The sequence below is a fragment of the Koromonas soli genome (genome assembly GCF_059726265.1).
Map to the genome: position 1 here is coordinate 1,032,843 of NZ_AP040872.1, position 230,686 is coordinate 1,263,528.

Below are 230,686 nucleotides of genomic sequence, written 5' to 3' on the forward strand. Positions count from 1 at the left end.
ATCAGCAAGCACGAGGTGGATGCGCAGGGCACGACGACGAAAAGCTACGCGGCTTCGTTCATCTACAAAACCACGGCTGGAGTGCAGGAGGTAAATACCGGGTTCCTGCCGGTGGGCTTCTTGGCGATTGATCTGGCACACATGCTCGGACTGCCGCTATACGATCCGGATAACCAGATATCGGTGAATGGGAGCAAGGTGTATGAGCCGGTAGATCCGACCGTGCCGCAGCAGACGGCGACGGTGCGACAGCATCCGGCGAGCGGCGATGGGTTGATTGGCGGGACGGGCACGATCCTGGACCAGACGGATGCCAAGGTGGTTGTCGCTGCAAACGGCGGTTCAGACCTGATCTATGTGCCGGATCACGACTACAACACGGTGCGCAAGATTGTGGCGTTCCTGTCGGGCCAGGACTATGTCGGCGGATTGTTTGTGGATGACAGCTTTGGCAAGGTGCCGGGGGCGCTGCCGCTGAGCACAATTGGGCTGGTGGGTTCGGCGAAGCTGCCGACGCCCTCCATCGCTGTGAATTTCAAGACCTTTGCTCTGGATGCGCAGAACCCGCTGATGACCGCCGTTCAGATTGCAGACTCGTCGCTGCAGGAAGGGCAGGGCATGCACGGAACTCTGAGCCGCGACAACACGTTCAACAACATGGCCGCGATCGGGCCGGACTTCAAGAAGGGCTACGTTGACCAATTGCCGGTGAGCAATGCGGATGTCTCAAGGACACTGGCCCATATCCTGGGCTGGAGCTTCACGGATAACGGGAACCTCCAGGGGCGCGTCGTGAACGAGGCGCTTGCGGCGAATAGTGGAAAGGCAGAGCCGACTTCGGAGCGCAGAGTGCAGGTTTCAGCTCCGACGGCAAACGGCAAAGTGTCGGTGCTGGTCTGGCAGAAGCATGGGCAGCAGGAGTATTTCGACACGGCTTGCCTGGTGGATGCGAAGTTGGCAGGGGCGCAGAGCGAAAACCCTTGTCAATGAGGAGTTTGCCCCGTCGTTGGGCGATCGCCACGGGCCGATTAAGAGCGGCCCGAATTTTTTAGGCTAAGGCGTATGACAAAGGACGGCTTGGCTATCCTGCAACCTATCCGCAAACTGGGTTGGACGTTATAATGTAAGTAACTACTTAGTGCACAGAATCCGCTGGAGGATATTTCTTTGGGATCACAGCTCACGCCAGTTCTTACCGATTTTAAGGTTGCCGACCTTTCGCTCGCCGAGTGGGGCCGCAAGGAGATCTCCATCGCGGAAGCCGAGATGCCGGGCCTGATGGCAATCCGCCGCAAATACTCGGCTGAGAAGCCGTTACAGGGCGTTCGCATCACGGGATCGCTGCATATGACGATTCAGACGGCGGTGCTGATCGAAACCTTGGTTGAACTTGGCGCAGACGTGCGCTGGGCGAGCTGCAACATCTTCTCCACCCAGGATCATGCCGCGGCGGCCATCGCCGTGACGGGGGTTCCGGTGTTTGCCTGGAAGGGCGAGTCGCTGGAAGAGTACTGGGAATGCACGTACAAGGCGATCAGCCATCCTGATGGCAAAGGGCCGCAGTTGGTGGTGGACGACGGCGGCGATGTCACGCTGCTGATCCACAAGGGATATGAGCTGGAAAACGGCTCGGACTGGGTGAATTCGGCATCGAACTCGCACGAAGAGAAGGTCATCAAGGACCTGCTGAAGAAGATCTATGCGGAAAATCCGCAGCGCTGGCATCAGTTGGTGGCCGAGTGGCGCGGCGTCTCGGAAGAGACGACGACTGGCGTGCATCGCCTGTACCAGATGAAGGAGAAGGGCACGCTGCTGGTTCCGGCGATCAATGTCAACGACTCGGTGACAAAGTCGAAGTTCGACAACCTGTATGGCTGCCGCGAATCGCTGGCGGACGGCATCAAGCGCGCGACCGACGTAATGATGGCAGGCAAGGTGGCCGTGATCTGCGGATATGGCGATGTGGGCAAGGGCTCTTCGCAATCGCTGCGCGGCATGGGCGCCCGAGTGATCGTGACGGAAGTCGATCCGATCAACGCGCTGCAAGCGGCGATGGCGGGATACCAGGTGACGACAGTGGAAGACACGCTGGGTACGGGAGACATTTACGTCACCTGCACCGGCAACGTGGACATCATCACGTTCGAGCACATGGCGCGCATGAAGGATCAGGCGATTGTGTGCAATATCGGCCACTTCGATAACGAAATCGAGGTCGATCGGCTGAACAACGCTCCGGGCGTGAGGCGCACGAATATCAAGCCGCAGGTGGATATGTACACCTTCCCGGATGGCCACTCGATTTTCCTGCTGGCCGAGGGAAGACTGGTGAACCTGGGCTGCGCGACCGGACATCCGAGCTTCGTGATGTCAAATAGCTTCTCGAACCAGACGCTGGCGCAGATCGATCTTTGGAAGAACCGCGACAGCTACGCGGTGGATGTGTACACGCTGCCGAAGCATCTGGATGAAGAAGTGGCTCGGTTGCACCTGGAAAAGATTGGCGCCAAGCTGACGACGCTTTCGCAGAAACAGGCTGATTACATTGGAGTGCAGGTGACAGGACCGTACAAGCCTGACACGTATCGTTACTAACAATCGGCGCGGACGAGTGCCGCAAATTGTGGTGAAGTGAATTCACGGAGTCAGGCGGGCCGTATGGCTACGGCGCCCCTGGCTCCGTTTTTAGTGGGCGCGAACTGGAGCGACTGGTGTTACGATTCAGGAATTCTCGAACGTTAGAGGGCCTATGAAGGCAGTGATCCTGGCGGGTGGCCTTGGCAGCCGCCTGAGCGAAGAAACAACCCAGCGCCCAAAACCGATGGTGGAAGTCGGCGGCTTCCCGATGCTGTGGCACGTGATGAAGATCTATTCGACCTATGGCGTGAACGATTTCATCATTTGCCTGGGATACAAGGGATACTTCATCAAGGAATACTTCGCCAACTATTACCTGCACTCCTCGGACGTCACCTTCGATCTCGAAAAGAACACGATGAAGGTGCACAAGCACTTCGGAGAGCCGTGGCGCGTGACGCTGATCGATACGGGCGGGGAAACGCAGACTGGCGGGCGAATCAAGCGCATACTGCCGCACGTGAAGGATGACGATTGCTTCCTGATGACCTATGGCGATGGCGTTGCTGATGTGGATATTCGGCGCACAATCGAGTTCCACAATCAGCATGGGAAGCTGGCGACGTTGACGGCGGTACAACCGGCGGGACGTTTCGGATCGCTGATAATGAAGGGTAATGCCGTTGAGGACTTCCAGGAGAAGCCGGCGGGAGATGGGCAATGGATCAATGGCGGTTTTTTCGTGCTCTCGCCGAAGGTGGGCGAGTATATCGATGGCGATCAAACCGCATTTGAGCAGGATTCGCTGAAGCGAATCGCCAAAGCCGGTGAGCTGCGGGCGTTTCATCATCGTGGGTTCTGGCAGCCGATGGATACTTTGCGGGACAAAAATCATCTGGAAGGGCTGTGGGCTGGCGGAAACGCGCCGTGGAAGATATGGACATAAACTTCTGGAAATCGCGAAGGGTATTCGTCACCGGGCACACGGGCTTCAAGGGAAGCTGGCTCGCGATGTGGCTGCTCTCGATGGGCGCGAAGGTGTGCGGGTATGCGCTGGAGCCTCCGAGCACTCCAAGCTTGTATGAGCTATTGAAGCTGGACGGCGAGTTGCAATCAGTGCGCGGAGATGTTCGCGATTTGGCGTTGATGGATCGCGCGATGCGGGAGTTCGCGCCGGATGTGGTGATACACATGGCAGCGCAGCCTCTGGTGCGGCTGTCCTATCAGGAACCGGTTGAGACCTACGCAGTCAATGTCCTGGGCACAGTTCACGTGCTGGATGTGGTGCGGAGGACGCCAAGCGTTCGGGCAGTGGTGGTTGTCACCAGTGACAAATGTTATGAAAACCAGGAGTGGCACTGGCCCTATCGCGAATCGGAACCGATGGGCGGCCATGATCCCTATAGCAACAGCAAGGGGTGTGCGGAACTGGTGACAGCGGCGTATCGCAGTTCGTTTTTTGCTCCTGCTGGCGAGGTTGCGGTGGCTTCGGCAAGGGCGGGAAACGTGATTGGCGGAGGCGACTGGGCTCTGGATCGGCTGGTGCCGGACATCATGCGAGCCTGGGGCAGCGGGGAAGTGGCAGGGGTTCGAAATCCTGATGCGGTGCGGCCATGGCAACATGTGCTGGAGCCGCTGTCGGGTTATCTGGAAGTGGCCGAGCGTTTGTTTGCCGATGGGCAGGGGTATGCTGAGGCTTGGAATTTCGGGCCTTCGGACTCGGATGCGCGCACGGTGGGCGAGTTGGTCAGCTATCTCTCGAAGCAATGGGGAGACGGCGCGACTTGGCGGATCATCCAAGAGGAAAACGCGAAACACGAAGCACACCTGCTGAAGCTGGATTCATCGAAGGCGCGATCGCGTCTGGGTTGGGCTCCGCGATGGAGCTTTGATGAGACACTGGCGCACACGGCAGAGTGGTACCGGGAGTTTTATGCCGGGGGCGATATGCGGGCCTGCACGCTTGAGCAGATCGAGTTGTATGTGAGCAAGAAAAGTCAAAAGTCATCGGATGTGAGTGCATGACACAAGAAGAACTACGCCAGCAGATCTTTAAGCTTGTAACCGAATATACGAATCAGCGCCACGCTCCGAAAAGTTTCGTCGCGGGAGAAAGCGTGATTCCGCCGTCGGGCAAGGTGTTTGGGGCTGAAGAGGTTTGCAACGCCGTGGATGCGGCGTTGGATTTCTGGCTGACGACAGGACGCTTCAATGCGGAGTTTGAGCGCAAGCTGGCGCAATTCCTGGGCAGTCGCTGGGCCGTAACGACGAACTCGGGTTCTTCGGCGAACCTGCTGGCGATCGCGGCGCTGACTTCTCCGAAGCTGGGAGAACGAGCACTGCGCGCGGGCGATGAGGTCATCACCGTTGCGGCAGGGTTCCCCACGACGGTGAATCCGATGGTGCAGTACGGGCTTGTGCCCGTGTTCGTCGATGTTGAGATTCCGACGTACAACATCAAGGTGGATCAGATCGAGGCGGCGGTCAGCGAAAAGACCAAGGCGATCATGGTTGCGCACACGCTGGGAAATCCGTTCAATGTGGCGGAAGTGCTCAGGATTGCGAGAAAGCACAATCTCTGGCTAATTGAGGACTGTTGCGACGCTCTGGGCGCGAAGTTCGACGGCCAGATGGTTGGGACATTTGGCGATATCGGCACGTTGAGCTTCTATCCGGCTCACCACATTACGATGGGCGAGGGTGGAGCGGTTTTCTCCAACAATAACGAACTCAAGGTGCTTGTAGAGTCGTTCCGCGACTGGGGTAGGGACTGCTGGTGCGATCCCGGCAAGGATGGCACGTGTGGAAAGCGCTTCCAGTGGCAATTGGGGGATCTGCCCGCGGGTTACGATCACAAATACGTGTACTCGCACGTGGGCTACAACCTGAAGATCACGGACTTCCAGGCCGCGGTGGGATTGGCGCAGATGGCTCGAGTCGAGGAATTCATCGCGAAGCGGCGTGAGAACTATGCGTACCTCTATCAGGCGATGAAGCCGTACGAGGAATTTCTCATGCTGCCAGAGCCTACACCGAATTCGGAGCCGTCGTGGTTTGGATTTACGCTCACGGTGAAAGATGATGCTCTGTTTTCCAGGCTGGAACTCCTGAAGTTTTACGACGAAAACAAGATTGGCAGCCGGCTTCTGTTTTCCGGAAATATCACTCGGCAGCCTGCGTACAAAGACGTGCAATATCGGGTTTCGGGACCGCTGAAGAACACTGACACGATCATGAACCAGACCTTCTGGATTGGCGTGTATCCGGGGATCACGAAGGAGATGATGGACTTTGTGGCCGAGCGCACGGGTGCCTTCATCAAAGCGGCTCAACAGCGGAAGGCGAAGGATTACGTAGCTGTGCAATGAGCCGCTTGCTCTGCAGCACCAGCCCAGGTGATTTGCGTCACGGCAAGCGATTGCGGCTCCGGTTCTAATTTGTTTCGGTCGCAATCGGAGGTTCTTATGCTGGTGATGGAAGACGATGCCGCAGTTATGCTGGTATGCGAGCTGTGCGGGGGACCGATCCTGCCGGGGCAGCCATATATCTCCCATGATGAAGCCGCGGTTCACTCCGAATCGGCGGATTGCGACCCGGACGAAGGCTGGAACCCCCACATGGATGTGGAGTAATCCGAACTACTCGATTCCATCGCGACTCGTGGATTGCGGGCAGCGCGAGGTACGAAGCTGGTAGGATGGGAACGAACCTTCTTACGGGAAATATGACTTGGACGTTCTAACCACTCGTTCATCGCGCAGGCTTGCCTGGACCGCGGTTTTCGTTTTATTCCTTGCTGTCTATCTCGGCTCCGCTTTCTCTCCTGCCTTACAGGACGACGTAGATACCTCACATGCCGAAGCCGCCCGCGAGATGAACTTGCGCGGCGATTACGTCACATTGCACATCAATGGCGTGCGCTACCTGGAAAAAGCGCCGCTGATGTACTGGATGGTAGCGGGGTGCTATCGCATCTTCGGCGTAAATGAATTTGCCACGCGGCTGCCCACAATCACGGCAATGTTCCTGCTGGTTTTGCTTGGGATGCATTGGGGGCAGCGGGCCTTTGGACAGCGCGCAGGATTGTATGCGGGGCTTTTCACCGCGACGGGAGCCGGGTGCTATCTCTTTACCCGCGTGATGATTCCGGAGGCGATCCTCAGCCTGCTGATTGCCACGGCATTCTACTGCTTTGTCGCGGCGCTGGATCGGAAAGGCGCACGGTGGGAGTGGTACGCCGGGTACGTGCTGCTGGCTTTGGCCGTGCTGACCAAGGGACTGCTGGCGCTGGTGGTGATTGGACTGACGCTCCCGGTGTATCTGGCGATCACCGGAGAATGGCGGCGGTGGCGGGAGTTCCATGTCGGCTCGGGGTTGCTGCTGTTTGTGGTGATTGCAGCGCCGTGGCACATCCTGGCAGGGCTGCGGAATCCGGCGGTTGGCGATCATCACGGCTTCTTCTGGTTCTATTTCGTTAACGAACACATTTTGCGCTTCCTCGGGAAGCGCGTGCCGAAGGACTACAACAAGCTCCCGGGATATCTCTACTGGACGCTGCACCTGGTCTGGCTGTTCCCGTGGAGCGTGTATCTGCCGCTGGCGGTGCGCAGGCTTTGGGCTGATTTCAAACAGTCGCGGAGTGAGCAGAAGCCGCTGGATTTCCGTACCCGCACCCGCTGGATCTGCGTGCTGTGGGCCTCGGTAACGCTGCTGTTCTTCTCTCTGTCCACCAATCAGGAGTACTACACGTTTCCGGCGTATCTGGCGATGTTTCTGCTGCTGGGCGCGGCCGTGTCCGGAGAAGAGCGGGACGTGGAAACGACAGGGGCCAGGCAGAGCTGGCTGCTCGCAACCTCGGCGGTCAGCGTGGTGGTTCGGGTGGCGTTTGCGATGGTGCTGATTGCCGGGCTGTGGTCTTCAAGGCGTCTGCCCTTTGTGCCTGATATTGGCGACGTGCTGGCGCAGACGAACCTGGAGAACGACACGCTCTCGATGGGGCATGCGCTCGACCTTACAGGCGAGTCTTTCGCGGCATTGAGGCTTCCTGCTGTTCTGGCGGTGATTGCATTGCTGTTTGGGTCGTTGACGGAGATTTTCCTGAGGCTGAAACGGAAGAACTTTGCCGCGAACTGGGCACTGGCCGTGACGATGACCATCTTCCTGACGGCGGCGCATGTGGCGCTGATCCGGTTCGACCCGTATCTCAGCTCGCGCAATCTGGCGGCAAAGATCGAACAGCAGGTAAAGCCGGAAGACAAGGTACTGATCTATGGGGACCAGTCGTTTGGCTCATCGATTGTGTTCTATTTGCATCATTCAGTGGAACTGGTGAATGGGCGCAGCACCTCGATGTGGTTCGGATCGACGTTCCCGGACGCGCCACGTATCTTCCTTGAGGATCAGGACCTGGTGCGGTTATGGAATTCGGATATTCGGGTTTTTCTGTTCGTGCCGGATTTTCAGCAGAAGAAAGTGAATGGATTACTGGGGCAGAAGAAGCGCGTGTACGCTTCGAGTTCAGGCAAGATCGTTTACGTCAACCGCGATTGACGCGTTGGCGGGCTAGAGCAGCAAGGCGGACCATGTGTCCGCCTTTTCTGTTGGCGTGATAGTCGAGGCGGTGGAGAATTTCCGCTTGGAAGTAGTTCCTTGATCGAGGCAAAAAGTATAAAGTAATTGCGCTCGGGGCAGAGGACAGTGGCCCCAGTGTCATTTCAAAGCTCTTCATTGCGGATCTCAGAGCAGAGTCCGTACATTACTCAGGGGGTCAAAATGCTGAAAGGTCGCAACGCAGTAGTTACAGGTTCCACCAGCGGCATTGGAGAAGGTGTTGCCCGAGCGCTTGCCGCGCAAGGTGCCAACGTCATGCTGAACGGCTTTGGGGATGCCAAGGCGATTGAGCAACTACGCTCCACCATTGAGAAGGAATGCGGCGTCAAGGTCCTGTACAATCCGGCGGATCTGTCGAAGGCAGAGGAATGTGAAGCATTGATTCGCGACGCCGAGAAGCAACTTGGCTCCGTCGATATTCTCGTCAACAACGCGGGAATCCAGTTTGTAGCGAACATTGAAGATTTTCCGGTCGATCGTTGGAACCAGATCATCGCCATCAATCTTTCCTCCGCATTCCATACCATCCGGGCAGCGTTGCCAGGAATGAAGAAGAACGGCTGGGGACGGCTGATCAACACTGCTTCCACTCATGGATTGGTAGCCTCGGCGGGCAAGGTCGCCTATGTTGCCGCCAAGCACGGCATCATCGGCATCACCAAGACGGTAGCTCTGGAAACAGCAACGAGCGGAATCACTTGCAACGCGATTTGTCCGGGATGGGTGCTGACACCGCTCGTGCAGAAGCAGATCGATGACCGCGCCGCGCGCGAAGGCCTTGACCAGCAGACGGCAAGCAACAAATTGCTCGGCGAAAAGCAGCCTTCGCTGCGCTTCACCAAAACCAGCGACATCGGCGATCTCGCGGTATTCCTTTGTTCGGAAGGCGCACAGAACATCACGGGCACAAGCATTCCCGTGGACGGCGGCTGGACGGCGCAGTAGCTCTGAAAGAGGCACAACGAAAAACGCCAGGGGCTTGCGCCTCTGGCGTTTAGTTTATGCGATGAAATCTTAAGCGAAGACTTCGCCGGGAAGGCTATTCAGTGTGCGCGAACGCAGAGTGTTGGTGCTCTTGCGCATCTGCGTAATCGCCATGGGAATGCTGGCCGGAGCGGCCTTTCGCATCTTGCCCATGTCCTTACGCTCGATGTGCAGCTTCAGCGTGCGTTCGAAGCGACGCAATTCGATCATCTCAGCACCGCTGACGATGCTGGTTGCGCGGCCCTTTAATCCGGCGCGACCAGTGCGGCCGACACGGTGGATGAAGTCCTCGGCAATCGAGGGCAGATCATAGTTGACTACATGAGCGACGTCGCCCACGTGGATGCCACGAGCTGCAACATCGGTCGCCACCAGCACCTGGAATTTTCCGGCCTCAAAACCGGCGAGCGCCGCGGAACGCTGATTCTGCGTGCGGTCACCATGAATCATGGAGGCGGCAAATCCATCGCGCATCAGGTCCTTGGCAAGCCGTTCAGTGCCGCGCTTGGTCCGGGCAAAAATCAACGTCTTGCCGGGCTCGGAGTAGAGCAGCTCACGCAGGACGTGAGTCTTCTGCATGGCGGGAACTTCGTAGGCCTGCAGTTGCACGGTTTCGGCTGGCTTCAAAATGTTGCCAATCGAGATGCGAACGGCCTCATGCGTGCACTTCAGGAGCAATCCCTGAACCGATTTCTCGAGCGTTGCCGAGAAGCACAAGGTCTGACGCTCCACGGGCAGGGCGGCCAGAATGCGTTGAATCGCGGGCAGGAAGCCCATGTCGAGCATGCGATCGACTTCATCCATAACTAGGGTTTCAATCGAGCGCAGATCGACGATCTTGCGTCGCATGTAGTCTTCAAGGCGGCCAGGAGTCGCAACGATAATGCGTGCTCCCGAGCGCAGTGCCCGGATCTGAGTCTTCTCACTCAATCCGCCGATGACCAGGGCAGCGCGTGGCGCTTTGCCTGAACGTAGCGCTTCGTACTGCTCGTGTACCTGGATGGCGAGCTCGCGCGTGGGAACCAGCACGAGGGCGTTGATCTTGCCTGCTGGCACCGCGGCCAACATTTCCATTACGGGGATCAGAAACGCGAGGGTTTTGCCGGTACCGGTCTGGGCCGTTGCAATTACATCTTTGCCTTCGAGGGCTGGCGGAATCGCCTGATCTTGAACTGGGGTAGGTGTAACAAACTTCTTTGCCGCAAGCGCCTGCTTCAGCTGCGCTGTGAGCGGCATTTCCTGAAATGTACTCATTCTATGGTTTTCTTCTTCTCTCTATCTGTGCGCGCGAGTTGGTATGTGTGTGCGCGCGGAAACACATATCCTGCTTGATTGTGGGAGGGGATTTTGAGATCGAATCGCAGTAGTTCCTGGAGGGTCAACTCAGAATCGCGCATCCAACTTCGCGAGATACTGAAAACATAGTATCACACTGGCCGGTGATCTGCTGAGAGAGCCTTCAGGTGTGCACCTGATGCATTGTTCGGTTACGGAACCGCATATGCACGAAAGCCGCGCGGAACACGGTTATTTCTATGTTTTCTGCCTGTTTTGTCCTGTAACCCGTTGACTCTCGCTGCGATCTCGGCTAATCTCGGATATCAATCATGATTCACATGGCTACATCCCCGCTGACAACACCGGTGACGCTTGGCGTACGCACAATTAGCGTACTTAAGCGAATTACCACCGCTAGCGGGGGATAGCATCAGGCAATCTTAAGCAGCCCGAGCACTACTTACCCGCCAATCCCAAACATGGCGGGCTTTGTGTTTTAGGGATCATGTTTGAGTAATAAGCGCCCCTGCAAGCGCACCAGGAGAGCAATGCGAGAGAACAAAGAAGTGCACGACGAGGATCACCAATCACAGCACGTCAGCGGATTGCCAGCAGCACAGGGCCTCTACGATCCTGCAAATGAACACGACGCGTGCGGCCTTGGATTTGTCGCGAGTATTCGCGGTGAGAAAAGCCACTCGATCGTAGAGAAGGGTATCGAGGTGCTAAAGCACCTTGAACATCGCGGAGCTTGCGGTTGCGATCCCGAAACAGGCGATGGCGCAGGCGTGCTGATTCAGATCCCACATGAGTTCTTCGCTCGCGAATGTGCAGCACAGGGCATGGTCTTGCCCGAGCAGGGTAGTTATGCGGTGGGAATGGTCTTCCTGCCGGTAGGCAAGCTGGAGCGCCTGCAATGCGAGGGCGTCGTCGAGACGATCATCCAGGAAGAAGGCCTGGAGGTGCTCGGCTGGCGCGACACGCCAGTGGATGGGAGCGCGATTGGGCGCGTAGCACGCGGATCGCAGCCGTACATCGAGCAGATCTTCCTAAAGACGCCAACGCCGCTCAGTGAACGCGATTTCGAACGGAAGCTCTACGTTGTAAGGCGGCGGATCGAGAATAAAATCGCCCACTCCGACATTGAAGGCCGCAACAACTTCTATATTCCCTCCCTCTCCTGCCGCACAATCGTTTACAAAGGCCTACTGCTCGCTCCCCAGATCACGAAGTTCTACCCCGAGCTGAGCGATCCGCTCGTGAAGAGCGCACTGTGCCTGGTTCACCAGCGATTCTCAACCAACACGTTCCCGAGCTGGCCGCTAGCCCATCCTTATCGCCATGTAGCGCACAATGGCGAAATCAACACGGTGAAGGGCAACGTCATCTGGATGAACGCTCGCCAGAGCCTGCTGGAGTCGTCGCTGTTTGGCGAGGACCTGAAGAAGATTCTGCCGGTGATTACACCGGGCGGCAGCGATTCGGCATCGTTCGACAATGCGGTGGAGCTGCTGCTGCATTCGGGACGCGAGTTGCCGCACGTTATGGCCATGCTGATTCCCGAAGCCTGGTCGCGCAATCAGCACATGGACCCCGCGACGCGCGCTTTCTATGAGTATCACGCATCGCTGATGGAGCCATGGGATGGACCGGCCTCGATTTCCTTTACCGATGGCCGCCTGATCGGCGCAACGCTTGACCGCAATGGCCTGCGTCCGGGCCGCTATGTGGTGACGACCGACGATCTCGTCGTGCTTTCGTCGGAGGCTGGCGTGCTGGAGTTTCCGCCGGAGCGCGTGAAGTACAAGGGACGCTTGCAGCCGGGCCGCATGTTCCTGGTCGATACCGTTGCTGGCCGCATCGTGAGCGACGACGAAATCAAGCAGCAGCTTGCATCCCGCAAGCCCTACGCGGAGTGGATCAAGCAGAACCAGGTCACGCTGGATCAACTGCCTGAGCCTACGCGTATGGTAGGCCCCAGCCACGAATCGATCATCACGCGCCAGCGCGTGTTTGGCTATACGGAAGAGGATCTGAAGATGATTCTCGAGCCGATGGCCCGCAACGGCGAAGAGCCGATTGGATCGATGGGTGTCGATACGCCGCTGGCGTGCCTTTCGGATAAGCCGCAGCTACTGTTCAACTATTTCAAGCAGCTCTTTGCTCAGGTAACGAATCCGCCGATCGATCCGATTCGCGAAGACCTGCTAATGTCTCTCACAAGCTATATCGGAACCGAGCGAAACATTCTCGACGAAAGCCCGCTGAACTGCCATACGTTGAAGCTTCCTCAACCGGTGCTGACGAATCGCGACCTGGAGAAGCTGCGTCGCGTATCGAGCGGCGACCTGTTGGCGACTACGCTTTCGGCGGCGTTCCGCGTGGAAGAAGATGGTTCTGGGTTGAAGCGCGGACTTGATGGCCTGTGCCGCCGCGCATCGTTTGCCGTGGAGTCGGGTTATACGCTGCTGATTCTTTCGGACCGTGGCATCGACAAGGAATACGCTCCGATTCCATCGCTGCTTGCGTTGGCCGCGGTGCACAATCATCTCGTCAAGGAGGGTTCGCGTACGAAGATCGCTCTGCTTGTGGAGAGCGGGGAACCGCGCGAGGTGATGCACTTTGCTCTGCTGATCGGATATGGAGCGAGTGCCGTGAATCCGTACTTGGCGATTGAAACGCTGGAAGACATGGTTTCGCGCGGCCTGCTGCCGGAAGAGATTACGGCAGAGAAGGCGGTAAAGAATTTCATCAAGGCCATCGATAAGGGCTTGCTGAAGACCTTCTCGAAGATGGGCATCTCCACCCTGCAAAGCTATCGCGGTGCGCAGGTGTTTGAAGCTATCGGCCTGAGCCGCGATCTCGTGAAGGAGTATTTCTCCGGCACGGTTTCGCGTATCGAGGGAGTGGGGCTGGATGTGCTCGCGCGCGAGTCAGTGCTGCGTCATGAGTATGGATTCAAGCCGCGCAATCAATCCGAGTTAGAACTGGAAGTCGGTGGCGCGTACCGTCACCGCATCAATGGCGAGTACCACCTGATTAATCCGCAGACGATCACCAAGCTGCAGCATTCCGTGAGGAAGGGTAACGCGGAGACCTTCAAGGAATATACGGATCTTATCGACGAGCAGAACAAGCAGCTATGCACTCTGCGCGGATTGCTGAAGCTGAAGGAACTCGAAAAACCAATTCCGCTCGACGAAGTGGAACCGGCACAGGAGATCGTGAAGCGCTTCGCGACCGGTGCCATGTCATATGGCTCGATCAGCAAAGAAGCACACGAAACGCTGGCGATTGCCATGAACCGTATTGGCGGCCGCAGCAACACGGGAGAAGGTGGCGAAGATGCAGCACGCTTCCAGCGTGATGAGACCGGCGATCTGCGACGGAGTTCAGTAAAGCAGGTAGCTTCGGCTCGCTTCGGCGTAACAGCGCATTATCTGGTGAACGCGGACGAACTGCAGATCAAGATGGCGCAGGGCGCGAAGCCGGGTGAAGGCGGCCAGTTGCCGGGACACAAGGTGGACGAGGTCATCGCACGGTTGCGACACTCGACGCCGGGAGTCACGCTGATTTCGCCTCCTCCGCATCACGACATCTACTCGATTGAAGATCTTGCGCAGCTCATCTACGACCTGAAGAATGTGAACCCGCAATCGCGCATCAGCGTGAAGCTGGTTTCCGAAGTCGGCGTAGGCACGGTTGCGGCTGGCGTTGCCAAGGCGCATGCAGACGTAGTGCTGATTAGTGGTGATAGCGGCGGTACGGGAGCTTCGCCTCTCAGCTCGATTCGTCACGCGGGCATTCCGTGGGAGTTGGGATTGGCTGAGGCGCAGCAGGTTCTGCTGCTCAACGATCTGCGCAGCCGCATTCGCGTGCAGACCGATGGCAAGTTGCAGACCGGACGCGATGTGGTGATTGCAGCATTGCTCGGCGCCGAAGAGTTTGGTTTTGCGACGACGCCGCTGATTGCGATGGGCTGCATCATGATGCGCAAGTGCCACCTGAACACCTGCCCTGTGGGCATTGCGACGCAAGACCCGGTGTTGCGTGCGCGCTTCGCAGGCCAGCCTGAGCACGTCATCAACTTCTTCTTCTTCCTTGCTGAGCAGGTTCGCGAATACATGGCGCGACTCGGATTCCGCACTTTCGACGCCATGGTGGGAAGAGTGGACAAGCTCGAAGCGAGGCTCGCGACCGAGCACTGGAAGGCGAAGGGAATTGATCTCTCTACGATTCTCTATACGCCGCCGTTGCCGACGCGCGTGGCGCGCCATTGCATCCACAAGCAGGATCACGGGTTGGAACAGGCGCTAGATCATCAATTGATGAGCGCCGTGAAGCCAGCGCTCGAAGAGGCGAAGCCCGTAGAAGAGTCATTCAAGATTCAGAATGTGCACCGCACGGTTGGTTCCATGCTCAGTGGCGAAGTTTCGCGTCGTTATGGCGCGGACGGGTTGCCGGATGAAACGATTCGCCTGCATTTCAATGGCTCGGCAGGACAGAGCTTCGGGGCATTCCTGGCGAAGGGAATCACGATGACGCTTGAGGGCGATGCGAACGATTACGTCGGCAAGGGTCTCTCCGGCGGACGCATAGCAGTGTATCCTCCTCGCAACTCTCGCTTCCGTCCGGAAGAAAACATCATTGTCGGCAACGTCGTGCTGTATGGAGCGACGAGTGGCGAAGCTTACTTCAGCGGTGTGGCTGGCGAGCGATTTGCAGTTCGTAACTCGGGCGCGACTGCAGTAGTTGAAGGCGTCGGCGATCACGGCTGTGAATACATGACCAAGGGCGTCGTTGTCGTGCTTGGGCCTTGCGGCAGGAATTTCGCTGCGGGCATGAGCGGTGGTATCGCTTACGTGTATGACGAGCGCGGCGACTTCCACGAGAAGAGCTGCAACCTTACCTCTGTCGATCTTGAGCCGGTGATGGGCGCGGAAGATGTGCGCATCCTGACGGCGCTGGTTGAGGAGCACGCAAGGCGTACAGGCAGTCCGCAGGCAAAGAAAATCCTTGCGAACTGGACGTCTGTGCTGTCGCACTTCGTCAAGGTGTTCCCACACGAGTTGAAGAGGGTGCTGGGAGTGGAACGCAGAACTACGCAATATACTGGGTTGCGCGAGATGGCCGCGGTCGCAGCCGTGGAGGTGCAACGTGGGTAAGCCAACGGGATTCCTGGAGTTCGATAGAGCACTGCCGCAGCGCCGTGCGCCGGAAGAACGCATCAAGGATTGGTTTGAGATTTATCAGCCATTCCCGGCTGCGAGCGTGCAACAGCAGGGCGCACGTTGCATGGAGTGTGGCGTGCCTTTCTGCCACTCGGGATGTCCGGTGAACAACCATATCCCTGACTGGAACGACCTTGTGTACCACGAGCGCTGGGAAGAAGCTGTCCGTCGTCTTCACTCGACGAACAACTTCCCGGAGTTCACGGGACGCATTTGTCCAGCACCGTGCGAAGCTTCGTGTGTGCTCGGAATCAATCAGCCTCCGGTCACGATTCGACAAATTGAGAAGACGATTGTTGAACGTGGATGGGAGGAAGGGTGGATCGCTCCCGAGCCAGCGCCGGAGAAGACCGGGAAGAAGGTTGCTGTTGTTGGATCAGGCCCCGCCGGATTGGCTGCCGCGCAACAACTCGCGCGCGCAGGACACGATGTGACGGTGTATGAGAAGGCCGATCGTATTGGCGGCCTGTTGCGATATGGCATTCCGAATTTCAAGTTGGAGAAACACGTCATCGATCGGCGCTTGAAACAGATGGAAGCCGAAGGTGTGAAGTTTGTGACGAACGCTCACGTGGGCGTGAATCTTGATGTGGCACAGTTGCGCAAGGAGTTCGACGCAGTAGTGTTGGCCGGTGGTTCGGAATCGCCGCGCGATCTGAAGTTGCCTGGGCGCGAGCTGAAGGGCATCCATTTTGCAATGGAGTTCCTGCCGCAACAAACGCATCGCGTGCTGGGCGATGCGATGCCAGAGGAGACCTCGATAGTTGCGACGGGTAAGAAGGTCGTGATCATCGGCGGTGGCGACACGGGCGCCGATTGTCTCGGCACCAGCCTGCGCCAGGGTGCGGCCAGTGTGAGGCAGTTTGAAATCATGCCCAAGCCGCCGGAGACGCGTTCCGAGCAGACGCCGTGGCCACTGTGGCCGCTGCAATTGCGTATTGAGAGCTCGCATGAAGAAGGGGGCACGCGCGAGTGGAGCTTGAACACGCTTCGCTTTGAAGGTGATGCCGATGGAAATGTGAAGAGGATGCACATTGTGCAGGTCGGGCCGCCACCGAGGTTCGAGCCTATAGCCGGAACGGAAACCGTCATCGAGGCTGACCTGGTGCTGCTGGCAATGGGCTTCCTTGGTCCTGTTCGCAATGGCATGCTTGAGCAATTCGGTGTTGCTCTGGATGCGCGCGGTAACGTGGCTACCAACGAGCGCGGCATGACTTCGGTTGAGGGCGTGTTCGCCGCTGGCGATATGCGCCGTGGGCAGTCGCTCGTTGTGTGGGCAATCGCAGAAGGCCGTAAGGCTGCGGAGCATGTCAATGCATACCTAGGCTCCGCGAAAGCAGCTGGCGCATAGAGCAGAACGCAATGTAAAAAAGGGAAGGCGGCTCTCGGGCCGCCTTCTTAATTGTTCAGTTTCAAGAGAAGTGTTCTATGCTCTCCAACTGGTCGCGCTGTCCACACAGTAGCTGCGAGCCTGCATAATGCCGGAGGCCTTTGCGGGAGCATTCGTCGGATGCACTTGCAGAGTGCGAATCTTGAATGGGATAGATTTACGAGTGTAAATCTCCGAGAGCAATGCGCTGATCTCGTCGAGATTCTGCTGAGCCAAGGCAACAACCGAAGGACCAGCTCCGCTCAGGCAAACTCCCAGCAAACTGGGATGCCGAAGATCGAGTGCCTCCTGCAAGCCAGGAACAATGGATGCGCGATGAGGCTGATGTAAGCGATCATCAAGAGCTTCGCGTAGTAGTGCGAAATCAGAGGTGCGCAATGCCTCCAGCAGAAATGCCACTCGCTGTACGTTGAAGATGGCGTCGGCACGCGAGATCATCTGCGGCAGCACGGCGCGCGAGGTCGTTGTTGCAAGATGCAGTTCGGGAGTGACGACCACGATGGAGAGCGACTCCGGCCAGATGGCACGCAGCACACGCAAAGCGCTGGGCACTTCACAGCTCACCGTGAGACCGCCGAGCAGAGCCGCTGCGATGTTATCGGGATGACCTTCGAGTTCACATGCCGTCGTCAGCAGTTCCTGTTCTTCGACGGGTCCGCTGACGGCCTCAAACAATCGCAGGCCCGCGACGGTGGCGGCCGCGCTGCTGCCAAGGCCACCCTTCATCGGAATGTCGCTCTCGACCTGAATGTCCAGTGAAGGGATCGCGAAGTTGTGACGCGCAGCGATGAAGCGAAATGCGCGCTCAATGTAGTTTTCGCCATCGAGTCGCTGGTTGACGAACTCGAAATTCAGGTTGCCCTCGCCCGGCATCACGCGAACACGCATGGTGAGATAGAGCTGAACGGCTACGGCCAGCGTGTCAAACCCAGGCCCAAGGTTGGCGATCGAGCCAGGCACTCGGATGACAATCTCGTCTTTAGTGCGCATGTGCTTCCTCCCGCTGATGAGCACGGATGATGAAGTTGGTGTCCTTCAGTCCGTGTCCCGTAAGAATGGCGACGACCCTTGCATCCTGCGCAATGGCACCGCTATTGCGGAGTTTGCGAAGGCCTGCAAGAGTTGCAGCAGATGCGGGTTCGCATCCAATGCCGTCGCAGCCAATAACACCCTTTGCCTCGGCGATCTCGTCGTCGGTGACATCGAGTACCTGCCCGCCTGTCGATTTCACTCCGTGCAGCGATTTCTTCCATGAACGCGGATTGCCGATGCGGATGGCTGTGGCGACGGTTTCTGGATGCTCGACGGGCGAGAGTTCTTCGGCGTGATCACGCCAGAGCTGAGCAAAAGGATTTGCCCCCGCGGCCTGCACGACGATCATGCGCGGTGCTCGATCGATCAGTCCGAAGCGCAACAGTTCGTCGAAGGCTTTACCGAACGCGGCGGAATTTCCGAGATTGCCGCCGGGCACAATAAGATAATCGGGAGCTTGCCAGTTGAGCTGATCCATCAACTCGAACATCGTGGTCTTCTGGCCCTCGATGCGGAAGGGATTGATCGAGTTCAGGAAGTAGATTCCTTCGCTGGTCTTCTCAAGAAGCGTGTTCAATGCATCATCAAAGCTGCCTTCGATCTCCACGACTTCGGCGCCGAAATCGAGTGCCTGCGCGAGCTTGTTCAGCGAGACTTGCCCGGCGGGAAGATAAACGCGGCCAACGACGCCCGCGCGTGCAGCATAAGCCGCGAGCGAAGCAGCGGTGTTGCCTGTGGAGGCGCAAGCGACAATCTTGGCGCCCGTGTGCACGCCTTCTGTCATGCCGACGGTCATCCCAAGATCTTTGAAGCAGCCAGTGGGATTCCACCCAAGATGCTTGAATTGCAGATCGGAAACACCTGCCCAGGTCGCGGTTCGGCGGCCACGCACAAGAGGAGTGTTGCCTTCGCCGAGACTCACGATGTCGGAAACGGGGTAGTCAGGCAGAAATTCCCGATAGCGCCAAACTCCGCTGATGTCGCGAGGATCGCGCGATTTGCGGCGCTCGCTCCAAAGCTCTTTCAGCTCCGAGGCGGATAGTTTGGGATCATCAACTTCAACTTCGAGCAACTCGCCGCATTTAGGACAGGACAGCACTGGTGCATGCAGATCGAACTTGGTCGAGCAATTTACATTAAAACAGCGCAGTTGCATTAGAGCTCCTTCGTAAGTATCGGCATGGTCAACGGCGGATGAACCAGGAAATCAAGCTTGCGGATATCGTTCATCGCTTTCTCCAGTTCTTCGGCTCCGCAATGCTCGAGCGTGACTACGAAGGGAAGAGCGTCTTTGTCGAATCCGGGTTTCTGCAACAGCGCATCGATATTGATTTTGTGCGCGGCTAATGCATTTGCGATAGCAGCGACGATGCCGGGCCGGTCGCGTACGGTGAAGCGTAGGTAGTGCGCCGAGGAGAAGTTTCCGCTTACGGGCAGCGCGTCTGCAGCAGCGGCGGGGCGTGCATGTCCTCCGCGTCCACGCGCTACGTCGAGAAGATCACTGACGACGGCAACGGCCGTGGAGTGTCCGCCTGCGCCGTGTCCGCTGAATGCCGTCTGACCGCCGTATTTGCCGCTGGATAGCACCAGGTTCAAGCTGCCTGTGATGTGCGCCATTGGAGACTCGATAGGCACGAGCGCGGGCTGCACCGAAGCGTAGATGCGTCCGTCGCGTCGCTCGGCGCGAGAGATCTGGCGAATGGTGCATCCAAGTTCGTGCGAGTAGATGAAGTCCACCGCGTCGAGTGCACGGATGGAGGCGCATGGAATCTGCTCGGGCGGCACGACAGCCTTCAATCCGATGCGCGAAAGGATGACGAGTTTGGCGCGGGCATCGAAGCCATCGACGTCGTCGGTAGGATCGGCTTCGGCGAATCCGGCGCGCTGTGCTTCCATCAAAGCCTCTTCGAACGAGACGCCTTCGCGCTCAACCTTGGTGAGGATGAAGTTGCACGTGCCGTTGAGGATTCCGCATACCTTGTAGAGGTGGTCTCCGGCGAGACCTTCCTGTAATGCATCAATCACCGGAACGCCGCCAGCGACGGAGGCTCCGAAGGCGAGTCCGGCACCGCTTTCGCGTGCCAGTGCAGACAGCTGCGGGCCGTGTTGCGCAATGAGCTTCTTGTTGGCCGTAACGACCGACTTGCCGGCCTTCAGCGCGCGTGTGATCCAATCTTGCGCGGGAGTCACTCCGCCCACGAGCTCCACGATGATGTCGGCATCGGAGGCAAGCACCTTCTCGATGTCACTCGACCAATTCACATCTTCGTTGACCCAGTCCACGCGCTTGCGTTCGACGTTGCGATTGAAGATGTGCGTAAGCTTCAGTGGCGAGTGCTCCGGCTGATCGCTGAGAATGCGCGCGACAGCGCTGCCAACGGTACCGAATCCCAAAATTGCTACCTTCAAAGCAGGAGCCTGAGCCGGGGATGACTGATCAAATGCGGTGGTAGTAGCCAAACTGTTTTCTCCAATCTTGTATTGCAAATTGCGCGTTGCGAATTAGGCCTGAGCCGTCTCGCAGGATGCTTTCGAAGGCCGCGATGGCGCACCGGAAGGTTGCTCGAACAGGTGACGATGCAACTGCTGCACGGACTTTACGGCATCTTTCTCTTCTACTACGAAACTGACGCTAATTTCTGAAGACCCCTGGGCAATCATGCGGATGTTTACACCGGAGGCGGCAAGTACTCCGAAGATTTCGGAGGCAATACCTATGCGTCCGCGAATGTCTTCGCCAACGAGGCAGATGATCGCCATCTCGGGCTGAAATTCAACCTCGCCCAAGGTTTCCAGCTCCGCAATCAATCGCACGAGTTCGTGACTTCCTTCGACGGCCACGGAGGCGGTAGCACCGGAGATTGCGACGATCTCGCTCTGCAGGTGATGCCATCGCAAGAGGCTGAAAAGATCATCGAGGAAACGATGCGAGCCAACGTGGCGAGGGGCGCGCACATTAAAAACCGAGATGTTGCGCTTCACGGCGATGGCGCGAAACGCCGAAGGACCGCGCGATGCTACGGCGCGAATGATGGTGCCCGCCTCGCTGGGTTTATGTGAGTTCAGGACTGCTACGGGGATGTCGTGCTCAACTGCCGGGAGCAGCGTTGCAGGGTGCAGGACTTTGGCTCCGAAGCAGGCGAGCTCCGTTGCTTCGTGAAAGCTAATTTCCTCGATGCGCTGTGCCTTGGGACAGATACGCGGGTCGGTGGTGAGAATGCCGTTCACATCCGTCCATATCTCGATGCGCTGGGCAGAGAGCGCTGCACCCACGATGGCAGCGGAGTAGTCGGAACCACCGCGACCGAGCGTAGTGATCTCGCCTGATTCGCTCGAGGCGATAAAGCCTCCGAGAACGGGCACTGCGTTCTGCTCAATGAGTGGCGGGATGACTTTTTGAAGTCTGCTGCGAGTTTGCGCGGCGAGAAGGGTTGCGGCGGGGTGATGAGAGTCGGTGACGATCAGCTTTCGTGAGTCGGCGTGAGCGGATGAAATGCCGAGTGCGTTGAAGGCGAAGGCCACGAGCACACTCGAGAGCACTTCGCCATAGGAGAGCATGTGCGAATTCTGTGCTGGTGAGAGTGAGCCTCGGGCCGCAATCTGCGTGACGAGCGCGGTACACTCGGCCAGGCGCTCTTCAAGCTCATCGACGAACTGCGCCCTTGCCGCAGGGCTGAGCATATTTTCTGCGGCGGCTACGTGCCTGGCGCGAATGCCATCCAGCAATGCAAGGGCAGCGCTCAAATCGCTGCGCGCAGCAGTCTCGGCGATTTGCACCAGTTTGTCGGTGACACCGCCCATTGCGCTCACAACGACAACCGGTTGTTCTGCCTGTCGTGAAGCTACGATCGACGCGACTCGGCGGATGGCCGTAGCATCCTGCACCGAGGTGCCGCCGAACTTCATTACAATCATCACCCGCTCCTTTTTGCGACCAAAAACAAAGAACCCATCGTCTGTTGGCGATGGGTTCTGGAAGTGTGCGAATCAGTTTTTGTTAGCTGATCTCTTCGCGGAACTCACATGCGCCCGGTGTCAGGCATGTTGTTGTGCCTGTTGTCATTGTCCGGGATGTGTTGGTAATTCGCATGTAAGTGTGATGAAGATAGCGAAAACACAGGGCAAAGTCAAGCACCGAATCTGCGTTTGGCCCTGCAATTCGATGAGGAAAGGCCCCGAACGCAGGGCCTCACCCATTGTTAGTAAGTAAGATGTGAAAACTTACTTTGCGGCTGCTACCGAATTTACGGTGAGTGTGTTTCCCTTAACCTCTCCGGTTACGGTCGCCTGCTGGCCAGCCAGGGCGCTCAGTTCAGCGGTCTTGCCGGCGAGAACATACTTCTTGCCATTGGCAACGACAGCATACTTGGCGCCGTGCTTCGCGCATTCGCGAATGCATTCGGCGGCGGACTTGCCGGACATCATGTGCTTGCCCGTACCGCACATGTCATCCGTGATGAGTCCGGTCACGGTTGTAGGTGCAGCAAGAGCGGGAAGAGCCATAGCGCTAAGAAGCATGAGAGAGGCAAACATCTTTTTCATCGACTTACTCCTTTTGAATTTCGTTTTGGTTTGTTCAATGTTGCAAAATCTAAAGATCACGTCGTGACATGATCCAGTTCTTTCTTCATTTCATTCGAATGTCGAATGGAGGGTTGAACTTCGAACTTCCATTTCCATATGGCGAAGAGCGGTGGATAAACGATCAACTCCATCAGGAATGAGGTCACGATTCCTCCTACCATCGGCACGGCAATGCGCTTCATTACGTCAGCCCCAGCGCCGGTTGACCACAGAATCGGCAACAATCCAAAGATCATGCAGGCCACGGTCATCACCTTTGGGCGAAGTCTCTTCACAGCTCCATGCTCGGTCGCGTCACGCAGTTCTCTCCACGAGGAGAGCTGTCCTCGTGCGGCGGCTTCCGCACAGGAGAGATCGAGATACAACAGCATAAACACTGCAGTTTCAGCATCCACTCCCAACAGGGCAATTAAACCTACCCACACAGCGACGCTCATGTTGTAGCCCATCCAGTGCAGCAGCCAGATGGCTCCAATGCCAGAGAAGGGAACGGCGAGCAAGATGATCGAAGTCTTCACGACCGATCCAGTGTTGGCATAGAGCAGCAGGAACACGGCAAAGATCGTTACGGGCAACACGACTTTGAGACGCTCGCGTACACGTTGGATGGATTCGTATTGTCCGCTCCACACGAGTTGAAATCCCGTAGGCACACTCACCTTTGCTTCGACTGCGCGTTGCGCGTCGGCAACATAGCTGCCCAGATCGCGTCCGGCGACATCGACGAACACGTATCCGCTGAGTCGTCCATTTTCGTCGCGAATCATGCCAGGGCCGGTGCACATCGAGAGTGTTGCGAGTTCGCCGAGCGGAACCTGTGCTCCGCCGGGGATCTGCACAAGCACGCGCTCCAGCGATTGCAGGTCGCTACGATAACCGCGCAAGTAACGGATGCTGACGGCATAGCGCTCGCGGCCTTCGACGGTCGTGGTTGCGGTTTGTCCGCCAATGGCTGACATGATGACCGATTGCGCATCATCGACGTTGAGGCCGTATCGAGCGAGCGCATCTCGCTTCAGGTCGAAGTCGAGGAAATATCCTCCGGTTGTGCGTTCGGCGTAAACGCTGGCCGTGCCGGGTACGCTGTGCAGCGTCTGCTCCACGTCGTGCCCGATGCGCTCGATCTCTTCGAGGCTTGAGCCCAGAACCTTGATGCCAAGCGGCGTGCGAACGCCGGTGGTGAGCATGTCGATGCGTCCTTTGATCGGCATGGTCCACGCGTTTGTGACGCCAGGGAAGGTGAGTGCTTCGTTCAGCCCTCCAGGGCCGTAGATCAGTTCGTTGGTCGTCTGGCGGTCGGGCCAGAGGCGGCTCAGCACCGAGTGTGTCCATTGCGGCATGTGGCGTGTGTACCAGCGCTCCCGCACGGGCCACTCATCGTGTGGCTTGAGTACCACGACAGTCTCCATCATGGAGAACGGCGCGGGATCGGTAGCGCTCTCCACGCGGCCCGCTTTGCCAAAGACGGATTGTACTTGCGGGAAGCTGCTGAGAATGCGGTCCTGCTCATGCAGCAGTAAACTCGCCTGTCCTACCGAGATTCCCGGAGTTGTCGTGGGCATGTATAGCAGCGTGCCCTCATCTAGCGGAGGCATGAACTCCGAACCGAGCTTGTTGTACACCGGAATCGTCACGGCCATCAGCACCAGCGCGGCCGTAATTGGAATCCACTTGTGCTCAAGCGAGAACTCGACTACCGGCTGATAGATCTTCATCAGTGGCTTGCTGATTGGGTGTTCTTCTTCACTGCGAATTTTACCGACAAGCACCGCGTTCGTTGCGCGTGCCAACCACTTTGGGCGGAAGTTGTACTCCTTCATATGCGTCACGAGGAGACGCATCGCGGGATCAAGCGTGATAGCTAGCAGCGCAGCGATGACCATTGCCAGAGTCTTCGTGAGTGCCAGGGGCTTGAACAGCCGTCCTTCCTGCGCTTCGAGCGCGAAGACCGGCAGGAACGAAACGGCGATTACGAGGAGCGCAAAGAAGCTTGGGCCGCCGACTTCCTTTACGGCATCGATCACCACGCGGTGGTAATCTTCCTTGCGTCCCCCCTCCTGCCAATGCTCGAGTTTCTTGTGCGTCTGCTCGACAACGACAATGGCTGCATCGACCATCGCGCCGATCGCGACAGCAATTCCGCCGAGCGACATGATGTTTGCAGTCATTCCTGAAAGCTGAAGTGGAATGAAGGCAATCAGCACCGTAACAGGAATGGTGATGATGGGAATGGCGGCGCTTGGGAAGTGCCACAGGAATATCAGAATCACCAGGCTGACGATGATAAGTTCTTCGATCAGCGTGTGGCGTAGGTTGTCCACCGCGCGGTTGATTAGCTCTGAGCGGTCATACACCGGCACAATTCGCAGGCCCTTGGGCAGCGACGGTTGTACCAGTTCTATCTGCTTCTTTACACGCTGGATGACCTTCTCTGCGTTCTCGCCCACGCGCATTACGACTACGCCGCCGACTGCTTCGCCCTTGCCATCGAGGTCAGTAACGCCACGGCGCATTGCGGGACCGTAGGTGACAGTCGCAACATCGCGTACACGAACAGGAGTTCCACTCTGCGCGTTGTTGACGAGGACGATGTTGCCGATGTCATCGAGCGAGCGAAGGTAGCCGCGTCCGCGCACCATGTACTCGCGTCCGCTGAACTCAACAAGGCGTCCACCAACATCGTTGTTGGATTTGCTGATTGCGTCAGCAACGGAGTTCACCGGAAGCTTATATGCCTGCAACCGGTTCGGATCGAGGTTTACCTGGTACTCGCGAACGAAGCCGCCTACGGGAGCCACTTCCGCCACGCCGGGAAGTGACTGTAGCGAGTAGCGCAAATACCAGTCCTGGTAGCTGCGCATTTGTTGAAGGCTGTACTGGCCCGTGTCATCGACAAGCGCGTACTGATATACCCAGCCTACGGCAGTCGCGTCTTTTGCGAGCTCGATGCTCGCCTCTTTTGGCAGACGCGATGTAATGGAGTTCAGGTATTCGAGCGTACGCGAGCGTGCCCAGTAAATATCGGTTCCTTCTTCGAAAACAATATAGATATAGGAAAAACCGAAGTCAGAGAACCCGCGAATATCCTTCACCTTCGGCATGCCGAGCAGTGCCGACGTGATCGGATACGTGAGCTGGTCTTCGATGATGTCGGGGCTGCGATCCCACTTGGCGTACACGATTACTTGTGTGTCGCTCAGGTCGGGGATGGCGTCAAGCTTGGTGTTCTTCATCGCGCGATAGCCAAACACGGCAGCTAGCGCAACGAGAATCAACACCAGCACGCGATGACGCGCGCTGAATTCAATGATTGCGCCGATCATTTTGTGCCTCCCATGCTCATCGGCGCGTTAAGCTTCGTGTCGGAATCAAGCAGGAAGTTACCGCTCTGCACGATGGTTTCGTCCTTGTTCACGCCCGAGGTCAGGATTGTTCTGCCGTCCACGGTTGCGCCAATGGTGACAGCTCGCGGCTCGAAGGTTGAATTATCCTGCGCAACAAAGACCGTCTGCATCGTGCCGCTGTTAAGGACTGCTTCGGCGGGCACGACCATGTGGTGACCATAGTTGATCTTCAATTCCACATCGGCCAGCATGTTGGGCTTCAGCACCATGCCGGGATTCGCAACATCGATGCGAATCTTGGCCGTGTGCGTTTGCGGATCGAGCACGGGAAACGTGTACGCAACACGTCCCGTGATTCCGTTGCCTGGCGCATAGGGGAAGTGAATGATCGCCGTCTGCCCGACCTTGACGTAGGGAAGATCGGCCTCGAATACATCCGCCGTCACCCACACTCGCGAGAGATCGGCAATTGTATAGAGGTCCGTGTCGGCTGAAGTCGAGGTGTGCGGGAAAGCTTTGCGATCGGTGATGTATCCGCTTACGGGAGAGTACACGGTTATGGTTTTGCTGACCGCTCCCGTGCGATCTAGTTCAGCAATCTGCTTGTCAGTCATATCCCACAGCTTCAGGCGCTCACGCGCGGAAGCCATCAGCGACTGCGAGCTCTTCGCGACATCTTCGTACTGCGATTTACCAAGCTCCTGCATGCCGCGCCGCGCGATCAGATATTCCTGTTGCGTGGCGACGAGGTCAGGGCTGTACACGGTAAACAGCGGCTGGCCTTTTTGCACGAGTTGCCCGACGAAGTTGGCATACACGTCCTCAACCCAGCCCGCGGTCTTCACATGCACATGGCCGATGCGCGTTTCGTCTGCGATCACGACACCAGAGGTGCGAAGGGTGCGGCTGACGTCCTGCTCATCAACTGTGGTGAGACGAACGCCCAAGGCGCGCTGTTGCGCCGCTGGCATGTGGATAACTCCCTGGTCTGTCGTCGGCTGCTCCCCAGGGTTTTTGGATTCGTACATCGGCACGAGTTCCATTCCGCAGTCGGGAGCGATGCCCGGCTTATCCGAGTGGTACGCAGGATGCATGGGGTCGTACCAGTACAAAATCTTCTTCTGCGGCTCCGGCGAGGTGCTCGGCGCGCTTGCCTTTGCGACTTGATTGGAAAGGTGCAGACCGGCACGCTTTCCGTAAAGTAGAAACGCAATCAGGGCGACGGCAGCCAGTACGGCGCTCAAGCGGACAATGGTGCGAATGCGCGGGTTCATCAGTGTGCCTCCGTTGCGGTCGGCGCTTCCATGTCGCCGGTCAGCCCGTGAATGCGCGCGATGGCAATCTCGTAGTCGGCGCGCTGACGGTAGTAATCAAGTTCGTAGGAGTAGATCGCTGTGTAGCTGGTGAGCACCGTCAGGAAATCGACCGAGCCCACGGTGTATGAAGACTGCGCAGAATCCCGCGCCAACCTCGCCTGCGGCAGAATCGCCTGATCGTAGAGCTCGAGCATCTGCTTTGCCGTTTCTGCGGCGGAGTATGCCTGCTTGAGCTCATAATTCAGCTCAAGGCGGCGTGCCTCCTGTCCCTGTTTTGCGGCACGAACTCGCAGCTCACTCTCAATCACTTCCTGCCTATAACGGTCGCGATGAAGGTAGGGGAGATTTACCGTGAACTGCATGCCATGCATGTCAGGCATGCCGGGGCGCTGCTGATACATGTAGCCAATGTTCAGGTCAGGCAAAGCGTCCTTGCGGCTCAGGGCTAGCGCCGCGCTTTCCTTTTCACTCATGCGCTTTTCGCGAGCCAGCATCAGGTCGTTTGCTTCCGCCTCGCGAGCGAGCTCGTTCATTGCAGGCAGGGTACTGTGAGCGGGCTCGGCGGGCGCGGCCAGTTGCGCATCGGGAGCACGGCCCATCAAGGTGTTTAGACGCGCTGCCGCTACCGAGCGCTGCTGGCGCAAGGTAGCAGTGCGCTGCAGAAGCATGGAGATTTCCAGCCGCGCCCGCAACACATCCTGCTGCATGGCTTTGCCTACGCGATACCGACCTTCCGTGATATCGCCAAGCTGCTTTAGCCTTTGGTGATTCTGTTCCGTGATCTTCAGAGCGAGGTCGTAATAGTAGTAGTCAAAAAATGCTGTGCGAGCTTCCGTTACGAGAGTGCGCTGTGCCGAGCTCTGCGAGACCTCTTCCAATGCGACATCGCGGCGGGCTACTTCGCGCTGCAATGCGCGTTTGCCTCCCAACGGCAGCATCTGCATCACGGTAAGTCCGCGATAGCTGGAAGGGTCGTTGTCCTGTACCTTGAAGGGAACCGGATCGCCCATCCAGGACAGTGTCACGCTCGGATCGGGCAGAACGCCTACTTGCGAGATATGAGCTCGTTGAGCGGCTACCAGTGACGCCGCTCGTCCGAGTCCGGGATTGGCCGCCAGAGCTTCGCGAACAACGTCCTCCAGGCGAAGTTCACCATTTGTTTGCAGAGGCGATCCAGTTGCGGCTTTTGGAGCGCTCTGCTGAAGATCCTGTTCTGTGCCGTGGGTCGATCCCGAAGCACTCGCCTGTCCCAACGCCATCGGCGCCAGTGCAAGCGTCAAGCATAGTTCTCTTAGCATTTCTTATCTCTCTTCCGTGCATAGCCAAAGTCGTGCGCGCACGAGCGTGTAACCCGGGCGCAACTCAGCGTCAAGGAAGAGAAATCAGATCAGTAAGGTGCAGAGGAGTTGTAGTGGTGATAACAGCGGTGGTGGCGTGTTGATGTCTGCCGTTTGCGATGTGGGCACCGCCGGCAGTGGAGCAAACTGAGGTGCTGCTGGCATCAGCGCTATGTGCACGGGAGGCACAATTTGCGCGTCGGAAGTGCGAACCGCAGGTGCGGGCGCCTTACGTTGGCAGCAGGGCATCGCTGGTGCGGGCGGCACAGGTGAAGGCAATCCGGCAGCCCAGCCCTCATCCTGACCGTGGTGGCACATGGCGCACCCATCGTCAGTGCTAGCTTCGGCAGACGTGCAAATCGCCAGTCCCAGGACCGGTGCAAGAAGCACCGTCAGGAGCAAAGCTGACGAGATGAATTTGCGGAGCTGCATAAGTCACTTATACAACGAATCGGGAGTGGCGTCTTGTGATTTTAATCACTTTCGCCCTGTTGTGATGTTTTGAAGCATGCCCCAGATGCAAAAAGCCCCGCGTTTTGAGCGGGGCTTCCTGTTTCTGCAACTTGCTTTTGTTTAGTACATGCCGCCCATGCCGCCCGCACCCGGGTGCGCAGGAGCTTCCGGCTTCGGTTCCGGAATCTCGGCGATCAGGGCTTCGGTGGTCAGCATCAGGGCCGCGATCGAGCCCGCGTTCTGAAGGGCCGTGCGAGTCACCTTGGTCGGGTCGATGACACCGGCCTTGACCAGGTCAACAAACTGACCGCTCTGAGCGTTGTAGCCGTATGCCTGATCCTTGTTGTCGCGGATTTTGCCGATCACGACCGCGCCTTCTTCACCAGCATTGGCAACGATCTGGCGCAGAGGCTCTTCGAGAGCGCGCTTCACGATGTTGGCACCGATCTGCTCGTCGCCTTCCAGCTTCAGAGCTTCCACGGCCGGGATGCAACGGATCAGGGCAACGCCGCCGCCCGGAACGATACCTTCCTCAACCGCAGCGCGGGTCGCGTGCATTGCGTCTTCCACGCGAGCCTTCTTTTCCTTCATTTCGGTCTCGGTGGCTGCGCCGACCTTGATCACGGCAACGCCGCCCACGAGCTTCGCCAGGCGTTCCTGGAGCTTCTCGCGGTCGTAGTCGCTGGTGGTTTTTTCAATCTGGGCGCGGATTTCCTTCACGCGACCGGAGATGTCCTCAGCCTTGCCGGCTCCCTCGACGATGGTGGTGTTGTCCTTGTCGATGGTGACCTTCTTGGCAGTGCCGAGATCGGCGAGCGTGATGTTTTCGAGCTTCAGGCCGAGGTCTTCGGTGATGGCCTTTCCGCCGGTGAGGATTGCGATGTCCTGCAGCATGGCCTTGCGGCGGTCGCCAAAGCCAGGAGCCTTGACGGCAGCGACGTTCAGCGTGCCGCGCAGCTTGTTGACCACGAGAGTCGCAAGCGCTTCACCGTCGATGTCTTCGGCGATGATCACGAGCGGGCGGCCGCTCTTGGCAACCTGCTCGAGCAGGGGCAGCAGGTCCTTCATGCTGCTGATCTTCTTTTCGTGGATCAGGATGACGGCGTTGTCGAGCACGGCTTCCATGCGCTCGGCGTCGGTCACGAAGTAAGGCGAGAGGTAGCCGCGGTCAAACTGCATGCCTTCGACGACTTCCAGCTGCGTCTCCATGGTCTTTGCTTCTTCCACGGTGATGACGCCATCCTTGCCAACCTTCTTCATCGCTTCCGCAATGATGTGGCCGATGGTCTCGTCGTTGTTGGCCGAGATGGTGCCAACCTGGGCGATCAGCTCTTCGCGGTCAACCGGCTTGCTCAGCTTGTCGAGAGCGCCAGGAACGCGGTTGCCTTCCTTGTCCACTGTGCCGTTGACGGCAACAATGGCCTTCTCGATGCCGCGCTTCAGAGCCATCGGGTTCGCGCCGGCAGCAACGGTCTTCACGCCTTCGCGGAAGATCGACTGAGCCAGAACGGTGGCGGTGGTGGTGCCGTCGCCGGCGATGTCGCTGGTCTTGCTGGCGACTTCCTTCACCATTTGCGCGCCCATGTTCTCAAGGGTGTCCTTCAGCTCGATTTCCTTGGCGACGGTGACGCCGTCCTTGGTGATGAGCGGGGAACCAAACTTCTTCTCGATAACAACGTTGCGACCCTTCGGTCCGAGCGTCACCTTAACCGCATCGGCCAGAACATTTACGCCGCGGAGAATAGACTGACGGGAATCCTCACCGTGAACAATCTGTTTTGCCATTGATTTAAAGCTCCTATGAAATCTTGATCTTTCCACCCGTGTTGGGTGGCGAAACTAAATGGCGGCTGCTGCCGCGAAACTTACTTTTCGAGGATGCCGAGGACTTCTTCTTCACGCATGATCAGCAGCTCTTCGCCGTCGATCTTGATCTCGGTGCCGGCGTACTTGCCGAACAGGATGCGGTCGCCAGGCTTCACAGCCAGGGGGAACACCTTGCCTTCATCGTTAGACTTGCCCTTGCCGACTGCGATTACTTCGCCTTCCTGCGGCTTGTCTTTCGCCGTGTCCGGAATAATGATTCCGCCGCGGGTCGTTTCTGCCTCTGCGATACGGCTGACGACGATACGGTCATGCAACGGGGTCAGCTTCGTGGTGAGTGCTGTTGCCATTCGGAACTCCTTTCAAAACTGGGGAAGAAAATGTTGCGGCCGGTCGCCGCGACTCCAAGTGGCAGGTGAGGGCACCCGTGGAGGGTGCTTGTTAGCACTCCTGCCACACGAGTGCTAATCTATCGCTTCGGGAAGGTGGGTGTCAAGCGCTATGAGTGTAATTCACTCAGATTTCATAGATAACCAGAGCTGACATTCCGACCCCGGCTAAGCCTATCAGAAATCGCCATTTCCGCTCTGCCCAGCCCTCAATTTCCGTTTCTGTTGCGCGAATCGGGTACCTGATTACAATGGGAGCACCAGAACTGGCACCTAATTGCCTGCCTCGTTTTCTGGTCGGGAGATGCTTATGCTTGCGAGGTTCCGAGTTACTGCCCTTATCGCAATCCTGCTCGTTGTGCCGGTTTTGCTTTCGGCTGCCGAAAAGAAGAAGAAGGCTCCTGAACAGTTCTGCACGCTGAGCTTCGTCGTTCTCAGGGATTCCAGCGGCAAGCCGATCAAGAATGCCAGTGTCGTCATTCACTCGTTGCGGGCAGATGGAACGCAGACCTCCGATGGGTTCCAGCTCAAGACGAACGAGGAGGGGAAGGCCTCCATCGACGACATTCCTTACGGCAAGCTCCGTCTGCAGGTGCTCGCGCCGCGATTCCAGACGTATGGCGATGACATTGAGATCAAGGAGGCGAAGCAGGAGATCGTCATCCGGCTCAAACCTCCAGCCGACCAGGTCTCCATCTACAAGTAGAGTAGGGAAGCTCACCGACCGCGCCTGAGGCGCGGTTTTCTATTGCAACACTTTAGCGAAGCAGCGTGGAAAGTATTGTCGCGCGTTCCTGTCGAGAGAGTTTTCCGGAGTGAACCACGGTGGATGCTGCGGCGAGAGAAAGAACCGAGACGCAGACAATCAGGAATGCAACTGCGAAGGGTACAAATTTAGCCGATACTGCTCGCAACATAGTGAAACCCATATGACAACATTCGGCCGAGATTGTCTCGTTACGAAAGGTGAAGAATTGTTACCAACGTTGGGACGCAGCAGTTATCTCGGAGTGTTCCCGTGTCGTTCCATATGATCCCGCAGCAGGTCGAGGGGAGTCCCTCTGTCGTCTGCTGACAGCGCCGCAATGATGCTTGGTCCACGCTGATGTCGCGCGTGATGCAAGGCCTCGGTGACAACCCTGTATGAGGCAATTGCGTCGTTGGCGTCCACACTAAACGCAGGGATTCCAAACTCAGCCGAGAGCACGCGTAAATCCGTATCCGGATGTTTCGGAGGCAACTGCTCTGACACGAGAAACAGAATGGGAACCTTGTGTCGCGACGCGAACTCGAACGCGTTGCGATAGTCCTTCTGTGATGCTGCATCTGTGCTCAACTTGCCTGCACAAATCACGGCGATAGCTTTAGGGTCGCGAAGCAATGCCGTTATCGCCGCGATCATCGAGGCTTCGAGTCGCTTGCTCTTTGCGCTTACGGCTTTCGCTTGCTTGCACACCTTGCGCGCACCCTGTGCGGCGTAAGCGAGAATCACCGGATCAGTCTCGCGGACCGCTGTGCATGCTGCGATCTCGACTACTTCGCATCCAGATGCTTTACCGCGAGCGCCTGACTTCATCGTGCGCAGTGTCTCGTACATGCGTTGTTGTGCATCGGCAGGCACAAGCGAAAACGGCTTGGTGCGGGCGTTTCTGGGCGCTCTTGCTGGCTTCGTTGTCGGCATCGGAATGGCTTCGTAATTCTAACCTAAGCAGGTTGAGAGTTGTGCGCTCTGGTGACTTTGGTTTCGCGCAGGTTTTCAACAAACATGTGGATATATCAGTGGGGAACCTTCGGACGAGTGCGAAATAGCCAGTGTTCATGCGGGTTTCTCCAATGTGCACTACGAGCGGTGCTGCGCGATGGAAGTTGCACTTTGCGATCGTTTGTGCCTCGTGCTCTGTTTTCAACACAAATGTGGAAATAGCAGTGACAAACATTGGAGAACCTTGAAATGGCCCAGTGTTCATGCGGGTTTTTCCAAACTGCACACATCCAGGTGCTACTCTGGATTTGCTCACAAGCGCGATTTCAGCAGCTCCGTCGTACACTCGCGGCGAGTGAGTTTGCGCAGAGCTTTCAACACATTTGTGGAAATCACGAAGGAAAAACTGAGCGGCAGTTCGCTACGGGCTTGTAATAATTGGCTCTGGTCCACTTTGCACTACTAGCGGTGCGGTGCAGTTTCGCGTGGTTTCGTTGCGTAGCTCGCACTGGAAACTCTCGTGAGACACTAGGGAAATTGTGAAGAAGCGAATTGACATTCTTCTGGTTGAGCGAGGCATGGTGCCCTCGCGTGAACGTGCGCAGGCCATGATTCTTGCTGGCCGCGTCCTGGTGGATGAGCAGAAGGTCACGAAGTCTGGTCAGTCCGTTGCAGACGATTGTGCCGTGCGCCTGCTTGGCAACGATCTGCGCTACGTCAGCCGTGGCGGACTCAAACTCGAAGCCGCGCTCGCTCACTGGAACATTCAGATCACCGGCGCAGTCTGCATGGACGTCGGAGCATCCACAGGCGGATTCACCGATTGCATGTTGCAGAACGGTGCTGCCAGCGTGCTAGCCGTTGATACCGGATACGGACAGATCGATGCGCGGCTGCGCGCTGATCCGCGCGTGCGTCTGCTGGAGAAGACCAACGCTCGCTATCTCGAACCGCAGCAGGTTCCTGAGCCAATCGAATTCATCTCGATGGATGTGTCGTTCATCTCTGCCACCCAGGTGCTTCCCGCCGTAATCGCCGCCGCGTTTACCGATAAAGGGCAAACTCGCCGGGAACTCGTTCTACTGGTGAAGCCGCAGTTCGAGGTTGGACGCGAAGCAGTGGGCAAGGGGGGCATCGTGCGCAGCGAAGCCGCGCAGATGGGCGCGGTGGAGAAGGTTCGGGCCTCGGTAACAGCGCTCGGCGGGCACGATATCGACGTTATCGATTCGCCCATTCTTGGCACCGAAGGAAACCGCGAATTCCTGTTGCACGCATCTTTCTAGCTGCGTGGCTCCCAAGTGGAGTACAAATAACATTGTGAAGATTGCTGCCATCGTCTCCAAACCCGCCAAGCCGGAGCTGGCCGACATCGTCCCGGAAGTTCTGCGCTGGCTAGGCTCACACGGATACCGCGTTTACATCGATCAGCAGACAGCCGCATACAAAACCAACGAATTTGTTGTGCCCAGGTCGGAACTCGCGCATTACTCGCCGGAGTTCATCCTGGTGCTTGGCGGCGATGGCACGCTGCTCTCGGCAGCGCGCGCAGTAGGTCCGGCGGAGATTCCGCTGCTTGCCGTGAACCTTGGGTCGCTGGGATTCCTCACCGAGGTTCGTCTCGATGAACTGTACGCGACACTGAAGGCGGTTGTCGAAGGCGATTGTCCTATCGAGGCTCGCTCTCTTCTCGATTGCCGTCTCGTGCGCAACGGTGAAGAGATGGCACGCTATCGCGCCCTCAACGACGTGGTCATCAAAAGCACGGTGGCGCGCCTCATCGGCTTCCAGCTTTGCCTCAATGGCGAGCGTGTCGTCGAATACCAGGCCGATGGTGTCATCATCTCAACGCCCACCGGTTCCACCGCTTACTCGCTGGCTGCAGGAGGTCCTGTGCTGTTTCCGACGGTCGAGGCCTTCGTGCTTACTCCCATCTGCCCGCATTCGCTTACCCATCGGCCGTTAGTGGTGAGCGACGAGTCGTTCATCACCGCGCGTCTCGACAGTGGTGCAGACGGGGTGCTCAGCATCGACGGACAGGTCGGAACTCCTGTGTTTCAGGGCGACCTCATCGAGTGCCGCAAAGCCAACTACTGTGTGAAACTGCTGCGCATACGACGTCCGTTTTTCGATGTGCTCCGCAACAAGCTGCAATGGGGACAGCGCTAGCGAGCATCCAACCTGATTTGTATCGAATGCTGTGACAGCCGACTTCATCATCACGAATGCCCGAGTCAGGACCGTCGATCCAGCGAAGCCTGAAGCTGAGGCCGTTGCGATCCTCGGTGAGCGCATTGTGGGGGTCGGTTCCTCGGCGGAGGTTGAGCTCTGGCGCGGGCCTCGTACCCGTGTCATTGACGCGCAGGGCCGACTTCTCCTGCCCGGATTCAACGATGCTCATGTGCATTTCAGTACTGGCGGCCTCTCGCTCGACTCCATTGATTTGCGCAGTTCATCGAGTGCGGCCGAGTTTGCCGCTCGCATTGCCGAACGAGCTGCCACGACATCCGCGGGGGAGTGGATCACCGGAGGCTCATGGGATGAGCAGCGCTGGAGCCGAGTTGAACTGCCCACTCGCCATCTCATCGATGATGCCACCCGCAATGTGCCCGTGCTCTTGATGCGCATGGATGTCCACATGGCGCTGGCGAACACCGCCGCGCTGAAAATCATTGGGATCGATCGCAACACACCTGATCCGCCCGGCGGAGAAATTGTTCGCGACCGCAATGGCGAGCCGACCGGAATCCTGAAAGACGCTGCCATGGTGCCGGCCTTTGCGCGGGTTCCGCCCATCTCGCACGAGCGGCGCTTGAGCGCCCTTCGCCGTGCGATGCACCATGCCGCAAGTGTCGGCGTCACCAGCGTGCACGACATGAAGACCTGCTACGAAGACATTGCCGCATTCGCCGAACTGGCCGAGCACGGAGAATTGACGACCCGAATCTATGCAGCGCCTCCCATTGCAACGTGGGAAGATCAAGCCAAGCTCGGATTGCGTCGTGCATTTGGTTCATCGTGGCTTCGTCTTGGAGCGGTGAAGGCGTTTGCCGACGGCTCAATTGGATCCACAACCGCATATATGTTCGAGCCATATCTGGATGCGCCGGACTCGTGCGGTCTGCTCGGCGAAGGCATGATTCCGTTGGAGAAGATCCGTACCCAGTTGCGCGGCGTTGATGCGGCCAGGATGCAGGCCTGCGTTCATGCGATCGGGGACCGAGCTGTATCCACCGTGCTCGATCTCGTCTCAGAACTCGATGGCGCGTACGACCGCCGCTTCCGCATCGAGCATGCGCAGCACGTCTCTCCGAAGGATTTCGCGCGCTTCCACGATCTCGGCGTCATCGCCTCCATGCAACCGTATCACTGTGTGGATGATGGGCGCTGGGTGGCGTCACGGCTCAGCTCGAAGGTTCTCGCCAACTCCTACGCATGGCGCACGATGCTTGCCCACGGTGTGCGGCTGGCATTTGGCACCGACTGGCCCATTGTTCCTTTGGAGCCGCTGCGCAGCATTCACGCAGCTGTTACACGCGCCACGCCGGATGAAAAGCATTCCCCAGGCTGGCATCCCGAGCAAAAGCTAACGGTAGCGGAAGCCGTCGAGGCATACACGATGGGCTCGGCATTTGCTGAGTTTCAGGAGAAAGAGAAGGGAAGTATCACCGCGGGAAAATTGGCCGATCTCGTCCTGCTTAGCGAAGATATCTTTCGCATCGAGCCTGCGCGCCTTCAGGACGTGGCTGTAGACCTCACCATCGCGGGTGGGCGCGTTGTGTTCGAGTCAGGCGCGATCAGCTAAGGACTGTCGCAGTGCCCCTTATCGCGAGGCTGATTAGGGTACGTAATCTCAATCGCGCACATTTCCTGGTAGAGCCAGAAGATGGCTTCAGTCTCGCAGCGGCGCGAGCAGAACACCTCTGCGCTGTGCTGGGGCATGACGTTCTTCCCCAGTGGGTCGCCACACCACGTGCAGGCCGTGGCCTTCGCGTCTTCTTCGGGTAAGTATGGATCGGGTAACATCGTGCAGCCAGAGTAGGCAGGCGATGTTACCCTGACAATCCAGCAATCCTCTTAGGTCAGACTCAGATTTCGTAGCGGACCATGTCTTCGATGGTTTCGCGTCTGCGTACCAGTTTCACCTTCGTGCCATCTACTAGAACTTCAGCGGCCCGAGCACGCGTGTTGTAGTTCGAAGACAAGCTCATGCCGTAAGCGCCAGCATCGAGTATCGCGAGCAGGTCGCCGGATTCCACAGGCGGCAGATCGCGGTCGCGTCCGAAGAAGTCTCCCGTCTCGCAGATCGGCCCCACCACGTCCACTACTTCGTTCTTCTTTGTCTCGCGAGGGGTTACGGGCACAATCTCGTGATGCGCACCGTACAGCGACGGCCGGATCAGGTCGTTCATCGCCGCATCCACCACAACGAACTGCTTCCCGCTATTTTCCTTGGCGTAGAGTGTGCGGGTCATAAGCGCTCCGGCCGGAGCGATGATCGAGCGCCCAGGCTCCAGCAGCAGATGCAAGCCAGTACGGCGTAGAGGTTTTGTCAGTGCTGCAGCGTATGCCTTCACGCTGCGCTCAAACTCCGCGAAGCTCATCGGTTTCTTTGACTTGTGATAACGCACGCCGAGTCCGCCGCCAGCATCGACGAAGTTGATGTTCAGCCCGTCCTCAGTGAGGGCGTTCACAAGCGCCAGTACGCGCTCCATCGTATCGGCAAAAGGCTGCACGTCGGTGATCTGCGAGCCGATATGCACGCTCACACCCACTGGATCGAGATATGTGAATTTAGCCGCTCTGCGGTAAAGTTCACGCGCCTCCGCGATGGGCACGCCGAATTTGTGCTGACGCAGCCCCGTGCTTATGTACGGATGCGTTTCCGCCTTAACATCAGGATTTACGCGGAACGAGACGCGCGCGGTCTTCTTCAATTTCTCGGCACGCGCGCCCAGCAATTCCAACTCAGCTTCGCTTTCGATGTTGAAGAGCAGGATCTGCGATTCGAGCGCCAGGTCCATCTCTTCGATCGTTTTCCCCACGCCGGAAAACACTACGCTTTCGACCGCGTGCTTTCCTGCCATGGCGACGCGCTGCAACTCGCCTCCGCTCACCACGTCGAAGCCACAGCCCATGGAGGCCAGCAGCCGCAGGATGGAGAGATTCGAATTTGCCTTAACGGAATAGCAGATCGTATGCGACTGTTTTTCGAAGGCGCGCTTAAACGTCTCTACCCGCGCGCGAATCGCTGTTGCGGAATAAACATAGAGCGGTGTGCCGAAGCGCCGTGCCAGGCGCTCCATCTCGATTTCATCGCACAAAAGGGTACGGCCTTGCTTGCCGCTGCCAAAGGTAAAAGCCGGGGGACGCTCCTCGAGGGAGCTTTTGCGAATCGTCACTTCTTTTTATTCGTTTCCTTGATTTTCAGCACCGCGACGGTCTGGTCGTCGAACGCTTCCACGTTGCCCACGAATCGATTCACGTCCGCAAACACGGCCTCTACTATGTCGTCTGCCGATTCTTTGCAATGGGTTTCCAGGATGCGTGCCAGCCGCTTCATGCCGTACGCTACGCCCGCCTCGTTCTGCGCGTCCGGAATACCGTCGCTGAAGAACACATACACCTCACCGGGGCGCGTACGAAACGTAATTTCATCGTACTCTGCCGTGCTGAACAGGCCAAGAGGTATTCCACTGATTTCTACGCGTTCTGCCTTGCCGCCCTTGCATCGGTAAGGATGGGGCAAGCCTGAGTTCGCAATGCGCAGCGTCCTGTCCTCGTCATTCCACAGCGCGTAAATGATGGAGACAAACTGCGCAGCTATGGGACGCTCTGCCAGCGACTGGTTGATCCCAGTCAGCATTTCCGCGGCTCCGGGCTCCTCGGTTGCATGCGAACGCAGAATGCCGCTGACTAGTGCTTCGTAAATTGCTGCGGGAGCACCTTTGCCGCTCACGTCGCCAATCGCCAGGGCCGTTAGCGCGGTTCCCGCATAAGAAACGTAGTCGTAAAGATCGCCGCCAATCGTGCGTGCCGGTACCGAGCGCGCAGCGAACTCCGCCTTATCAAGCACGGGTACCTTCTGCGGCAGCAAGCGATACTGTAACTCGCGAGCCAGCAGCAGATCTTTCTCCAACCGCATTTCCTGTCGTTCGATCTTTTCGTAGAGGCGCGCATTCTCAATGGAGATCGCGATCTGTGCCGCCAGAGTCTTGATGACTCGCGCATGCTCTTCGGTGAAATAGTTGCGGCGTGTGTGCTCCAGGTCGAGCACGCCGATGACTTCGCCCTTGTACACCAGCGGTACGCAGAGTTCGCTCATCGTCTCGGGATTGAGCGGAATGTAGCGGTCGTCGCGCGTCACATCTGGTGCGACGATTGCGCGATTCTGTTCTGCTGCATATCCCACCAGCCCGCGTCCGAGCGGAATCTCGTGCTTCAGTTGCACGCTTTCCTTGAAGCGCAGAGAAAAACGGTGCTGTAGTTTGGTGCGCTTCGAGTTGAGCAGCAGAATCGAGAACATCTGGTAATCGATGAGCCTCAACAGCAGATCGCCTATGCGTTTGAAGAGCTGATCGAGGTTGAGGATGGACGTGAGTTCGCGGCTGATCTCATTGAGCAGTACGAGCTGTTTCGCCTGGCGTGCCACGCGCGTGTACAGCCGCGCATTTTCCACACCGATCGCGACACGTGAAGCAATCAGCATCAGAAGGCTGCGATGCTCCTCGGTGAAAAAGTTGCTTTCCGAGGCCTCCACGTCGATCACGCCGATTGTGCGCCCTTTCACGATCAGCGGCACAGCCAGCTCGGAGAGGACCTTCGCTCCACTGGCGATGTATTCAGGAGTCTTTAAAACATCGTTGACCAGCACAGGCTCGCCGCGTTGCGCGGCCATCCCCGTAATGCCCGACCCGACTTTTACGCGAATGCGTTCGGCGACTTCGGGCGCGTGGCCCACCTGGAAGCGAATGCGCAGTTCCTGGCGGCGCTCGTTGAGCAGCAGGATGGCGAACACGTCGTAGTTGATGATGCGCCGTACCAGTTCAGCCACGCGATGCATCAACGTTTCTAAATCAAGCGTTGTGTTGACGGCATCAGCTACCTCGAGAAGGTAGCTTTCCATGCGCCGTGAAGCGTCTTCGCGCTCGTCCTGAGTTTGAGTTACGTTCGACATTCAGAATCAGTCCGAAACGCCCGTCGGGCCAAGGCTGGTATCACCAGCAAAATCCTTCGCCTCGCCGCTCCAGCTGCATCGAGGATTCTATCATCGCCCTCCCTTCTCGAATGGAACTGTGTCGCGGCGATGGCATAGAATGATCCGCTTGGAGGCCGATGCCATGTCAATGCCTGAATTTCAGCAGTTGGTAAGTGATGTGAAACGTGAGGTTCGTGAGATCCCAGTTTCCGAATTGCGCGAAATGCAATCCAAGGGAGAGGATTTTTCGCTGGTCGATGTGCGTGAGCCTGAAGACTGGCGGCAGGGTACGATTCCGGGCGCTGCCACCATTGCCCGTGGCGTGCTCGAAATGAACATCGATCAGGTCACGACCGACAAAGACCGCAAGATCGTGCTCTACTGCGGTGGAGGCAGCCGTTCCGCACTCGCAGCCTACATGCTGCAGCGCATGGGATTCCGCAACGTGCTGTCGCTCGCCGGTGGCTACCGCGGATGGCAGGACTCCGAGAAGCGCTAACAAGCACAGCTAGCAACGGGCGAGGTGCCCGAAGCAACCAACAACGTAAGAGGAAAGCGAAAGATGCCGATTTACCTTACCTGGCTGGGACACTCCACATTCAGAATCGAAACCGCCGAAGGCAAGACCATTCTCATTGATCCCTGGATCAAAGGAAACCCGAAGTGTCCTGAGTCCGAAAAGCATCAGAAGAAGGTCGATGTGCTTCTTTGCACCCACGGGCACGGCGACCACATTGGAGACGCCGTCGACGTCTGCCTTGAACACCAGCCCAAGGTCATCGGCATCTATGAACTGGCTTCGTGGCTCGGCAAGAAGGGCGCGAAAAACATCTCCCCGATGAACAAGGGAGGCACGCAGGAAGTCGAAGGCGTAAAGGTCACGATGGTCCACGCGGTACACTCCTGCGGCATTGAGAACGACGACGGCTCGTTCATCTATGGCGGCGAGGCGTGCGGTTACGTCCTTGAGTTCAGCAATGGGCTCAAGCTCTACCACGCTGGCGACACTGCAGTATTTAGCGACATGCAGATCATCCACGACCTATATGCGCCCGATTTCGCCCTGTTGCCCATGGGAGACCACTTCACCATGGGCCCGCGCGAAGCCGAGTACGCCTGCAAGTTGCTCAAGCCCAAGGTGGTCGTGCCCATGCACTTCGGAACCTTCCCTCTGCTTTCGGGCGACCCCCGCAAGCTCGAACCGACGGCCCAGCAGCAACACTTCCAGCTCTGGGAGATGGAGCCTGGCCAGCGACGCGAGCTTAGCCTCAAGTAGCGCAGCACCGCTGGATCGCCTCTTGGCGGTCCAGCCCCACCTTGAATTGCCTGCAGAATTCGTTTACTGCAACCGAAACATTTCTCTCCGGAAATCCCCTCCGAACATTCGGCATCCTAAGCCAAGCAACATGGGCCTTGTTCGCGTCAGGCGCTTTTGCCTGAGATTTGGACTTTGGACTAAGGAGAATCTTTGTGAAATCTATGAACCGCGTTCTTTGCCTGTTTCTGTTTGCCACGTTGCTGATTCTGCCGCATGCCACGGCGCAAATGCCTCCCGTTCGCCCCTTTCATGACGGTCCTGTCTGGACGATTGTCTTTGTGAAGGTGAAACCTGGCGTCGGACTTAATTACATGAATTACGTCGCGTCAGACTGGAAGAAGCAACAGGAGGCGCTCAAAAAAGCAAACCTCATACTCGATTACCGCGTAATCGAGAGCGAATCCCATGCCGGAGACGACTGGAACCTGATGCTTATGTCGCAGTACAAGGACCTCGCGACGATGGAAGCGAACGCGGATAAGGCGGAAGCGATCTCAATGCAGACACTGGCTGCGGACGATAAGAAGATGATAGAGGGCTACAAGGAACGCCTGGAATGGCGTGAAATTGTTGGCCGGCGTGTCGCTCGCGAGATTGTATTGGAGCCGAAGAGGACGCAATAGAAGTCATCCTCCAGGTGCGACTGTGCGGTTCGGCGAAGCAGGGAGCGGCAACTGTTTCGCCGGATTACTTCCACGGAACCTCGGTCAAGCGTCCTGTCTTTACGTCGTACACAAATCCCCGAATAGTGAGTTCCTTCCTCACCCACGAATTCGATGCCAGCCGCTCCAGTTGCTCTCGCACATTCCTGGCCACGTCCTTGAACGCATAGAAGCGGATGGGGAAGTTGGCTGGCTTACCGGCCTTGCACTCGATCAGGTCGCGCATTTCCTCTTCGGAAGCCTTTTGCAATCCGCAATCGGTGTGGTTGATCACCATGACCTCTTGCGTTCCCAGCATGTAGTGAGAAATCAGCAGGGAGCGGATTGCGTCCTCTGTCGCGATGCCTCCCGCGTTGCGGATGAAGTGTGCGTCGCCGAAGTCGATCCCGAGCGCATGTCGATCGAGTCGCGTATCCATGCACATGAGCACGGCGAGCTTGCGCCGTGGCTCGGGAGAATACTGCGAAGCATCGTGCGTTTCCTTGTACAACGCATTTGCGGCAAGAACCTCGTCAATCACGCTCATTTCGGAAGCACCTCACCATTCGCAAGCAATATCTGAACAGCGTTGCCTACTTCTTGCGCTCTACAAGATATGTCGCAATTTCCTTTAACGTATTCGCGCGTTCGCCAAAACTATCCAGCGTCGAGCATGCGGTCCGAATCAACTGCATCGCCATCTCTTCGGCCTTATCCAGTCCAAACAGTGCAGGGTATGTAACTTTCTCCGCTGCAAGATCCTTACCTGCGGTCTTACCGAGCTGTTCGCTGGTCTGCGTCACGTCCAGAATGTCATCGGCAATCTGGAACGCCAATCCTGCCGAGCGTCCAAACTCGCGCACCCGCTGCACCTCTACGTTCTTTGCGCCTGCATAGTAGCAGCCCGTCAGCAGCGAAGAGACGATCAGGGCGCCGGTCTTCGCCCGATGAATGTACTCCAGCGTGGGCAGGTCTGGGCGCACATGTTCCGACTCAAGGTCCACTACCTGGCCGCCGATCATGCCCTCGATTGTTCCTGTGCCGTGGGCCATCTCTTCGATGATGCGCACCCGCGCCTCTGCGGAACACCTCAGGCGTGCCATAACCTCGTAAGCCTGGGTCTGCAGGGCATCTCCGGCCAGGATCGCTGTTGCCTCGCCAAAAGCTTTGTGGCACGTCGGCCTCCCGCGGCGCAGGTCGTCATTGTCGAGCGCCGGCAGGTCGTCGTGCACGAGCGAGTAAGTGTGAATCATCTCGATCGCGGCGCCTAGTTCATCCACGCCCTCCGGCATGGTTCCGGCCACCATACGTGCGGCTTCCATGCACAGGATGGGACGCAGCCGTTTGCCTCCGGCGAAAACGCTATGCCGCATGGCCTGGTGAATCGAGCTCGGAAATTGCGTGGCAGCCGGCAATAAACGTTCCAGCGCCGCATCGGCAGTTTTCTGCCCTTGGATCAAAATTTCTTTCAACATGGACGGTAAAAGTGTACCAGCCACATAGCTGCAGGGCTACCAAACTCTCACGAAGCAGTTTCCTGAAGCAAAAAGCCCCGCCGGGCGGCAGGGCTCAGGAGTAATCAGGCGGCAACGGTCAGTGGAGGTTTCACGACCGTGCGCGAGACACGCAGAATCGAGCGAACATCCTGTGGGTAGCAGAGCTCAACGGCTCCTGCTTCCAGCGCGGTCGTCCACATACGCTCGTCCGGCGCGCGATGAGTACACACAATCGACAGGTTGAAGAACGCACGTGTCAACTGACGAATGTCGTCCATGCTGACCAATTCCAGATCAACTACTGCAAGCTGTGCCTGATGGCGCAGCAGCATATTGCGCAACTCGAGTGCATCCGTTGCCACAGCAACACAAGAGAAATGCGCATGGAGTTCGTCTGCCAGTTGCATCGTTACATTCGCATCTTTCTGAGCAATTACGACTGCAGGTGACGGCATTGTTTCTCCCGTAGGTTACAGCCCGTCTTTTGCAAGACGGACGGAAGGCATCGTGCAGTTTTGTCTTTAGGTCCTAATCTCGAAAGCGCGCGTTAACGCGTCACTTAGTTTCCAACTCACCAAAGGCTTCGGCTTTCAACTTGCCATTCTGTCTCATGAGGATCTCGATCTTGCCTTCCGCTTCATCGAGCTCTTTGCGGCACGCGCCTGAGAGCGCGACGCCTTCTTCGAAGAGCTTCAATGACTGCTCCAGCGGTAGTTCGCCCTTTTCCATTTCCTTGACGATTGCTTCCAGCCTCTGGAGACACTCTTCGAATTTCGGCAAGTCATCCTCCGTGTTGCGATCATTTTACTGCAAAGGCTTTGTTGTTGGGACGATCTTAAGGTTAATAAGGTGAGTACGCTGACTCTCATTGGTGCAGTCTTGCAGTCCGCAGGAAGTCGTAATTTCCGGCTGCCGTGAGCTGTACGTTTTCCAGCCGTCGCGTGTGCACCAGTACATTGTCGGACCACCAGAGGTGCACATACGGAAGATCGCGATTGAGTATTTCTTGCACCTGCACATAGACTGCCGCCCGCTGTTTCTCATCTACGCTGCGCCGCCCCTCGGCTATCAGGCGATCGACTTCGGGATTCGAGTAGTAGCCGCGATTGGACCGCTTTGGAGGGAAACTTTCAGAATCGAAAACACTCTCAAACAGATCCGGATCCTGGTTCCCGCCCACCCATCGCATGGAGTAGAGCTGGAATGCCCCTTTGGTTACATCCGAGTAGAAGGTAGCAAACTCATAGCTGCGAATATCGAGCGCAATCCCCACCTCACGCAACTGCTGCTGCAGTACTGCGCTCAGCAATCTCGTGCTTTCGTCCGTTGAGGTCTTCATGACCAAGTGGAATCGCACCCCGCTTGCATTCGCAGGGTATCCAGCCTGGTCGAGCAACTGGCGAGCTTTGGCAACGTCGTGAGGATAATCTTTGGCGCTCTTGTCATACGCCCAATGTTGCGGAGGCAGAACGCTGTTCGCTGGACGTGCCATGTCGTGCCAAAGATAGTGGATTAACGTCTCACGATTGATTGCATACGCAAGTGCCTGCCGCACGAGCACATTTTTCAGAATTGGATCGCGAAGGTTCATGGCCAGGTACTGATAATTTGTTCCCGGCGTTTGATCCACAACCAGTTGTTTATCCCGCGCCAGCACCGGAACCGTGTCTCCGGGCAGGGCATTGATCGCGGCGTCGGCCGAACCTTTGCGCAACTCCAGCGCTCGCGTCGTCGCGTCCGGCACTACGCTGAATCGTACTCGCGCCAGTCCTGCCTTCTCGCCCCAGTACTGCTCATTACGCTCGATTACAACTTCCCGGTCCGGTGCCTCAGAGACGAATCGAAATGGCCCTGTGCCAATCGGATGCCGTCCTAACTCATCGCCCGCACCGGCCGGTACCACCCCCATCGCGCCGTCGGACAAATTCCACAACAGCGCCGCGTAGGGTTCCTTGAGCCTGATCACAACCGTGTGCGTGTCGGGAGCCTCAATGCGGTCCACATAGCGGTACGCCGTGGTTTTCGCCGAGCGCACTTTTCCGCTAAGCAAAGAATCCAGTGTCCATTTCACATCTGCCGAGGTCAGCGGCTGCCCGTTGTGAAACCGCACGTCTTTGCGCAGATGGAACACATATGTAAGTGGATCGGGAATTTCCCAGCTCTCGGCCAATCGCGGTTGCAATTGGAAGTTCTCGTCGCGCCGCACCAGTCCCTCGAAGATCAGCTCACCAATCCGCTCTGACTGCGCATCGGTTCCGATTCTCGGGTCAAGGTTCAGCGGAGTGCTCTCAATCAGCATCACTGCCGTGTTTGCATCTGGCTTGTGCGCCGAACATGCTCCCAATCCCAAGCAGAGCGCCACCGCCGCAAGCGGTATCCCGAACTTACGCATAGCTCACCTTGCCCAGAATTACTGCACGCGCCGCCCCCGTCGCCCCTGGAACATTCGATGGCCTGCGATGCCACGTCTCATAAGCGAGTAAGGCAAAGGCGATGGCCTCCTTGGCCTGCGAAGGTATTCCAGCATCGTCGGTCGCCCGCACCTGAACGCCCAAGTCGGACATCTCGTTCCCGATCATCCGCATGAGCGTCTTGTTCCGCGTGCCGCCGCCTGAGACAAACAAATCGTGGTACCTGGAGCTCTGCGACAAGCCTCTCACCGCGTCCCCAATCGATCTCGACGTCAGCGCCGTCGCGGTCGCCACAATGTCGTGCTTGTCAGCTTCTCCACACAGTTTCAGGAATCGTTCGACGTACTCGCGCCCGAACTCTTCCCGCCCCGCCGTGCGCGGCCCTGTGAGGTGGAAATACGGATCTCCCATAAGCTGCTCTACTACGTCCCCGAGAACCTTGCCCTTCGACGCAATCTGGCCTTCGTCGTCGAACGCTGCGCCAAACAACTTCTCGCACAGTGCATCGATGACCATGTTTCCCGGCCCGGTGTCGAATGCCCTGATCTCTTCGGCCTTTGCTCCTGCTGGAATTGCTGTCAGATTTCCAATCCCGCCAATGTTCTGCACAATGCGCCCGCGTCGTGCGTGCCGGAACACGATCATATCGAGAAAAGGAACCAGCGGCGCGCCTGCTCCACCTGCCGCCATGTCCGCCGGACGAAAATCGCTCACAGTGGGAACGCCAAGCCGAGTGGCCAGCACCGATCCGTCGCCGATCTGCCATGTGCAGGCGAGTTTCTGCCCCAGATACTCTTCCGCCGCACCCTGGTGATAGATCGTTTGCCCATGGCAGCCGACGAGCTCACAAATTATTCCTGCCTGCTCCTGCGTTTGCATCACGCACTCTGCATAGATTTCCGCCAGCCTGAAATTCAGTCGCGCCAGTTCACTCACGGAAATATTCTGCGCATTCATCGCCCTGAGCACCGCTTCGCGCAAATGGGTCGGGTAGGGAAACGCGCAGTGCTGAATAAGCTCAAACCTCGTGTGCAGTCCGCGGCCCGTGAGCCGCACCAGTGCGACATCCACACCATCGGCGGAGGTCCCGCTCATCACTCCGGCAACGATCAAGTCCCGAGCTCCTCAGTGCTGAAAGATAAAAAGGTTCCAGAAAGGCCGATTGTACTATCCACGGCCTCGCTCGCCGAAACTCGACATTGCGGAATTACTAAGGGGAGCTACTTCTGCGCCAGCGCGCGGGCCTTTGCAGCGCATTCATGACAGAAGGTATGTTCCTTCAGGTCGATCCACTCCACCGCGTGCGAGCTCGACATGACGCAGCTATAGTCGTCGCAGTGGTGCAGTTCCAGTGTGTGACCCAGCTCGTGAATGGACTCGATCAACAGTCGCCGGGCGAGCAGGTTCGTGTCCGTCGGCAAGCCATAGAACTCCTGCCGCAGTCGCGCGTACGACACAACCGAACACTTACCTCCCATCTGCGCCTCGCCGAACACAAAGGTGAGAATAGGAATGTACAGATCCACCGGAGTCACTCCCAGCAGTCGCCATGTCTTCCATGTCGCATACTGCTGCATCCTCCCCAGCAATTCGCTGGAGTGGTACTGCCCGCGTTCGGCGTGGAATGCGAATTCCGGTCGCAGCGGAGGGCTCAGGATCTCGCACCGGATCTGGAATGCCTCGGACAACTCCGATCGCAACCAGTCCAGCAGCGGTTCATGCGGCCCACCGATGGGAACTAGCTGTAAAACCCTCATCGAATTTCAGACGCTGTCAGAGCCTGCTTGCTCCAACCATACTTCTTTAACTTATGGTGTAGCGTTACGCGATCAATGTCCAGAATCTCCGCCGCCCTTGTCTGGTTGCCGCCGCACTCATCCAGCACTCGCAGGATGTGAGTCTTCTCAATATCCTCTAGCGAGCGTGCTTCCATCACCGGCGTAGCCGTAGTGGCATGAGGTTGAATTGTGAAATCGCGCTCGCGCAATTCCGGCTCCTGCGAAACCACCATCGCGCGCTCTACCGCGTTTTCGAGTTCGCGAATATTTCCCGGCCAGTTGTACTGCTGCAGCAGATCCATCGCCCGCGGACTCACCCGGAGAATACGCTTGTTCATGTCGCGCGAGAACTTGCGAACGAAGTGGTCCACCAGTAGAGGAATGTCATCGCGGCGCTCGCGAAGCGGCGGCAGTTCGATGCGGAACACATTCAATCTGTAGTAGAGGTCGGGACGGAAACGCCCTTCCTCAATCTGTTGCTCCAGCGGTTTGTTCGTCGCGGCCACACACCGGAAATCCACTTTGAGCGCTGTATTCCCACCCACGCGCACGATTTCACGCTCCTGCAGCACGCGCAGCAAATCCGTTTGCGTGCGCAGGCTGATGTCGCCAATTTCATCGAGGAAAACCGTGCCGCCTTCCGCAACTTCAAACTTGCCTTTCTTGCGATATTGCGCCCCGGTGAAAGCGCCCTTCTCGTGGCCGAACAACTCGCTTTCGAGCAGTGTCTCCGTCAACGCGCCGCAGTGAATCGCTACCAGCGGATGGTAGCGCCGCGGGCTGGCAAAATGAATCGCTCTCGCAACAAGTTCTTTGCCCGTGCCACTCTCGCCAGTGATCAGCACCGTTGCGTCGGTCGGTCCTACTGTCTCGATGGCCTCGAACACGCGCTTCATTGCCGCGCTCTGGCCCACCATGTTGTCAGGACGTGCAACCTGGTCCACCTGCTCGCGCAATCGCACATTTTCTTCCCGGGCCTTGCGATGCGATAACGCATTCTGCATCAGGTGCGCAATCTCGTCCGGGTCCAGAGGCTTGGTCACGTAGTCGTATGCGCCATTCTTCAGCGCAGCCACCGCCGTCTCGACCGAGGCGTACCCGGTCATCATGATCACAATCAGGTTCGGATCAAGTTCGTGGATTCGCTTCTGCAGTTCGATGCCATCGGTTCCGCGCATCTTGATATCGAGTAGTGCGATGTCCCACGGATGCTCGGCCAGCCGCAGCAAGGCCTCGCTTGCGTTCTCCGCGGTTCCCACTTCGTAACCCTCTTCGCGGAACCACTTGTACAGCGAATCCCGAACGCTTAACTCGTCATCTACGATCAGCAAACGGCCCTTGATGTCGCTCACGTTCCCGCTCCCGCGCTGGCGCGCCGTGTTTACGCGCCCGTTGAAGCCAGTGCTCGCGCCTGGTTTGACTCGCCCGCGCGTACCGGCAATATGATTCGGAAAGTGGTTCCCACGCCTAGTTCGGATGTGACCTCGATGTGTCCTCCATGGCGCTCCACGATCCCCTTGGACACTGCCAACCCGAGTCCAACGCCCTTTCCCACTTCTTTCGTTGTCGTGAAGGGGTCGAATATCTGCGGCAGTATTTCCGGCGGAATACCCACGCCGTCGTCTCTAACCTGTAATTCCAAATACTCTGCACCGGGCAATGCGCGCGTCGAGATCCACAAATTGCCTCCGTGCGGCATTGCATCGATGGCATTGATCACCATTGCGAGCGCCACCTGCTCAAGTTGTGCGGCATCGCATTGCAGCGGTGGCAGTTTGCGGTCCAAATCGACCTGCAGCGCCACCCCGCTCATTTCCGCCTTATGCTCAGCTAAGCGGACTGTGCGTGCAATCACCATGTTCAGATCCGACAGGCTCAGGTTCATCGGAGCCGTGCGCGAGAACGACAGTAAATTCTGTAACAACTCACCGCAGCGTTTGCTCTCAGCGGCAATCAGGTCAAGCGATTCGATGGCTTCTTTCTTCTGCCCATCGCTTGTCAGACCTCGCTCGAGCCACTTCTTCAGCAGCTTGGCGTATGTAAGAATTCCAGCCAGCGGATTGTTGATCTCATGCGCCACAACCGCCGACATCTTGCCGATGGCGATCATGCGTTCCACTTGCAGCATCTGTTGCTGCGTTCTCTGTAGCTCGCCGGTTTTCTGTTCGACCCTGTGTTCCAGCGTGTGTGCCCAGCTTGTGATTTCGCGCCGCGCTTCCTGCAACTGTTGGCTCATGGTATTGAAGGCGATTGCCAGCGCACCGAGCTCATCCGCCGACTCCACCTTGATCTGATACCCGAGTTCGCCTTGTCTCAGGTGTTCAGTCCCTTCACGCAGCCGCTTCAGTGGAGAGTGCAGCACTACGCGAATTGCCAGCCACACCAACAGTGCGACGAAGGCACTGCCTGCGAGTAGCACGATTACGACCCACATCGTGCTTTGCGCCAGGCTGGCGTCTTCCTGCTTTAACGAGAGTCCCGTGTCGAGAATGCCAAGGATGTGTTGCGACTCTGGATGGGCGTGGCAAGCCGCATTGGAGCATTCCGGCGTGTTTACAATCGGCGTGATTACGCCTAGCACACGATGCTTACCCTCTTTGTCCTGCGTTTCATAGATTCTGAATCGCGAGCGAAGCATTGGATTGCCCGCGCCCTGGTGACACGCGAGGCACTCCGCGCTATTGATCTTAAGAGTCAACCCGGCATCGCGCGGATCGCTCGAAAACGCAACCTGCCCGTTCCGGTTGATGATGCGAATGCCTTCGATCTCGCGATGGTCGCCAATGGCCCGCATGGCATCGCTCAGACTCTGGCGATCGTTAGCCATCATCGACCGCGATGTACTATCCCGTACAAAATCGCTGACTGCGATCGCCTGCTGCAGCGAGACCTCTTCCAGATCGTGGCTGTGCAGCCGGATGTTCAAATATCCCAGCAATGCTGAACCGCACGCCAGGCAGGCCAGCAACAGAACCAGAAGTTTTGTGCTGACGTGCTTCACCTGCGATTTAAGCTGCTGGAACATACTTCCTCCGCGTGAATAGCGGGAGTCCATACTGGCGCTCCCGCTTTATCGTTAGTCGGCCAATGCGGGCTCAGGCTCCGCTTCAGTCGATCCTGCCAGTTCCTTCTTGTCTTTCTTCAAGGGGACTGTGTGATGCTGGTCCTCGAAGATAGGCAGATACTTCACTGCCATCGCGAAGATGAAGAATCCGAGAGCGCAGATCATGACCGTGATCATTGCTTCGGTCCACTTCGGGAAGTAGTGAACTCCTGCCGACCGTTCAAGTCCCGTGATTCCCACGTTCATGCGGTTGGTTACAAATCCCAGCAGGGAAATAACCGACGCTACATACAGGCCCGTGCCGCTCAGTCTCACCTTCCGGAACGAAAGGAGGATCAATGGAATTACCAGTGCCATCAGCAACTCGGCCCACAGGAAGTAAGCTTCATAGCTGGGCTGGAAGATAGCGCGTAGTTGATCGCGGTGCAGGTAATCCTCAAAGCGCAGCAGTGCATAAACCCAAAGCGCGATGTACAGAATTGCACCCAGTTCCTGCAGAACCGGGAGTTCCAGTGAGCGGCCAAATGCACGCGAACTCAGCGAGGATTCAAAGATCGTCATCGCCAGTCCCACACACACGGCCGAAATGAAGAAGAAGAACGGGAGCGCCGGAGAATACCAGAACGGATGCAGTTTTTCTGGCATGATCAGGAACAGCGAGCCCAGCGAGGACTGGTGAAGTGTCGAGAGCAGGATGCCCAGAATTACGAGCGGAACCATGATGCTCTTAACGATCTTCAGCGGCTTTGTCAGGTTGAAGCGTTCCAGCACTGCGGCTGAAAATTCGAACGCCAGCACCGTCGTGTAGAACATCACGCAGCAGCCGACTTCAAACATCACCGAGTGCACGTTCATGTACAGCAATTGGTGCCAGATGAACCACGGGCGGCCAAGATCGACCAGCAGGCCGACGATGAACAGCACATAGCCGAGGAACGCGGTCAGCACCGCCGGACGAGCAATGCAGTGCAGGCGTTCGACATTTAGCACATATACCGTGCCCGTGACGACAAAAGCGCCTGCCGCCAGCATTACGCCGCAGAGGCAGTCAAACCCAATCCAAATGCCCCATGGGAACGTGTCGTTCAAGTGCGAGACTGCGCCGATGCCCTGGAAATAGCGGACACCCATCGAGTACAGGCCAAGCACCATAATCACGCAGAAAACAACCTTCCAGAAGGTCCATTTAATCTTCATTTCGTACCTCCGTGCTGGTTGTCACCTTCAGCCAGCGCGACTGCTTCGCGGCGATGCGTGATCCAATACACACCACCTAATACCAGCGCCCATAGCGGCACAAAGTCAGGGATTTTCGAAAGAATGCGGAATGTGTAATCCGGCATCGGCGTGTCGCCTAGCTTTTCTGGAGTTGGGAGACCGTACGATTCCACAGCGACAGAGGAGAGGATCAGGACTGAGGTTCCGCCCACTTCATTCAGGCCGTAAATATGAGGAACGTAGTTGTCGGGGTTTTGGCGGAGCCGATCCTTCGCCTCGGCAATCAGTGCGTCGCGATCGCCAAACTTCGTCGCGCCCGTGGGGCAAGCTTCGGCACAAGCTGTCGAACGTCCTTGCGCCACCCTCTCCGGACACATAATGCACTTGCGCACGCGCGGGTTCAGCTTGCCCCATTCATACTTGGGCTGGCCAAACGCGCAGGCCACCATGCAATAGCGGCAGCCAATGCATTTGTAAACGTCATAGACGACCGGGCCGTCCTTCGTTTTGTGAAGGGCACCCACGGGACACGCAGAAGCGCACGCCGGCTCCTCGCAATGCATGCACAGCCGACGCATGTATTTGTCATTGTTTGCGAGAACTACCGTGAATTTGTGGTCCGATTGAACGGATTCCGCTGCGACCTTGTCGTCGTAGGGGAGTTCGTTCTGCTGGGCACATGCGCTCTCGCACTGCTTGCAGCCGATGCATTGAGTAGCATCGTAGAGAATAGCCTTGCTCATAAGATCTCCGCACCGCTAACGGCTGGCATATGCATGTCAGTCGGATTCGTGACACTTGGCGTGGGATCTAGGCGGGATTGAACTACAGGCAGAGTCGTCGGTGATCACGATTTTTCGTTGATCACCTCACGCAGGCCAGCGGTTCGCGCCGCTGTGGTCGAGCGTGCAGTGGCTCCGGCTTCAAAGCGCCTGAATTCCACATCACACCTACGTACCGCCGGAATCTCCGACGTTACGCTCTTCCAATTGCCTGACATTCAGTGAACAGAATCATCATTCCGTTCGAAATCAAACTGCCTGCCGAAGCCTGAGGCTACGGACATGCACCGCGGTCCAATGGAACATCGGCCGCAATTCGTGCATCGTTTCGCCAGTCGAAAACTCTATGGCAACTCGATGCCGCAACAATGTACCTCTTGCTTGCGCATCTCGGTGACCCCCATCACACCGCCGCGTGTTCTACATCGCTCCTTGCAGCGGCAGATGTTGTATCGCGCAACAGTTCGACGCTTAGGATCGTCACAGTGTTGAAGAAATCAGCAGGTGGGGTGCAAGACGGTGCTAAGAAATTCAACTGCTCGAGTGAGTTCCAAAAAGGGAAAAACTCGCCGATTGGCGAGTTTTTCTTTCGACATCCCTGAAGTTTACGCTCCGACCAGCCGTTCCAAGGCCGGTTTATTTCGGATCATCAACGTCGAGCCTTTTAGAACTGCGATCTGTTTCTTTCGAAAATCGGCGAGAGTTCGAGTCACGGTCTCGCGCGATGTGCCGATGATCTGCGCGATCTCTTCATGGGTCAGAGCGACCTTGATGCGCATGCCGGCTTCATCAGCTCCTTCGCCATGCGACCACTCGAGCAACAGGCGAGCCAGTCTCTCTGGCGCGGAGTGTGACAGTCCGAGGGAACGAATCTGCTGGTAAGCTGACTGACAGTCACGGCTCAGGTGCTGTGCTGCCTTCAGGCAGGCGTCTCCATGCTGCTGCAGGAAGCGCAAAAAATCTTCGCGCTTAATGAAGTTCAACTGGCAAGGCTGCCCGGTTTCCGCCGTGATCTCGTAGGGAGTATTTGATACCGTGGCATGCAGACCCAGGACTTCTCCCGGTTGCACGATCTTTAGGATGAGTGTCTTTCCGTCGCTCGAGGTGGTTGAGAGTTTCACGCGCCCCTTGCACAGCATGTATATACCGCGCGGCGCTTGTCCTTCGACAAATAGAACCGCCCCTGCAGGATAGGCGGCGGTAAACTTGATTTTCTCAAAGGCTTCAAGGGACGCCTTAGGGAGACCGCAGAAGAAGCTGTCGCTTCGCAACTTGCAGATTACGCAGTTCTCAACGAGTTCCAGGCCGTATGGTGATCCCAATTCACCCTCCCTACAATGACGCGTTTATAGACACTCCCGCGGAAGCAACCTTTCGCCGGAAGTGACTCACGTCACTTTCTGCTTGTGACAATGATTACAGACTCTAGCTCTGGATGCCAGAGGAATCTAGCTAAATATTTAGGGAAGCTCAGTGCTAAAACATACCAAGCGGAAATTCAGGCTTCCGCAATGCCCCTGCCTAAGGTTTTTCCCTTGCACTACCTGCAAGCCCTGGAATATAGTTTCGCGCCAAGGTGAGAGCAGCTCGTTTAGACAAGCTCTCGTTTACACATTCGCCCTCTGCTTGCGGTGGGGTATCAGGGGCCGAATACTTCAGATGCTCTGCATTCGGGGAGTTTCATCTTCAATCACCAGCGGGCGCAGCCAGTTTGGCAGAAGGCTGTTGTACGATTCCTCTCTGCCCATGGGGATTTGATATCATTCCCGGCGCGCTGATCGGCGCAGCGGTTAGGCCCCGATCGCGGTTCCGGTTCCCCGGGGTGGGGTGACGTCCGGCATTCTCCGTTTCAACCTGCGTTGTGATTGCAAAGGAGTGTTCTCATGGGCAGTCCCGTCAACACGGACTTAGTTTCTCCGGCATTTTCCTACGACGCGCCTGAAGTCGTGAAGCGCGAAGCCATCGTCAAGGATTATCTCTCCGAGTACAAGCGCTCCATCGACGACCCCGAAGCCTTTTGGGCGCAGGAAGCCGAGAGCTACACCTGGCTTAAGAAGTGGGACAAGGTTCGCGAGTGGGATGGCATCCACCATAAGTGGTTTGTCGGTGGCAAAACCAACATCACCCTCAACGCGCTCGACCGCCACGCCAAGAGCGACCGTTTCAACCGCGTTGCCTACATCTGGCTGGGTGAAGACGGATCTGAACGCGTCGTCACCTACGGCCAGCTCTACCGCATGGTTTGCCGCTTTTCCAACGGCCTCCGCTCGCTCGGAGTAGGGAAGGGCGATCGCGTAGTCATCTACATGCCGCTCACGATTGAAGGCGTAGTTTCCATGCTCGCCTGTGCCAGAGTAGGAGCCATTCACTCCGTCGTCTATGCCGGACTGGGTCATACTGCGCTGCGCGACCGCATTACAGACGCGCAGGCCAAGATCGTCATCGCTGGCGAATCCGGTGTTCGCCGCGGCAAGACTGTCCCTCTCAAGCCCATCGTGGATGAAGCCATTGACGGCCTCGATACTGTGCAGCATGTCATCGTTGTTCCACGCGGCAGTGAGAAGTACGAGGCCGCTAGCCCTCGCGAAGTGAACTACTACGACCTGCTCAAGTTCTCTGCCGAGAGTCCCGCTGAGGAGATGGACGCCGAAGACCCGCTGTTCATTCTTTACACCAGCGGCACCACGGGGCGACCCAAAGGCGTTGTTCACGTGCATGGCGGCTACATGGTCGGCATCACCTACCATCTGCGCACGTTCTTTGATGTCAGTCCGCGCGATCTTTTCTGGTGTACTTCCGACATTGGCTGGGTCGTCGGCCACAGCTACATTGTTTATGGTCCGCTTTGTGCCGGGGCTACCACGGTCTTCCGCGAAGGAGCGATTGACTGGCCAAATCCAGGCGTGGCGTGGGAGATTGTCGAGCGCTACGGCGTGACCAAGATGTTCACTGCTCCCACGGCCATTCGCATGTTCATGCGCTACGGCGAGCAACTCCCCTCGGCTCACGATCTCAGCTCGCTTCGCGTCATCGCCTGTGCCGGAGAGCCGCTCAATCCCGAAGCCTGGCATTGGGCTCAGACCTATCTCGCCGGAGACGGCAAGTGGGGCTACGTCGTCGACAACTGGTGGCAGACAGAGCTTGGCGGCCCCACGCTAGGCACTCCGGTCACCATGCCTTACCGCACAGGCAAGGCCGGCATCCCGCTCGCCGGAGTGGTCGCTGATGTAGTTGACGGCGAAGGTAAGTCGGTTCCCGACAACGAGCGTGGCCGTCTTGTTCTCAAGGGCCCCTTCCCCCACATGATGCGCACTGCCTGGGGCGATAACCCGCGCTATGAGCGCGACTGGAAGCAGATCGAGGGCTGCTACGTCACAGGCGACGTAGCGATGAAGGACGAGCAGGGCTACATCGCCGTGCTCGGACGTGCCGACGACGTGCTCAACGTTGCCGGCCATCGCATCGGCACCGCCGAGGTGGAATCAGCTCTCGTTTCGCATCCTGCCGTAGGTGAGGCCGCGGCCATTGGTTTGCCCGACCCCATGCGTGGTGAATGCATCAAGGTCTTTGTGCTGTTGCGTTCCGGGCAGGAGGCCAGCGACACGCTTTCCGCCGCTTTGATCGAACATGTTCGACGCGAGCTAGGACCGATTGCCACGCCTTCCGCTCTCGAGTTCGTGACGCAATTGCCCAAGACTCGTTCCGGCAAAATCATGCGTCGTTATCTCAAGGCCAAGGAGACAGGTCAGGAGATTGGAGACATCTCAACGCTCGAGCAGTAATTCGCTCACGTGCATCAGCATTCTTTGGAAAACTTTCAGCGGGGCGCAAGCCCCGCCCTATATCACGGAGGAAGCAGCCCCGCATGGCGAACCCTATTTCAGCAGATAGCGTCAACATCGACTCCATCCTGCAGGAAAACCGCGTCTTTCCTCCTCCCGAGGAATTCAGCGCCAAGGCTCAGATCAAGAGCCTCGACGAGTACAAGCGCTTGTACGCCGAAGCCGCAGAAGACCCCGAAGGTTTCTGGGGCAAGATTGCGAAAGACCTTCACTGGTTCGAGCCTTGGAGCAAGGTTCTCGAGTGGGATGCGCCTTGGGCCAAGTGGTTCGTCGGAGGCAAGTTCAATCTCTCCTACAACTGCCTCGACCGCCACGTCGCCTCTGGGCGTCGCGACAAAACGGCGATTCTATGGGAAGGCGAACCCGGCGACACGCGCACTCTGACCTATGCGGAGTTGCTGGCCGAAGTCGAGCGCTTCGCCAGCGCCCTGAAGAATCTCGGCGTCAAGAGAGGTGATCGGGTCGCCATCTACATGGGTATGGTCCCTGAACTTCCTGTTGCCATGCTCGCCTGCGCGCGTATCGGTGCCGTGCACTCGGTTATCTTCGGAGGCTTCTCCTCCAACGCCATCGTCGATCGCGTCAATGACCAGAAATCCTGCATGCTCATCACGCAGGATGCCTCCTGGCGCCGCGGCTCCCAGTTCCCGCTGAAAGACACGGTGGACGAAGCCCTCGCAAGCTGTCCTACGGTGAAGAGCGTTATCGTCTATAAGCGCACCGGAGCCAAGGTCAATATGCAGGAAGGGCGCGATCATTGGTGGCACGATATCGTCGCCAAAGCATCAGATAGTTGCCCCGCCGAGCCGCTCGACAGCGAGGACCCGCTCTACATCCTTTACACATCCGGCTCCACCGGAAAGCCCAAGGGCATCGTGCACACCACCGCCGGATATGCCGTAGGCACCTACATCACTACCAAGTGGATCTTCGACCTGAAGGACGATGACATTTACTGGTGCACAGCCGATATCGGCTGGGTCACCGGACACAGCTACATCGTTTATGGCCCGCTGCAAAACGGCGCGACCACGATGATGTACGAAGGTGCGCCAAATCATCCCGATCTCGACCGCTTCTGGGCGCTGATCGAGAAGTACAAGGTGAGCGTCTTCTACACCGCGCCTACTGCCATCCGCACCTTCATCAAGTGGGGCGACGAATACCCCAAGCGCCACGATCTCAGCAGCCTTCGCCTGCTCGGTTCCGTCGGTGAACCGATCAACCCCGAAGCTTGGATGTGGTATCGCGACGTCATCGGCAAGGATCGGTGTCCGATTGTCGATACCTGGTGGCAGACCGAAACCGGCGCCATCATGATTTCGCCTTTGCCCGGTGCCATCGCCACCAAGCCTGGGTCTGCAACGCGCCCCTTCCCCGGCATCATCGCCGAGGTCGTGGATCGCAGTGGCGAGAAGGTTCCACTCGGTTCCGGCGGATACCTCGTCATCAAGCAACCCTGGCCCGCCATGGCCCGCACCATCTTTGGCGACCCCGACCGCTATGTGAAGCAGTACTGGTCCGACATTCCAGGTGTCTATTTCACCGGAGACGGCGCGCGCATCGATAAGGACGGCTACATCTGGGTCATGGGACGCGTCGATGACGTGCTTAACGTCAGCGGACACCGCCTTTCCACCATGGAAATCGAGTCCGCCCTCGTTGCCCACGACAAGGTCGCCGAAGCCGCCGTCGTCGGCCGCCCCGACGACATCAAAGGCCAGGCCGTAGCTGCCTTTGTCACCCTCGAAGGTGGAGTCAATCCCAGCGCCGCGCTGAAGGAAGAGCTTCGTGCCTGGGTGGCGAAGGAAATTGGCGCAATGGCCAAGCCTGACGACATCCGCTTCACCGAACAGCTGCCCAAAACCCGTTCCGGCAAGATCATGCGCCGCCTCTTGCGTGAACTGGCTACCAGCGGCGAAGTGAAGGGTGATATCACCACCCTTGAGGATCTTGCGGTCATCACCAAACTCAAGGGCACCGAAGAGTAGATTGCATTGTCCGTAAAGAAAATGAGCCCACTCCGTAAGGAGTGGGCTTAATAAGTGCGGTAGGAGACCTATTTTGGTGGAGCTAGTCGGGATCGAACCGACGACCTCATCGTTGCGAACGATGCGCTCTCCCAGCTGAGCTATAGCCCCACAGAAAGGGTGTCTTGCATTCCCTTACTTCGAAATAATATCAGCAGACTTGCAGATTGGCCAAGCGAGGTTCTCCACAGCCCTCAATCGAATTGCACCGCCCCATGCAACAGCACTGAGTGTTTGCAAAACTCCGCATCATCCCTTCCCGGACAGTCACTCCGATAATGCCCACCCCGGCTCTCTCTTCGCGCCAGCGCCGAGCGCGCGATTGCCAATCCGCTCTGCGCAATGTTGCGCGCCTCCGCCCTCTGTCGGGTGGTTGCTGCCGGCATCTCGTGCAGAATCTCCTGCAAACGTTCCACCGCCGTCGAGAGCCGCTCTGCGTCGCGCACGATTCCCACATGGCTCTCCATCAGCTGCTGCACCTCTCGCTGTAGAGCCGCCTCATCACCATCGCCGTGGCATTTGCACTTCGACGCCGACCTCGCATCCGAAATCTTCGCCGCATTCTCCGCGAGCATTGCCCTCGCTGCTCGCGCCCCATACACGAGCCCCTCCAGCAGGGAATTGCTCGCCAGCCGATTTCCTCCATGGACTCCTGTGCACGCCGCCTCACCTGCCGCATAGAGTCCCGGCAGTGATGCTCGCCCGTTCACATCCGTGCGCACTCCGCCCATTGCATAGTGGGCCGCGGGGCGAATCGGTATCAGGTCCTTTGTGATATCCAGGCCATACTTCAGGCACGTCTGGTAAATGCGCGGGAACCGCAACTTCAGCCGCTCTCCGTCCAGATGCGTTACATCGAGATACACCGCCGCATTCGTGCCAGTCGCATGCAGCTCGTTATGGATTGCCCTCGCGACCACATCCCTTGGCGCCAGCTCCGCCAGTTCGTGATATCCCGGCATGAACCGGTCCCGAGCCGCATTGCGCAGGTACGCGCCCTCCCCGCGCAGAGCCTCCGACAGCAGGAACCTCGGAGCACCCTCTATGTACAGTGCTGTCGGATGGAACTGCACAAACTCCATATCGCTCAGCTCTGCTCCTGCTCGCATCGCCATCGCTGGGCCGTCCGCCGTCGCTACCGTGGGGTTCGTCGTATTGGCAAACACCATTCCCGCGCCACCCGTAGCCAGCAGCACTGCCCGAGTCGTGATCTGCTCTGTAGTTCCATCCTCGTGAACGATCTCAACGCCCACGACGCGCCCATCCCGCACCAGCAGGTCTCGCGTGAATCCGAAATCGCGCAGATGCACGTTCTTCAGCGTTTTCGCCTTTTCGTAGAGCGTCCGTCCAATCTCTCTTCCTGTGGAGTCGCCGTCCGCATGCAGCACGCGATTGCGTGAGTGTGCTCCTTCGCGTGTGAATGCCAGCTTGCCATTGGCGTCGCGATCAAATCGTGCACCCCACTCCAGCAGTTCCCGCACGCGCTCTGGCCCTTCCGTCACCAGGATCCGAGCTGCCTGCTCGTTCACCAGGCCTGCACCGGCTCGCAACGTATCCTGCAGATGGATTTCCGGCGAGTCATCCGGCCCAAGTGCAACGGCGACTCCGCCCTGCGCGTATTGCGTGTTTGATTCCGTCAGCTCTTGCTTCGACAGGCAGAGCACCGTCCCGTGCTGGTCGAGTTCGATTGCGGCTCGTAGCCCGGCAACCCCGGCGCCCACAACAATAAAGTCATATGAGTTCATGGCAACCCCTGATGGTATCACCCGCAATCAGCGCAGCCGAAACTCCCTGCGCTCGCAATCCAGAGTTCTCCACCAAACAGTTGCTGCGGTAAGATAGAGACTTGATCCGCATAGAAATTCAAACTCGAAGCAAGTGCTACGACGTTGTCATCGAGCAGGGCTTGCTCCGCTCTGCGGCGGCCTACATTCGCGAAGTTGTCCCCACGGCTCGCCACTTCGTCGTGATCACCTCTGCCCCTATCCGCAAATACTGGGGCAAGCCGTTGTTGGAGTCGTTCGCCTCTGATGGAGCCAAGGTCGATGTGCTCGAAATGCAGGATGGTGAGCGCCGCAAGAATCTCGCAACCATCGAAAGCCTCTCCACTGGCTTAGTACGCCTCAAGGCGGATCGCAACACCGTCCTCATCGCGCTCGGCGGTGGTGTCGTCGGCGACGTCGTCGGATTCCTCGCCAGCATCTACATGCGCGGCATCCGCTTCATTCAAATTCCGACTACATTCCTCTCGCAGGTAGATTCCTCGGTCGGTGGCAAGACCGGCGTCAATCTCACGGCTGGCAAGAACCTCGTCGGAACCTTCAAACAGCCCGAACTCGTGCTCATCGATCCTCAGGTACTCAGCACTCTGCCTGATCGCGAATACCGCTCCGGCCTCTATGAATCTCTGAAAGCTGGAGTCATTCGCAACGTGCGCATTTTCGAGTTCATGGAACAGAACCGGGCGCAGATTCTTTCCAAGCAGCCCAATGCCCTTGAGTGGCTCATCTCCGAGTCCGTTCGCGTCAAGGCCGACGTTGTCGGACAGGACGAAGAAGAGCACGGCCTCCGCAAGATCCTCAACTACGGACACACCATAGGCCACGCGCTCGAAGCCGAAACTGCCTACAAGACTTTCCTGCACGGCGAAGCCGTCGCCTGGGGCATGGTAGCCTCGGCCATGATTGCCGTCGGCATGCAGAAAACTTCGCCGCTGGAAGCGCAACGCATCATCAGCCTCGTGCTCGCATACGCCGCTCTGCCACCTGTCGAGGTAAAGCCTAAGTCCATCTTCCGCCGCCTCGCCAGCGACAAGAAAACGCTCGACGGCCAGGTTCACTTCATACTCCCCGTGCATGTCGGGCAGGTGGATATCGTCACCGATGTTCCTGAAAAAGCCATCCTGCAGGTAGTCTCCGAGCTTCGTGATCTCTCCCGGGCGTAACCGCGCACATGTCAGAACGGAATCAACCAATGGATAAGTTGAAATCGGCGCCGACCACCGAACAAGCGCCCAGCACACCCGGCGCGCGCGTCACTCCCGCACAGGACCAGAGCTCTGCAGCTCATGCCGTGCGCCAGATGTTCTCGGCCATAGCTCCGCGCTACGACCTGCTCAATCACGTTCTCTCTTTCAGTGTCGATCGTTACTGGTGGTGGCGTACCGCCCGCCGTTTCCGTCACATCCTGCGACTTCAGGACGCTGCAGTTCTCGATCTCTGCTGCGGCACTGGCGACATGACCTTCGCGCTCTATCGTCAGGCTGGTCCCTCCGGAGCTTCGCTCGTAGGAGCGGACTTTGCTCACCCCATGCTCTGCCGCGCTATCCAGAAGAGTGCTGGGCGCTCCATCCAATGGGTAGAAGCCGATGCACTTCAAATGCCTTTTGCTGATGGCCGATTCAATCTCGTGACCTCGGCCTTTGGCTTCCGCAATCTCGCCAACTATGACTCCGGGCTGCGCGAAATTTACCGTGTGCTCGCCGCCAATGGTGAGATCGCGATTCTCGATTTCGGAGAGCCCAAGGGGCTCCTCGGAAGGCTCTATCGCTTTTACTTCCGCCGAGTTCTCCCTGCCATCGGCTCCATCCTCTCCGGAACGCGCGGCCCCTACGCCTACCTGCCCGCCAGCGTAGCGCGGTTCCCGCAGCCTCCAGAGATGCTGGCTCGCATGAAGGCCGCTGGATTCCGCGAAGTCAACTACACGCCCTACACTTTCGGAGTCGCTGGCGTGTATTGGGGGCGAAAATAGTCACGCACCCTGGCAGGGAAGCCGCTCTTCCCAAACTGGCTCTCACTCATCCAAGGCTGCGCAACTTAGCAGCCGCAACCACGCCTGCCCTTGGCAGCGCTGTGCCCTCACGATAAGCTCATGGAGATGGTTTCTGCAGCGATCAATCCGGAGCTGATGCGCACTGAAAAGCAGCGCGTGGCGCGCAACAGTGTCTTGGTAGCCATCGTCATCACCGGCTTCAAGTTCGTTGTAGGCTTTTTCACCGGAAGCCTCGGCATCATCTCTGAAGCGCTGCATTCCTCGCTCGATCTCGTCGCCGCAATCGTTACTCTGTTCTCCGTGCGCGTCAGTGACAAGCCTGCCGACGCCGATCATCAATACGGCCACGGCAAGGTCGAGAACTTCTCTGCCTTCATCGAGACAGGTTTGCTTCTCGGCACTTGCGTGTGGATCGTCTGGGAGGCCGTCCACCGCCTCTTTTTCCGCAGCGTCGAAATCGAACCCACCATCTGGGCCGTCGTCGTCATGGGCCTGTCCATCGTGCTCGACTACGGACGCTCACGCGCTCTCAAACGTGTTGCCGACAAATACTCCAGCCAGGCACTTCAGGCCGACGCCCTGCATTTCGCCACCGATATCTGGTCGAGTTCCGTTGTCATCGCCGGTCTCGCCTTTGTATGGGCCGGACGTCACTATCACCTGCCGTGGTTGCAGAAAGCCGATCCCATCTCCGCTCTAGGCGTTGCCGCAATTGTCGTCTGGGTCAGTTGGCGTCTTGCTCGCGAAACCCTCGACGCCCTGCTCGATGCCGCGCCCTCGGGTGTGCGCAATGAAATCATCGGCCAGGTTCGCAATGTTCCCGGTGTGCTCGGAGTCGAGCGCGTGCGCATCCGCAAGGCAGGCAGCCGCTATTTTGCCGATGTCGCCGTCGGACTCGCTCGCAATGTGACCTTCCAGGCCTCGGATGCCGTAGTCTCGCAGGTGCGACAGCGCATCCACACCTTGCTTGGCGATTCTGACGTGCTGGTCAACGCCGTGCCGCGTGAAGTAATCACCGAGAGCACCTTCGATCGTATCCGTGCCGCCGCTCTCCGCAACAATCTAATGGTGCACGACATTAGCGTGCAGGATCTCGATGGCGACATTCACGTCGAGCTGCACGTCGAACTCGACGAAAACATGTCGCTCATTGCCGCGCACGACCGCGTCACCGCCCTCGAGTCAGACATCCGCGCGCACGTGCCCGAGATTACCTCGATCCTTACGCACATCGAGAGCGAGCCCGCGACTATCGAGACCAGCGACGAAATCGTGCAGGACCGCGCGCTGGAGAACAAGCTCAAGGCCATCGCAGCCACATTTCCTGATGTTGTCGATATCCACGAGATCATCTTCAAGCGCGTGCGCGAACACATCTTTCTCTCTTGTCACGTGACCATGAAAGACGATCTTCCCTTGTCACAAGTGCACGATATTCAAACCGCCTTGGAGATCAAGTTCAAGCTCGAAGCGCCGCAACTTTTCCGCGTGCTCATCCATCCCGAGCCGCAGACCGACAACCGGCGCTAAGTTGATAGGAGTAAGTCTATGCATGCCCGCGTAACCTGGATTGCCGCAAACCAGACGGAAGATCGCTACCTCGGCGTTGCCACCAGCGGGCACGCCGTCGTCGTCGATGCCAGCCAACTCAAGCAGGGAAGCAGCCCCATGGAACTTGTCCTCATCGGACTCTGCGGCTGCACTGCCAGCGACGTGCGCACCATTCTCCATAAGAAGCGTGAGACATTCACGTTGCTTGAGGTGCGTGCCACCGCCGAGCGTGCCGTCGATCCTCCCAGTGTGTTTACCGAGATCAAACTGCTCTACCGCGTCAGCTCCAGCGTCAATCGCAAAGCGATGGAGGACGCAGTCAACTTGTCCAAGGAAAAATACTGCTCCGTCTCGCAGATGCTGCAGAAGACCGCCACCATCACGTCAGAGATCGAGTATGTTGATTAGATGACCCAGAGTCTCCGCCGCGCATCATCCGGCGTCAAATCGTCTCTTGCGGGCTACCTCTACATCGGCGGAGCCACGCTTTTCTGGGCCATCTCCGCCACTCTCGGACGCGCCGTTTTCACCGGGCGCCTTCATCTCTTCGGTGCTGTTGTTCCCACCGTGCCTCCGCTCATGCTTGCCCAGAGCCGCACCACCTTCGCTGCTTGCGTGCTGTTTCCATTGCTCCTGATCGCTCGCGGCACCGCAGCGTTGCGCATGCAGAAATCAGAAATTCGGGACTGCGCCATCGTCGGCATTCTCGGCATCGCCGGATCGAACTACTTCTACTATCTCTCCATCCAGCGCACAAGCGTGGCCACGGCCATCATCCTTCAGTATCTCGCTCCGGTGTTTGTCCTCTGCTGGATGCTCTTTCGCAAGCTTCAGCCGCCTACCTTGCCGCGCATCGGCGGAGTTCTTGTTGCTGTCATCGGTTCCATTCTCGCCATCGGAGTGGTCAGCCACTCATCGCAATTTCCATGGCTTGCAATTCGTCCGGGGCAAATGCGCTTTGACCTCATCGGCGTCATCGCCGCGCTCATCGCCGCCGTCTCATTCGCCTTCTATAACGTCTTCGGACGTCACCTCGTCGAGCAGCATGATCGCTGGACTGTCCTTGCCTGGGCGCTTGCCGGAGCCGCCGCCGGCTGGATCTTCATCAATCCTCCCTCGCGCATCCTTGCCGCCCACTACACGCGCCCGCAGTGGACGTTCATGGCCCTGTTCTCCATCACATCCATCCTCATTCCGTTCTCGCTGTACTTCGCCGGGTTGCATCATCTCGATGCCACTCGCGCCATCGTTACCAGCTGCCTTGAGCCTGTCTTCTCCATCCTCATTGCCGCTCTCGCCCTGGGAGAACTCGTCGGCCATATTCAAATCGCCGGAATCCTTTTCGTCCTCGCCTCCACCATCCTCGTTCAGCTCCAAACAGAAAAGGGCGGCCAAGTGCCGCCCTTCGATCCCGTGGAGTGACGCTTACACCTTCGTCTTCCTCAACGCCTCTCGCAGTCGAAAGTACTTCTGCGCCCGCTTCACATCCTTTCCAATCTGCTCCTTGAGCGCCTCCGGATTCGGAAATTTTCTTTCCGCTCTCAGCCTGTACAAGAAGCTCAACCGGATCGGCGTCTCGTTCGAGAGATCGATGGGATGGAAGTTCAGAATGTAGCTTTCGATCGCAAATGAATCCGCCCCAAACGTCGGACGATTTCCCACATTCGTAACCGACTGGAAATATTCGCCATTGATCAGCATCTCCGTGACATAAACCCCAATCGCCGGAGTCAGCTCATCGTAGTGTGACAGGTTCACCGTAGGAACGGCGTACTTCGTCCCGTACCCACGCCCTCGTCCCGGTGTCGAATCGATGCTGAACACGCGCCCCAGCAGATGTCGTGCCGCCTTCACTTCGCCGCCAAGCAACAGCGCGCGCACGTTGCTGCTCGAAACCACGAACTCGCCCCACATCATCGGCTCGTGCATCACCACCGCGAAGCCCAGCTTTTCGCCGTACTCCTTCAGTCGTTCCACATCTGCTTCCGCCTTGTGTCCAAAGCGGAAGTTGAAGCCCTCATGCACCTCGACAGCATCGAGTTTGTTCGACAGTATTTCTTCGGCAAACTCAAACGCTGGCATCACCGAGAGGTCACGGGTGAAGGGAACCACCACCACCGTATCTACCCCCGACTCCTCCAGCAGCTCCATCTTTCGCTTCATCGGCGTAATCAGCGGAGGCCCCGCGTGCGGACGTAGAATTCGCGAGGGGTGAGGGTCAAACGTCACCAATACCGCGCGCGCTTTCAGCTCCTTGGCACGCCTGCAAATCGAGTCAATCAATTGGCGATGTCCGGAGTGAATGCCATCGAAGTTCCCGACCGTCACCACCGACGGCCCAAAATTCTGCGGAATCTCTTCGAGTGACTCGTAGATGGTCACAGCTCGCTCTCCAAGTCGATCTCAATGCGCAAGCCGTCGTATGCCAGCCGTACTTCTGGCGGCAGAGTATCGTTTGTCGCCTGATGCGGCAGGCTGTGGCTGATGTGTGTGAAGAATGTCTGCGCTGCCCCGATCTGCTCAGCCACTTTCAGCGAGTTTGCCACCGTCGAGTGTGTCGGATGCGGCTCATGCCGTAGCGCGTCCAGAAACACCACATCCACGCCTTGCAGCATGCGAATGGAGTTCTCCGGCACCGTGCTGAAATCCGTCAGATACGCAAACCGTCCGATCCTGTACCCGATAATCTCGTTCTCATCGCCGTGCATCACCGGCACGGGAATCACGTTCACTCCCAGCAACTCGAAGGGCTGGCTGATTTCCCTCAGCTCCACCTTTGCGAGCCCGCCATACTTGTAGTTGTCGTCGAAGACGTACTTGAACACCGACTGCAGGATGCGCGAAGTCTCCGGGGTCGCATACAGCGGAAGCCTACCCCCGCCGGTCACGCGCGGATACGTCAGCGGCCTCAAGTCGTCGAGCCCCAGAATGTGGTCAGCGTGCCCATGCGTGTATAGCACCGCATCCAGCCGGTCGATTCCTTCGCGCACCGCCTGCTCGCGGAAATCCGGGCCGCTGTCGATCATAATGCGGTGGCCCTCCCACTCAATCATCACCGAGGGCCTTGTCCTGCGATCCCGGGGATCGTCCGACCGGCACACCGCGCAGTCGCAACCAATCGTGGGCACGCCCATCGAAGTGGCGCTGCCCAGCACTGTCACCGTGCCTTTCTTCACTTCCGCGGAGCCCCCGGTGCGCCCGGCGCTTTCGTCATCGCCTCGCGCTGAATCATATTCACGATTTCCATGTACGTCATGCGAAGCTGGAACACCGTATTCTGCAGAATCGCCTGCTCCTGCTCCGTCAAATTGCCCTTGGTCTTTTCTTCCAGCACGCTGATCAGGTCAATCATCTGCCGCAATCCCACAATATCCACGCGACGTTCTGTGCCCGTGTCCATGGCTCCGGCGTACATCATCGCCGTCTGCACCAGCATGTCCAGCAGATGAATGAACTCCATCTTCTGCCCGCCGAACGCGCTGCGCTCTTTTTCGGCGTTGTAACCCGTCTCGCCCAGCGGCCCCGGCGCAGTCGCCTGTTTCGCGTCCATCTTCTGCTCTGGCTGTTTCGGCTCAGGCTTGGCTGCTTCCGCCTTTGGAGCCTCCGGCGCGGGTTTCTCCGGCGCGGGCGTGCTTGCTACCGTGGCAGTTGGAGCCTCACTCGCCTCAGCCTGCGCTTCAGGGCGAGGCTCGCCATCGAAGTTGAATTTTCTGCGGTCTGTAACTACAAAATCCGGCTTCTTCTCTTTTTCCATCTCTCTTTTCTCACCCAACAGAAATTGAACTCGCTAGAACTGAATCGGCAACGCCGTGAATCTCACAACCGCTTCGCCTGCCTTCAACTCGGAATCCTGCGCAGCAGCTTCCTGTCTCATAAATCCCAATGCCACCGTGCGTGCCACGCCATCTACCACAATCTCCGCGCTACTCGTAATCTCGCCCAGTTCCTTCTCGCCGGCCATCACCTTGGTTCCGCGTTCCGAAGCCTTGCCGTCCACGATCAAGCCCGAGAACTTCCGATGCACGTTGCCGCGAGAATGAATCCGCTCTACGATCTCCTGCCCAATGTAGCAGCCCTTCGCATGATGCAGCGCGTAGTTCTGTCCGGTCTCCTGGGCCAGCTCCCGCTGTCCAATATCGACCCCGATCCTAGGGAGCCCCAGCAGGATCCTTTGCCAGTCCAGTGCCTCTGCTCCCACCGGCACCGCTCCTGCCTTCACCAGCGCGTTCCAGAATGCCTCAAGATTATCCGCCGCCAGCCAGAGCTCGTACCAGTCGCGCACCGCCACCGGATCGCGCACAACCGAGTAGCTCATCCCCTGCCAGCTTCCATCCACAATCTTCCCTGGCTTCGCCGCTCCCGCCTCGATGCCCAACGTCGCGAGCACCTCGAGCGCCTTCGGCCCCGCCACGCCAATCGAGGTCAGCCCGCCGCTGATGTCTCCCAGCTCCACGTCATCCATGATGATGTAGTGGTCCAGGAACTCGCGGATCGCGGGAATCTGCGCCGCCTCGCTCTCCAGCACATAAAAGTCTCCGCGCTGAAAAGCCATCAGGTCGCCCTGAATCCTACCCTGTGCGTTCAGCAGGAAGCTGTAGTTCCCAAAATCCTGGGGCAGATCCCGGGTGTTATTCGTGACCATCCCATTCAGCCAGCGCACGCGATCCTCGCCGCGCACCACCAGCTTGCCTCGCCAGCTCAGGTCAAAAACGCCGCATCCATGCCGCAGCGCCTCCAGTTCCTCAGCCGCCGAACTGAACCGCAACACTGTCTCGGCCCCGGCATAGTTGCCCAGCACCGCCTGCACTCCGAATTTTTCCATCAGGGAAGTAGAAGACATAGGTTTCGTAAGCCAGTCGAACCACCGATTATATCCAACGCCGTCGCTTTATGTTTTCCGTGCGCATCCAGCCGGATTCACGCGATCCGTGCGGATATGTACACTGCACTCATGAACATCGGGGCAATTCGTGCAGCCGCTGCGATTCTCTTTCTTCTGGCGTTTTCTCCTTTCGCTCACTCCATAGAGGATGCCGAGTTCGTCCGGAAAGCCGTCGAGCGAAGCGCGCTCAACCGCCCCGGCATCAAACCTTTTCACCTCAAAGCTGTATTGGCTCCCAGTTCCGAACGCAACAAAGACTCCGGGCGCACCGGAGAAGTTGAGATCTGGTGGCAATCGCCCCACTCGCTGGCAACTTGCGCGGACTCGAGACCCTGCGCTCGAACTTTGAAGAGTTCCGTGGAGTGCAGGTGGCACGCGCGATCAAGCTCCTGCACGACAATTCGGTCGGCCTGATCCTCCGCGTGACAGAACTCGTGCCTGCGGAATCAGTGAACCCGGAACAATTCGAGTTGCCGGGCCATGTCTGGAATCGAGCATTTACCAGCGAAGTTCGCTAGCGTTGTCCCTATTCGGATTCCGTCCGCAGTCGCCGCATCAGGCGTGCTGCGAGTGCATACTGGTGGTATCTTTTCAGCGCAGCGCCTCTCCAAGGACGTGCATGGCATCGACTCGAAAACTGTTCCGGCTACTTGCTCTTCTCCTCTCGCTCGCCATGCTCGCCTCTGCGCAGCAGCCTCCAGCGCCCGCTCCCGAACAGCCACCCGCGCCTGCGACAGCCACCGAACCCGAGCACCACATCTCCGAAGCCGAAGCCAAAGAGCTTTTCCGCTCCATCGACGACCTGCTCAAGTTCGCTTCCGACCGCACCGGCCTCCCCATTCGCCACCCCGTAAAAAAGAAGCTTGCCACTCGCGATGAGGTCGCCAAATACGTCGGGCAGCGCATGAAAGATCAGGGAGATGGCGAGCGCTTCGACCGTTCCTCCATCGCCCTAAAAAAACTCGGCTTACTCCCGCACGATTTCAATCTTCGCGAATACATGCTTGGCCTCTACAAGGAACAAGTCGAGGGATGGTACGACTCTCACAGCAAAACCGTGTACCTTCTCGACTGGGTCGCCCCCGATCTTCAAAAGCCCGTCATGGCTCACGAACTTGTTCACGCCCTGCAGGATCAGAACTACGACCTTGAGAAGTGGTTGAACGTTCGTAAGGACTCCAAGAACGAAACCGAGCAGATGGTCATCGATGAGCAGCGCACCGCCCGCCAGTCCATCGTCGAGGGGCAAGCCATGATCGTGCTCTTCGACTACCAGCTCACGCCCGTCGGCCAAACAGTGGAAAGCGCCCCCGACCTCGTCGATTCCATGCGCGCCTCCATTGCCGACGAAGATTCCACCCCGATGTACAACAAGGCGCCCGTCTATCTGCGCGAAGCCATGCTCTTTCCCTACACGTTCGGTATGGATTTCGTCCGCTCCATCCTCATCAAGCGAGGCAAAGACGCTGCCTTCGCCGGAGTGCTTGCCGAACCGCCACTAGATACTCGACAGATCATGGAGCCCGCCACCTATCTCAATCACGAGCCACAGGTGCAGTTCGAGGTCGTGCCCTTGGAAAAGGCGCTCGGCCCCGGCTGGCGTCGCGAAGACTTCTCCGGCATCGGCCAGGTCGATCTCCGCGTCATCCTTCGCCAATGGGCAGGGAAGGAAGTCGCCTCGAAACTATCGTCTAGCTGGCGCGGTGGCTACTACATGACACTAGGCAACAAGAAAGCTCCCAAGGATGCACCCATCCCTCTGGCGCTGGTCCTCAACTTCTCTACCCCCGACGCTGCCAATAACTTCGCGGCCATCTACCAGGCCGCGCTCTCGCAGCGATACAAATCCGTGCACCCCGGTACTCCGCGCCAGTGGAATACCGAAGAGGGAACCATGCGCCTTTACATCGACGGAGCCACTGCCATCGCGCTCGAATCCTTCACCGCCGAGGAGTGCTCCAAGATTCACGATGCGCTCAAGCCCGCCATCCGCAAGCCGTTCGACATCGTGCCCACTCCTGTTGCGCCGGAAGCTTCCGTGCCTACCGCCGCTGCTCCTGCCTTATAGTCCACGCTCTCCCATTCAGTTCGGTATAATCAGCTTTTCCGCTCACTTATTTGCACGCGCAGGAGATTGAATTGGCACAGGCAGAGATCGGCATTATCGGCGGCAGCGGCCTTTATTCCATGAAGGGCCTCACCGACATTCACGAAGTAAAACTCGAAACTCCCTTCGGCTCGCCGTCGGACCCCTATGTCCTCGGCACGCTAGCCGGACGCAAGGTTGCCTTTCTCGCCCGCCACGGACGCGGCCATCGGATCCTTCCCACCGAGTTGAACTTCCGCGCCAACATTCACGGATTCAAGCAGCTTGGCGTCGAGCGCATTCTCTCCGTCTCCGCCGTTGGCTCGCTTCGCGAAGAGCACAAGCCCACCGACTTTGTCATCCCCGACCAGTTCTATGACCGCACCAAGCAGCGCGTATCCACCTTCTTCGGCGAAGGCCTCGTGGCACACATTGCTTTCGGCGATCCCATCTGCCACGAGCTGGCCGCAACCGTTGCCAAGGCCGGAGCCGCCGCCGGAGTTGTCACCAAGAGTGGTGGCACCTACGTCTGCATGGAAGGCCCGCAGTTCTCCACCAAGGCTGAGAGCAACGCCTATCGGGCCATGGGTTTCGACCTCATCGGCATGACCAACCTGCAGGAAGCCAAACTCGCCCGCGAAGCAGAGATCTGCTACGTCACCATCGCCATGGTCACCGACTATGACTGCTGGCATCCCGGACACGACTCTGTCACCGTCGAGCAGGTTGTTGCCGTGCTCAACAAGAATGCCGAGAACGCCGCCGAAGTCGTCCGTCAGGCCATTGCTATTCTTCCCGCCAATCGCGGCTGCAAATGCGGACAGGCCCTTGCTACAGCCATTATGACGGCCCCTGACGCCATCCCCGCCTCCACCCGCGCCAAGCTCGATCTGCTCGTAGGTAAATACCTCAGCGCAAAGGCGGGTGCATAACTTGTCGATCCTCGTTGTAGGCTCCGTTGCCTTTGATACCCTGAAGACCCCGTTCGGCGAACGCACCAAGATTCTCGGCGGCGCCGCCACATATTTTTCTCTTTCTGCGAGCTTCTTTACCAAGGTGCGCGTCGTCGGCGTCGTCGGCGAAGACTTCACCCCCGAGCACGAGTCAGTCCTCACCCAGCGTGGCATCGACACCCGCGGCATCGAGCACGCGACAGGGAAGACCTTCCACTGGGGCGGCGAGTACGGCGAAAACGTCAACGAAGCGAAGACGAACTTCACCGACCTCAACGTCTTCGAGAATTTCAACCCGAAAATTCCCGCCGAATACGACGACTCTGATTACCTTTTCCTCGCCAATATTCAGCCCGAGTTGCAACTCGATGTGCGCCGCAAAATGCCGCGTGTCGCCCTGGTCGGCGGCGACACCATGAATCTCTGGATCAACATCAAGCGTTCCGAGCTTCTCGAAACGTTGAAGGAGGTCGATATTCTCCTCATCAACGATGGCGAAGCCAAAATGCTGTCCAACGAAACGAGCCTCGTCCTCGCCGCCAAGAAGATCCTCACCATGGGACCGCGTTCGTTGGTCATTAAGCACGGCGAATACGGCGCGACGATCTTCTTTGGCGACGGCTCGTATCCCTTCCGCGCCCCGGCCTTGCCGATCGCCGAGGTCAAGGACCCAACCGGCGCCGGAGACACGTTCGCCGGAGGCTTCATGGGCTACATCGCATCGCAGCCCAAGCTCACCCCCGGAGTCCTCAAGCGCGCCATGTTCTATGGCAGCGTCATGGGCTCGTTCACGGTGGAGTGCTTCGGCCCCGAGCGTCTGCTATCGCTCACGCACGCCGAAATCGAAGAGCGGTTCAAACTCTTCCGCAACCTCACTCACCTCGACTAAGAGTGAACGGGTTATCCCAAATGCCCGGTGGCCCACATATGCCTTCTTTTGGCATATGTGGGGAGCCGAAATGTTCCGTCCTAGAGCTGTTGCACTTATTCTTCTTTTGACCAATGAACGAGGAACGACCAATGAGAGCACGTCAGCAACGAGTACGAGGAGATCTTGCCCTCGTCTCCGCCTTGGCTGCTTTGCTCTCCTTCGTGGCCTTCGCCTGGTTCTACCGCCGCGGAGACATCCTGCTCTACGGCGATGCTGTCGCCCACCTCAACATTGCCCGCCGCATCATTGACTCGCGCAACGCCGGATGGGATCAGATCGGCACCGTCTGGCTCCCCTTGCCGCACCTTCTCGTCGCTCCCTTCGTAGCCAACGATCAGCTCTGGATTACCGGAGTCGGCGGTTCCATCCCATCGATGTTTGCCTACGTCCTCGGCGTCGTCGGAATTTTTCGCCTCATCCGTGCCCGTGCCAATGTCGCAGCCGCCTCGGTCGCGACCGCTATATACGCTTTCAATCCGTCGCTGCTCTACATGCAATCGACGGCCATGACCGAATCCATCTTCCTCGCCGCTATCATCTGGGCGCTGGTTTACTTCGATGAATTCCTCCGCGGCCTCTCGCCCGATTCTCCCGGTGAGCCTCCCATGCTCCCCGCCTGGAGAGCCATCGAGCGATGCGCCATGTGCCTCGCGGCCGCCATTTTCACCCGCTACGACGGATGGATCATCGCCTTTCTCTTCGGCCTTTGTGCAGTCGGCGCCGCGCTGCGCTGGCATGGCCGCCGCCCATCTCAGCCCGAAGTCAAACGTCTTGTGCGCTCGATGTGTTCGTTTCTGCTTCTGCTTGCGCTGTGTCCCACGCTGTGGCTTGCGCACAATTACAAGACCACCGGACATCCGCTCGACTGGTTCAACGGCCCCTACTCGGCCAAAGCCATCGAGAAGCGCTCGACTCCCAAAGGCGACCCGCCCTACCCCGGCAAAGACCACATGATCGTCGCCGCCCAGTATTTCCTGAAGGCTGCGCGCATGAACGTCGGAGAAGGTGCCCGCAAGAATTGGCTCATTCTCCTCGCCACCGCCGGAATGCTCGCCGCTGCCTTTCATCTACGCCGTTTTGCGCCGCTCTTCCTGCTCTGGATTCCGTTGCCGTTCTATGCCTATTCAGTCGCTTACGGCAGCGTGCCCATCTTCGTCCCCGAATGGTGGCCTTTCTCCTATTACAACGTGCGCTACGGCCTCGAACTTCTTCCCGCCATTGCCGTTTTCGTAGGCGCACTGGCATGGGCTGCCTCGCGCCTTAGGCGCCCCAGGATTACCGTGGCGACCACCTTTGCCCTACTCGCTGCGACGTTTCTGTCCTTCAGTTCCTCTGCCTGGTGCTTCTCCCGCCGTTCTCAGGACCGAAACTGGGGACGCAAGTGGATGATTCCCATCTGCTATCGCGAAGCCTACGCCAACAGCCGCAGCCGCCAGCAGCTTGAGATTCAGGTTGCGCAAGCCCTCATGGTCGTCCCTCCCAATGCGAGCCTCCTCATGTACACCAGCGACTACATCGGAGCCGTCCAGCGTGCGGGCATCCACCTCGACCGCATCATCTCCGAGTCCACCTTCATGGTGTGGGACGCGGCCCGTAGCGCGCCCTTCGCCACCGCGGACTACATCATCGCCATCGACGGCGATCCTGTGGCCGAGGCCGTGCGCGTCAACCCGCGCGGACTCACCAAGCTCATGATCATCCACACCTTGGGCAAGCCGACCGTGACCATCTACCGCAGCCTGCGGTCTCGTTTATAGGGTCGATAGATTTTATTTGTAAGCCAATCAGAGCAGAACAAGGTTAAATAGACCAAATCCAGCTTTGGAGTAACTGGTGATCCGATCCCTGGGGCCTTCCCCCCAACTACTTCGCCGCCTATGCCTAGGTGTGTGTCTGCTTCTCCTGTTCTGCTGCGCAATTGGCGCCAGCGCCCAACCTACCTCACAACCGACCCTTGCCGACCTCCAGCGCCAGATTGCCGAAGCCCGCAGCAACGCCGACAACGCCTGGATGCTGGTCAGCTCTGCTCTCGTGCTCATGATGACCGGCCCCGGCCTCGCACTTTTCTACGGTGGACTCGTCCGGCGCAAAAACGTGCTTTCGACCTTCATGCACAGCTTCGCCATGATGGCCGTCGTCACCGTCGTCTGGGGAGTCGTCGGCTTCAGCCTCGCCTTCGGCGCCGGCAATAGCTTTATCGGAAACTTTCATCACCTGTTCCTCAACGGAGTCGGAGCTGCTCCCGATCCTGACTATGCGGCCACCATCCCACTCCAGACCTTCATGGTCTATCAGTTGATGTTTGCCATCATCACTCCGGCCCTCATCTCCGGAGCCTTCGCCGAGCGCATGAAGTTCAGCGGCATGCTCGTGTTTCTCACTCTCTGGTCGCTGGTCATTTACACCCCCATGGCTCACATGGTTTGGGGCAAGGGAGGTCTGCTCAACGCCACACTCGGCGGACGCTTCCCCTGCCTCGACTTCGCCGGAGGCACCGTCGTGCACGTCACCTCGGGAGTCTCGGCGCTCGTCTGCGCCCTCTATCTTGGCAAGCGCAAGAATTATCCCGCCGAAGCCGTTCCGCCCCATAGCGTTGTTCTTTCATTCATCGGAGCCTGCATGCTCTGGGTAGGCTGGTTCGGATTCAACGCCGGTAGTGCGCTCTCTGCCGGAAGTCTCGCCACCTCGGCCTTCGTCACCACGCATTTCGCCGCCGCCGCTGCCGCTCTTGGCTGGCTCGCCATCGAGTGGATTCGCGAAGGTCATCCCAGTGCTCTCGGTGCCATCTCCGGAGCCGTTGCCGGACTCGTCGCCATTACTCCCGCAGCCGGATTCGTCAGCCCAATGTCTGCATTCATCATCGGATTCATCGCCGGCCCCGTCTGCTATCTCATGGTGGCCAAGGTGAAGACCTTCTTCCGCTACGATGACTCGCTCGACGCCTTCGGCGTTCACGGAGCCGGTGGCACCCTCGGCGCCATCCTCACCGGCGTGTTCGCGTCTCACTACGTCAATCCGATGTTCAAGGATGCGCAGGGAAACGTATTAGGCTCCGGACTGTTCGACGGCAACGCCCACCAGCTTATCAACCAGTTCGTGGGCATCGTCATCGCCTGGATTCTCGCCGCCGCTGGCACCTGGGTACTGCTCAAAATCGTCGATCTTACGGTAGGATTACGTGTCAACGATGAACACGAGGTTCAGGGTCTGGATCTCACGCAACATGGCCAGGAAGGTTACGCTGTCGATTAATTGCGCTGCGCAGGGGCCGTCATCGGCCTCATGCGCCCAAAGAAACGGAATCATATGACGAAACTCGAAGCAGTCATTCAACCCGCCAAACTCGACGCAGTAAAAGAGGCGCTCATCGCCATTGGAATCGATGGACTCACCGTGCTCGAAGCTCGCGGCCACGGCCGTCAGAAGGGCCACACCGAGTTCTATCGCGGCCGCGAATACTCTGTGGACCTGCTCCCCAAAGTGAAGCTCGAAATCGTTCTCAGCGATGATCGTGTGGACGAAGTTGTCAGAGCGATCGTCCACGCCGCTCAAACCGGCAAGATTGGTGATGGCAAGATATTCCTCACCCGCATCGACGAAGCCATCCGCATCCGCAACGAAGAGCGCGGAAACGACGCACTCTAGCGCGCAACGAAATGCCCCACATCTGCCTTTAACGGATGTGGGGCTGTTCTTTCCGGCTTATGCACCGGTTCACACCTTACCAGCGCTTATCTTTTGAGCGCGCCGCGCCTTCGCGCTTCCTGCCTTTTTCCGCCCCGCCCTGTTTCTTCCCGAACTTCTTCTTGAACCCAAATTTCTTCTTTCCCGGCACAAAGCTCTTACTCTTCGGCCGAGCCTGGCTCTTATACGGCCCAGGATCTTCCAGCACTTCCGGTGCGGGGAGTGCTTCACGTCGCATGCGGACAAGAACCGCCGCCACCTGTTCGGCGCTCAACTCCTCCAGCAACACCTTGCCAGCGGCCAAATCTTCCTCTGCCGGAGCCTCTGCCACGGACACAATCTCGCGTACCAGGTTCGCCTGATCCCGCGCCCGGATCGCCTTCGCCGAGGGTGCCGCCGACCACGTTGCTTTGATCTTCGCCGAGCCAAACAGACGCTCTGCCGCTCCCCGGTGCTGAGCCGTCACAATCGTCACGGAGATTCCTTTGCGCCCCGCGCGTCCCGTGCGTCCGCTTCTGTGCAGCAGGATTTCCTTGTTCTGCGGCAGCTCGGCATGGATCACCAATCCCAGGTCTGGCATGTCCAACCCACGCGCCGCCACATCCGTCGCCACGCAAACTCTCGCCCGACCATCCCGCAGAGCTTGCAGCGCGGTTGTGCGTTCAAATTGCGTCAGCTCTCCCGACAGCGCAACCGCCAAAAACCCTCTTTCCCTCAAACTCGCGTGCAAGTGCCGCACCGCGTCGCGGGTCGAGCAAAACACCAGTGCACCCGGTGCGTCGATGTAGCGCAGCGAATTCACCACCGCATGTTCCATATCGCGCGGAGCAATCACGTATGCGCGATGTTCAATATCCGCATGCGGCTCATTCTCCGATGACAGCGCCATCCGCAATGCATCGCGCTGATACGCCCGCGCCAGTCCCAGGATTGACTTCGGCAGAGTCGCCGAAAACAGCAACGTGCGCCGTTCCGTCGGCGTCGCCTTCAGCAGCAGTTCCAGCTCTTCGCGGAACCCGAAATCCAGCATTTCGTCTGCTTCGTCCAGCACCACCACACGCACATCCGACAACTTCAGAAATCCGCGTTCCAGATGATCAGCCAGCCGTCCCGGAGTACCGACAATCACATGCGGTCCCGTGCCCAGCGCCTTCTGTTCGCGGCGGATATCCATGCCGCCCACACAGGCAATCACGCGTGCGCCCGCCTCGCCCAGCAGCCACCCCAATTCCTTCTGAACCTGCAGCGCCAACTCGCGCGTAGGAGCCACGATCAGCGCCAGCGGACGCTTCGCGCGATCAAATCTCTCCGCCTCGCCGAGCAGCGTTTCCGCCATCGATAAACCGTAAGCCACGGTCTTACCCGAGCCTGTCTGCGCCGACACCAGCAGGTCGCGTCCGGCCGTTTCCGGACGCATCACGGCCTGTTGTACCGGTGTTGGTTCTGTGTAATGTCGTGCTGTGAGTGCTCGCAGCAAACTGGGGTGAGCTTTAGAAAAGGGCATACATCCAGTATAGGTGACTATTCAGTTTCTACGCTGTTTCGCAGCCTGGACCTTTCGCAATACGCAATGAAAATGCCCCAAACCTGCTGTTCTCAGCAGTTGTGGGGCATTTGTCTCGTCTGTCTTTTGGCTCTCATCCTGAGCGCAGCGAAGGATGAGAGCCGTATCTCAAATCTCCGCTGCCGCTCCAAGTTCCTATCGCAATCTCACCGGCTGGACTGTGCCGCTGCAGATGGAATACCTATACGCCGACACGCTTCGGCAAGAATTCTCCAATACGTTTCACCTGCGCTCCCACTCCGCGCAGTTTTTCTTCGATGCGCTCATACCCGCGGTCCAGATGATACACACGGTCGATGATCGTTTCGTCCTGCGCCACCAGCGCCGCCAGCACCAGCGAAGCCGAGGCCCGCAAATCGCTCGCCTGCACCGCCGCGCCACTTAGTACGCTCTTTCCTCGCACCACTGCGCGCCGGCCTTCAATCTTTATATTCGCCCCCATGCGGCTCAACTCCTGCGCATGCATGTAGCGATTCTCAAAAATGTTTTCCGTGATGATCGACGTTCCTTCCGCCTGCGTCACCAGCGCCATGTATTGCGCCTGCACGTCCGTCGGGAAGCCCGGATACTCCTCAGTCGAAATATCCGCGCCCTTCAGCGGAGCCGCATCTCCCATCACCCGCACGCATCCATCGCCGAGTTTCACCTTGATGCCAACTTCTTCCAGCTTGTTCAGCAGGGAAGTGAGGTGTTCCGGCTCGCAATCTGTGATCATCAGATCGCCACCCGTCAGCGCCCCGGCAATGATGTACGTCGCCGCCTCGATCCGGTCGGGAATAATCTTGTGCCGCGTGCCGCCAAGCTTTTCTACGCCCTTGATGCGGATCGTCGAAGTTCCCGCGCCTTCGATCCTCGCTCCCATTTTCGCCAGCAGATTCGCCAAGTCCACCACTTCCGGCTCGCGGGCGCAATTCTCGAGCACCGTCTCGCCTTCCGCCAGCACTGCCGCCATCAGGATGTCTTCCGTCCCCGTCACAGTGATTTTGTCGAAGGCATAGTGCGCGCCCTTCAGCTTTTCCGCACGCGCTTCTATATATCCATGCTCCGTTACGATCTTCGCGCCGAGCTTCTCCAGCCCCTTGATGTGCAGATCGATCGGACGTGCTCCAATCGCGCATCCGCCCGGTATCGAAACCCTCGCAAAACCCACTCTCGCCACCAGCGGCCCGAGCACCAGCGACGACGCCCGCATGGTCTTCACCAGCTCATAGCTGGCCTCTGGATTCTTGCTCAACCGTTCCGCGCAGATCGTCGTCCGATGCTGCGCGCGCCCATATCCCAGCTCCACTTCGGCGCCCATCGCAGCCAGCAGCCGCCGTTCGGTTTCAATATCGCGAACCTGCGGGATGTTGTCGAGAATCACCGGTTCATCGGTGAGAAGTGCCGCCGCCATGGCTGGCAGCGCGGCGTTTTTTGCGCCACTGATTCGGATCGTACCTAGCAGCGGATTTCCGCCGCGAATGACTAGCTTGTCCATGTGAAGAAATAAGCCTTTATGAATGCTGCTCTTCTATGATTCTACACACCGCAGTTTCACGCCATCCGGTGCAACCCTCATTCCGTTTCTAGTGCTTCTACGATTGCGTCGTGAACCGCAGGGCGAACCTCCCTAATAGCCTGATTTCTTCCATCCGGCCACGTCCTGTTCGTCAGCAGCGTTACTGAAAGGCCCCGCGCCGGATCGCACCACAGCGACGTCCCCGTGTATCCCAGGTGCCCAAACGCGCGCGCCGAAAACCGTGTTCCCGACGACGAGGGCTGCGAAGGCGTGTCCCATCCCAGTGCTCGCGACGTTCCTTCCGGCCTCGCCTCACGCCGGGTGAACAACGCCACCGTCTCCGGCCTGAAAATCGGCTTACCTCCGCTCAGCATGCAGTGCGCAAACCTCGCCACCGACAACGCATCCCCAAACAGTCCCGCATGCCCTGCCACTCCGCCCATGGCCCAGGCATTCTCATCATTCACCTCGCCGTGCACCACGCGCCCGCGAAACTCCATGTCATTGATTGTTGGCGGAACGTTAGAACTTAGTTCCTGCTGCGAGCCAAACCTCAAGTTCAACTTCAATACTCCAAACACCTCTACCGCGCAGAACTCGTCCAGAGTTTTCCCCGCCATCCGCTCCAGTAATTCGCCCAGGACGATGAATCCGATGTCGCTGTACTCCGCCCGGCTCAGCGGCTCCGCCTCCAGCGGAACCCTCATCGCTGACCGAACCATTCCCTCGCGCCCCGCATGCCACAGATACAGCTTCCTGTGCGCCGGAAACCCCGCCGAATGCGCCAGCAGCATTCTCACCGTAATCCCATCCCGCCGCCCGTCTGCGTCCGCGAATTCCGGCAGAACCTCGACCACCCGTGTATCCAGTCTCAGCTTCCCGCGCTCATACAGCAGCATCGCCATCGCGGTTGTCGCCAGCACCTTCGTCAGCGATGCCAGATCCCACATGGTCTCCCGCGTAACTGGCTCGGCGCCGGGATCGTAGGTAAATCGCCCAAATCCGCGCCACGCCACCAGCTTCGGGCCCGCGGTCACCGCCAGCGCCGCTCCCGGAAACGCCCTCTCCGCCACCGCCTTGTCGATCACCGAAAACGCCCGCGCGAACCGCCGCTCCTGGCCCGCCGTCGCGTCCACCAGCACCGGACTGTCGCTCGCTGTTGTTCTGTCGATCATCACTTGATGTACTGCAGCATTTCCTTGAACTGTGCCGTTCCGCTCTTCCTCAGCAGCTCATACATCATCATCTCCGTCGAGGAAATCACGCATCCCGCCGACTCCATCCGTTCCAGCCCCACGCGCCAGTTCCAGTCCGTGCGCGAGCCCACCGCGTCGGACGCCACATGCACCATGTACCCCGCCTCCAGCGCCCCCAGCGCCGTCTGCGCCACACAAATGTGGCTCTCAATTCCGCACAGCAACATCGTCGTGCGATGTTCTGCGGTGTCATGCAAGCTGCTGCGGAACTGATCTGCTCCAAAGCAGCCAAACTCCATCTTGTCGATCGTCTCCGAGTCCTTAACAAGCTCCGCGATCTCCGGAACCGTGCGCCCCAGCCCTTTGCAATACTGCGTAGTCACCAGCGTCGGGATCTCCAGGATCGTCGCCACCCTTATCAGCATTCGCGAATTCCGCAAAATCTCTTCGCGGTTCTGGATTGCAGGCAGCAGTTTTTCCTGAATATCGATCACCACCAGCGTGCATTGGCTTGCATCCAGCGTCCGCCGGGCAATAGGTTCCGTAGTCAATCCAGCCAGTCCGGGAAGGGAAGAGGGATTCATCGCAAACTCCTGTCGTTAATCACGACCTGTACGAACACCTAAGCCTACGCTAATGCCTGCACGCTGTTCCAGATGGGAACGAAATTCCATCTGAATACTGTCTGGGCAGCAGTCCACACCTACACTGCATCCATAACAGTTGTGAGCCTGTCCTATTTCGCCTGCCTAGTTCGCCAACTTTGCTTCGTGATGGTCGCCCCCTTACTCGTAACCGCCGTCACTCCGCCCGCGCTCAAGCAGATTGCCGTGCTCGACATTCCCGGCCGCCCCGGCTTCGATGAAATCGCGCTCGTCCACGGCATGATCCTCGTCTCCCACGGAGGCGCCGGAACTGTCGATCTCTTCGATCCGCAGAAGCGCCGCATCGTCGGACACGTCCGCGACATGTCTTCGCCCCGTGGCGTCGCCTATGACGAGCAGCAGCACCTGGTTTACATCGCCAACTCCGGAGCGCGCAACATCGTTGTCATTTCCACCGATGACTGGCAGGTCAAGCGCACCATCCCAGTCGAGTTTGCACCCGACTCGCTCCATCTTCTGCCCGCCGAACACGTCCTTTACGTCACGTTTCCGGACGCGCAATCCATCGTTGCCCTCGACCTCACTTCCAACGCGCAGCCCGTCACCTCCGTCAAGGTCGATGGCCGCCCCAACACATTCACCTTCGATCCATCGCGCCACCAGCTTTTCCTCACTCTTCAGGATCGACGCAGCGTCCTCGTTCTCAGCCGCTCGCTCAAGACAGTCGGCCGCTTCGAACTCAACGCCTCCGAACCCACCGGCATCGTCTTTAGCGCGAAGCATGATCGCCTCTACGTCGCGGTCCGCTACGCCGTCCTTGCCCTCGACCCCAACACCGGACAGGAAGTTTCCCGCTCCGCCGTCGCCGGAGGCATCGACCAGTTAACGCTAGACGAGCCGACCAGTTCGCTCCTCGGCGTTTCCAACGGTTCTGTCTTCATCCTTTCCGTCTCCGCCACTGTCGGCCCGGCTAGCGAAATGCCGCTCGACGTCAAGGGCCACACCTTCGCCTACGACTCCGCCACCGGCTACCTCTACGTCCCCGGAGGCCGCGAAGGCCGCTCCAAACTCTTGGTCCTCAAGCGGCTCACCCCCCGCTCCCCCTCATAGCAATTGGCCGCATGCCAATTCTTGCCTTTGCTTTGCTTTTTGCCTTTGGTTTTGCTTTTGTTCTTAGGTTTCATCCTGAACGAAGCAAAGGACCCCTACTGTTGCCTCAATCTCTCAAGTTGAACGTGGTGCCCCACCTCTGCCCGTCTTTGGTAGAGGTGGGTGTTTTGCCTTTGCTCTTGCCTTTGCTCTTGCCTTTGCCTTTGCCTTTGCTCTTGCCTTTGCCTTTGCCTTTGCTCTTGCCCTTGCTCTGTCCGACCCCCGCCCAAGGACTCGCGTCATTCGTGCGCGTCTCGCCGCAAGCCTTCCTTCCCACGTGATACAACTATTTCCATGCCTGCAAACAATGCCAAGCAGCCCGGCGTCATCGCCCGTGCTGCCTGCCGTGTAGATCTCGCTGGCGGCACCGTCGATATGTGGCCGCTCTACCTGTTCCATCCCGGCTCAGTTGTCGTGAATATTGCGGTCAACGTCATGACCACCTGCCGAATCGTCCCCACCGCCGGGCGCTCCATCGAACTCATCTCCACGGATACTGGTCTCAACGACAGCTTTCCCAGCATGCAGGCCCTCCGCGAGTCGCCGAAATACAGGCACGCTCTCGCCGCCTACCTCCTGCGATTTTTCTACCCTGCCTCCGAACCGTCTTCGGGATTCCGCCTCGAGACTCATTCTGAATCTCCCGCCGGTGCCGGAATCTCCGGTTCCTCCGCGCTCATGATTGCCTGCACCGCGGCGCTGGCCCGTTTCACTGGACGTCGCCTCTCCCCCGGGCAGATCCGCGAAATCGCACAGAATGTCGAGGCTCAACTCATCCGCGTTCCCACCGGATGCCAGGACTACTACCCAGCGCTCTACGGAGGAGTCTCCGCCGTGCAACTCGATGTCGATGGCATCCATCGTCAAGCGATTCCCGCCGACCTTGACGAGATCGACCGCCGCTTCGTCCTCGCCTACACGGGAGCCCCGCGCCAGAGCGGCATCAACAACTGGGAAGTCTTCAAAAGCCACATCGACGGCGACCGCCGCATATTCCGCAACTTCGAGCGCATCGGCGAAATAGCCCGCGCCATGCGTGCCGCCATCACCTCAGGCGACTGGGACGAGACCGGACGCCTTCTTCGCGAGGAGTGGAAGCTGCGCCGCACCAACGCTCCTGCCATTGCCACGCCGCTCATCGACGAGCTCATCGCCATCTCGCGCAAGAACGGAGCCACCGGAGCCAAAGTCTGCGGAGCTGGCGGCGGAGGCTGTGTCCTTTTCATGATCGAGCCTGACGCCCGCCCGCGCGTTGAACAGAAACTCGCCGCCGCCGGAGCTTACATCCTGCCCTTTGCCGTCGCGCGCAAGGGAGTATCGGTCGCGCCGCTCAAAGCCGGTGCCGCCGCAGCTACTCTGGGTTAAGAAACGTCAAGCGCGGGCTTCACCTGTTGCCGTGATCATGGGCGCTGAGTATCCTTGAACTTGCGCCCATGCCCCAGCCTGAAGCCATGACCGGAGCCGACCAATTCGAGACGCCGCGAGCCGGAAATCCCTACCCCGCGCCCACGCTGCTTCCGCCGCTGGTCCGTTTCATGGTCGCCGCCTGCTGGACCTTCGGAGTCTTCTGGTGCAGCGGCTTCATCTACGCGCTTTTCCCCGACCACAATCTCATCCCCGGCGTTCTCTTCCGCTTCATCGCCTGCGTGCTTACTGCCGCCGGATTCGCGTTTTTCGTTCGGGTTCTTGATTACAACTTCGCACCGCTCCCCGTTGCGCTCGGCCTTCCTCTCGATCTGACAGCTGCCTTGCAGTGGTCCTCTGGCCTTTCACTCGGAGCCGTTCTCATCACCGCCGACGTCCTCATGGTGTGGACGTTCGGTTCCATCCACTTTCATCTGCACTTCAGTCGCTACACGCTGCTCCGCACGCTCGCAGTCCTGTTGCTGCTCACCTTCGGAGCCTTGCTTGAGGAGCTTTCCTTCCGAGGCTATCCCTTCCAGAAACTCACCGAGGCATTCGGAGCGTTCTGGGCTGTTGTTGCGCTTTCCGCTCTTTTCGGAGCCGTCCACCTCTGGAATCCCGATGCGAAAGGATTTCTGAGCTGGGGATTTCTCAACACTCTTGCCGTTGGCTTGCTTTTCGCGCTGGCCCGGATCCGCACCGGCTCACTCTGGTTCTCCTTTGGCCTGCACTTTGGCTGGAACCTCTTTCAGGGCGCCGTTTATGGACTTCCTGTAAGCGGAATGCGCGAGTTCTCCACCATTGTCACTGCTACCGCCCACGGCTCTACGGCTCTCACCGGAGGCAGCTATGGCCCTGAGGCGAGTGCCACCTGCAGCATAGTTCTGGTCATTGCCTTTCCCTTGCTGTGGATCGTCACCTCTCGACGCAATATCCAGCACCGTCCTTCTCACTCCGCCTCAATCAGCATCTAAATTAGCAAGCGCAAATGTGATCCGCCACCGCGATCACGATGCGATCACTTTCAAAAACACACGCCGCTCCTTTGGAACGGCTCTATAATCCCCAACACGCATTTGGGAGATTGCAATGAACTCGCTGGTGGGATCTTTCCCAAAATCCGTCACGTCCACGAAACGGAAGCTCTTGGTTTCCGCCGCGCTCATCGGTGCGTTGCTCATACCGGCGCCGCTAGCATCCGCTTCCGATATGAAGTTCTCCAACGCCCAGCGACAGGAAATCATCCGCAACTTCCTTGCCGAGAATCCATTCCTCCACCGTGCACTTCCGCGCGGCAAGGCTGGCGTCCGCATCGAGGACCAGAAGATCACGCCCTCTGAACTCGAACTCAACCAGATGGTCGCGCAGTTCGGCACCGCAGCCAAGCCCGGCGACCGCGCCAAGATCACCGCAGTCAAATTCGTGCACGACGGCATTCTCTTTGAGATCAATGGCGGTCCCGTAAAGCGCAAGAGTTGGAGAGATCGCCTCAACGTCGGCATCGGAGGCGTGAACACCAGCACCGTAGGTCGCCAGCAGGATCCTCAACAGCCCCAGTCCGGCGATCCCGGCAACATCTACACGGATTCGACCGGCTCTTCCGTCCTTCTCATCTGCAAGCACGACACCGACACGCTCACACCCGACCGCATCAAGGACCTGCTCGCGCCCGTGCTCGATTTCAAAGCCACCAGCGTCGCCGAAGCCTACCAGAAGAGCCTTCCGCCCGTGCTCGCCGCCGCCGTCAAGAACCACCACGCGCTCGTCGGCATGGATAAAGAGATGGTGACCTACGCTCTTGGCCGTCCGCCTCATCGCCTGCGCGAGAACAGGGAAGGCAAGGATATCGAAGAGTGGATCTACGGCGCACCCCCGCAGGAAGTCGAGTTCATCCGCTTCTACAACGACAAAGTGATCAGCATCGAGGAGATGAAAGTCACCGGCGAGAAGATCGTTCGTGACAAGGATGAGATCGGTGATCTCGGCATCCTCGACGCCTCCGCCAAGCCGCAGAAGCGGCCCGACCAGGCCGCCACCAACGCCGATGAGGAACGCCGCAGCGCACCCTCTCTTCTGCGCCCCGACGAGAAGCCCATCTCCCAGAACACAGATGGGCCTCGCGATCCCCATCCCATGCCCATCCCTGACGCCCCATCGCCCACCGCCCCCGGCCCGAACTAAAAACAAAGACATTGGCGGCTGCCTTACCCTTAAACTCGCTCGCGAGTTTAGGGTGGGGTAGTGCTTTTGCGTTTATCTTTGCTCTTGCTCTTGCCTTTGCTTTTGCGTTTGCCTTTGCTCTTGCCTTTCGTTGTCATCCCGAGCGAAGCGAGGCCCCCTACTCCCTACACCGCTTTCCCACCTTGCGTTCTCTTCTGCTCGTCATCCTGAGCGAAGCGAAGGATTCCAACCGCCCAAAAGGCTTTTCTGCCACGCTCGATTTTCCTCTCCAACGCTCGCTTCCCCCTCACCCCTTCCGCGCTTTACACTAACTCTGTGAAGATTGCACTCGCTCAGATCAATCCCACTGTCGGAGACTTCACCGGCAATGCCGCCAAGCTCCGCAGCTTCACCGAAAACGCACGTTCCCGCGGTGCCGATCTCGTGTTGTTTCCCGAGCTCTCCGTCTGCGGATACCCGCCGCGCGACCTTGTCGAGGTTCCAACCTTCATCGCCCGTTCCCGTCAGGTGCTCGAAGAACTCGCAGCCGAATTCCCCAACATCGCAATCATTGCTGGCTTCCCATCGCCTGCCGCGTCCGACACAGGGAAGACCGTGATGAACTCCGCAGCCCTCCTTCGCAACGGCCGCATCGATTTCATCCAGTCCAAGCGCCTTCTACCCACCTACGATGTTTTCGACGAGTCGCGCAACTTCGCTCCTGCTTCCATCCAGCGCCTGTTCACGCTCTGCGGCCAATCCATCGCGCTCACCATCTGCGAAGACGCATGGAATGACAAAGCTTTCTGGAGCCGTCGCCTCTACGGTTCCGACCCCGTAGAAGACCTCGTCCGCACCGGAGGAGAGATCGTCCTCAACATTTCCGCTTCTCCCTTCAACGTCGGCAAGCGCGAACTTCGTCAGGCCATGCTCGCCAGCATCGCCCGCCAGCACAAGGTCCCTGTCCTGCTCGTCAATCAGGTCGGAGGCAACGACAGCCTCGTTTTCGACGGCTCCAGCCTTGCCCTCAATCCTGCGGGAGACCTCATCGCCCAGGCTCGCTCGTTCGAAGAAGATCTCATCCTCGTCGACACCGCCACCATGACCGGCGACATGCACGATCAAGTTCAGGGAGTGGAGGGAAGTGCCTACTCCGCGCTCGTCCTCGGTACCCGCGACTACGTTCACAAGTGCGGATTCAAGAAGGTCGTCGTCGGCCTCAGCGGAGGCATCGACTCCGCCCTCACCGCCGTCATTGCCGTCGATGCTCTCGGAGCCGACAACGTCATCGGCGTCTCCATGCCTAGCCAGTATTCGTCCGAGGGCAGCATCAGCGACGCCCGAGAACTCGCCTCGAACCTCGGGATCTGTTTCCAGGTCGTTCCCATTCGCGACATCTTCGAGTCCTACCGCAGCGCCCTTTCCGGCATCTTCAGCGGCATGAAGGAAGACGTAACCGAAGAGAATCTCCAGGCGCGCTCTCGCGGAGCCATTCTCATGGCTGTGGCCAATAAGTTCTCCGCGCTCGTCCTCACCACCGGCAACAAGAGCGAACTCGGTGTCGGCTACTGCACTCTCTACGGAGACATGGTCGGCGGACTCGCCGTCATCTCCGATGTTCCCAAGACGCTTGTTTATGCGCTTGCCCGCTACGTCAACTCCGCCCGCAAGCTCATTCCCGAGGCGTCCATCACCAAGCCGCCTTCCGCCGAGCTCCGTCCCGACCAGAAGGACAGCGACTCGCTCCCGCCCTACGACGTCCTCGACCGCATCCTCGAGGAGTACGTAGGCAATCTCAAATCCGCGCCGGAAATTGCCGCCATCACTGGCTTCGATGAAGAGGTAATTCGTTTTGTCATTCGCCTCATCGACCGCAGCGAATACAAGCGCCAGCAGGCCGCTCCCGGCATTCGTATTTCAACCAAGGCTTTCGGTGTGGGACGTCGTTTTCCCATTGCCGCTCGCCATCAGGTCTAGTACAACTTTGCGAATCGGCCTCCGGCTTTATTCAAGGAACGCCCGCTCAAGGAATGAATTCATGCGCAATCTTCTGAAGTGCTCTGCCGTACTCCTGCTCTCCTGCTCTCTCTTCGCGCAGTCTGCCAAGACCGCTGCCAAGCCCGCCCCACCTGCTGCCGCCAAGCCCGCGCTTCCCGCCGGAGCCCCCACACAGGAAACGGCAGAGGCCTTCGTCAAGCGCATGTTCGGCTACGATCCGAACCTCCAGGTGAAGGTGCTCAACATCGCTTCCTCGCCCATTTCAGACATCTTCGATATCGCGGTCCTCTTCGTCACCCCCGAGGGCCAACAAGCCACCCACTTCTTCGTCTCCAAGGACCAGAAGCACGCCATCGCCGGAGACATGGTTCCGTTCGGTGCCGACCCATTCCTTGCCGACCGCCAGAAGCTCGCGCAATCCGCCTTCGGCCCCACCAAAGGCCCAGCTGACTCCAAAGTTCTCATCGTCGAATTCGCCGACCTCGAGTGCCCCTCCTGCAAAGATGCCGCCCCCATCATGGAGAAGCTCCAGTACGATTTCCCGCAAGCGCGTTTCGTCTTTCAGAGCTTCCCCCTTACGCAGATTCACCCTTGGGCTGGCCGCGCCTCCTCCTATCTGGATTGCATCTCGCGCAGCAATCAGGATCAGGCCTCGACGTTCACTCAGGCCATCTTCACTCATCAGGCCGAAATCGAGACAGCTGTCCGCAAAACCGACTCCACCGGCAAGATCAACGTCGATGATGCTGCCGTCACTGAGCGCCTCCGTCACTACGCCGAGATGGCCGGAGCCGACCCCGCCAAGACTCAATCCTGCGCCGAGAACCCCGAAACTGCCGCGCGCATTGCTCGCAGCGAATCTCTTGCGCACGAACTTAACGTGACTGGCACTCCCACCCTCTTCGTCAATGGCCGTCGCGTCGGCAATCCCGGCGGAGCCCCCTACGAAGCCCTGAAGGCCGTCATCAACTTCGAAATCGAGCAAGCAAAATAACTTGTACCAAAACCGGGTCAAAACCGGGTGCCCCACTCAACGTTCCTTTCGTTGAGTGGGGATTTTGCTTTTGTTTTTGTTTTTGCCCTTGCCCTTGCTCTTGCTCTTGCCCTTGCTCTTGCTCTTGCTCTTGTTTTCGTTTTTAAGGTGTCATCCTGAGCGCAGCGAAGGACCTCGGGGTTGCTCTTGCTGTTGCTCTTGGTTTCAACCTCGTCCGGCGAAAAACCCTTGCCACCATCTCCGCTCATGATTTCCACTAATCATCGACCACCATGCGGTTTCTCCTGATATTGCTCCTGACCACTGCGGGTTACGCGCAGATCGTCGATCCTCCGCCCGCCATTGTCGTCGAGCGAATGTGTGGCGCGCCGCAAGTCACCACCGGCCCTGCTGTGTCCAAGGTCTCGAGCATCTTTGCCAAACTTGCCTCTGATCCCGCAAATATCAAGTTCGCCGTCACCCACTCCATGGTGGTAAATGCTTACGAATATGACCTCGCCCCCGGTTCGGCTCTCATCTGCGTTCCCCTGGGACTCATCGCCGTACTTGAGCCCTCTGAAGGGCAACTTGCATTCCTCATCGGACACGAAATCGGCCACGCCATAGACCGCAAATGTCAGGACGCCAACGAGCGCGCCAAACTCTCCTCCAGAACCCCATCCGGAGCCGTTTCCACTTTCCTTTTCGGCCAAAGTAACGGACATGAGTCCGGCGACCAGCGCGCCTGCGAAACCCGTGCCGACGACATAGGCCTGAACCTCATCACCCAGGCCGGATACGACCCACACGACGCCGAAGCCGCATTTCAAACCCTGCTTCCATACTTCGGACCTCAGTCCAGCGGCCCCCTGGCAAAACTCGCGAATCTCGGTCGCGACCATCCGCTCACTCGCGACCGCATCCGCCGCATGCACAAGCGTGTCTCACTCGAATCCAAACAAAAAAGCCGATAGCCTCAGCCATCGACCCTCCCTGTTTCTGTTCTTGCCTTTGCTTTTGCCTGTGTCTTTGTCCTCGCCCTTAAGGTGTCATCCCGAGCGAAGCGAGGGACTCCTACTCCGTCCACCACTTTCCCACCTCGCGTTCTCATCCGCTTGACTGCAGCGAAGAACCCCGGGTTTGCTCTTTCACCTCGCGAAACCTTTCACCTACTTCGGCACCACCGTCGGGATCGGCACATACGACCCTTTTCCTACCCTCGACGACGTAATATGCGGCGTCATCACGATCAGCAACTCATCCCCGACCGTTTCCTTCGTCTCATACGAGAATGCCTTTCCCAGTACCGGTACCATCGACAGCAGCGGAATTCCATTGATGCTCGCTGTCTCGCTTTTGCTCATCAAACCGGCGATCACCACGGATTCACCATCCTCCATGGTGATCGTGCCCTTTGTTTCGCGGCTGGAAATTATCGGAAGCCCATTCACCTGTGTCGTTCCCAGCGCCCGCATTGCCATTTCGTAATTCAGGCTCACCAGCTTCCCATGCACCAGCGGAGTTGCCTTCAACGTCAGCCCCAGATCCTCATACGTAAACTGCGGCGTCGGCACCGAAGCCGTCAAAGCCGAGTTTATTCCGAGCGATGACAGCAGACTGCTCGTCGCGCTGGTTGCCGAGAACTGTGCGCTCACAATCGGGTACCGTTCCCCCACCTTGAACGTTGCCGCCTTGCCCTGTCCCGCGCGCAACATCACGTCTTCCACCGTCCGCGCCGAGGAACTGTTCACAGAGAGATGCAGCGCCGTCTGCGGAATCGTAACGCCCGTCAGCGTGATTCCACCGCCAAATGTTCCAAACGGCTGCCCCAGCACGCTTGACGCGCCTGACGATGCCAGCAGCGCCGCCAGAATCGTCGATGTATTCACCGTCTGCCCTGCCGATTGCAGCGCCGTAATGATCTGCTGTATTTGGCCGCTGTTCACCAGGTTCTGGATCTCCGTGCCAACGTTGAAGATTTTGAAATCATTCGGCACCGACGCTCCCAGGTCACGGCTCAGCGTGGTGGAAACCTGGAACACCTTGATCCCCAGCATCACCGAAGGCTCTACATCCTCCAGCGCATCCAGGAATTGCGTAATCGCGTCCATCGTCGCCTGAGGCGCACGAACTACGATCGTTCCTTTCGACGGATTCTGCGAAATATATCGAAGATCAAACAGAATGCGTAGCGACGTCGTCAGGTCATTCAACTCCTGCGGCGTGGTCGCTCCCTGCGCGTAGAAAGTGCGCAGGCTCATCTGCATCAGGTCGCGGCGATTTTCCGCCGTGTCGTTCGCCACCAGCACCTGCTTGTCCGTCATCGGAATCAGCAGGACCTTCGCGATCCGTGCCAATATCTGCGATCCTGTCTGCCAATCGACATCGTCCAGCTTGATCTTGACCATTCGGGATTGCAGGCCCTGGTCGGCAACGGCCGTCAACCCATACAGCCGTGCGAACTGCGTCAGCATATCGGTCGAGTTCCCGCGAAACTCGAAGCTATGGGCGCTCGGCGTTGGATGCAGCCGCGTTTCTACCATTTCCGGCTTCAGCTTCGCCTCTGAAATCTGTTCCGGAGCGGGCAGGGCATCGCGCAGTCTTTGTTGCGCGTAGTCATCCGCCGGCGCAATCTCAACCGCCCTGCGAAACGCCTGCAGCGCAGCCTCGCGATCTCCTAACTGCATCGCCGTATTGCCCTTGCGCAACTCCTCGGTGACTACCTTCTGCCCAATCGCCGTTTCCGCCGTCGCATACACCGCGTCCCTTGGAGACAGCGCTCGAGCATCCTTCAACTTCTGCAGAGCCAGTTGATACTTCTGCTCATTGGCAAACTTCACCCCCGACTCATACAGAGCCTTTGCCTTGTTCCTGTCTGCTCTTGAAATTCGGCAAGGAGTGAAGTCTTTCTCATAGTCCGAGCAGGGCTGCTGGACCTTTGGCGCATCCGCGTGCGCTCCTGCATCGTCGGCATACACTACGCCCCCCGTCAGGAGCGCAGCCGCGAGCAGGGCAGTGCGTAGCATGACCCGAATTCTACCGGAATCCTATAGCTCTGCGTACTGCCACAGAGTTTCGCAACAGGGAAGACACATATCCGGCTCATTCTTCGCCAAATCCAGCAGCGAGAATATGCCCGTCGCCACCGCGATCACCGGAAATCCGCAGGCCTTGGCTGCCTCCACATCCGCAGGAGTATCGCCCACGAAACACACCCGTGCCGCGTCGTTCTTCAGCCTGCGCTTCGCCTCTTCCGCGCCCCAGCGGAAAATCTCCGTCCGCGTCTCATTCCGATCGCTGAATGATCCAAACGAAAAGTACTTATCAACCTTCGCCGCCTTCAGCTTCGCCCAGCCGATCCGCTCCACGTTGCCGCTCGTCACGCCCAGCAGCTTTCCCATTTTCTTTAACTCAGCCAGCAGTTCCGGAATCGAACCGCACAACTCCGGACGCAGTTCATGAGCCCTTGCTTCCACCTCGGCGCACATTCGGCTCATTGCGTCGTCCAGCGAAGCTCGCCCCTCCGCTTCACCCACTCCCGCCTTCTCCAGCGCCCGCAGCAGAATCAAAGGGTCCGTGCTGCCGTGTACCGGAACTCCATCTAGCCCCACCGGCTTGCCATACAGCTCACGCATTACGGTTAAGAACGCGTCATAGTGCACCGCATCCCGCGAATTCAGCAACGTCCCATCGATATCGAACAGGTAGGCATCGAATGCGCGCCAGTTAAACCCGCGTGGCAGGTCTGCGTTGTCTTTGAAACCTTCAGCCGCCACCACCATTGCGCCGTCATTGCGTGCCATTCCACGCGGCTGTGCCGCCTTTTTCGCCGATTTCTTCTTACCAGCCGCTTTCGTTGCCGTCTTTACCATTCTCATTCACCATGATTCGTTTAATAGCTCGTGCTTTTCCCGTCTGCTCGTCGCAATCCACCAGCACCGCGCAGAAGTGCACGTCTTTTGCCGCTGCTTCAAATCTTCCCGGGAGACTGGTCAGGAATCGTTGCAGCACCAGCTCCTTCTGTACACCAATCACGCTGTCGTACGGACCCGTCATTCCCACATCCGTCTGGTACGCCGTCCCTCCCGGCAACACCCTCGCGTCGGCCGTCGGAATATGCGTATGCGTTCCAATCAACGCCGTCACACGTCCATCCAGATACCACCCCAGCGCAATCTTTTCCGACGTCGCCTCCGCATGGAAATCGACAAAGATCACCTTTGCCGAAATCTGCTTCAGCAACTGATCCGCTACCCGAAACGGGTCGTCGATGTTCGCCATGAACACGCGTCCCTGCAGGTTCACCACTGCAAAGGGAACGCCCGCGCGCGACTTTCCTTCGTAAACGCCCACTCCCGGAGTCCCCGCCGGATAATTCGCGGGACGCAACACCCTCCTCGCTGGGCTGTACGGCTCCGTCACCGCCGCGTTGAAATACTCCACCAGCTCGCGCTTATCCCAAACATGGTTTCCGGTCGTGATCACCTCGACGCCGAGATCAAAAAACTCTTCGGCAATCTGCGGTGTGATCCCAAATCCCCCTGCCGCATTCTCTCCATTTGCAATACACAGATCGACCGCGTGCTCCTTCAGCAAACCCGCCAGTTGCTCGTGCACGATGTCGCGTCCCGCTCTACCAAAAATGTCCCCAATAAACAGAATTCGCAATCGTCTCGTCCTCAGCCATCCATGCTATCACCCAGCGCCCACTCACCAACCTTTGAGGCGTCATCCTGAGGGCAGTTCTTGCCGTTGCCTCGGTTCTTGCTTTGTATTTGCTTTCGCTTCTAAAGGTGTCATCATGAGCGCAGCGAAGGACCTCGGGTTGCTCTTGCCCTTGTCGTTGCCTTTACTGTTGCTGTTGCCGTTATTCTTGCCGTTGCTGTTTGAGTCGTCATCCTGAGCGCAGCGAAGGATCCCAGCTGCCCTCCCGATCTTCACAACCACCCGAGGTCACCCACCACCAATCACGCCTTTGCTCTTTACCACCGAAACCCTAAACCTCCACTGGCCTCGGAGCCCCTTGCAGTGCCACGAACTTCTCCGGACTGCAACACGCCCTTTCCAGCCGCGCCCTGTCCTGCCGCATTTCCGGCTCGTCCCTCAACCACTCCAGCGTCTGCCGCAGCACTCGCTCTGCCCCTGCATTCGGAGGCATCACAATCCTGTAATGAACCCACTTTCCCTCTCGCCGCGCCGTCACAATCTCAGCCCTTCGCAGATACGCCAAGTGCCTCGAAATCTTCGGTTGCGACTGCCCAAGCGTCTCCACGAAGTAGCACACGCAAATCTCCTGATCGCCCATCAGGTTCAACAATCTCAGGCGTGTTCGATCCGCCAGCGCCAGGAAGAACTGCTCCATATCAAACGCCTTCGCCTTCTTGCTCATAAAAATATTATATACGGCTTGACGAATACGTCCATTGCCACATATAGTCGCCTAAGCATATATGTTCAAGGAGAGAGATATGACGGACAATCTGGTCGAATCGGTTCGCTCCAAGTACGGAGCCGTGGCCAAGAGCTCACTTTCCAGCAATCATGATGGCGTCAAGGCCGTAGCTGCGGCCTTTGGCTACACCGCCGAGCAATTACGGTCCATCCCTGCTGAAGCCAACATGGGCCTTTCTTGCGGCAATCCCACGGCCATGGCTTCCATTCGGCCCGGCGAAGTTGTCGTCGATCTCGGCTCCGGTGGCGGACTCGATGTATTCCTCGCCTCCAAGCTTGTCGGCCCGGAAGGGAAGGCCATCGGCATCGACATGACCCCCTCGATGATCGAACGCGCCCAGGCCAATGCCGCTTCCGGAGGCTACACCAACGTCGAGTTCCATCTCGCCACGATTGACAAGCTTCCGCTGCCCGACTCCTCCGTGGACTGTGTCATCAGCAACTGCGTCATCAATCTCGCGCCCGACAAGCCCGCTGTCTTCCGCGAAATCGCACGAGTCCTCAAGCCCGGAGGACGCCTCGCCATCAGCGACATTGCATTGAAAGGCGAGCTCCCTCTGGAAGTCGCGAAAAGCATCGCCGCCTATGTTGGCTGCATCGCCGGAGCCCTCCAGATGGAGGACTACCGAGCCAAGCTCCTCGCCGCCGGCTTCGAACACGTCGAGATCGTTGATACCGGTGCCGACCTCAACGCCTACGCGAAGGTCGAGAACCAGTCATACTGCTGTTCTACGAGCTGCTGCGATGAACCCGCTCCAGAGAAAGGCAGCGCCGCAGCCTCCGACGGTTGCGCTCCTACCTGCGTGCCCGAGCCCACCCCTGACTTCCGTCAGGAGCTGGACCAATTACTGACGAAGTACGACGTCAACCAGGCCGCCGCCAGCGTCAAGGTCTTCGCCATCAAACCCGCTGCACGGTAATCCGCGCACTGCGATGATTTCTGTGTAGCGATTGTGGATTGTGGTCAAACAGAAATGAAACACTAACAATTCGGGGTGCCCCGCCCTTAAACTCGCGAGCGAGTTTAGGGTGGGGTTGTCCCCTTGCTCTTACGTCGCCGCCCGTTGTCCCAGCGCCTCGATCACATCCACCGCCGCAGCAAATTTCCCCAGCGGAGCACTCACCTGTACGCCCTGCACCATCGAGTGCACCTGCATCAGCATTTCGCGCGCGATCAGCACGCCTTCTGCCCGTGAAAGTTCGCTGCTTGCGCTTGCTGCTGCCATTCGCGAAACGATCTCATCCGGCACCGACACTCTCAGTTCGTTGCGCATAAACTCTGCATTGCGCACGCTCGTCAGCGGCCAAATTCCCGCCAGCACCGGGAGCTTGCAGTGTTCCACCCTGCGCAGAAACTGCTCCAGCAGCCGCAAATCAAACACCGGCTGCGTTACCGCGTAGTGCGCGCCTGCTTCGCACTTATATTCAAAGCGGCGCACCTCCTGGTCGATATCGCTGATCCCGGGGTTTGCTCCCACGCCGATGACGAACGACGTTGTCGATCCAATCGGATTTGCGCCGATATCCACTCCCAGGTTCAGATTGCGAACAATGTTCACCAACCCGATTGCGTCCACGTCAAACACTGCTGTCGCGTCCGGATAATTCCCCAGCTTCGGCGGATCGCCAGTGATGCAGATCAGGTTGTTCAGTCCCAGCGCGGAAGCCCCCAGCAGATCGCTCTGAATGCTCAGCACGTTTCTGTCGCGGCAGGTATAGTGCAGTACGGTTTCTATCCCGCATTCGCGTTCAATCAGCGTGCAGAGCGCTTGGTTGCCCATTCGTGCCGAAGCTCTCGGGCTGTCGGGAATATTTACCGCATCGATGCCCACGCTCTTCAGGTACTTTGCCGCCGCGACTTCCTTGGACGGATCGCTGCCCTTAGGCGGCACAATCTCCACCATCGTCACGAACTCGCCCGCCGCCAGCTTTCTTCCCAGCTTCGAGCGCTCTTCCAGGGGCTTCACCGCGGGCGCTGTCGATGGGCTCGCAACCGTCACATGGAACGATGAAGTGCGCGCCTCTCCCATTCGCAGCGCCGACTTCATTGCCTTGATGTGCTCAGGAGTTGTTCCGCAGCAGCCGCCCACCAGCGTCACGCCTGCCGCGACGAATTTCCGCGCATAGCTCGCCATATACTCCGGAGAGCACAGATAAATGTTTCTTCCTTCCACGCTGCGCGGCATTCCTGCATTCGGTTGAGCAGCGAGGGGAAGGGAAGTCACCCTGCGCAGGCGCTCAATCGTGTCCAGCATCGCCGCTGGACCCACCGAGCAGTTGCATCCCACGACGTCCACGCCAAAGTCCGTCAGACGCGCGCCAAACACTTCTGCTCCCGTACCGTCCAGCGCACTGCCTTCTTCATCGATCGTGACCTCGGCCACAATCGGCAGTCCCGGAGCTACTTCTCGCGCCGCCAGCACCGCCTGGTGTAATTCATCGACATATCCGAATGTTTCCAGCAGGATCAGATCGGCGCCTTCCTCGGCCATCACTTCAATCTGTTCTCTGAATGCAGCCCGTGCTTCTTCGCGAGCTATCTTGCCCAGCGGTTCAATGCGGATGCCCAGCGGCCCCACGCTTCCGGCCACCATCACATTCGCACCCGCCGCCGCACGCGCCAGCCTCACTCCGGCCTGGTTGATTTCCTTTACCCGGCCCTCAAATCCGTGTCTCAATAATCTGTAGTGGTTCGCGCCAAAGGTGTTTGTTTCCAGAATTTCCGCGCCGGCCTTCACGTAATCCGCGTGAATCGTCGCGACCCTTTCAGGTTCTGAAACATTCAACTCGTCATAACATCGATTGATGAACACACCATGTGCATACAGCAGTGTGCCCATAGCTCCGTCGCAAAGGACGGGCCCACGGCTCAGGCGTTCTAGAAACGTTGACATCGCTGGTCCTTGACCTTATTTATCCTGGACTGCAATAAAGTGCTTTTCACGATCCCTAGCATAGCAGGCTCCCGAAATCCTCTACCCTCAATGTTATAATCGTGCTTTCCAGCATCTTTCGAATCCATTCTCATTGGAGTGCGTTGCTTGAAGCAAGCGACATTGATCCTGGCCCTGTTGGGCGCAATCTTACTGGCTGGATGCGGCAGCGACATTCATACAAGCCAGTCCACTTTCAACAATGGCTCCGGTGATCAACCCTACAAGCCCGTTACGCACCTCCTGCATCGTGCCATTGTCTCCAACTATTTCGCAGGAAGCCTAGCAGTTGTGGATACGGTACAGAACCGACTGACGACATCAAGCTTCGCGACCGGCAGTCAGCCCACATTCATGCAGTCATCTCCTGATGGAACGCTGACTCTCACATACAACAGCACGGCCAACACCCTCTCCTCGCTCAACAACCTTCTTGAGTCGGTCAAGGCCACCATCGATCTCGGAGGCTGGACCGAGAGCTTCGTCACCACGCAGAACAACAAGGCCGGTTTCGCCGCCGTTTATAACTACTCCAACGGCACCTTCCGTTCTCCTGGAGCCATCGTTCGCTTCAATCCCACCGACGGCAGCTTGGATACACAGATCCAGGTGCCCAACGTCCGTTATCTCGCGATGGACCCCGCCGAGAAACATCTGCTCGCTTTCACCGATAACGCGAATAACCCGAACAGCGCTCATTGGGTGGACCTCGGTGCCAACGATCCCTCGACCCTTGTTCCTCCGGTTTACACGCTCACTCTCCAGGATGCGAATGGAGCCACGGTTGCTCTCTCCAAGCCCGTTGCCGCCTTCTTCTCCTCCGACAGCACCAAGGCCTTCATTCTGAGCTGCGGCACCGAATGCGGAGGCTCTAACGGACCCAGCGTTACTGCTGTTAATATTTCCACGCTGACGCTCGACCTCACGTCCCACACCGGATCGGCCAAAATTCTTTACCAGCTGCCCGTCAGTGGCGCGCGTCGTGGTCTCTTCGACGCCACTGCCAACAAGCTCTACATCGCCGGATCAACCACGACCTTCACCGATGCTGGAGGCAATGTCGTTCAGGATGGCTTCTTCACCACTATTGACACCGCCGCCGGTACCGCGTCAGCCCCCATCAAGACGGGCCCCGGCGCCAAGCGTTTGATTCGCAACATCAAGGGTGTCTTCTGGGTCGGCTCCACAGGTTGCGGCGTTCAGAGCTGCATCACCTTGGTCAACCCCGCGACGAATACAGCTCCCCTGCTATCCACAGCTAGAGGCGACGCTACCGGTGTCACATATATCGCCAACAGTGGCGAGGTTTACACCGTCGAAGGCGGCGAACTTTACATCTACGACCAAGCGGGCAACACCATCATTTCCGAATTCCCCACCGACGTAAAGGGCCAAGCCTACGACGTTCTCTACATCGACTAACACCCCTCATCGCAACAAGAATGGCTCCCTCGGGAGCCATTCTTGTTGCGATGGCACAAATTTGAACACGCACTTCAGCCTTGAACGCCATGCCCGACCTAACACCGAAACCCAAGCGCCGCGGGTGCCCCATATACGCTTGCCTTTTTGGGCAAGCGCATGTGGGCCCTAACAAAGACGGCGCGAAGCGCGATCCAAAGGTTCTTCTTTTGTTCTTTGCCGTTACCCTCACTCCAGAATTTCAGAATCCCCGTTGCGTTTGCATTCCATCCCTTGCTTAAATAGATCCAAGCGCACGCCAGCCCGCCAATTACCGACGCACGAGGTTTCCACCGATGGACAACATTCATCAACTGCAATACTCGCACCTGCTCAATGCCATCCCCGTGCCCATGTTCATCGTTGACGAAGACGTGCGCATCCTCGACCTGAACGCCGCTGCTGCCACCGCATTCGGTCTTCTTGCCCTCGGATCTGTCCGTTCCCGCCGCACTGGAGAAGTGCTGTCTTGTCTGAATTCGCAGGGAACACCAGGAGGCTGTGGCGCCTCTCGCGCCTGCAAGAAATGCGTGATCCGCGGAGCTGTTGGAAGCTCCTTGCGTCAGGTCAGCACCACCCAGCGTCGCACCAGGTTTCAAATTCAGTCTGCTGGCATACGCAAAGATCTGGAGCTTTTAATCTCAACCAGCCCCTTGCCTGAAGCTGGAAAGAACGCCGTACTCCTCATCATCGAAGACATCACCGAGATGACGAAGCTCCGCTCCATCCTCCCCATCTGCGGCAACTGCAAAAAGATCCGCAACGAAGCCGAGTACTGGGAGCAGGTCGATAGCTATTTCCACGAGCACATCGGCGTTGACTTCTCGCACGGCCTCTGCCCTGACTGCCTCCAGCAGATCTACGGCGATTACCTCCCCGCCACCAACAAGGTCACAGGCCAACGCGAAAACTAACGCGTCATCTCTGTGGCCGCCAAAGCCATTCGCCTTGACTTCGCTTTTGTTCTTGAAGTGTCATCCTGAGCGCAGCGAAGGACCTCGGGTTTGCCTTTGCTCTTGCTCTTGCCTCGACGGTGTCATCCTGAGCGAAGCGAAGGATCCCTACCCACTTCAGCACTCCTCCTCCGCTCAAGGTCACCCACCGCGGCCCCTACTCTCCCACCAGCGTCAGCCTGTGCGCAGCCGTCTTCTCCACCGTCTCCGCCTTGAACGGCAGCCCAAACGTCGTTCCCCGATACCACGCCTCAAACTGATCATTGAAGTACGGGCTAAACAAATTACCCGACTGCCCATTCACAATATTCAGCGTTGATCGATCCAGGTCCGCAAAATCCGCCGTAAACCGTTCCGATGGCGCAAACATCCCGCCCACCTGCTTCACTGTGATTCCATTGCCCGACTGTGGCAGCTTCGGTGTCATCGCATACTTTTTCAGCCCGGGAATCTTGCTGAAAATCGGATGCCCAATCTGCACCGTCGCATAATCGCCATACTTCCACGCCGTCAGGTCGCGCGGAGCCTGCGGATCCTTCACCGCCGCTTCTACTGCCGCTGCCAGCAGCGCATCCCAGCTCTTGTACTCCGCAGGCAGCCACCGGTCTGGCTGGAAAGCAATCGTGTTCTCCAGCCACACCGTCTTCATAAACCACCCATAGAGTTCCGTGTCGTTCCCCAGCTTGCCCTTCAGCAGAGTCTCCGTGAGCCAGTGACGTGCCCGCTGCTCAATCGCCGCACCCGCCGAATCCATGCTGATCTTGCCATCGAACTTCCGCAGAATATCCGCCGCCGTCCGTGCTCTCGCGCTTGCGTCCGGAGTCTGATCTACCGCATACACCATGCGCTGTGCTACAAACTTGTCCAGATCGCTTTGCACATCCGTCTGCAACGCGAGCATGTCCGCCGCCGTAAACTTTCTGTTCTGCCGTAGCACGCGATATATCCGCTCCGTCCTGTACGGAGACTCCCATTCCTTCGTGATCGAGTACTTGTACCCATCCGCGCTGATGCGCCCATTTGCCGTGGCAATAATCCCCGAAGGGGGGTTATACACGCTCGGCATCTCTTCAAACGGCACATAGCCTGTCCACTCGTGAGCATCATCCGCTCCGTTCACCGGCAGTGTTCCATCGCCCGCCGCGCGAATCGGCACTCGCCCCGTGGCCTGGTACCCTATGTTGCCGTCCACGTCGCCATAAACTACGTTTTGCCCCGGCCCGTTGTAGCGCGCAAATGCCGCTCTGAACTCATCCCAGTTCTGAGCCGTGTTGACAGAATAGAAGGGAAGACTCAGCCCCGTGTCATACAGCGCCCACTTCAGCGCCAGTTGTCGTCCTTCGCCCTTCATCTCACGCGAAATCACTGGCCCATGGCGCGTCACCAGCACGTCCATCTTCACGTCGCGCCCGCGTTTTACGCGGATCACCTCATGCCGTACCTGCGGCTTCTGCCAACCTTGCGGAGTCTGGTACTCGCCCTGGGCATTGAAGTTCTCGACATAGACATCTTCCACGTCCGGCCCTACGTTCGTGAATCCCCACGCGATGCGCCGGTTGTGCCCCACAATCACCCACGGAGTCCCGGGCAGTGTCACGCCTGCGACCTCGTAATCGCCACAGGTCAGGTGCGCCTCATACCATGTGTTCGGAATCCGGTGCGGCAGGTGCATATCGTTCGATAGCAGGGGCTTTCCGCTCTCGGTGTGCGTGCCGTTGATCACCCAGTTGTTCGACCCCGCCCGTACCCGATCCATCAACGGCGTCATCGCCGCGGGATGCCGCAGCGTTGCGTCGAAAACGGAGGGAGGGGTATTTCTCTCCAGCGCCGCTCTCCGCCGATGATGCCTTCTCCTCACATGCTCCACCGGAGGGGTCACCTCGGCTTCTTTCTCTGTCTTCTGCGCCGTGTCAGGAGCAATCGTCGAAGGCTCAATCTCATCCAGATCATGCCCCGGCACTATGTCCCGTTGCGAGCTCTCGACATACAGATCGCTCGTCAGCTCCGGGCCCAGCCGCGCCAGTATTTTCTCGTGGTTCAGGTCATCCAGATACGTGCCGTGGTTCAGCATCTCCGCCATCGACGCGCCCACCAGCACCGAATCCTCCGCAGTCCACGCCCGCGGGAAATAGCGCATCATGCGCATCTCCAGCGGCAACCCGTAGTGATGATCCGCAATGTACGCGTTCACACCGCGCGCATAAGCTTCCAGTTGCTGCCGCTCCTGTGGAGTAGCATTGGCCAACGACTTCTGCGCCACCTCACGCAATCCCAACACGCGTTGCTCGCGATCTACCTGCACGTAATCGGAACCCAGCGCCGCCGACAGTTCTCCTGCCGCATACCGGCGCATCATGTCCATCTGCCACAGACGGTCTTGCGCCGTTACATACCCCTGGGCAAAAAACAGATCGTCGAGATTCTGCGCAGTGATCGAGGGTACCCCATGCTCATCGCGAATCACCGTAACCGGAGCCGATAGCCCTTTCAGCTTCACCGTGCCATCCAGTTTCGGCATCGCCGAGTGCGCCGCCGCCTGGAACCAGACGAAAACTCCTCCTGCCAGCACCGCTACCAACACCAATACGAATAAAACAATTCGGCCCGCCAGCCGGAGCCGCGAGCCATTCAAAACCTGCAGGGAAGAAGAGCTTGTTGCAAAAGACATGACGAGTTCGATTGTACCCGCTCAAGCGCACCTCAGGAGTTACGCAGGTGAAATTGGTTTCCGTCCAAAAACGCCTTACCCCACCGTTTTTGCTCACCGCACATGACCAGAGCACAACATTCCCATGACCGCGCCCCAAGCGCCGCGTACCTTGAAGAGAGAGCAAAACGTTCAGCCTCCTATGCGACCTAAGCACCGCGGGTGCCCCATATACGCTTGCCTCTTCTGGCAAGCGCATGTGGGTTCTATTGAAGAAGGCGCGAAGCGCCCTCCAAAGCTTCTTCTCTTGCCTTAGTTGTTGCCTTTGCCTTTGTTTACGGCGCTCATCCTGAGCGCAGCGAAGGATCCCAGCACTGCCCCAAATAGGTATTGCCGCTCAAAGGCATTTCGGCCTGCATCCCCAAATCCTGCCCCTTGCACCCCCGCCTCCCCGCTGCCACACTTACCTCATGGGACGCTTCGCCTCCACCGTCGAGTTCTACTCCCGCTACCGTGAACCCTATCCTCCAGCTTTCTTCCAAAGGCTCTCCGAGCACCTCACCGGTACAGAATCGCTCCTCGACATTGGCTGCGGCCCCGCGCCTCTCGCCATCGGACTCGCCCCATACGTCGGAGAAATCACCGCCATCGATCCCGAACCCGCCATGCTCGCCGCTGCCCAAACCGCTGCCGCCCAGGCCGGAGTCTCCCTTACGCTTGTCCCCATCCGCCTTGAAGACTTCGGGACCGACTCGACATTCGACCTCGTCACCATAGGACGCGCACATCACTGGCTCGATCGAACTGTAGCCATACCAATGCTCGACCGTCTCACGACCCAAGCCGCCCGTATTTGTATCTGCGGCGCTGCAAACATTGAGAGCCCGTAAGTCCGTGGCGCACCGCCTACGACGAAGTCCGCCATTCCTGCGCACGGGATAATGAAAACGAACTCGACCGCCTTACCCCAGAAGACTTCTTCGCCGGTTCGCAATTCAGCAAAGTCGAAATCATCTCAGTCACAGAAACGCGCACCGTCACAATCGCCGAGCTCGTCGGACGCGCCCTCTCGCGCTCTTACACTTCTCCGGACGCTCTCGGTGAACGCCGCTCCCGGTTCGAATCCGAACTCATCTCCACCCTCGAGCCTTACGCTCCCCATGGCACCCTGCAGGAAGAAGTCGTCGCTCGCGCCTCCATCTTCCGCCGATGAGTTCATCGTGAGTTGATCGATTGTGTCGATCGATTCTGTTATAGCGGTGTCATCCTGAGCGAAGCGAAGGACCCCGGGGTTGTCTTTGCTCTTGCTCTTGTATTTGCTCATGTTGTTGCTTTTGCTGCTGTTCTTGTTCTTGTTCTTGTTCTTGCTCTTGCTCTTGTCCCTGCTCTTGCTCTTGTCCCTGCTCTTGCTCTTGTCCCTGTTCTTACTCTTGTACTTGGTGTGTCATCCTGAGTGAGGCGAAGGATCCCATCGCCGTCCAAATAGGCACTCCTGCTCAAAGGCATTTTGGCCTCCATCCCCACTATCCCGAAGACGTTTGGAATCCACGCCCCCATGCTTTATCCTTGATCTACTCAGAACAATTAAGAAGAGGTGCGTTAGTTGAATCACGGCAATCACGGACACAACCCCGGCGAAGGCTCCGGCATTGAGCGCGAGCTGCACGACCCAATTTCCGACAAGCTTGTAGCTCTTGAGCCGCTCGATCTTTCCAAAGTCACCACGGTTGACGATCTCGTTCGCGCCATGGGCAAGACTGCTTTCACCGGGCGTCAGATCGGCCAGGCTGCCGACGTGCTCGAAGTGATGGCGCGCGACAAGGATGCATTCGTCGTCATGACCCTCGCAGGCGCCATGACGGTCGCCAAGCAGGGTCTCATCGTCGCCGATCTCATCGATGCTGGTATCGTCAAGGCCATCGTTTCCACTGGAGCCCTCATGGCTCACGGACTCGTCGAGGCCGCCGGCAAGTCTCACTTCGTATGGGACGAAAAGCTCAATGATGTCGAACTCTACGAAGCCGGCTACAACCGTGTCTATGACACGCTTGAGCCCGAGTCCAATCTCAACTTCGTCGAAGGCATCGTCGCCCAGATCCTCGAAGCCTGGGACGCCAGCGAAGTCCTCTGCTCCTACAAGTTCACCCACGCCATCGGCAAGTATCTCTCCGAACACGCCGAGGGACGCGGCATCCTGCGCTCCGCCTACGAGAAGGGCGCATCGGTTTATATCCCTGCCTTCACCGACTCCGAGATGGGACTCGACGTAGCGCTGCACAATCGCAAGCGCGCCAAGCAGGGAAGACCGCTTATTCAGTTCGATCCTTTCCTCGACCTCAACCACTTCGCCGAGAAGAACCTTCAGCAGACTCGCCTCGGTATCTTCACCATCGGCGGCGGTGTCCCGCGCAACTGGACCCAGCAGTTCGGCCCATACATCGAACTGCGCCATCGTCGTGGCGGCGAAAATCTACCGCTCAAGCGCTACCACTACGGCCTGCGCATCTGCCCCGAGCCTGTTCATTGGGGCGGACTCAGCGGCTCGCCTTACAGCGAGGCCATCTCCTGGGGCAAGTTCGTACCTCCGGCCGAAGGTGGCAAGTTCGCCGAAGTCTTCGATGACGCGACCGTCGCTCTTCCTCTCGTCGCCGGAGCCGTCCTTGAGCGCCTGAAGAAAAAGTAGCTCGGTTCAAAAAGCAATCGCCCCTCTCCAGTTTTGTCGGAGAGGGGCGATTTTTTGTTCGCCAAAAAATGCGCTCAAGGCTCCACCCTGAAACTCGTTTTCCGAGAGAAGAGTGGGGCAGTTTGTCTCCGTTAACACTCGAGTAAACAGCGATCTTCATCCCACTTACAAAGTTGAGCAATATCTAACCCCTGCCTGTGCGCTGCTAACCAAGTCGTTACAGGCCCGTTTACCCGTCGTGCACTCTTTGCAACTTCCCGGGCGACCCAAAATGAAGGCCCCGGATCGTCTCCGGGGCCTCACCAAAACGCACGAATGTTGAACTAATCGAAGATCAGGATCGCTGCCGCAATCGTGGTCGTCCACAGTCCAGTCTTGTCGCCGATGGCGCTCTGCGTGATGTTCGCCGTGCGAACAATCTTGTTCGACAAGCGATAGACTTCCTTCTTTTCGTCCCAGCTCTTGTCGGGGTCGAACTCGACGTTCAGCGTGGTCGCGAGCATCTCGGCGGCCAGTTCTTCAGCATAGTCGCCCGCAATCTGGTCGGTCTCGCCGAAGCTGTGATGTTCGCTCAGATAGCCATACGTCTTGCTGTCGGCGGGCATTGCCAGACCGATGCTGGAAGCCACAAGGCGATGCGGTTCACGGGTCGAGTTTTCTGCAACCACTGCGAAAACAACTTCGCCCGGGCTCAGATACTTCAGTCCCTGCGCGCGCGTTAGCAACTTGCAGTTCGGCGGGAAAATGGAAGAGACGCGCACGAGGTTTTGCGCGGCAATACCAGCGTCGCGCAGCGCGAGCTCAAATGATGTCAAACGCTCTTTGTGCTTCCCCACGCCCTTGGTGAGAAAGATGCGCTTGGGGACCATGTCTTTGGCCAATTCTTGTTACTCCTCTGCGAATGCATACAACCGAGCCAGATGTGTTTTGGCGGCACTTTTGAAATTAAATGATTCTGAGAAGAGGCGCAATCCACAATCACACAATTTCTGAGCAGGAATAAAGCTATGGTGCGCTATTTGCGTACTACCTGGGGAGATTTTAATCGGACTGCAATATCGATAAACGCCAACGCGGCTCGGCTCAGGGCCTTGTCCTTGCGGAATACCAGCGCCATGTCGCGCCGAATCTGCGCATCCGCGAGCTTTACGACGGCAATAATTCCCAGTCGCACGTCGCCCGTAGCCGTGGTTAACGGGCAAAATCCTATCCCTACTCCAGCAGAGACAAAGCGTTTCAATAACTCGCTCGAATCAAGCTCCATGCTGACATTCGGCTTCATGCTTCGTTCTTCAAACATGCGCTCGATGCTGTCGCGAGTGCGCCCCATTTTCGGTACCAGAAGAGGATAGTCGCCAAGCTGCGTGACATTGACTTCCTTGTATTTCGAAAGCGGGTGATCCACCGGCGTTATCAGCACCAGCTCGTCTTTGTGGATAGGCACGGCTGTGATTCGCTTATCCGAAATCGGCATAGCCGCGACGCCAAAATCAGCAGAGTTGTCGATAATGCTTTCCAGCGTTTCACGTGTTTCCGAGCGCTTCACGGTGATCCCGACATCCGGATAATTGCGCTTAAATTCCGCAAACACTTCGGGAAGAATGTGAAGGCAACTACCCTCGTTCGCTGCGACCACGATCTCGCCGCCAGGAACGCGCTCGGCTTCAGCGACGGCGTGAATGGCCTCCCGACGCGCCTCCAGCGCATTCTCAACGTAGTTGAGAAAGATTTTCCCCGCGGCTGTTACCGAGACCTTTCCGCCCGTACGGTCCAGCAGTTTTGCCCCGACTTCTTCTTCGATGGCGCGAATCTGCGCCGAAATCGCAGGCTGCGTTCGGAAGCGACGTTCGGCAGCGCGCGAAAAACTCAAATTCCGCGCCACTTCTAGAAAAGTCTCTAGCTGGTCAAAGTCCATTCTTTATTTCGCTCGGAGTCCCAAACAAAACCAGTGAAACGTTTGTGTTTCTTTGCCGATCCGTAGTTCCAAAGTGTAAATCACTCTGGTGTAATCCTTACATCTTCAATGAGAATAGCAACATTCCTGGTTAAGCTGCCAACTCGTCGGGCATCGGAGCTCAATGATAATCGAGAGTTATGCGTTTCATAAGAACTTTCGATTTCCCGCGCGAGCACCTGATCCATACTCTTAAGGGCGGCAGAGACGTCGTCCCATGAGCTGGGGAGAGTAGCTGTTTTCAATGGTCTGTTTTTTTCTGACCTTCGTCCAGCAAAAACTTAAGCTGACTCGGTATCCTAGTCATATCGTGCCAACTTGCGGCATGGAAGAGGACTTACAGAATGCGCTCGTCCAGTGAAGTGAATGCTTCCACTGTTTTAGAATTCGCCCAGCAACAAGGCGTGCAGATGGTTGATCTTCGATTCAGCGATCTGCATGGCCTTTGGCATCACATCTCCTTCCCAATCGCTCAACTGACGCTCGATTCCTTCCGCGATGGTTTCGGCATGGATGGTTCCTCTATTCGAGGCTGGGCGGCCATTCATGAGAGCGACATGCTTCTGATTCCAGATCCATCCACCTATGTTATGGATCCATTTACGGAAGCTCCCACGTTGGGCATGATCGCTGACATCATTGATCCCGTTACGCGCCAACGGTATGACCGTGATCCTCGCTACATCGCACGCAAGGCCGAGATGTACCTCGCGTCTTCGGGAATTGCGGATCAGGCGATGATTGGAGCTGAGGCGGAATTCTTCGTCTTTGATAACGTCAGCTTCGATCAAAGCACCAATCATGGCTTCTACTACATTGACGCCGACGAGGGCCGCTGGAATTCAGCTCGCCGTGAAAACAATCTTGGATATCGGCCGCGCTATCGCGAAGGTTATTTCCCAGTTCCACCCACAGACCATCATCAGGATTTGCGGACGGAGATGCTGCTGACCATGCAGGAATGCGGGCTTCAGGTGGAAAGCCATCATCATGAATCCGCAAGTGGCGGACAGGGCGAGATCGATATGCGCTACTCGTCCCTTCTTCGATCGGCGGACGCCATGATGCTGTACAAGTACATCGTACGCAACGTCGCAAGGCAGCATGGGAAAACAGCTACCTTCATGCCAAAGCCGCTGTTCCAGGACAACGGCAGCAGCATGCACACACACCAGTCGTTATGGAAAGATGGAAAGCCGCTGTTCTTTGGCGATGGCTATGCGGGTCTGTCCGAACTTGCATTGTGGTATATCGGCGGACTGATCAAGCATGGGCCGGCGCTCGCTGCTCTGACCGCGCCGACGACCAACAGCTACAAGCGGCTTTCTGCCGGACTGGATGCACCGGTGAACTTGGCGTATTCGCGGCGCAATCGCTCCGCCGCCTGCCGCATTCCAATGTATTCTTCGGCTCCCGAAGCGAAGCGGGTCGAGTATCGTCCGCCTGATCCAAGCTGCAATCCGTACATTGCATTTTCGGCTATGCTCATGGCCGGACTGGATGGCATAGAGAATCGAATCGATCCCGGTTCACCGCTCGACAAGGATATTTACGACCTTGGTCCAGAGGAACTGCAGCGCGTGCCATCGATTCCGTCATCGCTGGAAGCCGCTTTGGAAGCGCTTTCGGTCGATTACCAGTTCCTCTTAAAGGGCGATGTGTTCACCGAGGATCTGTTAGAAACGTACATTGCCTACAAGCGAGAGCACGAGGTGAACGCGCTTCGTTCGCGCCCACATCCTTACGAATTTGCGCTTTACTTCGACAGCTAGTCGAAGGGGTGTCGCACAGTTAACGCGCCTGACATAGCTCACGTCCGGCGCGTGCTATTCTTCGGGCGAGACCTGACCGAGGCAGTCGCGTGGCGTCTGACACAAATCAGAGTAGCGGACTTGAGTTCTCATTTGCGGAGAAGTCAACATGCGCGCGCTATGCGAATGTGTGTGAGTTGCTCCCGCAAAAAGCTGCTGCATTGCTGCCGCGTTTTCTGGTGGAGGCAGGGAATCGCGACCAATGCGTGTTGCAACTGGAGACTCTGCTTCAGAAATTCCCGGAACAGGCGTGCAGGGCTTTTGATTCGAGCGCTGTTGCTTTACGCGCATGCATTGTTTTGTTCGGCGCCAGCCAGTGGCTTGGGCAGACACTTGTTCAAAACCCAGATCTGCTTGAGTTATTCGCGCACCCAACCGGCTTGGTCACTACAAGATGGCTGGAAAACTTTCGCGAGGAGTTTGCGCGTTTTCGGCAGCAAACAGTCGACCTTCCACTTGCTCGACTGCTGGCGCGGTTTAAGCGACGCGAGTATGTGCGAATCTTCGTGCGCGAATTGCTCGGGTTAGCATCACTTGCCGAAATCACCGCGGAAATCTCGTCTCTCTCCGATGTCCTCATCGAACTTGCACTTTCGCATTGCGAGGTTGAACTTCGCCGCCGACACAATGGTTGGCCGAAACTGCGTTCTATTCGCGGGCGCGTCCACCCGGCGCCATTCTCCGTGTTGTCACTTGGCAAACTTGGCGGGAACGAACTCAATTACAGCTCGGATATTGACCTCCTCTTTCTTTTCGAGGATGCGGAGGACGTCGGAAATCTCGCAGTCAGCTCACGTGAGTTCTGCACGCAACTGGCTCAGGAACTAACAGGCGTGCTGTCGAGCCTGAGCCCGGAGGGGCAGGTGTTCAGGGTTGACCTGCGCCTTCGTCCGCAGGGGCTAAGCGGAGAAATGATTGTGGGCCGCAATCAGGCACTCCGCTATTACCGCGCGGTCGCGCACGACTGGGAGTTGCAGTCGCTGCTGAAGATAAGGTTCAGTGCCGGTGATCGCGCGCTTGCCCGTGAGTTCGTGTCGCAGATACAGGAGCTGATCTATCGCAAGCAACTGAGTCTGGATGCGGTCAAAACGGCAGCGCGTTCGCTCGAGCGTATTCAGTGCGGCGGCAGCCACCAGAGTTCCCGCGATCTGGATGTGAAGAACGGCGCGGGAGGATTGCGCGAGATCGAATTTGCCGTGCAGTGTCTGCAACGAGTGCATGGGGGGCGTGAAATATGGTTGCGTTCTGGCGGAACTCTCTCGGCCTTGCAGAAGCTCTATGACAAAGGGCACATTGGCGAGTCCGAGTTTCGAGAGCTGTTTCACACCTATGGATTGCTGCGCGCCATTGAGCATCGAATCCAGTGCCGTCAGGGAGTGCAGTCTCACCGATTGCCGCGTGCAGCGAGTGAACAGCACGCAATATTGCGTTCGCTTGGAATGGAGAGCATACAGAATGAAGAGGACGTGCAGCGCGCTATGACGTCGATGAGTGCACTGTGCGCGCGCGTGCTTAGCCTTGGTACTGGAGACGTGGCAGCTCCAGTGTCGGTGCGCTCCGTCGGATTTGGCGTGCCCGGAGCTGAACGCCTGATTGGCGAGCTTAAGTCGAAGTCGCCAATCTTGACAGAGGCACTCTCCGCAAATGTTGGCAGCCCTGCATTGCGGAATCTGCAACGTTTTCTCGCCGCGGCCTCGACCGGTGACACAAGAATCCGAGACGCGATCCGGAATGTGCAGTGGATAGAAAAAGCCATCCCTGTATTTGCTCAGAGCTCCTTAGCGACAGAGATACTGTCGCGCCATCCTGAAGATATTCTCGCCTTATTTCGACCATGCAAACTCGGCGGCGGTGCGACAGCAGATGAGATCCGAATCGAGTCGCGACAGTGCATATTGCGGTTGCTGGGACGTTCACTGCTGGAGCAAGCTTCGGTGTGGGATGTCCTGCGCGAGAACACGCGGAGCTTTGATGTCCTGTTGCAAAAGGCCGTACGTGCATGCGAGCCTCCCGATGGGTTCGGCGTATTTGTTGTGGGGCGCTTTGCCACCTGCGAACTGGATGTATTGTCGGATGCCGACCTGATGTTCGTGCGCAGTTCGGAATGTAATCCCGACAAGGCCGAGCAAAGCGCGCGCGCCCTGGTGGAGATGCTTTCAAGCTACACGCGCGAGGGATCGGTGATTGCCGTAGATACCCGAATGCGGCCACACGGTGCTGAAGGCGAACTGGTGTCGTCCACACGACAGCTAGCGCAATACTTCGATACTGAAGCCAAAGCCTGGGAGACTCTTGCGTTCGGCAAGCTGCGACTGATTGCCGGAGCCGAGGAACTTGGCGTCGAGGTGCGCGAATCCATCAAACGTTTGCGGCAGCGCTTTGCAAATTCCGGCGGTTTTGTTACAGACCTGCGTTCGATGCGTAAGCGCCTGGCGGAGACGAGCGGCCCTGACAGCTTCAAGACTGGGCCGGGCGGACTTTATGATCTCGACTTTTTGGTTGGCTTGCTCGAAGCGCGTGGAGACCTGCAATCGGCAGGGAAGCAACTTCCCGGTCGCCTGCATACACTGGCAGAGGGCAGATTTATTTCACCGGTCCAGGAGCGAGATTTGCTTCACGCCGTTGACCTGTTTCGCAGAGTCGATCACGCGGTTCGTATTGTGGAAGGCCGCTCAAGGAAGCGTCTGCCGGAGAGTGATGCGTTGCGGGAATGCATCAGCAAGGTTGCTGGTTGTTCCGATATGGATGCGGCATTGCGGCAGGAAATGGGGAAAGTGCGCGCAGTTTTCACTTCGTTTTTCGGCGATTGAAGCGCGGCACATCAGGTGATAATCTCAACTGTTCGTTGAAGTTGTGCTCGGAGGACCGCGTAAAAGGTGGGTGCGTGGGGTGCCGACGTGCGGTACTGAGCGCGACATCATGCTGTTTACAGTAGGTTCTACATCCCAGGAGGATTCGATGGCGGCTTCCTACAATGGCTTTCCGCTTCCGGCGAATGGCCGCGTAGTTGAGTTTGTAAACGGAAAGTTCGTGATCCCCGACAACCCTATCATCCCTTTCATTGAAGGCGATGGCACGGGGCGCGACATTTGGAAGGCATCCGTGCGCGTTGTGGATGCAGCCGTGGAGCGCGCGTATGGCGGAAAGCGCCGCATCGTGTGGTACGAGGTATTCGCGGGCGAGAAATCGAAAGAGATGTTTCAGAGCTGGCTTCCAGATGACACGGTCAATGCATTTCGCGAACTGCGCATCGGCATCAAGGGCCCGCTTACAACTCCCATTGGCGGCGGTATTCGCTCGCTGAATGTCGCACTGCGACAGATACTTGATCTCTATGCTTGCGTGCGCCCGGTGAAGTACTACAAGGGTATTCCTTCTCCGGTGAAGCATCCCGAGCACATGAATGTGGTGATCTTCCGCGAGAATACTGAGGATGTTTACGCCGGGATCGAGTGGAAGCAGGGAACGGCCGAAGTTAAAAAGCTAATCAACTTCCTGAACAACGACATGCTGGCCGGCACGAAGAAGCGCGTGCGTGTGGACTCGGGAATCGGAATCAAGCCGATGTCTGTGACGGGGAGCAAGCGACTCGTGCGCATGGCGATCCAGTTTGCATTGGATAAGAAGCGTCCGAGCGTCACACTGGTTCACAAAGGCAACATCCAGAAGTACACTGAGGGCGCTTTCCGCGAGTGGGGCTACGAAGTTGCGACACAGGAGTTTCGCAACGAGACGGTCACAGAACGGGAAAGCTGGATTTTGGGTAATAAGGACAACAATCCCTCACTCACGGTAGAAGAAAACGCAGCGATGATCGAGCCTGGCATGGAGCACGCACCGGAGGACTTCCGCCAGGGAGTTTATGCCGAAGTAAAGGGCGTGCTGGACTCGATCTATGAGACGCACGGTCACGGCAAGTGGATGACGAAATTGCTGATCAACGATCGTATTGCCGACTCGATTTTTCAGCAGATCGTGACCCGTGCCGATGAATACTCTGTGCTGGCGACGCCGAACCTGAATGGCGATTACATTTCCGACGCATGTGCAGCGCAGGTTGGCGGGCTGGGAATTGCTCCGGGCGCGAACATCGGAGCGGAACACGCGATCTTCGAAGCAACGCACGGAACGGCCCCGAAGTATGCAGACAAAGATGTAATCAATCCGGGATCGGTGATTTTGTCTGCCGTAATGATGCTGGACTTCATGGGCTGGCAGGAGGCTGCCCGCCTGGTAGAAAACAGCATGGAACTGACGATCGAACAGAAGCGCGTCACGTATGATTTCGAGCGCTTGATGGAGGGCGCGACCAAACTGCGTACCAGCGAATTCGCTTCGGCGATTATCGAGAATATGGCGGCAGGTGTTTCAACTGCGAGATAATTCCAACGCTGCCGAATCGCTGGTCTGATTCGACGCAAACGTTTTTATACCGCAATAATGCCGCTCATGCGGCTTGAAAGGGAAACAAATGCGCAAGAAAGTGTCCATTGTTGGAGCAGGAAACGTGGGGGCGACAGCGGCCCATTGGATCGCCTCAAAGGAACTGGCAGATGTCGTCCTGATCGACATCATGGAAGGAGTTCCGCAGGGCAAAGCGCTCGATTTGCTGCAGGCGATGCCGGTGGAAAAGCGTGATAGCGCGATCGTTGGAACCAATGATTACGCTGACACCGCGAACTCGGACATCGTGGTCATCACCGCTGGAATTCCGCGCAAGCCGGGAATGAGCCGAGACGACCTGCTGAACACGAACTACAAGATCATGCAGGATGTCGTGGGCAAGGTAGTGAAGTACTCGCCCAACTGCATCATCATTGTCGTTAGCAATCCTCTCGATGCAATGGCTCAGGCCGCTTTCAAACTGAGCGGCTTCTCGCGCAACCGGGTTATCGGCATGGCTGGCGTGCTTGATTCGGCCCGCTTCCGCACCTTTATCGCTCAGGAACTCGATGTCAGCGTTGAGAACGTCACGGCCTTCGTGCTGGGCGGACACGGCGACACAATGGTTCCGCTGCCGCGCTATTCCACCGTAGCTGGCATTCCTATCACTGAGTTGATCGCCGAAGATAAGCTGAAGGCGTTGGTCGAGCGCACTGCAAATGGCGGCGCCGAGATCGTTAAGTATCTGAAGACCGGCAGTGCGTACTATGCTCCTTCTGCTTCGGCAGTTGAGATGGTCGAAGCGATCCTCAAAGACAAGAAGAAGATCGTGCCTTGCGCCGCCTATCTGGAAGGCGAGTATGGCATCAACGGCCTATTTGTAGGCGTGCCAGTGAAGTTGGGCGCCAACGGCCTGGAAAAGATCATCGAGATCAAGCTGACTGCCGAAGAGCAGGCTGCTTTGAACAAGAGCGCTGAAGCCGTGAAGGAACTGGTTAAGGTGATTGGAGTCGCGTAATCATCATTTAGCGTGAAAAGCGAACCCCGAGGCCGAAGCCCCGGGGTTTTTATTTCCAGTGCGATAATCTAAAAACTAAACACGGGTGATCGTGACGCTTTCGAGCACGACGTCGCTCTTTGGTCGGTCCTGATGGTTGCGCGGGAGCGTGCTGATCTTGTCCGAAATGTCCTGCCCCTCGACAACCTCACCAAAAATCGTGTGATTGCCCGTAAGCCACGGAGTAGCCGCTACGGTGATGAAGAACTGGGAGCCATTGGTATTTGGACCGGCGTTGGCCATTGCCAGCTTGCCAGGCTTGTCGAATTTGTAAGGCGACCCCTTGGTTTCGTCTTCAAATTTGTAACCGGGACCACCCATGCCTGTGCCGCTAGGATCTCCGCCCTGAATCATGAAGTCGGGAATGACACGGTGGAAGATTGTTCCGTTGTAGAGCGGACCGGGACCTTTCTTTCCGCTGACATTGTCCTTCCAATCGCGCTTGCCTTCCGCGAGTTCAATGAAGTTGGTGACAGTCTTCGGGGCTTCCTTCTCGAATAGACGGCATACGATGGTGCCGTGGTTGGTTTGAAGCGTGGCGTATAAACCTGGAGTACGTTCAGCCATGCTGGCTCCTTGCTGGGGGAATAGATAACATTCAGATTAACAAAACTAGTTTGCTGCTTCGAGCGTGGCGACTAGATCATCTGTCGACGCCGCGCAGGTGAAGAGATTACTGCCCGTCTTCGATCTTGATGTGCTTGATTACGACGTCCTTTTTGGGGTGATCGTTTCCGCCCCGTGGCTGGCGAGCAATCTTCTTCACCAGTGACACGCTCTGATCGTCGCACTGGCCGAAGATCGTGTAGTTTCCGTTCAGAGATGGATAGGGAACCTCGGTGATAAAGAATTGCGAGCCATTCGTGTCTGGACCGGAGTTAGCGTACGCGAGGCGGCCAGGACGATCGAACGAGAGGTTAGAGAGTGTTTCATTCTTAAACCTGTAGCCGGGATTGCCAGTGCCATTCCCGATCGGGTCTCCACCTTGAATCATGAAGTCAGGAATGACACGGTGAAATATGGTGTTGTCATAGAGCGGAACGCCATGTTGCATATGCCCTGTTTTGGGATCTCTCCACTCCTTGGTGCCCTTGGCGAGTTCGATGAAGTTCTTCGTGCCGATGGGCGCGGCCTTGGGGAAGAGGACACAGCGCAGGTCGCCCATGCTGGTTTCAATTACAGCGACCGGTTGCTCCTTCGTGCCTGTTTGGGCCTTTTGCGCGTATGCGCCCAGCGTGAAGACCAGCAGGGCGCTGGCGATCAAAAGTTTTCGCATAAGTTTCCTCCAAGTGATTTCTTATTTAGTTTGAGGGATATTGATTTCAGGCCGTTGGTCCGGGTTTTTCTCGTTCTGTATCTCGCTCGACACTCGCTCTACGTCTCGAAACACTCGCAGCAAGTTTCCGCCAAGGACCGCCTTCATGTCCGCCTCCGTGTAGCCACGGCGCATGAGTTCGGCTGTGATTTTCGGCAGGTCCTGCACGCCATCAATGCCCTGCGGCAGGCATTCAACTCCGTCGAAGTCCGATCCGATGCCGACATGTTCCACACCTGCGACCTTGATCATGTGATCGAAATGATCGATGAGTACGCTGAGAGGTGGACGCGGGACCGCCGCGTTTTTCATGGCCATCAACCGGTCGAGTTCAGCTTTGGATTCGGGAGTCTTCGGTCCGTGCCAGAGCTCTTCGGCGTGCCTTAGTTCGGCGGGATGCGCGTTGTCGAAGGCTTTCGACTGTACGTTGTATTCATCGCTGATGAAGCCACAATTGAAATTGACCTGTGCCACGCCACCATTTCGTGCAAGAGCAATAAGCATATCGTCTGTCATATTGCGTGGATGGTTAGCGATGGCACGCGAACTACTGTGGGAGGCGATCACCGGAGCGCGACTCACGACTAGAGCGTGGTAGAAAGTGCGATCGCTCACATGCGATATGTCCACCATCATGCCGAGGCGGTTCATTTCCCGCACAACCTCACGGCCGAAGTCGGTGAGTCCGGGATCTTTTGGCTTCCCATTGTCGCCTATCTTCACGTCACCGGAAGATTGCCCGAGTTCGTTGGAGTTGGCCCAGGTCAGCGTCATGTAGCGCGCACCCAGCCGATAAAAATCGCGCAACACCCGGATGTCGCCCTCGATTGCGTGTCCGCCCTCGACTCCGATGAGTGCAGCAATTCGCGGATTGGGTCCGGAGCGGGCATTCACGATATCCTGTGCAGAGTAGGCCATAACGAGATTGTTGGGATGCGCACGGATCGTGTCATACACGGAGTCGATCATGTCTAGCGCGCGCCGAGTGTAGTGGTCCTTGTATTGGGCCGGGTCTACCCAAATGGAGAAGAATTCGGCTCCAAGGTTTCCTGACTTAGCCTTTGCGAAATCCCAGTGCCCCTTGCCCGCGTCTGCGGCGGGATCGAACGCCTCGTCCACAAAGCGTCCCGGTGTGTCGGCATGCGTATCGATGACAATGGCTGAATCGTGTACGGAACTGGAGTTTACGGCCGCAGTGGCCGTCGTTCCTTTCAACTTCGCATTGTTCGATGGTGTCTTTTGTGACGTTGCCGGATGGCTCAAGGCCGGGAGCATTAAGGCAAGACAGGTCACAACTAGCTTCAATCTCATCTTGTCTCCGTGAAACTCCCAATTATACCGAAGCCAAGATAGGGATGTTTCTTAGTCAAAATGAAAACGCCCAGGCACGTAGCCCGGGCGGGAATTCTGTATTCCGGCAATCTAGCGATTTGCAGCGAAGTCGAGTGGGGCTTCGCGATATTCGTGATATCGGTCGCTCACCATAATGTGATAACAGGCTTGGCGGCGTTCCTCGGCGGCTTCGACCAATCCGAGTTGCTGCAGCTTGAGAACGTATTGATCAAACCAGGCACGCTGCTTCGCCGTCATGGGGCGCTTGCCGATATCGACCGTCAGGCCAGCCAGGTGCGACGAAGCTGTGTCGCCGTCGATGGGCGCGGCATTGTGATTTGAGCGCTGCAGGCGTGCCTGCTGATCGACAGTGCGCACGGCTGAGGTCACTTGGATCGGTTGGTGGAAGCGAGCATAGAAGGCCTGACTCAGGTCTTCGAGGAACGCACGTGTCCACGGACGGCAGAAGCGCCGATTCACATCGAGATTGGGAGCGATTTGGAGGGCTTTGGACTCGTGCAGGCTGACGAGATCCCCGCGAAGCTCAAGCTCTTCGAGTTCCTGGTCGTCATTGATGCGGGTCAGCTTCAAGCGATCGATCTCTTCATTCTGGCGAAGCATCGAGTCATGCGAGCCGCGCAACACGGGATTCCAGCGCACCACCCTGGCACGCGCGTGGCGAAGCGAACGCTTCGGGGTCCGGTAGGAGGAACGGATCGTTGCACCGGAGGCGAAGGTCATGCCCAGCACAAAAACGAAAATGAGTGTGGCTCCTATGCGTCGCTTCATCTAAAACGAAACTACTCCCAATAGGTATGATGGCGGTTCAGCCCACAGTGTAACCTAATGTGCTTGAATTTCCGCTCAGGTGAATTGCGCAATCCTGCCCATTTTGGAATTATAGCCAGTATCGGAGGTTGTATGAGCCTCGGCGAAGCTGAACCGCACTCGACAACCTGAACGCAGCGTGAGGGACGCAGCTGCTGAATGAGACCAGCGCTACTCCGACTGATTGAGAACTCTCTGCCTGATCTCCCGGCAGGGATTGCCAGCATTCACCGTCCACGCACGCACATCTTTTGTTACCACCGAGCGCGCACCGACGACTGCTCCCTCTCCCACAGAAATCCCCGGGGAAACGAAAACGCCCGCTGCGAGCCATGCCTGCGACCCGATCTCGATTGGCTTGCTTTCGAGTGGAAATACTGGGTTTGTGAAATCGTGTGTTGACGTGCAGAGATACGAATATTGAGAGATCACGGTGTGCTCGCCGATACGAATTGGCGCGAAATTATATAGCTCAACCCCGGGCCCAATCCACGATGCCTCGCCGATCTCGAGATTCCACGGACACCAGACCTTCACACCACCGCAGATAAGGTTGGAGTAGCACACCTTAGCCCCGAAGAGTCTCAGCAGGAATACTCGCAAGGGGCTCAGAATGCGCGGCGTACGGGGTAAAAAAGGAAGTTGAAAACAACTCCACAGTGTACGCAGCAACTTGATGTGGGTCGGTGTCGTGCTGACGACACGTTCAAGATTAACGCCCATCTTCGTTCTTCTCCCCGTGGGCAGCACGATGAACTCTGCTTGTTAAATGCTCATGGATGGGCCGATTCGGTGCTCCCAGGCCGGTATGATTGAGACCCTGAGGACGCCCAGTATCACCTGAATCAGAGCGCTTGGCCTGTTTCGGTGTCTTCTTCGCCAGAGGACTATGAACTCGTAGGATGCTTGGTTGAAATGCAAGAGACTTGCGTTGCAGGTTTGGTAAGCTACGACTCTGATTTGTCAGCGAACTCATTCCGGATGGTTCAGCAATCTCAGCCACAGGCGCAAACTGTTGATGATGTAGGACTCCATTCCGCAGAGAACGGTGCGCGTGTTGTTGCTTCATCTTATCTGCAGATAAAGCGGAGTTCGAATGCTGATCTGGTGCGACCACAGTTTCAGAACCGAAGCTCGATTTCGCGGACGGCGCCGAGGCTTGCGAACGATCCTGAGATTGCAACGCGGGGCCCCAGCTAGAGGCAGATTTCGTGCGTGCGGGGGATCGCCTCGTGGGCTCTGCGCTGCTCTCCTGCCTCGGAGAATCCAGTCGGGTTACGGCAGTTGAAAGCTCTTTGACACCACTCTCCTGCGCTGGAAGAGAAAGCGCAGTCATGACTACGAACACCGCAGTGCACGCAACGCGGAGCTTTCCTGTGATCTTAATTGCTGTATGGTCACGCATGTTATCTCGTCTCCCAAGCGCGTATGACTTGGTTCAGTGCGTTGACGAGACCTTGTGCAGCGTTTGTGATTTCAAACCGCTGCTCGAAGCATTTGCGTGTGCGCATTCGCATGGCTGCTTTGCTCTCGGGCGACAGATCGCGCCAAGCTCGTAGCATCCCGCAGGTTCCTGCCAGATCATCGGTACCCACAAGCCCTGCGCCGTCCTGATGAATCTCCTGCCATATATTCACTTTGTTCGATATCAAGGTAGGCACGCCGCAGGCAAGCGCTTCCGCGACGACGATACCGAAATTCTCCTGGTGAGAGGGCAACACGAATATCTCCGAGGCGCGCAAGGCTCCCCATTTCAGGGACCCGGTAACTGTGCCCATCCACGTGATCCGTTCCGAGATTCGTCTGCGTTTCGCGACCTCCGCGAGCTTTGCCTGCCAGCCAACCTGATCCGGTCCGCACATGAGCAGATGCCAGTCAGGATCGGAGGAGAGCTCGTTTGCGAAAGCCTCGATCAGCAGATCGCAGCCTTTCTTCTCATGCAATCGGCCAAGAAAAATGGCGAGCCGCTTACCCCTCAATTGCGGATGCCTGCCGTAAAAGCTCTGGAGGTCGGCGTGCGCATCACTCTTCGGGCCTGCCGTGCCGTAACTCACTACGACTTCGTTGCAGGTATAAGGACGAAACGAGTGCCTTGCCAGCATGCGTTCCTCCTCGCAGGTGAACAGTACAGCTCCAGCGTCGCGCAGGACACGGTACTCGCTCCATGGCCAGTACAGCAGCTTTTTCATGTGCTTCAGTCGATATTGCTTGAACCACGGGTCAAGCATCCCGTGCGTAAATACCGCATAAGGAGTGGACGACCGGTGCAGTGCGCGCCACGCGGCAAGGCTGTGATATTGCCAGATACCGTTCACCACGACAACGTCGTAGCATTTCGCATTCGCGCGTAGCCACGGAACAAGCGTGTCGCTATACCCATACTTCTTCCATCCAGGGCCGAGCGCGTGAACTGGGAGCATGAATTCCTTCACGCAGGGCGCAGCTGGATCATCCAACGATGCCACTTCAATCTGGTGCCCGCAGGTGCGGTTTACCGAGGCCAATTGCTTGATGCCCTCTATCGGGCCTCCGCCATCGGGGTGAACGGAACGAATGAGGTGAAGCATCTTCATTCCGACACCTCGGCATATTCGCTGGCGTAATTGCCGTGGCTGATCACGTTGTCATAGATCTCAACATATCGAACGATCATCTCCTTTTCGGAGTAGCGAGCGGCGTTAACTAGATTCAAACTACGTCTCTCGTGTACGGAATCCAAGTGTGTGGCGATAATCTCCGCGAAAGTTGTGGGATCCTCAGGATCGATGTAGATCGCAGCCTCTCCGCCAATCTCATTCATTGGTGCGCGATTGCTCGTGAACACTGTGCATCCACAGGACTGCGCTTCGATGATTGGCCAACCGAATCCTTCCTGAAGCGAAGGAAAGATCAGGGCGAGCGCCTCTGAATACAGCGCACGGAGGTCTTCATTAGAAATGCCGGTGAGCGCGATGACCTTACCTTGGAGGTGATGAGCGGCTGAAAACTCCCGCATCACGGTCGTCCACTCCTTGCCGACCATTACTAGCTTTAAATCCTGAAATGCGGTGCGCTTAAGAAGTTGGTGGAAAATCTGCAGCACCCCAATCCGATTCTTGTACCACTGGTTTCCACCGACGTGTAGCAGGAAGCGAGTACCTGTGGCGATCCCGAGTCTCGACAGACATTCGCGTGCTGAGCTCGGTTCCATCGGCGCGAACGGATACGCGAGCGAGTTGTAGATCACGCGACTGCGTCCGCTCAGTTGTGCAATGCGATTTAGATCGCGCAGTGTTGCTTCGGATATGCAAGCAATATACTGAGCACGTTCCAATCCGTTCAGTATGAAGCGTTGCAGTTGTCTTCCAGACCAGCGCGTGCGATTGTGGTCCATTTCTCCTAGCGCAGAGCGGACAGCCAATAGATCGTGACATGTGACCACGTGCGGCTTGCCGTAGAGGTACCGCGTATAGATCGCATTTGAATGATCGCAAATGTGCACCACGTCTGCCCATTTGGCGGCCTCGCGAAGCATTCGCGGAAATAGCAGCAACTTGTCCAGATATCCAAGCCACTTGCCGATCCCATGTGGAGACCGCCTAAGTCTGCCGACCATAACCGGTGGACGGACTACCCGCACTTTGTGGCCTTCCCGAGCGAGGGCTTCCTTCAAAAGGCATGTGAAACGCTGCATGCTCTCCTGCCGGTCCTCGATGTAGTTGCCGATAAGTAAGACCTTCATCTCGGGATATCCAATAGACCGAGTGCTCGTGAGCAACTAGCTGAGCTGCTCCTGACGTGTAACGCTCGGGCTGAAATAAAAGAACAACACTAAGAACATGTAGAGTGCTGAGATTCCATAGAACTGCTCCATCCCACCCTCGGTGATTACGCACACGAGGATCGTCGAAATCGTAGAGATGACGAGTACGTTATCTGCATAATAGCCAGACACAGCGCGAAACATCGGAATCATCAGGAACGCAAGCAGGCAGAGGCTATAAGGCCAACCATAAGCGACTGGTATTCGCAGCCATGACTCATCGCGAGCAGCGACACGCGATCCGGTCGCAAATTCTCCATGTCGGCCTATGCTCCACTTTAGATACGGGCTTGAATGTCCATGCCCAATGAACGGGTGTTCCGCGCTTGCTCTCAGGAGTAACAGGTTCAGTACATCACGTCCGGTATAGATTCCAGTAGTATTTGCCCCGGCTGATCCGCCCTCAATGCGAAGGAAGGGAAGCTCGTCCTGCAAGTTGGAGACGATACTGGAAACACTTCTTTGCACAGCAGGAGCGAAGATACCCGCATAAAATACGACGCACAGTATGACGGGGATGCAGGCAATGATGATTCGACGTCGTATCAACTTCGCATAAGCTGCAACCGCAGCGATCGCGATCACCAGGAACAGCAGTGGCGCACGGGATTTCGAAACAAAGAGAATGGCCGTGAGTGGAATGAAGGCTAGCACGCGCGAAGCTGTAATTCCTCTTCGAGCGCAATCTGCGATTGCAAACAGAATCAGCAGCATCGCGAGCCACAGGACGTTTGAATGTCCCGCGTGATCGTCAGCCATCAACAGCAGTCGCTTGTTCTGCGAGAAGACTTGCCAGAAATAATAGCTTGGCATCGTGGGCCAGTGAATGGCGGTCAGCGCCGTACTCGCGACGAACATCGCCGTCGTGCAACACACAAGCAGGCACTGAATGCGCGAGAGTCCTGTCTCGGGCCCCATGATTCGAATGCAATTCCTCGCTAGGAATGACAGGGCTACGATGGACAGCATTCTGGCAATGACGTTGAACATCGAATCCACATCGCTCGAATGAGCCAGCATTGCAAATATTTCCGCCGACAGCAGTAAATAGAAGCCGATTGCTCTCTTCGGCAAGGTAAGTGTCTTGTTTGCCAATATCGTTATGAACAGCATGGCGGCGTAGAACGCCGTGTACCACTTCGCAAGCTCCTGCGGAACTAGCGGTAACAGGATCAGCAGCGAAAACACGAAGCTGAACAGCAACGCTCCGGTGAACGTCATGTTCAACGGGAAGCGTTGTTTGGCTACGTTGAGCTCGCCTAAAGAGAGTGTGCTCATGACCTGTTCGCCGTGGCTTCGCACTCATCGAGCGATGTGGAGATCATGATCATGGACCGCGAGAATCCTCCAAAGGAGTCCTTGAGGAGACGAATTGAATCCCGCAAGACATACCATCCCGTTGCAAGATCTACGAGCAGCAACGCAGCAGCGGCCCCGATCAGATGCAAGGTAGGCGCAAGCGCTGCGGCCAGCATCACTGAGATCGAGGTGGTGATGAGGTAAACGGTTGAAAGTCGCAAGTGACGATTGGTCGCGAGGACGACTACCGAACTCGTATTCCAGAAGGAATTAGCGACGATCACAAGCAACAGAAGGTGAAACGTGGAGACATCCATTGTTACGCGGCCGTGAGTCCAGAGGGTGAAAGCGCGGTTCCCGAAACACCATAATGCTGCGACCGCACCCAAAGATAACCAGAGCGAAGCCTGACATGCCCGACGGTGGAGCCTGCGCGCAAGCTCCCAGTTTTGTGCACCCCAAGCGGCGGAAAGTTCCGGCCAAACGCTGTTCTTTACCGCCTCCATAATCTGGAAAGGGAACCGGCTTAACGTTCGCATGGTAGAAAACGTGACGACCGGTACAGGACCAAGCTCCATCCCGATTACCAGGACCATTCCTTGCAAACTCAGCGCATTGCCCGCCGGAAAAGCCATGTACGCCAGGGCTGGACGTGCCATGGCGCGTACGCATCGAGAGCTTGCGTGCCGCGTGCCAAAGCGAAGCCATGGCGTGCAAGCCAGCATGGTGCAACCCGACGCGATCGTCGTCAGAACCCGAACAGCAAGCAGGATTGCCGCAACACTTACGGGAGGCGCGTGTAGTACAACAGCAAGAGTGGTGGCTGTGGCCTCACTTATACGGACGCCATTGATAAGCATCATGCCGGTAGCGAACCTGCCATCACATCGGAAACCAGCCAGAATCAATGTTCCCTGCAGTGCCACAAGCACGTACACGCAAAGCATGATGATTACAGTTCGAACCTCTGATCTGGAAAGAACCGATGCATTGATGATGCGATGTACTGGCAGCAAGCCAACCAGAACGGCGGCCGCAACCGCGATTAAAACCGAGAGCGTTGTGACTAAAACCCACGCACTCTGAAAAGTTGTAATTGCCGCCTCGCGATCTTTTCGCGCGACGCTCATTGTCATCTCGTTACTGGCTACGCTGCCAAATCCGAGGTCGCAAAGAGCGAGATAAGCTGGCATTGCCGTGAGTACAAGCCATTCTCCATAGAGCGTTGGTCCCCACGCGCGGAGAAAAATCGGAACACTGATAATCTGGATGAGGGCTGTTACCGCAGGGCCAAGTGCACTCGCTCCGAACCCTCGTAGCAGTCGTGCACCAACGCGATTTGTTGTCTCCATGGTCATCGCGATCAGTTCACTACAACCTTCGCTGCATTTCCGTGAGGCACGAGTCCGAGCTCGCCGAACATCTGATTCAACCTGTGCTGGTAAGTGTGCTCAGAATGAGCACGCTTGTATGCGCGCTGTGCAATCAACGCACGCTCCTGAGGGTTCTGCAGGTAATACTCAACCTTTTCCTTCATCTCGCTTTGCGAGGTGTAGGTGACGATCTCGAACTCCGGTTCGAAGAAATCTTTGAGCGAGGGCTTTAGTTCGGCTATTTGAAAAGCTCCACATCCAGCGATCTCAAACAGACTGCAGTTCACACCTTCGATCTCAGAGTAGTGAATGGTGTTCACTACAATCTTCGACGCATTCAGCGCAGCGGCCTTCGTGTGCTCCGCAATCGAAACGTTCATGTACTTCGAGCGAATGCTGGTGTTCACCCAGGTCGGACGGTAGGAGCCCCAAATCTTGAGGTCAAACTCAGCTAGCGCTTCAAGCATGCGCGCCCGATAGTAGTGCAATGAGCCAATCGCGGCGACATCGCATCGATATAGGTCGATCTCATCTTGGTTTGTCTCGGCCTTACGATGCCACATGGGATTGCAGCACTCAGCTAGTAGAGCGGTGGGCAGATCAAGTTTCGTCGCGAGCTCTCGCACGAGCCATGGCTCTTTGAGAAATACGCGGTCATATGGACTGGCAACGACGTATTGACGATAGATGTGCTGAATGGAGTCCGTGAACCAGCAAACAACCGGAGCACTGTGAATCATCTTCAGTTGAGACACGACAACCGGAGGCACGGTGCAAATCGTCACGAGTACGAGGTCGGGCTTGGAGTCGCTTACTGCTCGCAGGATGGAGTTGTAGTAAGCCTGTTCGATGGATGGAAAAGCTTTAGATGCCAGTTCCCAGCAGCCGTTCACCCAGCGACTCGCATGGTGACTTGCTCTTCTGCCAGCGCAATGAATGACGTCGTGGCCCATCTGTTCCAGCGTGACGCAAATATTGCGCGCAAACGAGTCTGGTGCAATTGGGCCAACAACGACGATCTTCACGTAAATTCCTACTCTCTATTTCGCCTCGGCCAGCACTAGAGCCGATTGTAAATAAGCGCGGTCGAGGTCGCGTTGACCGCTGCCTCAATGCCGCGGTAAGCGAAAATCTTGCTTCGGCTCGAAGGTACAAACAGAATGTCACCGTCTTCCACTTGAATGTCCGGCGCTTTGTTCTGCAGAATTTTCTTTAGAGGGACTTGAATCTCCTGTCGAGTGCCTCCGGCTTTCCGAATCAGCTTGGCCCCGTTTGATGTTGCTGTGCGGTTCGAGCCTTGCGCTAGAGCGAGCGCTTGCACAACCGTAAGGCGATCGTTGGTTTCGATAAGGAAGCCTCCTGGTTTCCCGACATCGCCTACAACGTAAACCACACCCGTGCGTGCGACTGTGATGGTGTCGGCGGGACGAATCTCGACATTGGTTACAACGCTGCCTGGCCGGGTGTCGAGAAGAACGACTTCGGGGTGAGCCGTATCCGCCTTGTGCGCCAGGGTCACAGTTCTGCTGGCGGATTGAGTCAAGCCACCAGCTGCCGCGATCAACTCCGGGAGGGTGTGATTGCCAAGTAACGGATAAATACCGGGATTCTTAACTTCGCCTGTTACCGTCACACCCTGGGTAGCGTATTCACTGATAAACACAGTAACGTGCGGCGCGCGCATGACGTCGGCGCCGCGAAGCTTTGCCTCGATTGCAACAGAGGCCTCTTCGGCGGTCATATCAGATAACGTGAGCGGACCGGCAACAGGCAATGAAACTTCGCCAGCCTCGTTGACGCGAAGTTTTCCTGAGAGCTCCGGCGTGTCAAAGACACTCACTTCGAGCAGATCGCCTGATGCGATTTTCAACGCATGCGATGGTGTTGAAAGCGTCGACGCCTGCACTGGCGGCAGGTTCTGACAAAGCACAGGGAAGGGAAGCCCGAGGAGTGCTGAAAGTAATACGAGCGCAACGTATGGGCGCGGCGTATGCTTTGGTTCAGTTCTCTTCGACAAGCGAATTCGATTCAGCACGTTGCTAATCCTGCTCCTGGTAGTAGTTCGCCATCGCTTTACCGTACATTGAACCCTGAGTGTAGTAGTAGTTTTCGAGCTTCAGATTCACGGCGTTGAAAACAATTCCCACGACGTTGCTGCTGGCACGCTCGAGCAGGTGACGTGCTCGAGTTACGGCTCTCTCTCTTGCAACCCCGGAGCGAACCACCATTACGACGGCATCGGCCAAATGCGCCAAGGGAAGGGAATCAGCTACGGCGAGCACGGGCGGAGTGTCGATGATGATGCGGTCGTAACTGGCGGAGAATTGATTGAGCAACTCGATCATGCGATTCGATGCGAGCAGTTCCGCGGGATTTGGTGGATGAGGACCGGCGGGCAGCAGCTTGAAAGTTGGCAACGACGCAATTGGCTCAACGATGGACTGAGAATCGAATTGCTGCGTAAGCACGGTGCTCAATCCAAGCTGCGCATGAGTTTGCCCGAGATGCTTGAGGATTGCCGACCGCCGCAGGTCAGCATCGATCAGCAGCACCGACTCGCCACGCTGTGCAAAGGCAATTCCTAGATTGGTTGCAACCGTTGTCTTGCCCTCTCCCGCAATGGAGCTAACCACCGCAATCATCTTTGGAGTGCGATCCGCAGAAGAGAGCAGCAGCGCGCTTCGCAATCCACGGAATGCTTCGGCTGTTTGCGATTGAGGACTCGCCAGGAGAATGGGGCTATGGGCGCCACTATTCTCGCGGCTTTTGCGCGTACTCGGTGCCTCGACAGGAACGCTGCACAAGACGGGCAGGCCGATCCTAGATTCGAGTTCCTCCGAACTGCTCAATGTGTCATCGATAGCTTCGGCGGCTACTGCGAACATTATGCCGAGGAACATTCCGCCGAACAGGCCCATCACAAAATTTATCGCAATCTTCGGGGAGATTGGTCTGGCTGGAATCTCCGCGCGATCAACAATGCTTATGTAACTCGAGCTTAGTCCTGCTGTTACACCCGCCATCTTCAGCTTCAGTTGTAAGGTGTCGTAAAGCTCACGGCTATTCTCAACTTCGTGTTTCAGGAGCGCGTACTGCACGGCATGTTCGTTCAGTTCGTAGGCTTTTTCCTTCTGCTGATCGAACTGATTGCGCAAGAGAGATTCGGTCTTTGCGGCAGATAAATACTCATCTTCGAGACGTTTGCCTACATTCGCAACTTCGGTGGCAATCTCGTTGTCGAGCTTTGCCTTTTGCGCCTGCATCTCGCGAACCTTGGGGTATCCGGTTCCGAACTTGGAATTGAGTTGGGCGAGCTGCGCGTTCAGTTCCGCTTCCTGAGCGCGAAGGAGTTGCAGATTGGAGGATGGCACCACGCTGGCGATCAGCTCAGGATTGCCCGAGGCCGCCATCTTATGCCGCGCCTCTTTGACAATGCGATCTGCTTCGGCCTCCGTGAGTTGCTGGTTTAGAAGGCGCAGGCGATCAACAACTATGTTGTCGTTCTCGTTTGTGCCAAGGATATTGTTCTGCTTCTGGAAGTCTGCCAGCTTCTGCTGCGCTTCCGCAGACTTCGTCTGCAACTCTTGCATCTGCTTCGAAAGCCAGGTCGTGACCTGCACTGTTCCCTCATAGCGGGATTGCAGGTTGCGCTCCATATATTTCTGCACGATGCAGTTGGCTATCTCTGTTGCGAGCTTTGGATCGGTGCTGCGAAATCGAACCTCTACGATCTGTGTGTTGGGAAGAACATCAACCTTGAGCGAACCATGGAAGGCGTCAACCATAGCCTGTCGGTCTGAGGCGTTCATTGTTCGCGGATCAGTCAGCTTCGCTTCTGCAGCTTTCTTGCCCGCGAAAGCAGGCACTTTCGCGAGTTCGAGCGATTCGATGACCCGCATAGCGACCGTATCGCTCTGGATGATTCTTACTTCGGACTGCAAACGACTGCCGTCGTCATCGGCTCCGGCAAATTTATCGCTGATCATCTCCTCAAGTCCCAGCGTCGATGAGCGGCTTGGGTCTATTTGCAGGCGAACGACGGTTTCATAAACGGGTTTCTTCAGAAGCGTGTATATAGCGGACAGCGCGAACAGCGTAGCAATCGTGCTCAGGATGAGAACTTTACGCCGGAAAAGCAGCCGCCAAATCTCCTGCAGAGACCGCTCCTGCTGAGCAGCAACGTCATTGGCAGAGAGCAGAACAGTTTTCGGCTTGGCGAGACCACCTTCACCTATCGCGCGCATGAAACATCCTCTAAGACCGGCAAACATTCGAATTCATTTAGCTTGCAGATAGGTACATTCAACGCAGAACCCAGCATGTCTCACGATATGCGCTAAGCCACGGGAAAGGGAGACGAACTTTGCCATGGGCACACGACAGTCCTTCGCCGTCTGGTCCAAGCTGGCTGTAAGTGCATGACAACAGTTTGCGCTGTTAAGCCGGATCAGCAGAAGGGTATTCACTTTTGATGTGAACTGGATTGAATATAGGAAACGAAAGTGTCTGTTGTCAACAAAGTACACGAAAGAGCGCCCGCTATTGACGGGCGCTCCCGAATAGAGTGGATGGCTACAGCTTTTCCAGTACCGCCGTAAGGTATTTCCAGAATTCAGCGACCGATGAAATCTGAACCCGTTCGGCAGGGCTGTGTGGATGCTCGATCTGCGGCCCAAAAGAGATCATCTGCATCTCCGGGTAGTTGACGCCCAGCACTCCGGTTTCGAGTCCCGCGTGCATAGCAATCAGATTGGGTGAGGTGCCGTACATCTCTTCGTACACGGCCTTTGATTTGCGGACGATGTCGCTATTCGGCTCGGGCTTCCAGCCGGGATAGCTGGCCGCATGCTCAACTTCAAAGCCGGCTAGCTTGCAGGATGTGGCAACCAGGCGCTTTGCAATGTTCTTGCTGCCTTCAATCGCAGAGCGCTGGCTGGTAACGATCTCCACCACACCATCTTTTACTCCGACGGTCGCGACGTTTGTCGAATCCTGCACCAATCCGGGCACATCGGGGCTCATGGCTAGTACGCCGTGATGAAGGCTTGCGATCAGGTCCACAATCTTCTTTGCGTCGGCATCGGCGATGACTTGCTGCGGACGTTCCGCCTTCTCAACCGTGATCTGCAAGTCTGGATCGAAGGATCCAAGGTCGGCGCGAACGTCTTCGGCAAATTGCGCGACGATGGACTTGAGCTTGGATTCGCCGGAAGCGTTCGTTACGATGATTGCTGACGCTTCGCGCGGGATTGCGTTGTGAGCGCTGCCGCCTTTAACATCGGCAACCTCGACCGGCAATTGTTCCGTAAGCAATTGCAGAGTCCCGCCCAGAATGCGTATGGCATTGCCGCGCCCGAGATGAATATCGACGCCGGAGTGGCCGCCCTTCAGTCCGCTAACCTTGACGCGATATGCGCTATCGCCTTTTGCAGCCTGGAATGCGAGCGTGCGGCGTGCCCTCGTGTTCAAGCCACCTGCGCATCCGATGCACAATGTACCCTTCTCTTCGTTGTCGAGATTCAGCAGGTAGTGTGCCTTGAGCACTCCGGGCTTGAAAGCCGAAGCTCCGCCGAGAGTCGTTTCTTCTTCAACTGTGAACACGAACTCAAGCGGGCCGTGCTTGATGTTCTTGCTTTCCATCACAGCAAGGGCCGCGGCCACGCCGACACCATTGTCGGAGCCCAGCGTAGTGCCGTCTGCATAGAGCCAGTCGTCCTTGCGCACCATACGGATTCCGTCTGTGTCGAAGTTAAACTCCGTGCCTTCGTTTTTTTCGCAGACCATATCAAGATGGCCCTGCAGAGCCGTTACCGGAGCCGATTCGCGGCCAGGATAGGCAGGCTTGCGAACGACTACATTTCCAGCCTCATCAACATAGGATTCCAGCCCCAGATTTGAGGCAAGCTTGAGTACGTGAGCGCGTGCAGCAGCTTCCTTGGTGGAAGCGCGAGGAATCGCGGCCAGTGCTTCGAAGTGTTTCCAAATTTCCTGTGGTTCAACTCCTGCAAGTGCAGATGACATAACACTCTCCAGATAACCGAATGCAATTATCCTACAACGATTGACTTAGTTATGAATGCGCTGCAAATGCGTACATCGCAGTAAGTGCTCGCTCGGTGGACATCTCTGACGTAATTCTCATCCTCTGAAGTGTTCAACGATAGAGCAGAGGAGATGTGTATGCGTTTCAAGCAGATCGTCCTGGGCCTTATCTCGTCTTTCAGCTTGGTTTGCGTCACAAATCTCCAAGCAGCCGACGCGTTGCAACAGGAAGAAGACATCACGGCTTCGAGCGCTCCTGCGGCTACAACTCCAGGAACCTTCCCCAGTTCGCACCACGTCTTTGTTGTAATGCTGGAGAACCAGAGCTTTTCGCAGGTATTCCCGTCTGGCGGTGCCAAGAATTGCTCGACAGCCGGCATGCCGTACCTGTGCGGCCTTGCTGCGAAGAACGGCAACGCTCTCCAGTTCTATGGCAACTACCACGGCTCGCTGCTGGACTATCTGTACAACACCTCAGGCTCGGCTTGGACTGGTAGTCCGTCCTACTGCACTGGCGGCGGCTGCGCGTACGCCGGAGCGGTCACAGGGGACAACATTGTTCGCGCAATGACCAACTCTGGACGCACGTGGCGCGGATATTTCGAAAGCATGCCCTATCGCGGATATATGGGCGGCGACACGGGATACTATGTAGCTCATCACAATCCGTTCCGCTGGTACTCGGACGTGGCGCACTCGTCAGTCCTGCAAAGCAACATGTACCCGTTCAGCCAATTTCCTCTTGATGTGAAGGCGAACTCGTTTCGCAACTTCAATTACATCGTTCCCAATTTGCTTCATGACGCACATGGTACTGGAACGCAGAGTGTCTCATCCCTCCTACTCGCGGCTGACAATTGGCTCAAGATGAACATCGGCCCTCTGCTGGCAACTCCAACCTTTCAATCCGGAGGCGATGGCATTCTTATGGTCGTCTTCGATGAGGGGAGCGTGAAGGGAAAGTCGGGCGACAGCGTAACCGACAGCTCCTGTTCAGCAACAATTCTTTCGGGATGCGGTGGGCACGTAGCGTTTGTAATGATCGGCCCGCGCGTGCTCCACGGCTACACGACTTCCAGTACTTACCATTTTCAGGACATGCTGCACACCATTGTCCACCTCATGCGCATGTCGGATTACATGAAGGTGTCGGGAGCGCGTGACGTCGCTCTCCTGCCAGGTGTCACTTACTAAAGGCTATTAAGCTTCGGCCATGCTGCAGACAGAGACACAAAAACGCGCGACCATCTGGAGATTCTTAAGCTACATAACGAACAATGAAGCGCAATCTCGGCACGAAGAGATGTTTGACGTGATCTTCTGGTGCGTTGAGACGCTGGCGTTGGCAATCGGCATCTGGATCCTGATGGCTAAGCACAGCTCCGAGTGGATTCCGTTCCTCGTCATCGAGTACTGCTGGGCTATGGATAACCTCAGGCACAACCGCCCCTGAACAGAGTCGCACCCCTTTTGAACATTCCCTGGCGAACTACTTTGCTATTCCAGATTCCTAAATCCGGCAGGGTTTTTACCCTTTGGCCCCTCATGACTTACGCCGGATCTGCCCCAAAATCGCGGCGCGAGGATTCGCTCAAAGCCTCCTCTGGGCGAGATGATAGGAGTACGGGAAGAGCTCGGAGTTCAGCTTTGCTCATCTCAGAAGGGAATCAATGCAGTTCTTTATCGATGATGACACCTTTGTTCCAGAAGACGACATGCCGGAACAGTGGATGGCCCAGGTATTTGAAGTAGTGACACGCAGGTCAGGAATGGTTCGGAAGACGCAAGCCCCCGCCAAACGCCGTGAGCTCAAGCTTAAACAATTACGGGCTGGATTCTAGTCCAGCCCGTGATGGGGTTTGAAGGCTTAGGCCACTTTCCCAGATGACTCCGATTGTGCTGCAAGCGGCACGCGATCCACTTCCTCCCAGATACGGGCACCATGTGACTCGTGTAAGGCTAAGCTGCCAACGACAAACGTCATGGCTGCTACTGCCATCGGGTAATACAGTCCACTATAGATGTTTCCTGTAGTCGCGATGGTGGAGAGACCAATCAGAGGCACCATTCCACCGAAGACGCCATTGCCCAAGTGGTATGGAAGAGACAATGAGGTGTACCTGATCTTCGCCGGAAACGCCTCCACCAGGTACGCCGCGATCGGTCCGTAAACCATGCACACGAACAATACCTGTAGGAACACCAGGCCCACGATTGCTGGCATGTTCGGATTCTGTGCGACGGTGGCCGGAACTAATTTGCCTGCAGCATTCGTTGTGAGCGGAGTTAGCTTGACTGCACCTGTCACCTTGTCCTTCGCCGAGGTAACGCTTACTACGTTGTTGCCCACAGCCCGTTCCATTCCGTGGTAGATCGGGATGTAGCAGATCACAGCGAGCAGGCAGCCCGCCATCATGATCTTCTTGCGGCCAATGCGATCGGAGAGCGCTCCGAACACGGTAAAGAAGGGCATGCCGAGCAGCAGAGCAATCGCAACTGCAATGTTCGCGCTCTTTGGATTCATCTTCAGAATCGTCTGAAGGAAGAACAACGCGAAGAACTGGCCTGTGTACCACACGACACCCTGTCCGGCCGTTGCTCCAAGCAACGAAACCAGTACGCGCTTCACGTTAGGCCACTGAGTCAGTGCATCCTTCAACGGCTTTGTCGAGGTCATTCCCGCGCTCTTGAGTTGCGAGAAGATGGGTGACTCTTTCATCTTCATTCGGATGTAGAGCGAGATGGCCACCAGCACCAGAGAGATCAGGAAGGGAATGCGCCATCCATAGTTGCGGAACGCCAAGTCAGTCATGCTGCCCTGGGTGATCAGAATTACGCCAAGCGAGATGAACAGGCCGAGGGTCGCCGTAATCTGAATGAAACTGGTGTAGAACCCGCGTTTTCCATCCGGCACGTGCTCAGCGACATAAATTGCAGCGCCGCCGTATTCGCCACCAAGCGCGAGTCCCTGCAACACGCGCAGAGCGATCAGGGCAATTGGAGAGAACCATCCGGCGGTAGCGTAGGTTGGCAGCATACCGACTACGGCCGTGGAGAAGCCCATGATACTGAGCGTTACCAGGAAGGCGTATTTCCGGCCGACCAGATCGCCGATACGCCCGAAAAACAACGCGCCCAGCGGTCGGACCACAAAGCCGACGGCGAATGTCGCGAGGTATGCGATGTAAGCGAATGTGTCGTTTCCGGGTGGATAAAACTTCGGAGCTAGGTATGCGGCAAGGCTGCCGAAGATGTAGAAGTCGTACCACTCAATCATGGTGCCGACAGCCGATGCAGAGATCACTTTGCTGATCTGATATTCGGGTACTGCCAGGTTGCTTGCCTCAGTGGCCATCTCTCATCTCCAATCCCTTTATCAATGCTGAATAGCACAAAATGGTTGCCTGAGACATGGATTCCGGGGCGGGATTTTGATGATGGGCAATACGTCTCTGTTCGCGTCTTTCAGCGAACAGAGGGCTACAACTCGTGATTCTCAAACATGCGAGGGAATCCCGGGGCGAGCGCGGTGTTGATCCGAGCAGGCTTTGCTACTTGCTCTGGTGTCCGCCTTCAGTGAACTGGATAGCATATTCACCGGGTAGTGTTCCGGTGGGTTTTCTTTGCACTCGGACGATTCTGCCGGGCTGAAAGATGTTGTGTCCGCCTTCCACATAATGCACCGCAATAGAGAGATCCGTGTTTAAACGAAACGCCTCGAAACTCGAGATGAACGCACCTCCGCGACTCAGATTCATCACATTCACGATGACCTCGCGCCCGTGCTTGGTCACGACTGCGGCCAGGGTGTTCTTGCAGGAGATCCGCGTATGGCGCCTGTCATTCACTATGCGAGTTGCGGGTTTCAAATGGTAGATCTCATGCGTCAGCGGCACTAGATTCGGCTCATAGTCGGCATAGTGCGACAGCGCATCGCTCGAGCTGTGGCTAGCTGCGTGGTCGTTCTGAAAGGCGTCAGGTTTGGGGTTCACAGCGGTCCTCAATCCGCGAATGTCAATTCGCAGACTTCGGTGACATTGTCGCCTGATTGTCGGCGCGATTTATTAGGAGGGTTTGCTTACGGCAATCTGTGTTTTGCCTCAGGTAGAAAAGAAAGGGAAGCAGTGCTTGATTTCCGAAACCGACGGGCACCCATCTCTGAGCGGTGTGCGAGGCCAAATCGAAAAGCTGCTCGGAGCTGAGCAGCTTGTTCTCAAATCTTATGATGGAGCGATTGGTTGCGGGGGCAAGATTTGAACTTGCGACCTTTGGGTTATGAGCCCAACGAGCTACCAGGCTGCTCCACCCCGCAAAATGATAGTAACAATCGAGTCGTGTAGCGTCAAACCGTTGAGCGGCAAAGATGTGGAAAATCGAGAGGGGAGGTTCAATTCAGGCAATAGGCATGCACCTCAACAGCATTCGCATTTTTGTGCGGCTATGCCTGGCGGTATCGCGCCTCGTAGTACTTGAATCTTGGAAACAAAAAACAGAGTTAAAGCATCTTACAAACGTTTGCCCGTCGGGTGAGCTCCCGAAAAGAGCTCGAGCAGCGCTTGCTGCGTGAAAGCAGAATGCCAACCCTTAGCTTACGTTCGGTTGCTCTTTCCGTCGGATTCGCCGTCTATCTTCTCTTCAGTTCATCGCTATTTGCACAAGCGAAGCCAGTTGTGGTCGAAAAGGTCGAGCCCGCCACATGGGAGCCGCGTTCAGGATCCGAGGTGATGCTGCGGCTCTCTGGGCGTGGTTTGGACAGGGTGGTTGGGGTGAAGACGAAGCACAAGGGGATTCGCGTAATCCGCATCGAATCCCCAGACCAGAATCACCTGCTCGTTTGGCTCCGCATCTCGCCGACAGCGCAGCCAAGCACGATGATGTTGCAGGTTTCTACTCCCTACATGACGACCTTTGCCGCTGTACCGCCGGTTCAAGCAAACGAAGCCACGTTCGCCGCCGGAAAATAGGGAGCCTAGTACCAGTAGAGCAGCGTGACGCGGTAGGCCACGAAGGCGGCGACATAAGCTACCGTCGTCATGTACAAGAACTGCAACAGCGGCCATTTCCAGCTATTCGTTTCGCGCTGCACTACTGCCATGGTGGACATGCACTGCATCGCAAACGCGAAGAACACCAGCAGCGCAATTGCTCCTGCGGGGCTCAGGTCGCTTCGCAAGGCTTCCTGCAGTGCCATTGCATGCGATTCAGGATCGACTCCATGCAGGGTGCCCATCGTGGCGATGATCACTTCGCGTGCGGCAAACGAACTGAGCAGGCCCACGCCGATCTTCCAATTGAAGCCGAGCGGACGAATCGCCGGTTCGATGAAGTGGCCGATTTTTGAGATCGCGCTATCGGCAATGGCTGGAGGTTGGCCATTGTGCATCGGCAGGTACGTCAAAGCCCAAAGCAGAATGCTGACGCCGAGGATGACCGTTCCGGCGCGGAACAGGAAGGCCTTGGCACGATCCATCAGGCGAAGTCCCAGCGACTTCCACATCGGCCAGCGGTAGGTCGGCAACTCCATCACGAATGCCGCGTCGCGGCTGCGCAAAATCGAACTTTTAAGAGCTCTAGCCGTGATCACGGCCATGACAAAGCCCAGAACGTACAGGCTCAACATGGCGATGGCGCGAGTGCCCACCATCGGCCCCAGCACCGGGCGATTGGGAATAAATGCCGCAATCACCATGGTGTACACCGGCAGTCTTGCGGAGCAGGTCATGAACGGCGCAATCAGAATCGTGGCGATGCGATCGCGCTTGTTCTCGATGGTGCGCGTTGCCATGATTGCAGGCACGGCGCATCCGTAAGCAGAGAGCAGGGGAATGAACGACTTTCCGTTCAATCCTACTTTCGCCATCACCTTGTCCGAGATTACCGCTGCGCGTGCCAGGTATCCCGAGTCTTCAAGTATGCCGATCACTAAGAACAGCAGCAGAATTTGCGGCAGAAACACCAGCACTGATCCTGCGCCCTTCCAGACGCCATTCACTACAAGCGAGTTGATCAGACCGGCAGGCAAGATACTCCCAAGCCACACTCCGACATTGTCCAGCAGCTTTTGCAGCAGATCGCTGGCGGGCTGGCCAAGGGAGAAGATCGTCTGAAACACCGCTACGATGACGACGGCGAAAATCACTCCGCCCCAGAACTTATGCAGGAAGATCGAGTCCAGTCGGCGGGTCCACTCAGGAGTCGCGCCGCGCCGATAGGCCGCTTCAGATCCCATGCGCACAGCCCATTCGCGGCAATGCTTAGGATCGCCAAAGATCGGAAGCTCCAGCGGTTCAGGGGTCTGCGGAGCAGCTACCAGGAAATTCGCAACCGCCTGCAACCCCTCGCCGGTGGCGGCGCTTACGAGCGCGACCGGGGTGCCGAGTTGCCGTGCCAGGGCAAGCACATCGATTTGTCCGCCCTGTTTGTGAAGTTCGTCTGCCATATTCAGCAGAACAAGCGTCGGCAGGCCGAGGGCGATCACACGCCCGGCCAGTACAAGATGGCGATTCAGGTTATTCGAATCAAGAACGAGAATGATCGCGTCTGGACGATCCGTGCCCGGCATTTCGCCATTGAGCACCTCGATCGTGACCTTCTCATCTTCCGATTTCGGATTGAGGCTATAGACGCCAGGAAGATCGATTAGCGCGACTTCTTGTCCGGAGGCGAGGCGGAAGCTTCCGGCGTGATGCTCGACCGTGACTCCGGGGAAGTTTCCTACGCGCTGGCGCAGCCCGGTAAGTCGATTGAAGAGCGTTGTCTTTCCCGCGTTCGGCGGGCCTACGACGGCAACAGATTTGTAAACCGGGGTGCCTGTCGCTTTCGAATTGGCAAGGGTTCCGGGGAGCGATACTGGAACACTCACTGCTTACCTCATCTCTGTTTCGGTATCGCGGAGAGGACGCACGCAGATGCGTTTCGAGAGATCGCGGCGCAGGGCCACTTCGGTTCCGTCCACACGGTACACCCGGGGATTGCCACCGGGCCCACTGCGCGCGACCAGTACTTCCAGGCCAGGCACAAAACCGAGATTCATCAAATGCTCGGCAGTGTTCTGAGGCATGTCGAATTCTTCAAGGATTCCGCTCTCGCCCACGGCGAGGTCACAGAGTGTCTGGTTCTTGTCGGTGTGGACCTTCATGAAGTTGAAAACCATTTTCAATACCAAAATTATTCTAACTCTGTTTGATCCTTCTTCAACGGATCAAAGTCACAATAGTTTGTGACACGTGAACTGAGTCTGTTTAATGTGTTCACAATCAATCATATACGAGTTGGCTACGGTCTGTCTCATGTGCCAGCCATCATGCTGCAAGCCAGCTGTTTACACCGTTTGCTCTGAATTGGAACCTCGCACAGAGTCGATGTGAGGTGTCTGCAACTTCAATTCGCAGCGCTTCATCCAAAGGCATGGTTTGGCTGCCGGGAACTTTACACTGCTCCGGCGCCGGGGTGGGGTCGATGGAAAATCCGCTGCAAATCAAGCGCATTCATCATGTGGAGTTCTGGGTTGGCAATGCGAGGCAGGCTGCTTTCTTTTACCGCAACGCCTTCGGATTCTCGCAAGTTGCCTATCGGGGGCAGGAGACGGGCAGCCGCGATGTAGCTTCCTACCTGTTGAGCCAAGGCAAGGCCAATTTTGTATTGAGCACCCCGCTCACTTCGTCTCATCCCGCGGCAGAGCACATCAAGCGCCATGGTGACGGCATTCGCGACATCGCGCTCGAAGTCGGAGACGCTGATCTTGCGTTTGAGCAGGCATTGTCGCGTGGAGCCGAAGCCGCCGAGGCGCCACACGATATGAAAGATGAATTCGGAACTGTGAGGCGCGCCGCCATTCGCACATATGGCGACACGATCCACTCGCTCATCTCGCGACGTGGGTACAACGGCCCATTTCTCCCCGGTTTTGCCGAGCAGCGGATTGCCGCTGATGATGCCGGTATCCTGCGCATTGACCACATGGTCGGCAACGTCGAGTTAGGTCAAATGAATCGCTGGGCCGAGTTCTATTCGAAGATCTTTGGCTTCCACCGCTTCATCAGCTTCGACGACAAGGACATCTCGACCGAATACAGCGCGCTCATGTCCATCGTGATGTCCGACGATTCCTATTCGGTCAAGTTTCCCATCAACGAGCCTGCCCCGGGCCGCCGCCGCAGCCAGATCGATGAATATCTCGATGCCTACCAGGGAGCGGGCGTGCAACATATAGCTTTGCAGGTGAAGGATGTAATCGCCACGGTCGATAAACTTCAGCGAAATGGCGTCCAGTTCCTGCGCGTGCCTGACAGCTACTACGACCTGCTGCGTGATCGCATCGGCTCTCTGGACGAGCCTATCGAAGAAATCAAGCGCCTAGGCATTCTGGTGGACAAGGACCAGGATGGCTACCTGCTCCAGATCTTCACTCGGCCTGTTGAGGATCGCCCAACGGTGTTCTACGAAATTATTCAGCGCAAGGGCAGCAAGGGATTTGGCAAGGGCAACTTCAAGGCGCTATTTGAAGCAATCGAGTTGGAGCAAGCGCGGCGCGGCAATCTGTAGAGAAGAGCACAACAATCGCGAGATCGGAGATGCGATGGCACACGATGTGATGATCAGCAGCCCGGAAAGCAAAGCGCAAAATTGCCCGCAGCAGGCAACACTGAGCTATCAATCGGGGTTCGGCAACGAGTTCGCTACTGAAGCTGTTCCGGGCGCGTTGCCTCAAGGGCAGAATGCGCCGCAGAAGGTGCCATTTGGCCTCTATACCGAGCAACTCAGTGGCACTCCCTTTACCATGCCACGCACTCAGAATCGCCGCACGTGGGCTTATCGCATCCGTCCCAGCGTGATGCACCAGCCATACCACCAGATCGGCAACGGCATGCTGCGCTCGACTCCATTCGACGAAGTTGCTGCCCCGCCGAACCAGATGCGCTGGAGTCCGGTGCCCATCCCAAGTGCTCCAACAGATTTCATCTCCAGCCTGCATACTCTTGCTGGCAACGGCGATTTGCGAATGCACAGCGGAGTCGCGATTCACATTTACGCTGCCAACCGGAGCATGGAAGGCGTTTACATCTACAACGCCGATGGCGAGATGCTTATTGTCACGCAAGCCGGACGCCTGCTCATTCACACCGAATTAGGGCGCATCGAACTCACGCCCGGAGAAATCGCCGTAATACCACGCGGAATCAAGTTTCGCGTCGAACTGCTCGACGGCGAAGCACGCGGCTACATTTGCGAGAATTACGGTGCAACATTCCGACTGCCCGATCTTGGCCCCATTGGCGCCAACGGCCTAGCCAACGCGCGCGATTTCCAAGCGCCTGTCGCTGCCTTTGAAGACATCGAGCGCCCAGTTCGCGTCATCTGCAAGTTTCAGGGAAATCTGTGGGAGAGCGAGTACGACCATTCGCCTCTCGACGTAGTGGCCTGGCATGGCAATTACGCGCCTTACAAGTATGATCTAGCCCGCTTTTGCGTCATCAACACCGTTAGCTTCGATCACCCGGATCCCTCGATCTTCACCGTACTCACATCACCCTCGGAGATTCCCGGTACAGCGAACTGCGACTTCGCTATCTTTCCTCCGCGATGGATGGTTGCCGAGCACACATTCCGCCCGCCTTGGTTCCATCGCAATTTCATGAACGAGTTCATGGGCCTGGTTCGCGGTGAATACGATGCCAAGGCCGAAGGTTTTGTCCCCGGCGGCGCCAGCTTGCACAACTGCATGAGCGGCCATGGGCCGGATGCAACGAGCTATGAAAAGGCATCTACCGCGGAACTCAAGCCGCAATATCTGGATGACACGCTGGCCTTCATGTTTGAGACGCGGTTTGTTTGCCGCCCTACGCGCTTTGCCATGGAAACCGCGGAACTCCAGCACGAGTACTACACATGCTGGCAGAGCCTCAAACGCAACTTCCCGCGGAGCTAGCGCATGTCAACTCCAGCGCGTACCACGGCAGCGTCGTTGCGCGTGTTTCTGGCGTCCATCATCGACTATGCGGGATTGTTTCCACCCGCATCGCTCGACATGATGGCGGCCGTCAGTAACTATTCGGCTTATCTCACCAGCTCTGAGCGCTGGGCGCTCGGACGTTTCGTGCTTCCCGTTGCGCGTCTGGATGAGTTCCTGAATGCCCAGGAAAACGTTGCGACTGATCCTTGGCAACTGAGTGGAATCGTCTCCGCCGACGTAGAGTCGGAACTGGCGGCTGTTGCCGAGTTCAATCGCAAAGCTCCCGGTGCGATCATCAAGTCGGTCGAGCTACGCGTTACCAGTGCGGGTGAAGTGGAACTGGTTCGCAGCAACCGGCCACCCGAATTAGAGGTGTTCTTCGAGGTATCGCCCGAACAAGCAGCCGAATTGCTTCCCCTCGTACGCGGCGATCATGCAAAGCTTCGCACCGGAGGCGTCGTTCAAGAGGCATTCCCCTCTGCGGAGCGGATCAGTGAATTCATCTCTCTTTGCGCGGAAACGGGAGTGCCATTCAAAGCTACCGCGGGACTTCATCACCCGATGTCCTGCGTGCGTTCGCTTACGTATGAGCCCAATGCGCGAGAAGGGAAGATGCACGGCTTCATCAATCTATTCACCGCTGCAGCGATTGCCTGGTCCGCCGTCAACGCGCATCGCTCGATACCGCACCGCGCCATGTCCGCTTGCCTCGTGGATGGAAACCGCGCACACTGGCAATTCGATGAAGAAGCTGTTGTCTGGAGCGGGGAAGCCGAGCCTGTGCGAATCGATGTCGATACACTGCGCCACGTGCGAGCTCAGTTTGCGCTCAGCTTCGGTTCCTGCTCATTCGAAGAACCTTTTCAGGATATGCACGAGCTAGACCTGCTATGAACAATGAACTCAATGCCACCCACGATCCCAACGCTCGATCGTTTGTGGAATCGGCCAACATCGCGGGCGTTGACTTTCCGCTCCAAAATCTCCCATTCGGAGCCTTCACCAACGGGCAGAACGTCGAGTCCAGTCTGTGTGTGGCCATTGGCGATCAAGTGCTCAACCTCGAAGCCGTCGCCGAGCGCTGCCTGCTTGATGAGGTAGACGACAGTGTGTGCGAGGTTTGCAAAAACTCATGCCTGAATGCATTGATGGGATTGGGCGCGGCCCGATGGTCCGCCCTGCGGCGTACGTTATTTCGTTTGCTGAGTGCAAACTACCCTCGTCGCAACGAAATTGCTGAGTGCCTCATCCCTCAGCGTGACATTACGCTTGTCATGCCCGTCCGCATCGGCAACTACACTGATTTCTACGCCTCGATTCATCATGCAAGCAACGTTGGAGCGCTGTTTCGCCCCGATAATCCGCTGTTGCCCAATTACAAATGGGTTCCCATCGGGTACCACGGACGAGCCTCAAGCATCGTCATCAGCGGAACCCACGTACGCCGTCCTCGTGGTCAACTGAAGCCTTCTTCTGCCGAGGAACCGCAGTTTGCGCCTTCGCGTCGCCTCGATTACGAGATGGAGGTCGGCGCCATGGTCGGTGTCGGAAACGAGATGGGCGAGCCGATCCCGATCGCGAAGGCGAGCGACCACATATTCGGTTTTTGTCTTGTAAATGACTGGTCTGCTCGCGACATTCAAGCGTGGGAATACCAGCCGCTCGGTCCTTTCCTCGCCAAAAGCTTTGCCACCACCATCTCGCCATGGATTGTCACGGCTGAAGCTCTCGCGCCGTTTCGCACGATAGTTGCGCCGCGTTCCAATGGTGATCCCAAGCCCTTGCCTTATCTTGCCGACGCCGATGATCAGCAGACTGGCGCGATAGACCTCACCGTGGAAGTGTGTTTGGGGACAGATGCCATGCGCAAAGGCAATCTCGCGCCGCATTGCATCAGTCGCGGCAACCTTCGTGACATGTATTGGACGTTTGCGCAGATGTTCGCACACCATACCTCCAATGGATGTGATCTGCGACCCGGTGATCTCATTGCCAGTGGAACTATCTCCGGTTCCGATCCAATCTCTCGTGGCTGCCTGTTGGAAATCACCCGCGGCGGAGCCGAGCCCATCCAACTTCCAGATGGCGCGCAACGAACTTTTCTCGAGGATGGCGATGAGGTGCTGATGCGCGCCTACTGCGAGCGGCCCGGCGCGATTCGCATCGGTTTTGGTGAATGTCGGGGCGTTGTCCTCCCGGCAATATGACCCGCAATCCGTGCAAAGTTTCTTAAAGCAATACACTGAGCCCACACATGTGTTTTGCGCATTGAGATCGCCTGCCATGCGTGGTAGAACGTTGCTTTAGCTCGAGCGCTCTCTTGAGAGCGCCCGGGCCGGAGGCGACATGACGGGCTATTGCGAGGGCTTTGAGCAAGCGGTTACGGCCGTCATCTCCGGCGCCACGGTCCTGACTCCGAATACGCGTTCTGCCCGAGCTATTCGCTCCGCCGCCGAGCAACGCCTTCGCGAGACGAGTGTTGCGTGGCTCACTCCGGAGGTAATGCCCTTCGGGGCATTCATCGAGCGCCTGTATTCCGATGCGCTTGTGCTTGGTCTTCTTCAACGTCATCCCTTGCAGCGCGAGCAGGAGCTTCAGCTATGGCGGCAGGTGATCGAGCGCTCCTCGAGCGGCCGCGAACTTCTACTGCCCGACTCTGCCGCGGCGCTTGCAGCCGAATCCTTTCGGACAGCCTCTGAATATCAGATCGCACTCACTTCTTCGCAGATGAGCCTGTCCAGCGACACGCGTGCCTTCTCCGGTTGGGCGGCTGAATTTTCCCGCCAGCTTGCTGCGCACGGTTGGACGTGCCCCGCGCTGTTCATGCACGAGCTGGCACCCCATCTGCGTTCACTGAACCTTCCTGAACAGATATTTACTTATCTTCCTGAAGTCACTCCTGCGCAACAGGACTTTCTGAACTCACTCGCAGACGCGGGCGTGGACGTTTCAATCGCTCCGGAGATTTCCAGCGAAACTGAGGAACATGTTGAGCGCTATGAGTTCAACGGCGTAGTCGATGAATTGCGCGCTGCTGCCACATGGGCCCGAAGCGAGCTCCAAACGTCGCCTGCGTCGCGCATCGGTATCATTGTGTTCGATCTTGAGCGCAAGCTGCCGCAGGTTGAGCATGCGTTTCGATCCATCCTTCATCCGGAGCATTTGCTGGGCGTTCATTCACCAGCGGCCTTTGAGGTCGCCGCTCCCATTCCGCTCGACGAATATCCTGTCGTTCGCCACGCTCTTCAGTTGCTGTCGATGTTTGCTGCGCCAATCGATTTCCATGTATTTTGTGAAATCTTCACCTCGCCATACATCGATGCCGATTCCGAAGCCGCCGCGAAGTTTGTGTCTCGCGTGCGGGGGGATGCGCGCCGTCACGTGAGCATCGAGAACATCAGTGCCTGGCTTCGTGAGTCGAGTGAGCTACCGCATTTCAGCGCCGCCATGAATTCGCTTCCAAAGCCGTTGACGCTTGCCGCCGAGCATCCTGCGACATATTGGGCTGAGGTGTCGCGCAAAATTCTTGCGGCATTTGGATGGCCGGGCCGCGTCGCTTTGAACAGCGAAGAATTTCAATGCACCGAGAGCTGGCGCGACCTGCTCGTCACGATTGCATCGCTCGAACTGTTCGATTGGCGCACGGACTTCAATGGCTTCCTGCAACGGCTCACGCGTGCCGCTTCCGGCAGGAGCTTCAAGCCAGAAAGCCACAATGCACCGGTGCAGATCATGAATGTTGCGGAGTCTGAAGGTTCTGTCTTCGATGCAGTCTGGATCGCCTCCTGCAGCGATGATCTGTGGCCTGATTCGCCTCGGCACTCGCCTCTGATTCCCATTTCACTGCTGCGGGAGGCGGGCGTGCCACTCACCGGGTCTCAAGCCGCCGAATCTCGCACACAACGCATCACCTCCCGACTGCTGCAATCTGCTCCTGCTGTTCGTCTCAGCATGGCGCGCCGCACAGAGGATGAACGTGAGCAGCGCTGGAGCCCACTTTTCGCGCATGTTCCTTCGGTGGAAAACATGCCGGCTGTGCTGGCGATGCCAACTGCGAGCTTCGAACCGGCGAATCTCGAATCGATCTCCGACAATGCTGCTCCGGCTTTGCAAGCCGGCGAGAAGGCTTACGGCGGCACTTCGCTTCTACAGGAGCAATCGGCATGTCCGTTCCAGGCCTTTGCCAAGCGCCGTCTTCTTGCACGCGAAGCGGAAGGACCGAGCGAAGCCGTCGCCCCCACTGAAAGAGGCAGGGTCATCGAACTCGCGTTGCAACTGATCTGGGAGGAACTGAAGGACAGCACCGGCCTCCATCGTCCCGACCTCGGTGAGATCGTCGACACCGCGGTGGACAGCGCGATGCACAAGGTCCTGCCCCCTACTTCCGATCCGTGGACGATTCGCTTCCGTACCCTTGAACGCCAGCGCACAATTGATGTAATTCAGGACTGGTTAGCCGTGGAGGCCTCGCGCCCGCCGTTCTCCGTGGTGGACCACCAGATCAAGATCGAGGTGATGATCGGAGGGCTCGCCATAAGTGGACGCCTTGACCGTCTCGATCGCATTGATCACTCGCAACTCGTGCTCGATTACAAGACCGGCACGTCCCTGGGCGTAAGTGCTTGGCAGGTACCGCGTCCGCGCTTGCCTCAGTTGCCGTTCTACGCCGTCGCAATGCGGCGGCAGAATCTTGATATCTCGGGAATTGCTTTCGCAGTGGTTCGCAAGGGAGAGAGTGGATTCAAAGGCTATCTTCAGGATCCCACACTCCTGCCTTGCACCAATCCTGCAATGCGTACTTTCGAAGGCAGTGCATTTGATGAATATGCCGAGCGCTGGGCAGAGGAGTTGGAGCGCATCGCCACGGCCTTCGTGCAGGGCTCTGCCGCCGTAGATCCCAAGATTCCACCGGGACGGAATGGCTCATCGTGTGAGCACTGCCATCTCACCGCTTTGTGCCGTGTCGGGGATGTCGCACACGACGATACCGAGAGCGATGCTGGAGAGGAGAGCGATGAGTAGCCCCAGTCCTCGTGCTGTTCCATCGGATGATGGCGTCCGTCGGGCTGTTCTCGAAACCACTCGCTCGTGGATGCTGCAGGCCCCAGCCGGCTCAGGTAAAACCGAGCTGCTCATGCAGAGATTCCTCGCCTGCCTTGCAACCGTAGAGCAGCCCGAATCGGTGCTCGCCATTACCTTCACTCGCAAAGCTGCCACCGAGATGCGCAACCGCATTCTCGCGGCCTTGCAGCGTGCCAGCCAAATCAGCGATGCCGATCTGTGCGAATGCCCGGCGCATGAGCAACAATCACTGCAACTCGCTCGTGAAGTCCTTCGTACCTCCACTGCCCTCGGCTGGAATCTGGTGCAGCATCCATCTAGGCTGCAGGTTCGTACGCTCGATTCATTCTGCGAAGCCGTTGCGCAGCGTGCGCCGTTTAAGGGACTGCTCGGCGGAGTCGCCAATGTCAGCGAAGACGCGCGTCCGTTGTACGAACTGGCAGCGCAACATGTGATCGACCAGCTCGCGTACGAAGGCACCCGCGGCGACGCTGTTGCTGCTTTGCTGCAGCATCTCGACAACGACGTACGCGGAGTTCGCAATCTCCTTGCAGCTATGCTTGCGCAACGCGATCAGTGGCTGCATTTCCTCGGACGCTCCGATAATCTTGATCCCGCTCAACAGCACGCGCTTCGCACCCGGCTTGAGTCGGCTCTTGCGCTTGCCGTGGAAGAGGATCTCGCTCTGGTTCGAATGCACATGAAGTCGGCGTTGAGCAGTGTGCAGGAATTAGAGTGCCTTGAGCTGATGCGCTATGCAGTTCGTCAACTTGCAGAGATTGCTGAAGCCACACCCGCGACGATTGACTCGATTGCCGCCACGGCCGAAGTCTTAGCCATTCCATCCAGACCCGATTCAGCCTCGTGGCCCGGCGCTACGGCTTCTGATCTCGGTGCATGGAGAAACATCTCCGACTTCCTTCTGACATCTGGCAACGCTGCATTTCGTAAGACAGTGGATAAGCGCCGGGGTTTTCCTGTGTACACGCTCGAGCAGAAGGAGATGAAGCGCATCTGCGTCGAGCTTCTTGGTACTCTGGCGAACCTTCCCAACTCAGCCGAACTCTGCAACGCGCTGCATAGAATTCGTCGCATCCCCGATCCGCACTACACCGACTCACAATGGCAATTCATGCTGGCGGTGCTTGAGCTACTGCCTCTCGCGGCCGCCAACCTCAACCTTGTGTTTGCCGAACAGGGCACCATCGACTTCGCCGAGTATGCGCAGCGCGCGCTCGATGCCATTGGACAGCAAGGCGACCCAACCGAACTGGGTCTGCAACTTGGATATCGCATTCGCCACATTCTTGTTGACGAGTTTCAAGACACCAGCCGCGTGCAGGTGGAGTTGCTTTCACGCCTGCTCGGTACATGGGAACAGGATGAGCCCTGTTCGACCTTCTTCGTTGGCGATCCCATGCAGTCCATCTACGCGTTCCGCCAGGCGGATGTCGCAATCTATCAGCAGGCGCGCAAAGATGGCATCGGTGGCCACGTTCATAGTTTTGACCGCCTCAGGCAGAACTTCCGCTCCCAGAAAAAGCTGGTCGATTGGTTTAACCGCGTGTTTCCCTCGGTTCTTCGCGAAGACAGCGACCTGACGAATTCTGTCCGATATTCACCGGCGGAGCCGTCGCGTCCCGCGCTGGATGGCGCGGCAGTGTTCATCAAGGGCTTCGCTCCCGGCGCGCGTGCGGCAGAAGCAATGCACCTTGCGACGTCCATTCGCCGCGAACTCGCAATTCCAACTCCGCCGGGGGAGAAGCCGACTACGATCGCCGTGCTCGTGCGCTCGCGAACTCATCTGCCGCATCTCGTCGATGCCCTGCGTGAAGCTGGCATTCAATATCGCGCTGTGAAGACGGATCGGCTTTCCGATCGCCCACTCGTTCGCGATCTGGATGCTTTGCGTTGTGCGATGTCCGACCTTGCCGACCGCACCGCATGGCTGGCCATCTTGCGCGCGCCGTGGTGCGGACTCACGTTGGCCGACTTGCTGGAACTCTGCCGCGGAGACGAGCGCTCCACCGTTCGAGAATTGCTCAGTCAGCGCGGCGATCAACTCTCCCCACAGGCGCGTCCTGCACTCGCGCGTTGTCTTCCGGTGCTCGACGATGCTGTTTCGAGAAGAGGGCGTGTTTCGCTTCGTGCGCTCGTCGAATCCACCTGGCTCAGGCTTGCCGGACCTGCCTGTATCTCAAGGCAGGAGCAGCAGCAGGGCATTCGTGATTCTGAAGCGTACTTTGCTTTGCTTGATGAACAATGCTCGGCAGGTTCGGTGCGCGATCCAGAATTGTTCGCCCGAAAGCTGCACGATCTGTTTGCACCCGCTGATACCCGCAGCGACATTCGCGTTGAGATCATGCCGATTCATCAGGCCAAGGGTCTTGAGTGGGATGTCGTTTTCCTCCCAGCGCTGGAGCGCCGTTCGCGGCAGGATGACAAGAGCCTGCTCTACTGGCGTCTGCGACGTCGGCACAACGAAGATTTCCTGTTGCTGGGACCACTCGAAGCCGCAGCGAAAAAGGATAGGAAATCAGCGACCATCGAAAGCTACTTACGCGACATCGCCAGCGACTGCTCACGGGAGGAGTTGAAGCGCCTGTTTTACGTCGCCGCAACCCGCGCGCGCAAGCGCCTGTATCTCTCCGCCGCAATTCCCGACAATGCACCGGACGCGAACTCGATGTTGCGCCTCTTGTGGAACGTACCTGAAATCCGTCAGACGTTCGCTCTTCCGGAACAAAAACAGCAGCTTGCTTTACCGCTTGAGACCGAGCGGCCTGAACTGCTACTCCGCCGTTTGCCTATGACCTACGCCGCCCCGCAACCGCCTGAGCCGTTGCATTGGCAGGCACACCAGCCTGCAGCAGCGGATGAGGTTCACCGCTTTGAGTGGGTGGGCGATCTCCTGCCTCGCATCGGCATCGTCGCACATAGTTTCCTGCAGCGCATTGCCCAGGATGGACTTGAGCAATGGAATGCCGAACGCCTCGAAGCTGCGCGGCCCGCAATTTCAGCAGCACTGCTGCGAGCAGGTGTATTGCGTGGCGAGCTGCGATTGAGCACCACCCGCGTGTACGACGTATTGACTCGTACCTTGGCCGACGAGCGTGGCCGCTGGCTACTCTCGCCTCACGAGGAGCCGCGTTGTGAGTTCGCGGTTTCCGCCGTGGTCGAGGGCGAGTTGCAACACGTGCGCATTGACCGCACCTTCGTCGAGCATGGCACTCGATGGCTGGTTGACTACAAAATCAGCGAGCAGCTCGGAGGCGACACGCAGCGATTCCTTCGCATGCAGGTCGAGAAGTATCGTTCTGACATGCAGCGCTACGTGAAAGTAATGCAGGTCTTGGATCCTCGACCAGTACAATGCGCGCTTTATTTCCCGCTCCTCCGGGCCTTCTGCCCGGTCGAGCTCGATTGAGCGCTGAGATTCCCGAACTAAAATAGCGCCGCACTCGTGCGGTGGTGGCGATAGGTTTAAACTCTTGTGTGTCGCATGAGCAAGATTCGGATCGCCATTGTCGTTCTTCTTCTCTGTCTAGCAGTCTTCATCCAGGCCTTTGGCGCGCAAGGAGTGCCGAAGGCAATCAGGCCTGAGAACAATGCTCTGGCTGCCCGGGGATTCGAAGAGCTTTACAACATGGACTACGATGCGGCCCTCCGTGACTTCAGCCGGCTTCAGAAAGAGCATCCTTCCGATCCATTCACCTACAATTATCTTCTCGCGGCAGAGATGTTCAAGGAACTGAACCGCATCGGCGCACTTGATACCGAGACGTATTCGAGTGACAGCTTTCTCGAGAGTAAAGCCCGCAAACCTCTTGACCCGGCGGCGCAGAAGCGAATCTTCGATCTCATTGCAAAGGTAGAGTCGCTCTGCAACGCGCGCCTGCAAAAGAACGCGAACGACGCTGACGCTCTCTATGCCCGCGGAGTTGCGCGCGGCTTTCGTTCCACCTACATGGGCATGGCGCAGAAATCATGGATGTCCGGCATCCGCTCGGCACTTGCGTCACGGCGCGACCACGAACGGGTGCTGCAAATCGATCCCGGTTATGTCGATGCGAAAATGACGGTGGGCATTCACAACTACATTGTTGGCTCGCTTAATTGGGCAGGCCGCGTCGCCGTGGCACTCGTAGGCGTAACCGGCAATCGTCAGAAGGGTCTCGATTATCTACGCGAAGTCAGCCGCTCACGCGGCACGTCGAGCAACGACGCCGCTCTAGCATTAAGCCTCTTTCTCCGCCGCGAGCAGCGATACCCCGAAGCCCTTGCACTCGTATCGCGCATCTCTCATGAGTATCCTCGCAACTTCCTTCTCGCCGTCGAATACGCTCATCTGCTCAATGCCGCAGGTCATGGTCCTGAGGCGGTAGCACAGTATCAGCGCGTGCTGCAGCGCGGCAGGGAAGGGAAGTATTCGACCTTCCAGCCTGAATTAGCCGCGTGGGGTTTGGGTGTTGCTGCGCGCGGGCAGCGCGAATTCGAGCAGGCTGCACACGCCTTCCATCTAGTCACAACCTGCAAGGATGCCGACCCTGTGCTCATCGATCGTGCCAACCTTGCGGCGGGTCAGATGTACGATCTCCTGGACCGACGCGAAGAGGCCATTGAGCATTACCGCCAAGTCATTGCTGCGGGACGCGACGATGACTCCAGCTCCGCCGCCCGCAAGTACGTTCGTCGCCCATTTCGTGAACCGAAATAGCGGAGAGATGCTCGGATCGCGTTCCTATTCTCGGCGTTTTGGAATCCGCAACCATCCCGTGTAGGCTAGTTGTGGAGACATCGTAAGGCGTTATGTTCCTTCCATCTGAAGCAGCTCGCATTCATTCCTTCTTTACTTCCATCACCGAATTTTCATTTGTCGCATTCAGCTCGATATTCTTCCTGGTTGATCCGTTCGCCGCTGTTCCACCATTTTTGGCCATGACCAGTCATGCCGACTCGAACACGCGGCGTCGCATGGCCGCACGCGCTGCGTGGACGTGCCTGGTGGTCCTCAGCCTTTTCGCCATCTCGGGTACGTTCATCTTCAGGCTCTTCGGTATCACTCTTGCAGCGTTCGAGATCGCTGGTGGACTGATTCTGCTTCTCATCGGCCTCGACATGTTGCAAGCGCGTCGCTCCACCCAGGAAGGCACTAGCGAGACTGAGGAAGGCGCTCACAAAGAGGACATCGGCATTACGCCGCTCGGAATTCCTCTGCTCGCCGGTCCCGGCGCCATATCGACTGTCATGGTTCTCATGGGAGCCTCCCCCACATGGCAGCATGCGATTCCCATATTCGTTGCGATCATCGTTACGGCCTTCGCTAGCTACCACATTTTGGCGTCGGCTGATCGCGTCCGTCGCAGCATGGGAGAAACCGGCATCCGCATCATGATGCGAATCATGGGCCTCATGCTGACGGCAATCGCTGTGCAGTTTGTCATCAACGGACTTGCCCGCATCAACGTCATCAACATCACGCCGCAGTAGTGTTTTCCGAGCAGCAAAAAGACGCGACCTGAGTCGCGCCTTTTTTAGCTGTGAAGCTGCTTTGGATCAGAAGCGGACGGCGAAGTCCTTCCCCTGCTCGATGTGAATGCCCTCGATAAAGCGCACCTTGCGCGAGGCCATCTTCATCACAACTGACGATGTGCGCACGCCTTCGCCGAAGAAGCGAACGCCTTGCATTAGCGGGCCATCGGTGACGCCGGTTGCGGCGAAGATGATGTTTTCGCCCGGAGCGAGCTCCTCAGCGGTGTACGTCTTGTTCACATCGTTGATGCCGTATTGAGTCATACGTTCGCGCTGTTCGTCGGTGTATCCGGTCAGCCTGCCAACCATGTAGCCGTTCAGGCAGCGCATGGCGGCCGCAGTGATCACGCCTTCAGGCGCGCCGCCCGTGCCCATTACAGCGTGTACGCCAGTACCGCGAACGGCGGCTGCGATTCCAGGAGCGAGATCGCCATCGCCGATCAGCTTGATGCGTGCGCCAGCCTTGCGGATCTCATTGATCAGGGTCTCGTGACGCGGACGATCCAGCACGATGATGACAAGGTCTTCAACGTCGCGATTCAGAGCCTTGGCGATCATTCGCAGGTTCACCGCCGTCGGGGCGTCGAGGTCCACCGATCCTTTGCAGGCCGGACCGACAACAATCTTTTCCATGTAGCAATCGGGAGCATGCAGCAGTCCGCCGCCCTCGCTTGCCGCCAACACGCAGATTGATCCCGGAGCGCCTGTCGCTGTCAGGTTTGTCCCCTCCAGTGGATCGACCGCGATATCGACCTCTGGATACACGACGCCATCCTTCGGCGGTCGTCCGACTTTTTCTCCGATGTACAGCATCGGAGCCTCGTCTCGCTCGCCTTCCCCGATCACGATGGTTCCGCGCATGGGAACCGTATCCATGACCCGGCGCATTGTTTCTGTCGCTACCTGGTCAGCCCGCTTGCGGTCACCCGTTCCCATTTGTCGAGCCGAAGCGATCGCTGCCGCTTCAACCACTCGCAACAACTCCAGCGCGAGATCTGATTCCAGATTCGTCTGAACGTTGTCTTCCAGATGGACTGCTTTGTTGTAGATCTGTGTCGCCATAATTGCTCCTGATCCGACTGGTCGCCGCTCTATTTCTTTCTTGCGTTTGGCTGCGTACCGTTACTGCATTGCCCCGCCAAGGCCTTAGCCCAGATTGCGGCGGACGCAATTTTGCTGCTTAACCTCAAAACGCGTCTATGCCCGTCACCGCTGATCCCAGAATCAGCGTGTGCACGTCGTGCGTACCCTCGTATGTCTTAACCGACTCCAGGTTTGCCATGTGGCGAAACACCGGATACTCGTCGGCGATGCCATTTGCGCCCAGGATGTCGCGTGCTAACCGGGCACATTCCAGAGCCATCCACACGTTGTTCCGCTTAGCCATGGAGATATGGAAATGCTGTGCCTTACCCTGATCCTTGAGCCTGCCCACCTGCAAAGCCAAAAGTTGCGCTTTAGTGATTTCGGTGATCATCCACACCAGCTTCTCTTGAACCAGTTGATGGGATGCAATTGGCTGATCTCGAAACTGTTTGCGAAACTTGGAATATTGCAGAGCTGTGTCGTAGCAGGCCATTCCCGCGCCCATCACTCCCCACGCAATCCCATATCGCGCCTGATTCAGGCACATCAGCGCCGATTTCAGCCCCGAAGACTTCGGCAGCATGTCGCATTTTGGAATCCGCACATCCTGTAGCGAGAGCGATGAGGTCACCGATGCTCGCAACGACCACTTGCCATGTACATCTTTGGCTACAAACCCCGGCTTGTCCGTCTCAACCAGGAATCCGCGTACATCCCCGCCATGCTCCTCGCTTTTCGCCCACACAATGGCGACATCGGCGATCGAGCCGGAGGTGATCCACATCTTCTCGCCGTTCAACACATAACTGTCACCATCCAGAACTGCCCTTGTGCGCATTGCGCCGGGATTCGAGCCCGCATCTGGCTCCGTCAGCCCGAAACACCCCAGCTTCTCTCCCTTTGCCATTGCCGGAAGCCAGCGCTGCTTCTGCTCATCGCTTCCAAAGGTAAAAATCGGGTACATCACCAGGCTGCTCTGGACGCTGACAAACGACCTCAGCCCGCTGTCTCCGCGCTCTAGCTCCTGCATGATCAATCCGTACTCCACATTGCTCATGCCAGCGCAGCCGTAGCCCGTAAGTGTGGGGCCGAAGAAGCCAAGCTCGCCCATCGAGCCGACAAGCTCGCGGGGGAAGCGGCCCTCCCGATTGCACTCTTCGATGATGGGGATGATGTTATCTTCTACAAACTGGCGAGCGGTGTCGCGCACCATACGCTCGTCTTCGCTTAGCAGGGAATCGAACTCAAGGAAATCGACGCCTCGGAATTTGAGAGCCATAGGATGAGCCTTGCAAAAAAGCCTACAGGGTCCCTTTAGGACCCTGCGAGGACGCTTGACAGTATCAAAGCCCCATTCTGAACGTCAATGATCTTTACTAAACCTGCTCCGATTTGCCCTGAGCTGCCGTTTTCCGCTACTTAGCTGTTGAGGCCTACCACTGGTTGCGCTTGCGCAATTCGGTGATGTGGGCCACGTGATGGGCTCCATGCCACCGATACAAACTAAGCAGGTCATTCAAGGACAGGATACCTGCCTCGGGATGGGTCAACTTGCGAGCCCAATCCTCCGGCTTCAGGCTGCGCAACAACACAACCCATCGCGCATGCAGGCTCTCGACCAGCGCCAGGCTCACGTCAATGGGCGTAGCTCGACTATCCGCCAGCTCTGCCCATCGTGCTTCGTCGTAGGGTTTTATCGTCGGATTATCCTCGGTCATGGTCAGCTTGAATCGAACGTAGGCGTTCATGTGGCTGTCCGCAACATGATGCGTCACTTGCCGGACCGTCCAGCCACCCTCGCGATAGGGCGTGTCCAGTTGCTTTCCGTTCAGGCCTGAGATTGCCTGCTTCAGGTTTTCTGGAAGCTCCGCAATGGCATCGATCAGTCTCTTGCGTTCTTCTTGAGTCTTGGGTGGATTGGCTTTGTCGTGTTTTCCAATGGGATAGCGTAAGTCTTCCATGCTGTGCCTCCGCTAGCAGCTCACCACCTCTGCAGAATACAACCTCCTGATATACAATCAAAAGGCTACCCGGCGGCGTGCTGATCTTCCGCTCCGTGCCAATTATCTTTGGTGCGTCCCGCCGTGGGTTCCGGTGCAAGCGAAAGCTTCCTGGGTGGTTACTGGGCAGAAGCCCGCATTTGTTTGCGGTGTCCCATGCCCTGCCAGAGCAATTCCGCCGAGCCTCGCGCCGGCCCATTAGGAGATACAGAATGGCTAAGATCGCAAAGACTGGTGATCGCAAGAAGGTAATGGACACCTCCAAGAGCACCAATTGTCCCAAGTGCGACAAGCCCACCCGCATCGTCAAGCGCGTCAAGGATCGTGAGCGCAACGTGCCCGGTGGCGTGTTTATCTCATGCTCTGCTTGCGAGTTCTACGAAAAGCTCTAAGCAAACGCTAACTTGAAGCCAAACGCGCTCCCTCCTGGGGCGCGTTTTGTTTTGCACTCCTTGCCTTACCCGGCTTTCCTTTCCACTTCCGGTTCGTCCACGTGCTGGGGAACCGCCACACTCGCTGGAACGACCGAACGGCTTGAACCAGTAATCAGCCTTGCTCCACGCTGGAACGTGACATAGGCCCAGAACCACTCCCAAAGAACCTGCACGCGATTACGGAATCCAATCAGGAACAACAGGTGGACGAAGAGCCAGGTGAGCCAGGCAAAAAAGCCACTCATCTTGAAGCCGCGGATATCCGCAATCGCCGATGACTTTCCGATAGTGGCAAGGCTTCCCTTGTCGAAATAATTGAATTTGCGCCGAGGTTCATTGCGCAAGTCGCCCAGTATGCATCCTGCTGCAAACTTTCCCATCTGAATAGCGCTTGGCGCAAGCCCCGGGACCGGCTTCCCGTTCTCTTGCACGACGGAGGCGAGGTCACCCAGAACGAATACTTCCGGGTGCCCAGGAATCGAAAGATCCGGCTCTACTTTCACTCTTCCGGCACGATCCGTAGGCGCTCCCAGCAGCTTTCCAAGCGGTGATGCCGCCACGCCAGCCGCCCAGAGCACGACCGACGCCGGAATCGCCTGATCGCCGACATAAACAGTGTCCGCGGTTATGTTCGTGACGGCGGTTCCGGTATGGACCTCCACTCCCAGCTTCTCAAGTTGCCGCACGGCCGACTGCGACAAGTCCTCCGGAAATGCCGGAAGGATTCGTGGACCGGCTTCGACCAACATCACCCGAGTGCTTCGAGGGTCGATGGCGCGGAAGTCCGCCGCCAGTACCTTTCGCGCAATTTCCGCCAGCGCACCAGCAAGTTCCACACCCGTTGGGCCGCCGCCCACTACAACGAAATTGATTGGCTTCCTGTTGCCTTGCAGCGCTGCATCGCGCTCGGCGAGTTCGAAGGCCAGGAGCATGCGGCGACGAATCTCCGTGGCGTCCTCCACGGTCTTCAGCCCCGGAGCATATTTTGCCCATTCCGGATGCCCAAAATACGCATGCGTCGCGCCAGCGGCCACAATGAGGTAATTGTATGAGATCTCTTCTCCATCGAGGAGCACTTTACGGTTCTCAAGGTCAAATCCTGTCGCCTTTGCCAGCAGAACCTCGATATTCTTCGCCCGTCGGAAGATGTGTCGTATCGGATACGCCATCTCTCCCGGTGACAGTGCCGCAGTCGCAACCTGGTACAAAAGTGGTTGGAACGTGTGGTGATTTCGGCGGTCCACTACTGTCACGCGGACGTTCTTGTCCGCAAGTGCGTGCGCTGCATACAATCCTGCAAAGCCTGCGCCGATGATGACGACATGGGGAACGGATGGAGTGCTCGGCATATCTTTGAAGCCTTCACTTTGCATACAGGAATAGATTCACTGCTGGTATAGATGAGCAGGTGCACCTGTAGGTCTCCATCGCTGCGCGGTATTCCCAGAAGAAATTGTTTTCTTCAAAGAAATCAGAGATGAATGAAGTCTCTCGTTTTGCCTTCGTTGTGCTACTCTGAACACACCGTTCGAAGAACCTGTCTGCTCTGAGGTTTTCGCGAACTCTTTCGGCACGAGCTGGATATTTCGCGCTTGTTGAACCGAATCCCAAACGGTTGCAGTCCTCAACAGGACAGGGAATTCACTGCTCGCGGCCAGCAATATCGATGAACGGCGGTTGTTGAATAGCAGAATCCGGAGCGGAGACTCCGGTGGGAGTTTGCAGTGGGCAGTTTCGCCTCGTCCGGATTCGGACAGAGCCCATCCTTCGATGAACGCCGATGGAGCGTGGGACTCGAGCTTTTCGCTAAACGAAGCTTCGACTTCGCTTTCGCAATTCTCACCTTACTTTTCATTTCTCCCTTGCTGTTACTAATCTCAGTTCTCATCAAGCTCGATTCCGATGGCCCAATCCTCTACGTCTCCGAAAGAATCGGCACCAATGGCAAGCCCTTTCGCTTTTTGAAGTTCCGGACCATGGTTGAGGACGCCGATTCCCTGAAAGCTTCGTTGCTACACCTGAACGAGAGACGTGGCAATCTCTTCAAGATGTCCAACGATCCACGCGTCACTCAGGTGGGCAGGCTGCTTCGGCGCTACAGCTTAGATGAATTACCGCAATTTTTTAGCGTCGTGACCGGAGACATGAGTCTCGTTGGCCCTCGTCCGTGCCTGCCTGGCGAATATGCACATTACAGTCAGGAACAGCGTCGCCGGCTAGAATGTGTTCCCGGAATCACGGGACTCTGGCAGGTCGTGGCGCGACGTGAGCCCTGCGTGGACACATACTTCGCATTGGATCTCTATTACATCGAGAACTGGAGTCTCTGGCTCGATTTCAAGATTCTGGCCAAGACCCTACCTGTGGTTCTATCCGGAACCGGCGAGTAGAAGCCGTATTGCGCAACAAAAAAAGGGGCTGAGGCCCCTTTTTCGTTTCGACTTTACGGATGCTTATTTCTCGCGAGCTACAACAAAGTGCGGCAGCCACAACAGGGCGCGCTTGAAGTCGTTTTCCGGGAATCCGTCCAGTTGCGCAATGGCATGGCTTGCATACCTCGCAGCTTCTTGATTAGCCGCAGAAATCGAATCGTAGCGCCCCAGGATAGTGAGAATGTCCTGATGCGTCACGCCATTGAATGCCCGCTGCTCGAGCACCGTTTGAATCTTGGCGCGCTCCTCCGTCGTGCAGCGTTCCAGAGCATGGATTACAGCCAGCGTTGCCTTTCCTTCACGCAAATCGCTAGCTACAGGCTTGCCCAGTGTTATCTCAGATGCGGTCAGGTCGAGCACGTCGTCCGTAATCTGGAAAGCCATTCCGATCGCGCGGCCATATTCGCGCAATTTGAGTTGATGCTCTTCGCTCGCTCCAGCCAGCACCGCGCCAAGTTGCATGCACACGGCAAAGAGGCAGGCGGTCTTGCGATAGATGAGGTCGAGATGGCTGGGGCGTGAAATCAGCGATCCCAGTTTTTCCATCTGCATCAACTCGCCTTCCACCATCTGTTTCGTCAACTCGGTCAGCAGGTCCAGCACCAGCAGGCTGCGCTCTTCCAGCGAGATCTGGAACGCCTGCATGTAGAGCCAGTCACCTGCCAGCACGCACTTCGGGTTGCCCCAGATCGTGTTCGGCGATGGACGCCCGCGGCGAATCTCGGCATCGTCGATGATGTCATCGTGGACCAGCGTGGCCGTATGAATAATCTCAACAACCGCTCCGAGCCTTACGGCTCCGGTGCCCTTGTAGTCCAGCATTTTGGCGGCGAGCAGCAGAAGTGCCGGACGCAGGCGCTTTCCGCCACCCTGGCGAAGGTAGTCGCCGATCTCCGTGATTGCCCGGACGTTTGAAACGCTGTAGTCGCCGAACTCGCGCTCAATCGCATCAAGGTCTTCGCGCAGAAGGTCGAAAATTTCTTTGCCCGTCGCTAATGCCAAGCTGTTCAAGGTTCAAACCTTACATCGATCTATTGGATTCCGGTTGAAGCTGTTGGTTCCCATCCGCCAGAGGCTTCCCTCAGCCACTTTTGCGTACGGCGCAACTTAATTAATTATTGCGATAGTTCGTGAACTGCATATCGATTCCGAAGTCCGTGTTGCGCAGCAGAGCAATGACATCCTGCAGACTGTCGCGATCTTTTCCTGTGACCCGGACGATATCTCCGTTAATCGAGGCTTGCACTTTCTTCTTCGAGTCCTTGATTGTCTTCACAATCTCGCGGGCTTTTTCGATGGCAATGCCTTGCTGCAGCTTCACCTTCTGGCGCACAGTCGAACCCGCGGCAGGCTCGATCTTTCCATATTCAAAGGATTTGAGCGAGACATTGCGTTTGACCAGTTTGGACTGCAGTACGTCGATGACGGCTTTGAGCTTATATTCATCTGCCGAAGTCAGAACGAGTTCCTGCTTTCCGTCAAACTGGATGTCTGAGTGGGAACCCTTCAGGTCGTAGCGCTGATGGATTTCCTTCAGGGCCTGCTGGACGGCGTTAGAAACCTCCGGCAGGTCCACATTGCTGACGATGTCGAATGAGTTTTCAGCGGCCATGAGTCTCTAGTGTATGACAAAGTGAGGTTTCCCGCATATGTTGAATTGTCACGGGGAGAGAGGGCAGCCAGAATCTCAGGGCAAAGCCGTAGAGAAGCGCGCATTCAACGTCCCGGCCATTCGCGATGAAATAACAAAGGGAGGCGTTAAGCCTCCCTCATCGAGAACTGTTTTGCTTGGCGACTTAGCGTCCACCAAAGCTGTATCCCACGTAAACCATCCCTTGGGTCACCACGTCGCTGCCATACTGGTTGAAGTTTGGCACATAACGCAGATCGAACTGAGGGCGCACGAAGAAGTTGTTCTTCAGATAGATCGGCACACCCGCCCCAAAATGAAGCTGGAAGTGATTGGCGCTGGAAAACTGTTGCGATGAGTTCGAGTTGCCGACCACCGTAGAGGAATTGATGACGTCATAGAAGCGCATGTTGACGCCGCCAAATCCACCTTGCAGTTCAAGAGCAGCGCGTTTGCTCTGCACTGGACGCACAAATCCGTTGAAGTCATAGAACGTCACACGCGACTGGAGCTTTTCGCCGAATCCGGATGATGATGGCGACACCACCACATAATCCTGCTTGGCTGGCTGGAAGTTCACCGCCGCGCCGACTCCGTATTTTTTCGTGAGCATGTAGTGCCCGTCGAACCCCATCATCACACCCGAAAGCTCGGGTGTAGAGGAGCAAGCTGAATCCGTCGCGGGCGAGCAGGAGAGGAGAGTGTTGAGGTCAATGCCTGAGCTGGGCGCTTTCGCGTGAGCACTACCCAGTCCAAAGCTTACGTCAAATGATCCCGCCTGGGCGTTTGCCAAGGGCAGAGTTACACACAGGGAACAAAACAGCAGTAAGCATAGGAATCCGCGTTTCACTCCTTGAGGAATCGCCGAACCTGACCCATCAGACTTCTGCTCTTTGCTCATGCTTTGCTTCCTTTCCACATCGATCTTCTTGAGTTGTTGCTGACATCTAGGATGTCACCAACTCGAGGGAATCTTCGCATCCTGAACAAAAATGAGAGTATGAAGTACGAATTGTAATGTGCGCTTTACAAAAGCCACGTACTACTTCTGCGGCTGTGGGTTTACTTGGTCTTCGACGTTCGTTTCGCAGCGGATGTGGTCGGCATTTTTCACCAGATACTTCACCTGCGCCTCATACCACTTTCGTTTACGCAATATCTGCTGCACCGCCGCGGTCATCTGGTTCTGCGTCCAGTTACCTCCAAGCGGAGGCTCGGTGAACGTGACTCCATTGGCGTTGCTCACAAAAGCCGCATTGTTTTCGATGCTGTAAGTGCGGTGTCCCTTGATGCGGATGTCGAACACCTTTCCCGCATCCCGCTTGGGCGAGGTGAAGACTATTACCGTCAGATACTTCGCGCCATGGTAGGCCTTGCTGTCCTCGTGATATCCCAGCGCAAGCGTTTTCGTGTTCTCAACGTTCACCCACTCGTACTTGCCGGTTGCGAGGCATTGCGCCGCGTCCCAGAGCAGGGCCGGAGGCTTGTCCTGTGCATACAGCGATGTACAGGAGGCGACAAAGAGCAAAAGAGCGAAGGTGTATTTCATCAATGGCATTCCTCAGGAGGAATAAACAAACAATGTGTCTTGACTGAACTGACGAGCCTATCCAGCCGCAAGCTCAAAGTCAATGATTCCACATTATCCATGAGCGTCTATCGCCCACGCTATCAGCGCGCCGAAGTTGCCATTCCGCGATACCACTGGATTGTCCGACGCAATCCCTCTTCGAAATTCACCGTCGTCTCATAACCAAGTGCTTCACGCGCCCGAGAAATATCAGCCAGAGAATGTGCAATGTCGCCGGCCCGTGCATTGGCATACTCAACAGGTCCCGTGTAGCCGGTGAGTTCGCGCAGGCATTTCACAGCGTCATTCAATGTAATCCGCTGCGCCGTCGCCACATTGAACACCCGTCCTGACACTTTCTCCGCCGGAGCAGACATCGCCAGCAGGTTCGCATTCACGACGTTCTCGATATATGTGAAATCGCGGCTTTGCGTGCCGTCCCCATAGATCACCGGAGTGGTTCCGCTCAGCATCCCAAGCGAGAATTTCGCCAGCACTCCGGAGTATTGCGAGGAGGGATCTTGGTGCGGTCCGAAAACATTGAAGTACCGGATCGTAACTGTCTCCAGCCCATACACTCGCGTAAAGCTGCTCATGTAGTGCTCGCCCGTAAGCTTGCTTACCGCATACGGAGAGATCGGTTCGGGCCTCATGTCTTCATGCTTCGGCAGCGTTGGTTGGTCTCCATACGCCGAAGACGATCCCGCATAAACCACCCGCTTCACCTTGGCATCACGAGCCGCCACCAGCAGGTTCAGCGTTCCCGTCACGTTCGCCGCATTCGATCCAACCGGGTCCTTCACCGAACGAGGTACGCTTGCCAGCGCCGCCTCATGAAACACGTAATCGACCCCCGCGCACGCTTGCGCGCACAGTGCAGGATCTTCAATGCTGCCCTCGATGAATTCGATTCCGTTAAGGTCTTCCAGATTGGCGCGCTTGCCCGTCGCAAAATTATCAATACCGCGAACCGAAGCGCCCTTCGCGAGCAGTGCGCGAGCAATATTGGATCCAATAAATCCGGCAATTCCGGTGATGAGATATTTGGACATCGTTCTTCGTTAGCTCCGAAAACCAGCCACATCCTTCGGGCACAGTCGTGGACGTCTGCCCGCAACAGTAATACACGTCCCGCATCGCAGGACGTGTATCTGTTTTCTGAGTTGTGGCCTCTATTCGATTCTAGCAGTGAACGATGTTGTCTGCGGTAATGCCTTTGGTGGCATTGCGCGTGTCCACCACAAGCTGAGCTTCCGCGACTATCTGCCGATAGTCGTAATTGCTGTGGTCAGTCACAATCAGCACTGCGTCATACTGTCCCAGATTTTCCATCGAAGTCGATGTCATATTCAGATCGTAGTGGCGTCCGCGCCCGACAGTAGGGAAGTACGGATCGTTGTAGTACACCTCTGCACCCGACTTTCGCAGCAGCTCGATTACCGTCAGCGATGGCGATTCGCGTAGATCGTCTATATCGCGTTTGTACGAGAGACCCAGCACCAGGATGCGCGATCCGTTCAGGCATTTTTTGCGCTCGTTCAGCGCCTCCGATGTCTTCTCGATAACGTAGTACGGCATGTCGCCGTTGACTTCGCCTGCCAACTCGATAAACCGCGTGCTGAAGTCGAACTGCTTCGCCTTCCACGACAGGTAGTACGGATCGATCGGGATGCAGTGCCCGCCCAATCCCGGTCCGGGATAAAACGCCTGGAACCCGAAGGGCTTGGTCTTCGCAGCGTCGATCACCTCGAAGATGTTGATCCCCATGCGGTCGCATAGCTGCTTCAGTTCGTTCACCAGCGCAATGTTCACGCAACGGTAGATATTCTCCAGCAGCTTCGTCATCTCCGCCGTCGCCGGAGATGACACCGGCACCGTGCGATTGAAAATGCTGCTATACAGCGCCGAAGCCAGCGCCGTTGCCGTCGGTTCCAGCCCGCCCACAACCTTGGGAATATCCCGCCTCGCAACCGTGTCGTTGCCGGGATCTTCGCGCTCTGGCGAGAAAGCCACATAGAATCCGGCATCGCCCGTCTGCCGTATCGCTTTCAGACCCGCGGCGTTTCCCGACTCCAGAATGGGAATCAAAACCTCCTCAGTTGTGCCGGGATAGGTCGTGCTCTCCAGCACGATCAACTGTCCTTCACGCAGGTGGGGAGCTATGGCATGTGCCGTCTTTTCGATGTAGCTAAGGTCAGGCTGATGATATTCATCGAGCGGAGTTGGCACGCAAATGATTACCGCATCCATCTCTGCAATCTCTGAATATGCGCTCGTAGCGCGGAATCCTGCCCCCTGTGCCCGAGCGATTTCGCTGCCGGGAATGCGCACGATATATGAGTTGCCGGAATTCAGAGCTTCGATTTTCGCAGGATCGATGTCGAATCCTGTTACCCGGAACTTCTGTTCGCTGAACAGCAGCGTAAGCGGCAGGCCGACGTACCCCATGCCGATAATGCCGATGCGAGCCTGGCGCGTGGCAATGAGGGATTCCAGTTTGGACGAGTGCGAAACGGAAACTTGCATCGGTGAGCCTCCACAAAGAAACAACATCCCCTAATCTAGCAAAAAGGAGCCTGTGCAGGCCCCTTCGTTCCATGTGAGATGCTGAATCTTATCCAGGAGTCCACGTCTCAAATCGGAATACTCGCACCAAACACCGGCATTCGCGCTCGCATCTGAGTTCTCTCGGAGGCACGCGTGTCCGCTCTTAAATATCGGTTGACCCCGTCCAGAATATTTCTCTTACTTGCTTGCCTTGGCCTCGCGCTGCTTCTGTATTCCTGTGGAACCGGACGCAGTAACACGGCCACATCTCCCTCTCCCTCACCAACTCCCACACCCGTGCCGAACAAGGCGGACCACGTCGTTCTTGTCGTTCTAGAGAATGCCAGCTATTCCGAGGTGGTGGGCAGCGCCAGTGCTCCTTACCTGAACTCGCTCATTCCACAGGGCGCGCTGGTACCAAACTTCTATGCCAACACTCACCCCTCCATCGGCAACTACTTCATGCTCACCACCGGACAACCTGTGACCAACGACGACAACTACACGGGCACGGTCACCCCGCCAGACATGGCGACCGAGGAAGCTGCTGCTTCCAAGACCTGGAAGGTGTATGCCGAAGGTATTCCTTCCGTGGGCTACGTGGGCGACAGCACGGGAACCTACCTAAAGCGCCACAATCCATTCGCCTACTTCACCGATGTCGCCGGAACTGCTGCGGCCAACAACATCGTCCCGTTCACGCAGTTTGCCACCGATGTGACCGGAACGTTGCCCAACTTCACCATGATCGTCGGCAATATCTACGACGTCGCACACAACTGCGTCCCGACGGTCCCCACCTGCACGACAGCAGTTCGCGTACAGCAGGCCGACAATTGGCTCAAGACGACGCTCCCACCCATCCTTGCCAACGCCGGTTTTCAAAGTGGCGGTCTGCTGGTCATCACTTTTGATGAGGCGGAAATAACTGATCTCGCGTTCGGTGGCGGGCACGTTGCGACTCTATTGCTGGGCACCAACGTCAAAGTCGGATACCAGGCGACCGGCACCTATCAGCATCCCAGCCTCCTGCGCCTGATGCTCTCGGCGCAGGGAATCAACACATGGCCCAATCTTTCCGCCATCTCCCCCGACATGGGAGAAATCTGGAAGTAAATCCGTTATTGAATTCCGCAGCCGCAACCGGGTGAGGGAACACGCACGCGTAGGAAATCCGCCACCCTTTGGTACGCGTCGATCTGGTTTTCAACCCTTGCGAACCCGTGTCCCTCGTTTTCGTAAATCTTCAGCATTGCGGTTCCGCCCTGCTTTTTGATCGCATCCGCCACCTGCTGAGCTTCGCTTTTCGGGCATCGCGGATCATTGCCGCCTGCCAAGATCAGCAGCGGAGCCTTCACTTGGTTGATGAAATTGATCGGCGAGCGCTCCTGCCACCGCGCTTTGTCCTTCACCGGATCGCCCATGAACAGCCGGTCGTATTCCTGCAACTGCGGGTCTTCGTTCTCAAACTCCGTGAACCAGTTCACAAAGGGCACGATCGGAACTCCTGCGGCCCACATCTCCGGATGCTTCGTCACTGCCATCATCGTCAGGTACCCGCCATAACTGCCGCCCATCACAATCAGCTTCTTAGGATCAACAAATCCGCTCCGTACGATGAACTCCGCTGCGCCGAGTACGTCATTCAACTCTTCGCCGCCAGCGTCGTGCCGGTTTGCCTCCTGGAACTCCCGCCCGTACCCTGTCCCTCCGCGATAATTCGGCGCGATTACCAGATAACCCTGATTGTTCATGTACTGGATGAATCGGTTGAATCCGTCCACCGACTGCGAAGCCGGTCCGCCATGGATGTACACAATTGCGGGATACTGCTGATTCCGGACGATATTGTTCGGCACATACGCCCAGGCCGAGATCGTGAACTTCCCATCCTTGCTCGGGTAGTGGACGAGTTTCGGCGTGACCATACTCGCTGCGCTCAGTCCCGCTACAAACGAATCCGTAAGCTGCACCGAGCTCTGTGTTTTCAAATCGAGCACATGCAGGTCATTCGGAGCCTTCGCCCCGGTGTGGGAGTAAAGCAGCCGCTGTCCATCACGCGAAAACGGCGAGACATCCCCACCGAAACCATTCACGCCTTCCGGCACAGGAAGTTTCTGCACCTCGCCGCCCGCGACCGCACGCGAATACAGCGCCTCGCGTCCATCGACGTTCGCGGTCCAGTAAATGCTTCGCCCGTCGGCAGAAAAAGCGTGCGCCCTGATCTCCCACTTATCGCTTGTCACCCACGTCAGCTTGTGAGAAGCCACGTCGAGCAGAGCCACGTTCTCATAGCCATTCTCGGCATTGCTCGTGATCAGCAGCGTCTTTCCATCGGGCGAAAAAGCGGCTGCCACATGCGTCTTGTCGCCCGTGTGTTCCGTCAAATTCGTCGAGCTCTTCGCCGCTACGTCATAAAGAAAGACGTTCGAGTCCTTGCCGCTCGCGTTCTCCTGCGTGTACGCAATGAACTTGCCATCCGGAGACCACAGCGGATGCATATTCCCAAGCTGCGGCGGCGAGTTACGTGTCACGTGCGTTGTCCGGCGCGATGTGATGTCGATGATGTCAATTTCAAAGCTTGGCGAGGTCTTCTTCTTCGTCATGTACGCCACCAGCTTCGAATCGGGAGACCACGCCGGAGCCTCCTCAGCGGAATTCGGCGCAGCCGTCAGGTTCGTCACCTCGCCATTCGCGGGGCTCGCCAGGAAAATGTCCCACAGCTCATTGCCATCCTTGTCGCTCATATAGGCGATCCATTTGCCGTCCGGAGACCATGCCGGCGAAGCCTGCCGCTGGTCGCTGATCGTGAGCTGTGTCGGCCAGCCTCCCGAAGCAGGCACCGTCCACAGATTGTTTCTTCCGCTGATGTTCGAAACGAAAGCAACGCGCGATCCATCCGGCGACCAAGCCGATCCGCCGATCTGCCTCGTGCTGTAGAGCGCGGGAATCGTGAACTTCTGCAGGTTCTCGACCGTTGCAGATTGAAGCTGTGCTGGATCGGTGATGGCCTGTGGTACGGGAAGCGACTGCGCTGCGGCTAGAGTGCTCATGCACATGACAATAGCAAATGAGAGGCGTGAAAACATGGCATGCAGTGTAGCAAAGCCGCGCCCTTTCCGATCAGCAACGGCCAGAATCTCTGGCACCGCACTCCGCTCTCGGCTACCATACCCGCATGGACTCTCGAATCGCCGAGATCGGATTTCCAATCCTGCTTGCGCTTCTGGCGGTGCCTCTCTACATCACCCTTCTCATGTGGGTGCTCAGCCGTTTGAGTGGATGGGCCCTGCTCAGTCGTCGCTTCACCCAGGCGGAGCCCTTCTACGGCGCTATTTGGAGATGGCAGAGCGCACAATTCCGCCGCTGGTGCAATTACAGCAACTGCCTCACGTTCGGAGTCAATGAGGAAGGACTCCACCTCGAAGTCATGGCGATACTCATACCATTTCGCCTCTCTCATCCTTCGCTGATGATTCCTTGGCAGGAAATACAGGTCGAAACCGGCAAGGTGTTCTTCAACCTTCGCGACGTAGCCACATTCCGCCTGGGATCTGAGGAGCAGGTCACCATGCGCGTTTACGGCAAGATCGTTAGCCGCATTCGCGAAGCCGCAGGATCGCATTGGCCGCTCCATCCGCAGGAACAGTTTGTCCTTCAGATGAAAGGCTAGTAATTAGTAGATGAAAAGCTAGCTTGCCTTCACCAATGGCTGTGCAATTTCAGGCACGCTCCGCTTCCGTTCATAGGCCACATACGCATACGCCATCATCACCACAAAAATCGGATCCATCGGGTGCCGATAGTCGTAGCTCGGATGCGTGATGTAGTAAGGAGCAGGGAAGAACAGCAGGAACAGCAGCATCGGCATCAGCATTGCCCCAAATCCTCGCCACCACGCTATTGCAAATCCAACACCCGCAATTAGCGTCATCGCCGTGAAGTACACGGCTGCAAACAACTCCATCGGCTCTCCACGCAGATATTCCCGACTCGCGCTCCAGAATCCGGTCCAAACAAATAGCGCACGCCGAGCGCTCAACTCCACAAACTCTGCCGGATGCTGTTGGATGTACTCCTTTGCCTGCAACTTCTTCGAGTCCATATACCCCATCTCGCCGAAGCGCGCCCACTCCTCTCGTTCCTGCGCCGAGTTCGACGGATGCACAGCATCGGGACATGGCTGGCGATGGTCGCCATTGTTGCCCACATGCATCTCCAGCCAGAAGTTGTCGCGCACCGGTATGAAGCGATGGAACACCACATAATTCCTCGCCACCCAAGGCCCCGTGATTGCCAAGAACACCAGTGCCGAAGCCGTCGCTGGCCATAACCAACTATGCCCCTGCCGCTGATGTCGCCACGCAATCCACAACCCCATCGCCGGCAGTGCCGCCAGTAGCGCCGTGCTCGTCAGAGCAGCCACGCCCCACGTGAAGCCCCACAGCAGCCACACTCGCAGCCGTCCGTCGCGTTCCACTCTGTACGTCAGCGCGAACAAACATGCGGCCAGCAGCGTGATGAGTGTGTTCTCCCAAATGCGTTCGCCTGCAACGTAAATCGAGTAGGGAAGTAACGTCCAAGTCCACCCTGCAATCTCGGCCTGCTTTGCCGAACCCTTCCCAAACACTCCGCGCACCGTAGCTCGAATCGGTAGCGCCGTCAGTGCTCCGAACAGCGAATTCAGGCCAAGGATGAACCACGCCGCGCCCGCCGTGTAAATCCCAAACAGCTTGAACCCCGTTGCAATCAGCAGCGGATACATCGGCGCGACCCATGCCGTCGGCCCCGAAGGCTCGTACAGCGGTGAAGCAAACCCGCGTCCTTCGAAGATCGCCCGCCCCACACGCCCCATCTCCCACCCAAACCTCCAGTGGTCAAGCGCCGGATTCAGGTGATAGCGATACTGGTAGGCAACCGACCCCAGGCGCAACAGTAGGCCAACGGCGACCATTAGTGCGCCCGAATGTCTCGACCAGAATCGGCTCATCTCGAATGGGAGTCCAGTTCGCAACTCTGAGTTGTAAAACGAAAACCCCAGGTTCTAAGAACCCGGGGTCCGTCTCGTAACCGAATATTTCCTACTCGTATCGCAGAGACTCCGTCGGTTGCAGTTTCGATGCCTTGTTCGCCGGAAGATACCCAAACAGCACTCCCGTTGCGCAAGACACCACAAACGCCGCCACCACCGAGTAAACCGAAATCGGAATCTTCAGTCCCACCTCCGGCGGAATCAGTGGTTCTACGATGATCTTTATGCTCACCGCGATCAGGATGCCGATGATCGCACCCAAGCCGCTGATGACCAGCGCCTCGATCAGGAACTGGTACAGAATCTCATCCCGTTGCGCGCCCACCGCCTTGCGCAATCCAATCTCGCGCGTACGCTCCGTCACGGTTACGAGCATGATGTTCATGATGCCCACACCGCTGATGATCAGCGCGATCGTCCCCACCAGCATCAGCACCATCGTAAGAGCCATGGAGATCTTGCGGGCAGCTTCCAGGATCGATGAGAGGTTCTGTACGGCATACACTGCGCCCGGCGTATGCCGAGCCTTGAGCAAATTCTGCACCGCCACTGTCGTCGCCGGAACGCTGTCGCCCGAATCCGTCTGTGCGTAGAGCGTCTTGATGTAATCGTGTCCGGAGTAGTACTTGATCAGCCCAAACGGAATCAGCACCGACTGCGATGTGATCTCCGATTGCCCAAACGTAGCTACGCGCTCGCGGAACACCGCGATTACTGTGAACGTCTGTTCGCCCACCCTCAACTGCCGCCCAATCATTGGTCCCGGAGGCAGTTGCTTCGCGAGATCCTGCGTAATCAGGCACCCTTTTGCCCCGGTCTTCTGGTCAAGGTCGTCAAAGAATCGGCCTTCGAGTATTTGCAGATTGCGAATTTTCTGAAAGCCCTGAGTGACGCCTATCAGGGCGACCGGTTTTTCCTGCCCATTGATAACGACGCTGGTGGCCATGTCATAGGTACCTGCCACCTCGATCACGTGTGGCAGATTCCGAATGGCCTCCATATCGTTCAGGCTGATTTCGTCTGCCTGCGATCGCGCGCTGGCCGTCCCTCCCATATACCCGGCATACACCAGGTTGGAGCCGACGCCCTCGATCTGCGCCAAAACGTAGGTCTTGCCGATCAGTGCAATCGTCACCACCAGCACAATGCAGGCCGACCCGATCACGACGCCCAGCATCGTCAGCGCGGCCTTGACCTTGTTGGCGCGCAATGCGTCGATTGCGACCTGCCATGTTTCACGGCTGATATTTGGCATGATTTCCTTTATTTCTTCTCGCCATTAGTTTCAGGTGTTGATCAACGAATTTGCAAGTGCAACTGCAATTCGGAACCTTCCCCAATCTCGCAAACAACCACGCACTAAGTCATTGAATCGATTCTGAATTGAGTATTCGGCCCCTCTTCGCAAAGGGTCCGGCCGTCCACAGCAATTTCGTCAGAAAGGAAAATGTACTCTGCCCACTGATAACTCGCGACGGTTCACCATTGGTTTTTCCCATTCCGCGTGCAAAAGCTGCCGCCATTGAAAAGCCAATGTTAGTATCAGAGATGGATATCTATGCCTTTGAAAACACTGTTCCTCAATCCGCCCTCGTTTGAGAACTTTGACGGCGGCGCCAGCTCTCGCTGGCCGGCCACGCGCGAAATCGAGTCGTATTGGTACCCGGTTTGGCTTGCTTACCCTGCCGGCATGCTCGAGGGCTCGCGGCTGCTCGATGCCAACCCGCACCACGTCAGCGCCGAAGAAACCATCGAAATCGGAAAAGAATTCGATTTCATGGTGCTCTTCACCAGCACCCCCGGTTTTGATGGCGACGTGAAACTTGCTGGCCTCATGAAGCAGGCCAACCCGCGCCTCAAGGTTTGCTTTGTCGGCCCGCACGTTACGGTCTCGCCCGAGCACGCGCTCAGCCATCCCGAGATTGACTTCATCGTGCGCCGCGAGTTCGACTACGCCGTGGTCGAGTATGCCAATGGCAAGCCGCTCGCAGAGATTCTTGGCGCCAGCTTCCGAGGCCCTGACGGCAAGATCATCCATAATCTCGACCGCCCGGCCATCGAGAACCTCGACGAACTGCCTCATGTGACGGATGTTTACAAGCGCGACCTCGATGTTACGCGCTACAACGTGCCGTTCCTCATGCATCCTTACGTGGCGCTTTACTCCACTCGCGGATGCCCTGCCCAGTGCACCTTCTGTCTCTGGCCTCAGACGCACTCCGGCCATGCTTGGCGCAAGCGCTCTTCTGATGACATCGCGGCCGAAATGGCCAAGGCCAAGCAGTACTGGCCCGAAGTGAAAGAATTCTTCTTCGACGACGACACCTTCAACATTCAGAAGGCGCGCACCATCGAACTCTGTTCCAAACTGAAGCCCCTCGGCCTCACCTGGTCCTGCACCTCGCGCGTCACCACCGACTACGAGACGCTCAAGGCCATGAAGGAAGCCGGATGCCGCCTGCTCATTGTCGGCTTCGAATCCGGCGATCCGCAGATCCTCAAGAACATCAAAAAGGGTGCTACTCTCGAGCGCGCCCGCCAGTTCGTCAAGGACTGCAAGAAGCTCGGCCTCGTCATCCACGGAGACTTCATCCTCGGCCTCCCCGGCGAAACCCGCGAGACCATCCGCCGCACCATCGATTTCGCCAAGGAACTCAACGTCGAAACCATTCAGGTCTCCGTTGCTCACGCCTACCCCGGCACCGAGTTCTACGAGTATGTTAAGCAAAACGACTACGTCATTCGCGAGAACGACATGGTCGATCTCGGCGGACACCAAGTCGCGCACGTTGAGTACCCCGGCCTGCCTGCCGACTACACCATGGAAATGGTGCACAAGTTCTACGACGAGTACTATTTCCGTCCAAAGGTCTGGGTGCCCATCGTCCTTGGCTCGTTGTTCAAGAGCGAAGACCGCAAGCGCCTCTACAAGGAAGCCAAGGAGTTCCTCACCCTGCGCCGCTCCCGCATCAAGGCCGTGCAGGAAGCCCGAGCCAAGCAAGCCGCTCGCGCCACCGAAGAGCCTGCCAAGGTCTAACGAGTTTCACTAACAAGCCAAAGGCCCGCAATCGCGGGCCTTTCTCATTCACCTTGAAACCTTGAGACCTTGAAACCTACTCCGCGACACTCTCCGCCTTTGCCGGTACTGCGGCGCTCTTCACCCGATTCCTCCAGTGGCTCTGCACAAAGTAGAAAATCCCCATAAGCAGCACCAGCACGATCACCGCGTCCAGTCGGTGAAACCACTGCTTCAGCCGGGGATCGGAATCCCACCGTTCGCCCAAGGTCGCGCCCACGTAAGCCAGTGCGTAGCACCACGGCCACGATCCCACAAACGTGTACAGGTGAAATTTGCCCCGCGGCATGCGTGCGATTCCCGCCGGAAGCGCGATGAACGTGCGAACCACCGGCAGCAGGCGTCCGATGAAGACCGTAATGCTTCCGTACTTCTGGAAGAAGCGCTCGCTCACGTCCAGATCGTGACGGTTCATCAAGATGTACTTGCCGAAGCGTTCAATCAGCGGACGTCCGCCATAGGCGCCAACTTCATAAGCCAGCACCGATCCCAGATTGCAGCCAATCGCTCCCAGCGTTGCAACCATCGCCAGTGAACTGAAACGTCCTGTGTACACCAGGTATCCGGCAAAGGGCATGATGACTTCGGAAGGAAGAGGAATGCACGCTGACTCTACGCCCATCAGCACCGCGATGCCCGGGTATCCGAGCGAAGAAATCACGGCTTTGATGAATCCAGCCAGTGTAAGCAAAATATGTTCAATCATGAATCCTCAGAACTCTTGGTTGGAGTCTTGCGTAAAAACGTAGCCGGGCAGCAGGAGACCCTGCGGTGTCTTGGTTACTTTGATGCGGCGAGTCTCTGCCGAAGGTGCCGAAGCGTTGGCCGGGCGCAACATGGCAAACTGCGAAAATACCTCGTTATAGACCTTCGTCACCAGGAAGCTTTCTCCGCTGGCTTCCTCTTTCCAAACTTGTCCCAGCTGTATCGTCTTGACGGCCATACCTTGAGCCTAAAGCTTCATCTCCCCTCGGTCAATCAGCGAAAGCCCGCAAATTTCTACTCTTGCGGTCTGCCCGGACGACCCATAGGTGCCTGTTGCGTTTTCGGAAGTGCCTTTGGAGTTTTGCCCTCCAGCAGCGTCCCCAACTCGCCCGCCCCGCAACGAAGGCCAATGAAGAACGCGCCAAAGTTCGAGAACACTCCGCTTACTTCATCAAAGCGCATTTCGTAGATCAGCTTCTTGAAAACGACCGGTTCATCTGCAAAAAGATCAACGCCCCACTCCCAGTCATCGAAGCCAATCGATCCGCTGATGAACTGTTGTACTTTTCCGGCATACCGGCGGCCAATCTTGCCGTGCAAATCCATCTGTCTCTGACGTTCTTCAATCGGCAGCGTGTACCAGTTCTTCACCTCTCCACGCTTGCGATCCATCGGATAAAAACAGATATAGCGGCTGTCTGGAATCCTGGGGAACAGGCGTACATGCATGGCTTCGCGCTGCCTCTGCATTCCTTCTTCCAGCACCGCATTCCACTCAGCCGAATGCGGTTCCACTCCCTGTGCCGTAAGCGTCTTGTACAGCTTCACCGTCGAGTCATACAGCCCGAGTTCAATCACCGAAACGTAGGACGTTGCCGGTTCGAGGTACTCCATCAGCTCAAGCTGATTCAGGGCCAACTGTGCCTGATTCAGAGCCTCGAAGTCATTGCGGAAGTGCACAAACAGGATGTCGCCCTTGTGCCCGAACATCGAGAACATGGCCGAGCCAGCCCCTTCCATCTCTGCCAATGCCTTCTGCGCCTCGCCTGAAATCCGCGCCCGATCTTGTGCCGACTTCGCGCGCCACTGCGTCCAGCGAAAGCGGAAAAATTGGTGTAGTACGGCTGCGCCCTCCAGTGTCAACGGAACTGCTGGCAGCTCTGCATTCTGCACACTTACGCCTTGTTCGCTCGTGCTCATATTCTTGTGAAATCCCCGGCTTTCTTCGACCACATTCGGCAATCATTGTAACGCGTGCCGCGCCCATCGGCCCTGTGGCCCTGGGTGATACTATTTTCAGCTTAAGCCATGGCCACTACCGCAAAGAAAGCTTCCACCAAGACCGTCGCCAAGCGCACCACAGCGAAGTACAACCCCGTTGCTCCCGAACGCGTTTCGAAAATCCTGAAAATCCTTGACCAGACCTATCCTGCGGCCAAATGCGCGCTCAACCACCGCAACGCTTGGGAATTGCTCGTTGCCACCATCCTCTCCGCCCAGTGTACGGACGTGCGCGTCAACATGGTCACTCCCGAGCTGTTCAAGAAGTATCCCGGCCCCGAGTCGCTGGCCAAAGTTCAGCCGGAAGAAATCGAGCCCATGATCGTCAGCACCGGATTCTTCCGCAACAAGTCCAAGTCCATCGTCGGAGCCGCGCGCAAGGTCATGTCAGACTTCGGCGGCAAAGTTCCCGACCAGATGGACCAGCTTCTCTCGCTCCCCGGTGTTGCGCGCAAAACCGCCAACGTCGTGCTCGGCTCGTGGTTTGGCCGCGCCGAAGGCATCGTCGTCGATACTCACGTTCACCGCATCTCACGCCGCCTCGAGCTCACGAAGTCTGAGGATCCCATCAACATTGAGCAGGACCTCATGAAAATCATCCCTCAATCCAAGTGGATCGACTATTCGCATCAAATCATTCTGCACGGCCGTGCGCTCTGCGTTGCGCGCGCTCCCAAGTGCGTGGAGTGCCCCTTGGAAACGCTCTGCCATGCTGAGGACAAGACCTGGTCCACCGTCGAGCAGCACAAGGGAGCCATGGGCAAGAAAGCTTAGACCCGAGTGACCAAGTTGCTCTGCTAGCCGAATTACGATCAACGATTTATACTGGCTGGTCACTGTGTGGGGAGACACATGCGCGTACTACAGAGCATTGCCGCAATCGTCAAAGGCATGAGCATCACCTTTCGTGAGATGTTCCAGCCGACCACGGTCGAAAACTATCCCGACGGAAAAGGTCCCCTGCGCGGAGCTGTCTTTCAGGAGCGCTTCCGCGGATTGCACGTCCTTCAGCGCGATGAGGACGGCTTGGAGAAGTGCGTAGCCTGCTTCCTGTGCGCCGCCGCTTGCCCTTCCAACTGCATCTACATCGAGGCTGCCGAGAACACGGCGGAGAACCGCATCTCCAGCGCCGAGCGTTACGCCAAGGTTTACAACATCGACTACAACCGCTGCATCTTCTGCGGCTACTGCGTCGAGGCCTGCCCCACCGACGCCATCACACACGGTCACGGGTTCGAATTGGCCACCTACAACGCTACAAATCTCGTTTACCGCAAGGAACAGCTTCTCGCCATCTCTCCTGCGCACGAGGGCGAGAACGCTTTGTTCAACGCGGGCGATGCAGACAAGCAGAGAGCCCTGGCCCGCTAATTCGCATCAACGAATGTAACCGCTTCGGCTGGACAAAGCTGAAGCGGTTCTCTGCGTCTAATTACCACTCCTGTTTTGTTTCAGCTATCCTGTTATTTTCTGACGCGAAGGATCTCTACTCCTGATGAGCGAATTTCTCAAAGCCGTAAATGAGCGTGTCGTCGTGTACGACGGTGCCATGGGCACCAACATCCAGTTCCGCAACCTCACTGCCGACGACTACTGGGGCAAGGAGGGATGCAACGAACTGCTCGTGCTCTCGCGTCCCGATGTTATTGCCGACATTCACGCCGCCTTTTTCGGAGTAGGTTGCGACATTGTTGAGACCGACACATTCGGCTCAACCCGCATTGTGCTTGCCGAATACGGCCTCGAAGACCGCACTCGCGAACTCAATCTTGCCGCCTGCAAAGTCGCCCGCGACGTCGCCAATCAGTTCGCCACGCCCGCCCGTCCACGCTTCGTCGCCGGTTCCATCGGCCCCACTACCAAGCTGCCTTCCCTCGGACACATCACCTGGGACGCCATGCTTGCTGCCTACGTCGAACAAGCCGAAGCCCTCATCGAGGGCGGAGTCGATGTCCTGCTGGTCGAAACCTGCCAGGACATCCTGCAGGCCAAGTGCGCCGTCGCTGCCTGCTTCGATGCCATGAAGACTGTTGGCCGCCGCGTCCCCATGCAGGTGCAGGTCACGCTCGAATCCACCGGCACCATGCTTCTCGGCACCGAGATCGGTGCGGCCCTCACCACACTCGAAGCTTTCGATGTCGATGCCATCGGCCTCAACTGCGCCACCGGCCCACTCGAGATGAACGATGCCGTGCGCTATCTGGGCGATAACTCCACGAAGCACATCTCTGTGCTTCCCAACGCAGGCCTACCGCAGAACGTCAGCGGACGCGCCGTCTATCTGCTGCAACCCGAGCAACTCGGCGCCTATCATAAGCACTTCGTCGAAGACTACGGAGTCCGAATCGTCGGCGGGTGCTGCGGCACCACGCCCGAGCACCTCAAAGCCGTAGTCGATGCCGTAAGCGGCCTCACTCCCGCCGTGCGCAACGTGAAGCCCACGGCCGCCGCCGCCAGCGCCTACACCACTGTTCCTCTCGACCTCGATCCCAAGCCCCTCATTGTCGCCGAGGAGATGAACACCACCACGCGCCTTGAGCATTTCCGCGAAATGGTGCGCGCCTCCGACTACGACGGCATTCTCACCCTCGCCAAAAAGCTTGTGAACGACGGCTCGCACATGCTCGATCTCTGCTGCGCCATTGTTGGCGAAGACGAGAAGGCCTACATGGCCAACGTGCTCGAAAAGATCGCCACCCGCGTTCCGGCGCCCATTCTCATCGACACCACCGAGGCTGAGGTGCTCGAAGAAGCACTGAAGCGCACCCCTGGCAAGGCGATCATCAACTCCATCAATCTCGAGGACGGCGAAAAGCGCACCAGCCGCGTTCTGCCCATGGCCAAGCGCTACGGAGCCGCCATCATCGCGCTCACCATCGATGAAGAAGGCATGGCGCTCACTGCCGAAAAGAAGATTGCCATCGCCGAGCGCATCCACCATCTCGCGGTAGAGAAGTATGGGATCCATCCGCACGACCTCATTTTCGACGCGCTCACGCTTCCCATCTCCACCGGCCAGGAAGACTATCGCACTGCCGGAATCGAAACCCTCAAGGCCGTTGAAGGAATCAAGAAAGCTCTGCCCGAGTGCAAGACCATCCTCGGCGTCTCCAACATTTCCTTCGGCCTTAACGCCTACGCCCGCCGTGTTCTCAATTCGGTCTTCATGCGCGAAGCCGTGGATCATGGCCTAGATATGGCGATCGTCAACTACACCAAGATCTATCCCTTATACAAAATTCCTGAAGCTGAAGTTGAGCTCGCGCGCAAGCTGATCTACGCCGATCGCGCCGCCGGCGATCCATTGCAGATCTACATGGCGCACTTCGCTGCCATGAAAGGGAAGCAGGAGGTCGTGCCGACCGCGCACGCCGAGTCGCTCTCCGTCGAAGACAAGCTCAAGTTCTGCATCATCCAGGGAGAGAAAGGCGTAGGCGAGGGCTCCTCGCGTCAGACGATTGAGCAGATTCTCGATGTCGCTCTCGAAAGCTACACGCCGCTAGACATCATCAACAACATTCTGCTCGATGCCATGCGCACCGTCGGAGACCTGTTCGGCGCACGCAAAATGCAGCTACCCTCCGTGCTCGATTCCGCTGGCGTAATGAAGGCCGCGGTGGCCTACCTCGAGCCCAAAATGGAGAAGACTGAAGGCTCGCAGAAGGGAACTATGGTGCTCGCCACCGTCAAGGGTGACGTCCACGATATCGGCAAGAATCTCGTTGACATTATCCTCACTAACAACGGCTACAAGGTGGTGAACCTCGGCATCAAGCAGCCAGCCGAAACCATCATCCACGCCGCCCAGGAACACCATGCCGATGCTGTTGGACTCAGTGGCCTTCTCGTGAAATCGACGCTCGAGATGAAGTACGTCATTCAGGATCTCGAGATGCGCGGCCTCAAGTATCCGGTCATCTGTGGAGGTGCCGCGCTCACGCGCAAGTACGTCGAAGACGATCTTCGCCGCGAATATTCTTCCGCCGTGTTCTATGCCGAGGACGCCTTCGCCGGACTCCACGCCATGGAAGAACTCAGCGGCGCGCAACGCGAAGCCTCGATCCAGGCTGGCTCCGTCGTAAAGGAATTCGCCCGCGCCAAGGCCGTTGCCGACGCGAACCTCCCTCAGCAGCCTCGCGACCCCATCGCTCCCGCCGAGATTCCGCAGCCGCCGTTCTGGGGCGTTCGCACCGAATCCGATTTCGATCTCAACGCGCTGTTCAACTACATCAACCTGACTGCGCTCTTCAAGAACCAGTGGCAGCTCAAAACCGCCTCGCAGACCGACTACATCCGCCTTGTCGAGGAGAAGTACAAGCCCATCCTCGCCACCCTTGAGCAGGATGCGATCGATTGCAACTGGTTCGAACCCAAGGTCGTTTATGGATATTTTCCTTGCCAGTCCAACGGCAACGATCTCATCGTGTACGCCCCCGCATCCGGCCTCACGCTCGATGATTTCCGCAACTCGAGTCCGAGCTTCGAGGCGAATACCCTTCACGCTGGCTGCCCGCTTCCCGGCAATCTGCCCGAGCTCCTGCGCTTCACTTTTCCGCGCCAATCCGAAGGCCGCCGCCTCAGCATCTCCGACTACTTCGCACCGCAGTCTTCTGGACGCGCAGACATCCTCGGACTTTCCGTTGTTACCATCGGCTTCAAGGCCAGTGTTGAAACGCAAAAGCTATTCGAGCGAGGCGAATACACCCGCTACCTCTACCTGCACGGCCTCTCGGTCGAAACCGCCGAGGCCCTCGCCGAATACCTGCACCAGCGCATCCGCCAGCAGATGAACATTGCCGCCGATGACTCACCCAACGTCAACGACCTGTTCCACCAGAAATATCGCGGCTCGCGCTACAGCTTCGGCTACCCCGCCTGCCCCAACATGGAGGACCAGACAAAACTCTTTGCCCTCCTCCGTCCCGAGCAGAACATCGGAGTGCACCTCACCTCGACCTTCCTGCTCGAACCCGAGCAGAGCACTTCCGCCATCATCGTCCACCACCCAGCGGCGAAGTATTTCGTCGTGTAGAGAAATTCAATGCCCCATCCGAGCACTCTTCGGCTTGGTTGGGGCATCCGCTCGTCGCGTTTGGTTTTGATGTCATCCTGAGCCGCAGGCGAAGGATCCCAGCTCACTCCAAACATCCGCAACCGCCCTGAGGCTTTTCAGGCGCCCGGCTCTTCAGCCCCTCAGCCTCCTGCCGACAGTACCCAGCCTTCCACAGCCCGCACGTGACGGAATCCACCCCGATTTGTTACACTCGCAATGCGGGCAATCGCCCGTTCTGCGCCGCGGAGAGGTGGCAGAGTGGCTGAATGCACCTGACTCGAAATCAGACGTGGGGGTAACTCCACCGGGGGTTCAAATCCCTCCCTCTCCGCCAGCCTTTTCCCTGAATCCCGCAAAGCTTTCCGCATTGCGTTCCTGGCGCTCCTGTTTTCGATTGCAACATGCCTTAACAGCCATGCAAACGTTCTTACCATAGCTGCAAACCCGCAATTGCCCGCTACTCCCAATTGTGTTCTCATGTGAATTCCAAGAGGATTCCAGAAGGTAGATGAAGGCGAATATGCCGAACTCGGGTTCATACGGACTGAGCCATTCAGAACCCCGCGAACTCACGCGTAAGGCTCTCGAACTCGTTGGAGAAGTGGCGTTTGTCGTCGATTCTGACCTGAAGATCACATACTGCAATCCAGCTTGGGATAGATTTGCCCGTGCAAATGGAGGCGAGCGGGTGACCTCCGAGCGTGTTCTCGGAATAAGCCTGACCAGCGTCATTCCCGAACCCTTGTGCGACTTCTACGCCGAGGTTTTCGAGCGCTGTTTATGCCGCAATCAGCCGTTTGATTTTGATTATGAGTGTTCCAGCGAAGAGCATTACCGGTTGTTGCACATGAACATTCTTCCCCTCACGAGCAGTGGAGAACTCGTGTTCATCAACTCCACTCGCGTTGAAATCCCGCATTCGATCGAACGCGGGGCCGTGCCTCCCGGCGATGTTTACTTCAGTCGCCTTGGATACATAATCGTTTGCTGTAATTGCCGCCGAACGCAGCGTCAAGATGCCTCAGGCGGCTGGGATTGGGTGCCCGAGTTTGTGCAATCGCGCTATCTGAAGGTTAGCCATGGCATGTGTCCGGTCTGCGTCCCTTATTTCTACTCGCTCTATCTTTCCGCTTGACCTGCGTTTTCCATCCCGCAAACTCCGAACGCGAGGAAACGCACCGTTGCCCGCCATAGGTTGACACCGGTTTCGTTCACTACTGCAGAAAGGCTTTGTTTGGGATGCTGCTCGCACCAAGCGAATTTATCCGGCAGGCTCTGAACAGGCAGGCGTTTCGCGGCGAGGAGTCGTTTGCTACCGCGTCTTGCGACCTTCGCAGCGATGATTCTCTTCGGCCATTCTCAGGCTTGTTGGCGTGGGGCTGCCAATCGATTGCGTGCAAGCCATGCACGTCGAAATCGTGATTCCATTCGGTAAAGTCTTATGCAGGAATCCAGGAAGCGGCAATCTCGTCTGGACGATCTTGTCATCCAGCACTCGGTTCTTGGTCATTCCTGGTCCTCTGAAAGCATGTGTCATACCGGCGAACATTTCAATTTGCACGTTGAAGAAATGCATTGGAGTTCGCCACGTCAATCTTCGTCAACCGCAGTATAACTTTGTTCCCCATGACTTCCACCTTGGGGAGCATCAACTCTGCACACCGGGGGCACAACCACACATACTCGGTCTTGAACTCATCCCTGCCAACCGTGCTGCCAATATCGAGATCCAGTCGGAAGAGCTTCCCCTCATGCCGTTGGCGAACCGTCGGACACCAATTATTGGCGCACTTGCAAACCATAATGACCTGCTTTGCGTTGGATTACGCCTACCCTACGCGAAAGTACAAACACTTACTGTTCACCGTGACCCGGCCAGAAGTGAGTTTCCTCACATTGGCCCTGAGCTGCAGAAAACGTTTTAGGTGTTTTTTATCCCGAAATCTTGAAACCAGTGTTGAATCGCCCATCTGCCCGGCGTAGGCTGAATTCACCCCGAAAGTTACCTTGAGTTGGAGCGTGCCGATGAGCCGCAAGGTGATGGATTGTCGCTGGTTCCCCGCTGAAATTCCCTGTGAATTCGCCACTCTCGGAGATGAAGAAGAAGTGCTCGATGTTGCAGTGCAGCATGCAGTCGAGTCCCACGGATACCGCAACACTCCAGCTCTCAGGGAACAGCTTCGCGCCATGCTGCGCGATCATGAAGCCGAGGAAGCCGCCTAGGGCTCGACTTGAGAGAAGGGAACGCAAGCTGCGAACTATCTTGAGCCATCAGCAGTTTTGATATTTCCAGTTGCGTTGCTTGCCTTCGGCAATCCACTCGATGGCCGTCGCGATGCGCTTGTCGCGCGTCTCCTGTCGCTTCGCCTCGGCGATCCACTCGACGTACTCGCGCTTGCAACTGGCGCTGAATGCCTCGAATACCTTGGCGGCCTTCTTGTTCTTGCGTAACGCCGCGACAAACTCCGCAGGCGTTTCCATCTTCGGTTTCGGCGCTCTCTTCGCTTTGCTGCGCGCCGCCATCGGACTTGTGTATTGTCCGCTCTCGATGAATTCCGCCGCCTTACGCAGCCATGCGAGAACTACTTCGTCGGAAGGCAGATCCTCCAGGCTTGTAACTTTTCCGTACGCGCCCATTCCATTCGATTGCGACAGCTTCTCCTTCCGAAGCACTGCGCCGATCTCTTCGCCCCAGAAGCCGAAGGCGCAATGCTCTTTGAACGCCGCCATGTAACACAGAATCGCGCCGCGATGTTCGAAGAAAGGCCTGCTCCACTTGATCGTTTCCTCCACCGTGGGACAGGCGTCGTGTACCAGCTCGCGCCAGTGTTTCAGAATCGGTTCTGCAAATGCCTGTGCTTTTGCGATGTATGCATCGACTTGTGGATTGAAATTCTTTCCAGCCATAGGGGCCTTCCCATGAACCGCGAGTCAAGCTTATCGTCTGGATTTTATTCTTGCTAAGTTTTACGTGTCGTCCGCTTCTGTTGAAAACGTCATGCCGCGCCCAATTTCCCTGCAGCAAACAACCAGGCGAGGCTTGCGCTGGGCAGCGGGTTGCATCCGGAATCCATACAAAATTTTTATTCTTCCCATATCTAAACCGAGCGCACCAGTGATATATTCCTCCGGTTGCGGCAGAGAGTAGAGAAGCCGCCCGCTACTTACACGGCACACGTGTATGCAGCGGGCGGCTTTTTGCTGTAGCGCACAAATGGGCGAATTTGAAAATTGGAACACTCAAAAGGAGAACGTAATGGCGAGATCTCCAATGTTTCGTGGTCTTCGTAGCGGTTTCGGAAAGCTTGCACTACTTTCCGGCTATGCGTTGATCTTGATCGTGTTGGCGTTCCCCACCTTTGCACTTTCCGGGGACCAGCCGACCACAACTGATTCTGCGGTTGCCACTTCTGCTCCCGCTGATCCGCAGGCCGACACCACCTCTCCGGCAGCTGGAACTCCATCTGGTGGCATGATGTTCATGCACCAGGACTACATGTTGAACTGGGGACCGGAACGCCAGAGACTGGCTGACAAGGGCTTCACCTTCAACTTCTTCTACATTACCGATGCCTTCGATGACGTGCGTCGTCCTGCTGGTGTAAGGGAGACCTTCAACAACTGGAACCGTATTCGCGGCACCGTCGATCTCGACTTCGGCAAGATGAATGTGGCCAAGGGGCTCAGCTTCCACGCCACAGGCGTATGGCAGAACGGCTCCAACATGGGAGCTGTGATTGGCAGCATCGCCAATCCCAGCGGCCTCGTCAGCTTCCACCAGTTCCGCGTCGATTCCATGTGGTTGCAGCAGAAGTTCGCTCATGAGAAGGTCACCGTAACCGCGGGACTCATGGCGTCGCAGGACTTCTACGGCATTCAGGAGTACGGCGGCAGCTTCCTCATCGAGCCGTTGGATTACAACTACGGCAACATGGGCAACGTTCGCGCCTCCTACGATCCTTCTTCGGGTCCGGGTGCTGAACTCAAAATTGCTCCGACTAAGAAGTACTACCTCAAGACGGGATGGTTCATGCCGTCGAGCAGAGAATTTGTTGCCAGCGATGTCCTGCACACAACTCATCCGCCGCTCTATCCCACGGGCTTCGACTATCGCAACGGATCGTTCGGCTCCACCTGGAACACTGAGGTGGGTTTCTACACCGATCCTGACGCGCCCACCAGCCGCAAGAGCTACCCCGGCATCATCAAGTTCGGGGCGATCTACAACGGCGGCCGTGGCTTCACCAACTACAGCACTGGCAGAACCGAAAGCGGAAACTACACCGTGTACCTCCAGGCCAACCAGCCTATCTACCGTGTAGCTGCCGGCAGCAATCGCGGAATTGACTTCACGTTCGGCTTCAACACTGGCCCGCAGAAAATGAGCCAGGTTCCGACCGAGTTCACGACCGGACTGATCTTCAACGGTCCCATCACTGGTCGTCCCAAGGACAGCCTGAACTTCGGATTCGTGTACAGCAAGATCGGTGCTGATTTCAACCGCCTTGCTGCTCTCACGCCCGCTGGCCGTTTGCAGGACGAGAAGGCCTACGAAGTCAATTACAAGATCCAGGTCTTCCCGTGGTTCCTTCTGCAGCCCGTGTATCAGTACTACGCCAACGTAGGTGGACGCAGGGTTGGTACTGCCGCGCTCGCCGGATTCCGTTTGCAGACGACGTTCTAAACGCTCACAGACTGGAGTGAATGGATGAGAAGCCGTATTAGCGCACGTCAGGCAATTGCAGAAAAAACGTTCGACGTGTGTGTGATTGGTGGAGGAGCAACGGGCACCGGCTGTGCGCTTGACGCTCGATTGCGTGGCCTTGAAACCGTGATGCTGGATGCGTCTGACTTCGTTTCGCATACGTCATCGGCTTCCACCAAACTCGTCCATGGCGGCGTTCGATACCTTCAGCAGGCCGTGTCCGATCTCGACTACGGCCAGTACACAATGGTGAGGAAAGCTCTGCACGAACGCATTCACATGCTGCGTTGTGCACCTTACCTCGCCCATCCGCTGGAGTTGTTGGTCCCGTGCTACAGCTCTTGGGAACTCTTCTATTTCACCGTCGGCATGAAGGCTTATGACTGGATTGCCGGCGATGCCAGCCTGTTCCCGAGCCGCATGTTGTCCAAGGCGGAGTCGCTCCGGCGCATGCCCTCCTTGCGTAGCGAGCGACTGGTCGGAACCGTGTCGTACGCCGACGGTCAGTTTGATGATGCGCGTTATGGCATCACTCTGGCGCAGACCTTCGCGCAGCAGGGCGGGGAACTGATCAACTACGCCAAGGCCGTGAGTTTCGGAAGGAACGCTGCTGGCAAGCTGAATTCTCTCGAAGTAGAGGACCAGCTTACCGGCGAGCATTTCCAGGTTCGGGCTCGCGTATTTGTGAATTGCACCGGTCCATTTGCCGATCACATCCGGCTCATGGCCAATCCTGCCATGCCCGAGCGCTTGCGCTTGAGCAAAGGCGTCCACCTTCTGCTTCCTGTTGAGGCCATCAGGAGTTCATCGGCTCTGTTGATACCCAAGACCGAAGACGGCCGTGTCATCTTTGCAATTCCATGGCTCGGACGCTTGTTAGTCGGCACCACAGATGACGAAGCGAAGCTCACCGACGAGATGGTGGTCACGCCCGAAGAAGTCAGGTTCCTGCTCAAGTACGTGAATCAGTACTTGAACGTCAATCTGACTCCGAAGGACGTGGTCTCCGCCTACGCTGGAGTGCGCCCGCTCGTTAAGTCAAAAGATGCAGTGAACACCAAGAAACTGATTCGCGATCACGAGGTCGAAGTCGATGACGTGAGTGGTTTGGTCAGTGTTCTTGGGGGCAAATGGACTACTTATCGTGCCATGGCTGAAGACGGCATCAATCACGCCCAGCGAGCCCTTCCCGGCAAGCAGGCTCCGTGCAGGACGCTCGATTTTCTGCTAACCGGTGCGAAAGGATTTTCACCGGAGTATTGGAAGCAACTGGCGCAGCAATACCAGTTGTCCCCTGAAACTGCCCACCACCTGGCTAAAAAGTTCGGCACGGATTCGCCCAAAGTGCTCGAACTCGCCGCGCAGGAACCGCAACTCCTGCAACCGCTGATTCAGGGTGGAGCGCCCATCCAGGCGGAGGTGGTCTATGTAATTCGAGAGGAAATGGCTCAGACCATCGAAGACATTCTCCTTCGAAGAATCGGTGTGCAATTCCATAGCTGGAAAGAAGCTGAACAAGCTGCACCGGTGGTGGGCCATTGGATGGCTCGCGAGTTTGGCTGGACTGAAGCACAAACCAATGAGGCGGTCTCCGCCTACCTTGGTTCAGTCGAGCACCTGCTCCACACCGCCGGTATCGAGTAATGACGTTCGACGACGCAAGCAGTGGGGATTTTCTCCACTCGGCGCAGATCTCACATAGATAGGGGATTGAACGAAATGGCAGACTACATTGGAGCTATCGACCAGGGAACAACCAGTTCGCGTTTCATGATTTTCGATCGGACTGGAAGAATTGTCAGCGTTGCACAGAAGGAACACGAGCAGATTTATCCTAAGCCCGGCTGGGTTGAGCATGATCCGGCGGAAATTTGGCGTCGCGTCGAGGAAGTTATCGCCGAAGCGATGGAAGCCAAGGGGCTGAAGCCCTCCGATCTCGCGGGCATCGGCATCACCAACCAGCGTGAAACCACGCTCGTATGGAACAAAAAAACCGGCAAGCCCGTGTACAACGCCATCGTGTGGCAGGACACTCGCGTTGCCGACACGGTTGCGGAATTCAGTTCGCATGGCGGTCAGGACCGTTATCGCGCCAAGACCGGCCTCCCTCTTGCCACCTACTTCAGCGGTCTCAAGATTCGCTGGATACTCAACAACGTTCCCGGCGCGCGCGCTGCTGCTGAAGCTGGCGAACTCATCTTCGGCAACATTGACACTTACCTGATCTGGCATCTCACCGGCGGAGTCAATGGCGGCGTGCATGTCACCGATGTCACCAACGCCAGCCGCACCCAGCTCATGGATCTCAAGACTCTCGCCTGGGATAAGGACATCCTTGCCGAGTTCAACATTCCCGAGTCCATGCTACCGAAGATCGCTTCCAGCTCGGAAGTCTATGGCAAGGCCGTACTCGGCCCAATCAAGGACGTCGCAGTTGCCGGCGATCTTGGTGACCAGCAGGCCGCCCTCTTTGGCCAGGCGTGCTTCAAGCCCGGCGAAGCCAAGAACACTTATGGCACCGGCTGCTTCATGCTGATGAACACCGGTGAAAAGCCCGTCCCGTCCAAGAGCGGATTGCTCACCACCCTTGGCTACAAGATCGGCAACAAGCCCGCCATCTACGCCCTTGAAGGCAGCATTGCCATCACTGGCGCTCTTGTCCAGTGGCTGCGTGACAACCTGGGCATCATCGAGAAGAGCTCCGACATCGAGCCGCTGGCCCGCACGGTCAACGACAACGGCGGACTCTACATCGTGCCCGCGTTCTCCGGTCTCTATGCGCCATATTGGAAGGACAGTGCCCGTGGCGTGTTTGCCGGACTCACCCGCTTCATCAACAAGGGACACATTGCCCGCGCCGCGTTGGAATCCACCGCCTTCCAGGTTCGCGAAGTACTCGATGCTATGGAGAAGGATTCCGGCATCCAGCTCGAGTCCCTGCGTACCGATGGCGGCATGGTCGTCAATCACCTTCTCATGCAGTTCCAGTCCAACATTTTGAACCGTCCCGTCATTCGTCCTGTCGTGCAGGAAACCACCGCTCTTGGCGCGGCTTATGCTGCGGCATTGGCCACCGGATACCTCAAGGACACCAACGAGGTCGTCGCCAACTGGGCCGAAGATCACCGCTGGAACCCCTCGATGGATGAAGAGAAGAGAGCTTCCCTGTATCACTTCTGGAAGAAAGCTGTAACGCGCACGTTCGACTGGGTCGAATAGCAGCGAGTGTCACGAAGAAATAGCAGTAACGAGATAAAAACTTTCGAAAGCGAGGTTCGAAATGCACGGACCAGTATTTGGTGAATTTCTCGGGACGTTGGTGCTGATTCTTCTCGGTGATGGCGTTGTTGCCGGCGTCCTTCTCAACAAATCTAAAGCCCAGAACGGTGGCTGGATCGTAATCACCGCGGCTTGGGGTTTTGCGGTTGTCAGCGGCATTTTCACCAGCCTTGCCGTTGGTGGCATTGCCCATCTGAATTGTGCTGTTACATTTGCTCTCGCCTTGGCGGGTGCTACTCCGTGGTCTCAGGTGCCCGGATTGGTTGCTGCTCAGTTTGCCGGAGCCTTCGTCGGCGCGGCCCTGGTGTGGCTCGCTTATCTGCCTCACTGGGGTGAAACACCCGACAAGGGTCTTAAGCTTGCAGTCTTCTGCACTGGCCCTGCCATCCGCAATCTGCCTCTGAACCTGCTGACCGAAATCATCGGAACCGCGTTCCTGGTGATCATCGGTTTCGCTCTCGGTTCCAAGGGTGTGTCTCCCACTGGACTGCCAGCTGGCTACGGCCCGTTCATGTGGGGCATCCTCGTTTGGGGCATCGGCCTGTCTCTCGGCGGTCCTACCGGATATGCCATCAATCCCAATCGTGACCTTGGTCCGCGCATCGCTCACTTTGTGTTGCCGATCGCTGGCAAGGGTGATTCTGACTGGGGTTATGCGATGGTGCCGGTCATCGGTCCACTCATTGGCGCCGGTATTGGCTCCGTGATCTGCAAGGCCACGGGCATTCTGTAGGGACATTCACTGCGGCGCTCCTCACCGGGGCGCCGCTGTCGTAAGGAGAGAAAGTTTCATGAAGAAGCTCATCAATTCTCCGGAGAATGTGGTTCGGGAAGAGCTGGAAGGCATCCAACTCGCGCACGGTGATCGTGTCCGCGTCAGTCTCGAGCCGTTTTATATTGCGCGCAAGGATGCGCCCGTAAAAGGGAAGGTCGCGCTTGTCAGCGGCGGTGGCAGCGGTCATGAACCCATGCACGGCGGCTTTGTCGGCCTCGGAATGCTCGATGCCGCCTGCCCCGGCCATGTGTTCACCAGCCCCACTCCCGATCAGATGTTTGAAGCCAGCAAAGCCGTCCACGGCGGCGCTGGAGTCCTGCACATCGTGAAGAACTATACGGGCGATGTCATGAACTTCGATCTCGCGGCCGACATGCTCCGCGAGGAGAAAATCGAAGTTGCCAGCGTGCTTACTGACGATGACGTAGCCGTGCAGGACAGCCTCTACACCGCCGGACGTCGTGGCGTAGGTCTCACCGTCCTCATGGAAAAGCTTCTCGGTGCTGCCGCCGAAAAGAAGATGGATTTGGCAAAGATCAAGGCACTCGGCGACCAGATTCGCGCCACCGGTCGCAGCATGGGAATGGCCCTCACTCCCTGCACAGTGCCACACGCGGGCAAGCCGTCGTTCGAACTGGGCGAAACCGAGATGGAGGTCGGCATCGGCATCCACGGTGAGCCCGGACGCAAGCGCCTGCCGCTCGCTCCCGCCGATCAAATCACCGAAATGCTGATGGATCCAATTCTCAGCGATCTGCCTTTCAAGCAGGGCGAAAACGTCATCCTTTTCGTCAACGGAATGGGTGGCACCCCGCTCATCGAGCTCTACATCGTTTATCGCAAGGCAGCTCAGATCGCCGAAAAACACGGCCTGAAGATTGTTCGCAACCTGGTTGGCAGCTATATCACCAGCCTCGAAATGGCGGGCACCTCCATCACCGTTCTGCGCGCCGATGATAACCTTGTCAGTCTTTGGGATGCTCCGGTCAACACTCCGGCCTTGCGCTGGGGAATCTAATTGGGACAGGGAAGCACGATGGAATCGTTGAATGTTGAGCAACTGCGGTCGTGGATTACCACGGCCGCAGACGCCATTGAACAGAATGCAACTATGCTCTCCGATCTCGACTCTGCTATCGGAGACGGCGATCACGGCGCGAACATGGCGCGCGGATTCACCGCGGTAAAAAAGAAACTGGATTCAGCTACTCCCGCCGACATTGGCGCCATGTTCAAGTCCGTCGGCATGACCCTGATCTCCACCGTCGGTGGCGCATCCGGCCCGCTTTACGGAGGATTTTTCCTCGAACTCGGCAAGCAAACCGCTGGTAAGCAGGAAGTCGATGCGGCCACACTGGCTTCCATCTTCGAATCCGGACTTGCCGATATCAAGCGTCGCGGCAAGGCGGAACTTGGCGACAAGACCATGGTCGATGCACTCACGCCCGCATTTGCGGCGCTGAAATCGGCAGGAAGCGACATCACTACGGCGACGCGCGCCGCAGCGACGACGGCCCGCGACGCCGCGGAGAAAACGTCGCCGCTGCTGGCGCGCAAGGGGCGTGCCAGCTACCTCGGCGAGCGCAGCATCGGACACCAGGACCCAGGAGCCACCAGCTCCGCAATCCTGCTCGAATCGCTGGCTGAGGTCAGCGCAAAGTAGCGTCCAAACCATCATGGTTGGAATTGTCCTGGTTTCTCACAGCAAGAAGCTGGCGACCGCCTTGCGGGAACTTGTGCTCCAGATGGTTGGACCCGAGTTCCCCATCGCCGTCGCTGCCGGAGTTGGCGACGATCACGATGAACTCGGGACCGACGCCGTACACATTTCCGAAGTCCTTCAGCCCTTCCTTGAAGCCGATGGTGCCGTTGTTCTCATGGATCTCGGCTCCGCTGTCCTCAGCGCGCAAACTGCGCTGGAGTTTCTCGACACCTCAGTCGTTGCCGATCCCACATCGAAGCTTCGCCTTGTGCCCGCGCCCATTGTCGAAGCGGCCATCGCTGCTGCCGTTCAGGCCAATGCCGGAGGCACCCTCGACGATGTCGTGCGCGAAGCCAAATCCGCGCTGCTCCCAAAGCAATCGCAGCTCGAAAGCGAACCTGAAAGCGCACCGCAGGCACATTCATCTGCAACACAAGCACCCGACACCGATGCCATCGAATTCGAAGTTGTCATTCAGAATCCGCACGGCCTTCACGCCCGCCCCGCTGCCACACTGGTTCAAACTGCCAGCGGTTTTCAGTCCGATGTACAACTGACGAATCAGACCAGCCATCGCGGCCCATCCTCCGCACGCAGCCTCACCAGCGTTAGCCTTCTGCAAGCCCGCAAAGGCGACAACCTCCGTTTCACCATTCGCGGCACCGATGCCGCAGACGCCGCCACTCGCATTCAGGAACTCGCTGCCACCCACTTCGGCGAATCCGACATCGAACCCGCGCCAGCCGCCAAATCCGCGCCTGTGCAGAAGCCCACCACGTCCGGCCCCGTTGGAGCCTCCGAAGGCATCGCCATCGGCCGCCCCATTGCTCTCAACGCAGCTCTGCCTCTTCCGGAAGACACAGATCCGCGCTCTCCGCAGGAAGAACTCGCTGCGCTCAATCAGGCCCTCGCTCAAGTCCAGCACAATCTCAAAGCGGAAGCCTCTCACGGCACCGCCGCCGACATTCTCGCCGCGCAAGCTTTGATCCTCAGCGACCCCGTGCTGCTCGAGGCCGTGCGCGCCAAAGTGGAGTCGTCCCACTTCTCGGCCTCTCGTGCCTGGCGCGAAGAGTGCGCTAAACTCGCCGACTCCTACGCTGGCATGGAAGACGAATACATGCGTGCCCGTGCCGCCGACGTCCGGGACATCTCCGTGCGCGTTCTGCGCGCCATTGCCGGAGAGTCGCAGTCCGCAAAGATTGCGCCCGAACCTCCGGCCATTCTTCTCACCACAGAATTGCTTCCCAGCGAGGCCATTGCCTGCGATCCGCGGCACGTTCTCGGCGTGCTTGCTTCCGCCGGGAGCCCCACCGCGCACGCTGCAATCCTCATGCGCACGCTCGGAATCCCCATGGTTGTCGGTGCCGCAAATATCAACTCCGCCACGCTCTCGCCCGACTCCATCATTGCCATCGACGGCTCGACCGGAGAAGTCTGGATTGATCCTCCCGCCGGGGAGCGCGCCAGAATTGAAGCTCGCCAGCAGTTCCTGCTCGACGAACGTAAAGCTGTCGAAGGCTCACGTCACGAGCCTGCATTCACCACCGATCAGGTTCAGATCGAGGTCCTGGCGAACGTCGGCAATGCTGCCGATGCCGTGCAGGCCCGCGAAAACGGTGCCGAAGGTGTCGGCCTCCTCCGCACCGAGTTCGTCTATCTCTCCCACAAAACAATGCCTACCGAAGACGAGCAGACCGCCGCGCTCCGCTCCGTGCTCGCCCCGCTCGGAGCTGGCCCCGTCGTCATTCGTACTCCCGACGTCGGTGCCGACAAGCCATTGCCCTATCTGCCCTCGTCCGAAGAGCACAATCCTTTCCTCGGCGTGCGCGGACTGCGCCTCTCCTTCCGCCACCCCGAGTTCTTTCTCTCAAATCTCAAGGCCATTCTCCGTGCCGCAGTCACAGCAGATAGCAACGAAGGCCCAGATGTCTGGATCATGTTCCCCATGGTGACCAGCCCCGAGGAAATGCAGCGTGCCCGCGATTTCGCCACGCAGGCACATGCCGAACTCGAACGCGACAACGTCCCGCATCGCTGGCCCGTACGACTCGGCATGATGGTCGAGGTTCCCGCTGCCGCTCTGCTGGCCGAGCGCTTTGCTCAAGTGGCCGACTTCTTCAGCATCGGCACCAACGACCTCACGCAGTACGTCCTTGCCAGTGAGCGCGGCAACGCCGACCTGGTCGCTTTGCAGGACACCGCTCATCCAGCGGTTCTGCGCACCATACGCCGAATCTGCGAAGCCGCCCGCGCCACCGGATGCCATGTATCCGTCTGCGGGGATGCGGCATCCGATTCAGTAGCGGCCGCGTTGATGGTGGGTGCAGGAGTGCGTTCCCTTAGCGTGCGCCCCAACCGAGTTGCAGCTATCAAGGCCGAGATGCGCCAGCACTCCATCGCCGACCTGCAGGCGCTAGTCGCCGAGGCAATGCAACTCGACAACAGCAGCGAAGTTCGCAAGCTTGTCGAGGGCTTTCAACAGAAGGGAAGTTAGCCATGGAAAAATCCATACTCATCTTTATCGAAGATGCCTACGAAGACATGGAACTCATGTATCCCAAGTACCGCCTGCAGGAGGCCGGCTACCGCGTCGTCGTCGCCGGTCCCCAAGCCGACTACAGGTACACCGGCAAGCATGGTTATCCCTGCAACAGCGACGCCGCCATCGAGGACATGCACGAATCCAATTTTGTGGGCGTAGTGCTCGTCGGCGGATGGGCACCCGACAAGCTTCGTCGCGATCCCAAGGTGAAGAAGCTCATTTCCGAATTCGCACGCTCCAACAAACTCGTGGCAGCCATCTGCCACGGCGGTTGGATGGCAATTTCAAGCGGTGTTTACAACGGTGTACGTGTTACCGGCAGCCTCGGCATCAAAGACGACCTTACAAACGCCGGAGCCATCTTTGAGAGCTCTCCCTGTGTCATCGATCGTAATTTTGTCAGTAGTCGCAATCCCGACGATCTCCCCGCGTTCATGCAAGGCGTGCTCCAGGTACTCGAACAAACGCAGAGCGCCGGAGCCATGAAACAGGGAAGAGCTTAATCAGAGAAGACGAGATGAGGCGAGCTAGGCGCCGGTCGGTTTTGCCGCGCCTGGCTTTGCCGGAATGACTCCCGGAGTGTGGCTTCGTGCCGAGCGGTCAACCCTGTCCCAGAACGCTATGAAGTAATCCACTGCGGAGAGCAGTGATACCACGAGCATGAACCAGATCGACATTCGCGCGATCAGGTCCACTCCAATAATGAATCCGAAGAAGTCCCACTGATACCAGCGGTGGGCAAGTATGGCCGCCACCACTGCCACAATCTGCAGAACCATCTTCAGCTTTCCCAGATCGCGCGCCTGAATCGCGAACCCTTCTGTTGCCGCGACGCTTCGCAGTCCCGTGATCAGGAACTCGCGTCCCAGCACCAGCACTACGATCCACGGAGGCATCAGGTTCGGAGTAAATCTCACCAACAGAATCAGCCCTGCCGCCACGAGCAGCTTATCCGCCATCGGGTCCAGTAGAATTCCCATGCTACTGATCTGCCCATGCTTGCGCGCATAATATCCGTCGAGCCCGTCCGTGATCGAGGCGAGGATGAAAATGCCAGCCGCCAGCAATTCCTGTTCGCCATGGCGAAAGATGTTGCTGGAAAGAACCCAGATCAGAAATGGAATACATCCGATTCTGCTCAGGGTGATCGTATTGGGTACGTTCAACAAGTCAGCCGGTCCGCGTTGAGTAGGTCTTTCAAATTATGCTGGATGGGTCTGTGAAAAGCAACGCGAACGAAATGCCGCGGCAGAGCCCGGGGAAATTCGGGGGGGGGCGTTTGCATCGAGGAACTTATGTTATTGAATCCACAGTTTTGTATTGCTCACCGACACCGAACTCAGCCCTTGCTTAAGCAGGTCTTCGATCTCGCGCATTGACTGGATCAGTCCTCCGCCGACCAGTGGCATCTCCGGGCGTATCGTTCGCACCGACTCCACCAATCTCGGCGCCGCAATCGCCGGAAGCACTTCCAGCGCATCGGCCGCCGTTGTTCTCAATTGATTCGCCACGCTCTCCATCGCTCCGCGATCCAGCAAAAATGTTCGTTGGATGACGTACATTCCCAGCGCATGCGCATGCCGAAACGACTCATGATGCGTCGAAATAATCCCTTTCAACCCGCGTTTCTGCAGAAATGAAAGTGCGCTTGCGTCGCGCGAAAATCCGTTCAGCAGATCCATATTGACGAACGGCAGCTTCCCTCCCGCCAGCGTCCGCTGCAGCAGATCCACAATGTTCTCCGGGTCGCCGCACAGGAAGTAAACGACTTTGCCATGGGAAGCAAGCGCTATGTCGAGATGTTCCGGGTCGCGCACTGCCGGTATGATCGGAGTTTCCGCCAGAATTCGCTTGATTGGCACAAGTTCCGCCATCGCCGCCGCACCGGATCCCTGCGCTCCGCTGTTTGCCTTATAGGCGGTAGACTTGCGCGATGCATCAACCACTGATCGCCCAGACGGCATCTGGTTCCTCCGAATCTGTACCGACTTGATTTCGAAACTCAGGCAATAGTACCCGAAAGTGTTTCAATTCGACGCGTTATCGCGAGCACGATGTACCAACAGGCTCACAATGAAACTCATCATCCACTCTTGCGGATGTGACTTTAGCACGGGTAGATGAGCGTTGTGAGATTTCGGTTTCATTTTACGAAGCTGGAGTCCAAAGTACCGAGTCTCCGTGCTTGCTCTTAGTTCCTGCAGAATCGTCTTTAGTGCGCATTATTGCTTGACTTTTGCTTGCTCCGGTATCAAGCTTTGAGACGGTTGGACCTTCCACGCCGCTACGTGAAGAGCGCATGAGATCAGCACGTGCGGGGGACTGAAAGCCGCTTAGATTGCTTCCGGTGCAAACTGCCGGAGTGGAATCGATTTTGCGGCCAGGCGCCCTGCATCGCGATCCTCGTTCGCCAAGCGATTTCCTTCAGAGCCTGCCGTAAATCGAGATTCCATGGTCATCAGGGCCTTGCCCTTGAGCCGCATTCATCCCCCGCAGATCGTTTGCCCGAGGGGCAGACGCGTGAGTGACGGAATGTCGCAGCCTCGCTTGCATAGGAGGAATCATGGAACAGACGCGAGTGGTAATCATAGGAGGAGGCGCTACCGGAGCAGGCATTCTCTGGGACCTCTCCTTGCGCGGAATCCCCGCCATTCTTCTCGAGCAGAAGGATCTGGCGAATGGAGCAACCGGACGCTGCCACGGGTTGCTGCATTCCGGCGGCCGTTATGTCGTCAAGGATTCGGAAGCTGCCAAAGAGTGCGTTGCTGAGAACCGCATACTTAAGCAGATTGCGCCTCATTGTATTCACGATACCGGCGGATTGTTCGTACAGTGTCGTCAGGACGACCCAGCATTCTTCGACCAGTGGTCCGAGTCCTGCAAAAAGATCGATCTCGCCAGCCGATGGCTTTCAGCCGATGAAGCCTTAGCGCTTGAACCCAATCTTCCCCGCGACATTCATGGCGCATTCACCTGCCCTGATGCTCACGTCGATGTCTTCCAGCTCACGCTCTCGAATATCGAGTCTGCCGTAGCCCGTGGTGGCCAGTTCCGGACTTACTGCGAAGTCGTTGGCATCGACATCGTCCATGACAAGGTCAAGGGTGTTCGCTATCGCGACACGCTCACCGGGGAAGAGAACTACATCTCTTGCGAGCTCGTCATCAATGCTGCCGGAGGCTGGGCCGAGAAGGTTGCCGAGATGGCCGGCGTTGAGGTCCCCGTGCGCTGCGATAAAGGCACGCTCCTCGTCCTCAATCATCGACTCTCTACGCGCGTCATCAACCGTTGCCGCAAGCCGGGAGATGCCGACATTCTGGTTCCCGCCGGCCCCGTCTGCATCCTGGGCACCAGCTCCATCACCGTACCCGGCCCCGAGGGACTCACCGCATCGCAGGAGGAAATTCAGCACCTGCTCGATCTCGGTATCGAACTCGTTCCTGCCCTGGCCGATGCTCGCGTGCTACGCATCTTCTCCGGCGTTCGCCCGCTGTATGTTCCCAAGAGCGCCAGCAGTGCCGGTGGACGCGAAATCAGCCGCGGCTTCGCCTTGCTCGACCACGAAGTGCAAGATGCCGTCCATGGGTTCGTCTCCATCATCGGAGGCAAGCTCACGACCTATCGCCTTATGGCCAAGGCCGTCAGCGATCTCGTCGCTCAGAAGTTTCAGGTCAACGAGCCCTGTACCACGGACACAACGCCCTTGCGTCCTCAGGCCAGTGAAGCCGTGCTCCGCAAGGCGCATCGGCTGCTTCCGCTGCCAGTCGTCGAGAAGGCAGACAAGCGCCTCGGCCCTAAGCTCACGAAGCTCGTTAGTGCCATCGAAGCGCGCCCCGAGCTCGCCGAAGTCGTTTGCGAATGCGAGTTGGTCACCCGTGCCGAACTCGAATACGTTCTCGGCAAAGAGACCGCTGTTCCAGCCAAGACCATCAGCGACGTGGGACGCCGCACTCGCCTCGGCTTTGGCCCTTGCCAGGGCACGTTCTGCGGATTCAAGGCAATGCTGGCTGGCTTCCAGTCCAATCGCTGGACTTCCACCGAAGCTTCCGAACAATTCCAGCGTTATTTGGACGAGCGCTGGAAAGGGCAGTCGTCCATCGAGCATGGCAAGCAGGTTGAGCAGCTTTACCTCAGCCACGACCTGTTCGCAGTCTCCTACAACTTCCATGAGCAGAAGGGCAGGTGAGCCACGTGAGAAGCAATGAGTTTGATGTCATCATCGCCGGTGCTGGAATGGCCGGAATCACTGCCGCTGCTGCGGCCACCACACGTGGCTTGCGCGTCGCCATGGTCAGCTCCGGGCCGGGCTCCTTTGTGTTCGGCGCCGGTTCCGTCGAGTTTCAGAATGTGGACCCCTCCCAGCCATCACTCGAAAACGCCGTAAATTTCTTCGCCAACTTCACTGACATAGCCGGATGCGGATACCTTGGTGGACTAGGCCAGGTCCACTATGTTCCCACGATCCTCGGCGGCTTCCAGTCCGTGTCCATGGCACCGTTTTACGTCTGGAATGGCGATCCTTCCATCGCCAGCCGTGTCGCGGTCGTCGGCATTGAGGGACTGTGGTCGTTCGATAGCAAGTTTATCGCCGAGCGTCTCGCCTCCCATGCTGCTCGTCTTGGCGAATGCGTCAAGTACGCCGCGCACACAATCAAGCTCTCGACGGCTACCGACACGATTCCTTCGCCATTGCAGCTTGCTAATCGTTTTGACCGCGATCCCGACTTCGGGCTTGAACTCCGCGAAGCGCTCAAGCCGATCGCGGCTGAATTCGAACTGATCGTCCTTCCCGGAATCCTCGGCCTCAAGTCTGGGTGGGATGAGATCGAGCGCCTGCAAAGAGAGCTGGGCAGCAGGATATGCGAACTGCCCACGCTGCCTCCTTCCATTCCCGGCATGCGCCTTTACAACCGTCTTGAAGCGCGTTTACGCAAACTGGATGTCGAAATGTTCACCGGGTTTCCCGTCCAGAAGATTGAAATCACGAACCGGGTTTTCGACGGCTTGCTCATCGACACGCCTGCCCGGCCCACCAGGCTCTACGCGCCGACGCTGATTTTGGCCACTGGCCCGTTCTCCGGAAATCTCATTGGAGCGGATCTCCAAGGCTTCGACCAGGCACGCCGCCCGGTCGATGCCTCGGGTTCAGTCATCGCCCACAATGTTTTCGGCGCAGGCGCCATCCTGCATGACAGCAGTGCGCGTGGCGGTAACGCCATGGCCATCCTCACCGGATACGCCGGAGCGATGATCGCGGCGGGAGCAGGAGTTCAATATGCGCAAGGATGATGTGTTACTCGACAATTGTCTGAAGTGTTCCGATTGCAACACTGCTTGCCCCGTCGTCACCGCTCTGCCCGCTTACCCCGGCCCCAAGCGCCTAGGCCCCGAGCTTGAGCGCATGCGTCGCGAGGGAATTGCCTCCGATACCGATTGGGTGGAATACTGCCTGGGCTGCCATCGCTGCGATCTCGCATGTCCCAACGATGTGAATGTCTCCGAGCTGATCGCGCGCGCCAAGGCCGAGCACAAAAAGAAGCCGCTCCGCAGCCTGCGCGACTTCTGGTTCGCCCGCCCCGGACTCCTTGGCCAGCTCTGCACCATTGCGCCTGCGGTCACAAATACCTCTCTCGGACTCAAGCCGGTTCGCCAGCTTATGTCCGGGCTCATCGGCATTGGAGCCGAACGCCGCTTCCCGGCCTATATCAATCCGAACCTTAAGACCCCAAAAACGGTGAACGGAAAAGGCGAGCGCATCGTCTTCTTCCCCGGATGCTTCATTCAGTACAACAATCCCGACCTGGGGCGCCGTGTTCTTGACCTGCTTCAGATCAACGGCTTCGAGCCTGAGGTCGCCGATACCGGATGCTGCGGCGTGCCCGCGCTCGCCAACGGCGCCGCCGATGAGGCCCGCAAGCGTGCCGCCGAGAACGTTGAAAGCTTGGCTGCTGCCGTCAATGCCGGAGCTCGTATCGTGACCGCCTGCTCCAGCTGCGGACACATGCTGAAGACCGGTTTCGCCCATATCCTCGAGTGCGACCCGTCCCTGGCCGCCAAGGCCGAGAAGATTGCCGCCAGCACGTTTGACCTCGCCGAGCTGCTCGAATCTCAGCAGGATGCGGGCAAGCTCAACACTTGCTTCGAACCCGCGGCGACTACTCTCAAGCTGGCCTATCACACACCTTGCCACCAGAAATCGCAAGGCATCGGACGCCCCTGGTATCACCTGCTTCGCCAGCTTCCCGGAATTGAGATCGAGGATTTGAACGCCGGCTGCTGCGGCATGTCAGGAACCTATGGCTTCAAGAAGGAGAAGTACCCAGTCTCCATGCAGGTCGGTCGCGAACTGTTTTCCGCCATCGAAAACAGTGGTGCTCAGGTGATTGTCACTGAGTGTGCCACCTGCCAGATGCAAATCCAGCACGGCACTGGCGTAAAGACCATGCATCCTGCCGACGTGCTGCTCAACGCTTACGCCGAGAGCGCGCGAGACTAATTTTCCTCCGGCCATACCTCCGGCCGTCCTGTGCGGGGATACCCTCCGTCCTACATTGGGCGGAGGATTTTTTTCCTGAAAACGGACTTCTTCCCATCCATTACTTCCGCAAGCCAGCGTTCTCTCGAACCTGTGCGTTGAAGGTGATTGCGTGTGCCATAATGTGCTCGCAGTCGAGCCACTTGCATCGCAGGTGTATCCCGAGCGAACGTAACCTTCTGTTTTTCTTTGAGAATGTACGAATTTGTGAGAAGCTTGAGCGCCTGCCCGACCGGGGTGGTTGGGTAGGCACATAAAGATCACAGCGAGTACACCATCGCAGTAACCCTGGTATCACCTTTTTGCTAGACCTGTAGTACTGAAGAACTCGGAACAAAGCTCTCAACAAAGACCAACGTACCCCAACCTGTAGGAGGAAATTGAATGATCCAGTTTCTGATCTGTATTGGTGCGCTCGCCTTTTTGATGCTGGTGGCCTACCGCGGATTCAGCGTGATTTTATTTGCGCCGATCGCGGCACTGGCCGCGGTATTGCTTACACAGCCGCGTGCCGTATTGCCGATTTATAGCGGCCTTTTCATGGAGAGCATGGTTGTTTTCGTAAAACTATATTTTCCTGCCTTCATGTTGGGTGCGCTGTTCGGAAAGCTCATTGAGCTCTCCGGTTTTGCAAAATCCATTGTTTCAACCGTCATCGGCGTACTTGGCGAAAAGAGCGCCATCCTCTCGATCGTTGCCGTTTGCGCTCTGCTCACCTATGGCGGTGTCTCGCTCTTCGTCGTAGTGTTCGCCGTTTATCCGTTTGCCGCTGAAATGTTCCGCGAGGCTCATATCCCGAAGCGTCTGATCCCGGGCACCATCGCCCTGGGCTCATTCACCTTCACCATGGACTCGCTGCCAGGCACTCCGCAGATTCAGAACATCATCCCGACGACCTTCTTCAAGACCACCATCTACGCTGCCCCGATCCTTGGCACCCTCGGTGCCATCTACATTCTGATCGTCGGCATGATCTATCTGGAATGGTGCCGCCGCCGTGCGCAGTCCGCTGGCGAAGGTTACGGTACGGGACACATCAACGAGACTGCGGCTGTCGTTGAGGGCAAGCTCGTCAATCCCGCGCTCGCCATTCTGCCGCTGTTTGTCGTCGGAATCGCCAACCTGGTCATCACCCGGATGGTCATCCCACGCATCTACGGGGCCAGCAACACCATCCAGTTGAGTTCGGCTGGCAAGCCTATTACGCAGGATGTGACCAAGCTCAATGGCATTTGGTCGGTTGAAACCGCCCTCGTGCTCGGCATCATCACCGTCGCCGTGTTCGGCTATTCGCGCATCAAGAGCCAGTTCGCCGAAGGCAGCAAATCCGCCATCGCGGGCGCTTTGCTGGCGGCCATGAACACCGCTTCCGAATACGGTTTTGGTGCGGTTATCGCCGCCCTCCCCGGCTTCCTGATTGTTCGTGACGCCCTCTCGCACATTCCGAATCCCCTGGTCAACGAGGCGATCAGTGTCAACATCCTCGCCGGCATTACCGGGTCCGCGTCAGGCGGTATGAGTATTGCTCTCGCAGCAATGGCCAACCAGTTCATCGCCGCGGCCAATGCTCACGGCATTCCCATGGAAGTGCTGCACCGCGTCGCATCCATGGCCTCCGGCGGTATGGATACGCTGCCGCACAACGGCGCCGTGATCACCTTGCTGATGGTCACCGGCCTCACTCACAGGACGTCTTACAAAGACATCTTCGCCGTCACCTGCATCAAGACGTCGGCCGTCTTTGTCATCATCGCCCTGTTCTACATCACGCACCTGGTTTAATATCGGCGCAAAACTCAAAGGGGCTGCCCTCATCCGGCAGCCCCTCTTTTCTGCAACCTATATAGGTTTTGAAGCGCCGACCTCTACAGCTTCAACTCGTTGCGTTCCTTCTCTCCCGAAAAAACGCCTGCAGCATTTCCATACACCTGCCGCCTAACACTCCACCGGTAACCTCGACGCGATGATTCAGCTTGGGATGATTGATCACCTGCATGATTCCGCCCACCGCTCCAGCCTTTGGATCCGTCGCCCCAAACACCAATCGTGCGATTCTCGCGTGCACAATTGCTCCTGCGCACATCGCGCAAGGCTCCAGCGTGACAAACAGCTCGCATCCGCTCAGCCGATAGTTTCCCAGCTCGCGTGCAGCATCTCTCACAGCCAGAATCTCTGCATGTCCGCACGGATCGTTCGTCGCGACCACCTGGTTCCATCCGCGGCCAACAATTCGTCCTTCGTGCACCACCACCGCGCCCACTGGAACCTCGCCAGCAACTTCGGCCCGACGCGCCAGTCTCAGCGCCTCTTCCATCCAGAGTTCGTCCGCCACTTTGCCCTGAGATTCACTTCCGTCCTGCATAACCACATCCTAATCGCACCCGATCCAGCTCCGTTCCCCAAAAACCGCAACCAAAAATAAACTCCGTCTTTCGATCATTGAAGCAAACCCCAGACGAGCACCTCACCTCTAACTGAGCCAAGGTCGGACTTTATGGGTTCAGTCATAAATCGCGTGGTTATCGGGTTTCTGTTTATGTTGAGCGCGGTTTGTGTATTTGCGCAGGGCACTCAGAGCTCATCCGGAGATTCTTTAGCCGGGGAATTCCGCCCGCTCACGTTCCGCGGATGCCTCGTTCAATCCAATACGGGCTTCGACCTCGTTGTCTCCGGAGCTTCGACTCGCGAGTACCGGCTTGTGGGCACCAACCTCGCCCAGCTTGAGGGCAAAGCTGGCCACGTCGTCTCCGTCACCGGAACCATGCCCAACAATCTGCCTGTCGGTGCCACCAACGTCAGCACCGCCAACGACACCATCAATTTCCTTGCCGTTGACGACCTCGGCATCGCCTGCAAGAGTTCCAGCCAGGCGCCCTCAGGCGACACTCCATACTCCACCGCGTCTCTTATCGGCAGCGCCGACAATCTTTACCTGCGCCCGGCCACTACCTTCGTGCCCGACTCTGATCTGCGCGCCCAGCCCGGCAGCTACATGGTTGTTCCGCTCGTCGGTGTCCTCGCGCTCGGACTGCTGCAGACAGCCCGTTACCGCCGCCGCAAGTAGCTATCCTGCGGCGGGCTCCTGCTGCGTCATGCAGTGAATTGCCCCGAGTCCCCAGATGAGGTCGCCGCAATAAATCGGAACGATCTTATGCCTCGGCAGTACGCGCTGAATCGTATTCAGAGCCTCCAGATCATTCGCATCGTTGAACGTCGGCACCAGCACCGTCCCATTCGAGATGTAGAAATTGGCGTAGCTCGCCGGAACCCTTTGTCCCTTGAACACTACCGTCGCGGGCATCGGCAGCGGAACCACTTCCAGCGCCCTCCCCGCCGCATCGGTCATTTTTTGCAAACGCTTCAGATTGTTCTTCAGAATCGCGTAGTTCGCATCCTGCGGATCGCGCTCGCTCGCCGCCAGCACAGTCTTCGGGCCGACGAAGCGTGCGATGTCATCCACATGCCCGTGCGTATCGTCGCCTACGATGCCGCTCTCGATCCACAGCACTTTCTTCACGCCCAGCATGCACCCGAGCGCCTTTTCGATCTCGCCACTCGTCATGCCAGGATTCCGCTGTTGCACCTCGCTAAGCAGGCATTCTTCGGTCGTCAGCAGCAGCCCGCGTCCATTGACATCAATCGAGCCGCCTTCAAGCACCATCTGCCGCGGCTCACCATCAACCTCTACAGTGGCCTCGAAAGCCTTGTATTTCAGCCTCGCCGCCACCAACCCCGGTAGCTCGTTGTCCAGCTTCCAGTTCTTGTACTTGGCCCAGGCGTTGAATTTCCAGTTCGTTACAGCAACCTTGCCCGCCTTATCTTTCACGAATATCGGGCCCGAGTCCCGCAGCCATCCGCGATTCGTCGGCCACCGGTGAAACCTTATGCGCTTTTCCAGCGCAGGTAGCACGTTCGCTGCCGTTAGCACTCCTCGCGCACGTGCCTCCGCCGCTTCATCGTTCACGATCAGTTCAACCCCGGCTGCCCGTGCCAGGTGCCGCACAATCTCGGCATACACGTAGGGAATTGGTTCAAACTTCCCCGGCCAGTCCGTGCGGTTATGCGGCCACGCCAGCCATGTAGCTCTCTGTGGCTCCCACTCCGCAGGCATGCGGAAACCCAACGATGCAGGACACTCTGTCACCATCTTCTTGGCCATCTAGCGTCCAAACCTCTGCGTAATCGGCGCATAGGCGTCAATGCGCCGATCGCGCAAGAACGGCCAGTTTCGGCGAATCTCTTCTTGCAGCTTCACATCCACCGTCCCGATCAAAATCTCTTCTTTGTCATGCGAAGCCTCGGCGATGATTCTTCCAAATGGATCAGCCAAAAATGAGCCTCCCCAGAACTCCAGCCCTGCTCCTTTTACTTCGTTTCCGCGAATGTTGCCGGTCTCGTGACCGACTCGATTCACCGAGCCCACGTAAACGCCATTCGCAATTGCGTGCGCCCGCTGGATGGTGAACCACGCCTCGTACTGCGCCTGTCCCCATTCCTCTTTCTCTGCCGGATGCCACCCAATCGCCGTCGGGTAGAAGATCACGTTCGCGCCCTGCAGCGCCGTCAACCGCGCACCCTCCGGATACCACTGATCCCAACACACCAGCGTTCCCACCGCGCCTTCCTTCAGGTCAAAGCACTTGAACCCCAGATCGCCCGGCGTGAAATAGTACTTCTCGTAGTAGAGCGGATCGTCCGGAATATGCATCTTGCGGTAGATCCCGTGGATCTCCCCGTCGCTCCCTAGCAGCACCGCTGTGTTGTGATACAGCCCCGGCGCTCTCCGTTCGAACAGCGAAAGCTCAATCGCCACCTTCAGTTCATGCGCAAGCGCAGAGAACCGCGCCGTCGTCGGCCCGGGAATCGGCTCCGCCAAATCGAACAGCGCCGTATCCTCGCGCTGGCAAAAATACTGTGTGCGGAAGAGCTCCGGCAGGCAAATCATTTTTGCGCCGCGGCGGGCGGCCTCGCGAACGTGTTCCACTGCGCGCTCGACGTTGTCATCCGGCTCGGGCGAGCAGTACATCTGTATCAGGCCTACTTCAAATTTATCGGCCGCCAATGAGTCCTCCAGCTATATACGTAGTCGGAGTTTAGAATATCAAAGGCGAATGGTATCCTTCTCCCATCGACCGAACGACTATGACGACGCCGCCCAAACGCGTTGATGACAATTCGCAGCTCTCTCTCGAGTCCATACGGGAAGCGGAGGAGATATTCAACCGCCACCTCAAGCGTGTCGGCCTTAAGCATACTGAGCAGCGCGACTCCATCCTGCGCACCTTCCTCGAAACACACGATCACCTCTCGACCGAAGAGCTCCACCAACTCGTCAAGCGCAGCGACCCCCGCATCGGCTTTACCACCGTCTATCGCACGCTCAAGCTGCTCGCCGAGTGTGGCCTTGCCTCGGGTGTAGCTTTCCACGATGGCATCACGCGCTACGAACACCAGTACCAGCGACGCAGCCACCACCACATGCTCTGCACTGAGTGCGGTAGCTCGATCGAATTTTTCTCTCCCGAAATCGAGAAAGTCGAAAAAGACATGGGCCGCAAACATCACTTTGCCACCACCCGCCACAACTTCCAGATCTACGGCCTTTGCGAGCAGTGCCAGAAAAAAAAGCAGGGCTAAACCTCATGTCAAAACGAGCGGTTTAGAACTTGCCCTCGTGCCCCGCCCTAAACTCGCGACTTTTCGCGAGTTTAGGGCGGGATAGTTGTTCGTGCGCTCGCGGTTGCTCTTGTTCTTGCCCTCGATTTTGTTCTTTCCCTTGTCCTTGCCCTTGCTTTGCTTTTGCTCTTGCTTTTGTTTGTGTTCTTGCCTTTGCTTTTGTCCTTGATCTTGTTTTTGAGGTGTCATCCTGAGCGAAGCGAAGGAACTCGGGGTGCTGTTGCACTTGTATTTGCCCTTGCTGTTGCCTTTGCGTTTCGGTGTCATCCCGAGCGCAGCGAGGGACCCCTACCCTCAACCCCACTTTCCATGACACGCGAAATCGCACCGGCAACCCCAAGCTCTTCCCAGCACTCTGAATTTCCAGTACTTTCACCTCCGCAAACGTGGAGTATGATCTGAGGCTCACCATGGCTTTCTGTACCAATTGCGGCGCGCCACTCGACGATTCAGCGAAGTTCTGCTCGCGCTGCGGCCAGCCCCTTGCGCCCATCGCCGGGGGAGTTTCGCGCCCAGACGATCTCGCCGTCCCGCGAAACATTGCTGGAGCGCTAGCCTACTTCGTCATTCCGGCCATCATCTTCCTGCTGGTCGATCCCTATCGCAACGATCGCTTCGTCCGCTTCCACTCCTTCCAGGCGCTTGCATTTACGGTAGTCTCCATGATTCCGCGAATCGCCATCTACGTCCCTGTAGCAGGAATCCTGCTATGGCCGATCCTCGAGATTGCGCTATTCGTCGTCTGGGTCATCCTTGTCGTCAAAGCTCTTCAAGGAAGCCAGTTCAAGTTACCGCTCATCGGCGAGTGGGCTGAAGACCAAGCCGTAAAAGCCACTTAGAGTTTCCGGGGTTTCCCGAGTTGGCGATTTTCTAACTCTGAGGACGTTGCCCCCACCACGTGCCCAGTCACGCCTCCAGAGTGCTCTTGACACTCCCAATCAAAACCATTTATCTCTAAGTGCTTTCCTTCCACGCATGCAATGCCGCTTTGCACGGTGACTCGAGCCGTTCAGAAAGGGACGACCATTGATAGTAAAGGTCTTTTATCACGACAAATGTTTTGACGGAGCCTGCTCTGCGTCACTGTTTACGCGCTTCTACCGCGAACGCATCCGCCGCAACGTGGATTTTCAGTACCAGGGCCTGCTGCACCGCGCCGGCTCACTTTTCGATATTGCCGACTTCAATGGCGACGAGAATGCCATCGTCGACTTCAAGTATCTTGCGTCCGACAAACTGACCTGGTGGTTTGACCACCACGAGAGCGCGTTCCTGACCGAGGAAGACGCCGAGCACTTCGAGCAGCAGGAGAGCAACAGGAAGTTCTTCGATCCCGACTTCAAGTCCTGCACCAAATTCCTCGCCACCATTGCGCAAAGCCGCTTTGGCTTCGACCTATCCGAAGTCGAGGAACTCGTGACCTGGGCTGACATCGTCGATGGCGCTTCCTATGAGAGCGCGGAAGTCGCCGTCGGCATGAAAGAGCCCGCCATGCGCATCACCATGGCCATCGAGGCAAATCAGGATCCCACGTTCATTCCGCGCCTCATCGAGCTTCTCGCCTATCGTCCTCTAGGCGAAATCCTCACAACACCATTCGTCGCCGAACAGATTCCTCCGCTGCTCGCGCGGCATGAGCGCTCCATCGACATCATTCGCCAGCACAGTGAGTGCGTAGATCAAACCATCTTCTTCGACGTAACCGGTTACGACCTGGAGGGCTACAACAAGTTCATCCCCTATTACCTGCATCCTGAGAGTGTGTACAGTGTCGGCCTCAGCAAGAGCAGCTTCCGTGTGAAGATCTCCGTCGGCTCGAATCCTTGGACCGATGCAGAGAACATGATCAACCTCGCAAAAATCTGCGAGCGTTACGGTGGCGGAGGACATGCCCGGGTTGGAGCTATCAGCTTTCCTCCTGGAGAATTCGAGCGAGCAACCGAAGCAGCGAAGGAGATCGTGACCGAGCTCCGGAGCCACGCTCTTCGATATCACGCCAAGTAATTAGCGGGTTGGTAACGGGCTACGGCAATCGCCAATGACCTCATGGTGACTCCTGAGCTGAAAATGCACTCTGTTGCAGCATCGAGTAAACTTGACCTCAATGGTATTAGCAACAAAGGTATCTTTCTGCCTCGTAATCCTCAGCGCGGGACTCGCATTTGCTCAGGGCGGTCGAGCCAATGCAGTCCCTCGCGGAAGCAAAGTTGACGCCCCTGATCTCACAACGAAGCCTCTCGATGCTCAGAAGCGGTTCGCCTATGACGTCGTCCGGGCCGCAGTAGCACTGCCCCAAACCGACCCGCAGGACCGCCTTCGCGTGCTCGCCTCCGCCGCTTCCGTCATTGCTCCAATCCGTCCCTCGCTTGCGAAAACCTACAGCCGCGAAGGCCTGCGCCTCGAGCAAGACCTGATCCAGCGCGGTGTTCAGCCCGAAATATCTATGCTGAACTCCGGCCCCGTCGATTGCCATTCCGTTCAGACGCTCGTTGAGAGCATCCAGCCCACTCGTGTGGACTCCGCTGAGAACACGCTGATCGCCGCTATTTCAGCGTGTCCGGACGTGGTCACCACCGCGCAGCGCTTGATCGACTCCGGTCTCCAGCAGAAGAAACTTGCCCCTCGTGTCACTCTCGCCCTTATGGAGCAAGCAGGCATGGACTCACCCTGGTCTGAGGATCATTTTGAGTTGCTCTTCGATTCGCTTCCCAGCGATACCGCCAAGATGCAGTACGAGGCCCCGAACCTTGCAGCCGTCTATTCGCGTGCTGCGGGTAACGTTGAGCGCGATGTCGCGAAGCGAGCCGGATTGTACCTGCTGCTCTGGCTCGGCAAAATGGAGGAGAGCGGAGATCGAACAGTAGCTCTGAACGTGACTACTGGCGCGATGAAAAATGCGTTAGGGGCCAAGGCGTATGAAGAAGCTCTCGCGTCCGACGTGCTCGCGCGACAAGCCGCGCTGAGGGCCGGTGTAGCCGGAGAGATTTCGCAACGGATGGAGCCGTCTGCATCTGTGCTCGACGCTATGCAATCAGCGAAGACGGATCGCATTGAGGAATTGCAGGCTTTACCGGCATCACAGCGCGCACGCGAAGCTGCGGCGAGCGGCTTTGCAAGCGGCACCAGCGGGGAAGCAAAGCTTGCATCGCGCTACTTTGATCTTGCATTCAGCTCTGTTAACGAAACCTGGAAAGAACGTCAGGATGTACCTGGCGCACCGGCGGTAGTTCAGGAAGTAAGCGAGGCGGCCGCACAGGTAGATTCTCTTGATGCGCTACGCAGAGCACGAGGGCTGGACGATACTGCTGCGCAGGCGATCGGAATGATCTCTGTTGCTCGAGTGGTGGCCAACAAAGAAAAGCCGCCTTCTACTACGTCTGCTAGTCGCTAAGATAAAGTTCGAGCGTCAACTACTGCCGACAAGCAGTGTTCGTCAGCTTTGAGCAGGAAAGTAGCTGATGCGGCTGGCAGACGAGGCTTCGTTCCATCTGCCCGCGCAAAAACTAAGCCGCTTTGCCGAAGCTGCCGACTGGTTGTGCCGTGAGCGAGGTCGAAGTGCTGGGCGCAGACTCAGCCGCCAGTACTTTCATCTTGTTCCAGTCGTAAGGGAACTCTTTTCCGCAATCGAGGCACACAACATAGGTGCCGGTCACGCTTGCTGCGTGAGAACGGATTGCGTGGCCCTTCTTCGCGGTAATAGGGAAACTGTACCTCTTGTGCCAGCAGCCGAAGAGAATGTCGAAGACATCACCAAACATCGATATACCTCCTGGTCCCCGGTTCGGACCCAGATGCCAGTACTAAGGCATCTGGGTACTTTGATTCCTTGCAGGGCAAAAAGGTTCGACAGAGTAGCAAATTCTGTTTACAGCTGGTATGACGGAAGTAGTACATCGACAACCAATTCTGTTCATCGCTACGGTCCTCAGACTATGCGTACAACGACCGAGTCTGCGCATTGACACAAAAGGGTATGAGTGACGTTATTTGTCCAGCTTTATCTCGAAAATGTTGCGTTCAGCCGGCATGTGTAGTGAGTCGAAAGCGCTGAATGGTGAGCTGTTTGCAAGCTTTTCCTCATATTCGAGCTACTTTCCCATGATCGTGAGCGGTAAACTAGGCCCTAGCCATGTCCTCTGATTTCGTACATCTGCACCTTCATACCGACTACTCCATGCTCGACGGCGCATGCGACACCAAGATGCTTTGCAAGCGCGCGAAAGAGTTGAACATGCCCGCGGTTGCTATGACCGATCACGGCAACATCTTTGGCGCGGTGCATTTCTTCAACGACGCCAAAGAGGCAGGCATCAAGCCGATTCTTGGTTGCGAGCTTTACGTCTGTAAAAAGGAGGATCATCGTGCGGAGCCTCAGGGTGACAGCTACAACCATTTGATTGTCCTCGTCGAGAACGAAACAGGTTATAAGAACTTGACGAAGATCTGTTCAGAGGCTTCTCTGCATGGTTTCTACTACAAGCCTCGCGTTAGCAAGCGTTACCTCGCCGAACACTCCGAAGGACTGATTGGTCTTTCTGCCTGCCTTAAAGGCGAAGTTGCTGAACGGCTCACAGAAGGTAAGTACGAAGATGCGCGCACGGCAGCAAAGACCTTCGAAGACATATTCGGGCGCGGCAATTTCTTTCTTGAAATACAAGATCAGGGATTAGCGGAAGAGAAGCGGATTCACAAGGATCTTTTCAGGCTTGAACAGGATCTCGCAATTCCGATGGTGGCGACTAATGACAGCCACTACATTTGCGAAGACGACTGCCTTGCGCAGGATGCGATGGTTTGCATTCAGACCGGGAAATCCATCGCTGATCCGAATCGCATGAAGTTTCAGACCAACCAGTTCTTCGTAAAAAGCTACGAGGAAATGTCCAAGGTCTTTCAAGGCTATGAACAGGTGCTTACGCGAACGGTTGGGATTGCAGAGCGCTGCAATCTAAAACTGACGAAGGTGAGCAATCCTTTTCCACGATTCGATGTCCCTGAAGGCGAGACAATCGACAGCTACTTCGAACGAATTGCGCGCGAAGGCATGGTGCGGCGCATGATTCTGCTGCGCGAATTGAAGGAAAAAGGGAAGCTGCGGCATAGCTTCGCCGACTACGAAGAGCGCTTGAATCGGGAGATCGGCATCATCAAGCAGATGAAGTTCCCAGGTTATTTCCTGATTGTGTGGGACTTCATTCACCACGCAAAGGAAGCTGGAGTGCCAGTAGGCCCAGGACGTGGTTCGGCTGCCGGCTCTCTCGTTGGCTACGCAATGGGAATCACGAACGTGGATCCCATCCAGAATGAATTGCTGTTTGAGCGCTTCCTGAATCCTGAGCGCGTGTCCATGCCTGATATCGACGTTGATTTCTGCATGAACCGTCGCGGGGAAGTGATCGACTATGTGACACAGAAGTACGGACGCGAGCAGGTCGCGCAGATCATCACCTTCGGCACGATGGCCGCCAAAGCGGCGATCAAGGACACAGGCCGCGTGCTTGACATGCCGTACAGCGAAGTCGATCGAATCGCAAAGATGATTCCCGGCACGCCGGGTATGACGATCGACAAAGCCATGGCAGACGTCGCAGCGTTCCACGACGTTTACACAAATGACCCTGCGATCCGGAACCTGGTTGATACGGCAAAGAAGTTGGAAGGCATGGTGCGCAATTCCGGCGTGCATGCGAGCGCCGTTGTAATCGCTCCGGTTCCGCTCGACGAGTTGGTGCCGCTCTACAAAACGAAAAACGATGAAATCGTGACAGCCTATGACATGAAGGCTGTTGAGAAGATGGGCCTGCTAAAGATGGACTTCCTCGGGCTCACAACTCTGACGATCATCGACGACTGTCTGAAGCTGATTAAGCAAACGCGCGGCGAAACCGTAGAGATGGAGAAGATTCCGCTCGAGGATATGGAGACGTACGAAAAGGTCTTCCACAAAGGACATACCTCGGGCGTCTTCCAGTTTGAATCCGATGGCATGCGCGATGTGTTGCGGCGCTATCAGCCGATGACCGTGGAAGACCTCACTGCGTTGAACGCTTTGTATCGTCCGGGACCGATTCAGGGCGGCATGATTGACGACTTCATTGAGCGGAAGTGGGGACGCAAGAAAGTCGATTACATGTTGCCGGAGCTTGAACGCCTGCTGAAAGAAACGCTGGGCGTCATCGTGTACCAGGAACAGGTAATGCAGATCGCCAACGTGATCGCCGGCTACTCACTCGGCGAAGCCGACCTGTTGCGCCGCGCGATGGGTAAAAAGATTCCCGAGGAGATGGACAAGCAGCGCGTGCGATTCATGTCCGGTGCTGCTGAGCGAAAGTTCTCGACCGAGAAGGCTGGACACATTTTCGATCTAATGGCGCAGTTCGCCGGATACGGATTCAATAAGTCGCACTCTGCTGCCTACGCTCTGGTTGCGTATCACACCGCGTACTTGAAAACGCATTATCCGGTTGAGTTCATGGCGGCGCTGTTGACGTCAGTTACGAGCAAGACCGAGGACGTCGTGAAGTACATCGGCGAGTCGCGCGAAATGGGAATCGAAGTCTTGGCTCCAGATGTTCACGAATCGGCCGCGAACTTCACACCGATCGTAACTCCGGAGGGAAACAAGATTCGCTTCGGCCTCTCCGCGGTAAAGAACGTTGGCGGCAACGCGATCGCGTCCATTATCGATGCGCGCAAGGATGGGCCGTTCAAGAGCATCTATGATTTTTGCGAGCGCGTTGACCTGCGGGTGCTTAACAAGCGCGTGCTCGAATCGCTCCTCAAGAGTGGTGCAATGGATTCACTCGGGCGCCGCTCTCAGTTGATGCAGGTTCTGGACAAGGCGATAGAGGAGGCGCAGAAAACCGCCCGTGATCGCGACGCAGGCCAGCACGGCCTGTTCGGAATCTTCGAAGAAGCAAGCCCGGCAGCAGCCTCCGCCGACCGCTTGCCGGATGTGCCCGACTGGGAAGAGTCGGTGCGATTGCAGAACGAGAAGGAAATTCTTGGCTTCTGGATCAGCGGTCATCCACTTGAAAAGTACCAGGACAAGATCGAAGACCTGAAAGCGTTGAAGACCAGCGATGTGATGGCGATGAAGCGCTCGACTCCAAAGAACGAAGAAGTGTCGGTGGCAGGATTGATCACCGGACTGCGCATAGCGAAGACTCGCAAAGGCGACATGATGGCCGGGCTCGTGATCGAAGACATGTTCGGTAGAGTCGAGTCAGCAGTGTTTCCGGAGGCATATAAACGGCTGCACGAGAAGGTGAAGCTCGAAATACCGGTACTGGTTAAGGCAGCCGTGCGCGTCGAGGAAGATGCTGCTCCGAAGCTCTTCATAAACGAGATTATTCCGCTCGATGAGGCTAAGGTAAGACTGCCACGCTCGTTGCGTATAGCCATTCAATTAAGCGAGGCGCAGCCAGAGACGGTCGACGCGTTGCATGGATTGTTCGCGCGGTCCAAGGGTGATGCGAAGGTGCTGTTCGATCTGGTGCGACCCGGCGAGTACGTCGTTGTAATGGAAGCTGAAGGCTATAATGTGATGGCAGACAGAGCCTTCGTAAAGAGCGTGGAGCAGTTGTGCGGCCCCGATTCGGTGAAGGTGATCGACTAAGCTGACGAGAAGAAGAAAGCATGGAAGCTGGAACGAAGGCAGACCAGGAACTGGAAAAAGTTGAACGACAGATCGCGCAACTGGAATCGATTGCGGGCAGCAATCACGATGCGCAGAAGCAGCTTCGCGAATTGCGCGATCGCGTAGAAGGATTGCGCAAGCAGGTGAACGCGAACTTCGATGCCTGGCAGCGCACGGAAGTCGCTCGCCATCCGCAGCGTCCTTATTTTCTGGACTACGTTGAGCGCATGTTCACCGACTTCTCGGAGATTCACGGAGATCGCGCATTCGGCGACGATCCGGCGCTGGTCTGCGGAATGGCGCGCTTTCATGGGGAAGAGGTGCTGGTCGTCGGCACCCAAAAAGGGCGTGACACAAAGCAGAAAATTCATCGGAATTTCGGAATGCCCAATCCCGAGGGGTATCGCAAGGCGATCCGCGCTATGCAGATCGCCGAGAAGTTCAGGCGCCCAATATTCACATTCATCGATACTCCGGGAGCATACCCTGGACTTGGTGCTGAAGAGCGTGGGCAGGGCGAAGCGATTGCCTACAACTTGCGGGAAATGGCACGGCTTAAAGTGCCTATTCTGGCCACAGTCACTGGCGAAGGAGGCTCGGGAGGCGCGCTGGCGATTGCCGTGGGCGATCGTGTGTTCATGCTGGAGAACAGCGTGTACTCTGTCATTTCGCCGGAAGGTTGCGCTTCCATCATGTGGCGTGACGCAAGCAAACGGAACTTGGCTGCGGAGGCCATGCACATTACCGCGCCAGATCTAATTCAGCTTGGAATTGTCGATGCTGTGGTTCCTGAACCAGAGGGCGGCGCGCATAAGGATCACGTACAGACGGCAAAGAATCTGGACGCGGTACTCTCGGCGAATCTGGCTGAGTTGAGGAAGCTGAGCACAGACGAGTTGCTGGAGCGCAGGTACGAGAAGTTCAGAAAAATGGCCCGTTTCTTCAGCGAAGAGTAGCGCCGTCTGCGTTGTTGCTGGACAGCGGATTAGCTTCGAGCCCTGGGTTCGTAGAATTCGTAGCGCCGGCTAACCTTAGACGCACAGTCGGGGTTGACGAGTGCCTTATAATGACTAAGCTCGTGAAAAGAAGTGCACTAACGTAGAGACAGCACGTCTTCGAAGGATGGCTTTTCTCATGGCAAGTATTGACGTTGCCCTCAATCAGGGCACGAACAGTCGGCAAGTTCGCGGCCCCGTGGTAAACAATTTCAGCATACAAGTCGCTACCGTAAACGGTTCAGGTTCGCAATCGGCGAATTCCGTGCTGCTGCGCACCATTTTCCAGATGGGCGTTCCCGTCAGCGGTAAAAACCTGTTTCCGTCGAATATTGCAGGACTTCCGACGTGGTTCACCATTCGAGTCAGCAAAGACGGGTACATGGCCCGCAAGCGGGATACAGAGCTGCTGATCGCCATGAATCCCGAGACGGCCTCCGACGACGTTCGAGCGCTAAAGCCGGGTTCTGTGGTGCTTTACGACGAGCCGCTGAATCTGACCTCGGTGCGCGATGATCTGGACTTCTTTTCCGCTCCGTTTGACAAGCTGGTGACCCCGGTTGCGCCGGATCCAAAGCTGAAGAAGCTGCTGCGCAACATGATCTACGTAGGCGTCATGGCGCACCTTCTCTCCTTGGAGATGGCCGAGGTCGAAGAGGCGATCAGCAAGCAGTTCAGTGGGAAGAAGCGCGCGACCGACGTGAATGTTGCTGCCGTGCGAGCCGGCTACGAGTACGCTGCGGCAAACCTGCCGCAATCGCGCTTCAAAGTCGAGCGCATGAATGAAAACCAGAACAAGATCATCATCGATGGCAATTCGGCGGGTGCGCTGGGCGCGCTTTTTGCGGGTGTCACCGTGGTGCCTTGGTACCCGATCACGCCTTCCTCTTCGCTGATTGAAGCGTTGACGGATTACTTGAAGGAATACCGGGTAGATGAAAATGGAAAGGCCAGTTTCGCCGTAGTTCAGGCGGAAGATGAACTGGCCGCGATCGGCATGGTGCTGGGTGCATCGTGGGCCGGCGCTCGAGCAATGACTGCTTCGTCGGGACCAGGAATCTCGCTGATGACTGAGTTCACAGGGCTTGGCTACTACGTAGAGATTCCGGCTGTGATCTGGGATGTGCAGAGGGTCGGGCCATCGACTGGACTGCCGACTCGTACGGCGCAAGGAGACATTTTGGCCACGGCGTTCCTATCGCATGGCGACACGAAGCATCCGCTGTTGCTGCCGTCCTCGCCTGCGGAGTGCTTCGAGTTCGGCGGAACAGCTTTTGACCTGGCAGAGCGGCTGCAAACGCCAGTGTTTGTGCTGAGCGATCTGGATATCGGTATGAATAACTGGGTGAGCGATCCATTCCCCTTTCCGGAGAAGCCGTTGGATCGCGGCAAGGTTCTGAGCAAGGAAGAGCTCGATCGACTTGGAAGTTTTGCTCGTTACAAGGACGTGGATGGTGACGGCATCGGTTATCGCACGTTGCCGGGAACCGATCATCCTGCGGCTGCTTGGTTTGCGCGCGGCAGCGGACATAACGAGAAAGCTCAGTATTCGGAGCGTCCGGATGATTACGTCAAGAATCTGGAACGCCTGAATCGCAAGTGGGACACGGCGCGGACGATCGTTCCTGGGCCGGTGCTGGAGCACAGCGTACCGGGCGCGAAGGTAGGCATCATCGCGTTTGGCTCCTCGCACTGGGCGATGGTGGAGACGGTTGACCAGCTCAAACAGCAGGGAATCGAAGCGGATTACCTGCGGCTGCGGGCGTATCCCTTCAATCACGAAGTGCAGGAATTCGTCAGCGCGCATGAACGCGTGTACGTAATCGACCAGAACCGCGATGCTCAGATGCTGCAGTTGATCAAGATGGATATTGCCAGCGAGTACGCGGTGAAACTGCGCAGCGTGTGTCACTACAACGGGCATCCGCTGGATGCGCGCTTCGTAACCGACAGCATTCTGTCGCAAGAGAATGTGTTGCAGGAGCAGAAGTAATGGCTACCACACCGAATACATCCACGGCCGCCAAAACGAATCGAATCGGACTTTCCGTGATCGACTACCGCGGAGGCAAGTCCACGCTGTGTGCAGGATGCGGCCATAACGCAATCTCCGAGCGCATTATCGATGCGTTTTACGAGATGGGAATTGAGCCCGAGCAGGTCGCGAAGCTGAGCGGAATCGGTTGTTCTTCGAAGAGCCCGGCTTACTTCATGGGACGTGCGCACAGCTTCAATTCTGTTCACGGACGCATGCCTGCCATTGCAACCGGTGCCGCTGTCGCGAACCACAAGATGCTCTACATCGGCGTTAGCGGCGATGGCGATACGGCATCGATCGGCATGGGGCAGTTTGCTCATCTGATGCGACGCAATCTCCCGCTGATCTACATCATCGAAGACAACGGCGTTTACGGTCTCACTAAAGGACAGTTTTCGGCGACGGCAGACGTGGGATCAAGGCTGAAGACCGGCATCATCAACGAACTGCCTGCTATCGACACATGTGCGTTGGCCATCGAGTTGGGAGCGACATTTGTGGCTCGCAGCTTTTCCGGCGACAAGAAGCAGTTACTAGCGCTCTTGAAAGCAGCCATTGCGCACAATGGCACCGTGATGCTGGATGTCATCTCGCCTTGCGTGACCTTCAATGATCACGAGGGTTCGACCAAGAGCTACAAGTTCATGAAGGATCACGAAGAACCGCTTCAGGACATCAACTTCGTACCGGCGTTTGAAGAGATTGACGTTGAGTATGAAGAGGGAAGCGGCATCGACATCTCCTTGCATGACGGTTCGAGGATGCATCTCTCCAAGCTCGAGGAAGATTACAATCCGACGAGCCGGATAGCCGCCCTCAAGAGGCTTGCGGAGGCACGCGAGAACAATGAGGTATTGACTGGACTGTTTTACCTGAACTCCAATCAGCCGAGTTTTACGGATCTGCTGAATCTGACGGATCATCCTCTTGCGACACTCCCGGCAAGCTCCACGCGTCCGCCGAAAAGCGTTCTCGACAAGATCATGAACGAATACCGGTAAATTGGCGTGAGGTCTGAATCGGCGCGGAGCGATCCGCGCCTTTGTTATGTATAGCCGTCGTTCTCACGTTTGAGAGTTGCCTCTATAATCATTCCTGAAATTCTGCACTGGAGTCCCTGTGGCCTATAACGATCTGCGCGAATGGATAAAGGCGCTTGAGAAAGCTGGCGAACTGAAGCGCATTAAAGCCGAAGTCGATCCGATCCTCGAAGTCACTGAAATTACGGATCGCGTCTCGAAATGGGGCGCGCGGAATGGCCGTGGGCCGGGCGGATCGGCATTGTTGTTTGAGAATGTAAAAGGCCATCCGGGACACAAGATTTTCATCAACCAGTTTGGATCCGAACGCCGCATGAAGCTTGCGCTAGAGTCGAACTCGCTGGACGAGATTGCCGGGCGCATTCACCAGATGATGGATGTGAAAACTCCGCAGGGATTGCTGGAAAAGATCAAAATGCTGCCGATGCTGGCGGAATTGGGCAGCCTCTTTCCCAAGCGCGTTTCGAGCGGCCCCTGCAAGGAAGTGATCAAGCGGGAGAATTTCTCGCTGCTCGATTTCCCCATCTTGCAATGCTGGCCTCAGGACGGCGGACGATTCATCACGCTGCCTTGCGTGATGACGCGCGATCCGCGCACGGGCAAACGCAATATCGGCATGTATCGCATGCACGTATACGATGCAACCTCCACTGGGATGCACTGGCAACGGCACAAGAACGCTGCCGAACATCAGCGTGAGTTGATGCGAGCGGCAGTCGCGAATGGGCCGACGCTGGGGCGCACGTCATCCGTCGATATCATGGCGCGCAGCGGAGGCGGCAGCATCGCTATTCAAGGAAAGCCGGTGAATGGACGCATGGAGGTGGCGGTTGCCATCGGAACGGACCCGGCGCTGACTTTCTCTGCGATTGTGCCCGCGCCGCCGGAAATCGAAGAGTATATGATTGCGGGTTTCCTTCGTGGTAAGCCAGTCGAGGTCGTGAAATGCGAGACGGTAGACCTCGAAGTTCCGGCGCATGCGGAAATCGTGCTTGAGGGATACATCGATATCGGTGAATTGAAGGTCGAGGGGCCTTTTGGCGACCACACCGGGTTCTATTCGCTGGAAGACCTCTATCCGGTGTTCCATGTGCAGTGCATCACTCATCGCAAGAATCCGATTTATGCGGCGACGATCGTGGGCAAGCCTCCACAGGAAGACGCGTGGATGGCGCTGGCAGTGGAGCGCATCTTCCTGCCTGCGGCAAAGATGATGATTCCCGAACTGGTGGACTTCCACCTGCCTCCTGAGGGAGTGGCGCACAACTTGATGATCGTATCGATAAGGAAGTCGTATCCCGGACAGGCGCGCAAGGTGATGAACGCCATCTGGTCGCTGGGGCAGGCGATGTTTACGAAATGCATCGTGGTGGTGGACGAAGACTGCGACGTGAAAGACCTACGCGAAGTCACCCTGAGAGCGCTGAACAATATCGATCCAGAGCGCGACATTCAGTTCACATTGGGGCCGGTAGATACACTCGATCATGCATCGCGACTTCCGAATTTTGGCAGCAAGATGGGCATCGATGCGACGCGGAAGTGGCCGACGGAGGGATTCCAGCGCCCGTGGCCGGATGAGGTCGAGATGTCAGAGGACATAAAACAGCGAATCACGAAGCGATGGAAGGAATTCGGGTTGGAGTAACATCAGCGGGACAAACCCCGATGCGCCCTGCGCGGGCGCATTTTCATTTGGGCTTACAGCCACACAGGCAGTCCGAAGATTGAAACTATCGTGAGGTTTGCTCGGAGTCGGACAGTGCGAAGCGGATGCGATCCGCAATCGGGGGATGCGAATAGCTCCAGAAAACAAGGAAACGCGACGGCCTCGGATAGGAGTATGACTTTTCACCTAAGAGTTGGAAAGACTGCGCAGCGACCTGTCCGGCGTCGGGCGTTACTGGCCGCGTGATCGTCAAACCAAAGCGATCTGCGTTGTGTTCCTCCCAACGGCTGAAGGTGCTGCCAAGCGGCTCTCCGATAAACGACAGAAGCGATGCTATGAGCATCAGGAGTGGAAGGGAAGACCAATCTGCCAGTGTGCGAATGCCCAAATTGGACACGAACCGGGCGACCACGGCCCCGGCGATTCGCTGCAAAAGCCAGAAACCGATAAACATCAGTAGCGCGGTGTAGGCCATTCCCAGATAAATGTGATGGAGCACATAATGCCCCATCTCGTGCCCGAAGATGAAGAGCGTTTGGGGAAGGGTGAGGTCGCGGGCGGTAGTGTCCCAGACCACAATTCGCTTTGTGGCTCCGAAACCGGTGACGTAGGCGTTGTAGGTGGTTACCTTATCGCTTGCGTGCATGAGGAAGATACGGGACTCGGGAATTTCGAGGCCAGCGGAATGAGCGAGGCTGCGCAACTCGGAGCTTAAGGCAGGATGAGTTTTGGCCAACGGTTCAAATCGATTGAAGATGGGATCGATGAGCACGGGCGCGGCAAAGACCATTGCGGCCATGATGGGGAGAGTAGCCAACCAGCTATAGAACCACCATTTGCGTGGCGAGTTCCGTATTACTTTGTAAAGCCCCCAAAGGGTCAGGGTAGCGAAGACAATGGTAAGCAGCTCGCCTTTGGCCCAGTCTCCAAGCCAGGAGCCCCAGCCTTGCACGCTCAGACCATACGCCAGGGAGATGTGATGTCCGTAGATGTTCAGTGGGAGTTGGAGCAGCGACAGCGTAACCAATAATGTTGGGACGAAGATCGCGGCCTGGACAAATCGTTTGCGTGAGATCGCCTCGGATCGGCGCTGGAGTCGAGGACCGAAGCGCGTCGCGATCAGAATCAGAAGTATGGCGAAGGCGAGTATGGTGGAGGCGAGTGAAAGTGTGACGCTGGTGCGGTGCAAGCCTTCGGCTTTGCGGTACTGGTCTGGCGTGAGAGTGTAGGATGTGATGGTGTGTTGTGCGACGGCTTCGCCGGGGGAAACATTGGCGGGGTTCACTGGGTCGGTCAGCATGAGGCCTCGCTCGGGTTTAGAAAAGGACGGTCTTGATTCACCCTAGCGTATCTTCTCATCCCAAGATCACCATTAACAGTTGGAGCGTTTCTACTCAATGTATAACCAGAGCCGTTCCCTGAATGAAAATGCATCACAACCCGCAATGCACGCCATTCGACAGTCGGGTTGCCCCACATAGTAAAACATGTTTGCCAAAGCAGCACTGCAGGAGAGAGCATAAATTGTTTGCGGTATTGACGTTGACTCTTTAAGGAAGTGATTCATACAGATGGCGACAGGGCAGAAAAATTCTCCTACTGAAATCGCAGCAGCCCAAGGAAAACTTGGCATATTGGTGGTCGGACTAGGCGCAGTGGCTACGACGTTCGTAGCGGGCGTCGAAGCAGTTCGCAAGGGCATCGCCGCCCCCATTGGCTCGTTGACGCAGATGGGAACCATTCGATTGGGAAAGCGGACCGATGGCCGTTCGCCGTTGATCAAGGACTTTGTGCCTCTCGCCGACCTGAACGATATCGTGTTCGGCGCTTGGGACATCTTCCCGGACAACGCATACGAAGCGGCTTCCAAGGCCAAGGTACTGGAAAAGGAACTGATCGAGCAGTTGAAGCCTTTCCTGCAGACCGTGAAGCCAATGCCAGCCGTATTCGATCACAACTATGTGAAGCTGATCGACGGTCCCAACGTGAAGAAGGGCAAGAACAAGAAGGATCTGGCCGAGCAACTTCGCGCTGATATCCGCAACTTCAAAAAGGAAAACAACTGCAGCCGCTTGATCGTGATCTGGTGCGGCTCGACGGAAAGCTTCCAGAAGGCAAGCGAGGTCCACACCTCTGTTGAAGCCTTTGAGAAGGGTTTGGAAGCAAGCGATCCGAACATCTCGCCCTCGCAGATGTACGCGTACGCCGCGCTGCAGGAAAGCGTTCCCTACGCGAACGGCGCGCCGAATCTCACGGTCGATCTGCCCTGCATGCAGGAGCTTTCAAAGAAGAACAATGCTCCTATCGCCGGTAAGGATTTCAAGACCGGACAGACGCTGATGAAGACGATCCTGGCGCCGGGATTCAAAGCCCGCCTGCTCGGAGTGAGCGGATGGTTCTCAACGAACATCCTGGGCAACCGTGACGGCGAAGTGCTGGAAGATCCGGGCTCATTCAAGACGAAGGAAGAGTCGAAGCTGAGCGTGCTGGATGAAATCCTTCAGCCGAAGCTGTACCCCGAGCTCTATGGGGACATCTTCCACAAGGTTCGCATTAACTACTATCCTCCGCGCGGCGACAACAAGGAAGGCTGGGACAATATCGACATCTTTGGCTGGCTCGGATATCCGATGCAGATCAAAGTCGATTTCCTGTGTCGCGACTCCATCCTTGCCGCACCGCTGGCTCTGGACATTGTGCTGTTCCTCGACTTGGCAGCACGTACCAGCTCGCTGAAGGGGATCGGCATCCAGGAGTGGATGAGCTTCTACTTCAAGTCGCCGATGACTGCTCCCGGACTCTATCCTGAGCACGATCTGTTCATCCAGATGATGAAGATGAAGAACACTCTTCGCCACATTAAGGGCGAGGAACTGATCACTCACTTGGGCCTTGAGTACTACGACTAATTGCAGGGAAAGGGAATGAAAGGGCAGAGGCTTCGGCTTCTGCCCTTTTCATTTGGTTCGCCTATTTCACAGGCTCGACTTCAAGCTCCAGCTGATGAATCGCGACAACTCGCACTTGAGCTCCGGAGACAAGGGGCTGGGTTGAGTGAGCATTCCAAAGTTCGCCGTGCACGAACACTTTCCCATTCGGAGCGAGGTCGCTGCGGGCGACTCCGAGTTCTCCGATGATGCCCTGCGGGCCAGTGGTGATCTTGTTGCGGCGGGCACGCCAAGCAATCGACATCAGGAATGCGGTAATCAGCCCGAAGGGGAGGCTGACGGCAACAGAAGTCAAAAGCCTCACCCGCATTTCCGGAATTGGACCGTCCACGAGCAGCACGCCTCCGAGTGTGAGGGCGACGATGCCTCCAAGGGTGAGAATGCCGTGGGAGACGAACTTTGCTTCGAGCGCAAAGAGGACAAATGCCAAAGCTATAAGCGCGAGCGAAGCATACCGCGTCGGCAGTAGGTTGAGCGCAAAGAGTGTCAGCAGGATAAATATGACGCCAACAACGCCGGGAATGATGGCTCCGGGGTGGTTGAACTCTGCGTAAAGCGCGAGACCACCGATGGCGAGCACCAGAAAGGCGATATTGGGATCCATCAGCCAGCCCAATACGCGCTGTCGGAGAGTGATAGGAAGCTCTGCGACGGACTGATTGGCCAGGTGGAGGACGGCGGTTGAGCCGTCAAAACGATGGATGGTGCGACCATCGAGCTGGTTCAGCAGGTCAGTTTCGTCGCGTGCAGTAAGGTCGATGAGGTGAAGATCGAGAGCTTCTTTTTCGGTCCATGAGATAGATTGGCGAACAGCTTTCTCAGCCTCTGCGGCGTTACGTCCGCGCCGGGAAACGTAGGAGCGCAGGAAGGCTGCAGTGTCGTTCTCAATCTTCGCCTTCATCACGTCATCGAGTTTGCCCCCGCCAATCGTCACCGGATGCGCAGCGCCTGTATTCGTTCCATTCGCCATCGCTGCTACATCGGCGGACTCAAGTATGAAGAATCCGGCGGAAGCAGCGCGAGCGCCGCTGGGGCCGACGTAGGCGATGACCGGAATCGTGGAGGACTCGATCTTGGAAATCATCTCGCGAGTGGATTCGAGCAGACCGCCGGGGGTGTTGATAACGATTAGCAGAGCCGAGGCATGGCGTGCTTGAGCGGTTTCGATTGCGCGGGAAACCTGTTCGACGGCGATGGGCTGAATCGTGCCCTTGATTTGAACACGCAGGACCTCAGCGGCTAGCGGAAGCGTACTCCCGATCGCAATAAACGCAATGATCGCGAGGAATAAGCGTTTCATAATGAGCCTCCGATGCGGAGAAGCGATGACCATCGCGCGTCAGCACCAGCCCGCACCTTGGTGACACCGAAATCTTCAGACAGGCCAGCAGCCGAAGGTCGCTGTACCGGGTCAAATCTAACGCTGTAGCGGGATTCGTGCAATGCGAGGCGCTGCTATTGAGCAACACCAGCGCGTGTCCGCTGAATCTCCTGCTGTACTGCCTTGGCGTCCTCACTGCCTGGCTCGAGCTCAAGCGCCTTGGTCAGGTTCTGCTCGGCCCCGGCGCTGTTCTTCTCCTGCAGGTCGGCCCGTGCCAGGGTCAGGTAGGCTTCTGCACTGGGCTGGATGCGCAAGGCGTTTTGAGCTTCGCGCCGGGCTTGGGACACCTTATTCTGGAGCACCAGAGCATGCGCTAGTCCGGCGAGCGCCTGAGCGTTACGCGGCTCCAATGTCAGAGCTTCACGGAACTGGCTCTCGGCCTGAGAAGCCGCGCCATCTTTCAGGAATTCGCGGGCGCGTTCGAGGTGCAGGGAAGCGCGTTCTGTCGGTTTCGCCTTGCCTACAGATTCGTCAATGGCCTTCTGAAGTTCGACAGTAAGCTGGCGATATGAGCTTTCGTCATAATTCCGCTTGATTCTAGTCAGAGGCACGAACGTTGGTGCGGTGTGGACTGCGCTAGTGGAGCTTGCAATGAGCGCGTCCTGAAACTGACGTGCTTCGCTGTCGTTTGGCCGACGTGACAATGTATCGCGGAGTTGACGCTGCGCTCCCGCGATATCGCCTTTGCGATACAGGGCGACGGCTAGATTGAAGTGGTAATCGGCATCGGAGGGGTCAGCCTGAACCGCTTTCTGGAAGTAGTCGGCAGCATCATGATGACCGCGCCGATTCTCTGTCACGCCAATATTGTTGAGAACTTCGGTCAACGGAACATGCTCCGCGGTGGCTTTGAATGCCGCAGAGGCTTTCTCGAATTGGCCGAGCTGAAATGCGGAAAGTCCTAGCAAGAAGTGAGCTTCGTTGGATGACGGATCGTCCGCGGGGACTTTTGAGAACCAGTTTGCGGCCTGGTCGTATTCGCGAGCGCCGAAATACGTCTTCGCCAGCAGCATGATGGCCTGCGGGTACTGGGGATTGATGGCGATTGCAGCTTTTAGATATCGAATCCGATCCGCTGTACCGGTTGCGACCACACCTCTCATGAAATTCTCAAAGGCGTTGAGTCGAATCGCGGGGGCACGCTGAACGAAGGTCTGCCGCGGCTCGGAAAATGAAGGCCGAATCTGCCGAAGCACGTCCCACGCCAGGGCAGTTTGAATGCTCAGAAGGTCTGTGAGCGGGCCACTCTCGACCTGATCCTGCGAAAGACGAAGCGCGTTCATATCAAGAACCTGCGAGCGTGCCGTGAACGTCTGTCCGTCGTAGGAGTAGCTGCCGAGAACGATGTAATCGGCATCGAGTTGCGAAGCGATACGGTATAGGGTGGCACGCGAGGCGTGCAAATTCACTGGAATGCCAAGGCGATCGAATGCGTACTGGCGGTCGTCGCGGCTGATCAGAAACAGGGACTGCGTATTCAAACGCTGACCAAGAATTTCGGGGAAGGCTTCGCTGATCCACTCCAGGCCGGGCTGGTGAGTGGAGTTGTCGAAGGGAAGTACCAGAACAGTTTGGGTGCCGGGGGCAGCCTGTCCCAGCGCAGAAGCAGCAAGCAGCGCGAGTAGCAGGATCAGGCGAAAGAGGTTTGTGTGGCTATGCAGGTTCAAAGCTCCACCATTATAGCGAGTGAGGCGTTCCGGTGCTTGCATTGAGTGTCTCAGGAAAAGGCGGCCAGATGACTTTTAGTCACCCAACCTCCAGCAAAAAGAGCGGCTCTAATACTCTAGTTCGGGTAAAACACGAACTTTCCGTTGTGCCCTTCGTCTTAAGCACCGAAAACATTGGGGAGAGCATTCGAGATGAGAAACAGACTGATTTATGTAGGAACCGTTGCGTTGATGGCGAGCGCAATGGCTTTTTCGCAGAGCACAACAACACAGAGCACAACGACCCAAACCACAATGGATTCGCAGACCGGAAGTTCGACCGCTTCCGCACAGCAGACGGGCGCTTCACACACGGACGCAAAGGGAGACCTGCCAGCGGTAAAGCAGGGTGAAACTCAGAGCGGAACTGCCACTGAATCAGACCAGCCTGAACGCCCCGGCGCAATGGGCACTCCTGCGACCCCGAACCAGGGCACGACTCCGCGAGGTGAAACTCCTGCAACCGGCGTGCAGACGGAACAAAAAGGACAGGCTCAGGACACAAATGCGCGTCCAGGCTCCGATCCTTCAAAGCCGGCGATGAATGGCACGGATACGAATTCGACACCTCAGAGCATGAGCAGCAATCCGAATTCGCCGAACACTCCGGAGTATGCAAAGCCGATCACTTCTTCTACGGACAGTTCTTCCACTTCGAAGCCCGCGCAGAACAGCACGGACACGAGTACTCAGAGTCCGAATAAGTAGAATCACATCAATGCTGAAAGGCTCCCGGCCTAGGTCGGGAGCTTTTTTATGTGCTGAATTACCAGCTCTACTGATGAATGGCTACTGCCTGCAGGCGGCCCCAATCTGCTCTGCAAAGAGATGCGCGGCGGCGACCGGTTCGTCTGAGGCGGTGATTGGGCGTCCCACAACGAGGTGACTCGCCCCGGCACGGATTGCGTCATATGGTGTGACAACACGGGCTTGATCTGCAGCAATTCCGCCTGCTGGCCGGATTCCGGGCGTGACCAGGGCGAACCCGGATCCGAGTGTTTGACGCAGTCTGGCTGCCTCTTGTGCGGAGGCTACTAGTCCGCCACACCCCGCATTAATAGCCAAGCCAGCCAAACGCAGAACCTGGGATTCGACGCTGCCCTGAACACCCGTTTCGAGCAGATCCTCCTGCGACATGGAGGTGAGAACCGTTACGGCGAGGACCGTGGGCCTCGATGCAGATTGAGAGGCAGCTTCGGCAGCAGCTTTTAACATCTTGGAACCGCCTCCGGCGTGCACGGTCAACATAGAAACGCCGAGCGTGGCTGCACTGCGCACTGCTCCGGCAACTGTGTTGGGGATGTCGTGGAATTTAAGGTCCAGGAATACCCTCTTGCCGCTTGCGATCAAATCACGAACGATAGCGGGACCCTCGGAGGTGAACAGTTCCTTTCCCACCTTATAGAAGCTCACGGCCTCGCCAAGAGTTAGCACCAGAGAGCGGGCCTTCGCAGCGTCGGCTACGTCCAGAGCGACAATCAGTCTTTCTCGTGCTTGTTCCATGAAGAAAGGATAACTCAGCGAGTAGACAGATACTTGAGTTTAGAAAGCAAAGACCCCACAGCGGGGGTATGCTGTGGGGCCGGGTTTAGTGTTGTGTGAAGTCGGTTTAGCGACTTGCGGCTGGCTGTTTTGCCATCGCCATTTCCGCGGTCTGGGGATCGACAATATCGACCCGAACCTTCTGCAGGCCCTTCTTGCTCATACCAAGGCTGCGGGCAGCGCTATACGATAAATCAATGATTCGTCCTGGAGTCACCGGGCCACGATCGTTAACCCGGACAACTATAGACTTCAGGTTCTTCAGATTTGTGACCTTCACGAACGTACCCAGTGGCAGTTCGCGATGGGCGGCAGTGAAGTCGAACATGTTGTAGTCTTCACCACTCGCCGTGGCTTTACCCTGGAAAAAACCGCCATACCAGGAAGCTTTGCCCACCTGATACGGCTTGGCAGCAGGCTCCAACTCCCTCGGTTTCTGCTCCGAAAGGGGCAGAAAGGCTGGCGCGCTCGGGGAAGCCGATGTTGTATGGCCGGGTGCCGCTCCCATGGTGCCGCCTAGCAAAAGCAGTGCGTACACAGAATGGGTCAGTACTCGTCGCAATCAAACACCTCGATAAAGAATTTCCCCCTGCACATCAACGCCTAAGGTCTAGGACCTAAGCGATCCTTCGATTGTATGAACCGGGGGCAAGCAAGGTCAACCCAAACGAAAATAAAACGTGAAAAAGCTTGCAAAACAAACAGCCCTGTGCTTATTGACGCACAGCGCGCAGCTACCCGGTAAGTGCTCGAGCACGGGGGTAAACCCAAGCTGGAATCGAAGTTCTGAGAATTTAGAAAGGGGCGGGCAGCGCCAGGTTGGCCTTTGAGATCGCGATTGGCTAGCTTTTGCCTGCGCGCTCAAGCCCCATAGGCCCGTGTCCTGAGCCGAGACCGGGCGCAAGTTCAATGGCGCGAGTTACGAAGGCCTTTGCAGAAGTGACAGCAGCGGGGATGCTTTCGCCGAGTGCGAGGGAGCAGGCAATGGCTGTTGAGAATGCACAGCCGGTCCCGTGTGTGGACGTGGAGTTTATGCGCGGAGCAGTGAGCGTTTCGGTCAGCTTTATGCCTCGCAGCGAGTAGGCGAGAACGTCTTCTGAGTAGCGTTCGGCAGAATCGCCTCCTGTAATGACGGCGGCACTGGCTCCAAACTGGCATAAGGCTTCAGCCATAGCTTCTGGCTCATGCTCAGGAAGGCTGGTGAGGATAGCGGCTTCGGCACGATTGGGGGTGACAACGGTCGTGAGTGGCAGCAGACGTTGAATCAAAACCTCAATACCATCGCGCGAGAGCAGCTCTGCTCCGGAAGAGGAGCGCAGGACGGGGTCTAGGACAACCGGGCATGAGCCGAGATTTCCTACAAAATCAGCTACTGCGCTGGCGACCTCGGCTGTTGAAAGCATGCCTATTTTGAGTGCGGCAGGGGGAAGATCCTCCTGGAGCGCAGTGAGCGTTTCTCGAACTGTGGTCGCTGAAACTGGTTCGACTCGACGGACGCCGAGGGTGTTCTGGATGGTGAGTGCGGTGATACACGCAACACCATAGCAGTTGAGGCTGACCATGGATTTAAGGTCGGCGGTGACACCGGCGCCGGATGTTGGATCAAATCCGGCGATTGTCCAGACTACCGGTGGCTTGCTCATACCAAGCAACTTAGCATAAGTGCGGCACTACCGTGGATCGCGCTGCTATTGGTTCGGCGTATCGTCGGGAATGACAGGCAGCAGAGGCTTGTCATCCTCAGGATTGGGCTGAGCTGTCGGAACTGGCGCGGCAGGTTGAACTTCCGCGGGCGCAGCTACCGAAGGCTGCTGAGCGGCGGTCGTCTGAGCGGCACCTGAAGAAGTCCGCTGCCGATTTGCCGGTTGAGTGCTGCTGGCCATGACTGCCGGACGCTCGGGAGGCGCATTGTCCTCGGCGAGAATTCGTACAGGGGTTTCAGGTTCGGGAGTGGGTGGAGTGGCGGGTTCCTGCACGACGGCGTTGTCACGTGTCCGCAAGGGAAGCGGACGGGCACCCTGAGCACGCAATGCTGCGAGCTCTTTTTCCTGTGCGACGGAGATGACCTGCTGATTCTGATCGGCGACGGCCGAAAGTCGCATTCCCTGGAGGTCTTTGCGCGTGGCAAGAGCTACACGTGCACCGCTGCGGTAGGCTTCCCGAGCTTTTGCGTAATAGTAGTCAGCGCTCTCTCGATCACCCTGCAGCTCGGAGATGTATCCCATATTGTTCAGCGAGAATGCATTCCCTCGGTCGAGTCGGTAGGCTTCCTGGAAATACTGGCGAGCCTGCGCACGTTGATTTCGATTAAGGGCGGAGACGCCGCGCAGATTGAGGCGGGCGACTTTGGACTCCGTTGATCCTTCGTTGCTTAGTTCACGGCGGGCGGCCTGAGCATTCATACCGGCTACCTCGCTGATGCTGCGTCCGCGCCAGCTGCGGTTGAAGGCGACGACTATCTTCTCTTCGGAAAGACTGGAAGACGCGAGACTATAACAACGAATGGCCTGCTCGAGTTCACCTTCCTTTTCTAGCGCGTAACCGAGATTGTTCAGTGTGAATGGATTTTTGGGATCGAGGGCTAGGGCCTTGCGCAAGGCAATCTCCGCCTCAGGAGCGCGATCTTTTTGGATCAGGCCCATGGCCGCGACATTGAGGCGGTTGACCTGCATGGGGGCGCTGACGGCGTTTCCGGCCACCTTGGAGACTTCTTTGCCTTTCAGTTCCGAATTGCTGGTGTAAACCACGGATGCATTCGAGTTGCTGGCCGCCGCAAGATCGTAATACTTCTGCGCCCGGTCGATCTCTCCGTCGAGCTCGGCTACATATCCGAGATTGTTGAGAGTGAACGGATCATCGGGATCGAGCAGGTAGGCCTTGTAGAAAGCGCGCTTGGCACGAGGAATGTCATTCTTCGACAGCGCGCGAACGCCCTCCTGATTGAGCTGCTGAACTGGAGTAGGCTTGGTGCGCTTGGGAATTTTGATGTGCAGGTCGGCGGCCACGACCGGCGAGGGAGCCAGCAGAGTCAAACCTAGCAGGGCGGCAGCAGAATATTTGGCAATGATGCGTGCCGATGATCGCAACATTTCGGTTGTGGAAGAAGTTACAACAAAGCTCATTCAGACACACCCCACACTGCCTGCTTAGATGGGAGCGGCTCGGAATCCGTTGTAGGAGCTTCGGACAGTTCTGGTCGTATGCTGGTGTCCCGTTCTGCATCTAACGGGGCAAGAGGTCTTTTCGTTGGGGAGAGAATGAAGCGAATACAGTTAGCCGGATTGATCCTGATGACTGCGACATTTACCTTTGCGCAGAGTACGGACGGTGCTCAGACAACTGTCCGCGCAGCAGGTAATGTGGCGCAAAAAGGAAATTCCAAAGAATCTGCTCCAAAAGTCGAGGCTCCGGCCCCGGCTCCGATCGAGCCCACGGCTTCGGGCGAGCCGCACACGGAGATGCTGGATACCGCGAACTCTCCATCCGCACGAGACCCACTGCTCGAACCGAAACCACTTCCAAAGGCAGATGTTTCGCTGATCGGCGGCATCGCGCGGAAGGTGGACGTGATTCACAATCGGATTACAGTTGAGCCCTTCGGCGGCGGCAATCGTTATTTGGTTTATTTCGATGAACGCACCCGCATTTTGAACAACGGGCGCGAAACGACGATCCTCAGTGTTCATCCGGGCAGTCGCGTATATGTCGATACACAGGCCCTTGGGGCACAGGTTTTTGCTAAAACAATCCAAGTACGGGGCACGAGCGGTCCAGCACATGCCAGCGGCCAGGTGATTGAGAATCTCGGAGGACAGATCAGGCTACAGGATCGCTTGAGCGGAGAGATAGTGCGGTTCGCGATCTCGGAGCAGACAAAGGTCGCAGCTCGTGGTGGGCGTCCGGCAACGGCGTCAGACATTTATGCGGGATCGCTGATCGATGTGAACTTCATCCCCGGGGCCAAGCGTGGCGAGGCTCAGAGCATTACGATCTTCGCGTCACCTGGAGAGTCATATGTGTTCGCCGGTATATTGACGTATGTCAATCTGAGAGATGGAGTCCTGGCACTGGACAATCAGGTGGACGGAAATAACTATGAGTTGTCTTTCGATCCGCAGAAAGAGAAGGGTGCAGCAACTTTGACGGTTGGGACCCCTGTCTCAGTGACGGCGCACTTCGATGGCAAGCGCTACGAGGCGACCTCGATTAGCGTAATACACCCCACGCCTGAAGCAGAATCACGAGACAGATAGACTGATCCTTTAGGGCGCGGAAAATCCCTGCGCCCTAAACTCACCTAGTTGAGGATCGCGTTGGAAGCGGCACCTGTGTGTATCCCGAGGGTGGGCGGAACTGCGATCCATCCAAACGCTCGATGGAGAAGTTGCTCATCTCAGATGTAGTCTCCATCAAGACCATATTGGCTGGCTGGGTGTTCTCGGGCGTAGCCGCAGGAACTGGCTCCTGCTTTTTCTTGCGTCCGAAGCCGCCCATCATGCCGCCAAAGCCCCCGAGTTTACTGGCGATCGCTGAGGTCGCAGCGTTGCTCGCACCTTCTTTGGCCATCTCCCCTTTGGAGGGAATGTTTGCGTCCTGGCTTTCTGCGGGGAGAGGTGCTTCCGAAGCTGCCGGAAGAGGCTTGCCATCGGGCGTGCTTCCCATACGCATAACCGTGTAAACAGGAATTCCCTTAAGCTTGGAAACTTCTTTTGCCATCTCGCCCATTCCCTGCGTGGAGCCGGGCTTGATCTGCGCTCGCATAGAAGCAATCATTGGCGCCGTTACGCTGCCGTAAACCTCGCCGAGTTTCTTTGCATATCGCAGGTTGAAATCGCGCACTTCCTGATAGCCGGGGATGTCGGCCGCCATCCATAGATCATTGGTCATTGTGAGATTGCCGCTCTGCCCACTCTTCTGGTCTGTTGCCTGCATGGTGAGCGTCAGGATCGACTCTTTCGTATCCAGACCACTAAGCTCTTTGGTCGCCCCGGTATTTCGAACCGCAACATCGAATTTCATATCCGTGGTATTCGGTGTCTCGTCCCTTTGTGGCTTTTCCTGCGCGCGCTGCGCGGCCTCACGCTGCGCTTCCTCGAACTGCTCTTTCATCTGCTGAAACGTGATTATGTAGTAGGTCTTCTTCTGGTGATCGATGTGGGTCACTGTATCCTTGTCGAGGTCGATGATCTCGGAGCTATCGGGCTGAATGCGAGCCATGCGATTACCCTGCACATAAACGTGGGAGACGACAGGATCATTGATCTGGCGTGCTTGTTTGCTGAATGCGCCAGCCAGTCGCATCATGCCCATGATCGAACCGCCGCTGATACGAGAAGATTCGGTGTAATGGAAGTCAGCAAACAGCCCTGAAGGGAAGGCGACCGAGAGCACAAGCAAGGACGTGATTCGACAGCGCACGAGGACCTCCTGAAATGCAGCGCGAAAGAGTGTAGTACGAAAAACGCAGCCGTAAATACATGGCGCGAGAAGAATCGGGAGCTGCTGATGCAACAACGCTGGAAGCCAACCCAAGGATCACGACCAGCATCGCCGGGCACTGGACTGTAGCGGGTGGATTTGTGAGTTGGTAGAATACTGCCTATAAGCGATGGAGTTCGCTTCTAACCGTTGCGCTTGCTGGACGAGTGCGGCTGATAACTCCTACCAGTCGAAGTCCAGGAGAATCACGCCCAGTGCTTGCATATCTGTGGGTATCGATTGGCGCCATTGTGGGCGCCAGCGCGCGTTATTTGATAAGCCGTTATGTCGCCAAACTCGTGACAGCGTCCTTTCCCTATGGCACGCTTCTCATCAACATCACAGGTAGCTTCATACTAGGGATGTTTCTGATCTGGAGCACGGAGCGCGCATTGCCCGATCCAAGATGGCGATTGCTGATCGCCGTTGGCTTTTGCGGTTCCTATACCACATTCTCGAGCTTTGCATTCGAGAGTTTTTCACTTTTCGAGCAAGGGCATTACATGCTATTCGCATCGAACGTGCTGGCGAACAACTTACTTTGTCTGGCTGGGGTGTTGGCCGGAGCCGTGATTGCGCGCAGTATATAGCTCACTGAATCGAAGGCAGAGCAAGCAAGTCAGGGAGAGAGAAAAATGGCTGTTCAGGTGACGATGTACCTGCTCGAGAGTGATGAATGGCAACGACGCGCGTTGCATCTGCAGGTGCTCAAGTACCTCCGCGAAGAGAATGTTGCGAGCGCCGTGGCATACCATGCGGTGGCCGGTTTCCTGGGGCGCATGCGGCTTAAGACCGCGACACTCGTTGATGCGGGAGGGAAACTTCCGGTGGTGGTAACTTTCGTCGATACAGATGAGCATGTGCAGCGCGTCTTACCTAAGCTTAAGGAGATGGCTGCACACAGGCTCATCGTGCGCGAGAATGTCGTGCTGGAGCAGGGAAGTCTCGACTAGAACTCAGACAAGGTCGGGCATGGCGCGGCGCTCCTCGAGCTTAAGGCCCAATGCCGAGAGCTTCTGGCAAGTGGATTCATGGTCGGTGTGATGAATGCCATTGACTCCCAGTGTTTGCGCTACTTCGACGAACATCA

At 57.2% G+C, this 230,686-nt stretch carries 192 protein-coding genes, 3 tRNA genes and 1 riboswitch (2 of these 196 only partly in view); of the genes, 98 read left to right on the forward strand and 97 right to left on the reverse strand.

What is annotated here, in order from left to right; genetic code table 11:
• From AC6IY8_RS04520 to AC6IY8_RS04555, 8 genes are all read left to right on the forward strand, one after another.
• On the forward strand, positions 1 to 990 hold the 3' end of the coding sequence (locus AC6IY8_RS04520) for an alkaline phosphatase family protein (RefSeq protein ID WP_497777508.1). Its footprint begins 1,011 nt before the window's first position; the window shows 990 of its 2,001 coding nt (coding positions 1,012-2,001); the start codon falls outside the window, past its left edge; the stop codon is at positions 988 to 990.
• Between the two features lie 177 nt (positions 991 to 1,167).
• Entirely contained in the window at positions 1,168 to 2,595 is a 1,428-nt protein-coding gene (gene ahcY, locus AC6IY8_RS04525) for an adenosylhomocysteinase (protein ID WP_497777510.1), read from the forward strand.
• A 154-nt stretch (positions 2,596 to 2,749) separates the two neighbouring features.
• A complete protein-coding gene (gene rfbF, locus AC6IY8_RS04530; RefSeq protein WP_497777511.1) occupies positions 2,750 to 3,523 on the forward strand; it encodes a glucose-1-phosphate cytidylyltransferase in 774 nt (257 codons plus the stop codon).
• Complete coding sequence (rfbG, locus tag AC6IY8_RS04535) at positions 3,514 to 4,602, forward strand: CDP-glucose 4,6-dehydratase (protein WP_497777513.1); 1,089 nt, start codon at positions 3,514 to 3,516, stop codon at positions 4,600 to 4,602. Before rfbF ends, rfbG begins: the two co-directional genes overlap by 10 nt.
• Positions 4,599 to 5,945, forward strand: coding sequence for a lipopolysaccharide biosynthesis protein RfbH (rfbH, locus tag AC6IY8_RS04540; RefSeq protein WP_497777514.1), 1,347 nt, complete (start codon positions 4,599 to 4,601; stop codon positions 5,943 to 5,945). The genes rfbG and rfbH overlap by 4 nt, the downstream gene beginning before the upstream one ends.
• A 102-nt stretch (positions 5,946 to 6,047) precedes the next feature.
• Entirely contained in the window at positions 6,048 to 6,209 is a 162-nt protein-coding gene (locus tag AC6IY8_RS04545; RefSeq protein WP_497777515.1) for a hypothetical protein, read from the forward strand.
• A 97-nt stretch (positions 6,210 to 6,306) separates the two neighbouring features.
• Positions 6,307 to 8,127, forward strand: coding sequence for an ArnT family glycosyltransferase (locus AC6IY8_RS04550; RefSeq protein ID WP_497777516.1), 1,821 nt, complete (start codon positions 6,307 to 6,309; stop codon positions 8,125 to 8,127).
• A gap of 222 nt (positions 8,128 to 8,349) precedes the next feature.
• Complete coding sequence (locus AC6IY8_RS04555) at positions 8,350 to 9,132, forward strand: 3-hydroxybutyrate dehydrogenase (protein ID WP_497777517.1); 783 nt, start codon at positions 8,350 to 8,352, stop codon at positions 9,130 to 9,132.
• A 69-nt stretch (positions 9,133 to 9,201) separates the two neighbouring features.
• Here AC6IY8_RS04555 and AC6IY8_RS04560 read toward each other — a convergent pair whose 3' ends face one another.
• The gene (locus AC6IY8_RS04560) at positions 9,202 to 10,425 is read right to left on the reverse strand and encodes a DEAD/DEAH box helicase (protein WP_497777518.1); all 1,224 of its coding nucleotides are present in this window, start codon (positions 10,423 to 10,425) and stop codon (positions 9,202 to 9,204) included.
• Between the two features lie 572 nt (positions 10,426 to 10,997).
• Here AC6IY8_RS04560 and gltB point away from each other — a divergent pair.
• Both gltB and AC6IY8_RS04570 read left to right on the forward strand, forming a co-directional pair.
• Positions 10,998 to 15,614, forward strand: coding sequence for a glutamate synthase large subunit (gene gltB / locus AC6IY8_RS04565; RefSeq protein WP_497777519.1), 4,617 nt, complete (start codon positions 10,998 to 11,000; stop codon positions 15,612 to 15,614).
• Positions 15,607 to 17,031, forward strand: coding sequence for a glutamate synthase subunit beta (locus AC6IY8_RS04570; protein ID WP_497777520.1), 1,425 nt, complete (start codon positions 15,607 to 15,609; stop codon positions 17,029 to 17,031). Before gltB ends, AC6IY8_RS04570 begins: the two co-directional genes overlap by 8 nt.
• 75 nt (positions 17,032 to 17,106) lie before the next feature.
• Here AC6IY8_RS04570 and thrB read toward each other — a convergent pair whose 3' ends face one another.
• The 10 genes from thrB to AC6IY8_RS04620 all read right to left on the reverse strand — a co-directional run bounded on the left by thrB (position 17,107) and on the right by AC6IY8_RS04620 (position 31,310).
• Positions 17,107 to 18,060 (reverse strand): homoserine kinase, encoded by a 954-nt coding sequence (thrB, locus tag AC6IY8_RS04575; RefSeq protein ID WP_497777521.1) that lies wholly within the window; start codon positions 18,058 to 18,060, stop codon positions 17,107 to 17,109.
• A complete protein-coding gene (thrC, locus tag AC6IY8_RS04580) occupies positions 18,050 to 19,258 on the reverse strand; it encodes a threonine synthase (protein WP_497777523.1) in 1,209 nt (402 codons plus the stop codon). The genes thrB and thrC overlap by 11 nt, the downstream gene beginning before the upstream one ends.
• The gene (locus AC6IY8_RS04585; protein WP_497777524.1) at positions 19,258 to 20,562 is read right to left on the reverse strand and encodes a homoserine dehydrogenase; all 1,305 of its coding nucleotides are present in this window, start codon (positions 20,560 to 20,562) and stop codon (positions 19,258 to 19,260) included. The genes thrC and AC6IY8_RS04585 overlap by 1 nt, the downstream gene beginning before the upstream one ends.
• Before the next feature lie 42 nt (positions 20,563 to 20,604).
• A complete protein-coding gene (gene lysC, locus AC6IY8_RS04590) occupies positions 20,605 to 22,017 on the reverse strand; it encodes a lysine-sensitive aspartokinase 3 (RefSeq protein WP_497777525.1) in 1,413 nt (470 codons plus the stop codon).
• 306 nt (positions 22,018 to 22,323) lie between these two features.
• Positions 22,324 to 22,644, reverse strand: coding sequence for a hypothetical protein (locus tag AC6IY8_RS04595; protein WP_497777526.1), 321 nt, complete (start codon positions 22,642 to 22,644; stop codon positions 22,324 to 22,326).
• A 56-nt stretch (positions 22,645 to 22,700) separates the two neighbouring features.
• Positions 22,701 to 26,009, reverse strand: coding sequence for an efflux RND transporter permease subunit (locus tag AC6IY8_RS04600; RefSeq protein WP_497777527.1), 3,309 nt, complete (start codon positions 26,007 to 26,009; stop codon positions 22,701 to 22,703).
• Positions 26,006 to 27,304, reverse strand: coding sequence for an efflux RND transporter periplasmic adaptor subunit (locus AC6IY8_RS04605; RefSeq protein ID WP_497777528.1), 1,299 nt, complete (start codon positions 27,302 to 27,304; stop codon positions 26,006 to 26,008). Before AC6IY8_RS04605 ends, AC6IY8_RS04600 begins: the two co-directional genes overlap by 4 nt.
• Positions 27,304 to 28,626 carry a TolC family protein gene (locus AC6IY8_RS04610; RefSeq protein WP_497777529.1) on the reverse strand — a complete coding sequence of 441 codons (1,323 nt, stop codon included), beginning with the start codon at positions 28,624 to 28,626 and terminating at the stop codon, positions 27,304 to 27,306. Before AC6IY8_RS04610 ends, AC6IY8_RS04605 begins: the two co-directional genes overlap by 1 nt.
• A gap of 630 nt (positions 28,627 to 29,256) precedes the next feature.
• On the reverse strand, positions 29,257 to 30,921 hold the full coding sequence (groL, locus tag AC6IY8_RS04615; RefSeq protein ID WP_497777530.1) for a chaperonin GroEL: 1,665 nt from the start codon (positions 30,919 to 30,921) through the stop codon (positions 29,257 to 29,259).
• A gap of 80 nt (positions 30,922 to 31,001) precedes the next feature.
• A complete protein-coding gene (locus AC6IY8_RS04620) occupies positions 31,002 to 31,310 on the reverse strand; it encodes a co-chaperone GroES (RefSeq protein WP_497777531.1) in 309 nt (102 codons plus the stop codon).
• A 349-nt stretch (positions 31,311 to 31,659) separates the two neighbouring features.
• Between AC6IY8_RS04620 and AC6IY8_RS04625 the strand changes: the two genes are divergently transcribed.
• Positions 31,660 to 32,055: a carboxypeptidase-like regulatory domain-containing protein gene (locus AC6IY8_RS04625; RefSeq protein WP_497777532.1), complete on the forward strand. Its 396-nt coding sequence runs from the start codon at positions 31,660 to 31,662 to the stop codon at positions 32,053 to 32,055.
• 294 nt (positions 32,056 to 32,349) lie between these two features.
• On the opposite strand, the gene AC6IY8_RS04630 is transcribed toward AC6IY8_RS04625, so the two are convergent.
• Positions 32,350 to 33,030: a thiamine pyrophosphate-dependent enzyme gene (locus tag AC6IY8_RS04630; RefSeq protein ID WP_497777533.1), complete on the reverse strand. Its 681-nt coding sequence runs from the start codon at positions 33,028 to 33,030 to the stop codon at positions 32,350 to 32,352.
• Positions 33,031 to 33,590: 560 nt separating this feature from the next.
• On the opposite strand from AC6IY8_RS04630, the gene AC6IY8_RS04635 reads away from it, so the two are divergent.
• From AC6IY8_RS04635 to AC6IY8_RS04650, 4 genes are all read left to right on the forward strand, one after another.
• Entirely contained in the window at positions 33,591 to 34,334 is a 744-nt protein-coding gene (locus AC6IY8_RS04635) for a TlyA family RNA methyltransferase (protein WP_497777534.1), read from the forward strand.
• Between the two features lie 34 nt (positions 34,335 to 34,368).
• Complete coding sequence (locus tag AC6IY8_RS04640) at positions 34,369 to 35,217, forward strand: NAD(+)/NADH kinase (protein WP_497777535.1); 849 nt, start codon at positions 34,369 to 34,371, stop codon at positions 35,215 to 35,217.
• 31 nt (positions 35,218 to 35,248) lie between these two features.
• Positions 35,249 to 36,853 carry an amidohydrolase gene (locus tag AC6IY8_RS04645; protein WP_497777536.1) on the forward strand — a complete coding sequence of 535 codons (1,605 nt, stop codon included), beginning with the start codon at positions 35,249 to 35,251 and terminating at the stop codon, positions 36,851 to 36,853.
• Positions 36,854 to 36,934: 81 nt separating this feature from the next.
• Positions 36,935 to 37,090 carry a hypothetical protein gene (locus AC6IY8_RS04650; RefSeq protein WP_497777537.1) on the forward strand — a complete coding sequence of 52 codons (156 nt, stop codon included), beginning with the start codon at positions 36,935 to 36,937 and terminating at the stop codon, positions 37,088 to 37,090.
• Between the two features lie 46 nt (positions 37,091 to 37,136).
• Here AC6IY8_RS04650 and lysA read toward each other — a convergent pair whose 3' ends face one another.
• Positions 37,137 to 38,450 (reverse strand): diaminopimelate decarboxylase, encoded by a 1,314-nt coding sequence (gene lysA / locus AC6IY8_RS04655; RefSeq protein ID WP_497777538.1) that lies wholly within the window; start codon positions 38,448 to 38,450, stop codon positions 37,137 to 37,139.
• Positions 38,447 to 40,225, reverse strand: coding sequence for a GAF domain-containing protein (locus AC6IY8_RS04660; protein WP_497777539.1), 1,779 nt, complete (start codon positions 40,223 to 40,225; stop codon positions 38,447 to 38,449). Before AC6IY8_RS04660 ends, lysA begins: the two co-directional genes overlap by 4 nt.
• 139 nt (positions 40,226 to 40,364) lie before the next feature.
• Here AC6IY8_RS04660 and AC6IY8_RS04665 point away from each other — a divergent pair, with 139 nt between their 5' ends.
• The 3 genes from AC6IY8_RS04665 to AC6IY8_RS04675 all read left to right on the forward strand — a co-directional run bounded on the left by AC6IY8_RS04665 (position 40,365) and on the right by AC6IY8_RS04675 (position 42,187).
• Positions 40,365 to 40,745 (forward strand): rhodanese-like domain-containing protein, encoded by a 381-nt coding sequence (locus AC6IY8_RS04665; RefSeq protein WP_497777540.1) that lies wholly within the window; start codon positions 40,365 to 40,367, stop codon positions 40,743 to 40,745.
• 63 nt (positions 40,746 to 40,808) lie between these two features.
• Complete coding sequence (locus AC6IY8_RS04670; RefSeq protein WP_497777541.1) at positions 40,809 to 41,522, forward strand: metal-dependent hydrolase; 714 nt, start codon at positions 40,809 to 40,811, stop codon at positions 41,520 to 41,522.
• Between the two features lie 194 nt (positions 41,523 to 41,716).
• Positions 41,717 to 42,187, forward strand: a complete 471-nt coding sequence (locus tag AC6IY8_RS04675) for a PDDEXK family nuclease (protein ID WP_497777542.1) — start codon at positions 41,717 to 41,719, stop codon at positions 42,185 to 42,187.
• A gap of 64 nt (positions 42,188 to 42,251) precedes the next feature.
• Here the strand turns inward: AC6IY8_RS04675 and AC6IY8_RS04680 are convergent, their stop codons facing one another.
• The 12 genes from AC6IY8_RS04680 to AC6IY8_RS04735 all read right to left on the reverse strand — a co-directional run bounded on the left by AC6IY8_RS04680 (position 42,252) and on the right by AC6IY8_RS04735 (position 54,276).
• Entirely contained in the window at positions 42,252 to 42,752 is a 501-nt protein-coding gene (locus tag AC6IY8_RS04680) for a beta-class carbonic anhydrase (protein ID WP_497777543.1), read from the reverse strand.
• Between the two features lie 46 nt (positions 42,753 to 42,798).
• Positions 42,799 to 43,680: a polyprenyl synthetase family protein gene (locus AC6IY8_RS04685; RefSeq protein WP_497777544.1), complete on the reverse strand. Its 882-nt coding sequence runs from the start codon at positions 43,678 to 43,680 to the stop codon at positions 42,799 to 42,801.
• Positions 43,681 to 43,784: 104 nt separating this feature from the next.
• Positions 43,785 to 44,156 (reverse strand): hypothetical protein, encoded by a 372-nt coding sequence (locus tag AC6IY8_RS04690; protein WP_497777546.1) that lies wholly within the window; start codon positions 44,154 to 44,156, stop codon positions 43,785 to 43,787.
• 100 nt (positions 44,157 to 44,256) lie between these two features.
• The gene (locus AC6IY8_RS04695) at positions 44,257 to 44,481 is read right to left on the reverse strand and encodes an exodeoxyribonuclease VII small subunit (RefSeq protein ID WP_497777547.1); all 225 of its coding nucleotides are present in this window, start codon (positions 44,479 to 44,481) and stop codon (positions 44,257 to 44,259) included.
• A gap of 85 nt (positions 44,482 to 44,566) precedes the next feature.
• A complete protein-coding gene (locus tag AC6IY8_RS04700) occupies positions 44,567 to 46,093 on the reverse strand; it encodes an ABC transporter substrate-binding protein (protein WP_497777548.1) in 1,527 nt (508 codons plus the stop codon).
• Positions 46,086 to 47,225 carry an anhydro-N-acetylmuramic acid kinase gene (locus AC6IY8_RS04705; protein WP_497777549.1) on the reverse strand — a complete coding sequence of 380 codons (1,140 nt, stop codon included), beginning with the start codon at positions 47,223 to 47,225 and terminating at the stop codon, positions 46,086 to 46,088. Before AC6IY8_RS04705 ends, AC6IY8_RS04700 begins: the two co-directional genes overlap by 8 nt.
• A gap of 107 nt (positions 47,226 to 47,332) precedes the next feature.
• A complete protein-coding gene (locus AC6IY8_RS04710) occupies positions 47,333 to 47,869 on the reverse strand; it encodes an archaemetzincin family Zn-dependent metalloprotease (RefSeq protein WP_497777550.1) in 537 nt (178 codons plus the stop codon).
• Positions 47,866 to 49,242, reverse strand: a complete 1,377-nt coding sequence (locus AC6IY8_RS04715) for a sigma-54-dependent transcriptional regulator (protein WP_497777551.1) — start codon at positions 49,240 to 49,242, stop codon at positions 47,866 to 47,868. The genes AC6IY8_RS04710 and AC6IY8_RS04715 overlap by 4 nt, the downstream gene beginning before the upstream one ends.
• Before the next feature lie 29 nt (positions 49,243 to 49,271).
• Positions 49,272 to 50,915, reverse strand: a complete 1,644-nt coding sequence (locus AC6IY8_RS04720; protein ID WP_497777552.1) for a sensor histidine kinase — start codon at positions 50,913 to 50,915, stop codon at positions 49,272 to 49,274.
• A 51-nt stretch (positions 50,916 to 50,966) separates the two neighbouring features.
• Positions 50,967 to 52,151 (reverse strand): NrfD/PsrC family molybdoenzyme membrane anchor subunit, encoded by a 1,185-nt coding sequence (gene nrfD, locus AC6IY8_RS04725; RefSeq protein ID WP_497777553.1) that lies wholly within the window; start codon positions 52,149 to 52,151, stop codon positions 50,967 to 50,969.
• Positions 52,148 to 52,915 (reverse strand): 4Fe-4S dicluster domain-containing protein, encoded by a 768-nt coding sequence (locus tag AC6IY8_RS04730; RefSeq protein ID WP_497777554.1) that lies wholly within the window; start codon positions 52,913 to 52,915, stop codon positions 52,148 to 52,150. Before AC6IY8_RS04730 ends, nrfD begins: the two co-directional genes overlap by 4 nt.
• Positions 52,916 to 53,559: 644 nt before the next feature.
• Entirely contained in the window at positions 53,560 to 54,276 is a 717-nt protein-coding gene (locus AC6IY8_RS04735) for a Crp/Fnr family transcriptional regulator (protein WP_497777555.1), read from the reverse strand.
• 561 nt (positions 54,277 to 54,837) lie between these two features.
• Here AC6IY8_RS04735 and acs (AC6IY8_RS04740) point away from each other — a divergent pair.
• Entirely contained in the window at positions 54,838 to 56,736 is a 1,899-nt protein-coding gene (gene acs, locus AC6IY8_RS04740; RefSeq protein ID WP_497777556.1) for an acetate--CoA ligase, read from the forward strand.
• Between the two features lie 83 nt (positions 56,737 to 56,819).
• Entirely contained in the window at positions 56,820 to 58,787 is a 1,968-nt protein-coding gene (gene acs, locus AC6IY8_RS04745) for an acetate--CoA ligase (protein ID WP_497777557.1), read from the forward strand.
• Between the two features lie 74 nt (positions 58,788 to 58,861).
• On the opposite strand, the gene AC6IY8_RS04750 is transcribed toward acs (AC6IY8_RS04745), so the two are convergent.
• Positions 58,862 to 58,937 (reverse strand) — tRNA-Ala (locus AC6IY8_RS04750).
• An 83-nt stretch (positions 58,938 to 59,020) separates the two neighbouring features.
• Entirely contained in the window at positions 59,021 to 60,571 is a 1,551-nt protein-coding gene (nadB, locus tag AC6IY8_RS04755; protein ID WP_497777558.1) for an L-aspartate oxidase, read from the reverse strand.
• 101 nt (positions 60,572 to 60,672) lie between these two features.
• Here nadB and aroB point away from each other — a divergent pair, with 101 nt between their 5' ends.
• The 5 genes from aroB to AC6IY8_RS04780 all read left to right on the forward strand — a co-directional run bounded on the left by aroB (position 60,673) and on the right by AC6IY8_RS04780 (position 65,570).
• Positions 60,673 to 61,770, forward strand: a complete 1,098-nt coding sequence (aroB, locus tag AC6IY8_RS04760; RefSeq protein ID WP_497777559.1) for a 3-dehydroquinate synthase — start codon at positions 60,673 to 60,675, stop codon at positions 61,768 to 61,770.
• A 29-nt stretch (positions 61,771 to 61,799) separates the two neighbouring features.
• The gene (locus tag AC6IY8_RS04765; protein WP_497777560.1) at positions 61,800 to 62,576 is read left to right on the forward strand and encodes a ubiquinone/menaquinone biosynthesis methyltransferase; all 777 of its coding nucleotides are present in this window, start codon (positions 61,800 to 61,802) and stop codon (positions 62,574 to 62,576) included.
• Between the two features lie 120 nt (positions 62,577 to 62,696).
• Positions 62,697 to 64,127 carry a cation-efflux pump gene (locus AC6IY8_RS04770; RefSeq protein ID WP_497777561.1) on the forward strand — a complete coding sequence of 477 codons (1,431 nt, stop codon included), beginning with the start codon at positions 62,697 to 62,699 and terminating at the stop codon, positions 64,125 to 64,127.
• A gap of 18 nt (positions 64,128 to 64,145) precedes the next feature.
• A complete protein-coding gene (locus tag AC6IY8_RS04775; protein WP_497777562.1) occupies positions 64,146 to 64,556 on the forward strand; it encodes an OsmC family protein in 411 nt (136 codons plus the stop codon).
• Entirely contained in the window at positions 64,557 to 65,570 is a 1,014-nt protein-coding gene (locus AC6IY8_RS04780) for a DMT family transporter (protein WP_497777563.1), read from the forward strand.
• Positions 65,571 to 65,573: 3 nt separating this feature from the next.
• Here the strand turns inward: AC6IY8_RS04780 and AC6IY8_RS04785 are convergent, their stop codons facing one another.
• From AC6IY8_RS04785 to ygfZ, 4 genes are read right to left on the reverse strand one after another with little or no spacing between them, the layout of a single operon-like run.
• A complete protein-coding gene (locus AC6IY8_RS04785; protein WP_497777564.1) occupies positions 65,574 to 66,530 on the reverse strand; it encodes a bifunctional riboflavin kinase/FAD synthetase in 957 nt (318 codons plus the stop codon).
• Positions 66,527 to 67,324: an MBL fold metallo-hydrolase gene (locus tag AC6IY8_RS04790; protein WP_497777565.1), complete on the reverse strand. Its 798-nt coding sequence runs from the start codon at positions 67,322 to 67,324 to the stop codon at positions 66,527 to 66,529. The genes AC6IY8_RS04785 and AC6IY8_RS04790 overlap by 4 nt, the downstream gene beginning before the upstream one ends.
• On the reverse strand, positions 67,321 to 67,902 hold the full coding sequence (locus AC6IY8_RS04795) for a DUF1844 domain-containing protein (protein WP_497777566.1): 582 nt from the start codon (positions 67,900 to 67,902) through the stop codon (positions 67,321 to 67,323). The genes AC6IY8_RS04790 and AC6IY8_RS04795 overlap by 4 nt, the downstream gene beginning before the upstream one ends.
• Positions 67,903 to 67,935: 33 nt before the next feature.
• Entirely contained in the window at positions 67,936 to 68,988 is a 1,053-nt protein-coding gene (gene ygfZ / locus AC6IY8_RS04800; protein WP_497777567.1) for a CAF17-like 4Fe-4S cluster assembly/insertion protein YgfZ, read from the reverse strand.
• 329 nt (positions 68,989 to 69,317) lie between these two features.
• Here ygfZ and AC6IY8_RS04805 point away from each other — a divergent pair, with 329 nt between their 5' ends.
• The 7 genes from AC6IY8_RS04805 (at position 69,318) to AC6IY8_RS04835 (ending at position 76,645) form a co-directional block, all read left to right on the forward strand.
• Positions 69,318 to 69,548: a hypothetical protein gene (locus AC6IY8_RS04805; protein WP_497777568.1), complete on the forward strand. Its 231-nt coding sequence runs from the start codon at positions 69,318 to 69,320 to the stop codon at positions 69,546 to 69,548.
• 101 nt (positions 69,549 to 69,649) lie between these two features.
• Entirely contained in the window at positions 69,650 to 71,098 is a 1,449-nt protein-coding gene (locus tag AC6IY8_RS04810; protein WP_497777569.1) for a hypothetical protein, read from the forward strand.
• Positions 71,099 to 71,169: 71 nt separating this feature from the next.
• Complete coding sequence (gene mtnP / locus AC6IY8_RS04815) at positions 71,170 to 72,048, forward strand: S-methyl-5'-thioadenosine phosphorylase (RefSeq protein ID WP_497777570.1); 879 nt, start codon at positions 71,170 to 71,172, stop codon at positions 72,046 to 72,048.
• 1 nt (position 72,049) lies between these two features.
• Positions 72,050 to 72,958 carry a PfkB family carbohydrate kinase gene (locus tag AC6IY8_RS04820; protein ID WP_497777571.1) on the forward strand — a complete coding sequence of 303 codons (909 nt, stop codon included), beginning with the start codon at positions 72,050 to 72,052 and terminating at the stop codon, positions 72,956 to 72,958.
• Positions 72,959 to 73,089: 131 nt separating this feature from the next.
• Positions 73,090 to 74,757 (forward strand): glycosyltransferase family protein, encoded by a 1,668-nt coding sequence (locus tag AC6IY8_RS04825; protein WP_497777572.1) that lies wholly within the window; start codon positions 73,090 to 73,092, stop codon positions 74,755 to 74,757.
• A gap of 145 nt (positions 74,758 to 74,902) precedes the next feature.
• A complete protein-coding gene (locus tag AC6IY8_RS04830) occupies positions 74,903 to 76,252 on the forward strand; it encodes an ammonium transporter (RefSeq protein ID WP_497778604.1) in 1,350 nt (449 codons plus the stop codon).
• A gap of 54 nt (positions 76,253 to 76,306) precedes the next feature.
• Positions 76,307 to 76,645, forward strand: coding sequence for a P-II family nitrogen regulator (locus tag AC6IY8_RS04835; RefSeq protein WP_497777573.1), 339 nt, complete (start codon positions 76,307 to 76,309; stop codon positions 76,643 to 76,645).
• A 76-nt stretch (positions 76,646 to 76,721) separates the two neighbouring features.
• On the opposite strand, the gene AC6IY8_RS04840 is transcribed toward AC6IY8_RS04835, so the two are convergent.
• The 4 genes from AC6IY8_RS04840 to AC6IY8_RS04855 all read right to left on the reverse strand — a co-directional run bounded on the left by AC6IY8_RS04840 (position 76,722) and on the right by AC6IY8_RS04855 (position 81,526).
• Entirely contained in the window at positions 76,722 to 78,188 is a 1,467-nt protein-coding gene (locus AC6IY8_RS04840) for a DEAD/DEAH box helicase (protein WP_497777574.1), read from the reverse strand.
• A 241-nt stretch (positions 78,189 to 78,429) separates the two neighbouring features.
• Complete coding sequence (gene murA, locus AC6IY8_RS04845) at positions 78,430 to 79,725, reverse strand: UDP-N-acetylglucosamine 1-carboxyvinyltransferase (protein ID WP_497777575.1); 1,296 nt, start codon at positions 79,723 to 79,725, stop codon at positions 78,430 to 78,432.
• A gap of 77 nt (positions 79,726 to 79,802) precedes the next feature.
• Entirely contained in the window at positions 79,803 to 80,921 is a 1,119-nt protein-coding gene (locus AC6IY8_RS04850) for a serine hydrolase domain-containing protein (protein ID WP_497778605.1), read from the reverse strand.
• The gene (locus tag AC6IY8_RS04855) at positions 80,921 to 81,526 is read right to left on the reverse strand and encodes a hydrolase (RefSeq protein ID WP_497777576.1); all 606 of its coding nucleotides are present in this window, start codon (positions 81,524 to 81,526) and stop codon (positions 80,921 to 80,923) included. Before AC6IY8_RS04855 ends, AC6IY8_RS04850 begins: the two co-directional genes overlap by 1 nt.
• A gap of 72 nt (positions 81,527 to 81,598) precedes the next feature.
• Here AC6IY8_RS04855 and AC6IY8_RS04860 point away from each other — a divergent pair, with 72 nt between their 5' ends.
• Entirely contained in the window at positions 81,599 to 82,657 is a 1,059-nt protein-coding gene (locus AC6IY8_RS04860) for a YncE family protein (RefSeq protein WP_497777577.1), read from the forward strand.
• Positions 82,658 to 82,763: 106 nt separating this feature from the next.
• Here the strand turns inward: AC6IY8_RS04860 and AC6IY8_RS04865 are convergent, their stop codons facing one another.
• Positions 82,764 to 82,973: a hypothetical protein gene (locus AC6IY8_RS04865; protein WP_497777578.1), complete on the reverse strand. Its 210-nt coding sequence runs from the start codon at positions 82,971 to 82,973 to the stop codon at positions 82,764 to 82,766.
• 17 nt (positions 82,974 to 82,990) lie between these two features.
• On the opposite strand from AC6IY8_RS04865, the gene AC6IY8_RS04870 reads away from it, so the two are divergent.
• The 6 genes from AC6IY8_RS04870 (at position 82,991) to AC6IY8_RS04895 (ending at position 90,205) form a co-directional block, all read left to right on the forward strand.
• Positions 82,991 to 84,061 (forward strand): GHMP family kinase ATP-binding protein, encoded by a 1,071-nt coding sequence (locus AC6IY8_RS04870; RefSeq protein WP_497777579.1) that lies wholly within the window; start codon positions 82,991 to 82,993, stop codon positions 84,059 to 84,061.
• 68 nt (positions 84,062 to 84,129) lie between these two features.
• Complete coding sequence (locus AC6IY8_RS04875; RefSeq protein ID WP_497777580.1) at positions 84,130 to 85,074, forward strand: CPBP family intramembrane glutamic endopeptidase; 945 nt, start codon at positions 84,130 to 84,132, stop codon at positions 85,072 to 85,074.
• A gap of 115 nt (positions 85,075 to 85,189) precedes the next feature.
• Positions 85,190 to 86,281, forward strand: coding sequence for a hypothetical protein (locus AC6IY8_RS04880; protein ID WP_497777581.1), 1,092 nt, complete (start codon positions 85,190 to 85,192; stop codon positions 86,279 to 86,281).
• A gap of 315 nt (positions 86,282 to 86,596) precedes the next feature.
• Entirely contained in the window at positions 86,597 to 88,237 is a 1,641-nt protein-coding gene (locus AC6IY8_RS04885) for an NAD+ synthase (RefSeq protein ID WP_497777582.1), read from the forward strand.
• Positions 88,238 to 88,298: 61 nt separating this feature from the next.
• Positions 88,299 to 89,252, forward strand: a complete 954-nt coding sequence (locus AC6IY8_RS04890; protein ID WP_497777583.1) for a DsbA family protein — start codon at positions 88,299 to 88,301, stop codon at positions 89,250 to 89,252.
• A gap of 272 nt (positions 89,253 to 89,524) precedes the next feature.
• Positions 89,525 to 90,205: a M48 family metalloprotease gene (locus AC6IY8_RS04895; protein ID WP_497777584.1), complete on the forward strand. Its 681-nt coding sequence runs from the start codon at positions 89,525 to 89,527 to the stop codon at positions 90,203 to 90,205.
• Between the two features lie 195 nt (positions 90,206 to 90,400).
• Here AC6IY8_RS04895 and AC6IY8_RS04900 read toward each other — a convergent pair whose 3' ends face one another.
• From AC6IY8_RS04900 to AC6IY8_RS04915, 4 genes are all read right to left on the reverse strand, one after another.
• Positions 90,401 to 92,257 carry a type II secretion system protein GspD gene (locus AC6IY8_RS04900; protein ID WP_497777585.1) on the reverse strand — a complete coding sequence of 619 codons (1,857 nt, stop codon included), beginning with the start codon at positions 92,255 to 92,257 and terminating at the stop codon, positions 90,401 to 90,403.
• Positions 92,258 to 92,278: 21 nt separating this feature from the next.
• Positions 92,279 to 93,103, reverse strand: a complete 825-nt coding sequence (locus AC6IY8_RS04905; protein WP_497777586.1) for an HAD family hydrolase — start codon at positions 93,101 to 93,103, stop codon at positions 92,279 to 92,281.
• Positions 93,072 to 93,899, reverse strand: a complete 828-nt coding sequence (locus AC6IY8_RS04910) for a TIGR00282 family metallophosphoesterase (protein WP_497777587.1) — start codon at positions 93,897 to 93,899, stop codon at positions 93,072 to 93,074. Before AC6IY8_RS04910 ends, AC6IY8_RS04905 begins: the two co-directional genes overlap by 32 nt.
• Positions 93,900 to 94,227: 328 nt before the next feature.
• Positions 94,228 to 94,620: an ArsR/SmtB family transcription factor gene (locus AC6IY8_RS04915; protein ID WP_497777588.1), complete on the reverse strand. Its 393-nt coding sequence runs from the start codon at positions 94,618 to 94,620 to the stop codon at positions 94,228 to 94,230.
• 79 nt (positions 94,621 to 94,699) lie between these two features.
• Between AC6IY8_RS04915 and arsM the strand changes: the two genes are divergently transcribed.
• On the forward strand, positions 94,700 to 95,602 hold the full coding sequence (gene arsM, locus AC6IY8_RS04920; protein ID WP_497777589.1) for an arsenite methyltransferase: 903 nt from the start codon (positions 94,700 to 94,702) through the stop codon (positions 95,600 to 95,602).
• 129 nt (positions 95,603 to 95,731) lie between these two features.
• Here the strand turns inward: arsM and AC6IY8_RS04925 are convergent, their stop codons facing one another.
• The gene (locus AC6IY8_RS04925) at positions 95,732 to 97,576 is read right to left on the reverse strand and encodes a bifunctional homocysteine S-methyltransferase/methylenetetrahydrofolate reductase (protein WP_497777590.1); all 1,845 of its coding nucleotides are present in this window, start codon (positions 97,574 to 97,576) and stop codon (positions 95,732 to 95,734) included.
• A gap of 147 nt (positions 97,577 to 97,723) precedes the next feature.
• Between AC6IY8_RS04925 and AC6IY8_RS04930 the strand changes: the two genes are divergently transcribed.
• The gene (locus AC6IY8_RS04930) at positions 97,724 to 99,037 is read left to right on the forward strand and encodes a YncE family protein (protein WP_497777591.1); all 1,314 of its coding nucleotides are present in this window, start codon (positions 97,724 to 97,726) and stop codon (positions 99,035 to 99,037) included.
• A 335-nt stretch (positions 99,038 to 99,372) separates the two neighbouring features.
• The gene (locus AC6IY8_RS04935; protein WP_497777592.1) at positions 99,373 to 99,990 is read left to right on the forward strand and encodes a PAS domain-containing protein; all 618 of its coding nucleotides are present in this window, start codon (positions 99,373 to 99,375) and stop codon (positions 99,988 to 99,990) included.
• A 196-nt stretch (positions 99,991 to 100,186) separates the two neighbouring features.
• Here AC6IY8_RS04935 and AC6IY8_RS04940 read toward each other — a convergent pair whose 3' ends face one another.
• Positions 100,187 to 102,697: a penicillin acylase family protein gene (locus AC6IY8_RS04940; RefSeq protein ID WP_497777593.1), complete on the reverse strand. Its 2,511-nt coding sequence runs from the start codon at positions 102,695 to 102,697 to the stop codon at positions 100,187 to 100,189.
• A gap of 449 nt (positions 102,698 to 103,146) precedes the next feature.
• Between AC6IY8_RS04940 and AC6IY8_RS04945 the strand changes: the two genes are divergently transcribed.
• The gene (locus AC6IY8_RS04945) at positions 103,147 to 103,566 is read left to right on the forward strand and encodes a class I SAM-dependent methyltransferase (RefSeq protein WP_497777594.1); all 420 of its coding nucleotides are present in this window, start codon (positions 103,147 to 103,149) and stop codon (positions 103,564 to 103,566) included.
• 125 nt (positions 103,567 to 103,691) lie between these two features.
• Here the strand turns inward: AC6IY8_RS04945 and AC6IY8_RS04950 are convergent, their stop codons facing one another.
• A complete protein-coding gene (locus AC6IY8_RS04950; RefSeq protein ID WP_497777595.1) occupies positions 103,692 to 104,000 on the reverse strand; it encodes a hypothetical protein in 309 nt (102 codons plus the stop codon).
• 279 nt (positions 104,001 to 104,279) lie between these two features.
• Here AC6IY8_RS04950 and AC6IY8_RS04955 point away from each other — a divergent pair, with 279 nt between their 5' ends.
• The gene (locus tag AC6IY8_RS04955; protein WP_497777596.1) at positions 104,280 to 105,359 is read left to right on the forward strand and encodes a deoxyhypusine synthase family protein; all 1,080 of its coding nucleotides are present in this window, start codon (positions 104,280 to 104,282) and stop codon (positions 105,357 to 105,359) included.
• A 323-nt stretch (positions 105,360 to 105,682) separates the two neighbouring features.
• On the opposite strand, the gene AC6IY8_RS04960 is transcribed toward AC6IY8_RS04955, so the two are convergent.
• Together AC6IY8_RS04960 and AC6IY8_RS04965 are read right to left on the reverse strand one after the other, a co-directional pair.
• Complete coding sequence (locus AC6IY8_RS04960; protein ID WP_497777597.1) at positions 105,683 to 106,240, reverse strand: pyruvoyl-dependent arginine decarboxylase; 558 nt, start codon at positions 106,238 to 106,240, stop codon at positions 105,683 to 105,685.
• Positions 106,241 to 106,374: 134 nt separating this feature from the next.
• On the reverse strand, positions 106,375 to 107,274 hold the full coding sequence (locus AC6IY8_RS04965; protein WP_497777598.1) for a LysR family transcriptional regulator: 900 nt from the start codon (positions 107,272 to 107,274) through the stop codon (positions 106,375 to 106,377).
• 383 nt (positions 107,275 to 107,657) lie between these two features.
• On the opposite strand from AC6IY8_RS04965, the gene glnA reads away from it, so the two are divergent.
• The 4 genes from glnA (at position 107,658) to mdh (ending at position 114,525) form a co-directional block, all read left to right on the forward strand.
• Positions 107,658 to 109,085 carry a type I glutamate--ammonia ligase gene (gene glnA, locus AC6IY8_RS04970; protein WP_497777599.1) on the forward strand — a complete coding sequence of 476 codons (1,428 nt, stop codon included), beginning with the start codon at positions 107,658 to 107,660 and terminating at the stop codon, positions 109,083 to 109,085.
• Positions 109,086 to 109,174: 89 nt separating this feature from the next.
• A complete protein-coding gene (locus AC6IY8_RS04975; RefSeq protein ID WP_497777600.1) occupies positions 109,175 to 111,934 on the forward strand; it encodes a [protein-PII] uridylyltransferase family protein in 2,760 nt (919 codons plus the stop codon).
• A gap of 148 nt (positions 111,935 to 112,082) precedes the next feature.
• On the forward strand, positions 112,083 to 113,507 hold the full coding sequence (locus AC6IY8_RS04980) for an NADP-dependent isocitrate dehydrogenase (protein WP_497777601.1): 1,425 nt from the start codon (positions 112,083 to 112,085) through the stop codon (positions 113,505 to 113,507).
• Positions 113,508 to 113,595: 88 nt separating this feature from the next.
• On the forward strand, positions 113,596 to 114,525 hold the full coding sequence (gene mdh, locus AC6IY8_RS04985) for a malate dehydrogenase (RefSeq protein ID WP_497777602.1): 930 nt from the start codon (positions 113,596 to 113,598) through the stop codon (positions 114,523 to 114,525).
• Positions 114,526 to 114,600: 75 nt separating this feature from the next.
• Here the strand turns inward: mdh and AC6IY8_RS04990 are convergent, their stop codons facing one another.
• The 13 genes from AC6IY8_RS04990 to AC6IY8_RS05050 form a co-directional block, all read right to left on the reverse strand.
• Positions 114,601 to 115,131, reverse strand: a complete 531-nt coding sequence (locus AC6IY8_RS04990) for a peptidylprolyl isomerase (protein ID WP_497777603.1) — start codon at positions 115,129 to 115,131, stop codon at positions 114,601 to 114,603.
• Positions 115,132 to 115,237: 106 nt separating this feature from the next.
• A complete protein-coding gene (locus AC6IY8_RS04995; RefSeq protein WP_497777604.1) occupies positions 115,238 to 115,840 on the reverse strand; it encodes a peptidylprolyl isomerase in 603 nt (200 codons plus the stop codon).
• Between the two features lie 21 nt (positions 115,841 to 115,861).
• On the reverse strand, positions 115,862 to 117,190 hold the full coding sequence (locus AC6IY8_RS05000; protein ID WP_497777605.1) for a dipeptidase: 1,329 nt from the start codon (positions 117,188 to 117,190) through the stop codon (positions 115,862 to 115,864).
• 111 nt (positions 117,191 to 117,301) lie between these two features.
• Complete coding sequence (locus AC6IY8_RS05005) at positions 117,302 to 118,000, reverse strand: DUF5715 family protein (RefSeq protein ID WP_497777606.1); 699 nt, start codon at positions 117,998 to 118,000, stop codon at positions 117,302 to 117,304.
• A gap of 210 nt (positions 118,001 to 118,210) precedes the next feature.
• On the reverse strand, positions 118,211 to 118,762 hold the full coding sequence (locus AC6IY8_RS05010; RefSeq protein ID WP_497777607.1) for a WcaF family extracellular polysaccharide biosynthesis acetyltransferase: 552 nt from the start codon (positions 118,760 to 118,762) through the stop codon (positions 118,211 to 118,213).
• A gap of 683 nt (positions 118,763 to 119,445) precedes the next feature.
• Positions 119,446 to 120,612 carry a glycosyltransferase gene (locus tag AC6IY8_RS05015; protein ID WP_497777608.1) on the reverse strand — a complete coding sequence of 389 codons (1,167 nt, stop codon included), beginning with the start codon at positions 120,610 to 120,612 and terminating at the stop codon, positions 119,446 to 119,448.
• A complete protein-coding gene (locus AC6IY8_RS05020) occupies positions 120,609 to 121,760 on the reverse strand; it encodes a glycosyltransferase family 4 protein (RefSeq protein ID WP_497777609.1) in 1,152 nt (383 codons plus the stop codon). The genes AC6IY8_RS05015 and AC6IY8_RS05020 overlap by 4 nt, the downstream gene beginning before the upstream one ends.
• A gap of 36 nt (positions 121,761 to 121,796) precedes the next feature.
• On the reverse strand, positions 121,797 to 123,119 hold the full coding sequence (locus AC6IY8_RS05025) for an O-antigen ligase family protein (protein ID WP_497777610.1): 1,323 nt from the start codon (positions 123,117 to 123,119) through the stop codon (positions 121,797 to 121,799).
• A complete protein-coding gene (locus AC6IY8_RS05030; RefSeq protein WP_497777611.1) occupies positions 123,116 to 124,498 on the reverse strand; it encodes a lipopolysaccharide biosynthesis protein in 1,383 nt (460 codons plus the stop codon). The genes AC6IY8_RS05025 and AC6IY8_RS05030 overlap by 4 nt, the downstream gene beginning before the upstream one ends.
• A gap of 5 nt (positions 124,499 to 124,503) precedes the next feature.
• Positions 124,504 to 125,538, reverse strand: coding sequence for a CgeB family protein (locus AC6IY8_RS05035; RefSeq protein ID WP_497777612.1), 1,035 nt, complete (start codon positions 125,536 to 125,538; stop codon positions 124,504 to 124,506).
• 35 nt (positions 125,539 to 125,573) lie between these two features.
• Positions 125,574 to 126,383 (reverse strand): polysaccharide biosynthesis/export family protein, encoded by an 810-nt coding sequence (locus AC6IY8_RS05040; protein ID WP_497777613.1) that lies wholly within the window; start codon positions 126,381 to 126,383, stop codon positions 125,574 to 125,576.
• A gap of 169 nt (positions 126,384 to 126,552) precedes the next feature.
• Entirely contained in the window at positions 126,553 to 128,757 is a 2,205-nt protein-coding gene (locus AC6IY8_RS05045) for a GumC family protein (RefSeq protein ID WP_497777614.1), read from the reverse strand.
• 328 nt (positions 128,758 to 129,085) lie between these two features.
• The gene (locus AC6IY8_RS05050) at positions 129,086 to 130,534 is read right to left on the reverse strand and encodes an aminoacyl-histidine dipeptidase (protein WP_497777615.1); all 1,449 of its coding nucleotides are present in this window, start codon (positions 130,532 to 130,534) and stop codon (positions 129,086 to 129,088) included.
• A 159-nt stretch (positions 130,535 to 130,693) separates the two neighbouring features.
• On the opposite strand from AC6IY8_RS05050, the gene AC6IY8_RS05055 reads away from it, so the two are divergent.
• From AC6IY8_RS05055 to AC6IY8_RS05065, 3 genes are all read left to right on the forward strand, one after another.
• Positions 130,694 to 131,749 carry an alkaline phosphatase family protein gene (locus tag AC6IY8_RS05055; RefSeq protein ID WP_497777616.1) on the forward strand — a complete coding sequence of 352 codons (1,056 nt, stop codon included), beginning with the start codon at positions 130,694 to 130,696 and terminating at the stop codon, positions 131,747 to 131,749.
• Positions 131,750 to 131,768: 19 nt separating this feature from the next.
• Positions 131,769 to 132,008 carry a hypothetical protein gene (locus AC6IY8_RS05060; protein ID WP_497777617.1) on the forward strand — a complete coding sequence of 80 codons (240 nt, stop codon included), beginning with the start codon at positions 131,769 to 131,771 and terminating at the stop codon, positions 132,006 to 132,008.
• Positions 132,009 to 132,225: 217 nt separating this feature from the next.
• The gene (locus AC6IY8_RS05065; protein ID WP_497777618.1) at positions 132,226 to 132,396 is read left to right on the forward strand and encodes a hypothetical protein; all 171 of its coding nucleotides are present in this window, start codon (positions 132,226 to 132,228) and stop codon (positions 132,394 to 132,396) included.
• 26 nt (positions 132,397 to 132,422) lie between these two features.
• Here the strand turns inward: AC6IY8_RS05065 and AC6IY8_RS05070 are convergent, their stop codons facing one another.
• The 3 genes from AC6IY8_RS05070 to AC6IY8_RS05080 all read right to left on the reverse strand — a co-directional run bounded on the left by AC6IY8_RS05070 (position 132,423) and on the right by AC6IY8_RS05080 (position 134,867).
• Positions 132,423 to 133,910 (reverse strand): MFS transporter, encoded by a 1,488-nt coding sequence (locus AC6IY8_RS05070; RefSeq protein ID WP_497777619.1) that lies wholly within the window; start codon positions 133,908 to 133,910, stop codon positions 132,423 to 132,425.
• 196 nt (positions 133,911 to 134,106) lie between these two features.
• Complete coding sequence (locus tag AC6IY8_RS05075) at positions 134,107 to 134,547, reverse strand: PilZ domain-containing protein (RefSeq protein ID WP_497777620.1); 441 nt, start codon at positions 134,545 to 134,547, stop codon at positions 134,107 to 134,109.
• Positions 134,548 to 134,790: 243 nt separating this feature from the next.
• A tRNA-Met gene (locus AC6IY8_RS05080) sits at positions 134,791 to 134,867 on the reverse strand.
• A 262-nt stretch (positions 134,868 to 135,129) separates the two neighbouring features.
• Here AC6IY8_RS05080 and AC6IY8_RS05085 point away from each other — a divergent pair.
• Positions 135,130 to 135,519 (forward strand): hypothetical protein, encoded by a 390-nt coding sequence (locus AC6IY8_RS05085; RefSeq protein ID WP_497777621.1) that lies wholly within the window; start codon positions 135,130 to 135,132, stop codon positions 135,517 to 135,519.
• Between the two features lie 5 nt (positions 135,520 to 135,524).
• Here the strand turns inward: AC6IY8_RS05085 and feoB are convergent, their stop codons facing one another.
• Together feoB and AC6IY8_RS05095 are read right to left on the reverse strand one after the other, a co-directional pair.
• Positions 135,525 to 137,417 carry a ferrous iron transport protein B gene (gene feoB, locus AC6IY8_RS05090; protein ID WP_497777622.1) on the reverse strand — a complete coding sequence of 631 codons (1,893 nt, stop codon included), beginning with the start codon at positions 137,415 to 137,417 and terminating at the stop codon, positions 135,525 to 135,527.
• A 3-nt stretch (positions 137,418 to 137,420) separates the two neighbouring features.
• The gene (locus tag AC6IY8_RS05095; RefSeq protein WP_497778606.1) at positions 137,421 to 137,708 is read right to left on the reverse strand and encodes a FeoA family protein; all 288 of its coding nucleotides are present in this window, start codon (positions 137,706 to 137,708) and stop codon (positions 137,421 to 137,423) included.
• Positions 137,709 to 138,013: 305 nt separating this feature from the next.
• Between AC6IY8_RS05095 and hppD the strand changes: the two genes are divergently transcribed.
• The 8 genes from hppD to AC6IY8_RS05135 all read left to right on the forward strand — a co-directional run bounded on the left by hppD (position 138,014) and on the right by AC6IY8_RS05135 (position 151,058).
• Positions 138,014 to 139,099, forward strand: a complete 1,086-nt coding sequence (hppD, locus tag AC6IY8_RS05100; protein ID WP_497777623.1) for a 4-hydroxyphenylpyruvate dioxygenase — start codon at positions 138,014 to 138,016, stop codon at positions 139,097 to 139,099.
• A gap of 34 nt (positions 139,100 to 139,133) precedes the next feature.
• Entirely contained in the window at positions 139,134 to 140,483 is a 1,350-nt protein-coding gene (gene hmgA, locus AC6IY8_RS05105; RefSeq protein ID WP_497777624.1) for a homogentisate 1,2-dioxygenase, read from the forward strand.
• 3 nt (positions 140,484 to 140,486) lie between these two features.
• Entirely contained in the window at positions 140,487 to 141,401 is a 915-nt protein-coding gene (locus tag AC6IY8_RS05110; protein WP_497777625.1) for a hypothetical protein, read from the forward strand.
• A complete protein-coding gene (gene fahA, locus AC6IY8_RS05115; protein WP_497777626.1) occupies positions 141,398 to 142,714 on the forward strand; it encodes a fumarylacetoacetase in 1,317 nt (438 codons plus the stop codon). Before AC6IY8_RS05110 ends, fahA begins: the two co-directional genes overlap by 4 nt.
• A gap of 139 nt (positions 142,715 to 142,853) precedes the next feature.
• Entirely contained in the window at positions 142,854 to 145,529 is a 2,676-nt protein-coding gene (locus tag AC6IY8_RS05120; protein WP_497777627.1) for a PD-(D/E)XK nuclease family protein, read from the forward strand.
• Complete coding sequence (locus AC6IY8_RS05125) at positions 145,522 to 148,995, forward strand: UvrD-helicase domain-containing protein (RefSeq protein WP_497777628.1); 3,474 nt, start codon at positions 145,522 to 145,524, stop codon at positions 148,993 to 148,995. Before AC6IY8_RS05120 ends, AC6IY8_RS05125 begins: the two co-directional genes overlap by 8 nt.
• 75 nt (positions 148,996 to 149,070) lie before the next feature.
• Positions 149,071 to 150,285, forward strand: coding sequence for a hypothetical protein (locus AC6IY8_RS05130; protein WP_497777630.1), 1,215 nt, complete (start codon positions 149,071 to 149,073; stop codon positions 150,283 to 150,285).
• 92 nt (positions 150,286 to 150,377) lie between these two features.
• Entirely contained in the window at positions 150,378 to 151,058 is a 681-nt protein-coding gene (locus tag AC6IY8_RS05135) for a MarC family protein (RefSeq protein ID WP_497777631.1), read from the forward strand.
• Positions 151,059 to 151,124: 66 nt separating this feature from the next.
• On the opposite strand, the gene glpX is transcribed toward AC6IY8_RS05135, so the two are convergent.
• From glpX to AC6IY8_RS05150, 3 genes are all read right to left on the reverse strand, one after another.
• Positions 151,125 to 152,162, reverse strand: a complete 1,038-nt coding sequence (gene glpX, locus AC6IY8_RS05140; protein ID WP_497777632.1) for a class II fructose-bisphosphatase — start codon at positions 152,160 to 152,162, stop codon at positions 151,125 to 151,127.
• A 124-nt stretch (positions 152,163 to 152,286) separates the two neighbouring features.
• Positions 152,287 to 153,465: an acyl-CoA dehydrogenase family protein gene (locus AC6IY8_RS05145; RefSeq protein ID WP_497777633.1), complete on the reverse strand. Its 1,179-nt coding sequence runs from the start codon at positions 153,463 to 153,465 to the stop codon at positions 152,287 to 152,289.
• Between the two features lie 154 nt (positions 153,466 to 153,619).
• Positions 153,620 to 154,147: a YfiT family bacillithiol transferase gene (locus tag AC6IY8_RS05150; protein WP_497777634.1), complete on the reverse strand. Its 528-nt coding sequence runs from the start codon at positions 154,145 to 154,147 to the stop codon at positions 153,620 to 153,622.
• A 251-nt stretch (positions 154,148 to 154,398) separates the two neighbouring features.
• Between AC6IY8_RS05150 and AC6IY8_RS05155 the strand changes: the two genes are divergently transcribed.
• Entirely contained in the window at positions 154,399 to 154,578 is a 180-nt protein-coding gene (locus AC6IY8_RS05155) for a hypothetical protein (RefSeq protein WP_497777635.1), read from the forward strand.
• 65 nt (positions 154,579 to 154,643) lie between these two features.
• Here AC6IY8_RS05155 and AC6IY8_RS05160 read toward each other — a convergent pair whose 3' ends face one another.
• Entirely contained in the window at positions 154,644 to 155,969 is a 1,326-nt protein-coding gene (locus tag AC6IY8_RS05160; RefSeq protein ID WP_497777636.1) for an NAD(P)/FAD-dependent oxidoreductase, read from the reverse strand.
• A gap of 375 nt (positions 155,970 to 156,344) precedes the next feature.
• Here AC6IY8_RS05160 and AC6IY8_RS05165 point away from each other — a divergent pair, with 375 nt between their 5' ends.
• The gene (locus AC6IY8_RS05165) at positions 156,345 to 157,010 is read left to right on the forward strand and encodes a sugar transferase (protein WP_497777637.1); all 666 of its coding nucleotides are present in this window, start codon (positions 156,345 to 156,347) and stop codon (positions 157,008 to 157,010) included.
• 63 nt (positions 157,011 to 157,073) lie between these two features.
• Here the strand turns inward: AC6IY8_RS05165 and AC6IY8_RS05170 are convergent, their stop codons facing one another.
• The 6 genes from AC6IY8_RS05170 to AC6IY8_RS05195 form a co-directional block, all read right to left on the reverse strand.
• A complete protein-coding gene (locus AC6IY8_RS05170) occupies positions 157,074 to 158,063 on the reverse strand; it encodes a polyprenyl synthetase family protein (protein ID WP_497777638.1) in 990 nt (329 codons plus the stop codon).
• Positions 158,064 to 158,163: 100 nt separating this feature from the next.
• On the reverse strand, positions 158,164 to 158,664 hold the full coding sequence (locus tag AC6IY8_RS05175) for a YajQ family cyclic di-GMP-binding protein (RefSeq protein WP_497777639.1): 501 nt from the start codon (positions 158,662 to 158,664) through the stop codon (positions 158,164 to 158,166).
• 184 nt (positions 158,665 to 158,848) lie between these two features.
• Positions 158,849 to 159,583, reverse strand: coding sequence for an autotransporter outer membrane beta-barrel domain-containing protein (locus AC6IY8_RS05180; protein WP_497777641.1), 735 nt, complete (start codon positions 159,581 to 159,583; stop codon positions 158,849 to 158,851).
• 141 nt (positions 159,584 to 159,724) lie between these two features.
• Entirely contained in the window at positions 159,725 to 160,231 is a 507-nt protein-coding gene (locus AC6IY8_RS05185) for a hypothetical protein (RefSeq protein ID WP_497777642.1), read from the reverse strand.
• Positions 160,232 to 160,353: 122 nt separating this feature from the next.
• Positions 160,354 to 161,304, reverse strand: a complete 951-nt coding sequence (locus tag AC6IY8_RS05190) for an SDR family oxidoreductase (RefSeq protein ID WP_497777643.1) — start codon at positions 161,302 to 161,304, stop codon at positions 160,354 to 160,356.
• Between the two features lie 130 nt (positions 161,305 to 161,434).
• A complete protein-coding gene (locus AC6IY8_RS05195) occupies positions 161,435 to 162,778 on the reverse strand; it encodes a nucleotide sugar dehydrogenase (RefSeq protein WP_497777644.1) in 1,344 nt (447 codons plus the stop codon).
• 174 nt (positions 162,779 to 162,952) lie between these two features.
• Here AC6IY8_RS05195 and AC6IY8_RS05200 point away from each other — a divergent pair, with 174 nt between their 5' ends.
• Positions 162,953 to 163,915, forward strand: a complete 963-nt coding sequence (locus AC6IY8_RS05200) for an alkaline phosphatase family protein (RefSeq protein WP_497777645.1) — start codon at positions 162,953 to 162,955, stop codon at positions 163,913 to 163,915.
• 5 nt (positions 163,916 to 163,920) lie between these two features.
• On the opposite strand, the gene AC6IY8_RS05205 is transcribed toward AC6IY8_RS05200, so the two are convergent.
• Positions 163,921 to 165,852, reverse strand: coding sequence for an alpha/beta hydrolase family protein (locus tag AC6IY8_RS05205; protein WP_497777646.1), 1,932 nt, complete (start codon positions 165,850 to 165,852; stop codon positions 163,921 to 163,923).
• 125 nt (positions 165,853 to 165,977) lie between these two features.
• Here AC6IY8_RS05205 and AC6IY8_RS05210 point away from each other — a divergent pair, with 125 nt between their 5' ends.
• The gene (locus AC6IY8_RS05210; RefSeq protein ID WP_497777647.1) at positions 165,978 to 166,472 is read left to right on the forward strand and encodes a hypothetical protein; all 495 of its coding nucleotides are present in this window, start codon (positions 165,978 to 165,980) and stop codon (positions 166,470 to 166,472) included.
• An 18-nt stretch (positions 166,473 to 166,490) separates the two neighbouring features.
• Here AC6IY8_RS05210 and AC6IY8_RS05215 read toward each other — a convergent pair whose 3' ends face one another.
• Positions 166,491 to 167,789, reverse strand: a complete 1,299-nt coding sequence (locus AC6IY8_RS05215; RefSeq protein ID WP_497777649.1) for an ArnT family glycosyltransferase — start codon at positions 167,787 to 167,789, stop codon at positions 166,491 to 166,493.
• A 91-nt stretch (positions 167,790 to 167,880) separates the two neighbouring features.
• The gene (locus tag AC6IY8_RS05220; protein WP_497777651.1) at positions 167,881 to 169,086 is read right to left on the reverse strand and encodes an ABC transporter permease; all 1,206 of its coding nucleotides are present in this window, start codon (positions 169,084 to 169,086) and stop codon (positions 167,881 to 167,883) included.
• A 303-nt stretch (positions 169,087 to 169,389) separates the two neighbouring features.
• On the opposite strand from AC6IY8_RS05220, the gene hpnJ reads away from it, so the two are divergent.
• The gene (gene hpnJ, locus AC6IY8_RS05225) at positions 169,390 to 170,868 is read left to right on the forward strand and encodes a hopanoid biosynthesis associated radical SAM protein HpnJ (protein ID WP_497777652.1); all 1,479 of its coding nucleotides are present in this window, start codon (positions 169,390 to 169,392) and stop codon (positions 170,866 to 170,868) included.
• Between the two features lie 76 nt (positions 170,869 to 170,944).
• Here hpnJ and AC6IY8_RS05230 read toward each other — a convergent pair whose 3' ends face one another.
• The 3 genes from AC6IY8_RS05230 to hemQ are packed head-to-tail and all read right to left on the reverse strand — an operon-like array spanning position 170,945 to position 172,812.
• Positions 170,945 to 171,613 carry a DedA family protein gene (locus tag AC6IY8_RS05230; protein WP_497777653.1) on the reverse strand — a complete coding sequence of 223 codons (669 nt, stop codon included), beginning with the start codon at positions 171,611 to 171,613 and terminating at the stop codon, positions 170,945 to 170,947.
• A 6-nt stretch (positions 171,614 to 171,619) separates the two neighbouring features.
• Entirely contained in the window at positions 171,620 to 171,850 is a 231-nt protein-coding gene (locus AC6IY8_RS05235) for a hypothetical protein (protein ID WP_497777654.1), read from the reverse strand.
• A 56-nt stretch (positions 171,851 to 171,906) separates the two neighbouring features.
• Positions 171,907 to 172,812, reverse strand: coding sequence for a hydrogen peroxide-dependent heme synthase (hemQ, locus tag AC6IY8_RS05240; protein WP_497777655.1), 906 nt, complete (start codon positions 172,810 to 172,812; stop codon positions 171,907 to 171,909).
• 108 nt (positions 172,813 to 172,920) lie between these two features.
• On the opposite strand from hemQ, the gene nth reads away from it, so the two are divergent.
• The 5 genes from nth to AC6IY8_RS05265 all read left to right on the forward strand — a co-directional run bounded on the left by nth (position 172,921) and on the right by AC6IY8_RS05265 (position 179,081).
• Positions 172,921 to 173,667 (forward strand): endonuclease III, encoded by a 747-nt coding sequence (gene nth, locus AC6IY8_RS05245; protein WP_497777656.1) that lies wholly within the window; start codon positions 172,921 to 172,923, stop codon positions 173,665 to 173,667.
• Between the two features lie 78 nt (positions 173,668 to 173,745).
• A complete protein-coding gene (nuoI, locus tag AC6IY8_RS05250; protein WP_497777657.1) occupies positions 173,746 to 174,264 on the forward strand; it encodes an NADH-quinone oxidoreductase subunit NuoI in 519 nt (172 codons plus the stop codon).
• A gap of 124 nt (positions 174,265 to 174,388) precedes the next feature.
• A complete protein-coding gene (metH, locus tag AC6IY8_RS05255; protein ID WP_497777658.1) occupies positions 174,389 to 177,925 on the forward strand; it encodes a methionine synthase in 3,537 nt (1,178 codons plus the stop codon).
• Positions 177,926 to 178,190: 265 nt separating this feature from the next.
• A tRNA-Ser gene (locus tag AC6IY8_RS05260) sits at positions 178,191 to 178,280 on the forward strand.
• A 186-nt stretch (positions 178,281 to 178,466) separates the two neighbouring features.
• Positions 178,467 to 179,081 carry a PAS domain-containing protein gene (locus AC6IY8_RS05265; protein ID WP_497777659.1) on the forward strand — a complete coding sequence of 205 codons (615 nt, stop codon included), beginning with the start codon at positions 178,467 to 178,469 and terminating at the stop codon, positions 179,079 to 179,081.
• 177 nt (positions 179,082 to 179,258) lie between these two features.
• On the opposite strand, the gene AC6IY8_RS05270 is transcribed toward AC6IY8_RS05265, so the two are convergent.
• Positions 179,259 to 179,456 carry a hypothetical protein gene (locus tag AC6IY8_RS05270; RefSeq protein WP_497777660.1) on the reverse strand — a complete coding sequence of 66 codons (198 nt, stop codon included), beginning with the start codon at positions 179,454 to 179,456 and terminating at the stop codon, positions 179,259 to 179,261.
• Between the two features lie 515 nt (positions 179,457 to 179,971).
• Here AC6IY8_RS05270 and AC6IY8_RS05275 point away from each other — a divergent pair.
• Complete coding sequence (locus tag AC6IY8_RS05275; RefSeq protein ID WP_497777662.1) at positions 179,972 to 180,169, forward strand: DUF1059 domain-containing protein; 198 nt, start codon at positions 179,972 to 179,974, stop codon at positions 180,167 to 180,169.
• A gap of 48 nt (positions 180,170 to 180,217) precedes the next feature.
• Here the strand turns inward: AC6IY8_RS05275 and AC6IY8_RS05280 are convergent, their stop codons facing one another.
• On the reverse strand, positions 180,218 to 180,853 hold the full coding sequence (locus AC6IY8_RS05280; protein ID WP_497777663.1) for a YdeI/OmpD-associated family protein: 636 nt from the start codon (positions 180,851 to 180,853) through the stop codon (positions 180,218 to 180,220).
• A gap of 349 nt (positions 180,854 to 181,202) precedes the next feature.
• On the opposite strand from AC6IY8_RS05280, the gene AC6IY8_RS05285 reads away from it, so the two are divergent.
• The 8 genes from AC6IY8_RS05285 (at position 181,203) to AC6IY8_RS05320 (ending at position 191,452) form a co-directional block, all read left to right on the forward strand.
• Positions 181,203 to 182,630, forward strand: coding sequence for a carbohydrate porin (locus AC6IY8_RS05285; RefSeq protein WP_497777665.1), 1,428 nt, complete (start codon positions 181,203 to 181,205; stop codon positions 182,628 to 182,630).
• A gap of 24 nt (positions 182,631 to 182,654) precedes the next feature.
• Positions 182,655 to 184,295, forward strand: a complete 1,641-nt coding sequence (locus tag AC6IY8_RS05290) for a glycerol-3-phosphate dehydrogenase/oxidase (protein WP_497777666.1) — start codon at positions 182,655 to 182,657, stop codon at positions 184,293 to 184,295.
• A 75-nt stretch (positions 184,296 to 184,370) separates the two neighbouring features.
• Positions 184,371 to 185,870 (forward strand): glycerol kinase GlpK, encoded by a 1,500-nt coding sequence (glpK, locus tag AC6IY8_RS05295; RefSeq protein WP_497777667.1) that lies wholly within the window; start codon positions 184,371 to 184,373, stop codon positions 185,868 to 185,870.
• Positions 185,871 to 185,931: 61 nt separating this feature from the next.
• Complete coding sequence (locus AC6IY8_RS05300; protein ID WP_497777668.1) at positions 185,932 to 186,663, forward strand: MIP/aquaporin family protein; 732 nt, start codon at positions 185,932 to 185,934, stop codon at positions 186,661 to 186,663.
• A 58-nt stretch (positions 186,664 to 186,721) separates the two neighbouring features.
• On the forward strand, positions 186,722 to 187,723 hold the full coding sequence (dhaK, locus tag AC6IY8_RS05305) for a dihydroxyacetone kinase subunit DhaK (protein ID WP_497777669.1): 1,002 nt from the start codon (positions 186,722 to 186,724) through the stop codon (positions 187,721 to 187,723).
• Between the two features lie 18 nt (positions 187,724 to 187,741).
• A complete protein-coding gene (gene dhaL / locus AC6IY8_RS05310; protein ID WP_497777670.1) occupies positions 187,742 to 188,368 on the forward strand; it encodes a dihydroxyacetone kinase subunit DhaL in 627 nt (208 codons plus the stop codon).
• Between the two features lie 13 nt (positions 188,369 to 188,381).
• Positions 188,382 to 190,901, forward strand: a complete 2,520-nt coding sequence (ptsP, locus tag AC6IY8_RS05315) for a phosphoenolpyruvate--protein phosphotransferase (protein ID WP_497777671.1) — start codon at positions 188,382 to 188,384, stop codon at positions 190,899 to 190,901.
• A 2-nt stretch (positions 190,902 to 190,903) separates the two neighbouring features.
• Positions 190,904 to 191,452, forward strand: coding sequence for a type 1 glutamine amidotransferase domain-containing protein (locus AC6IY8_RS05320; RefSeq protein WP_497777672.1), 549 nt, complete (start codon positions 190,904 to 190,906; stop codon positions 191,450 to 191,452).
• 24 nt (positions 191,453 to 191,476) lie between these two features.
• Here AC6IY8_RS05320 and pgsA read toward each other — a convergent pair whose 3' ends face one another.
• Both pgsA and AC6IY8_RS05330 read right to left on the reverse strand, forming a co-directional pair.
• Positions 191,477 to 192,115 carry a CDP-diacylglycerol--glycerol-3-phosphate 3-phosphatidyltransferase gene (gene pgsA / locus AC6IY8_RS05325; protein ID WP_497777674.1) on the reverse strand — a complete coding sequence of 213 codons (639 nt, stop codon included), beginning with the start codon at positions 192,113 to 192,115 and terminating at the stop codon, positions 191,477 to 191,479.
• A gap of 132 nt (positions 192,116 to 192,247) precedes the next feature.
• The gene (locus AC6IY8_RS05330; RefSeq protein ID WP_497777675.1) at positions 192,248 to 192,913 is read right to left on the reverse strand and encodes a glycerol-3-phosphate responsive antiterminator; all 666 of its coding nucleotides are present in this window, start codon (positions 192,911 to 192,913) and stop codon (positions 192,248 to 192,250) included.
• A gap of 599 nt (positions 192,914 to 193,512) precedes the next feature.
• Between AC6IY8_RS05330 and glpA the strand changes: the two genes are divergently transcribed.
• The 4 genes from glpA (at position 193,513) to AC6IY8_RS05350 (ending at position 199,266) form a co-directional block, all read left to right on the forward strand.
• Complete coding sequence (gene glpA / locus AC6IY8_RS05335) at positions 193,513 to 195,135, forward strand: anaerobic glycerol-3-phosphate dehydrogenase subunit GlpA (protein WP_497777677.1); 1,623 nt, start codon at positions 193,513 to 193,515, stop codon at positions 195,133 to 195,135.
• Positions 195,132 to 196,238, forward strand: coding sequence for an FAD-binding protein (locus tag AC6IY8_RS05340; protein WP_497777678.1), 1,107 nt, complete (start codon positions 195,132 to 195,134; stop codon positions 196,236 to 196,238). Before glpA ends, AC6IY8_RS05340 begins: the two co-directional genes overlap by 4 nt.
• Positions 196,225 to 197,445 carry an anaerobic glycerol-3-phosphate dehydrogenase subunit C gene (locus AC6IY8_RS05345; protein WP_497777679.1) on the forward strand — a complete coding sequence of 407 codons (1,221 nt, stop codon included), beginning with the start codon at positions 196,225 to 196,227 and terminating at the stop codon, positions 197,443 to 197,445. The genes AC6IY8_RS05340 and AC6IY8_RS05345 overlap by 14 nt, the downstream gene beginning before the upstream one ends.
• A 423-nt stretch (positions 197,446 to 197,868) precedes the next feature.
• Positions 197,869 to 199,266: a GntP family permease gene (locus tag AC6IY8_RS05350; RefSeq protein WP_497777681.1), complete on the forward strand. Its 1,398-nt coding sequence runs from the start codon at positions 197,869 to 197,871 to the stop codon at positions 199,264 to 199,266.
• Positions 199,267 to 199,357: 91 nt separating this feature from the next.
• On the opposite strand, the gene tadA is transcribed toward AC6IY8_RS05350, so the two are convergent.
• Positions 199,358 to 199,846: a tRNA adenosine(34) deaminase TadA gene (gene tadA / locus AC6IY8_RS05355; RefSeq protein WP_497777682.1), complete on the reverse strand. Its 489-nt coding sequence runs from the start codon at positions 199,844 to 199,846 to the stop codon at positions 199,358 to 199,360.
• 132 nt (positions 199,847 to 199,978) lie between these two features.
• Here tadA and AC6IY8_RS05360 point away from each other — a divergent pair, with 132 nt between their 5' ends.
• Entirely contained in the window at positions 199,979 to 200,548 is a 570-nt protein-coding gene (locus AC6IY8_RS05360; RefSeq protein WP_497777683.1) for a hypothetical protein, read from the forward strand.
• On the opposite strand, the gene AC6IY8_RS05365 is transcribed toward AC6IY8_RS05360, so the two are convergent.
• Positions 200,549 to 201,643, reverse strand: a complete 1,095-nt coding sequence (locus AC6IY8_RS05365; RefSeq protein WP_497777684.1) for an agmatine deiminase family protein — start codon at positions 201,641 to 201,643, stop codon at positions 200,549 to 200,551.
• Positions 201,644 to 202,546, reverse strand: coding sequence for a carbon-nitrogen hydrolase (locus tag AC6IY8_RS05370; protein WP_497777685.1), 903 nt, complete (start codon positions 202,544 to 202,546; stop codon positions 201,644 to 201,646).
• An 80-nt stretch (positions 202,547 to 202,626) separates the two neighbouring features.
• On the opposite strand from AC6IY8_RS05370, the gene AC6IY8_RS05375 reads away from it, so the two are divergent.
• The 4 genes from AC6IY8_RS05375 to AC6IY8_RS05390 all read left to right on the forward strand — a co-directional run bounded on the left by AC6IY8_RS05375 (position 202,627) and on the right by AC6IY8_RS05390 (position 206,551).
• Positions 202,627 to 203,121 carry a Fur family transcriptional regulator gene (locus AC6IY8_RS05375; protein WP_497777686.1) on the forward strand — a complete coding sequence of 165 codons (495 nt, stop codon included), beginning with the start codon at positions 202,627 to 202,629 and terminating at the stop codon, positions 203,119 to 203,121.
• A gap of 449 nt (positions 203,122 to 203,570) precedes the next feature.
• Positions 203,571 to 203,999, forward strand: coding sequence for a zinc-ribbon domain-containing protein (locus AC6IY8_RS05380; RefSeq protein ID WP_497777687.1), 429 nt, complete (start codon positions 203,571 to 203,573; stop codon positions 203,997 to 203,999).
• Between the two features lie 187 nt (positions 204,000 to 204,186).
• Positions 204,187 to 205,164: a phosphoesterase gene (locus AC6IY8_RS05385; RefSeq protein WP_497777688.1), complete on the forward strand. Its 978-nt coding sequence runs from the start codon at positions 204,187 to 204,189 to the stop codon at positions 205,162 to 205,164.
• 100 nt (positions 205,165 to 205,264) lie between these two features.
• Positions 205,265 to 206,551 (forward strand): hypothetical protein, encoded by a 1,287-nt coding sequence (locus AC6IY8_RS05390; RefSeq protein WP_497777689.1) that lies wholly within the window; start codon positions 205,265 to 205,267, stop codon positions 206,549 to 206,551.
• 112 nt (positions 206,552 to 206,663) lie between these two features.
• Here AC6IY8_RS05390 and AC6IY8_RS05395 read toward each other — a convergent pair whose 3' ends face one another.
• Positions 206,664 to 206,918 (reverse strand): hypothetical protein, encoded by a 255-nt coding sequence (locus tag AC6IY8_RS05395; RefSeq protein ID WP_497777690.1) that lies wholly within the window; start codon positions 206,916 to 206,918, stop codon positions 206,664 to 206,666.
• A gap of 371 nt (positions 206,919 to 207,289) precedes the next feature.
• Here AC6IY8_RS05395 and dnaE point away from each other — a divergent pair, with 371 nt between their 5' ends.
• The 5 genes from dnaE to AC6IY8_RS05420 all read left to right on the forward strand — a co-directional run bounded on the left by dnaE (position 207,290) and on the right by AC6IY8_RS05420 (position 216,520).
• Positions 207,290 to 210,778 carry a DNA polymerase III subunit alpha gene (dnaE, locus tag AC6IY8_RS05400; protein WP_497777692.1) on the forward strand — a complete coding sequence of 1,163 codons (3,489 nt, stop codon included), beginning with the start codon at positions 207,290 to 207,292 and terminating at the stop codon, positions 210,776 to 210,778.
• Between the two features lie 20 nt (positions 210,779 to 210,798).
• A complete protein-coding gene (locus AC6IY8_RS05405; protein ID WP_497777693.1) occupies positions 210,799 to 211,755 on the forward strand; it encodes an acetyl-CoA carboxylase carboxyltransferase subunit alpha in 957 nt (318 codons plus the stop codon).
• A 178-nt stretch (positions 211,756 to 211,933) separates the two neighbouring features.
• Positions 211,934 to 213,787 carry a 2-oxoacid:acceptor oxidoreductase subunit alpha gene (locus AC6IY8_RS05410; RefSeq protein ID WP_497777694.1) on the forward strand — a complete coding sequence of 618 codons (1,854 nt, stop codon included), beginning with the start codon at positions 211,934 to 211,936 and terminating at the stop codon, positions 213,785 to 213,787.
• Positions 213,787 to 214,833, forward strand: a complete 1,047-nt coding sequence (locus AC6IY8_RS05415; protein WP_497777695.1) for a 2-oxoacid:ferredoxin oxidoreductase subunit beta — start codon at positions 213,787 to 213,789, stop codon at positions 214,831 to 214,833. Before AC6IY8_RS05410 ends, AC6IY8_RS05415 begins: the two co-directional genes overlap by 1 nt.
• Positions 214,834 to 214,951: 118 nt before the next feature.
• Positions 214,952 to 216,520 carry a UbiD family decarboxylase gene (locus AC6IY8_RS05420; RefSeq protein ID WP_497777696.1) on the forward strand — a complete coding sequence of 523 codons (1,569 nt, stop codon included), beginning with the start codon at positions 214,952 to 214,954 and terminating at the stop codon, positions 216,518 to 216,520.
• 85 nt (positions 216,521 to 216,605) lie between these two features.
• Here AC6IY8_RS05420 and AC6IY8_RS05425 read toward each other — a convergent pair whose 3' ends face one another.
• Positions 216,606 to 217,841, reverse strand: coding sequence for a M48 family metallopeptidase (locus tag AC6IY8_RS05425; protein WP_497777697.1), 1,236 nt, complete (start codon positions 217,839 to 217,841; stop codon positions 216,606 to 216,608).
• Positions 217,842 to 218,112: 271 nt separating this feature from the next.
• Between AC6IY8_RS05425 and AC6IY8_RS05430 the strand changes: the two genes are divergently transcribed.
• On the forward strand, positions 218,113 to 219,450 hold the full coding sequence (locus tag AC6IY8_RS05430) for an inositol-3-phosphate synthase (RefSeq protein WP_497777698.1): 1,338 nt from the start codon (positions 218,113 to 218,115) through the stop codon (positions 219,448 to 219,450).
• 61 nt (positions 219,451 to 219,511) lie between these two features.
• Here AC6IY8_RS05430 and AC6IY8_RS05435 read toward each other — a convergent pair whose 3' ends face one another.
• Entirely contained in the window at positions 219,512 to 220,789 is a 1,278-nt protein-coding gene (locus tag AC6IY8_RS05435; RefSeq protein WP_497777699.1) for an NfeD family protein, read from the reverse strand.
• Between the two features lie 155 nt (positions 220,790 to 220,944).
• A complete protein-coding gene (locus AC6IY8_RS05440) occupies positions 220,945 to 222,579 on the reverse strand; it encodes a tetratricopeptide repeat protein (protein ID WP_497777700.1) in 1,635 nt (544 codons plus the stop codon).
• A gap of 150 nt (positions 222,580 to 222,729) precedes the next feature.
• Here AC6IY8_RS05440 and AC6IY8_RS05445 point away from each other — a divergent pair, with 150 nt between their 5' ends.
• On the forward strand, positions 222,730 to 223,284 hold the full coding sequence (locus AC6IY8_RS05445; RefSeq protein WP_497777701.1) for a hypothetical protein: 555 nt from the start codon (positions 222,730 to 222,732) through the stop codon (positions 223,282 to 223,284).
• Positions 223,285 to 223,365: 81 nt separating this feature from the next.
• On the opposite strand, the gene pyrF is transcribed toward AC6IY8_RS05445, so the two are convergent.
• From pyrF to AC6IY8_RS05465, 4 genes are all read right to left on the reverse strand, one after another.
• On the reverse strand, positions 223,366 to 224,079 hold the full coding sequence (pyrF, locus tag AC6IY8_RS05450) for an orotidine-5'-phosphate decarboxylase (protein WP_497777702.1): 714 nt from the start codon (positions 224,077 to 224,079) through the stop codon (positions 223,366 to 223,368).
• 106 nt (positions 224,080 to 224,185) lie between these two features.
• Positions 224,186 to 224,656: a septal ring lytic transglycosylase RlpA family protein gene (locus AC6IY8_RS05455; RefSeq protein WP_497777703.1), complete on the reverse strand. Its 471-nt coding sequence runs from the start codon at positions 224,654 to 224,656 to the stop codon at positions 224,186 to 224,188.
• Positions 224,657 to 224,960: 304 nt separating this feature from the next.
• Complete coding sequence (gene thiD / locus AC6IY8_RS05460; protein ID WP_497777704.1) at positions 224,961 to 225,761, reverse strand: bifunctional hydroxymethylpyrimidine kinase/phosphomethylpyrimidine kinase; 801 nt, start codon at positions 225,759 to 225,761, stop codon at positions 224,961 to 224,963.
• A gap of 45 nt (positions 225,762 to 225,806) precedes the next feature.
• The gene (locus AC6IY8_RS05465) at positions 225,807 to 227,240 is read right to left on the reverse strand and encodes a tetratricopeptide repeat protein (protein ID WP_497777705.1); all 1,434 of its coding nucleotides are present in this window, start codon (positions 227,238 to 227,240) and stop codon (positions 225,807 to 225,809) included.
• 135 nt (positions 227,241 to 227,375) lie between these two features.
• Here AC6IY8_RS05465 and AC6IY8_RS05470 point away from each other — a divergent pair, with 135 nt between their 5' ends.
• The gene (locus tag AC6IY8_RS05470) at positions 227,376 to 228,371 is read left to right on the forward strand and encodes a hypothetical protein (protein WP_497777707.1); all 996 of its coding nucleotides are present in this window, start codon (positions 227,376 to 227,378) and stop codon (positions 228,369 to 228,371) included.
• 40 nt (positions 228,372 to 228,411) lie between these two features.
• Here AC6IY8_RS05470 and AC6IY8_RS05475 read toward each other — a convergent pair whose 3' ends face one another.
• Entirely contained in the window at positions 228,412 to 229,536 is a 1,125-nt protein-coding gene (locus AC6IY8_RS05475; RefSeq protein WP_497777708.1) for a hypothetical protein, read from the reverse strand.
• A 177-nt stretch (positions 229,537 to 229,713) separates the two neighbouring features.
• Positions 229,714 to 229,789, forward strand: a riboswitch (Fluoride riboswitch).
• Between the two features lie 22 nt (positions 229,790 to 229,811).
• Here AC6IY8_RS05475 and crcB point away from each other — a divergent pair.
• Positions 229,812 to 230,186, forward strand: coding sequence for a fluoride efflux transporter CrcB (gene crcB, locus AC6IY8_RS05480; RefSeq protein WP_497777709.1), 375 nt, complete (start codon positions 229,812 to 229,814; stop codon positions 230,184 to 230,186).
• A gap of 45 nt (positions 230,187 to 230,231) precedes the next feature.
• On the forward strand, positions 230,232 to 230,549 hold the full coding sequence (locus tag AC6IY8_RS05485) for a DUF190 domain-containing protein (protein ID WP_497777710.1): 318 nt from the start codon (positions 230,232 to 230,234) through the stop codon (positions 230,547 to 230,549).
• Positions 230,550 to 230,552: 3 nt separating this feature from the next.
• Here the strand turns inward: AC6IY8_RS05485 and AC6IY8_RS05490 are convergent, their stop codons facing one another.
• On the reverse strand, positions 230,553 to 230,686 hold the 3' end of the coding sequence (locus tag AC6IY8_RS05490) for an HAD family hydrolase (protein ID WP_497777711.1). 505 nt of this gene lie beyond the right edge of the window; the window shows 134 of its 639 coding nt (coding positions 506-639); the start codon falls outside the window, past its right edge; it ends in the stop codon at positions 230,553 to 230,555.

Coding starts and splice junctions, on each gene's coding strand:
- AC6IY8_RS05320 (WP_497777672.1), top strand. CDS start 190,904: ATGGAAAAATCCATACTCATCTTTATCGAAGATGCCTACGAAGACATG.
- glpK (WP_497777667.1), top strand. CDS start 184,371: ATGGCAGACTACATTGGAGCTATCGACCAGGGAACAACCAGTTCGCGT.
- AC6IY8_RS05445 (WP_497777701.1), top strand. CDS start 222,730: ATGAGAAACAGACTGATTTATGTAGGAACCGTTGCGTTGATGGCGAGC.
- nuoI (WP_497777657.1), top strand. CDS start 173,746: ATGCGCGTACTACAGAGCATTGCCGCAATCGTCAAAGGCATGAGCATC.
- AC6IY8_RS05405 (WP_497777693.1), top strand. CDS start 210,799: ATGGAAGCTGGAACGAAGGCAGACCAGGAACTGGAAAAAGTTGAACGA.
- AC6IY8_RS04780 (WP_497777563.1), top strand. CDS start 64,557: ATGACCCAGAGTCTCCGCCGCGCATCATCCGGCGTCAAATCGTCTCTT.
- dhaK (WP_497777669.1), top strand. CDS start 186,722: ATGAAGAAGCTCATCAATTCTCCGGAGAATGTGGTTCGGGAAGAGCTG.
- ygfZ (WP_497777567.1), bottom strand. CDS start 68,988: ATGTCTTCTACTTCCCTGATGGAAAAATTCGGAGTGCAGGCGGTGCTG.
- nadB (WP_497777558.1), bottom strand. CDS start 60,571: ATGAACTCATATGACTTTATTGTTGTGGGCGCCGGGGTTGCCGGGCTA.
- AC6IY8_RS04825 (WP_497777572.1), top strand. CDS start 73,090: ATGAGAGCACGTCAGCAACGAGTACGAGGAGATCTTGCCCTCGTCTCC.
- AC6IY8_RS05300 (WP_497777668.1), top strand. CDS start 185,932: ATGCACGGACCAGTATTTGGTGAATTTCTCGGGACGTTGGTGCTGATT.
- AC6IY8_RS04860 (WP_497777577.1), top strand. CDS start 81,599: ATGGGAACGAAATTCCATCTGAATACTGTCTGGGCAGCAGTCCACACC.
- AC6IY8_RS04890 (WP_497777583.1), top strand. CDS start 88,299: ATGCGCAATCTTCTGAAGTGCTCTGCCGTACTCCTGCTCTCCTGCTCT.
- AC6IY8_RS05045 (WP_497777614.1), bottom strand. CDS start 128,757: ATGCGCGCGATAGGTGAAGGTGGTCTCGCCAAGCCGAAAACTGTTCTG.
- AC6IY8_RS04925 (WP_497777590.1), bottom strand. CDS start 97,576: ATGTCAACGTTTCTAGAACGCCTGAGCCGTGGGCCCGTCCTTTGCGAC.
- AC6IY8_RS04620 (WP_497777531.1), bottom strand. CDS start 31,310: ATGGCAACAGCACTCACCACGAAGCTGACCCCGTTGCATGACCGTATC.
- AC6IY8_RS04995 (WP_497777604.1), bottom strand. CDS start 115,840: ATGCGAAAACTTTTGATCGCCAGCGCCCTGCTGGTCTTCACGCTGGGC.
- glnA (WP_497777599.1), top strand. CDS start 107,658: ATGCGCTCGTCCAGTGAAGTGAATGCTTCCACTGTTTTAGAATTCGCC.
- AC6IY8_RS05120 (WP_497777627.1), top strand. CDS start 142,854: ATGACGGGCTATTGCGAGGGCTTTGAGCAAGCGGTTACGGCCGTCATC.
- AC6IY8_RS04600 (WP_497777527.1), bottom strand. CDS start 26,009: ATGATCGGCGCAATCATTGAATTCAGCGCGCGTCATCGCGTGCTGGTG.
- AC6IY8_RS05465 (WP_497777705.1), bottom strand. CDS start 227,240: ATGAGCTTTGTTGTAACTTCTTCCACAACCGAAATGTTGCGATCATCG.
- AC6IY8_RS05365 (WP_497777684.1), bottom strand. CDS start 201,643: ATGGCCAAGAAGATGGTGACAGAGTGTCCTGCATCGTTGGGTTTCCGC.
- AC6IY8_RS05425 (WP_497777697.1), bottom strand. CDS start 217,841: ATGCTGACCGACCCAGTGAACCCCGCCAATGTTTCCCCCGGCGAAGCC.
- AC6IY8_RS04855 (WP_497777576.1), bottom strand. CDS start 81,526: ATGAATCCCTCTTCCCTTCCCGGACTGGCTGGATTGACTACGGAACCT.
- AC6IY8_RS04595 (WP_497777526.1), bottom strand. CDS start 22,644: ATGAAAAAGATGTTTGCCTCTCTCATGCTTCTTAGCGCTATGGCTCTT.
- AC6IY8_RS04945 (WP_497777594.1), top strand. CDS start 103,147: ATGGGACGCTTCGCCTCCACCGTCGAGTTCTACTCCCGCTACCGTGAA.
- AC6IY8_RS05485 (WP_497777710.1), top strand. CDS start 230,232: ATGGCTGTTCAGGTGACGATGTACCTGCTCGAGAGTGATGAATGGCAA.
- AC6IY8_RS05030 (WP_497777611.1), bottom strand. CDS start 124,498: ATGACCATGGAGACAACAAATCGCGTTGGTGCACGACTGCTACGAGGG.
- AC6IY8_RS04880 (WP_497777581.1), top strand. CDS start 85,190: ATGAACTCGCTGGTGGGATCTTTCCCAAAATCCGTCACGTCCACGAAA.
- AC6IY8_RS04875 (WP_497777580.1), top strand. CDS start 84,130: ATGCCCCAGCCTGAAGCCATGACCGGAGCCGACCAATTCGAGACGCCG.
- AC6IY8_RS05205 (WP_497777646.1), bottom strand. CDS start 165,852: ATGAGCACTCTAGCCGCAGCGCAGTCGCTTCCCGTACCACAGGCCATC.
- AC6IY8_RS05470 (WP_497777707.1), top strand. CDS start 227,376: ATGAAGCGAATACAGTTAGCCGGATTGATCCTGATGACTGCGACATTT.
- AC6IY8_RS05275 (WP_497777662.1), top strand. CDS start 179,972: ATGAGCCGCAAGGTGATGGATTGTCGCTGGTTCCCCGCTGAAATTCCC.
- AC6IY8_RS05085 (WP_497777621.1), top strand. CDS start 135,130: ATGCCAACCCTTAGCTTACGTTCGGTTGCTCTTTCCGTCGGATTCGCC.
- AC6IY8_RS05185 (WP_497777642.1), bottom strand. CDS start 160,231: ATGAAATACACCTTCGCTCTTTTGCTCTTTGTCGCCTCCTGTACATCG.
- nrfD (WP_497777553.1), bottom strand. CDS start 52,151: ATGAAGATTAAATGGACCTTCTGGAAGGTTGTTTTCTGCGTGATTATG.
- AC6IY8_RS04765 (WP_497777560.1), top strand. CDS start 61,800: ATGGATAAGTTGAAATCGGCGCCGACCACCGAACAAGCGCCCAGCACA.
- tadA (WP_497777682.1), bottom strand. CDS start 199,846: ATGCAGGACGGAAGTGAATCTCAGGGCAAAGTGGCGGACGAACTCTGG.
- AC6IY8_RS04990 (WP_497777603.1), bottom strand. CDS start 115,131: ATGGCTGAACGTACTCCAGGTTTATACGCCACGCTTCAAACCAACCAC.
- AC6IY8_RS05095 (WP_497778606.1), bottom strand. CDS start 137,708: ATGGTTTTCAACTTCATGAAGGTCCACACCGACAAGAACCAGACACTC.
- AC6IY8_RS04840 (WP_497777574.1), bottom strand. CDS start 78,188: ATGCCCTTTTCTAAAGCTCACCCCAGTTTGCTGCGAGCACTCACAGCA.
- AC6IY8_RS05330 (WP_497777675.1), bottom strand. CDS start 192,913: ATGCCGTCTGGGCGATCAGTGGTTGATGCATCGCGCAAGTCTACCGCC.
- AC6IY8_RS05265 (WP_497777659.1), top strand. CDS start 178,467: ATGCCGAACTCGGGTTCATACGGACTGAGCCATTCAGAACCCCGCGAA.
- dhaL (WP_497777670.1), top strand. CDS start 187,742: ATGGAATCGTTGAATGTTGAGCAACTGCGGTCGTGGATTACCACGGCC.
- AC6IY8_RS05190 (WP_497777643.1), bottom strand. CDS start 161,304: ATGTCCAAATATCTCATCACCGGAATTGCCGGATTTATTGGATCCAAT.
- AC6IY8_RS05025 (WP_497777610.1), bottom strand. CDS start 123,119: ATGAGCACACTCTCTTTAGGCGAGCTCAACGTAGCCAAACAACGCTTC.
- AC6IY8_RS05235 (WP_497777654.1), bottom strand. CDS start 171,850: ATGGCCGTCAAGACGATACAGCTGGGACAAGTTTGGAAAGAGGAAGCC.
- AC6IY8_RS05150 (WP_497777634.1), bottom strand. CDS start 154,147: ATGGAAGACTTACGCTATCCCATTGGAAAACACGACAAAGCCAATCCA.
- metH (WP_497777658.1), top strand. CDS start 174,389: ATGAGCGAATTTCTCAAAGCCGTAAATGAGCGTGTCGTCGTGTACGAC.
- AC6IY8_RS05010 (WP_497777607.1), bottom strand. CDS start 118,762: ATGGGCGTTAATCTTGAACGTGTCGTCAGCACGACACCGACCCACATC.
- AC6IY8_RS04980 (WP_497777601.1), top strand. CDS start 112,083: ATGGCGGCTTCCTACAATGGCTTTCCGCTTCCGGCGAATGGCCGCGTA.
- AC6IY8_RS05060 (WP_497777617.1), top strand. CDS start 131,769: ATGCTGCAGACAGAGACACAAAAACGCGCGACCATCTGGAGATTCTTA.
- AC6IY8_RS05285 (WP_497777665.1), top strand. CDS start 181,203: ATGGCGAGATCTCCAATGTTTCGTGGTCTTCGTAGCGGTTTCGGAAAG.
- hpnJ (WP_497777652.1), top strand. CDS start 169,390: ATGCCTTTGAAAACACTGTTCCTCAATCCGCCCTCGTTTGAGAACTTT.
- AC6IY8_RS04935 (WP_497777592.1), top strand. CDS start 99,373: ATGGACAACATTCATCAACTGCAATACTCGCACCTGCTCAATGCCATC.
- AC6IY8_RS05220 (WP_497777651.1), bottom strand. CDS start 169,086: ATGCCAAATATCAGCCGTGAAACATGGCAGGTCGCAATCGACGCATTG.
- AC6IY8_RS04660 (WP_497777539.1), bottom strand. CDS start 40,225: ATGTCGAACGTAACTCAAACTCAGGACGAGCGCGAAGACGCTTCACGG.
- murA (WP_497777575.1), bottom strand. CDS start 79,725: ATGGACAAGCTAGTCATTCGCGGCGGAAATCCGCTGCTAGGTACGATC.
- AC6IY8_RS05350 (WP_497777681.1), top strand. CDS start 197,869: ATGATCCAGTTTCTGATCTGTATTGGTGCGCTCGCCTTTTTGATGCTG.
- rfbH (WP_497777514.1), top strand. CDS start 4,599: ATGACACAAGAAGAACTACGCCAGCAGATCTTTAAGCTTGTAACCGAA.
- AC6IY8_RS04560 (WP_497777518.1), bottom strand. CDS start 10,425: ATGAGTACATTTCAGGAAATGCCGCTCACAGCGCAGCTGAAGCAGGCG.
- fahA (WP_497777626.1), top strand. CDS start 141,398: ATGAACAATGAACTCAATGCCACCCACGATCCCAACGCTCGATCGTTT.
- AC6IY8_RS05270 (WP_497777660.1), bottom strand. CDS start 179,456: ATGACCAAGAACCGAGTGCTGGATGACAAGATCGTCCAGACGAGATTG.
- AC6IY8_RS05015 (WP_497777608.1), bottom strand. CDS start 120,612: ATGAAGATGCTTCACCTCATTCGTTCCGTTCACCCCGATGGCGGAGGC.
- AC6IY8_RS04775 (WP_497777562.1), top strand. CDS start 64,146: ATGCATGCCCGCGTAACCTGGATTGCCGCAAACCAGACGGAAGATCGC.
- AC6IY8_RS04835 (WP_497777573.1), top strand. CDS start 76,307: ATGACGAAACTCGAAGCAGTCATTCAACCCGCCAAACTCGACGCAGTA.
- AC6IY8_RS05410 (WP_497777694.1), top strand. CDS start 211,934: ATGGCAAGTATTGACGTTGCCCTCAATCAGGGCACGAACAGTCGGCAA.
- AC6IY8_RS05440 (WP_497777700.1), bottom strand. CDS start 222,579: ATGCAAGCACCGGAACGCCTCACTCGCTATAATGGTGGAGCTTTGAAC.
- nth (WP_497777656.1), top strand. CDS start 172,921: ATGGCCACTACCGCAAAGAAAGCTTCCACCAAGACCGTCGCCAAGCGC.
- AC6IY8_RS05145 (WP_497777633.1), bottom strand. CDS start 153,465: ATGGCTCTCAAATTCCGAGGCGTCGATTTCCTTGAGTTCGATTCCCTG.
- hmgA (WP_497777624.1), top strand. CDS start 139,134: ATGGCACACGATGTGATGATCAGCAGCCCGGAAAGCAAAGCGCAAAAT.
- AC6IY8_RS05055 (WP_497777616.1), top strand. CDS start 130,694: ATGCGTTTCAAGCAGATCGTCCTGGGCCTTATCTCGTCTTTCAGCTTG.
- AC6IY8_RS05000 (WP_497777605.1), bottom strand. CDS start 117,190: ATGAGATTGAAGCTAGTTGTGACCTGTCTTGCCTTAATGCTCCCGGCC.
- AC6IY8_RS04665 (WP_497777540.1), top strand. CDS start 40,365: ATGATCCGCTTGGAGGCCGATGCCATGTCAATGCCTGAATTTCAGCAG.
- AC6IY8_RS05160 (WP_497777636.1), bottom strand. CDS start 155,969: ATGCCGAGCACTCCATCCGTTCCCCATGTCGTCATCATCGGCGCAGGC.
- ptsP (WP_497777671.1), top strand. CDS start 188,382: ATGGTTGGAATTGTCCTGGTTTCTCACAGCAAGAAGCTGGCGACCGCC.
- AC6IY8_RS05195 (WP_497777644.1), bottom strand. CDS start 162,778: ATGCAAGTTTCCGTTTCGCACTCGTCCAAACTGGAATCCCTCATTGCC.
- hemQ (WP_497777655.1), bottom strand. CDS start 172,812: ATGAGCACGAGCGAACAAGGCGTAAGTGTGCAGAATGCAGAGCTGCCA.
- AC6IY8_RS04685 (WP_497777544.1), bottom strand. CDS start 43,680: ATGTTGAAAGAAATTTTGATCCAAGGGCAGAAAACTGCCGATGCGGCG.
- AC6IY8_RS05380 (WP_497777687.1), top strand. CDS start 203,571: ATGGCTTTCTGTACCAATTGCGGCGCGCCACTCGACGATTCAGCGAAG.
- AC6IY8_RS04810 (WP_497777569.1), top strand. CDS start 69,650: ATGGCATCGACTCGAAAACTGTTCCGGCTACTTGCTCTTCTCCTCTCG.
- AC6IY8_RS04905 (WP_497777586.1), bottom strand. CDS start 93,103: ATGGTAAAGACGGCAACGAAAGCGGCTGGTAAGAAGAAATCGGCGAAA.
- AC6IY8_RS04965 (WP_497777598.1), bottom strand. CDS start 107,274: ATGGACTTTGACCAGCTAGAGACTTTTCTAGAAGTGGCGCGGAATTTG.
- AC6IY8_RS05005 (WP_497777606.1), bottom strand. CDS start 118,000: ATGAAGCGACGCATAGGAGCCACACTCATTTTCGTTTTTGTGCTGGGC.
- AC6IY8_RS05280 (WP_497777663.1), bottom strand. CDS start 180,853: ATGGCTGGAAAGAATTTCAATCCACAAGTCGATGCATACATCGCAAAA.
- AC6IY8_RS04770 (WP_497777561.1), top strand. CDS start 62,697: ATGGAGATGGTTTCTGCAGCGATCAATCCGGAGCTGATGCGCACTGAA.
- rfbG (WP_497777513.1), top strand. CDS start 3,514: ATGGACATAAACTTCTGGAAATCGCGAAGGGTATTCGTCACCGGGCAC.
- AC6IY8_RS04950 (WP_497777595.1), bottom strand. CDS start 104,000: ATGAGCAAATACAAGAGCAAGAGCAAAGACAACCCCGGGGTCCTTCGC.
- acs (WP_497777556.1), top strand. CDS start 54,838: ATGGGCAGTCCCGTCAACACGGACTTAGTTTCTCCGGCATTTTCCTAC.
- AC6IY8_RS05065 (WP_497777618.1), top strand. CDS start 132,226: ATGCAGTTCTTTATCGATGATGACACCTTTGTTCCAGAAGACGACATG.
- AC6IY8_RS04940 (WP_497777593.1), bottom strand. CDS start 102,697: ATGTCTTTTGCAACAAGCTCTTCTTCCCTGCAGGTTTTGAATGGCTCG.
- AC6IY8_RS05070 (WP_497777619.1), bottom strand. CDS start 133,910: ATGGCCACTGAGGCAAGCAACCTGGCAGTACCCGAATATCAGATCAGC.
- AC6IY8_RS04630 (WP_497777533.1), bottom strand. CDS start 33,030: ATGCCGACAACGAAGCCAGCAAGAGCGCCCAGAAACGCCCGCACCAAG.
- AC6IY8_RS05110 (WP_497777625.1), top strand. CDS start 140,487: ATGTCAACTCCAGCGCGTACCACGGCAGCGTCGTTGCGCGTGTTTCTG.
- AC6IY8_RS04650 (WP_497777537.1), top strand. CDS start 36,935: ATGGCTTCAGTCTCGCAGCGGCGCGAGCAGAACACCTCTGCGCTGTGC.
- rfbF (WP_497777511.1), top strand. CDS start 2,750: ATGAAGGCAGTGATCCTGGCGGGTGGCCTTGGCAGCCGCCTGAGCGAA.
- AC6IY8_RS04915 (WP_497777588.1), bottom strand. CDS start 94,620: ATGAGCAAGAAGGCGAAGGCGTTTGATATGGAGCAGTTCTTCCTGGCG.
- AC6IY8_RS05210 (WP_497777647.1), top strand. CDS start 165,978: ATGGACTCTCGAATCGCCGAGATCGGATTTCCAATCCTGCTTGCGCTT.
- AC6IY8_RS05230 (WP_497777653.1), bottom strand. CDS start 171,613: ATGATTGAACATATTTTGCTTACACTGGCTGGATTCATCAAAGCCGTG.
- AC6IY8_RS05215 (WP_497777649.1), bottom strand. CDS start 167,789: ATGAGCCGATTCTGGTCGAGACATTCGGGCGCACTAATGGTCGCCGTT.
- pyrF (WP_497777702.1), bottom strand. CDS start 224,079: ATGGAACAAGCACGAGAAAGACTGATTGTCGCTCTGGACGTAGCCGAC.
- AC6IY8_RS04895 (WP_497777584.1), top strand. CDS start 89,525: ATGCGGTTTCTCCTGATATTGCTCCTGACCACTGCGGGTTACGCGCAG.
- thrC (WP_497777523.1), bottom strand. CDS start 19,258: ATGCAACTGCGCTGTTTTAATGTAAATTGCTCGACCAAGTTCGATCTG.
- AC6IY8_RS04555 (WP_497777517.1), top strand. CDS start 8,350: ATGCTGAAAGGTCGCAACGCAGTAGTTACAGGTTCCACCAGCGGCATT.
- AC6IY8_RS05390 (WP_497777689.1), top strand. CDS start 205,265: ATGGTATTAGCAACAAAGGTATCTTTCTGCCTCGTAATCCTCAGCGCG.
- AC6IY8_RS05360 (WP_497777683.1), top strand. CDS start 199,979: ATGGGTTCAGTCATAAATCGCGTGGTTATCGGGTTTCTGTTTATGTTG.
- AC6IY8_RS05430 (WP_497777698.1), top strand. CDS start 218,113: ATGGCGACAGGGCAGAAAAATTCTCCTACTGAAATCGCAGCAGCCCAA.
- AC6IY8_RS05415 (WP_497777695.1), top strand. CDS start 213,787: ATGGCTACCACACCGAATACATCCACGGCCGCCAAAACGAATCGAATC.
- hppD (WP_497777623.1), top strand. CDS start 138,014: ATGGAAAATCCGCTGCAAATCAAGCGCATTCATCATGTGGAGTTCTGG.
- glpA (WP_497777677.1), top strand. CDS start 193,513: ATGGAACAGACGCGAGTGGTAATCATAGGAGGAGGCGCTACCGGAGCA.
- lysC (WP_497777525.1), bottom strand. CDS start 22,017: ATGATTGTAATGAAGTTCGGCGGCACCTCGGTGCAGGATGCTACGGCC.
- AC6IY8_RS04670 (WP_497777541.1), top strand. CDS start 40,809: ATGCCGATTTACCTTACCTGGCTGGGACACTCCACATTCAGAATCGAA.
- dnaE (WP_497777692.1), top strand. CDS start 207,290: ATGTCCTCTGATTTCGTACATCTGCACCTTCATACCGACTACTCCATG.
- AC6IY8_RS04795 (WP_497777566.1), bottom strand. CDS start 67,902: ATGGAAAAAGAGAAGAAGCCGGATTTTGTAGTTACAGACCGCAGAAAA.
- AC6IY8_RS05395 (WP_497777690.1), bottom strand. CDS start 206,918: ATGTTTGGTGATGTCTTCGACATTCTCTTCGGCTGCTGGCACAAGAGG.
- AC6IY8_RS04625 (WP_497777532.1), top strand. CDS start 31,660: ATGCTTGCGAGGTTCCGAGTTACTGCCCTTATCGCAATCCTGCTCGTT.
- AC6IY8_RS04870 (WP_497777579.1), top strand. CDS start 82,991: ATGCCTGCAAACAATGCCAAGCAGCCCGGCGTCATCGCCCGTGCTGCC.
- arsM (WP_497777589.1), top strand. CDS start 94,700: ATGACGGACAATCTGGTCGAATCGGTTCGCTCCAAGTACGGAGCCGTG.
- glpX (WP_497777632.1), bottom strand. CDS start 152,162: ATGGCGACACAGATCTACAACAAAGCAGTCCATCTGGAAGACAACGTT.
- AC6IY8_RS05050 (WP_497777615.1), bottom strand. CDS start 130,534: ATGTCATCTGCACTTGCAGGAGTTGAACCACAGGAAATTTGGAAACAC.
- mdh (WP_497777602.1), top strand. CDS start 113,596: ATGCGCAAGAAAGTGTCCATTGTTGGAGCAGGAAACGTGGGGGCGACA.
- AC6IY8_RS04605 (WP_497777528.1), bottom strand. CDS start 27,304: ATGAACCCGCGCATTCGCACCATTGTCCGCTTGAGCGCCGTACTGGCT.
- AC6IY8_RS05125 (WP_497777628.1), top strand. CDS start 145,522: ATGAGTAGCCCCAGTCCTCGTGCTGTTCCATCGGATGATGGCGTCCGT.
- AC6IY8_RS04850 (WP_497778605.1), bottom strand. CDS start 80,921: ATGATCGACAGAACAACAGCGAGCGACAGTCCGGTGCTGGTGGACGCG.
- gltB (WP_497777519.1), top strand. CDS start 10,998: ATGCGAGAGAACAAAGAAGTGCACGACGAGGATCACCAATCACAGCAC.
- AC6IY8_RS04730 (WP_497777554.1), bottom strand. CDS start 52,915: ATGAGCAAGGCTATTCTCTACGATGCTACTCAATGCATCGGCTGCAAG.
- AC6IY8_RS04700 (WP_497777548.1), bottom strand. CDS start 46,093: ATGCGTAAGTTCGGGATACCGCTTGCGGCGGTGGCGCTCTGCTTGGGA.
- AC6IY8_RS05155 (WP_497777635.1), top strand. CDS start 154,399: ATGGCTAAGATCGCAAAGACTGGTGATCGCAAGAAGGTAATGGACACC.
- AC6IY8_RS05135 (WP_497777631.1), top strand. CDS start 150,378: ATGTTCCTTCCATCTGAAGCAGCTCGCATTCATTCCTTCTTTACTTCC.
- AC6IY8_RS05180 (WP_497777641.1), bottom strand. CDS start 159,583: ATGAGCAAAGAGCAGAAGTCTGATGGGTCAGGTTCGGCGATTCCTCAA.
- AC6IY8_RS05020 (WP_497777609.1), bottom strand. CDS start 121,760: ATGAAGGTCTTACTTATCGGCAACTACATCGAGGACCGGCAGGAGAGC.
- AC6IY8_RS05345 (WP_497777679.1), top strand. CDS start 196,225: ATGCGCAAGGATGATGTGTTACTCGACAATTGTCTGAAGTGTTCCGAT.
- AC6IY8_RS04720 (WP_497777552.1), bottom strand. CDS start 50,915: ATGTTCCAGCAGCTTAAATCGCAGGTGAAGCACGTCAGCACAAAACTT.
- AC6IY8_RS04900 (WP_497777585.1), bottom strand. CDS start 92,257: ATGCTACGCACTGCCCTGCTCGCGGCTGCGCTCCTGACGGGGGGCGTA.
- acs (WP_497777557.1), top strand. CDS start 56,820: ATGGCGAACCCTATTTCAGCAGATAGCGTCAACATCGACTCCATCCTG.
- thrB (WP_497777521.1), bottom strand. CDS start 18,060: ATGCGCACTAAAGACGAGATTGTCATCCGAGTGCCTGGCTCGATCGCC.
- AC6IY8_RS04690 (WP_497777546.1), bottom strand. CDS start 44,156: ATGCCGTCACCTGCAGTCGTAATTGCTCAGAAAGATGCGAATGTAACG.
- AC6IY8_RS05375 (WP_497777686.1), top strand. CDS start 202,627: ATGACGACGCCGCCCAAACGCGTTGATGACAATTCGCAGCTCTCTCTC.
- AC6IY8_RS05175 (WP_497777639.1), bottom strand. CDS start 158,664: ATGGCCGCTGAAAACTCATTCGACATCGTCAGCAATGTGGACCTGCCG.
- AC6IY8_RS05290 (WP_497777666.1), top strand. CDS start 182,655: ATGAGAAGCCGTATTAGCGCACGTCAGGCAATTGCAGAAAAAACGTTC.
- AC6IY8_RS04680 (WP_497777543.1), bottom strand. CDS start 42,752: ATGAGCGTGATTGACGAGGTTCTTGCCGCAAATGCGTTGTACAAGGAA.
- groL (WP_497777530.1), bottom strand. CDS start 30,921: ATGGCAAAACAGATTGTTCACGGTGAGGATTCCCGTCAGTCTATTCTC.
- AC6IY8_RS05435 (WP_497777699.1), bottom strand. CDS start 220,789: ATGAAACGCTTATTCCTCGCGATCATTGCGTTTATTGCGATCGGGAGT.
- AC6IY8_RS04710 (WP_497777550.1), bottom strand. CDS start 47,869: ATGAGGGTTTTACAGCTAGTTCCCATCGGTGGGCCGCATGAACCGCTG.
- AC6IY8_RS05130 (WP_497777630.1), top strand. CDS start 149,071: ATGAGCAAGATTCGGATCGCCATTGTCGTTCTTCTTCTCTGTCTAGCA.
- thiD (WP_497777704.1), bottom strand. CDS start 225,761: ATGAGCAAGCCACCGGTAGTCTGGACAATCGCCGGATTTGATCCAACA.